Below are 225,985 nucleotides of genomic sequence, written 5' to 3'. Positions count from 1 at the left end.
GTGGCCATGACTAATTCTTCCCAGACAACTCCTGGACAACCACGGCAAGCACGCCCCTCGGATGACGCTGTTGCTGGCCTCGTTGACGCGATCACGAGACTCAACGCGGACGGTGACTTTCTGGCGCGCGCAATCACTGACTCCCTCCTCGCCGAGAGGCCTGTCTCTGATGAGTCACGGCTGTCGACCGAGGAAGTCGATTTCCTGATCAGATCTGGAAGCTTCACGGCGGAGAAGCTCCAAGAGACGTCCGCGCGCTTGGCGCGAGGCGAGCTGCAGTCGAATGTCGTGAGCACGCTTTTGTCGAGCCTGAACGACAGCTTGTCGGCGGACGATGTCGAGGGATTCCTGGAACTGAGCGCAACGGAGCTCGACGAACTCATCGCCGCCGGCGGGATTTACTCGGTTGAAGTTGCTGGCAGGCGACGATTCCCGTCGTGGCAGTTCAGCCTGTCGTCGCAGGGGAAGCTCCTCCCCCACCTCGCCGAAATCATCGGTCTGGTCAAAGACGATCACTGGATCTCTGTCTCGGGCATGATGCACACACCGCAAGCCAACATGGTGACTCGAGGAAGGCAGACACCGGTCGAGTGGTTCCGCAGCGGCGGTGGCATCGAGGCGATGAGACAGATCAAGGAAGGCCAGAAATGGCGGTGAGGAACACTACCCGGATCGGCTCTCGACACTCGGATGTGCGCGAGAAGACGCCTTCCGGATGAGGCTCGTAGCGCCGATCCATCGACGAGGTGTCCAGAGGTTGTCAAGACCCAATTTTTACTCCTTTCCTGCGTGAGAACGTTCGTTTCAGCAGTACCCGCGGCGAATGACCCACATATCTTGGTCTTCGTGATGATCAACAACTTGACGGAGCCCCCTGGCGACGGCTCACATCAGACACGCCTGAACACTCCTGGGCCGGCGCAGTTCTGTGCCTCCGTTGAAGCGACGGCGCCGTGCAACGAACAGTGAGCGCCTCCATGACCTTCGGCACGGAAGACGCGTTGGAGGACTTCCTCACGCAGCGGTGGAGTGCGGTCTGCACGTTTCTGGGGATCGATCTGCTACTGATCGGCCGACAGGTTCGCTTTGTGCCCGATCGCCAACTTGACCTGCTCGCTATTGATATCGCGGGACGGCTTTACATCATCGAACTGAAACTCGGCGAGACGCCGGATGGGACAGCCGCCCAGGTCCTCGAGTACCGCCAACGTATCAAGCGGCAGACGCTGCACGAGCTCATGAAGACCCTACGGCCGGGGACGCTTCGAGTTAACCTTGCAGCCGCGTTCGAGCAGCACTTCAACCGCGCACTCCCGCAGAGCATCGCGACTACCCCAGCCGTCGTCGTGATCGCACGTGCGATTACGCCACGGATCGCCAACAGCGTTCTGGAACTCTTGGATCTTGGATACCCGATATCCGTTTTCACTTACGCCGTTATTGATCGGACTCTGCAACTCAAGCAAATCGGGCGGGAGGGCTTGATACAACTAGGGCAATCGCGAAAGTGCGACCGCCGCGCGGTCAACACATCACCGGCCCAGACTCCGCACCGATCCGGCCTAGCGATCGAGTGGTTCTGGGCTATGCAGTCGCAACAGTTCCGCGCATCGATCGTGACGTTCCGAACGGTATGGGCGCTGTATGAGGAGTGGCACTATAAGCAAGTCTCTACGGGGGTGAACCTAACCCTCTGCAACCAAGGCGAACTCGGTTCCAAACTTAAGTCGATTGTGGAGAACAGCGGGGACTGGAAACACGTATACATCGCTTCAGGCGTTACACCCGACCCGTTCATGCCGACCGCTGAGATCCCCCCGTACGTACGCAAATATCACGCCAGACACACCACTGTGGCGTACCTGCGCACAACCGCCCCCGCCGATGGTCTGTCTTCGGCGAGACAAGGCGGTCGGATTTGGCGATTGCTCAGCCGCAACCGCTTCTACTCCGCTGTGATCGCGTTCGTTCGCCTCAAACAGATTGGAGACGCGTGATGTCATCGAGTGACGCCGAACACACTCCCATCACGCAGATCAGAGTAGGAGATACGGTGCGACTGACCGGAACTGCATGGGACGAAATCGATTCGATCTCACCCACAAAGTTCGACCGTGTGCCCCAGGTTGGCGAAGAGCACCGAATCGTCGGCGGATCAGTTCTGGGTCCGTTTTTCTTTTTAGCGGGCACCCCCTGGGCCATTAACGACACCTACACCGCCGTGGTGCTACGCGACAGTATGAACATCCACGACATTGTGCGTGAACTCAATGCGGCCCTGGGCCCGACGCTCGTGGCGGGAATCGCTGGATCCAAGGATCGCAAGCTGCCGAGCCGCTGGGCCAAAGCTGACGGACCCGAGCCACGCTCGGAAACCTCGAATCGGCTGACCTTTGCACACCAGAAGTGGCTGCTTCTGGCCACGGTCGAAGGCGACGACATCGCGCGGCAGTGGTTCATCGGCGGGAACCCGCGCCTACGGGAGGACACTCCGATCACGGCGATCCGAGAGGGGCGCTACGGCGAGGTCACCGACGCCGTCGAGTCCTTCATCGCCGGAACAGCCACCGCCTGACGCAGCGTTCCTGACCCCCGACACCTGGGACACCTGGCTCACTCCGGAGAAGCTCACCGGGCACCGGAAGCCGGAGATGTTGGCAATGCTCGATCACACCTCGAGCGATATCGCCTCGACGATCCGCGAGCATATCGTCGACCGGAAGGTCAGCAACAGCCGCACCGTCGATCCCACTGACCCGACTCTGCTGGAGCCGGTCGCCTGTGGACAGGGTGACAAGGGTGCCGGCTCTGGTGTGCTCGATCCGATCGATCGCGCTATCGACGGTGATGCGGCCGAGAGCCGCGGCGGTCAAAGTTTCTGCCCGCCTGAGGCTCACCTGCGCCGGCGGCGGTCCTTTCGGGACGTCGGGCGCACATGTCCTGCAGCGCCGGTATCGGCCGACTGTCGCGAGCTCGTCGATGCTGACATACGACGCCTGATGGTGGCTTCGATGAGTGCCATCGCCGGCGCCGACCAGCGTCAGACCGTCTTCGTAGGTTTCGAGAATCTCGACGCCGCCTGACTGCTCAATACGAGCATCGACTCGCAGTTGGTGCTGGGGATGGTCGGGCAGTCTTCCCTGTGCAGCACGCGGGGAGGCTGGTGTGATTCAGGATGAAGCGGACAGTCTCGGGCACGACGCCACCCTCTCGCAGAGATTCAGCCTCGCGCATCAAGCTGGGGCCCGGCGATAGAGTCGCACCATGCCGCTGCCGCCTGGACTCGACGTCATCGAAGACGCCCTCTCCGCCCTCACCGGTGAACGGTGGTCGATCGTGGACGCCACGAAGCACGTGCCTGCTCGGCCGGGTCTTTACGCCATCTACGGCGACGAGACGGCTTGGCGGAATCTCGGTCTGGAGCCTCGCACCGAGATGCCGCTCTACGTCGGCAAGGCCGAAGACAGCCTCGTCTCCCGAGAGCTTAACGAACACTTCGCCGCGGACCCGAGCATCGCACCGCGCACGGGCAGTTCGACCGTTCGCCGGTCGTTCGCCGGTCTCCTGCGCAATGTACTGGACTTGCGGGCGGTTCCGAGGAACCTCAGCCGGCCCGCCCATTTCCCGAACTATGCCCTTGCGGAAGGCGGCGACGCACGCCTGAACCGGTGGATGCATGAACGGCTGACGCTGGCCGTCTGGCCGGCCCCGGCCGCGCGCGACTGGTCGCTGGCGGATGTCGAGACTACGGTCATCCAACGCCTCATGCCGCCGATCAACATCTCGAAGAACCCTCGCAAGCTCGCCCGGCTGAGTCACGCCAGGGCGGCCATGGCAGCCGAAGCCTCGCAGTGGCGCGCGGAGACGGCGTCATGACGACACAGTGGATCTACGAACCTTCCTCCGATGGGTTGGCACGTTTCGTACTGGGCGTCGTCGGGACCAACCCGCTCGTCTGCTTCGGCATCAACCCCTCCACCGCCAAGCCCGGCGATCTTGATCCCACGGTGACGAGGGTGAAGAACTTCGCCGCTGCCCACGGTTACGACGGATGGACCATGCTCAACGTCTACCCGCAGATCTCGACTAAGCCCGCCGGAATGCACCGGCAGCATGACCCCAAGCTGAAGGCTGCGAACGAGCACCACATCGCGGCCGCAATTCAAGGCCGTCCAACGCTGCTCGCTGCGTGGGGCGAGAACATGACGCGGCGGCCGTACCTGTCGGGGCTACTCCGCGATATCTTGACCATCACCAACGCCTCGGGTGCCGAGTGGCTCTCTCTCGGCTCGCCCCTGAAGGACGGCCACCCGCCGCACCCCTCTCGGCTCGCGAACGCCACCCCCCTCGTTCCGTTCGACATGAACGCCTATCGCTGGGCGCGCACCCCGTGACGACCGCCCCGGTGGATCTCGAGATCACCGTCACCCCGCGCGAGACGCTCGTCTGGGCGCCGACCGTGCAGGCTGCTCTGGAGCTGCGCCGCTCTCTCGCCAATGACGTCTACCGCGTGCTCGATTCCGATCCTTTCGAGCTGATCGCTGCCGGGCTCATCCCTGAGGGCGCGCACCTCGAGTTCGATCCTGCGCGGATCTTCAATGTCACGACAGGCCCCAAGGCCAACGCCACGCTTCAGGCGCTTGTCGACTCTGGCCACACGCTCGTCTGGCACCGCTGGCAGACACCGCTCGCGCGGAAGGTGTGGGGGGTCAGCATCGCGATCCCACGCCGCGGCCGGTCGCGCGTCAGCGGTATCGAGCGAGCCACGCACTTCGGCACGACCGTACGCGGCAACGCAGGCCGTGGCCTGAAGATCTCCCGCGACACCTACGCGACCATCAACAAGCGTTCTTCGATGCCTCGCGGGTCCAGAGATGACAGCCCGGAGGCGTGGGACAGACAGAGTCGCTTCTTCGACGACGACGAGCACCGCATCCTCACCGACGAGTGGTGCGAAGCGCACCAGGCCGACGCGCTGGCGAACTTCGACATGAACATGGCCCATTTCACCTCGCTGGACCCGATCGAGTTCGAAGCCACTCTGCAGCTGGCGCTCGACGGCCACCCGGACATGCTCGAAGTGACGGATCTCACTCAGTGGGCTGGCGTGCCTGGGGTCTACATCATGGTCCTCGACGAGTACCGGCAGGTCTACGTCGGTGCGTCATCCGAGTCCGCGGGGATCGCCAAGCGCATCCGTCAGCACTGGACCAACCAGAAAGAGTTCGACCGACTCATCTTCGGCAGCGTGGAGACATCGATCCTGTCGATCGACAGCTTCCGCGCCCTGGACACCACGCGCATCTTCGCCATGAAGACCACGGATTACTTCGACGAGGAGATCTCTGTCCTCGCGCAGTTCCCGCCCAAGTTCGCGCTGAACCGCTTCATGGGCGGCAACGAAGCTGCACGGTTCGCCGGCTTGGTCGGCGTCGACGCCGTGATGCGCACGCGCGACCTCCCCAAGCCCGCCGAGGGTGTCGACGAAGACTCCGTCATCGCACGAAAGGAGAACACGTGACCGATCTCGACGACGCCACCCGTCGCGCCCGACTGCGTGATGTCCGCGCAGGGATGGAGGAGCTTCACGCGGCGGCACTCGCTGAACGCGACGGACGCGTCTTCACGACCAAGGAAACGCTCGACCAGATCGCAGGCGACCCCCCGAAGTGACGCTCTGCCGTGCGGCGGGGTCATAAGCCCCGGGGAATCACCACTGCTTATGACCCCCGACCAGACTTCCGCGGAATCACGCGGATTCTGTGCGCTCCCGTGCGCTCGATTGCTGGGGCACTTCGACAGAGACCCCCAGCAATCGAGCGGCTCTGAGCGGTCGGGCAGACCGGCCTGTGGAGGGAATATCGGTCGCTCGCCGGCGCCCTCATACTCTTGCCGGCATGACCTCGACCTCGATCGCTTCCCCGAATCCTGAACCACCTGCGGAGCGCGAGCGATGCCGAAAGTGCGACCGAGGGATGGACTGGATCCGCGTCCAGCCTGGATACCTCTGGCAGTGCTGGAACTGCGGTGATGTTCGCTTCCCAGTGCCCCCGCAGAGTGTCACAGAGGTCCCGTAGTGCCGCCCGGCCACTGCAACGTCCGACCCACCCGATAGCGTGGTGCGACCCGCCGATCACGGAGAGAGATCATGACAGACCCCCAGACCCGGATCATCGTGACTCCTTCACTGACTGAGCTGATCGAAGAGTTCGCTGCGGTGCTCGACGCGCCCGCTGGTCTCGGTGTCGCAGACACCGCCGCGAAGATCGCCGTCCTCGGGAACGTACGAGCTGCGTTCGTGAACCAGCGGCAGATCCCGATCCCGTCGGACACGTCAGCAGCACGCGGCGCGTTCATCGCGCTCCAGAAAGCTGCCGAGCGGATCGCGGTCCTCCAGCTCAAGATCGACGCCGACGTCGTGCCGAGCGACGACCACAGGATCGTCGTGGAGACCGACGATCAAGGCAACCTGAACCCGATGCGCCTCTTCGATGAGGACGACGACCTGACCTTCGGGCTCTACCCTTTCGCGTCTCTCGTGCCAGCCCTCACCGGTGTGATTGACGACGCCATGCTGCAGGTTCCGCAGAGCGACGCTGTCGCACTCGTCGAACTCGAGGAAGCAGTCTCCTGGGAGACGTGGATGGCCTCGTTCGCCCGCTGACTCCTCTCTGACTTCTCTTCCCCTTCCCCACACCCATCCCCGCAACAGGAGAACACATCGCATGGTGAAGCTCATGAACGTCAACCAGCTCGTCAAGATCGCCGCAGACGCTGGCATCAAGCTCGAGCCCGCGACCCCCGACACGGAGAACCTCTACGTGTACGCCGTCGACGAGGAGAACCCCGAGGACCAGCACACCGTCTACGTCGGGAAGAGCACGGATCGCAGCCGTAGCCTGACGGAGAGCAGGGTTCAGGCCAGGGCTTACATCGACACCATCGGTCTCGGCTTCTCCGCTCTCGTCGTGGAGAACAACGCCACGCGGCACTCGTTCCACTTCGACCCCTCGGCGTTCGATCCGACCGCGATCCTCGGGCAGATCGAGAGCCGCGAATGGGCTGGCCGTTCGATCGACGCACTGAAGCTGCGCCTCGACGCACACACCCCCGAGACGCCCGCCCTGTCGCGTGACGAGGTCGAAGCGTTACTCATCCGCGTGCACGTCAACACTGGCCGCCTCACCGGGAACTCTGAGTTCGCATCGCAGTGGGAAGCGAGCAACGACCGAATCCCGAACCTCGCCGCGGTCCTGGCTGTCGACATCGCCCGTCACAACGGCACGCTGCCGCTCGGCACTGAAGTCGCCGCCGGCCCCGACGTCGAAGCACACGACGACGCTGAGTAACTCACCCTCTACGCAGTAGCGGATCCACAAGAGCCGCCTGGAGCAACACGCACCAGGCGGCTCTTTCGCGCACCGGAGCACACGCGCCGGACGGCTTTTTGCTGCCGACCTTTCGCCTCAACCCCACAAACCTCAGAAAGCGGGCGGACCGCCGATCCGCGTAATTCCGGGGATCTCGCGCCTCCAACCTCACAAACCTCAGATCCGCCGGGGTGCCTCATCCCACACGACGATCACCCCGCACACGACCTCGAGGAGACACCGATGGTTCTCATCTACAGCACGACCCCACACGACACCGACGAGCTGGTTGCTCTACGCCAGACGATCAACGACAACGAACGCGCGTTCTCGGAGATCAGGACCATCTACAGCGACGACCAGCGGCGTCTCTCTGATGAGTACGACACCCTCATGGCCGCGCAGCGGCCCACCTACCCGACGCCGGAGCACCTGCAGGGTCTGGACATGGTCGCCGAGATGATGCGAGCCGGCACCGAGTACGGCGACCACCACGGTTCACCCAGGCAGGTCGATCGTGAAGCCGGACGGGCTCTCCCCCTCAGCGTCGATTTCTCATCGTTCGCCTGCAGGATCAACATCCGTGCCCTCGCCCCGTACCGTGCCCGCTCGTCGCAGCACGCATGGACCTTCACGGAAGACGACATCGAGACCTTCCGGGACGAGCTGAACAAGCGCTCCCTCGGCATCGCCTCCCACTGGCAGCACGAGGACGGTGTCGCCTTCCAGGTGTTCAACGCCCGCGTCTGAAGCGCGCTCTGAGGGCCAGCCGGAGCGGCCTATGGACCTGCAAGTCCCTCACGTCAGACGGTCTTGATGGCGCTGGAGCATCCCCGAGCCGCCGCAGGCAATCGACACTGACGATTCTCTGTTCGGCCCTTGTACTCAGGCTGGAGCAGCCGCGGGGAAGGTCCAACTGCCGTCGAGCACCTCGGGCCGAGGCCGGTAGAGCCGGACGGCGTAGTTCCACCCCTCGACGATGGGGATCGTGTTCGGCTCGTCGCCCGAGCCGAATCGCACGGTCACAGCCCCGTCGTCGTCTTTCACGGCTGTGACGCTGTTGACGGAGTTCACACCCTTGTCGTTCGGCTCGAAGTAGCCCTCGGCGTTGTAGACGGAGACGGACCAGAACGCATCGACCGGCACATTCCGGGCGGTGAAGGCGAAATCGGCGACCGGCAGCCCGGGGTCGACGTTGATGTAGAACGCTTCACTGCTCGGGAGCCCACCCCACCCCGCGGCGGTCCCGATCAGGTGCTTCACCGGGTCGACTTCTTCGCGGGACCCGAACGCTCCGGTGTAGTCGGTGATACCCCGCGCGAGTTCTAGAAGGGCGTCGCGGGTGAAGTCGAGTGACTTCTTGTCATACTCGGGGGCAGTGAACGTCGCCGTGGACGGCGTGGAAAGGATAAGGGAATCCTGGATCGCTGCCACAGCTGCGACGTCGGCGGGGTCGCCGGGGTCAACCAGGATACGAGCGGCGACGACAACCCACGGCGTGTCATACCTATCGAGCGTGAGTTCGTAGGTTCCGGGCTCGTGGAGCACGTCGTTGATGTAGTGATCCTGGTTGACGATCATCACCGAGAGGTATCGATTGCCGGCGTCGGGAATGCTCAGTGTTGCGCCCTGCGAGATGTCGACGACTGCCGTGCTGTACAAGGTGTCGCGGTTCATCCGGATCACGGTCTGCTCGTCGAGCGGCGCGGGTTCGCGCACGTGCCGCCATCGATTCGAGCCGCCTGCTGTGGCGGCGATCCCGGGGAGCATCCGATCCGTCTCGGCGCGCACGAAATTCTCGACATTGACCTTCACCGGCTCAGCTCCCATGTCGACAGCATGCCGCACTCTTCCGCCACCGTATAGGGCGGATCCAGATGACCGTCTTCCCTGGTTGCTCACCCCTGGTGTTTTCACGAAAGACCAATGGACACTGCGTGCCGAAAGCGGGTTCCGGACCCTCTTTACAGCAGCACCCAGGAACCGGGTGGCTTGGTCGCACCGCAAACGATCGTTTACCGACGCCATGGGCCGCCGTCCCATATGCTCTCGTCATGGGCGAAGCCGAAGCTGAGCTGCCACTGACCCGGCAACGGCGTGCGCTCCGCCGCTCGACGATCGCCTGGACCGTCCTCCTGGTGCTGCAAGCGTTCATGGCCGCGTACTACTGGATCTCGCTCGTCTTCGAGAGCAACGACTCGTACCGATGGGTGGGTGCGATCGGTTTCTCGGTCGCCGCTGCATGCGCCCTCGTCCTGGTTCTGACCACACGTCGCACTGCTCGCAGACTCGAGGGCCGTCAGAACGCCGTCCCCAATGCTGAGAATTGACGTGAGCCCCACACGGCGTCGTGACCCTCGCGCGCGTGTCGCCGGCACCGATAGTCTCCGTCCATGAGCGACGGCGATACTGAGAACACGTCCGTGACCAGTCGGCACCGCGTACTTCAGCGCAGGAAGTCGTGGGCGATCGCGCTGACGTCCGGGTTCTCGGGAGCTGCGGTGGTCTCGTTCGGCGTGCTGCTGATGCAGGGTGGTGAAGCGCGGGCGTATTCCACAGCAGCCTTCGTCATCGCGGCCGTCGCCTTCGCCGTCTTCCTGATCTCAGTACTTCGAGAGGTCCGCAATCTCGAGAAGAAGGGCGCGGACGAGAACTGACCACCACTGCGTCAGCACCGGATGCGGTGCCTCGGCATCAGTCCGCGGGAGTCTCCAGGACCTCCTCGGTGAGACTGATGCCACCTGTCGAGCTCGCCGAATGCATGAGCTGTTCGATCCACTTCGCATTCAACTGAGGAGCTTCTGGCTCGTCAAACGTGAATCGCAGCGGGATCGACGGGTGCAGCCAGATCGTCGAGCGGCCTTCCGGGTGACCCTCTGGGTGCTTCCACGACAGGGTGAAGCTCTCATTGCGCCGCAGCTTTGTAGCGATCACGACCTTGAGATGAGCGAGCGCTCGATCCTCGATGTGGATCTCGTTGCCGCCGCCGTATTGGATGTATCCCATGAATTGAACCCTATCCGGGAGAGCACGCAGCTCAACGGCTGAAGATCCGGCGGATATTCACGGTCACACGCAGGATCACGATTGATGGACGCATGTCAGAATTGGGTCAACCACGATGCGGACATCGTCAGCCGCGCCTCGTTCGGGGATCTCGTGGCAGAGCAGAAAGCACCTGATGGGCAAGTTCATCTACGAGAACGGCGTCAAGACGGAGATCGAAGACCGTGCACTGACGCACCTCCAGCTGGTCATCACCGCGAAGCTGCGCCGCGGCGAGCCGTTCCCGTTCACCTGGCGCGAAGACACCAGCGTCGGTGGTGGTCGAGTGACCGTGTGGGTGCACGGGGGCAGCTCCCTCGTGTTCAAGTACTTCGGCAGCCGCCAGCCTGCGATCAACCGCGAATGGGTCGACGCTCTCGCGTTCACGGCGAACTCGCCGAGCGGTCTCTACCTCGTTCCCGAACCGGCCGAGAACACGTCCACTGATCGCATAGCGGTTCCCGCGCAAGCCTGATCGTCCCTCAGAGGGCGCCACAGCGCCTGCCCCAGTCGGTCGATCGTTACAACTCGTCGTCGTCGGATGCAAGCCCCTACGCATGAGCCGCCGGGCTGGAGCTACCCTCGCGGGATGACCGAGACGCGAGTGGAGACGAAGACACAGGTCACGATCGACGGATGGTCGTTCCGTTTGCAACCGGAACACGATCTTGACGACCTCATGAGCCGTATAGAAGCTGCCGCCACCACCGGTCCGTCCTTCGTTCAACTGCAGGACGGCGAAAGCATGGTGAAGGTGCTGGTGAGCCCTCAGTCCAAGGTCCTCATCACCGTGTCACCGCGAGAAACGAACGGCACCGGAGACACTCCAGCGTTCGAGCCCACGCTCACCACGGACATGACCGACTGGGAGCTGTGATCGCCCTATCCCGTTGAACGGTACGAATCGGTCCCCTAGGTGAACCGGTCTCAGCTGCCGTCCGGATCGGAGGGCGGCGGGACCGGTCGTGACCGGGATCGTTTCGTCAGCCACACGGCCAGCCCCACACCAACGACCACCAGCACGGCCAAGACGACCCCGCCGATCAGCAGCAGGTCCGGGATAGACGGCAGCAGAGGATTCGGTTCCATGCGCCGATCATAGGAGCGCGACGACTCTTACGTCCCGGTCACTCAGTGAGGTAAGAGCAGCACGAGCGCGATGATCACCACTACCGCCGCGCACAGAGTGGCCCATCCCAGAATCACGCGGCGACGCGGCGGCTCCGCTGGATGGCGGGTCGGCTCGCCGAGACGAGCGCGAATGACGTCAGCTTTGCGCTCGAGCTCATTGGCCCGCTCCGCGAGCTCGCCATTCCCCACACTCACCATGCCGATCGTTGACGAGAGGAGCACAGCGTGCTCTTCCTCGAGCCGTAGCAGCTCGCCTCTCAGCTCGTCTTCGCTCTGAGCATCGCCATCACTGGGTGGCATCGGCACTCCCGTCGTCAGCGAGATTGAGACGTCGGTTCGGCCCTGAGCCCCGGTCGCGACCACCGCCCTTCCGCCTAACCTGTCCGACCTGAAACGTGAGCAGCGCTGCAGACCCGAAAACGAGCGCCCCAACGACAACCCATTGGAGTGGCGAGTAGGCGGTGCCGAGTTGGACTGTCCTCGTGAGCAGGCCGATCATGTACCCGAACAGGACGGCGCAGAATCCGAGCATGGCGCGATGGAACCGAAGGCTCCGCTGATCGATCGATCCCACCATGCATCGAGGGTACGACGAACAGTCACCTGCGCACCATGCGTGCGTCAGTGGGCGGCGCGGAACGCCGGAGGCAACGGCCTCACATGGCGACGTCGACGGGGCGCCGGTCACCTCGCGTATTCGGCGCGCTGATCACCAAGAACCGCGTCTCCACGGCGCCCGGATTCGAGAACCGGTGCGCTAGCCCGGCCGGGATCTCCACACCCTGTCTGGCACCGAGGTCAACAACGTCCTCGACGGTCTGCATCTGAGCCGTTCCCTCAAGCACATAGAAGAATTGCATCGCTGTGTCGTGCACGTGCCACTCTTCGCCGGCACCGGCCGGCACTCGCTCCTCGATCACCGACAACCCTGGGCTGTCGAGCAGCCGCCACCCATCCGAGACCTCGCCCCACACGTAGTGATCAGCGTTGGTGACATCGACAGGTTCGGGCACTCTTCGATCCTTCCAGACGAACCCCCGGCGCTAGGTGCAAACGCGCGCCCGGCCACATGGTCTACGAATTGCGCGCAGTCTGCGAGCGAAGAGACTGAAGCATGCAGACAACGAACACCCCGGCGCCAACGACGGCGACACCAAGCGTGATCACCATCACTGCCGCGTCGTTAGGCAGCATGGCGCACCCGACGGATGTGTCCTCGTAGGGACAGCTTCTCCAGGGCTGGAAGAAGAACAGCACGGCTGTCGCCGCCCCCACCAGCCCCGCTGAAGCGCCGATGACAGCCATCAACTTCGATCCGCGTTGAGTCATGGTCCCAACGTAGACATCAGACGAGGCAATCGGCTCGACCGTTTTGCGACCTCCCAGCTTCGACATCAAGTCCGCGTGTCGCCGACTGTGCCGCGCCAGCACTGGAAACGCGCTCTCATCTGCTCAGCCCGTTCTTACTTCCCTGTCTGGCCGTTTACCGACGATAAGACCACTTATCGCAACTATCCGGCGCAGCCGTTGCTTCCGCTCGTGATCGCGTCGCTCACTGTCCGTACAACGGGCAGGATCGTCCCCGCGTACACCGTCGTCCGTCGACGGGGTCCGCCCCGCCGCGCGATCGATTCGCCGGACTTGTCGTAATCGGCCGACGAGCGTTCCGCAGAGGGCGGCCAACAGACGGCACGATACCTGCCCCTCGGTGCCGACGGCATGAGCAGGGAGCAGATCTCTTGCTGGCGGACATGATGCTCCAGAGGACGTGCGCGCCATATGCGGGATCCTCGACACGACCACATGGTTTCAACCGGTATCCCGTGAAGGGCCTTCGTTTGCGGGGCGATCCGTTTGAGCCGTCCGGACGCGGCCTTGGTCATCGAAGCCGGCATAGAAGAAGTCGAAGCACCGCGACTCTGCCGCGCATCGGGCAGCCGGCTAGGCAAAGTCTTCGGCAGTGGCACCTTCATACCCGAAGAAAGCAAGGTATGCCGGGACCATCTCGAGTAGCATGTCCCGGCCCACCTGAACTGCGCAACCTCTGTCGCGCGCTGACATCAGGAATGGAGTGAGACCTGGTTTGTTGACCACGTCCGCAACGAAGGTAGAACTCTCAACGCCATGAAGCTCGAGAGGTAAGGGATCATTCGCACGCACACCGAGAGACGTGGCGTTGACGATGAGGTCGAAGCCGCGCGGGTCTCTCGAGCCTAGGCTGGTGTTCACGGCCGGATAGTGAGCTTCAAGACGACGAGACAGCGCCTCTGCCGATGCGCTACGGCGATTCACAAGGCTGAGTTCGTTGACCTGAGCCGCTGCCAAAGACGCAGCAATAGCGGAACCCACTCCTCCAGAACCAACGATCAGGACCCGCTTGCCGCCGGGGTCGAATCCTTTGCGCACAAGGGCGCGGACAAAGCCGGCACCGTCGAACTGGTCCGCGAGGAGAGAGCCATCTTCACGCTTGACGACGGCGTTCGTTGCGCCAGCTATCGCGGCCGCGGGGCTTACCTCGTCAACGAGCTCCATGGTCGTGACCTTGTGAGGCATGGTCACGAGTGCCCCGCGGAGGTTCGTCAAGGAAAAGAGGGACCGAAACAGCTCGGGATAGCCCTCAGCCCTAGCTGACATTGGAACGACCGCCGCGTCGAATCCGTTTCGGTCAAACCAGGGATTGCAGAGTGAGGACGAGGCGAAGGTGTCCGTAGGGTATCCAAGGTGCGCGATAAGCGTGGCCCTGCCACTGATCACGCGATTTGCTCATTTACGTGGACGAAGCTGGGGTGGGACACTAATTTCTTCTCTCGTGAGGGGTAGTCCATCGGCGGGGCAGGAAGGCCAGGGGATGCGTTCGACGGCTATGTCAGAGTGGGTAGGGAGTAGCCGCTAGACGAGCCGTTGCGGGGTCGTCTAGATACCGACTGCTGCTGCGATCACCTCCCAGGCACCACTAGCGGTCAGCCAGGCGCCGCCCGCTGCTGCAACTGTCAACATCACCCATCGCACGGTGCGCGCTGGAATGCGCCGCGCCGCGAGCGACCCCGAGAGGAGCCCGAAAACGCACCCTCCGATCGCCCACCACACGCTGGACAGATCGGCGTCGACGGGGCCGAGCAAAAGTAACGCGAAGAGGTTCAGGGGGAGGAAGAAGGCTTGCATCGTACCGCGGGTGACATCCGGTGGCCACTTCCTCTGCACAGCCAAAAGAGTCACCGGTGGTCCACTGACCGCGGCGACGATCGTGAACACTCCGCTGACGGCGCCGACCAGCACCACTCCCCCAGTGGTATCGATCACCTTCAATGGGCGGCCTCTGAACACAACCAGCGTAGCGATCAAGATCACGGCGCCGGCAGTGATCGTGAGTGCTGGGCCCCGAATGGCATCCACAGCGAAGACGGCGGGAACAATGAGGAGCGCGGCAGGCAGTAGCAGCAACAGAGCGTCTTTCCACCGGACATGGCGGAACGTGACCACCAAAAGGTACGCGTTCAACGCGAGAGAGAGAACCAGCACCGCGCGAACTCCGACGTCATGGCCAAGCATCAGTAGCAAGAACGGCGCGCAGACGAGTGCGAACCCGGTCCCAGTGATGATCTGTACTGTGGCCCCCACCGCCACCGTCAGAAGGACGCCGATACCTACCCAATCCATCAGGCGAGGAAGCGCAGTGATGGCAAAGTGTGCGCAGTTTCTTCTCTAGGGCGATACACAGAAGCGCAGTGGATTTGAGAGGTGTCGGGCCACGTCCGCGTCGTTTTGAACCTCATTGGAATGCCGTAGGCGAGCTGGCTGATTCGTCGGTCGCAGACAGCCGCACGTCGTCGTAGACTCCGGCAGCGACGTCAGCGAATTGCACAGGTTTGTGCAGCGCGGACGCGACATAGATCGACCGGATCACCGCCATCGCGTCGTATGCGTGCTGGATCGTGACTGCGGGTTGCGTGCCGGAGGTGATGGCGTTCACGACATCCATGTATTGAAGATGATGGCTCGTCGGGTCGAGGCTGTACTGGCCCGGCGGCGCCGGCGGAAGGTCGAAGCCGAGACGGTAGGTCTGTTCTCTGATGTCGACGAGCACGCTTTGGGCCGTGTTGCCCTCAGCTGAGGTGAGGCCCATCGGGCCGATGTCCATTCCGAACGATTGTGCGGCGTGGAAGTAGGTGAGCAGATCATCTTCGATGATCGCGGAGCCCAGTGATCCCATCAGATGGAGTCGCGTGGCAAGACCTGGGTATGCCGCGGTCGTCGCGTGCACAGAGGCAAGTGCTCCTGACTCGAATCGGATTGTCGCGACGACAGAATCCTCCACCTCGATTCTGCTGTGCGCCAGAAGAGCCATATGCCCCGAGACTTCTAGGGGGCGTCCGAGGAACGACAACAGGAGGTCGACGTTGTGCACGCCCTGGTTCATGAGAGCGCCGCCACCGTCGAGACCCCACGTCCCGCGCCAATCGGCGGAGTCGTAGTAGCTTTGCGTCCGCCACCAGGCTGTCGACGCAAAAGCCGTCGTCACGCGTCCAAACGCGTTTGACTTCAGCGCATCCGCGACGATCACCGACGCGGCGTCGAATCGATGCTGGCTGATAACGGTAGCGACAAGGCCCTCGCGGGCTGCTTCGGCGGCACGGTCAGCCATCACGCGAGCTCGCCCCAGATCCACGTCGAGAGGCTTCTCGAGAATGACATGTCGACGCGCATCGAGAGCCAGTGTCGCTTGAGACACGTGTAGTCCACTGGGCGTCGTGATCACGACAAGGCCGACCTCTGACAGAGTGAGGGCCTCATCCAGTGTGGCGAATTCACGAGGTCGGTGGAATCCTGCTGTGTCGAGTCGAGCGGCGACCCGAGCAGTGGCTTCTGCGGACGGATCCACTACCGCGACGACATCGAGATCGTCTATGCCAGATGCGATCGCCGCGTGCACAGTCCCCATTGCACCAGCTCCCACTAGTGCAACACCGATGGTTCCTTCGCTCAAGAGCGTCCTCCTCAATTCAGTTTCTGGTGGGGCAGTCGATGACGAAGCGATGCTCGCGGTCCGCATGAACGGCGGGTATAGCCGTGAGTGTGGCCGTTCTGAGACTGAGGGCGTCGATCATGTTGCTCTCGTGCGCCGCCAGGAGCTTGACGATCGTGGCGTCTGCGAACAGCCGGGGTAGTGGCTGGTCAATCGGCAGCTCCGCCATTGCGCGGTCAACGCGGGCAGCGGCAGCCGACCTCATACCCTTTGGAACTTCCGTGTGGAAATGCATTCACGGGGGTCACGAGGAAACCGAGGCCGGCGCCGTAGCCGTACCCGGATTCACCCCTTGACCCCGCCCGAGGTAAGTCCGGCAATGAACCAGCGTTGGAACGCCGCGAAGATGATGAGGACGGGGATGAATGCGACGAGCACGAAGGCGGAGAACAGGCCCCAGAAGTTGCCGAATCCGGTCTGGATGTAGCGGACGATGCCGTTCTGCACTGTCTTCATGTCTTCCGTCGTGGCGAGGACGGTTCCTACAAGGAAGTCGTTCCACACGAAGACGAAGATGAAGATGGCGATGGCGGCAATCCCGGGGCGAATGAGCGGGATCACGATTCGCCACAGGATCTGCATCCGAGAGCAGCCATCGATTGCAGCGGCCTCTTCGATCTCGACCGGGATGTTCTCGATGAAGTTGCGGAGGAACAGAATGGTCTGCCCGCAGATGATGGCCGTGTAGACCACGATCAGCATCGGATAGGTGTTGATCAGCGCGGTCTTCACGAACATCGAGTACAGGGCGATGAAGACGACAATGGCAGGGACCATCGAGAGGACCAGGATGCCGGTCATCAGGGTCTCCATGCGTCGACTGCGATACCGGGTCGCGACGTACGCGGCAGGGATGCAGATCGCCAGCGCCAGGATGATGGATCCTCCGGCGTAGATCAGCGAGTTCACGAAGAATCGGACGTTGGTCGTGGTGTAGATGCCGGCGAACGATTCCATGGTGAATGGATTGGGGATCCATTCGGGAGGGAAGGCGATGGTGTCGGCGGCGGGTTTGAGGGCCGTGGAGAGAATCCATGCCACCGGCGGCAGGACGATGGCAGCCGAGAGGAGGATGTAGACCCAGGTGGGCACAGCCCGGAACCAGTCGATGCGGCGCCGGCGGCGCCTCGGGGTTCCGCCTGTCACAATGCGTTCGGTTGCGGTGCTCACAATGCTTCCTTTCGACGGAATCGGATGGCGACCAGGGTGAGAACCGTGTTGACCGCGAACAGCAGGATCGCCGTTGCGGAGGCACCCGAGAGGTCGAAGTCGAGGAACGTCTGGTTGTAGACGCGCATGGATAGCGTTTCCGTGGCTCCGAGAGGCCCGCCACGAGTGGTGACGAGGATGATGGTCACCATCTGCACGTACAGCATGAGCAGAACCACGACGACGGAGACGATGGTGTTCCGCAGATAGGGCAGGGTGATGCTGACGAATCCCCGCCAGATCCCGCCGCCGTCCATCTTCAGGCTTTCGCGGAGCTCTTCCGGGATGGTCTGCAAAGCACCGAGGAACAGCAACATGGCCTGTGGATACGACCACCACGCGGTGATCAGCGTCACTGCGACCAGGGCGGCTGCCGGTGAGGAGAACACGTCGGTAGGGCCGAATCCGAGCGAGGTGGTGATGTAGGACGCGGGGCCGTAGTTGGGGTTCAGGAACCACAGCCAGATGGTTCCGGCGATCGCCTGGGACATCAGCCACGGCAGCAGGAACAGGCTGCGCACCGTTCGTTTGAACCGGTGCAGGTCATTCAGCACGATCGCTGAGATGAGGCCCGCGGGCAGAGCGACCACGAGGGCGCCGAGCGAGAAGGCGAGAGTGGTGCCGATCTGGGAGGGGAGATCCGGGTCGGAGAACAGTGCGACGAAGGAGTTCAGTCCCGAGAACTCACCGATCTGGTAGTACGTCGTCTCGTGCAGGGCGGTCCACGCGGTGTAGATGAGCGGGCCGATGAAGACGAACGTGAAGACGAGCACGACGGGGACCGTGTACAGCCATACTCGCCTGTCGATGCGGCCGGGCCGGCGCTTGGAGGGGGAATCCGTGCCGGTGGCGGCTTTGCGACTGCCGGAGGGAGCCCCGACGACGCCAGGAGAAAGAGTCATGATGTTCCGATCTCCGGGGAGCCTCTTCAGGCTCCCCGGATGTTTGTCGGGTTACTTGTTCGCGGCGTCCTGCGCAGTGGTGATGAACTCGCTGCCCGACAGCCCGTTCAGGTACAGCGCCTGGCCTGCCTGTGACAGCCCGGTCGCGAGACTGATCCAGTTGTCCTGGTAGACGTGCGGTTCGCTGTTGCTCTCGACGTACTTCGAGATGGCGTTGACCGTGTCGGCCTCAGGAGTCGCAAAGTACGGGTCGTCGTAGCTGGATGAGCGTGTGGGAACCTCACCGCCGCCCGCCAATCCCGCAGCGGCCTCAGCACCGGTCATGAACTCGATGAACTTCCAGGCGGCGTCAACCTTCTTGCTTCCGGCACCGATGCCCATGGTCCAGCCGAACGTCGCGCCGGTCTGGTCGCCGGTCGAGGCGGTCGGAAGCTCGCTCCATTTGATGTCGGGGTTGGTCGTGCCGTAGGTCACGATGCGCTCGGTACCGAGGACAGCCATGGCGACTGTCCCGTTCGAAAGCCCGTCGGTCACGGAGGAGTACGTGTCCGACACGACGCTGCTGCCGAGGGCGTTCGCGTCGCGGAGCTTGGCGAGGAAGTCGCCGAACTCGTTGGCCTTCTCTCCGGCGTAGTCGGCGTCGCCGTCGTCGTTCCAGATGTCCTGATCGACCTGACTCATGAAGCAGTCGAAGAACGTCGCGATGATGGCGGAGTTATCGGTGTCCGAGAAGCCGGTGCCGAAGCCGGTGTACCCGGCGGCTGCCGCCTTGGCGGCGACGTCGACGACCTCGTCGTAGGTGGTGGGCTGTGTGGCGCCGATCTCATCGAGGATCTTCTGGTTGTAGTAAAGCGCGCACGTGCGGTACTCGTACGGGACGGCGACCTGCTGGCCGTCGGGACCGGCGAGCGTGTCCGCAGGCCGCAGCCAGTCGTCCACCGCGAGGGCAGCTTCCGGCAACGGCGTGTAAGCGCCCGCGGCTGCCATCTGTGGCACCTGCGGCGTGAACATCTTGAACACGTCCGGGGCCTGTCCGGCTGCTGCTGACTGCGGAAGTCTGCTGATCATGTCGCCCAGGGCCACGACGGACAGGTCGATCTTGATGTCGGGATTGGCTTCTTCGAACGCAGCGATGTTGTCTCGCAATGCGTTCGCCCGCGGGTTGTCCTGACTTGGGTCCAGGAAGTCCCAGTACGTGAGGGTCACCGGGCCGCTGTCCCCGCCGCCATCGCCTCCGCCGCCAGAATCATCCGCCGGCGCACAGGCGGACAGCAGCAGACTCGCCGCCGCAACAGCTCCCAGAGCTATGCTCCACCGCTTCTTGATCATGTCGTTCTCTCCTTTGAGATGTGTTCGCCTCGTTCGGCTGCTGTGTGCCCGGGAAAGCGAGTGCCCGTGTCTGTGTGGATGAGGCCCGAGCGCGTGTCGGCGCTCGGGCCATTCTTGGTCAGGCCTTCGAACTGGGCCGGCCAGGGATGTGGCTGAGGATGGACTTGGAGAATCCTCCGTCGACGCAGATGTCCTGGCCGGTTACGTAGCCTGCGAGCGGACTGATCAGGAACTCGATCACGTTGGCGATGTCGATCGGCTGCCCGATTCGCGACAGCGGAATGATCGCTTCGCGACCCTTCTTGATCACGGGATCGCTGTAGAGATCGGTGTTCATCCCCGTCCGGGTCATCCCGGGCGACACCACGTTGACGCGAATTCCGTCAGGCGCCCATTCCAACGCGAGCGTCTGCGCGAGCAGAGTCAAGGCGGCCTTCGTGGGGCTGTACGCACCGGATCCGGCGTGAGGGGTCTGGCCCGACATCGAGGACGTGAACACCGCTGCACCTTCGCTGTCTCGCAGATGCGGGTAGCTGGCCTTGGCCAGAAGCCATGCTCCGCGAAGATTGACGGAGAACATGTGCTCCCAGTCCTCCAACGTCACGTCTTTCAGAGCTCCCGGCTTAGCGATGCCGGCATTTGCCACGAGCGCGTCCAGGCCCCCGAATTCGTCGACTGCGGCCTCGACCAACTTGGCCGGCACCTCCGGGTCGCCCAGGTCGCCGATCAGGGCGATGGCGGTGCCTCCGGCAGCGCGAACAGCTTCGACGACGTCCTCATGTTGCGAACCGGATGAGTGCCCGCACACCGCGATGAGGGCCTCTTCACCTCGAGCGAGGGCCGCTTCGGCGATCCTCACACTCGCGGCGGCGCCGATCCCGCTGCTTCCACCGCTGACCAGAGCTCTCATCGCACGACCTCCTCGGTACGGTTGTTCTCGACACTCCACCCTGCGGCGCCGAGGTCACGCAGCGCAGTGGCGAATTCCTCGAGGGTGTTCTCGTCGCGGATGACCTCGAGGACGACGTTGTCGACTCCCAGCGTCGCGTCGACAGCCGCACCCAGCGCCGACCAGTCGATCACGCCGGTGCCGATCGGGTCGTGGCCCCATGAGTCCGTGCCGGTGTCTGAGATGTGGATGAGGGGGATCAGCTCGCGGTACTCCAGCAGCGCCGCGACCGGGTCTTCGCCGATGTACGCGGCGTTGGCCACGTCGTACACGATCTTCAGCGAGTCGTCATTCACCGTGCGTACGACGTGAGCGAGAGCCTCGATGGTCGGGGTGAAGCAGTACGGGGTCTGCTCGAAGAGGAGTCGGGTCCCCGATTCCTTCGCCCGAGGGATCAGGGTGTCCAGACTCTCGTACAGCCACCCGTGCACCTGCTCGAGTGTCGGGGAGATCATGGGGCGTCGCGTGCCGGGAGAGATGATGATCTCCTCGACGTTCCACTCGGCCGCCAAGTCGATGACTGAGGTGATGTGCTCGATGCTCTTTCGGCGCATGCTCGCGGCGGGGCTGGCGAGGTTGAGGTCGTAGCCGCCGGCGTTGAGCGAGCGGACCCGAGCTCCGAACCCGTCGAGCTTCGCGCGAACATCCGATCGTTGTGCGCTCGGGATATCCTCGGGCCAGCAGTGCGGAGCGCTGACCGGGATCTCGAACACCGTGTACCCGTTGTCGACAAGCTCCCTGATCGCCTCGAGAGCCGACGCCTTCCAGAGATAGGAGAACGTGTTGATGATCATTCGGGTGTCCTTTCCGTCCTGTGAAGTGAAGTCATTGCTCAGTCGTCTCAGCTCGCACGGGCGCGTGCGTGTGCGCGGCGAGGCGAGTCTGCTTGCGTGATCGCCGGGTCGTCCACGACGACACCGATGCTGTCCGTCGCGGACACGGTGGCCTGCGGTGCGCGGCTTCCGGTCTCCGGGAGCGTGAAGTACACGATGAGGCACAGGCTGACGACGACGATCATGTAGATCGCGACCCCCATGGGATTCCCGGCACCGACGAACGCGGCCGCGATGAGCGGTGCGGTGCCGCCGAACACGGCGATCACAATCTGGTGGGCGAAGCCGATTCCGGAGACGCGGACGGCAGCGGGGAACAGTTCCGCCTGAATGGTCGGGTAGACGGACTGCCAGATGCCGAGGACGACCCAGCCGGAGGCGGCGACGAGCACATAGACGCCGAAGCCGGGTGTCTGCAGAAGCAACAGGAGGGGGAAGAAGAGGACGATCATCCCGATGGCACCGGCGATCGGGAAGATCTTGCGTCGGCCCAGGCGATCGGAGAGGTAGCCGCAGACGGGCACGACGATCACGAGCAGGGCGAGGCCGATGACGCTGCCCGCCAGTGTTGAGGACAGGTCGCGCCCCGATGTGAGGTTCGCGTAGGTCGGCAGGAAGGTCGCCCAGGTGTAGTAGGCCACCGCGGGAGCCGAGAGAGCCGCGGTCTGCAGGATGGCCTTCGGGTGGTTGCGGAGCAACTCCATGAGCTTCTTGGGCGCAGACTTCTGCTCGACGAGCGCGCTCGCCTCGAACTCCGGAGACTCGTCCGAGCGCGCCCGGAGGATAAGACCGACGACGCCGAGGAGGCCGCCGACGATGAAGGGAATTCTCCACCCCCACGACTCGAGGGCCGCCGGGGCGAAGGCGGAGGTCACGATGGCGGCAGCCCCGGTCGCGGTGAGCGTTGCCAGACCGCTGGCCATGTTGGTGAAGGAGCCGAACAGACCGCGACGATTGGCGGGTGCGTGTTCGACCATGAACGCGATGGCGCTCTGCCCCTCAGTGCCCGCGGAGATGCCCTGGAGGATTCGCGCTACGACGAACATGATCGGGGCCAGGTAACCGACGACGGCGAAGGGCGGCGTCAGCCCGATGATCAGGGCCCCCAGTGCCATCCCCGACACCGCGAGCGACAGGATGCGGCGTCGACCGTATTTGTCTGCGAGCGGGGAGAGGATGATGCCGCTGAGCGGGCGAACGATGAACCCGACGGCGTACGTCAGGAACGCGGCCATCAGCGAGGCGAACGGCGAGTCGGAGGGGAAGATCTGCGAAGAGAAGACGGCCGCGAGGAGGCCGTAGACGTACCAGTCGTACCACTCGACGAAGTGGCCGACGGTTCCAGCCAGAAGGTTGCGAGCGCGGCCGTTCCGGACGGGGGCATCGTTCGTTTCCACAACGGCTGCGCTGGCGGCGTGGGGGGAAGTTGTCATTCGGCTCCTCCTCGGAAGACGCGTCGGCGGCGAACCAGGAGCCGACGTTGGACACACTTGATAGAGGTTGATCGAGGTGCGATCAACCGGAATAGGACAAATCTCAGCAGTGAGCTGGGGCTACGCGGACAGTTCCTCGCTCGCGACGAGATATGCGTAACTCGGCCAGCTCTTGGCAACCTCTGCCGCCGCGTTGAGCAGCAGTGGGGAGAGCTCAGCCATTCGTGCACGCGTCATCCGAACAGACGGACCCGCGATGCTGATGGTGCCGGTCGCTTCCCTGCCCGGTCCGGCGCCATAGATCGGTGCCGCCACCGCGTTGATGCCCAGGTCCATCTCCTCGAATGTTGTGGCATATCCACGATGCCGAACTTCGTCGAGTTCGACGAGAAGTGCGGGCCGGTCCAACGGCGACCGAGAGGTGACGCTCAGCCGGTCCTCATGATCCAGGACAGTGTCGACGCGCTCCGATGAGAGCGTGGCCAGCCATGCCTTGCCGGACGCGGTTGCGTGAGGGACGACGTCCTGACCCATCACCGGGTCGAGGCGGAGCGACGAGTTCGACCCCTGAGCCTTCGCGATCCACTGCAGCGAGTCATTGGTCGCGACAGCCAGGCGGACGAGCTCTTCACTGTCAGCGGCAAGAGAGTCCAACGACCTCTGCGCCCACGTCCCCACACCGGAGGACGACAGCTGCCGCAGCCCCAGAGCACCGAGGCTGTGCGTCGCCACATAGCTCGAAGTGCGGGCATCCTGACTGACGTACCCCACGTTCGTCAGCGCGGCGAGAAGGCGGTGAGCGATGGCCTTGTTGATATCCAGCCGCTCGGCGATCTCGCTGACGCGTCGACCTTCGGGTCGCGACGCCAGGAGCTCGAGCGCATGCATCGCGTTGGCGACGTCTTCCGCTAGTGCCATGGTGTGATTCCTCATCATCGTGGGATCGGTAACAGCGTTTCAAGTAACGCCGTTACCGACTCTCGCACGAGGTGTCGTATCTGTCAAGCATGAGTCCGAAGCGGATCGACTATCCCGGGGACTCACCAGCGCGAGTCAGATCAGAGCGGCCACCCGCTCGAAGGCCGAGGCATCGTCGTTGGCGACGGTGACATGCTCACCGGTGGTCCAGCGGCATCGCAGAACGCCGAACGTCGCCCAGTAGTTGTCCCAGTCGGCGAGCTTGACTCGATCTCGTTCGCTGCCCCGTTCGATCAGTCTCTGCCGGACGATGTCAGGGGATGTTCGGACATGGATCACCTTGAGTCGGGCAGGTGGCCAGCTCGCTTCCTCGGTGGAACGTTGAAGGAAATCCGGGTCCTCGAGGTAGGCGACGAACGGTGCGTCGAGAACGACCGAGTGCCCCAGCTCGAGGTTGCGGCCGGCGGTGGCGAAGAGGGTCTCGTACTCGGCGGGCATGATCTTCTCGCGATACAGCCCGTTCGACTCTCGATCGGAGGGGTTCTGCCCCAACGCTTCGAGCGCAACCCTCACCAGCGGCCCGGCCAGCGTGTCTTTGTCGAGGTATGCCGCGCCCGTGAGCGAGCTGAGATGCCTTGACAACGTCGACTTGCCCGAGCCCGCCCCGCCCAGAGCGATGTAGGCGACGGGAACAGTCGCTTCTTTGGATGTCATCGCTTCGCTCGGGCGATCGCCGCCACGAAGCCCTCCGCAGCCTCGGTGACCTTGCCCATGTCACCGCCAGGGCGGCCAGCCTTCGTGATAGCGCTGCCTACCCCGACGGCGACGACACCGGCATCGAACCAGTCTCCGACGTTCGCGGTGGTGACGCCGCCCGCCGGGAGGATCGGGATGTGAGCGAGAGGTGCGAGTACGGATTTGGTGTACGGGATTCCGCCAGCTTCGGTAGGGAACAACTTGACGATGTCCGCGCCCGCCTCCGCGGTGTTGAGGATCTCTGTCGGTGTGTACGCGCCGCTGATCGTGGCGATCTGGTAGCGGTTGGCAACCCGGATCATCCCGGGATTGAGGTTGGGGCTGACCAGGAACTGGGCGCCGGCTTGGATGCTGGCCCAGGCGGCGTGTTCATCCAAAACTGTGCCTGCACCGAAAGTCACGTCTTGGCCGGCAAAGCGTTCGACCAGGCGCTGGATCACGGTCAGAGCGCCCGGAATCGAGAGCGTGATCTCGAGCGCGCGGATGCCGCCGGCGACGGCGGCGGCGGCGACCTCGTACGCCTCCTCAGCGGTGTCGAGGCGCACGATGAGTACGTTGCCGGAATCGCGGATGGTTTCTAGGACATCAAGTTTCTTGAACATGACATCGAGGATTACACCACTTTTACTCGTTTCGCGAGCCCGCGTTTTCGGCTCGTTGACAACAACCCGTCGCGTATGGGAGTCTTTCTGCGATCGATCTCAGCAATCGTTCTCATTTTGTTCAGGATCGCTTGCTGAGGCAGGGATGGAGGAATCAACGGTGATCAAAGGTCCTACCGCTGACCCCCGGCCGACAGCCGTGGTGCTGGGTGCCTCGCACTGGCACGCGCTGCTGTACCGCGACGGACTTGCTCGACGATTTCGGGTTACGACGGTACAAGATATCGATCTTGAGGTAGCCCGCCGACTGGCGGAACCACTTGGCGCATCGGTCGCTGCGAGCGTAGATCAGGCCTTGAACGGCGACGACATCGATGTGGTGTTCGTGTTCAGCCCGCATCACCAGATGCCCGCGATCGCCCAGCAACTCATCGATCGTCGGATCCCCTTCGTGATCGAAAAGCCCGCCGGGACGAACCTCGACGACCTCAGAAGGATCGAGAAGCAGGCGCGCCTCACCGGCGTCGCAGCGACTGTGCCATTGGTTCAGCGTGAGGCCCCCGTAGATACCTGGCTGAGCCGTGCCGGTGACATCGTCTACGAGCGGATGGCGTTCATCGCCGGGCCTGCCAGCCGATATCGGCGCAACGGCAATCCCTGGATGCTCGACCCTGCGCGTTCCGGCGGCGGAAGCCTGATGAATCTGGGCCCGCACTTCGTCGACATGGCGATCCGCCACATCGGGCATCCCTCCGACGTCGTCCGACGCCTGTCCACCGCGCTGCACGGTGAAGGCGTCGATGATCACGCGACGCTCATTCTGACGACGTCCACGGGTCGAGAGGCAATCGTGGAAGTCGGGTATGCCTTCCCCGATTCGCCGTTGAAACGGTACTGCAGCTTCTCTGCGAGCGGGTCCAACGGCTTCGCTTCCGTCGACTCAGACGGCAACGCATCCTTCACGAATCAGCAGGGCGTCACCGAGGGCTCGGTCCTCGAAGTGGACAGCGATCCGCTCTACGACGTGTTCGTCGACCGTGTCGCCGACACCCTCGAGAAGGGATTCGCGGGAATGCCGACGTTGGCGGAACTCGTGGAGACCATGGAAGTCATCTGGTCATCGGACGAGGGCGGGCGGTAGGACATGACCGACGTGAGCATCGACGACGTCGCCGAAGCGGCTGGAGTGCACCGTTCGACCGTGTCGCGAGCCTTCTCCCGACCGGATGCCGTCCGCACAGCGACGCGGGAGCATGTGCTGCGTGTCGCCGCTGAGCTGGGCTATTCGATGAATCCCCTCGCCCAAGCGCTCCGGCGCGGTTCGAGCAATCTCATCCCGCTGATCGTGCCGGACATCACCAACCCGTTCTACGCCGAGCTCGCACGGGCGACCACCGCCGCTGCGGAAGCGCGCGGCTTCCAGCTGATGCTCTGCATCACCGGCGGGGATACCGGTCAGACCGCCGGTTACTTGGCGTCGATGCGCTCCATGTACTCCCCGTTCGGCGTCGTCGCCCCATCCACCCGCGTCGACCTGGAGGCACTACGCGAGTACGCGTTCCAGAACAGAGTCGTCGTCATCGACCGTGTGAAAGACGACTCCGGTGTGCCCACCGTCACCGTCGACAGCACGCACGGCATAGACCTCGCCTTCGACCACCTCCTGGGTCTCGGCCACACGCACATCGCCTATGCGCCGGGGATCGTCGGCACCTACACGGCTCAAGACCGGTGGGACGCGTACCACCATGCTGCCGAACGCCACGGGGTTTCGCCTGTCGTTCTGGAGGCAGCGGCGGGCACGGAGCTCGCTCCGGGGATCGTCGACCACTGGCTGCGGGAGCCGGTGCGACCCACCGCGGTCATCGCATCGAATGACGCCATCGCGTTCGCCGTGATCTCGGAGCTCAGCAGCCGCGGATTCGCCGTGCCTGATGATCTGTCGGTGGTCGGGTTCGACGGCCTGGATCTGGGTGCCGATTTCAGCCCTCGATTGACCAGCGTCCGGCAGCCCATCACAGAGCTCGGCCGGATCGCCATCGAACTCGGCGAAGGTCTCATCGCGAACCGTCCTCCCGATCACGTCGTCCTCAGACCGACTCTTCTCGTACGCTCATCCACCCAGAAACTCCCCTGATGAACACAGACACCGCCCGTCTTCCCGGCCTGCAGTACGTCGACCACGTCGCGTTCACAGTTCGTGATCTCGATGACGCGACACGCCTTTTCACCGTCCTCCTCGGCGCCGAAGTGCTCTACGAGTCCACCCGCGGACCTGACGCTGCCGTCATGCCGGAGCACTTCGGCGTCCCCGAAGACGCGCATCTGAAGCTGCGCATGCTTCGACTGCCGCCGAACCTGAACATCGAACTCTTCCAGTGGTGGAGCGAGGATCGCTCGCCAGTGTTCCCGCGCGCCAGCGACGCCGGGGGTCACCACCTGTGCTTCGTGGTGGCTGACGTCGACGACGTCGTGGCCGCCATCTCAGACCTCGCCGGCATCGAGATCCTCGGCGCCCGCAAGGAGGTCGCCGGAGACAGTCCCGCGGTGGCAGGAAACCGGTGGGTGTACGCCCGCACCTCCTGGGGACTCATCCTCGAGTTCGTCGACCGATCACGGGTCGCCGACCCCCCGCACCTCGTCGGTCCGCGCGACTGGCACGCCCACTCCCCCTCAACCACCCCGGAGACTCCCTCATGAAAATCGCTGGACACACCCTCGGAACCCCCGACCACACGGTTCCCGAAGCGCTCAAGCTGTTCGCGCGGTCCGGGCTCGATGCGGCAGAGGTCATCTATCAGGATGACTACATCAGCGGTCTTCCCGTGGGCGATGCCACGGCTGCCGCGGAGGCGGCGCGCGTCGCCGATGGTGAAGGCATCTCCATCATCGGCCTCACTCCGTACACCACAGCGATCAATGCGACGGCTGAGCGCGACCGCGGGGCCGCGGTCGCGGAGTTGAAGTCCGCCATCGACATCGCTCATGCTGTCGGTGCGAACCGTATCCGCGTGTACTCCGGCGCCTGGCAGCCGGGTCAGGCGGACCACGCCGCCCATTGGGCGCAACTCGTCCGCTCCTTCGAGGAGTTGTCCGGCCCCGCGGCGGAAGCGGGTGTGGTGCTGTGCGCGGAGAACCACTTCGGCACGATGACGCAGACGGCGCGGGACACCGCCGCGCTCGTCCGCACGGTGAACTCACCGTCTGTCCGTGTGCTCTACGACCAGGCCAACCTGACGTTCACCCACGACGAGAACGTCGATGAGGCCTTCGCCGTCCAGGGCGACCTCATCGGTCACGTCCACGTCAAGGATCTGATCTTCAAAGACCCGAACGCTCCCTTCGTCGCTTCCGAGACGGCGCGCGTGCATGCGTCAGAACGTGCCGTCATCTCGCGCGTCGTCGGCGACGGCGCCCTCGACTGGTCACGCGCCCTCCGCCTCCTCCGCGACGTCGGGTACGACGATGTGCTTTCACTCGAGTACGAGTACCGGTGGCACCCTCAGGACCTCGACGACCCCGAGATCGGCTTCCGTCGCGGTGCGCAGTACCTGCGCAGGCTGCTGTCGGAACTCGAGCCGACCGGCACCGGCAAGACCTCGGAGGGTCGGTCGTGACCGCGCTGCGGGTCGGCGTGGTCGGCGCGGGCAATATCGCCAGTATCGCTCAGCTCCCCACGCTGGTGCAGCGCGAGGATGTCGAGCTCCGTGCCCTGGTGTCCCGGCGCGAGGATCCGAGTGCCGTGCAGCGGCGGTGGGGGTTTGCGAACGTCTACCGCACAGTCGACGCGATGATCGCTTCCGAAGACCTCGATGCGGTTTTCGTCCTCACGCCCCGGTCAGAGCATGTCGCGGGCGTCGAGAGCGCGCTCCGCGCGGGAATCGATGTGTTCTGTGAGAAGCCTCTCGCCACTTCCACCGCTGATTCCGTCCGTCTCGCCGAACTCGCGGACGCGCACGCCCGGATCCTGATGGTGGGGTTGAACCGCCGTTTCGCGCCCGCATACGTCGCAGCGCGGGAGGCGTTCGGCGCATCCGGGGCGTCGTTCTGCGTGGCGCAGAAGAACCGCGCTGGCACCGAATACCGGGCCACGTTCGAGAATGCGATCCACATGGTGGATCTGCTCCGTTGGTTCTGCGGCGGAGACGTCGTCGATGTCACCGCCGCGGCAGCCGGAACCAACCCATGGGAGGAAGACGGCACCGCGGCCCTCGTCCGATTCTCGACCGGGAACACCGGTGTACTCGTCGCCGCCAGAGCCGCTGGGGCGTGGGGAGAGAAGCTCGACGCGTACGGGCAGATGCGCTCGGCCGAGGTCATCGCCCCCGATTCCGTCGCCATCACCGTCGACGGCGTCCGGACCGTTCGGTCGATGAGCCCCGAAGCGTTCGGGTGGGCGACTGCGACCGAGACCTTCGGGTTCGCTGACGCTGTCCGGCACTTCCTCGATCGCGTGAAAGACCGGGAGCAGCCGCTGACGTCCGGCTGGGAAGCGGTCAAGACCCAGCAGCTGCTCGATCAGATCCTGGCCTCCGCCGGCCTGCCCACCGAAGAACAGGAGGGACGCACATGGTCCAGCAAAGCAGTGCAGTAGCATCCGAGAGCCAGCCCCAGATCGCCCTCCTCACGGGCTCGAGCGGAGGTATCGGCGCCTCGGTGGTGACTGCTCTCCAGGCACGCGGAGACGTGGTCATCGGGGCAGACCGCGCACCGCTCGACGGCCAGGACCTCGCCGCTTTCTACGAGCTCGATGTCACCGATGAGCGGCAGACCGCCGACGTGGTCCGCCAACTGGTCACGGAGCACGGCCGCATTGACGTTCTCGTCCATGCCGCAGGTGTACTCGGCGGCACCCCCGATCCCCTCGTCACAACGACCGAGGAGTTCGAGCGCGTCATGCGCATCAACGCCACCGGCACCTTCACGATCACGCGCGAGGTCGCCAACATCATGCGCGACAGCGGCACGAAGGGAACGATCCTGCTGCTGTCCTCGGTCGCCGCGAAAGAAGCGCGGGTCGACTACCTCCCGTACAACGCGAGCAAGATCGCCGTGCTGCACATCATGTGGTCGATGGCGAAGATCCTCGGGCCGAACGGCATATCGGTCAATGCCGTCAATCCGGGCCCCGTGAACACGCCACTCTGGGCGCAGCTCGCCGATCAATCCGGCTCCGCACAGGCAGCGCGTGCCGCTCGCGCAGCGCAGCTGCCGATGCAGCGTTTCGCCGAATCGGCCGAGATCGCCAACGCGATCGCTTTCCTCACGGACCCGACCAATCGCTACATCACCGGGGTGTCTCTCGATGTGGCCGGCGGCGCGCACCTCGGCATGGGGACATAGCGTACCGTGATCGCGCTCACGGACTTCGAGAATCGGCTACGAGTGCTGCGGTTCGACCGCAGCGCGCACCCTCTCGGTGCTCAGCGCTTCGCCGTAGCCGTGCGAGTAAAGCGGATCTTGCGTGTCGAATGGGACATCCTCGCTGGATGCCTCCACGGCCCGCATGGACCGGGGCAGGTCGAAGGGCAGCGTGCCGGTGAACGGCGTCCGTCCGAGCAAGGCGTTGAGGATCACAGCGTCGCTCGCTCCGTACTCACCGATCAAAGCCGCCGTGTGCGGTTCGAGGTCTGTTAAGACCGGGGGTCGTTCCAGATAGATGACGACGATGGTCGGGGCCCGCTGCGCGAGGGTCCGGACGTGATCGATGACGCTGTCGGGGTAGCTCAGCGACCCTGAGTGGAACCAGTTGCCGAGAGCGCCGTCCTCATCGGGCTCGTAGGGGGCGGTCAGCCGCACGATGTTGACGTCTGCCTCCTCGGAAGAGAGCACGCGTTCGACCGGGATGTCGATGCCGTCCCAGTCGATGTTCTCGGTGAACACCCGCGTGCCGCGCGCGAGCGGCAGCGTGTCGTTGTTCTTGAGGAGCGTGAGCGCTGCGGCCTGCGCGTTGTGACCGAGGGTGTGATTGCGCACGTCCGCCCCGACGATACGCGCTTCATCTGCGTCGACATACCTGTGCTCAAAGAGACCAAGCCGGAACTTCTCGAGCAGGATTCGCCTCACCGAAACGTTCACTCGATCCTCGGTCACCTGCCCCGTGGTCACGAGATCGACGACTCGCTCGGGGCAACTGTCACCTCCGAACTGGTCGACCCCTACCTCGAGGGCGATTCTGAGTCGCTCAGTGGGTGTGAGGTTCTCCAAGCCGTAGCCGTTCGGACCGAAGGTGATGTCCTCGACGGTCGAGGATTCCAGCAGGTACCAGTCGGTGCACACGATGCCGTTGAAGCCGAATCTCTCTCTCAGGAGACCCTTGATCACGGGCTCGTTGAAGGCGAAGCCGCGCTCTTGCCAGTCGGTCCCGACCGGCATCCCGTAGTAGGGCATGACCTGGGTGACGCCGGCGGCGAATGCCGCCTCGAACGGACGCAGGTGCAGTTCCTGCTGGTGGCCGGGGTAGACCTGCTCACGGTAGCGCTTGTCGTGCGCGTCCATGCCACGCAGCTGCGGTCCGCCGCCTGGGAAGTGTTTCACCATGGCGCTGACGCTTGTCGCGGTCAGCTCGGGCCCACCCCGGAGTCCTTCGATGAACGCAGCGACCAGGGCGGAAACGACTTCGGGGTCTTCGCCGAAGGTGCCGAAGCCGCGCGACCATCGGGGCTCGGAGAAGATGTCGGCCATCGGCCCTAGGTACACCCGCATGCCCATCGCGAGCATCTCTTGCCGGATGACGTCTGCATACTCGCGCACGAGCTCGACGTCGTCGATGGCGCCGAGTCCCGTGTGCTCGGGCCAGCGGGAGACGGCGTCGGCGGTCTTCCCTGTGAACGGGGAACTATGGAAGCCGTTCCGGGGATCCGTGGAGAAGCTGATCGGGATGCCGAGCCGCGTCTCTGCAGCGAGCTTCTGCAACCGGTTCAGCCACCGGGCGATCTCGGTGGCGTCGTCGCCATCCATCACATGGATGTGGGAGATGAGCTTGCCAGCGACTTTGTCTTCGGCGTCTGCGAGAGCCTGCGCCGTAGTGGTGATCCTGCCGGGGATGTTGATCGCGGGTTGGAACATCAGCCCGGCCTTCTCTTCGAGAGTCATTCGGCCGAGAAGGTCCTCGGTCCGCTCCTCGGGGGTCAGAGAACGGTTCAGGTAGGGGAACTGAAACATGTTTGCCTTTCGGGCGGTTGAGATGGACGCCGGCCGGTGAGATCAGCGCTGAGAGCGGATCGCGATAAGTGGGACCACCGCCGTCGCCATGAGTACTGCTCCTAAGATCACGAGCGCGACGTAGTTCGCCGATCCCCCGCCGAGGCTCAGGAGTGCCGGGGCGATAAACGGAACGACGGAGAACGGAAGGGTGAGGGCGATGTTGATCACGCCCAGATTTCGTGCGGCGGCGAGCTTGTCCCGCATCACGGCAATGCCGAATGCGATGTACGTGCCCATCATGATGCCGGCGGCGACCCCGGTGACCAGCGTCACGCCGACCAGGAACGGACCCGCCGCGGGTGCAACCGCGATAACGCTCATGCCCACGACACCAGCGATGACGGCCGCGATGATCAGCGGCTTACGCCGTCCGAGTCGATCGCCGATCCATCCTGCGATCGGGCCGATCACGAACGCGACGACACCGGGAATCACGTACGACAGGGTGATGGCGTCCGACAGCTCGGCTTCGGGCACCGCGATATGGTCTTGGAGGAGGTAAACGGTGTATGTGGCTACAACTCCAAAACCGCAGGACAGCAGAAACAGTGAGAGCAGCAGCCAGGAGAAGTCCGGCTCGCGGCGCGGGCTGACAAAGAAGGACCCGAGGAATTCTCGGGCGCCGAGCGGTGTCACCTCGGCGGTGGGTGTGTCGTCTTTGAAGATGGCGACGAGCGCTGCGGCGAATACGAGTGCGACGGCGACAGGAAGGCCGATCTGAGCAAGGATGCTGGTCGGGAACGCCTGAATGAAGAAGACGCCCAGCACGATGGACGCAGACGACGCCGCGCCCGACAACGAGCCGACTAGGCCTTGCTGTGACGTGGGTACACGGTCGGCGACAATCGCGAGGGTTGCAGCAATCGCGGCGTTCACGAAGGCCTGCATCAGGATCCACCCGAGCAGCAGCATTGGGAACGTGTCCGAGAAGCCGATCACCGCGGCGCCAATCGTCGTGCCGACCAGGCCGATCACGATCCACGGTCGGCGGCGACCGAACCGGCTCCGCGTCCGGTCGCTGAGACGTCCAAAGAACGGGTTGGCCAGCACCGCCGTGAGTGTGCCGACGCCCGCGGCGATCGAGTAGGTCGTCGTCTTCCCTTCGGGGTCGATCTCGGAAATCCGCAGTGCGAGGGTGACCGATGCGGGGAGGTTGATGGCCATCCAGATGCCGAACATTGCGAGCGCGTAGATAGCTATGAAGACTGGGCCCACACGCGCCGGGGACGTGGTGTCGGTCGTGGTCACGGATTCAGACATGAAAGGTTCCTCGTCGTTGAGACTGCGATTCCAGAACGTTACCGGTAACGTTTCCGGTGACGCTTCCGATACACTAAGCCACGACCGCTTTGCCCGTCAAGCGGTGCGAAGGAGCTAGACAATGACACAGAGAGTGACTCTCAAAGACGTGTCCAAAGCTGCCGGAGTCGGCATGGCCACGGTGTCGCGCGCACTCGCGGATCACCCTGATGTCAGCGTCGCCACTCGGGACCGTGTTCGAGCGATCGCGCAACAACTCGGATACCGCCCATCTGTCGCCGCTCGCGCCTTGCGCAACGGCGGCTTTCACGCGATCAGCGTGATCGTTCCGGACGACGGCTGGGGCTGGTGGGAACCGGTCGTGCATAGCGCCTTCCAGGCCGCATCCGCCATGGGCTACCAGACATTCGTACATCCCATCGCCGGAACTGAAGGCGGGATCGCTGCCGTTGTCGAAGGGCTGGAGAACATCCCTACCGAGGGGGTAATAGTGATCAGCGTCCGCGACCAGCAAGCCGTCCGCGATGCCTGTGACCGTATCGGCATCCCCGGCATCGCCATCGACGACTCCAGCGCGGAGCTGCGCTTCGCGACGGTATCCCCCACCAACCGCTTCGGCGCGGAAGAGGTCGTCGCACACCTCGTAGACCAGGGCAGTAAGCGCATCTGCTTTCTGCGGCCTAGAGCAGGTAAGCTCAATCCAGCCTGGGGTGAGGGGCTCTTCATCCGCGAACGTGAGCTGGGCTACCGTGATGCCCTGGCCGCCGCCGGAATCCCCATCGACGAAAGCCTCGTCGTAGAGATCGAGAACTCGCCGGAAAGAAAGCCGTTGTGCGACGAGCTCGACCAACTCCTGGGGGCCGGGATCGTGCCGGACGCCGTGTTCTGCGCGTTTGATGGACTTGCTGCTCCAGTGCTGAGAACTTTGGGCGCCCGTGGCTTCCGTGTACCTGCAGACATCGCGATCGCGGGCTTCGACGACGAGCGCGCCGCTGTTCTTCTCAACCCTCAGCTGACCACCTCTCGACAGCCGTACGACGAGATGGGTCGCGCAGCTGTCGAACTACTCCTCCAAGCCATCGCGGGAGGGCCCGTGCCGATCGCACGCCACGAGTTCCCCACGAAGCTTGTGGTCCGCCACTCGACGAGCTCCCCGTAGTTGACCACATTGAAGCGATCGCCAGCGCGACGCAAGATTGAGGACGCGTACTCCTGAGAGGAGGCGAGTCTCGTTGGCGACACCCGACACTCACCAAAACCTCACCCAGCCGTTCTGTCAGCGATCCCCGGAATGGGTGGTGGTTGGCGTCAGAATCGCGGTCTCTTACGTGTGCGCATCCCCTATCTGGGCGAACGCTAGAGAGAGCAAGTGTTGCGGAGTGCGGGTCTCAGAGGGTTCGGCCCAGGCGAAGAGTGCGACCTCGAAGCACGCGAGCGCCGATTGGATCAGCACCCGGGCACGTAGTGCGACATCTTCCCGAGGTTGGAGCCGTTCTTCGACAAGCGGAGTGAGAATAGTGGTCCACAGGAGATGCTTCTCGAGGTGACGCGCGCGAAGGGAATCCGTGCTGTCCATCACCCGCAGACGTCGCTTCCACGGCTCACCTCGGTCCCCGTCGAGTCCAATAACGCGCCGAAGGCGGCCGCAAGCGATTCCCACACCGTCTCGTCCAGCGGACGCGCGGCGAAAGCATCCGTGACCAACTCACCACCCACCCGGGTCTCGCCGATGACGCTGTCCTCCTTCGTGGGGAAGTAGCGGTGGAAGCTTCGAGCCGAGATTCCCACGTTCGCTGCAATCTCCTCGACGGTCACCGCGTCGAACCCCCGCTCCGCGAACAAGTCGATCCCTACCTGCGCGACGTGATCCCGCACAGCGTCACGGGCGACACCGCGAATGCCCGCGAAACTTGTTCTCCCATCCCACAAGTCTAGTGCGACCCTCGCGTCAGACACTGACACCCGCGTCGTATAGTGACTGTGTTGACTCTTTTGAGGGAAGCACATGCAGAAGCGCACGCTCGGCCAGCAGGGCCCCGTCACGTCCGCAATCGCTTATGGAGCGATGGGAACCGCTATGGGATACGGGCCTAGCGACGATGTACAGCCGATCGCCGCGGTCCGGCGCGCCCATGAGTTGGGGGGCACGCACTTCGACACTGCGGAGCTGTACGGGTGGGTGAAGGCGAGAGATTGCTAGGCACGGCGCTGGCCCCGATCCGTGAGGAGGTGACGATCGCGACGAAGTTTGGCTTCATACCCGCCTTCACACCCGACTCATCCGCAGATCACATCCGTGAGGTTGTCGACGCGAGCCTGAAGAATCTGGGTACCGACCACATCGATGTGCTGTACCCGCACGTAGCCGATCCGAACACGCCCATTGAGGATGTCATCGGGGTCATGAAAGACCTTGTCGAAGCAGGCAAAGTGTCCTACCTCGGCCTGTCGAACACTGATGCCGAGAACATCCGGCGCGCGCACCTCGTTCACCCGATCTCGGTCATGCAGAGCGAGTTCTCCCTGTTCTCCCGCGACTCCGAAGCACTCTTTCCCGTGCTCGAAGAGCTCGGCATCGGTCTCGTCGCATACTCACCTCTGGCGCGCGGATTCCTCAGCGGGGCGGTCGCGCCGCGCGACCACTACGCCGCCGACGACTTCCGCCAGAACGTCGGCTGGTGGGCGCCGGAGAACTTTGACGCGAATCTCCACGTCGTCGAGCAGCTCACCGAGCTCGCTGAAAGCAAGGGCACCGGACTCGCTGAGCTGGCTCTGGCCTGGGTCCTGGCCCAGAAGGACTACATCGTCCCCATTCCCGGTTCCCGTAATCGCGACCGTGTCGCTCAGAACATCGCCGCCGCCGACGTCACGCTGACCGCAGCCGACCTCGACACCATCCGGCAGATCATTCCCCGCGGCCCCACCGGTGACCGCGGAATGTTAACGGCGGGCTTGAGAGAAAGAGCCAGCATGAACGGACGCAAGCTCGGCAGATAGGGGCTCGTCTCTTCCGCCCTCGGCTATGGATCGATGGACACTGCACTCGGGGACGGCGCGGAGTATGATTCCGAGTCGATCGCCGCGATACGCCCCGCGCACGAGCACGGCATCACGCACTTCGATACCGCCGAGCTGTACGGCCGGGGCAAGGGTGAGACGCTGCTCGGCGCAGCGCTCGCCCTATCCGGGGTAACGTGACTATCGCCACGGAGTTCGGGTTCACACCGGACTTCACCCCAGATTCTCGGCTCCCCCACGTGCGACACAGCGTCGACGGAAGCCTGCGCCAGCTGGGCGTAGATTCCATCGACGTGCTGTATCAGCACATCCACGACCCTGCAGTCCCCATTGAGGGAGTCGTCGGGGTTATGAGGGGTTCATGGATGCGGGAAAGGTGCGCTTTCTCGGCCTTTCGAACACAATTCAGGAGAACGTGCGCAAGGCGCATGCTGTTCATCCGATCAGCGTCGTCCAGGCACCTTACTCACTCTTCGATCGCTCAGCTGAGACGTTCTTTCCTGTGCTTGAGAAACTCGAAGTGGGCCTCGTCGCATACCGTCCACTGGCGCGTGGCTTCCTCACGGGTGCAGTCAAGACTCTCGACGGGTATTCGGCCGGTGATTTCCGTCGCCGCAACCCGTGGTGGGCACCCGCGAACTTCGGCACGAATGTCGCAATCGCCGAAGAACTGAGCGAACTCGCGCAGAGCAAAGGGGCGACGCTCTCGCAGTTGTCGCTCGCGTGGTTGCTGGCACGCAAGCCCTTCATCGTGCCGATCCCGGGTTCTCGCAACGCTGATCGCGTCACTGAGATCACCATCGCAACCGATCTCCTGTTGACGCCCGAGGACCATATCGAGCAAATAATCCGGAACAGTGCTGCCATCTAATGCTGATACGTGGGCTGGAGAACGACTTCGTGAACGACCGTGGTCTGACTCCGCTTTTGTCCATCCCGTCTACGGATCCCCGAGTGGCATCTAGTGACGAGTAGGCCAACAGCACACGTGGTGATCGGGTGTCAGCGCCGCCGGCGATCCCGCTTCCGAATAGTACGTATGGTCTCAGTCTGCGAGCCGCCGGCTCGTCCGACAGCGGCCATCGGGTCGTTGCGGCCGGCGTGCGCCCGGACTTTGCCGACGACGGATGCGGCCACGACTACCGCGAGGAGCAGATAGATGCCGATCGCGATCGGCGTCGCCATGAGGACGCTCACGTCACCCCCGGAACTGAGCAGCGCATCGCGCGAGGACGTCTCCGCAAGTGGGCCGAGGACGATGCCGATCATGAGCGGCGCCAGCGGGATCCCGAAACGACGCATCGCGAATCCGAGGATTGCCAGACCGAGCAGTAGCCAGAGTTCGAATGTCGATGCGGACGTCGCGTACACGCCCATCGCGCAGAACACGGCGATACCTGCGTAGAGGTAGTGCTTCGGTATCTCGATGAGCTTTGCCCAGAGACCTGCGAGCGGGAGGTTCAGGAGCAGCAGGACGATCATGGCGATGAAGAAGCTTGCCAACAGCGCCCAGACCAGATCCGGAGCTCGATCGAACAGCAGTGGTCCTGGCTGGAGACCGTACTGCTTGAAGGCTGCCAACATGATGGCCGCCGTCGATGACACGGGCAGACCGAGGGCGAGGAGGGATGCCATCGCCGTCCCCGTGGTGGCGTTGCCTGCGGCTTCAGGGGCGGCTAGTCCGCGGATCGCTCCCGTGCCGAACATCGGCGACCTCCGTCGACTGTCGAGCCGTCGCTCCAAGCTGTATGCCATGAACGTTGGGACCTCCGATCCACCGACCGGGATCACTCCGAAGGGGAGCCCGATCACGGTGCCGCGAGCCCACGCGGGTGCTGCTTCGCGAAGATCCTCGCGAGAGAGACGCGGCCATCGTGTTGCTACACTGACGGCCCGCATTCCGGGCTCTTGGCGTGCTCGGGAGACCACCCGGAACACCTCTCCGAGAGCGAGGATCGCCACGGTCACCGTGATGAGCGAGATTCCGTCGAACAGCTCGGGGACCCCACCGGTGAAACGCTCCACCCCTGTGACGGAGTCGATGCCGATGAGCGAGATTCCCAGGCCGAGAGTGAGGCTCGCGAGGCCGGCTGCGACGGAATCCGCGACGACGGACGAGGTGGCAACGAAAGCAAACAGCGCGAGCGCGAGGTACTCCGCGGGCCCGAACATCGTTGACAGTTCCGCCAGAGCGGGGGCCAAGAACACCACGCAGAGCGACGAGACCATACCTCCGATGAACGCGCCGATGGCTGCGGTCGCGAGCGCCTGTGGCGCTCGGCCTGCCTTCGCCATGGCATGACCTTCGAAGGTCGAGGCGATGGCCGAGCCACTTCCCGGCGTGTTCATCAGGATGGCCATCGTCGAGTCGCCGAACAGCCCTCCGAAGTACACCCCGGCGAACATGATGAAGGCTCCGGTCGGGTCCAGCGCGAAGGTCATCGGCAGCAAGAGCGCTACCGCCATCGAGGAGCCGAGCCCCGGGAGCACACCGACGGCAGTTCCCAACAGGCACCCGACGAGCACCCACACCAGGTTCATCGGTTCCAGGGCGCCCGCGAACCCGCCGAGCAGATTGTTCAGGATGTCCATGTCAGAGCCTTCCGCCGAAGAGAGCGCCGGTTGGCAGGTTTACTGAGAGCACGCCGGCGAAGATCAGGTACAGCACGGACGAGAACACGAGCGCGACGCCCACATCGCGAAGGGGATGCTTTGAGTCGAGTGCCCGGGCCACCGCCCAGAACAATATGGCCGCCGCGACGATCCACCCGGCGGGCTGCAGCAGCAGGATGAACGCTGCAAACCCGCCGGTCGCCCAGGCGAGCCGCGGCCAATCGCTGAACCAGGACGTGCCGTGATCCGGGTTCTGTCGGACCTTTCCCTCGGTTTCGAGCGTGACTTCGGCGAGGGGCGGTTGCGGTGCACGCACGATGGACACTGCGAGAACGACTGCCAACGAGTAGAGTGCGACGATGACGATCGTGGGGAAGAATCGCGGCCCGGGAAGGTCGACATCGTCAGGTACCGGCATGGCTATCTGCCCGACGAGCAGATAGGTCGCGAAGGAGAACAGGATGAGCGGGAAGACGAGGCCCGCTCGACCGGCCCACCACCCCCCGAGGGGACGTGGCACGCTCACAGCCCCAGCTCCCGAAGCGTCGCCTCGGTCGCGGCCATGTCCTCTTCGATGAAGCGGTCGAACGCCGGCCCGGTGAGCCAGGCGTCCTCCCAGCGGTTGCGATCGAGCACTTCCTGCCATTCGGGTGTCTCACGCATCGTTTCGAGGAGCGCGAGCTGCTGCTGGAAGACCTCGTCGCTCACACCGGGAGCCGCCACTAGACCGCGCCAGTTCGCAACCTCCACGTCGTAGCCCGCGTCGCGGATGGTGGGGATGTCGATGCCTTCGAGTTTCTCCGAGCCACTCACGGCCAGGGCTCGCACCCGGCCTGCTTCGATCTGGTCTGACACGTCGTTGTATCCAGTGGCTACCGCATCGACCGTTCCGTTGAGCAGCGCCTGGATCGCCTCCCCGCCGCCGGATTTCGGAATGTATGTCAGATCGCCGGGCGCGATGCCCGCGGCCTGGGCAAGTTCCGCAATCAACAGATGATCGATCGTTCCCGCAGAACCGCCGGACCAGGGCATGTCGGCCGGATTCGAAGCCCATTCGGTGACGAGGTCCTCGAGAGTCTGATGCGGTGAGTCCGCAGGGACGATGATGACGTCGTAGTCTTCAGCGAGTCGCGCGAGGGGACGGACGTCGCTGAAGTCCACTGGTGAATCGTTGAGCGCGATGCCGCCGACCATTCCTGATCCGGTGACGAGAAGCGCATCGGAGCGACCGCCCATCGTGGAGAACGTGCTCAAGCCGATGGTGCCGGCCGCGCCGGGGATGTTCACAACCTGCACGTTGCCGACGAGACGCGTGGTTCGGAGAACCTGCTGTCCCTCGCGTGCGAACCCGTCCCAGCCTCCTCCGGCTCCGGCGGGGGCGATCAACGTGAGGTTGGCTGTGACATCTTCGGACGCCGATGAACGACTCACCGAGAGCGCGAGGGCTGAGACCGTGACGACTCCTGCGACGATGACACCGAGGACTCGCATCGGTGTGATGCGTCGGGGTGTTGTTAAGGAATGCATGAAACTCCGTTGTTTCGATGGGTGACAGTGTTCAGATCGTGATCGGCGGGCGTACGACGATGCCGTCCTCATCCGCCGTTAGTCGATCCCCCGGGCGGAAGCGAATGCCGCCGAATTCCAACTCGACGTCTCTTTCACCCTCCCCGTTTTTCTTCGACCGGCGGGGGTTGGTACCGAGTGCTTTGATGCCGATAGGGATCGATGCGAGGGCCGCACTGTCGCGCACGACACCGTTGATGACGATCCCGGCCCAGCCGTTCGTGGCTGCACGCTCGGCCATGTTGTCGCCGATCATCGCTCCGCGCAGCAGTCCGCCAGCATCGACGACGATGACTCGCCCATCCCCCGGCTCGGACAGTATCTCCTTCAGTACGAGGTTGTCCTCCGGGGATCGGAACGTCGCGATGAGACCGGCGAAGCGAGTGCGCCCTCCGAAGTCGCGGAACTGCAGGTCGCACGACTGCACGGCGTCCCCGAGATCATCGGCCAGATCGGTGGTGCGCGGAGGGGTCTTGGCGTCTGTCATGCGGTTGCCTCCATCAGTCGGTCGGTGGTCGAGTTCGATCGTTCGCGGATGGCCGCTCGCTCCAAAACGTAGGGCAGCACCCCGCCGGCTCGGAAGTAACGCTGTTCCAGGGACGTGTCGATGCGCACATCCACGGTGAAGTCGATCGCCGGGCCGCCAGTGGCCCGTGTTGCGCGGACAGCCAGCGTCCGAGGAACGCCCGGCCCGTCACCGACGCCATCGATGTCGAATGTCTCCGTCCCGTCCAGGCCGAGCCGCTCAGCGGACATCCCGTCCCGGAATTGCAGGGGAAGGACGCCCATCCCGACGAGATTCGAGCGGTGGATCCGTTCGAACGACTCCGCGATCACCGCTCGGATGCCGAGCAACCGCGACACTTTGGCGGCCCAGTCCCTGGAGGAGCCGGTGCCGTACTCGCGCCCGGCGAGCACGATGAGCGGTACCCCCGCGGCGCGGGCGTCGGCGGCAACTGCTGCGATCTCGCGTACCCGACCGTCGGGGGCGACGACGTCCCGTGTTCGTCCGCCGTTTCCCTCGGGAAGGAGACGGTTGGCGAGACGGGGGTTCGCGAACCCGCCAAGCTCCATCACCTCCCAGTTGCCACGACGTGCTGCATAGCTGCTGAGGTCCTCAGGAGCCACACCGCGATCGGCGAGTAGCCGAGCAGCAGGACTGTCGCGCGGGATACGCCCCGCCGGACAGATGTGGTCGGTCGTGACCGAATCCCCGAGGTACACGAGCGCGCGAGCGCCATCGATGGGCCCAGCTGGTGGCCGGTTGAGGTCCAGGAATGGGGGGCGACGGAGGTAGGTCGATTCGGGATCCCAGTCGAATCTGTGCCCGTCCGGTGCGTCGAGAGCCTGCCAGTTCCCGTCACCGTCGAAGATCGTCGCGTAGGCGGACTCGTACATGTCCGGGTCGATGGAACGGGAGACGAGTTCTTCGATCTCACGATCGGACGGCCAGAGTTCGGCCAGAGTGACTTCACGACCGTCGCGGTCGACTCCGACAGCGCCGTGCACGAGATCCACGTCCATCGAGCCGGCCAGCGCGTAAGCGACGACGAGGGGCGGCGACGCGAGAAAGTTCATGCCGACATCGTTGTTGATGCGGCCGTCGAAGTTCCTGTTGCCGGAGAGCACCGATGCGACCACGACCCCCTCCTCGTGAACGGCTGCCGCCGCCTGCGGGAGCAGGTCTCCCGAGTTACCGATGCACGTCATACAGCCGTATCCGACGAGACTGAAACCCAGCGCTTCGAGGTACGGAAGCAATCCAGCACGCTCGAGATAGTCGGTCACGACGCGGGATCCCGGCGCGAGACTGGTCTTCACCCAGGGTTTGGGAGTGAGACCGCGGGCGACAGCTGCACGAGCGAGCAGACCGGCCGCGACCATGACCGACGGGTTCGAAGTGTTCGTGCAGGACGTGATCGCTGCGATTGCGACGGCTCCGTCGGGAACCGCAGTCGACGTCGCCGGCGTGAGAGTCCGATGCGCATGTGACAGCGCCGCCACAGCCGCTGCAGGCACGTCGGTGAGATCGAGGCGGTCCTGCGGCCGGCGGGGACCGGCGATGCTGGGCGTGATGTCATCGAGATTGACGACGAGTTCACGGTCGTAGTCCGTCGCACGAGACGGGTCGTGCCAGAGCGCCTGGCGTCGCGCGTAGGTCTCGACTGTCGACACATGTGCAGGAGCACGTCCGGTGGTCAACAGGAAATCGAGCGTGACTTGGTCGATGGGGAACATCGCCGCTGTCGACCCGAACTCCGGACTCATGTTCGCGATCGTGCATCGGGTCGCGAGCGAGATCTCCGTCACACCGGCCCCGAAGAACTCCACGATGTTGCCGACGACTCCGAGCGCTCGAAGCCGTTGCGTGAGAGTGAGGACGAGGTCGGTCGCGGTGACCCCGGCACGAAGACGCCCGACTAGCTCGACGCCGACCACAGGCGGGATCAGCATGGTGACCGGTTCGCCGAGCATCGCAGCCTCTGCTTCGATGCCCCCGACCCCCCATGCCAGCACCGCGAGCCCGTTCACCATCGTGGTGTGCGAATCTGTGCCTGCGACCGTATCCGGGAACGCGAGACCGTCCCGGACGTCGATGACGGATGCCAAGTATTCCACGTTCACTTGGTGCATGATGCCTGCGCCCGGCGGCACGACCTGAAGACTCGAGAACGCCTGCTGACCCCACTTGATGAACCGATAGCGTTCCTCATTTCGTTCGTATTCGCGGCGCACGTTGAGAGCGGCAGCGTCGGGACGAGCGAAAAAGTCGGTGACGACGGAATGATCGACGGTCAGATGAGCCGGCACCGTGGTATCCAATGCCTCAGGCGCCAGGCCTCGAGTTGCGAACGCATCCCGCATGGCCGCGAGGTCGGTGAGCACCGGCACCCCATTGGTGTCGTGGAGGAAGACGCGCGAGGGGTGGAACGCGATGTCGTGTCGTCCAGCCTTCGAGAGGACCGCCTCGATGTCGGCCCGCGATACGACGTCGCCGTCCTCGTGCCGCAGAAGGTTCTCAAGGATGATTCGATGGGAGATCGGGAGCCGGTCGGTTTCCGGCAGGCTGTCGACCGGCCAGATGCCTAGGTCGCCGAGCGCCGTGTGCAACGTCTCGGGCGCAGACGTCGGTGATGTGAGCATGATTCTCCTCGATTTCTCCGAGGTTATAGCCTACAGCCTCGATCCTGCAAGACATGGCGTAGTCTGGACTGGTGCCGACTCAGGGTCCCGTTTTCGCGAGCAAGAGCGACTTCGCTTACGAAGAGGTCCGCAGCCGCATCCTCAGCGGGGCGATCAGCCCGGGTGCCATCATCGGACAGGCCAAGCTCGCCACCGAGATCGGGCTGAGCACCACCCCGCTTCGCGAAGCACTCAAGCGACTCGCCACTGAGGGACTCGTCACCCTCGACAACCACAGGGATGCCCGCGTCGTCGAACTCTCGAGCGACGAAGCACAGCACCTGTTCGAGGTGCGCGCCACGGTTGACCCGCTCGCATGCGCACTGGCGGCGGAACGGCGCACTGTGCACGATCTGACCCGGATCGACGCTGCCCTCAGAGACCTCGAACCACTCACCGGTGCTCCGACGACACAGGCACTGATCGCCCACCGCGCCTTCCATCGCGCCATCTACCTGTCAGCTGGCAACCCGCTGCTCGTCAACATCCTCGACAGCATCTGGGACAAAGGGGATCTGTACCGTCTGAGAGCGCTGCGCTCGCGGACCCCGTCCGCTGAGGACCGAGTCCGGGTACATGAGCAGCATCAGGCGCTGCGCGAGGCGATCTCCGAGGGGAACGTGAAGGCCGCCGAGTCGCTGTCTCGGGCACATGTCACTCACAGCCTCGGTCGACGCGCGATCGGGCTGCTCGACGAGCCCTCCGAGTGAGGAGCAGAGCTTCGCATCAATCGCCGCTCACCTGAGCCTTTAGACCAGGCGGTCCAGACCATAGCGGCGACATCGCCCGAGTTTGTTCGCGGGCTCAGCTCGCAAAGTGCTCCGCCGACATGGACTCGCCCCGGATGTGCCGGAGAATCGTGTGCTCCAGCTCCCCGAACTCGCTCGAGCGGATGGTCTCCGCGGTTCGTGGGCGCTTTAGGTCGATCGGTACCTCGGCGAGGATGCGCCCGGGCCGGTTGCTCATCACCAGAACACGGTCGGAGAGGAACACCGCCTCGGCGATGTCGTGGGTGATGAACAGCACGGAGAGCCTCGACTGCTCCCAGATCTTCACCAACAGCTCCTGCATCAGCTGGCGGGTGAGTGCATCCAACGCCCCAAACGGCTCGTCCATGAGCAGAATCGACGGCCCGTAAGAGAGCACGCGAGCGATGGCGACACGCTGACGCATTCCACCAGAGAGCTGATCCGGGTAGCTACCCGCGAAGTCGAGCAGACCGACCTCTCCGAGCATCTCCCGCGCGCGATCAGACCGCTCCCGCGCGTTCCTCATGCCCGTTTCCCTGAGCGCAAACTCTACGTTTTGCTGGGCGGTCAGCCACGGGAACAGCCCGTAATTCTGGAAGACCACTCCGCGATCGACCCCCGGGGCGGCGATAGGCACGCCATCGATCGTCGCCGAACCCTCGCTCAGCGGGCGGAGTCCACCGACAATCGAGAGCATCGTGCTCTTGCCGCACCCGGAGGTGCCAACCACCGAAACGAACTCGTGGTCGCCCACCTGGAGGTTCGCCCCCCTCAGAGCCCACATCGGCGTGCGGCTATCGCCAAAGTTCACTCCGGCGTCCTTCAATTCGATCACGGTGCGTGCCTCATTTCTTCAGATAGCCGAACAGAGTCCGCTTCGACAGGCGGAGGGCCTGATCGGTAGTGAGACCGAGGAGCCCGAGAACCAGGATGTAGCCGATGATCAGCGACGTGTCGAGGTACCGCTGGCCGAGGGTGATGCGATAGCCGAGCCCCGAGGTGGCCGCCACGAGCTCGCCGAGCACCAGCCAGCTCCAGCACCAGCCCAGTGCGAGCCGGAACGAGTCCCAGATCGAGGGCATGGCAGCCCGGAACACCACGCGCTGCAGGATGCGGTGCTCCGGCATGCCGAAGGTCCGTGAGCTTTCGACGTACTCACGGGGTACCCGCTGCACGTCGTCCATCACCATGAGGAGCAGGGCGAAGAAGGTACCGAGAAAGATCAGGACGAGTTTCTGCGCTTCGTCGACGCCGAACCACACCACGGTCAGAGGCGTGAACGCCACCACCGGCATGTACCGGATGAACTCGGTTAGCGGAACGAGGAGCGCCTCGAACAATCGGATCCGTCCCATGAGCAGCCCGAGCGGAACCGCCACGACAGCGGCCACCAAGAAGGCCGAAAGGATCCGGAGCACCGAGATCCCGATGTCGCTCCAGAGCTGACCGTTCCGCGCCTGCTCCAGCAAGCGCAGAACGACGTCGACCGGATTCGGGAGAAAAATCGGCTTCACCAGGCCGCTGGCCGTGACCGCGAACCAGACGACTCCCAGCACCACAAACGTTGCAATGGCGCAGACGAGATACGCCCGGCGAGTAATCGTTCCGTCGAGTCGGAACAGCGGCAGTCTCCGCCGTCTCGTGGTGGAAGTCATCAGCGCGGTCTCACTCGACGAAGTCGGTGCTCACGAAAGATCCGAAGTCAGGCACCGACTCGATCAGGCCTGCCTTCCGCATCGACTCCGCAATCGACGGGATCGTCTCGGTCACGAACTCCCCCGACAGGGCCTTCGCGCTGTCGGCCACGGTGTAGTAGCTGACGCCCTCGAACGCGCTGTCGAGATCGTCGGCCTGGGCGCCGAGCGCGTCAGCGATGATCTGCCGCCCCTCGTCGGGGTTGTCCGTCAAGAACTCCACCGCGTCGTTCCAGGCCGCGGTCATGCCAGAGACCGTCCCCGGGTTCGCGGCCGCATAGTCGGGGTCGACGACTAGACCGTCGCTGATGATGCCAGGAATCTCGTCGGCCGAGTAGACGACCGTCGCACCGCTGTCCTGGGCCAGAGCGGTGGAGATGTACGGCTCGTAGGTCACCGCAGCATTCACCTGACCCGCGATGAGCGCGGAACCGGCTTGGTCTGCGTGCAGTTCGACGTGGGCGATCTCGGCGGGATCGATGCCCGCGGCCTCGATCGCGGCGAGATAGAGCAGTTCGCTCGTCGTGCCGGTCTCGTAGGCCACGGTCTTGCCCACGAGGTCGTCGAGCGAGGTGATGCCAGGGCCACCGATCACGGCGTCCGCCGTGGTGCTGCGGTCTTCCATCATCACGAGTTCGAGGTCGACGCCCTGGGACAGCTGCTGCAACCAAGCATTTGTGGCTAGGTTGGCGCCGTCGACCTGACCGCTACTGATGGCGGCCAGTTCGGCCCCGTAGTCGTCGAAATTGGTGATCTCCACGTTGACGTCGTGGTCGTCGAAGTAGCCGTTCTTCTCTGCGATATACCACGGGCCGAAGCCCACCCAGGTCGAGGTGGCGAGGCGGAATGGTGTGGCGGCGGAACCCGTTTCCCCGGGCGAGGAGGTCGAGCACCCGGCGAGGGTGGCCGTCGACAGGCCGACGACGGCGAGCGCGGCGACGAGCCGGGCGGAGTGGTGAGTGAACATGTGCGTGGTGCCTTTCTCCGTGTCTCCAGCCCGCCATCGTGCCTCAAGGCGGACTGGGTGGTTTCAAGTGGAACTCCGTCGGCTGATGGTCAGACGCCGGTTCGCACGGACTCCTCCCGCTCGGCCGTCGACCGACGAAGGGGGCCTGCGGCTTTTACGCGCACCCGCACCGCGGGTGAGGTGAGGTACGCGAGTGGGATCTCCACGTGCTCGACGATCTCGACGTGCGCGGGGTCGGCGCCGGCTGCGACCGCGCGCTGGATGGCCTCGTCGTAGGAGGCCTGCAGCGAGTCGCGAAAATCGCTGCCCTGCGTGTGGATGCCGTCGCTGCGGCCGCTCACCCATGCGATGGCCGCGCCTACGGCGTTCGCCACGTCGCCGTTCTCGGGTCGCAAGACCATCGACACGCCGGCCAGACGGTCGGGTACCAGGTAGGCGCCACCACCGACCGCGACGAGTGGGAGAGTCGTGCGGCCCAAGGAGACCCGGTCGACCGCGTCGGCGAATAGCTCTCTGATCCGGTCGACGGCCGCGCGGAGGATTTCGCGGTGCTCGAGGCCCAAGGGGTGGGTGCCGATCTCGGCGAGGCCGGCCACGACTCCGGCGTCCGTAAGCGTCGGGGTGGTGCCGCCGAACGACAGCGCTTCGGACGATACCCGGTAGCCGACGGATCGCGGCCCAATCTCGGGTCGCTCCGCGGTGCCCGACACGATCGTGCCGCCACCGAGGGCGATGGCGAGGATGTCGGGCATGCGGAAATTGGTGCGGACCCCGCCGATCTCCACGGCCGCTGCCGACTCCCGGGGGAAGCCTCCGATGAGCACGCCGAGATCGCTTGAGGTGCCGCCGACGTCGACGACGATGGCATCGCTCTCGCCGCTCAGGTAGGCAGCACCGCGCAGCGAGTTCGCTGGCCCCGAACCGATGGTGAGGATGGGGAACTGCTCGGCGAACTCGACGGCCATTAGCGTTCCGTCGTTCTGGGCGAAGTACGTCTCAACATCAAGATCACCGGCGAGAAGCACGTCGTCGAGAGCCTTGATTACCTGACCGGCCACACCGAAGAGCGCGGCGTTCAGAATTGTCGCGCTCTCCCGCTCCACGATGCCGAGGCTGCTTATCTCGTGGCTCAGCGAGACCGGGAATCTGTCGCCGAGGATGTCACGGACGACCTCGGCGGCACGCACCTCATCTTTACCCGAGGCCGGGCTGAACACGGCGGTGATGGCGATCGCGTCGGCGTGGTCGCCCACCGAGCGGGCGAAGTCGGCGATGCCGTGCTCGTCGAGCGCAGAGATCCGCCGTCCGTCGATGTAGTGCCCTCCGCGAAGGATCGTCCAGTCGGCGCATACCGCCTCGCGCAGCTCCTCGGGCCACGACTCCATCGGCCGAAGAGACATCGTCGCGGGGGCTCCGAGTCGGATGACGCCCACCCGTCCGAGGGCTCGGCGCTCGAGGATGGCGTTGGTCGCGTGGGTGGTGCCGAGCATTACCCGGCCGATCCTGGCCGCATCGGCTCCCACCTGCTCGAGTACGGCAGTCAGCGCCGCCTGCATTCCGGCGGTGACGTCCTCGGATGTCGGCTGCTTCGTACGGGCGACGATCCGGTCGCTCTCGTCCATTACCACTGCGTCGGTGTTGGTGCCGCCGACGTCGATGCCGATGCGGAGGTCTCGGGTTTCAGGCACGGTGCAGCTCCTCGATCGGTACGTAGTCCAGGTCGTAGCCGAAGGCGCGCGGGCCGACCGTCTGCACGCCCCGCTCGGTGCGCCAGAGCGGATCGCTCGGCCAGGCGAGAGCGGTGACCCGCATGCCGTGCAGGAGCTCCTCGGTGGCTATGGCGACTCCGGTCTGACTGTCGATCACTGAGATGAGGTCGGGCACCGTCGCAAGCGCGCGCCCGCCCTCGCTCGCCATGAGGTTCTCGTTCTGGATGTCGATCCGTACGTTCCTGGCTTTGTCGTCGCCGGTTCCGCTGATGACGAAGCTGCCCCGCACGAACCCCCCGCCGGTGCGTCGTTCCAGCTCGGTGACCTTGCCGGAGATGAGGCGGAACGCGCCGAGTTCCTTGCGGATCGCCGCCACCGGGTCGGAGGAGGCGCGGGCGGCCCGTCCGAGCGCATGAGCCCGGGAGACCGATCCCGCCACGATCCGGCCGGCCATCTCCCCTGCCGTCATCGTGTAGTCGGACATCAGGGCTACACCGCCGCAAGCCACCGAGAAGGCCCTGGCCAGTGATTCCGACCAGGCCCCATCGATCGGGCGGAACGTCGCGACGTTTCCCTGGAAGTCGGCCATACAAAGCGGAGCGACCGGGGCGCCTGCCACGTAGAACGACACCATTTGCACCTCGGGAAAGGCCCTGCCCATGGCGTCGGCATCGAGCAACGGTAGACCGAGCCGGGCCGCCCACATCGCGGTGCCCACACCGTTGGAACCTCCGATCTCGGAGGCCATCACGGCCACCACCGTGCGCCCGAACTCTTTCTCCACGGCGCTCAGAACCGCGGCGGCTTCGCCGCCACTGTTCAGCATCTCGAACGACACGGTGGGAGCTCCGACGCTCGAGAGCGGCATCACGAGGCCGTCGGGTGGCAGGTCGTCCAGATGAACGACGGGAACGGGGCCGAACTCCCGGATGGCGTGGGCGACTTCGAGCCGCGCACCCCCGACCGAGCCGCCGCCGCCGGTGCCGAGCAGCGCGCATCCGAACGCGAAGTCATCAACGTCAGTTTCGGTGAGGGCTGAGATGCGGAGGGCCATAGACCTACGTTAGCCAGCGCATGAGACGCCCGACTGTGGTCCGGCCACGTTATTCGAGGGCTATTTTGTGTCGTGAGCCCTAAGTTTGGAACATGCCGACTGTTCGTGAACTGGTAGTAATGACCGAGAGCCACTCGGTGCGCCTGCTGGCGCCCACCGCGCCGATGAACCTCTCCGGGCAGGACGTGGAGCGGATCGTGATCTTGCAGAGCCTCGCCGCGCTGCAGACAGTGCCCCAGAACTCCGTCGTCGTGGTGCCGGAGGGGCTGTTCACCCGCCAGGACTCCTCCGGCCTCGACATGCTGCTGCGCCGGGTCTCGGAACGCGGCGTCCTCGCGGTGCTCATCCAGGGACTCGTGCAGGTGCAGCCCCGGCTGCAGAGGCTGACCGACCGCTTCCGGGTGGCCGTTCTCGGCTGCCCCGCCGAGGTCGACCTCGGCGATCTCGTGACCTCGATGAATTACAGCGTCTCCGGCGGCCCGGCCTCCACCCTCCTGCGCGTCTCCGTCGCCCTCGATCGCATCAGGGAGTGGACCGACGAAGGCGCCGGTGACGATTTCGGCAGACTCGTGACCGAGGTGAGCGCCATCCTGGGCGAGGAGGTCTCCTTCGACCGGGACGTCGCGCTCGGCTCCCCCGTGATCGTGAACGGCGTAGTCATGGGCCACATCGGCACCCGCAACGACTCGGTACCCACCGTCGAGGTGCAGCTCGTGCTGCCCGCGCTCTCGCATGCGATTGGATTCCGACTCGCACTGGCGAACCAGCAGGAGAAAGCGATGGAAGATGAGAGATCGCGCGCCCTCACCGCGCTAATCGTGGCCGACTCCGCATCCGTCGACCACTATGCCTCCGTGGCCCGTCGGCTGGGAGTCGACGTCGACGGCTTCCATGTGGCCCTCGTCGTGACCTCGGAGAGCGTCGACCCCGTGCTCCGCGACGCCGAGTACCGCCAGGTACAAACCGCACTCGCGCGGGCGACGGTCGAGCTCCCCGTCGAGCTCGCCCCCACACGGTTTGAAGCACGGTTCGGAGCGCTGATTTCGTCTCGATCGAATCACGGCCTGAGCTCGGTGGAAGCTCGGGCCGCGCTCCAGTCCGCCATCGGAGCCGCCAGATCAAGCGCACTGTTCTGGGGCATCGGCACGGAGCACGTCGGCCCCGCGGGCATCCGCACCTCGATGTACGAGGCCACGAGCGCCTCGAACAACGCGGCGGCCGAGCGCGTGACGCACCGGATCGTGCCGTTCGACGCCTCAGGCGTGCAGCGCCTGATCTCGGAGATGCGCGCCTCCGTGACCGCCGGACGGGTGGCCATCGAGATCCTCGAACCCTTGAAGGGTCTCGGCAATCGTGACACCTCGCTCGAGACGCTTAGCGCATGGCTCGACGAGCGCGGCTCCCTGAAGGCGGTCGCCGAACGACTGCACCTGCACCCGAACGCGGTGGCCTACCGCATGGCGAAGATTGCGCAGGCACTCGATCTCGACCTGGCCGACTCTGACAACCGCTTCGCGCTTCACCTGGCCTGCCGCATCCTGCTCGGCAGTTGAACCAGTGATCCAGATTGATCAGGCGATCGCGTGGGCCTCCCGACCCGATACGACGTCCCCACCCGTAAGCAGCGACCCGACCCTCTCACGTCTCCCCGACCGACGCCCGCACGTTCTGAACCGTCGGAACCTGTCCGCGCGTTCCCCGATGAGATGTTCGGCCTGCGGGTCGAGGACGCCGACGGGATGCTCCCGGTTCAGTAAAGGGCGTGGAATGCGACCTCGAGCACGTCGTGGACGTCGCGGGTCTCGTGTTCTTTCGCCCATGCGGCCAGCGCGACAGTGAACGTGCTGAGGCTCGACTGCACGAGCACGCGTGCCCGAAGGTCGGCGTCACCGCCGACGAACCGCCGGGCGACCAGCGGTATGAGAAGCTCCGCCCAGGCCAAGTGCTTCTGCACGTTGCGAGCGTCAAGCGAGGGGACGCTCGAGAGGAGACGGATCGCTACCTTGTCGCGCGCTGTCTGCGGGCGGCTCCGCAGCATTGCCGCGTAGGCCGCGTGCAGCGAAGCCATGACTGGCTCTTCCGCAGGACGATCGCGAAGAGCGTCACGGACGACGTCGCCGTACGCGGCGAGCTCGCCGACAACCATGTCCTCTTTCGCCGGGAAGTACCGGTGCACACTCCTCGCCGAGACGCCCGCTGCCGCTGCGACCTGCTCGACGGTCACGACGTCGAAGCCGTACTCGGCGAACAGGTCGATGGCGACCTCGGAGAGACGCCGTCTCACCATGTCGCGGGTCACGGCGCGGAGCCCGCCAGCTGAAGTGTTTTGATCATCCACGAGACCAGTCTATATCTGCCAGACTTGTCAGACTCTGACAAGTCTGGGGTATGGTGAGACCAGACGTACGAAAGGACCACATCATGGAGTACCGCCCCCTCGGTCGACAGGGACTGACCACGTCCGCCATCGGCTACGGCGCGATGGACACGGCGTTCGGAGACAGCGTTGAGTACGACGCCGCGTCGAGCGGCGCGATTCGCGCCGCTCACGCCGCCGGAGTCACCTTCTTCGACACAGCGGAACTCTATGGCTGGGGAAAGGGCGAACGGCTCCTTGGGCAGGTGCTCGCGCCGATCCGCGACGAGGTGACGATCGCCACAAAATTCGGCTTCACCCCGTCGTTCGGTTCAGATTCTCGGCCCGAGCACATCCGCGAGGTCGTCGAGCGTAGCCTGCGCACTCTTGGGGTTGATCACATCGACGTGCTTTACCAGCACATCGACGACCCGGCGGTCCCTGTCGAGGATGTCGTCGGGGTGATGAAGGAGTACGTCGACGCTGGCAAGGTCCGCTACCTCGGCCTGTCCAACACGACACCGGAGAAGGTGCGCAGAGCACACACTGTGCACCCGATCAGCGTCGTGCAGACGTCTTATTCGATCTTCGCCCGCGAATCAGAGGCCTACTTCCCCGTCCTCGAGGACCTTGGGATAGGTCTCGTCGCGTACCGCCCGCTCGCTCGGGGGTTCCTCACCGGCGCCGTGAAGCCCCTCGATCAGTACCCGTCCGCAGATTTCCGACACCGCAACCCGTGGTGGGCACCCGGGAACTACGAAGCAAACATCGCTCTCGCCGATCAGCTCAGCACGGTGGCCGACAGCAAGGGTGTCACCCTCGCGCAGCTGTCTCTGGCATGGCTGCTCGCCCGCAAGCCTTACATCGTCCCCATCCCCGGTTCCCGCGACGTCGGACGCGTCGCGCAAAACGCCGCAGCAGCGGAGCTCACCCTGACTGACGAAGATCTCGCGCTCATCGATCGCATAGCGGGCCACGGTGCCCACAGCTGACATCACGCCCGACTCGTCTCGGTCGTTCTTCCCAGGTCTTCACGACACACGCGAACCCACAACAACAGAAAGTCACTCCATGGAAACCCGCACACTCGGCCGCCAAGGCTTCACCACCTCCTCCATCGCCTACGGAGCGATGGGCACAGCGATGGGATACGGACCCAGCGACGACGTCGAATCGATCGCAGCCATTCGCCGCGCTCACGAGCTCGGCGTCACCCACTTCGATACCGCCGAACTGTACGGATGGGGCCAGGGCGAGAAGCTCCTCGGCACCGCGCTCGCCCCAATTCGCGACCAGGTCACGATCGCGACGAAGTTCGGATTCACGCCCAGCTTCACCCCCAACTCCTCCCCCGATCACATCCGCGCAGTGGTCGACGCGAGCCTGAAGAACCTGGGCACCGACCACATTGATGTGCTGTATCAGCACGTTGCCGACCCGGAGGTTCCCATCGAGGACGTCGTGGGTGTCATGAAAGAGTTCGTCGACGCCGGCAAGGTCTCCTATCTCGGCCTATCCAACACGGACGCCGAGAGCATCCGACGCGCGCACGCCGTGCACCCGATCTCTGTCATGCAGAGCGAGTTCTCACTGTTCTCGCGCGATTCCGAAGTCCTGTTCCCTGTCCTGGAAGAACTCGGCATTGGCCTGGTCGCGTACTCGCCCCTAGCACGCGGGTTCCTGACCGGCGCCGTCAAGCCCCGCGACGCTTACGCGGCGGACGACTTCAGGCGGAACGTCGGATGGTGGGCGCCCGAGAACTTCGACGCCAACCTCAGCATCGTCGCCCGACTCACCGAGCTCGCCGAACGCAAGGGCACCGGGCTTGCCGAGCTCGCCCTCGCGTGGATCCTCGCCCAAAAAAACTTCATCGTGCCCATCCCCGGCTCCCGCAACCCCTCACGGGTAGCTCAGAACCTGGCCGCGGCCGATGTGACGCTGACCAAGGCAGATCTCGACACCATCGCCGACATCATCCCACGCGGTGCCGTGGGCGACCGCGGCATGTAACAGCTCCCGCACGAGGGGGGCATGCCCGCCACGCTCCCCTCGTCTGCACCACTCAACGGTGCCAGTGCGGGAACAACAAACGCCCGGGCTCGGCAGAAAAGGGCTACTCCTTCTCAGAGTCCGGGCGACCGGGCGGGTCGGTTTCCGGTTGGTCCGATTCGGGTGAATCGGCTTCCGGTGTCGCGCATTGGCGGGCGAGGTACCGAGCGTGCTCGATCTCCAGGTACATCATGGAACCATCACTTTCTCTTCCCGGGCCCCTTCGATGAGGTACCGGAGTGAGGACCTCCTCTGAGCGTCGGCCCGGGGTCGCGACTGCGACGAACCCCCGGGCCAACGCTTAGAGGTCATGGCCGTGCGATGCCCTCGAAGGTCTTCAGGATCTCGATCGCATGGGTGGTGGGGTCGTAGGGCGGGTTACCGATGCCCATCGTGACGGGCTCCGTCGTCACCTTGTCCCACAGTTCGTCTGCCTTGCCTTCAGCGACCTTTAGGACGGCGTCACGGACGAAGGTGTCGCGGGTGATCTGTTCGTCGCTGGCACCGGGCTTGGTTTGCCCGACGATTCCGTACATCTCTGTGCCGTGCACGGCTGGTTCCCCGTTGACGGGGCCGACGCAGAGCAGGTGCGCGTTCCCGCCGGCGGCCGCGTGAGCGAGGGCCCCTCGTGCCTGGGGCAGGGTGAAGGAGAAGTTGGTGAGCAGAGCGCCGCGTACCTGGACGGGGGTTCGTCCGTCGACGTCGAACGCGGAGATGATCTGTCGGGCCCGGGTGAGGGTGATGCGGTTGCTGTGGGCGAACTGCTTCACGAGCGCGTCGATGCTGCCGGGGTCGTAATCTTCTGTGCGGTGCAGCACCCACCAGTCGTTCTCGGCAGTGGTGCTGCTGAAGAGGATGTCGATGTCCTTATGCTTCCCGGACTCGAGAACGCGCATAGGGTGGTCGGTCACCACACCGTTTGGCTGGTGGCGGTCGTCGACGACGGCGATGACGTCGTTGTCGACGCCGTGCTGAGCGCCGGGGTCCGTGGATTGGGTGTTACTCATGGCCTCGGCGAGCAGGTGCGCGTCGACGGTGAGGATCGCCTCGGGGTTGTCTTGGATACCGAGTGCGGTGAGGACTTCCAGGGCGCGTTCTTCGGCGCCCCACGCCGGGACCTGACGGGAGGGCATCCCGGAAAACGCGGCGATGTGCTGGTAGAGGCCGTCGGCAGACGGTGCGGCGAGCAGTTCGAGTGTGGAGAATGCGCCGGCGCTGTGGCCGGTGACCGTGACGTTGTGGGGGTCGCCGCCAAACCGGGCGATGTTCTCCCGGACCCACCGCAGCGCGGTGATGATGTCCTGCATGCCGAGGTTCGTGGCCTCGGCGAGCTTGCCGCCGTATTGCGAGAGTGAGAGTGCGCCGAACGCGCCGAGCCGGTAGTTGATCGACACCCCGACGGCACGCCCGGTCGAAGCGAGGCCCGAGGCGTTGGAGGTGGTTTGGGTGTTGGATCCGAGCATCCAGCCGCCGCCGAAGATGTAGACCACGACGGGGAGGGGTGCGTCGCCGGCGTTTACGGGTGCCCAGACGTTGAGGTTCAGGCAGTCTTCACTGAACCCGTTGTCGGCCTCCAGCCAGGAGGTGTCCCCTGCTTGAAGCGGGGCGGGGCCTTTTTGGTCGTAGGGGAGGTCCGGATTGAACGGCAGCAACTGCGGTTTGCGGAACCGTTCGGCGGTGGCAAACGGGATGCCCAGCCAGGAGCGGACCGTGTATTCGTTGGTGAGGGTGGTGCTGGTGTCGGTCATGAGAGAGTCCTTTCCGGGAGCTCAGTGGAGGGTTAGGGGCGTTCGATGCCGGCGAATAGCTCGAGCACGTCTTGCGCGTGGGTAGTCGGGTCATACGCCAGAGTGCCGATGCCAGTTGCGGTGGGCATGTCTGTCACCGGCGTCCACAACGCCTCGGCGTCTCCGCACGCGACAGCGAGCAGCGTGTCGCGGACGAAGGTGTCGCGGATGATCTGTCCTTCGCTGGCACCGGGGCGTTCTCCCCCGACGATCCCGTACAACTCGGTGCCGTGGACGGCGGGGGCGCCGTCTGCGGGGCCGATGACGAGCCGGCGTGTGGTGCCACCGGCGGCGGTATGGGCGAGGGCCGCCCGTGTGACAGGCAGGGTGAAGATGTAGTCGGTGAAGATGTCGGCGCGCACCTGCGCGGCGCTGCGATCGTCGACGGTGTAGGTGTCGACGATGCGCTGGGCCTGACTCCGAGGGATACGGGAGGTGAGGACGAGTTCGTCGACGATCCGATCGACACTGCCGGGGTCGAAACCGGGAATGTTGTTGATGACCCAGTAGTCGACTTCCTCGGTCGCGGAGCTGAGAAGGATGTCGATATCGCGGCGACGACCGGATTCGAGCGCAGAGAAGGGGTGTCCTACGAGCACGCCGCCAGGCTGGGTGTGGTCATCGACGATGCCCAGGGTGGTGTTGTCGACACTATTGCGGGCGCCAAGCTCCCTGGGTGTGACCTTCGCCAGGGTCGTGGCGAGCACCTCGCCGTCGACGTCGAGCAGACCTTCGGGGTTGTCTTGGAGGTCCAGCTCGGTGATCAGCCTGTGGGCGAGTTCTTCGGCCCACCATGCGGGGACGGTGCGGGAGGTGGGACCTGAGAAGGCGGCTACGTGGTGGTACAGGCCATCCGCGGCGGGTGCGGCGAGAAGCGCGATGGATGACATCGACCCGGCGCTGTGACCCGTTACGGTGACGTTGTCCGGGTCTCCCCCGAAACGCGCAATGTTCGCCTGTACCCACTCCAGCGCGGTGATGATGTCCTGCAAACCCAGGTTGGAGGCGTCCTCCAGGGCGCCGCCGTACTGCGACAGCGCCAGCCATCCGAACGGCCCGAGCCGGTAATTCAGCGACACCCCGATCGCGCGTCCCGTCGCGGCGAGCCCCGAGGCGTTCGAGGTCGTCTGTGTGTTCGATCCGAGTTCGAACCCGCCACCGAAGATGTACACGATCACCGGGAGCGGCCCGTCGCCGGCATCTTCGGGAGCCCACACGTTGAGGTTCAGGCAGTCCTCGCTAAACCCGTTGTCGGCCTCGAGCCAGGAGGTGTCCCCAGCTTGGAGTGGGGCGGGGCCTTTCTGGTCGTAGGGCAGGTCCGGGTTGAACGGCAGCAGCTGCGGTTTGCGGAATCGTTCGGCGGTCGCGTAGGGGATGCCTAGCCAGGAACGAACCGGGTGGGTTCGGGTGGTGTCAGCCATCGGATGAGTCCTTTCGATGAGACGTATCGCTGAGATTGGTGGCGGGGCCGCTGTCGTTCGTCATCTCCGAGCGGAGGTGCGCCCAGTGGCGGAGTCGTTCGGTGATGGTGCGCTCGTACCCGCCGGTTGTGGGTTCGTAGAAGGTCTCCCGGGGTAGGTCGTCGGGGAAGTAGTTCGCGCCGGAGAACCCGGTTTCCGTGTCGGGGTCGTACTGGTATCCCTTGCCGTAGCCGAGGTTCTTCATCAGCCGGGTGGGGGCGTTCAGGATGTGGGCGGGGGGCATGAGGGAGCCGGTGCGTTTCGCGGCGGCCCAGGCCTTGTTGAAGCTTCGGTATACGCCGATCGACTTCGGAGCGGTCGAGAGGTACAGCACGGCTTGGGCGATCGCGATCTCTCCCTCCGGAGATCCGAGCCGTTCGTAGACGTCCCATGCGGCGAGAGCTTGTTGCACCGCGTTCGGGTCGGCCAGGCCGATGTCTTCGTTAGCGAATCGCGTGATCCGGCGCGCGATGAACAGCGGGTCTTCTCCGCCGAGCAGCATCCGTGACAGCCAGTACAGGGCAGCGTCCGGGTCCGAGCCCCGCATGGCCTTGTGGAGCGCGGAGATCAGGTTGTAGTGCCCCTCCTGCGACTTGTCGTAGAGAGGTGCGCGCTTCTGCACGGCAGCAGCAAGAGCTGCCGTGTCGACCGGGCCAGGGAGGTTCTGGATTTGCTCGATCATGTTCAGCAGGTACCGGCCGTCGCCATCGGCCATCGCGATCAGCGACTGTCGTGCATCGGCGTCGAGCGGGAGCGGTGCGCCGGTGAGATCTTCTGCGCGACTGATGAGGGTGTCCAGTGCGGCGTCATCTAGGCGCTTCAGGACGAACACCTGCGTTCGGGACAGGAGTGCCCCGTTGAGCTCGAAGCTCGGGTTCTCCGTGGTCGCACCGACGAGGATGATGGTGCCGTCCTCGACGAAGGGCAGGAACGAATCCTGTTGCGCGCGGTTGAACCGGTGGATCTCATCCACGAACAACAACGTGCCCTGCCCGATCTCCCGGCGTTGCCTCGCCGCCTGGAACACCTTCCGAAGGTCGGCCACACCGGAGAAGGTCGCCGAGAGAGGCTCGAACGCGAGATCGGTCTGATCCGCGAGGAGGCGAGCGATGGTGGTCTTCCCGCATCCGGGTGGCCCCCACAGCACCATCGACACCAGCCGCTGCCCCGCCACCATCCGCCCGATCGGCGCGTCCGCTGCGAGCAGGTGATCCTGCCCGACCACCTCCTGCAGGGTTTGGGGCCGGAGCCGGTCCGCCAGCGGACGCGACTCGTCATCCACTTCAAACAGGGAGGGCGTGCCGGTCACGATGACTCCGGGTGATGCGCGTCCGCGAGCTCGTACGAGGTGTGGACGAGGTGGTCGATCAGCTTCGCCGTGATGCCCGGTCCCGGGCCGACGGAGATCCAATGTTTCTTGTCGAGGTAGTGCCCGACGGTGATCGACTCGTGGTCGCGGCGCAACGCGTCACCGTGGTGCGGGTCGGCTTTGATGGTGATGATCTGCAGGTTGGGGTTATCGTCGGTGACGATCAAGAACACTTTCTCGCCCGCTTTCCACACGTCCAGGTGTGGGGTGAACGGGTGCCCGTGAGACACACCAGGGAGAGACGCCGCGGTGTCACGGGCGATCTGCCGCAGCCGCTCCCCCGTCAGTGTCATTTGCTGCCCCGCCCGAACGTGGCGGGGTCCACTGGCCGCTTGGCGTGCGGAAGGTTCTCGACGACCCGGAGATACGACTCGGTCACCAGCTCCTCGACCAGCGACACGGGAAGGTGGCCCGAGGGGTGCAGCGTGATCCAGTGCTTCTTGTTCATGTGGTAGCCGGGGGTGATCTCCTCGTGCTCGTCCTGCAGCGCCATGCTCTCGTCCGGGTCCGCTTTCAGAATCACGATCGGCTCACCGGTGGCATCGGTCATCAGCATGAACACCTTGTCCACCACCTTGAACACCTCCCAGCCCGGGCCGAACGGGTGCTCCAGCTTCGCGCCGGGAAGTTCGTGCACTCGCGCCCGAGCGTGCTCTTGCAATTCGTGACCGATCATGCGAACTCCTCCATCGTGGGCTAGATTGGAATCAATACGTACCAGTGTACGCACTCGGTCTGACATTGGAGAAGTTGTGCGACGAGGAAAGCCGAACGACCCGGGTCGGCGGGCCCGCATCCTGCAGGCCACGCTCGAGGTGATCGCCGCGGATGGCGTGGCCGGAGCGTCGTACCGCGGTATCGCGACGCACGCCGGGGTGCCGCTGGGGTCGATGACGTACTACTTCCCCACCCTCGAAGGCCTCATCGTCGCCGCGTTCGACTCGACCCGTAGCCACCTCGGACCCCGCTACGACACGCCACTGCGCGACGCCCGAACACCGGAGGACATCGTTGCCGTACTCGTCGACGCGACCATCGGCGCGACGAGTCCCACACTCGACGACATCCGCCTGTATGCGGAGATTCGGCACTACGGCATCCGCCACCCTGACGTGGCGGCGGTCCTGCAAGCGGTCGAGGACGACGCCCTGGCGATGACCCACGGTCACGTATCTGACAGCACCGCGCTGACAATCAACGCACTCCTGTGGGGATGGTGGAGCCACCGCCTCGCCCACCCCGACACCCCCCTCGACGAGGCCATGGTTCGTCGGTCATTCGAAGCCCTGGTTGCCATCCCCGCCGCCGATCACCCCATTCACACGAAGGAGCAATCCGATGTCTGACACCATGCGCGCCATCCGCCTCACCGGCCCCGTCGAGATCGACGGCCTCACCGTCACCGACGTCCCCATCCCCGAGGTCCGCCCGGGCTGGGTGCGCATCCAGGTGAAGGCATTCGGGGTCAACGAGTCCGAAGTCACCAGCCGGCAGGGCGAATCCGACTCCGACTTCACCTTCCCCCGCATCCTCGGTATCGAAGCCGTTGGCATCGTGGATGCCGTCGGCGACGGCGTCGACCTCGCGCTGGGTCAGAAGGTCGCCACGATGATGGGGGGCTTGGGCCGCACGATCGATGGCAGCTACGCCGAATACACGCTCGTCGACGCCGCGAACGTCATCCCGTTCGACACCGACCTCGAATGGGACGTCATCGGCGGGCTCCCGGAGATGCTGCAAACCGCGCACGGCTCACTCACCACGGGGCTGAGTCTTCAGGCGGGGCAGAGCGTCCTCATCCACGGCGCAACCTCCACCGTCGGGCTCACTGCGGTCGCGATCGCACACCAGCTCGGCGCAACCGTTCTCGCCACCACCCGCAACCCGCGCCGGGCAGATCTGCTCACCGAGGTGGGCGCCGACCATGTCCTCGTCGACGACGACACCCTCGCCGACGCCATCCGCGCAATCGCCCCGGACGGGATCGACGCCGCGCTCGAGTTCGTCGGTGCAACCACCCTTCCCGCCGTGCTGTCAGTGATCCACCCTGGCGGTACGGTCTGCTTCGTCGGGGCGCTCAGCGGCAACTGGACCATCCCCGACTTCGACCCATTCACCATCCCCACCGGCGTCCGTCTCACCAGTTACGCAGGTGAAGCCACCGACCTCCCCGCCGCCGCCCTCGACACCTACCTGAAGGCGATTGAGGCCGGCACACTCCATACCGTCATCGCCGGAGTGCACGAGGGGCTCGAGAAGGTGTCCGACGCACACCGCAACCTCGAATCCCGACACCAGCCCGGCAAGTACGTCATCGTCATCCCTGCCTGACGGCGGCTTCGGCTCAATGTGTCCCCGACGGCCGGACCGATGAACGAGAACGACCACCCAACCCCAAGGAGGCGCGGCGCCCCACCACTACGCGCCGTGCCTCCACCGCACTATGAAAAGGAAGCAACGAGATGAAGATCCGCATCACCCTGCCGACCGGCCAAGCCATCGGTGCAATCGACGACACGCCCGCTGGCCACGAGCTCATCGACGCCTTGCCCATGACGCTCACCCTGGGAGATCTCTTCGACCGGGAGAAAATGGGACCGTCGCCTCAGGCCCTCAAAAACGTGACTGACACCCTCGATACCTACGCCGTCGGTCAGATCGCGTACTGGGCTCCGAGCCACGACATCGTCTTCTTTTATGCCGACACCGGAGACCTCTCCATCCCGGAACCGGGCATCGTGCACCTCGGAACGATCATCGAAGGACTCGAGCACATCGCCGCCTCCGGCGAAGGTTTCACGATGACCCTCGAGCAAGCGTGAACTGCTCCGCCCTCGACACCTACCTGAAGGCGATTGAGGCCGGCACACTCCATACCGTCATCGCCGGAGTGCACGAGGGGCTCGAGAAGGTGTCCGACGCACACCGCAACCTCGAATCCCGACACCAGCCCGGCAAGTACGTCGTCGTCATCCCCACTCGCTGAGCCGCCCCGCCCGCGTGACACAGCCCCTGCCACTACCTGCCAAGGAGCCCACTATGACTGCAGATCCAGCCCGCGACCACTCCGTTCCTGATGTGATCCGAGTTCGCGGCGCGCGGGTCAACAATCTGCAGAACATCGACGTCGACGTTCCACTGAACAAGCTGGTGTCGATCGCCGGGGTTTCCGGGTCAGGAAAGTCGTCCCTCGCACTCGGGGTGCTGTACGCGGAAGGGTCACGCCGCTACCTGGAGGCGCTGTCGACCTACACGCGCCGTCGTCTCACCCAATCTGCGCGGGCCGCGGTCGACAGCGTCGAGCACGTCCCCTCCGCTCTCGCGTTGCGGCAACGTCCCGCGGTCCCAGGCGTGCGGTCGACTTTTGGCACCTCGACAGAGCTGCTCAACAGCCTTCGGCTGATCTTCTCCCGCCTCGGGCACCACCAGTGCCCCAACGGGCACCGCCTCGACCCCACCATCGACGTCGCACTGGACCTGCCACTGACCTGCCCAGTCTGTGACGTCGTATTTCCACCTCCCAGCGCGGAATCATTTGCCTTCAACAGCGAAGGGGCCTGCCCGCGGTGCGAGGGCACCGGAATCGTCCGCGACGTCGACGACAGCACGCTCATTCCTGATGAGTCGCTCAGCATCGACGACGGCGCCGTCGCCCCCTGGGCGATGTTCGGACTTGCCGCGAACGCGAAAGTCGTCGCCGAGATGGGCGTCCGCACCGACATCCCCTTCCGTGACCTGACCCCGGTAGAACGTGAGATTGTGCTGGCCGGGCCGGAGGAGAAGCGCGTCATCCTCTACCCCTCCAAGAGCGGGAAGCTGTTCGAACTCAACGCCACCTACCGCAACGCCCACCAGTCTGTGGTCGAAGCACTCCGGAAAGCCGAAACCGAGAAGGGCCTGGGGCGGATCAAGGGGTTCCTCAGTGTGCAGACGTGCCCCGACTGCCACGGCACCCGCCTCAACGCCCTCGCTCGCTCCACTCTCGTCGACGGCATCACCCTCCCCGAAGCGACGTCGAAGACGCTCGTGGACGTCACTGAATGGGTGCAGACCCTGCCCGCGCAGATGCCAGAGAATATGACGGCGATGGCGGGCAGCATCGTGACCCAAATGGTCGAGACCGCGCAGATGCTCCTCGGTCTCGGGCTCGGATACCTCACGCTCGACCGGGCATCCTCGACGCTCTCCACCGGGGAACGGCAGCGCGTGCAGCTCTCCCGCGCCGTCCGCAACCGCACCACCGGAGTGCTCTACGTCCTCGACGAACCCTCCATCGGCCTGCACCCCTCCAACATCGACGGCCTCATCACCGTCATCCGCAACCTTCTGGACGACGGGAACTCGGTCGTGGTCGTCGACCACGACGCCCAGGTGCTCCGCGAAGCGGACTGGCTCGTCGAGATCGGCCCAGGCTCCGGCATGCACGGCGGCACCGTCATCGCCTCCAGCACCATCCCCGACCTCGCCGAGAACCCCCAATCGCACATCGCCCCCTACCTCGGCCCGAACGCCCCCGACCTGGTCCGTCCCCGCCTCAAGGCCGGGACCGTCTTCGACGAAGGGCGCCTCCACGTCTCCACCACCCCGCTCCACACGGTCCACGCCCTCGAAGTCGACATACCCAAAGGCCGGCTCACCGCCGTCACCGGCGTCTCGGGTTCGGGCAAGACCACCCTCGTCCTGGAAGCACTCGTCCCGGCCCTGCAGGCACACGCGAAGAACGAACCCCTCCCCGCGCACGTCATCAGCGTCGACCCCGGCGGCATCACCACCGTCGCCGTCGTCGATGCGGCGCCCATCGGCGTCAACGTTCGCTCCACCATCGCCACCTACAGCGGCGTCCTCGACGACCTCCGCCGCGCCTACGCCGCCACCCCGGACGCGAAAGCACGTGGACTTAAGGCCGGTGACTTCTCCTACAACACCGGATCGCTGCGGTGCCCGACCTGCGACGGTACCGGCCAAATCTCCCTCGACGTCCAGTTCCTCCCCGACGTCGACATCGTCTGCACCGCCTGCGACGGCACCCGATACAACCCGACCGCACACGACATCCGCCGCACTCCAAAACAGGGCTCCAGCGACACATTGAGCCTCCCCGAAGTCCTTCGCCTCACCGTCGAACAAGCACTACCCGTCGTCGCCGACCTCAAAAAGGCTCACTCCAGGCTGCAGGTCCTCTCCGACCTCGGCCTCGGCTACCTCACCCTCGGCGAAGGCACCCCTGCCCTCTCAGGTGGTGAAGCACAACGACTCAAGCTGTCCGCAGACATCGACCGCGACCAGCACAACACGCTGTTCGTCCTCGACGAACCCTCCATCGGACTCCACCCCACCGATATCCGAACTCTCCTCAGCGTTCTCCAACGCCTCATCAACAACGGCGCGACCGTCATCATCATCGAACACGACCTCGACATGATCCGAAACGCCGACCACATCATTGACCTCGGCCCCGGAGGCGGCACCGCAGGCGGACACATCGTCGCCACCGGCACACCCGACGACATCGCTAGATCCCCCGAAAGCCCCACCGGTCGATACCTGGCCTGACCCACCCGGCGGCCGATCGACTTGATTGTGTTGAGATCATGTCCAATGCGGTGCCGGTGCCGTGCCCCAGCTGGAACATCTTGGGCACTCACTTGCAGAGTGTGAAGCATCCGCTTCACCCTCGACCATCCATCCGATCACTTTTCCCTCGATGAATCCTGCGCACGCTTGCGTCACACTACTGAGATTGTGCGCCGTGCTCTGATGGGCGGTTTCGCGCTTCACGGTCTCCGGGCAAGCTGATCGCCCGTGTGACCTGAGAGCACCGCTACGACCTGCCAGCCTCCTTGCGGGTTTGAACGAGGGAGAGGAGCGACCTTCACCGAGAGGCGATGCTGGACTGCTTTGCCAATCGCAACCAGGTCTCCACGACGGTGTCGGGGTTGAGTGACATCGATTCGATGCCCTGGCCGACGAGCCATTCCGCGAGGTCGGGGTAGTCGCTCGGGCCTTGTCCGCAGATGCCGACGTACTTGCCCGCGCGGCGGCATGCTTCGATCGCCATCGACAGCATCTTCAGCACGGCTGGATTGCGTTCATCGAAGGTGGCCGCCACCAGGCCGGAGTCGCGGTCGAGCCCCAGGGTGAGCTGGGTCATGTCGTTGGATCCGATAGAGAAGCCGTCGAAGTACTCCAGGAAGTCATCGGCCAGAACGGCGTTGGACGGCAGTTCGCACATCATGATGATGCGAAGTCCCTTCTCGCCGCGGCGCAGCCCGTTCTCGGCGAGGAGGTCGATGACGCCGCGCGCCTCATCCACGGTGCGAACGAACGGCACCATGATCTCGATGTTCGTGAGTCCCATCTCGTCGCGCACGAACCGCAGCGCTTGGCACTCCATGTCGAAGCACTCGCGGAAGTCTGCCGAAATGTAGCGAGACGCTCCGCGATAGCCGATCATCGGATTCTCCTCGTGCGGCTCGTACAGCTCGCCGCCGATGAGGTTGGCGTACTCATTGGACTTGAAATCGCTGAGCCGCACGATCACCTTCTCGGGGGCGAAGGCAGCACCCAACATTGAGACGCCCTCGGCGACACGAGAGATGAAGTACTCCCGCGGCGATGGGTAGGCGGCGATCCGCTCGGCGATCTCGCTCTTGAGCATCGGTTCAAGGGTGTCGAAATCGAGAAGCGCTCGGGGATGGATGCCGATCTGGCGATTGATGACGAACTCGAGACGCGCAAGGCCCACACCTGTGTTCGGCAGCTTCGAGAAGGCGAATGCCTGATCGGGGGCTCCGACATTGAGCATGATCTTCGTCGGGCTCTCGGGCATCTCGTCGAGTCTGGTGATGACCTCATCGAAGGCGAGGAGTCCCTCGTAGATGAAGCCGCTGTCGCCCTCCGCGCATGACACGGTGACCTCTCTGCCGTCGGCAAGCGCGACCGTCGCGTCGCCCGTGCCGACGACGGCGGGGATCCCCAATTCACGGGCGATGATCGCAGCGTGGCACGTGCGGCCGCCACGGTTGGTGACGATCGCCGAAGCGAGCTTCATGATCGGTTCCCAGTCGGGGTCCGTCATGTCCGCCACCAGAACGTCACCGGGTGTGAACTGGTCCATCTGAGCGAGCGAGGTCAACACGCGCACGGGTCCGGCGCCGATCTTCTGCCCGATCGCCCGGCCGGTCGTGATCACGGTGCCGGGCTCCTCGAGGACGAAGCGGCGCGTGACGTTGCCGTCAGCACGCGAGACGACCGTCTCCGGTCGAGCCTGGAGGATGTAGAGCTTGCCGTCGATGCCGTCCCTGCCCCACTCGATATCCATCGGTCGGCCGTAGTGATCTTCGATGACGAGCGCCTGGCGCCCGAGCTCTTCGACCTCGGAATCCGTGATACTGAACTGTGCGCGATCGGAAAGCGATACATCGGTGAATACTGTGCTTCCACCCGTATGCGTTCCGTCCGCGTAGATCATCTTCAGGGCCTTCTCCCCTAAGGACCTCTTCAGGATCGCAGGACGTCCTGCGCGGAGCGCCGGCTTGTACGCGTAGAACTCATCGGGGTTCACCGCCCCCTGCACAACCGCCTCCCCGAGCCCGTAAGAACTGGTGATGAACACGGCGCGGTCGAATCCCGATTCGGTGTCGACCGTGAACAGCACGCCCGACGCTCCGACATCCGACCGCACCATCCGCTGGATCCCTACCGAAAGGGCGACATCGTGGTGGTCGAACCCGTGATGGACGCGGTACGCGATCGCGCGGTCGTTGTAGAGAGATGCGAAGACGCTCCGCACCGCAGCGAGGACGTTGTCTATTCCACGGATGTTGAGGAACGTCTCTTGCTGTCCGGCGAACGACGCGTCCGGCAGATCTTCTGCTGTCGCGCTCGACCTCACGGCCCACGACACGGTCTCTGGCTGTGGGTCCTTCTCGACGAGGGTTGCGTACGCGGCGCGGATGTCTGCTTCGAACGCAGCGGGCAACGGCTGCTCCTCGATCCAATCCCGAACGGCGGCCCCCACGCGCGCGAGCTCTGCCACGTCCGTCACGTCGAGGGCCTCGACCGCGTGCTTGAGGCGATCGTACAGACCGTCTGCGGCGAGAAACCCCCGGTAGGCGTCGGCCGTCGTCGCGAACCCGCCAGGGACGCTCACGCCCGCATCCGAGAGATTCGAGACCATCTCCCCGAGCGAAGCGTTCTTGCCACCCACTTGGGCGACATCGGCCATCCCGATCTCAGTAAACCAGAGGATGCTCGTCATTGTGACTCCTGTGTGGATCATGCGCCGGCGCGCGGGGTGGAGGTCGATCAGGCGCGCAGCCGCATGGACTGCATGATGACCGCGGACATCTCCTCGACGGATCTCGTCGAGGAGTTGAGGAATGGCATGTGATTGCGCCGGTAGAGGTCTTCGGCTCGACGCAGCTCGCGAGTGCACTGCGCAAGACTCGAGTAGTTGGAGTCCGGGCGTCGCTCGTGGCGCACTTGGCTGAGGCGAAGCGGCGTCGTGGTCAGACCGAAGCACTTGGTGGCGTGAGGCCGCACGATGCGCGGGAGGCCGTCCGAGGGAAAGTCATCGTCGGTCAGCGGATAGTTCGCGACGAGCAGTCCGTACTGCAGAGCGAGGTACATCGTCGTCGGCGTCTTGCCGCAGCGCGATGGCGCGATGATGATCACGTCCGCGATGTCTAGCGCGCGGGCACTCTGCCCGTCGTCGTGCTCGATGGCGTACTCAACCGCGCGCATCCGTGCGAAGTACCGTTCGATGTCGCCGACCCCGTGATACTGCCCCAACTGCTCTGATGCCGTGCTTCCGAGCGCGGCCTCCATCTCCCGCAGATGCCCTCTCAGAAGATCGATCACGACGGCGCCGGATGCCATGAGCTCGGCGAGGATCTCACCTGATTTCACCGTGGCGAACAGGATCGGGTCCGTCCCACGTTCGTTCGCCGCCTGGATATCTTCTACGACGTCGCGCACTCCGATCAGGGTGTCGACGAACGGGATCGTGTGACGCTCGAACGAGAAGCCGGGAAAGTTCGCCAGCAGCGCGCTGCCGAGCGTCTCCGCAGTGATGCCCGTGCTGTCGGAGACGAAGTACGCAGAACGAGGGCGACCCGGCTCGACCGATTCGATGTCAATAGCAATCCCCTCCCCGTTGGCCGGTGGAACGATCTTCTCCGCTGAATCCGGCATTCCCCTCGTCGATCAGGCGAAGGAAGTCGCGTATTTGCCCGTCGTGAAAGTGCCTCGATTCGGCACCTCGTTGCGCGCGAGTGACGGCGTCATGCATCGGCGAGGTACTCCAGCTGCGCCGCTGTGGATGCCTCGGCGGCGAAGCGGATGGCAGGATCGATCTGCGGGTAGACGATGTCGGTGACACGCGCGACGACCTCAGGCTCTACCGATGCGTCGACGTCGAGTTCGGCGAGCGCCTCTCGCACCTGAGCGAGCCGCATCCTGCGGTGGCCGAGGTATCGACCGGCGACCACGGCGAGGCTGGGAAGCGACGGTCCATGAGCTGGCAGAACGATCGTCGAGTCCGGGAGGCTTCGCAGTCGCTCCAATGATCTGATGTAATCGCGTAGCGCTCCGTCAGGTTGCGTCAGGACCGTGGTGCCGCTCCCGAGAATGGTGTCCCCCGTGAGGATCGAGCCGACGGGAGCATCCGCACCGGCTGCACCGTCCTCCGGCAAGTGGAAGCACAGGGAGTCGATGGTGTGACCGGGCGTCGCGAGGACCGCGATGCGCGTCTCGCCCGCACGGATCATCTCACCATCACGAAGCGGCTCTGCCCCTCGGCACAATGTCGCGTCGGCAGCTCGCACAGGAGCACCGGTGCGAGCGACCATGGCGTCGATCGACTCCGCATGATCGCTGTGGTGGTGGGTCAGGAGGATGAGTTCGACCGGGCCGAGTGCCTCGATCCGGTCGAGGTGCGCGGAGATCTCCGGGCCTGGGTCGACGATGACTGCCGAGGAACCCGGGGCGCGGACGACGTACGTGTTCGTACCGTCCAGCGTCATGGATCCGGGGTTGGGTGCCAGCACGCGCGTGGCGAGGCTAGACCACTGCTCAACGTCCATAGGTGTCACCGCCCGCTGACCTTCCCCGTGAGCGCGGCGATCGGCGTGAGCACAAGCGGTCGCGCGCCGATCCAGCCGGCGATGACGAGCACCATCGATCCGGTGAAGATCAGGAAGCCCGGCCAGTTGACAGCGTCGGTGCCGCCATACATATGGTTCAGGTTGCGTAGAACACCCGTGGCGAAGACCAAGGCCACGTGGATGATGATGAAAACGACGAAGTACACCATCACCGGGAAGTGCACGGCCCGCGCCCACTCGACCGGATAGGCCCTGCTCAGCTTGATCGCGTTCTTGGGCCACAACCCCGACATACGCACACCGGTCACCGCTGCGAGGGGCGCCGCGACGAACACCGTGAGGAAGTACATGATCTGCTGCAGACTGTTGTAGTTGACCCAGCCGTTCTCGGTCGGCCAGGCGAGCGATACGTACTGGAGCAGAGCGGACAGCGCGTTCGGAAAGACGTCCCAGCTGGTCGGCACGATGCGCATCCAGTGGTTCGTGGCGAACAGCAGCACCACGAACAGGATGCCGTTCACGAGCCACAGGATGTCGAGCGACTGGTGGAGCCACAAAGCAAGACTGATCTTGCCGTTCCCGTTCTTGGACCACTTCGGTGTCCAGTAGACCGGCGGGCGCTTCTCGGCGCGCACCTGCAGTCCGGTGCGGATGATCAGCACCATGAAGAACATGTTGAAGAAGTGCTGCCACTGCACCCAGGCGGGGAAACCGGGACTCGACGACTCGGGCAGGTGATACTCGCCCGGGTAGCGGGCGAGCCAGTCGCTCATGGCGTCGGTGCTCAGCACAGCACGAACGAGGAACACGCCAGCCAGAGCCACGATCAGGAGCGCAAGGGCGCCGATCAACGCGCTCAGTTTCCTGGTCCAGGGCGTCGCTCGGATCCGCTCGGCGAGGGGAACAGCCGGCGCGGGCTGGGCGAGAGCCGTTGGGTGCCACGACGCAGCGATGCCCGCCCATGCCGTGCGGGTGAAGGGGATCGGCGTCGAGACGTCGACGACGTATGCTTCGACGGGCACGACCGAGTCGGACTCCGGCCACCCGTCGCCCTCGACCGCGATCTCGTCGGCCGTGGGCGTCGCTGCTGCGGGGGCATCCGTGGCTGCGGTTCCGAGACTTTCGGTCACGGGGGCACGGGCGAAGTCCGCGGGGGGCCACGGCTCGCCGCCGGGCGTGCGAGGCAGGCCGCGCCGGACCCCTGTGCGGCTGCCTGCGCCGGTGCCGACAATCGCTGAAGCCGCGCCTTCGCGCTCTCCTGCGCTTTCCGCAGAGCCGTCGCTCACGTGTGCTTCGCCGGCAGAGGGCCAGGGGTCTCCACCCGGCCAGCGGGGAAGCCCGCGGCGAATTGTCGCTCCATACGTTGCCATGGTCGCCTAGGCCCTCTTCGCCTCGAGCGCCGCGATCAGCTGCGGCACGACAGCGAAGAGATCGCCCACAATGCCGTAGTCGGCGATGTCGAAGATCGGAGCGTCGGCGTCCTTGTTGATCGCGACGATGGTTTTCGCGGTCTGCATGCCGGCCTTGTGCTGGATGGCGCCCGAGATGCCGAGCGCGATGTAGAGCTGCGGCGACACCGAGACGCCGGTCTGCCCGACCTGAGAATTCTGCGGCACATAACCAGCGTCGACCGCGGCGCGCGACGCACCGACAGCGGCGCCAAGCGCGTCGGCGAGCTGCTCGACGAGCGCGAACTTTTCCTGTGACCCGAGACCGCGGCCGCCTGCGACGACTTTGTCCGCACCACGCAAATCCGGGCGGAGTACGGAGACAACGGCTTCCTCCACCTCGCCGAACGCGGCGGCCTTTCGAGCCGAGGCCACGACCTCGAGGGGTCGCACCGCCGGCGATGCGATGGCCTCGGCACGCTCATCGACAGCGCCCTGCCGCACCGTGATGATCGGCGCCCCGAAAGTCACCGCGCCGTCAACCTTGTAAGCACCGCCATAAACGGAGTGCTTGGCGACGATGCCCTGGCCATCCCTCACCACGCCCGTGGCGTCGACGAGAAGACCGGAACGAGACCTCGCGGCGTATCGTGCCGCAGCCTCGCGCCCTTCGATCGAGTGCGACACCAGGATCGCGTCGGGACCGACCTCGCCGACGGCCGCCGCGATCGCATCGACGCGATCACCCGAGGCGACCAGGACAGACTCGGCACCGAGAGCACCGGCATGACGCGCCACCTTCTCGTCGCCGATCACCAGCGCGACAGGCGTTCCCACCTGAGCGGCGGCACCGAGTAGCGCGGGGGCGGATGTTCCCAGCTCACCGGACGGAAGCGTGTCCAGCAGCACCAAGATCGAATCAGCGGGGTAGTCCATATCCACCATTCCTCAGACGAGCCGGTTCTGGATGAGGTGGTCGGCGAGCTTCTCGCCGGCGTCACCCTCATCGACGATCTTGATTCCAGCCGGCCTCGGGGGTTTCTCGCTGAGCCCGATGACGATCGACCGCGCAACGTCGGAGGAGAGCGCGTCGACTCCGAGATCAGCGAGCGTCAGTGTCTCGAACGGCTTCTTCCTCGCCGCCACGATGCCCTTGAAGTTCGGGAAGCGCGCGTCGGGAAGGGCTTCGGTGATCGAAATGAGCGCAGGCAGCTCGGCCGAGACCTTGACTGTGCCAGCATCCGTCGCTCGCACGCCCTCCACCGTGCGCTCGGCGATCTCGACCGAGGTCAAGTTCAGCGCGGCGGGAAGGTCCAGCAGTTCTGCGATCATCGCCCCCAGTACTCCGCCGGACCCGTCGGTGGATTGGTTGCCCGTGACAACGAGATCCGCGCCGATCCGCTTCACCGCTGCCGTGAGCACCTCGGCCGTCAGACCGAGATCGGCACCGAGGAGGTCTTCATCGACGACCTGCACCGCCGAGGCGGCCCCCATCGCAAGGCCCTTTCGCACGGTTGCGGCGGCGGACTCCGGCCCCATCGAGAGCACGACGACCTCGGTACCGGTGTGGGCATCGGCGTAGGACAATGCGACCTCGAGCGCACGTTCGTCGATCTCGTCGAGGACGGTCTCGGAGGCGGCACGATCTGCCAATCCGGTCTCGAGACTCAACTTTCGTTCGCCCCACGTATCCGGAACTGCTTTGACCAAGACCACGAACTTCATCAGGAGCTCCTCTTGTTCCATCTAACGCTGACGGCCATACGCCTAGTTTTCAGCGCCTCGAACCGAAGCCGCCTGTGCATGGGTGCGATCGCGCTCGATCTCCCCCACATTCGGGGCGACCGTGCGTCCGCGCCAGGCGGCGATCACAAAGAAGAGACCTCCGAACGCGAAGAGCATCGATACACCGATGGTGCTGAACGAGGGTGATGCGCTGACGAGCGCGAGCGCGATCAAGGGGCCGAAGCCCGCCCCAAGGGCGCCGCTGGATTCCTTGCCGACGCCGATCCCCGTGACACGAGTGTTGGTCGCGAATTGCCGTGCCATGAATGGGCTCGCTGCGACTGACAGCAAGGGGGCGATGAGGCCTGTTCCCAGGATCATCGCCAGCCAGATCCACACGGGTGTCTGAGAATTAAGCAGCCAGAAGAAGGGGACGGAGTACGCGATCACCAACACGCCGCCGGCTGCGAGGACCCATCGGACCGGTGCCGCGTCGCAAAGCCTCCCGACTACGGGTGTCCACAAGATCGCAACGGCGCTCGCGAGGGTGACTCCGAAGCTGCTCACGGCGCCCCCGATGTCCTGAAACTCCGTCAAGTAGGAGAGCGAGAAGGTCTTGTACAACGTCGCTACCAGGGAGTACCCAAGATAAGTGATGAAAACGATGACCAGACCTCTCCAGTCCGACCTGAAAAGATCGGCTAGCACGCGGTACCACGGACGACGAGTCTGCTCGGGCTTCATCTCCAGGAACTCGGGGCTCTCGGGAAGCTTGATGCGAATCACGTACCCGACGATCGCCAACACGAAGCTGAGGACGAACGGGATACGCCATCCCCATGAGTAGAAGAAGTCGTCTCCGATGAGTGCGAGACCAGCGACAACCAATGAAGCGGCGAAAACCCCGAGGTTGACGCCGAGCGTGGGGAGAGAGCCGAGTCTGCCCCGTCGCTTGGGGGCCGCAAACTCGTACGAAACTGCAATCGCTGAACTGAACTCCGCACCGGCGCCGATTCCCTGCACGATCCGCAACAGCACGAGCAAGATTGGAGCTGCCACACCGATCGTCGCGTAGGAAGGGATCAGCCCCATGAGCCCAGTTGAAACGCCCATCAGGATCAGGCTCCAGGAAAGGACGGTCTTCCTGCCGAACTTGTCCCCGATGATGCCGAACACCAATCCTGCGAGCGGACGTGCAAGGAACCCGACGCCGAATGTCGCCAGCGCCGCCATGGCGCTGGCGACGGAATCGTCAGACGGGAAGAACGTAGGACCGATGACTAGTGCAGCCATAGCGGCGTAAAGGAAGAAGTCAAAATACTCGAGGGCAGTGCCTACGACAATGGCAGCACCGACGCGTTTCTGAGAAACCGGGGGTGTGGGTTGTGAAACGTTCGCATCCATGTATTCGCCTTCCATCGTTGGTTGGGGCGGCGACCCTTCCATCGTTGGTTGGGTCAGCGAGAAATTGTTCCACTGAGCGGCACACCGTGCCGTTTGGGGACATTCCATAGTCGCTTCGTCCGGGGTTCCTGTCAAGCACGCAAGGTCGAGCCTTCGATCCCGACGGCGCACGGAATGAACACGCGAAGGGTAAACCGTGTTTACTCGGTAGTGTGATCAGCCACCGACGCCCCACCTCACCGACCGCGCTCATCGTTATTTTGTCGCTGTGCGGGATGGTGGTCTCGCTGCAGCAGACGCTGATCATTCCGCAATTGCCCGAGTTGCCGCGGATCCTGGACATCACCCCTGACGATGCGACCTGGCTGGTGACCGCGACGTTGCTGACGGCTGCAGTTGCGACGCCGATTGTGTCGCGGACGGCAGACATGTACGGAAAACGCCGCATGCTGGTGGTTTCGCTTGCCGTCTTGACCGCCGGGTCTTTGATCGCAGTCGTTGGTCAGACATTTCCGTTCCTGGTGGCGGGGCGGGCAATGCAGGGGTTCGCATCGGCGCTGATTCCGGTGGGGATCAGTATTCTGCGCGACGAGCTTCCGAAGGAGCGGGTCGGGCAGGCGATCGCGTTGATGAGTGGAACGCTAGGCATCGGTTCGGCGCTTGGGCTGCCGCTCTCGGGAGTCATCTCGCAGGCGTTCGGGTGGGAGGCGATCTTCTGGTTCTCGGCGACCGTGGGTGCTGCTCTGGCGGTGGCCGTGATGCTACGTGTTCCGGAGTCCCGAGTGCGAACCGCCGGCACATTCGATGTTCCGGGTGCGATCCTGCTCTCTGTCGCTCTTATCGCTCTCTTGCTCGGTATCTCGAAGGGCACTTCTTGGGGGTGGTTGAGTTCGGAGACCGTCAGCGCGTTTGTGATCGCAGTTGTCGCATTGGCGGCCTGGGTCCCATTGGAGTTGCGGGTGAATCAGCCGATGGTGGATCTGCGTACGTTGGCCATCCGGCCGGTGCTGTTGACAAACATCGCCACACTGTTCGTCGGCATTTCGATGTACGCGAACATGTTGGTCACGACCCAGATCCTCGAGGTCCCGGAGGCTACGGGCTACGGACTCGGGCTTCCGATTGCGCTGGCCGGGCTGACAATGGTGCCATCTGGTCTCACCATGCTCGCGATCTCGCCGGCAGCGGGAGTCATGCTCACTCGCTGGGGTGGAAAACCCACCCTGCTTCTCGGTGCGGCAGTGATGGCGCTGGCGTATCTGTACCGGGTTTTGGCGGGCGGCTCCGTGTGGGAGATTGTCGTAGGTGTCGTCGCGGTCAGTCTGGGTACAGCGCTGGCATTGGCAGCGTTGCCTGCTCTGGTGATGAACGCGGTGCCGATCACCGAGACAGCATCCGCGAACGGCGCCAACACGCTGGTGCGGTATGTCGGGACGTCGGTGTCCAGTGCGGTCATTGCCCTCATCATCGTGTCGCAATTCGTCACAGTTGACGGCGTGGACTATCCATCAGAGAGCGCGATCCAGACCGTATTCACCATGGCCGCAGTTGCCGCCGCGGTCGCGGTCGTTATCGTGCTGTTCATTCCGTCGATGCGACGGTCCTCGCTCTCCACTGCAGCATTGACGGCTCAAGAGCCTCTCGTTCTGCCTTCGACAAGCGGAGGAGCTGGGACGGAGCAAGTCGTCGGCGGCCGGGTGGTTCTCGGCACCACTGAAGGGATGCGCCGGAACGCGGTCGTGTCCATCGTGACGGTGGAGGGAAAGCCCATCGACTGGGCGCGCGCTGACAACGAGGGCCGATACAGGATCGCTCTGCCCGGCGCGGGCCGCTACGTGGCTATCGCGAACGCGCAAGGGTGGACACCCGCCTCGCGCGTGTTCGTTTTCGACGGTGGTTCTTCGATCGTGGATCTGCTGCTCACCGTTCCCCTCGCCATCGCGGGGGTCGTCACCACAGACATGGTCGGGCACGAAGGCGCCCTCGTTGTCCTCACCCGGTCCGGCGGTGAGTTCGTGGCCGCGACTGTCAGCGGGCCCGACGGCGGCTACAACTTCCCTCTTCCCCCGCAAGGTTCATACGTGGTCACTGCTGTGGACTTCGACGGCGACGGAGCGGTTTCACGCAAGTGCACCCTCGCAACCCAATCCGTCGAGCTCAACCTCGACCTGTATGCCGATCTCGACGCTGAAGGCGACGCATGAACGTCGACAGCCGTGCGGCGATCCGTCACGCTGCCGCGTCGCTCTTCGCGCAGCGCAACTACGGAGACACCACAATCCGCGACATTGCCGAACTCGCCGAGGTCTCCCCGGCATTGGTCATCAAACACTTCCGCAGCAAAGGAGAACTTTACCTCGAAGTAGGGCCGAATACCGAGCGCCTCGCCGATCTGGAACTCCCACGGGACGTGTTGGGTCACGCCTTCGTGAAACAGATCTTCGACCGCTACGACCGCGGCCTCACCGAACCATGGATCGACAACCTCGTGGCCATCCGCCAATCCCCCGTTCCTAAAATGACCCGTAGCGCGATACGGGACCGAGTAGTGAGCAGGGTCGCAGAACTTATCGGTGACACGACATCGGACAGCATCCATGCTCAAGCGGTGGCGGCCACCGTCATCGGCATCGCCCATGCCGTCCGAGAGCTCGGCCTCTTCGATAAGGAAGAGTCGGAGCGCGCCCGCGTCGTCCAGTACCTGTCACTCCTCATACAGAGGAGTATCGATGCGTGCCAAGCCCCTGCCTGACTGCCGGCTTATCACAGACCGAGGTCAAACGATCAGAAACAGCTACCAACCAGTCCCCGGCGCTCTCGAACGCCAAACTCAGGCTGTTCGGGCGGATGCCGGGCCGCTCATTGCACGCCGACGCGCGCGATTTAGACGGCGGCGGTCAACCGCGGGCGCATGGTCCGGTTGACGCCCGAGACGATCGCCTTGAGGGATGCGGTCGAGATGTCGCCGTCGATGCCGACGCCCCACAGCCGCTGGTCGCCGACCTGCAGCTCGACATAGGCCGCCGCCTGCGCGTCGCCACCGGCGCTGAGAGCGTGCTCCACATAGTCGTAGACCGTGATGTCGAAGCCCTGCGCCCGCAGCACCTCGACGAACGCCGCGACCGGGCCGTTGCCGGATCCGGCGACGGCGAGCTGCTGCTCGTCGTCGCGCAGCACAACGTCGAGCACGACCTCTCCCGACATGTCGCTGCGGGTCTGCGTGGCCAGGAGCTCGAACCGGCCCCACTTCGCCGCGACATCCGCAGCGGGCAGGTACTCGTCGTTGAAGATCGACCAGATTTGCTCGCTCGTGACCTCGCCGCCCTCGGCATCCGTCTTGGCCTGCACGACACCCGAGAACTCGATCTGCAGCTTGCGGGGCAGGTCGATCGCGTGATCGGACTTCAGCAAGTACGCGACGCCGCCCTTGCCGGACTGCGAGTTGACGCGGATGACCGCCTCATAGGAGCGGCCGAGGTCCTTCGGGTCGATCGGCAGGTACGGAACCGCCCACTCGATGTCGTCGACCGTGACGCCCTCGGCCTCGGCTCGGGCGGCCATCGCCTCGAAGCCCTTCTTGATCGCATCCTGATGCGATCCGCTGAACGCGGTGAAGACGAGGTCACCCGCCCACGGGCTGCGCTCGGGCACCGGCAGCTGGTTGCAGTACTCCACGGTGCGCTTGACCTGGTCGATGTCGCTGAAGTCGATCTGCGGGTCGATGCCCTGGGTGAACAGATTGATGCCCAGCGCCACGATGTCGACGTTTCCCGTGCGCTCGCCGTTGCCGAACAGGCATCCTTCGATACGGTCGGCGCCGGCCATGTAGCCGAGCTCAGCAGCCGCGATCGCGGTGCCGCGGTCGTTGTGCGGATGCAGCGACAGGATCACGTTCTCACGCTGCGCGAGGTGACGGCTCATCCACTCGATGGAGTCGGCGTAGACGTTCGGCGAGGCCATCTCGACGGTCGCCGGCAGGTTGATGATGACCTTGCGGTCAGGAGTCGGTTCGAAGACCTCGATCACCTGGTTGCAGATGTCGACCGCGAACTCCAGCTCGGTGCCCGTGTAGCTCTCCGGCGAGTACTCGTAGAAGACCTGGGTCTCGGGGATGGTCTTCTCGAACCTGCGGCACAGGCGCGCGCCTTCGAGCGCGATGTCGATGATGCCCTGCTTGTCGGTGCGGAAGACGACCTCACGTTGCAGCACGCTCGTAGCGTTGTAGAGGTGCACGATCGCCTGCTTCGCGCCGGCGATCGACTCATAGGTGCGCTCGATCAGGTGCTCACGCGCCTGCGTCAGAACCTGGATCGTGACATCGTCGGGGATCAGGTTCTCTTCGATGAGCTGACGGACGAAATCGAAGTCGGTCTGGCTCGCCGACGGGAAACCGACTTCGATCTCCTTGTAGCCCATGCTGACGAGTAGCTCGAACATGACGCGCTTGCGCTCAGGCGACATGGGATCGATGAGGGCCTGGTTGCCGTCACGGAGGTCGATCGCGCACCAGCGAGGAGCCTCGGTGATGCGGACATCGGGCCACGTGCGGTCCGGCAGGTGGACGTTGATCTGCTCGTGGAACGGCCGATACTTGTGGATCGGCATCGCTGAGGAGCGCTGAGTGTTCTGCATGATGGGCTTCTTCTCTTCGTCAGAATGTACGGGTCAACATCGAACGCCGCGACAAGGCAGACCCCTAAAGCGAGGACTCGTCGCGGCAGCTAAGAAGAAGCAGACCGAAGAGCACGAGGCGAGGTTACCACGTGGATCTGCGCTGGTCTGCTGTCCGTCCTTCGTTCTCTCCGAGCATGCACTTGACGATCGTCCGGAGAACTCTCGCGGGATCTGCGGTCGCCTTCCACAACTAGTCAGCACGCTCATTCCCAGCGACGGAAGAGTCCGGCGAGCGCCTGACCGCCGCCGATGCACATCGTGACGATCCCCCACTCGCCTCCTGTGCGGGTCAGGTGCTTTGCGACCCGCAGTGTCAGGATCGCGCCGGTCGCGCCAACCGGATGCCCGAGCGCGATCGCTCCGCCGTAGGGGTTCGTTCGCTCGGGGTCGAGTCCTGCATCGCGCGTTACGGCGACTGCCTGCGCGGCGAACGCCTCGTTGAGTTCGACGATATCGATATCCTGTGGCTGCAACCCTGTAGCGGCGAACAGCTTTTTCAATGCGACCGTTGGCGCGTAGCCCATCAGCTCCGGCTCCATCGCACCGGTCGCGACCGCCTCCAGGGTGACAAGTCCACTCAAACCTTCCGCGCGGACGACGGACTCTCGCGCGAGGATGAGGGCGGCGGCACCGTCGTTGATTCCGGACGAGTTCCCTGCCGTCACGGTTCCGCCAGCGACGAACGCAGGTCGGAGGCCCGCGAGGCTTTCGATGGTGGTGTCAGGCCGAGGATGCTGATCCACGGTCACGATCGTCGAATCGCCCCGCCGGGCGGGCACCTCAACCGGGACGATCTCCTCCTCGAACGCCGCGCGCGCGAGGGCCGTCGCCGCGCGTTGCTGTGACCGGGCGGCGAACTCGTCCTGCTCTTCTCGAGAAACGCCATACTTACGAGCGACGTTCTCGGCTGTCTCTCCCATGTGAATCCCGTGGAACGGGTCTGTGAGCATCATCACAGTGCCATCGATGAGGGAGCGGTCGCCGAGGCGGTAGCCGTCGCGAGCACCGAAGTCGTAGAACGGCATCCGCGACATCGACTCGTCTCCGCCCGCGAGAGCTAGGTCAGCAGCTCCCCAGCGGATCTGCATGGCCGCCGACCACACTGCCTGCAAGCCTGATCCACACAGCCTGTTCACTGTGTAGGCCGGCGTGCTCATCGGAAGGCCGGCGGCGAGCGCGACGCGACGCCCGTTGTGAGCGTCAGCACCGACTTGTCCGATACAGCCCATGACCACCTCATCGATTCGGGCCGGGTCGACGCCGGCCCGAACGAGTGCGGCGGCGGCCGCGGCCGCACCGAGTTCGTGAGCGGGTACGTCCTTGAATGTGCCGCCGAAACTGCCGATGGGGGTACGAGCGCCGTCGAGAACGACGATCTTCTCTGTAGACATTCTGGGTTCCTTTCGGGGTGGGACAGTCAGCGATCCAGGAAGTGTTGGATGAGCCTCTGAGCGTCGGGCGTGCGGACTGCCGCAGAGATCGTGCGGGCTTCGTCTTCGCCGTGCTCGCTGCGGGACCGCTCTGAGCCCGCTCGCAGCAGCCGACGCGCCTGCCCGAACGCGGGTGCGGGTCCAGATGCCAATGTTTCGGCTATTCGCTCGATATCGGCGGCGGCGTGCATGGCATCGGAGGCGAGCATCGACGCCAGCCCCCATTCCACGGCTTCCTCCGCCCGGATGACGCGACCGAGGAGGCTGATCTCCAATGCACGTCGGAGTCCGATCACGCGAGGAAGGAGGAAGGAGACCCCGCAGTCTGGCGTCAAACCGATCCCTGCGTAGGCGGTGGCGAATTTGGTGCCCCGCGCAGCGACGACGATATCGGCGGCGAGGACCAGGCCGAGACCGGCGCCCGCGACCGCTCCGTGCACGGCTGCGATGACCGGCTTCGGCATCTCTGCCAGAAGCCTTACGGCTTCCTCGAGTGTGGTCGCCAGCGCGAAGAGGTACTCGGATGGGTTATCCGCCGACTGGAAGGTCGACACGTCGCCGCCCCCACAGAATCGTGGTCCTGCGCCCGTCAGCACCACGACTCTGACGTCCGCTGACCCGCAAGCTGCGACCGCCTCGAGCAGTGCGTCCGCCATCGGTTGGTCGAACGCATTCGCGACCGCCGGACGGTTGAGTACGATCCGTGCGATGCCTTCCTCGACAGTCAACAGCACCGGGTTCTGGGCCGTGCTCACCGCAATCCCAGTCCCCTCGCGACGATGCTCCGCAACACTTCCTTCGTGCCTCCGCGGATCGTGCTGGAGGGCGAGTTGAGCATCACGTGTGCCAACGTTGCCTGGTAGGCGTTCGAGGCGTCCGAGTCCGGCTCCGTCTGCAAGGCCAACCGAAGGACTTCGGGGATCTCCTGTTCGAAGCACGTGCCCAGGTCCTTCACCAGAGCCGCATGCAGCGCCGGATCCTTGCCGTCGGCGATCATCGACGCCACCGACCTCGACATGCGTCGCAGCGTGACGAGGTGGGCCACAAGCCGTCCGAGGGCTCTCGTACCTTCTGCGGAGGGCTGCTGCTTCAGAATTCTGACGAACTCCTCCATCACACCGAGATGCGAAAGGAACCGCTCCGGTCCGCTGCGCTCGAACGCCAGCTCACTGGTGACCTGACTCCATCCGTCACCTTCCGTTCCGATGATCGCGTCATCGGGAAGGAAGACGTCTTGAAGGTGCACTTCGTTGAAGTGTCGCCCTCCGGCGATATCCGCGATCGGCCGGCACTCGATTCCCGGCGTGCTCATGTCAACCAGGAACTGGCTCAGACCTTCGCGCCGCGAGTCGCCGGCTGGAGAGGTACGGCACAAGAGGATCATGTAATGGCTGCGGTGCGCGTTCGTCGTCCAGATCTTCGTGCCGTTGACCGACCATCCGCCGTCGACTCGATCTGCGCGGGTCCGAACTGAAGCGAGGTCCGATCCGGAATCCGGCTCGGACATCCCGATGCAGAAGTATGCTTTGCCGGACGCGATACGGGGAAGAATCTCCTCTCGTTGGCGCTCGCTTCCATACCGCAGCAGCAAGAAGCCGCTCTGCCGGTCTGCCACCGAGTGGGCGGTGATCGGGGCGCGCGCGGCGAGCAACTCTTCGAGCACGACATAGCGCTCGACGAGCCCGTAGCCGCCACCGCCGTATTCACGGGGAAAACCCATGCCGATCCACCCGCGGTCGCCGAGCGCCTCGCTGAATTGCGTGTCGTACCCCCCGAAGGCGGTGGCTGCGTCTCGGTCGACGGGCCAATCGAATCCGTCGAGGAACTCTCGCACTTGCGCGCGTATCAGCTCACCTGCTTCAGACTGTCTGGGGCGCGGGAAGGTCAGAGCGCTCATTTCGACTCTCCTTTACTGAGGCCAGCATCCAGTGGCGCCACCGTGCGCCACAGGGTTGTATCAAGATCTTCGCCGAGGATCTCTCGTCCTAGTTCGTCCGCCCAGAAAGACTCGTTGCCGAACTCGTCGCGCCACGACCAGAGTCGTTTGGTGAACAAGCGCAGTTGGTGTTCTTCTGTGAAGCCGATCGCACCGAATACCTGATGAGCGATCGCGGATCCCGCCCCGGCTGCTTCCCCGGTTCGGATCTTCGCACTCAATGCGGCGATGCTGCGGAGAAGCGGCTCGCCCTCCCCAGCCAACCATGCGTCTATTGCCTCGCCAGCGCCCTCCGTCGCTGCCCGCGCGGCAGCGACCTGCGTTGCGAGAACGGAGACGTTCTGCTGCACGGCTTGGAACTTGCCGATCGGGCGGCCGAACTGGACGCGCATGTTCGCGTACTCCACAGACAACGACAGAGCGCGCTCAAGCGCCCCGGCCATCAGCGCACTGCGTGCGATCGCGGCGATCAGGAGCAGCGACTTCGATTCGAACGGCGCAGGCACGACCTGGGCGGGAACGACGTTCTCGAGTCGGATCTCGTCGCGCGGATCCCCCGCGATATTCAGCCCGGATGTCACTGAAACACCGGAATCCTGGCGGTCCACGACGACGAGCTGGGCCGTCGGGGTGTCGCTCACGAACACGATGTGCGTAGACGTACCGCCCCACGGAACACGAGTGAGCGTCCCGTCCACACGCCAGCTATCGCCTGAACGGCTCAGACGCACCGGTGCGGCCACCGAAGGGAATGCGATCGTGGGCTGATCCGTCTCCTCGGCGCCTGCCAGATCGATCAGCCAGTGGCCGATCATCGCCTCCGCTATCGGCACGGCAGCGGCGTTGCTGCCTGCGATCTGCAGGAAATCGCAGGCAACTGCCCAGTCCACACCGATGCCGCCGTTGTTCTCGGGCACCAACGCCCTGTCCATACCGACGCTTTGCAGAGATCCCCAGAGGTCAGACGGCTCGTCGGCGAAGACCTCCGCCACCGCTTGATGAAGCATCTCGCGCGTTTCGTCATCCATCTCTCGTTCCTTCCTTCTGTTCGCTGCGGGGTGCGCCGCCTCCGTGCGCACCGTTGATTGCACCACCGGGTCCGGGCGCGGGTTTCACATTGTCGGAGACTCGTTTCTCGGCCCGACAGTGGATCACGTGCCGAGCTCAGGCCCGGTGACGACCCGTGTCTTCGACCTATCGATCCATCGTGTGAAGACCTCGACAGGCTCTCGCGGTGTCTCGAGAGTGTTGACGACCATCTGCTGGTCTGCGTAGCCGATTGCCATGCCGCAGACCAGGGTCTCTTCGGACCCGGCGCCCAGAAACGGAAGAATGACTTTGCCGTAGTAGTTCCATGCCGCCTGCGGACACGTGTGCAATCCGTGGGCCCTCGCCAGAAGCATGATGTTCTGCATGAACATTCCGTAGTCGAGCAGCGCACCACGCCCCATGACGCGGTCGATCGTGAAGATCAGTCCTACAGGGGCATCGAAGAAGCGATAGTTGCGTTGTCTCTGCGCGTGCATCTTGTCTTTCTGGCCCCGTTCGATCCCGAGAAGGTCGTAGAGACTCCAGCCGTTCTGCCGCCGACGGTCAAGGTACGGCGACACCCACTCACTGGGATAGAAATCGGGATCATCACGATAGCGGGATGCAAGGTTCGGATCGATGCTGATGGCATCATCCGCTGCCAAGACCTCGGCGACCAGGTCATCGCGCGATTGACCCTGCAGAACGTACACCTGCCATGGTTGCGTGTTGGTCCCGGACGCAGCCCGGCTTGCGACCCGCAGAATGTCATCGATGACAGCGCGATCGACGGGACGGTCGGGGTCGAACGCCCGACACGCCAGTCGCGACTCGATAGCCGTCACGACGCTGTTGGGATCGGCGATCTGCGCTGCGACTCTGGACGGGGACACAGGGTAGTCCTCCAACTGGACGTGATGATCAGGGCCGGCGGCAAACCTCTCGGACAGCGGCTCTACCTGCCCTCGAACTGGGGAGAGCGCTTCTCTCGGAAGGCGGCCAGACCTTCAGCGCGGTCGAAGGAATAGCTGTGCGCCGCAGCAAGAGCCCGCTCATAGCGCAGACCGGTCGCCACAGGGTGGTCGAGCGAGTCGTTCACTGCCTGCTTCATGCGCGCGAGAACCAAGGGGCTCTTGGAAGCGATCGTCTCGGCGAGCCGTACAACAGACGCAGAGAGGTCGTCGTCTGCGACGACCTCGCTCACCAGACCCAAAGCAGACCACTCCCGCGCCGACAGCGTCGCGCCTGTGAGCATCAGATACTTGGCGTTGTTGACGCCGATCTTCCGCGGGAGCCGAACAGTGGCTCCCGCGCCGGGGAACATCGCGAAGTTCGAGTGCGAATCGCCCAAGACGGCCGACTCTGCCGCCACCACCATGTCGCAGGCGAGAACGAGCTCCAGGCCGCCCGCGACGGCGATACCGTTGACTGCGGCGATCACCGGCGTGCTGCTGGCCTCGATCAGGTTGGTGAGCTCACCGATCTTCTTGACAAATCTTGCGCCCTCTTCGGGACTGCGCTTCGCACTGTCCTTCAGGTCAGCGCCAGCACAGAATCCTCGGCCGCTGCCCGTGAGCACGATCGCGCGCACCTCTGGATCGTTGCTGCCCTCTTCAATCGCAGCAACGAGCGCATCCAGCATCGTCGCTGTCACGGCGTTCAGCGCGTTCGGTCGATTGAGAGTCAGCCACAGCACCTTTCCTCGTCGCTCCGCCAGGAGCTCACCCGTCGGGACATTCGTTTCCGTGGTCATTGCGGTCCTTCCTCCAAGATCGGACTGGTACTCGTCCGGTGAAGATGTTCGAAGCAGCTGGTCTCGCGCTGCCCGGGGGCGAAGTTCATCGCTGCAGAATGTGCACGACGCACACCGGTCCGATTCCGACCATGTGCGCCAGGCCGATCTTCGCGTCCGGCTGCTGTCTGTCTCCGGCCTCGCCGCGCAACTGCCTGGTGATTTCGGCGATCTGCCCCAGGCCTGTCGGGCCGAGGGGATGGCCCATCGAAAGGAGGCCACCCGAGGGGCTCACGGCATGTCGTCCGCCGATGTCGAAGGAACCCTTGGCGAGTTCGGCCGCGCCGTGCCCGGGAGGGCAGAGCCCCATTGCCTCCACGAACAACAACTCCTCGATCGCGAAAGCGTCGTGCACCTCGATGACGTCGAGATCGGACGGATCGCCGCCCCATTCTTCGTAGGCCGCGTGGGTCGCAGCCTGGGTCAACGCGACGTCAGCATTCGCGCCGTCGAATGCTCGATCGCTGAACGTCGATGACGCCGCGACACGGACCGACCGGCTCTGATCGGTTCGGTGGCGCTCCATCGCCTCCTCGGACATGACGATGACTGCCGCCGCCCCCTCGCCGATCGGGGTGATCTGCAGACTGTTGAGCGACCCGGCGACGTAAGGAGGGCGCACCACCTCTTCGAGCGTCCGCTCCTTCCTGCGTTGCGCATACGGGTTCCGAGCTCCGTTGTTGTGATTCTTGACGGCGACGAGACCGATCTGTTCTTTCGTGTACCCCGCCTCTGCCAGATAGCGCTCAGTCAGCAGTGCATAGCGCGCGAACGGGACATCCTGCACGGGGGAGATCGGCGCGATTCCCGTGTCCGGGGCAGCGATCCTACCTAGTGGCTTGTCGACGCCGATGGCGATGGCCACGTCGGCCAGCCCACTCGCCACTTCAGCCACGGCCTGTCGGAACGCCGTGGAGCCTGTGGCGGAGGCGTTCTCGACTTGAGACACTCGAAGTCCGGTCATCCCGAGGTACCGGAGCATGGGGACCCCGGCCGCCATCCCGAGCCGAGCAGTACCGACGAACGCTGCTTCGACCGTCGGCCAGCTGATGCCCGCATCCGTGAGCGCTTCTCTCACGGCACGCAAGCCCAGCTCGATGTACGACGTTTCGGTCGGGTACTGGTAGGGGTGAAGTCCGATGCCGACAACATGCACCGGACGCAGGTCAGTGATCAAGGCCATCAGTGTGCTCCTGCCGTGAAGACGAGATAGGAGTCGCGCGAGAGGTCGCCGCCCTGGCCGACGACCTCCGCACCGGGAAGCCACTCAACGGCATCGTCCAGGAACGCGTGAATCGTCGGGCCGTCATCCAAACTGATCTCACCCATCACGAAGGGAACCGGCCACTTGGCGTGTCTGTGGACTTCCGCGAAACTGCGCAGCACTCCGCGAGCGCTGAACATCGATTCACCGATCTCGTCGCCCGCCGCGCCGCACCGCTCGCAACCGAAGGTCTGACGCGGAACGCCCCTCTGACCGCACGTGAAACAGATCCATCCGATCAGCTGGAACCCGTCTTCGTATTCCATCCACTGAGCTCTCTTCTCCTGGATCAGCTCTTCACTCGAATTCACTTCGTGCCCTCACTCCGCACATCTGCTTCGTCGCTCAATGTCGTCAGCCCGACAACTGCGTCGGCCCTCTTGTTCCTCACACCCGGTCAACGCCAGGTGCATGCTCCGTCGGATCGTGCCGCTAGTCGGCACGCGGTTCCGCCGGGCGGTACCACAATGATCCACGCTCCTCACCGTCCTGTCAACAAGAGCTCGCAACCTTCCTGCACTCGGCAAGTACGCCAGGGGGGTTCTCCGGCGACGGGGCGCCACGATCGGCACCTCGCCGTCTCTCCCCACCCCCTACGGCATCTTCGGAGCCTCTGTCACCGGCTCGAACGGTACCTCGCTCAGCGCCTGTGCAATGCCGGGAACGTCCCACCGCCGGCCGTTCTCGAAGGAGTCGACGAGATGCCAGCCCTCGTACACTCCGATGAAGTCACCGACGACACGGAACATGTGGCCGTTCAGTCGGCAATCACTCGACGCAAGATACGCCACGAGGGGTGAGACATTCCCTGGGTGGTACGGATCGAAATCCGAGCGCGACTCCGCTTCGGCGAACCGTTCGACCAGCCCCGGTGTCGACTGGGTCGTCTGCGTCCGCGCGAACGGGGCGATGCCATTGACCCTCACGCCGATCCGCGACAGTTCCTTCGATGCAACTTGCGTCATGGCTGCAATCCCGGCTTTGGCAGCCGCATAGTTCGTCTGCCCGACACCCGGCTGCATTCCCGCCCCGGACGAGGTGTTGATGATGGCCCGATCTTCGTCTCGTCCCAGCTTCGACTGTTCGCGCCAGTACGCGGCAGCGAAGTGGCTCACCGCGAACGTCCCCTTGAGATTGACGTTGACGACCGAGTCGAACTCTTCCTCCGTCATGTTGACCAACATGCGGTCGCGCAGTATTCCCGCGTTGTTGACCACCACGTGAAGATCCCCGAACTCCTTCACGGCTGTCTCGGTCAACCGTTGCGCACCTGCCCAGTCGCTGACGCTGTCTGTGTTCTCGACTGCCTGCCCGCCGGACGATGTGATCTCGTCCACCACAACGGAGGCAAGACTCGAGCCAGAGCTCGACCTGCCGACGTCGTTCACCACGACAGAAGCACCCTGCGCGGCGAACAGCAGCGCGTGCTCGCGCCCGAGCCCCTGCCCCGCACCTGTGACGATCGCAACCCGACCTTCAAGAAAACCCATGGTTCATGCCCTCTCTCGCACTTCGCTGCACGATGCAGCTCTTGATGTCGAGGATCCACTCGACAGTTCGTTCTTCGAGATCCCCGCCGTCAGCTCCCACAGTCGGGATCACGACGGTGAGGATCGATCGTCAACGATGCGCGGTCGTCCCCGACTCTCGGAGGGCTTCGATCTCCAGCTCCGTGTAGCCGAGGTCCGCAAGAATCGTGTCGGTATCGGCGCCGAGTCGCGGGGCTGACGTATGCTCCGCCCCGTAAGGATGCGAAGTGATCGGGATACGGACGCTCTGATAGACCTGGCCGTCGAACTCCCCTTCCACGAAGCAAGCATTGCTCCGCGCTTCCTCGCTGCGCATTGCCTCGCGATGGCTCAGCACGGGGCCGGCCACGACACCTCTGGCCCGGAGCAGGGAAGTCCACTCATCCCTCGGACGTGTCTTGAAAGCACTCTGCAGTTCGGTCCTCAAGAGCCTCTGATTCTCCACTCTCGAGTCCAGGTCAGCGAAACGCGGGTCATCGACCAGATCCGGCCTCTCGATGACCTCGCACAACAGTCGCCACTGCTCGGGAAGGTACGCCGCTATCTGGATATACCCGCCGTCTGACCCCGCGAAGAGATCTGTGGGATACGCCAAGGTCCCTCCGGAGTTGCCGATCCTCGCCACGTCTCTGCCCGTGACGGAGGCTTCCACGAAGTAATGGCCCTGGAGGAAGGCGCTCACCTGGTAGAGCGACGTACTCAGGAACTGGGGCTCACCGGTCATGTCCCGCAGCCGCAGCGACGCCAGTATCCCTTGCGCGAGCGCCAGCCCCGCCGCGGCATCCACCATCTGAAAGCCGACCTTCATGGGAGAACCATCCGGATCACCTGTGACGGCCATGACCCCCGTCTCAGCCTGCACGACCGCGTCGACTCCCTTTCGGCTCGCGCCCACTTCCGCCGTTCCGAAGCCGGACAAGGACGCGTACACGAGGCGCGGTTGCACCTTGACGAGATCCTCGTACCCCAGGCCCAGTCGATCCATGACCCCTGGGCTGAAACCCTGAACGAAAATGTCACTTCGAGCGACCAGCTCGCGCACGATCTCCCGCGCTTGCGGGTGCTTGAGATCCATCGCCATCGACCGTTTGTTGCGGTTGTTGGCCAGGAAGAGCGACTTCACCGACGTGCCGAGCCGCCTGGACAGTTCGCCCTCGAGCTGCTCGATCTTGATGACTTCGGCCCCCATATCGCCGAGCAGCATCGTCGCCGACGGCCCCGCCATCAGTTGGGTCAGATCGACGACGGTCACCCCAGACAACGGTTTGACCGCGCTGGCGCCGTTCACCGCACTCTCACTTCTCATCCGGAAGCACGCCCGTGTAGGTGATCTGATCGGCAGGAACGTGTCGCCACGTATTCCCCTGCTCGATCTCCTCCAGGTAGTGCGCCGCGAGGCCGATCGTGCGAGGCGTGACGATCAGAACTCGCGCCACATCCGGCTTGAGTCCGAGATCGAGAAGGAGGGCAGCAGACGCACCATCGATATTTGCGCCGATCCTGCGCCCGAGCGCATCGGCCAGCTCGTCTTCGAGGTGGCCGAGCAATGCGGAGTGATGCGAGAAGACACCCTCCTTCTTGGCCAGCTCCAGGAGGATGGGAGTCCGGAAGTCAGGATCGTGTTGCGGGTGGCCGAACCCGTCAAGAGGCACGCGCCGCGCGCGGCTCTCGGCGACCAACTTCCGCGCCGCGTTCCGCAACGCCTCATCCGTGAGATCACCCTCGACGGCGATCCGTTCGACGATCTCACTGAGATTGCGAGCCAGCTCCTGACCTGCACCGCCCTGGATATCACCGAAGGTCAAAGCGCCCCCGGCGATGGCAGCCTGGATCGGGACACCATACGAGGCCAAAAGTCGGGCGACAGTACTCGACGGAGCAATACTGTGATCCATCACGGAGACGAGGAGCGCCTCAAGAACTCGCGCCTGCCCCTGTGTTGCGCGCTTGCCCGACAGGATCAGGTATGCCACCTCGGCAAAGGATGCGTTGCCGATGAGATCACTCATCCGCTCACCCCGGACGATCACATCGTGTGCCTCGATCTTCGAGATCGAGGTCTCCCACGAGTTCGTATCTCTAGCAGCCATTTTCACTCCTCATTGATTGTGTACAGAGGTCATCAGCGACCCTGCATGGCGCATATACCGACGTTGTCCAGCGATCGAGATATCCGACCCCTACCGGCGGCACGTACCACTCTGTGGCACGCCGTGCCGTTCATCGATACGCAAAATCTATGGCGTCGTCGGCTCGATGTCAAGCGCGACGGCTCGACAAGCTCCGCCTCCGACGACCACCTCGACACCGCACGGAACAGCGCTGTTCAGGGGGTCGATCGCGGCCCCACGTCGATCGATGCGCACGAAGCGACATCGATGCCACCGATCGTCCGGCGTTCTCAGCGGAGTCGCGCTGACTCGCGGATGCCGCGGTCAGGCGCCTCGCACCCTCAGATTCAGATGGAGCGAGGGCGCTGGACCATCAGCACACGCCCCCGGCCGGGTCTGTCCTCGCGCGCAGACTGCGGAGCGACGGTCAGCGGGCCTCTCCCAAGCCGTGCGCGATCGCGCGAGCAGCCTCGACCACCAGGTTCCCGTATTTCTCTTCCAGTTCAGTCGAGATCCGCTGGGCCGGCGTGGAGATGCCCACGCCTGCCACGCCCACTCCGGCCACGATGATGGGGGCCGCCACGGCGTGAACACCTTCTCGCCACTGCTGGTCATTCACCGCGTAACCGCGGTTCCGGGCTTGGTCGATGGCTGCGATCAATGCGCTTGTGTCAGTGATCGTGTGTGAGTTGTACGCAGTCAGTCCGCGAGAGAGGAGTTCTTCGATCTCGTCATCTGACCATGTCGATAGCAGGGCGCGGCCATTTGCGGAGGCTGGCAGAGGTATGAGCATGCCGACAGATATGTGGGCTCTCACTCCCTGCGGGCTTTCGAGGCGCTCGAGGACGAAGACCGAGTCCCCCCTCACCGCGGCGAGGTGGATGGTCTCTCTGGTCTCTTCCCAGAGGTGCTCCATCACCGGACGCGCAACCTCGCGAATATCGTGTCCGACGTGGTGCCTTTGCCCCACCTGGAACATTTTGGGTGTCAAGGTCCAACGAGTCGTCTGATCGCGCACCTCGACTGCCCAGCCACCCTCTTGCAGAGTTCGGAGCATTCGCTGCACGGACGATTTCGGGAGCTCCAGGTCCCGGGCCAACTCCGACACGCCCACGATCCCCGGCTCCGCGAGTCGCTCCAAGACCCGCATCGCCGTCAATACGCTTCGCACACCTGTGCCGCCGTCCATTTTCGATCCCTCTCACCCTGCGAAGAGCTGCACGCGCCGGCACCACTCTATCGACATCCTGCTCACCCCCTGCGGCTGAACCAGTACTGGATATGAGCAAGGACGACGTGCCTGGCAGCCGAGGTCGCAGTGTTTCGGAGACGGTTCGCCGGTCGACACGACTATTGGCGCCCGATCAGTTCGTAGACATCCGGACGGCGAGTGCGGTACACCCAGGCGAGCGCGAAGCCGCCGATGAAGACGAGAGCGAGGACGACCATGAGTGCGTCCGAGACCACAGCGGATCCGCCCGTAAGCTCATTGAAGTGCGTCACGGCCAAGAAGACGCCGATCGCCAGGACGATTCCTGAAATCGCCGGACTGACGACACGTGCCCAGAACGAGAACTCTCGCCGCCCGTAGCGGTGCAGATACACGCCGATGGCGATGTTCGTGATGAACATCACGACGATGAGTACAAGACTCGTCATGCCCAGCATCATCGCGTAGGACGCGGAGGGGTCTACGCCGATGATCACGAACACGATGTTCAGAGCGAACGCCGCGACGCTCGCCGTCATGGATGCGCGATGGGGCGATCCCTGGATCGGATGCACGCGGCTCAGCGCGCGCGGGAGGATCCGGTCTGCTCCGAGATTGAAGAGATAGCGCGAGACGATGTTGTGACCCGCCAGAATCACAGCGAACGTGCTTGTCAGCACCATGGCGGACGCGAAATCGACGAGCACCCGCCCGCCGAAGGCCAGGAATGTCGCGGTCATGCTCGCCGTCGGCTCGGCAGCGGCATCGTCCACGACCCGGTCCACGCCGGCAGCGTTGATGAAGGCCCAGGATGTGACTACGTAGAGCACGGTCGCGACGCCGACGACCATGAACGTGGCGACGGGGACCGTGCGCGAGGGATTCTTCACCTCGGAGCGGAACAGAGCGGTGATCTCGAAACCACCGAACATCCCCAGCGCGAACAACAACCCGATGGCCACCGATCCGCCCAACCAATTCGCCGGTAGGAGCGGCTCCACCGAGATGGCGCCCGCGGCTCCTCGCTGCGCGAAGACGGCGATGTTGTAGATGACGATCATCAGCAGTTCGAGCCCGAGGAAGATCGCCATGATCGTCGCGGATATCGAGAATTTCAGGTACCCGAGGACTGCGATGATCGCCCAGATGATCGCGCCCCACACGTACCAAGGCAGCTCGGGCAAACCCAATGTGCCGTGGAAGAACAGGTTCGCTGCGATCCCGCCGAAGGCGAAGGTGCCGGCGTATCCGCAGAAATACCCCACGAGAGTCACCAATCCCGCACCGAGCCCGATCCGCTTCCCTAAGCCTGCCGTGATGTACGCGTAGAACGCGCCTGGCTTGGGGAGAATCTTGGTCATGCGCGTGAACCCGACCGCGAAGAGGCCGATGGTGGCGCCCGCAACGAGAAACATCCCCGGAGCGCCGATCCCGTTCCCGAACCCCACGATGACGGGTATCGAGAAGAAGACGATGACAAGCGGCGCGTTCCAGGCCATCACACTGAAGAACAGATGGAGGACTCCGAGATTGCCCTCCAGATCTCGGGCTCTGAGCGAGGTTGTGGCTGGGGAGGGAGAGTTGCTCGGCGCGGACATGAGGGTCCTTCTCTTGAGACGTCTGGATTGCTCACCGACGACTCGGTCAATGAGCAGATGGACAGTGTCGCTCGTGCCGCCTGCGACGGATTAGCTGCGGATGCGGCCGAGCACCTCGGCAACGAACTCGTCTGTCGTCGCCTCCCCACCGAGGTCCCTGGTCGAGACACCATCGGCGAGCGTATTCTCAAAGGCGGACTGCAGCTGGGTCGCCGCCTCGGTCTCGCCGATGTGCTCGAGCATCATCGCCCCCGCCCAAAGCGCCCCGACGGGATTGGCCAGGTTGCGACCGACGATGTCGGGGGCTGTTCCGTGCACGGGCTCGAACATCGAGGGCTGGGAGCGATCCGGGTTCACATTCGCCGAGGGAGCGATGCCGATCGAGCCCGCCGTTGCGGCGACCAGATCCGACAGGATGTCTCCGAACAGATTCGACGCGACCACGACGTCCAGCGAATCGGGCGCGAGGACGGCACGAGCGGCAAGCGCGTCGATCAGGACACTCTCGAGACGCACCTCGGGGTATCCGGCGAGCACCTCAGCGACGACCTCATCCCAGAAGGGCATCGAGTGGATCAGGCCATTCGACTTCGTCGCGGATGTGACGAGGCCCCGACGACGACTTGCAAGGTCAGCTGCGTACTCGGCGACGCGGGAGACACCTCGACGAGTGAACAGGGCCTGCTGGAAGGCCATCTCGTGAGGGGTGCCCCTGTAGGCACGCCCCCCCACTTCGGAGTACTCGCCCTCAACGTTCTCGCGGACGACGACCATGTCGATATCAGTGTTCCTCGTGACACGAGGGGCGATACCCGGGAGAAGTCGCATAGGACGGATGTTGAGGTAGAGATCGAACGCGCGTCGGATGGGGATCAGCAGCCCCCAGAGTGTGACGTGATCGTCGATGTCAGGGTGCCCCACTGCTCCGAGGAAGATGCCGTCCCCCTCGGCGAGCTCCTCGAGACCACCCTGCGGCATCATCGTGCCGTCTCGGAGATATCGATCGGACCCCCAGTCGCGCTCTCGCCAGTCGATATGAAAGCCATGCGTCGCCGCGACCGCGTCGATGCAGGATGCGGCGGCCGGAGCGACCTCCTTGCCGATCCCGTCTCCGGGAATGAGGTCAATCGTATATTTCTTCATCGAATCAGCCTTCTGGTGCGTTGCGGTTCAGTGCAGAACGGTGGCAGTGGGAATGTGCGATGTCCCGGCGGTATGCGCCTCGTTCGCGCCGCGCAGGTAATCTGTGACGACTTCTGGCATCGGCCTCGAGCGGTCCGTCGACGGATCGACATTCACGTACACAGTGCGTATCGTCGCCACGGGCTTCTCATCGCGTGAGATCTCGAAGGACATCTCGAAGCTGCTCACCCCGACTCGAACACACTGGGTCTCAACGCGGAGCAGGTCATCGAGCTTGGCTGGCAAGCGATAGCGCACCGTGGTCTCGACGACGGAGGGATCGAACCCGCTGATACGGAGCGCGTCCAACGTGAGTCTTCCCGCCCTCAGAAACTCCGTGAGGGCGGCATCCGCGATTTCGAGGTACCTGCTGTTGAACACATACCCCTGGTTGTCGATCTCAGGGACGCGTACCCGGTGCGTATAGGAGGGCATCCGGATTCATCCGAGGCGCAGGCGAGAGTACACGTCAGGGCGCCGCAGCGCGAGGCCGGGCGCCTCGGGGTTCGCACGCGAAGCCGCCAACAGATCGAAGTCGAGGTCCGCGAAGATGACGGTCTCACTTCTGCGATCCCCCGAAATCTGAAGGAGCCCGTCGTTCAGGCCGAACGTGCGGTCGATGGGCGCGGCGACGAGCGCCTGCCCCACCGCGTGCATCGGCGCATCGGTCGGCAGCCCCGAGCTGCCCACGAGCGTGGAGAGGACCACGAACAGCTGATTCTCCATCGCGCGCGCACTGCATCCGGTGCGTACCCGGTATTCCCCCCGGGAATTCCAGGTGAGAGATGGGCACAGGATCAGCTCGGCACCTTGGTCGACAAGGTGACGAGAGAGCTCCGGGAACTGGATATCTGCGCAGATGAGCATGCCGGCGGTGCGTCCGCCGACCTGGACGAGCGAGACGGTGTCGCCGCCGCTCATCCCCAACTGATGCTCCTGAGGCGTGAGATGGATCTTGTCCTGAGTGAATACCGTTCCTGAGCGCGAGACGAGGTAAGCGGTGTTCTTGAGCCGTCCATCATCGTCGATTCGAAGCAGGCTACCGCCCGCGACATCGATCTGGTGTCGCTCCGCCATCTCCTGCAGGGCCGTCACGATGCGGCCGGTGAGAGCCGGCAGGGTCTTCCAGTAGTGCTCGGTCAACGACGCTGCGGTGACCTGCGGATCTCCGATCGTTCCGAGAAGTCCGGTGTCGGCCAACTCGGGGAAGAGAATAACTTCGGCCCCGCCGTCTGCCGCTCTCTCGACGAGTGAATCGAGATGCTCGAGAAGCTGCTCGACATCTCGCTCCGCGCGCAACTCAAGCTGAGTTGCAGCAACCCTCAAACTGGACATAACGATGCTCCTCCGCGCTCGTGCGTTGGCGCCCGAGCGCAGACATGGAGTCGCGCTCGGGGCTCATCTCGAACGTAGACCCCGGCGGGTGAGGGCCGATCTGGAAGAATCCCGAATCCGGGACTCGCGCGCCGTTCGCCGAACGAACCGGCTCAGAAGCGTCCGAGACTGGTGCGCGACAATGAGAGCGCATTGAGTAGTTCGGATCGTGCGCCGGTGATCAGGTCGGCCGTGAGCTGTCCGCAGATCGGTGCACTGAGCACGCCCCACGCATGACCGACATTGACGAACACGTTATCCGTCTTGTCCACGAGTGGAAGACCGTCCGGAGTGAGGCAGGATAGTCCTGCCCAGAGACCGGTAACGCCCAGCGTCCCGAATCTCTCGTACCGCTCTCCGGCGATATCCAGCATCACTCTCGATGCATCGAGAGTGATGTGCGGGTTCAACGAATTCAGCCCGTCGATACTGTGGCCGACATAGATCGAGCCTCCGCGGTTCTGCACCAGCGTGTCGTCGTAGCCGAGCAGCTTCCCCCCGCTCGTAGCCGCCTTCGTCGTGCTCGCCCAGGGCTCGAGCGCACCGGCGCTGAAGGTCCCCCGCAGACCGCGGAGGATCGGGCTGCTTTCTCCGGGAACCCGCTGGGTCATCACCTGACCGTATCTGAGCGTCTTCATCGGGAGCACGATGCCCTCGAGCTTCAGGTTCGTGGCCCACGCCCCGGTTGCCCAGACGACCCCGCCCGCGTCGATCCGACCGCGCAGCGTCTGGACACCCACAACCTGCTCTCCCGCCCTGGTGGTCGAGAGCACCGGGGTGTGCTCGAAGATCTGAATGCCTCGTCGCGTACAAGCGGCCGTCAGCGCCGTGACGAACTGGTGGCTGTCGATCTGGGAATCTTCTTCACAGAACGCCCCTGCCACCGCCGTGTCGGGCATGATCCGCGATGCGGCGTGAAGTTCCGCGCCCTCGAGGAGCGAGATCTCCAGCCCTGCCGAGGTGCGCTCGCTCGCGTACTGGCGCAGCCCCTCCGTTCCCTCGGAGTCCTCCGCGAACACAATGCCCCCGCGCTGCGTGAAGCCGAACACGTCGCCGAGCTCGTCTCGGTACTCGTGGTACTTCGCCACACCGGCCCTGGCCAGGTCCAGCTCGGGTCCCAGCCGTTTCGTCTGCACCCAAAGCGCACCCGGATTCCGGCTCGTGGCGCCGAACCCTGCGAAGCGCTGTTCGACCACCACCACCTCGAACCCTCTCTTCGAGAGTTCCCAGGCGGTGCAGAGTCCGACGATGCCGGCGCCAACGACGACGATGTCCGCTGTTGCGAGCGTCTCTTCGGACATATTCGACTCTCCTTCTCCTGGTTCCCCTCGGGCCCACTCCCCGATCACATGATGCCGCCTCGCATTTTCCGAAGCAACGTTGACGGATCAGTAAATTCTCTGAGAACGCGGTAACTTTTCCAAAGCTACGCTGAAATTTACCCAATTCCTGAAACTCGAGGTTGAGGAGGTTGCCCGCGATGACCGATTCCATTCCCCACTCGACCGTCGCCGACATGCTGGCGGCGCTCTCGGACGACTACGATCTTGCGCCGGTCGGATCTTGGAAGCGGGATCGGACGATCTCTCGCGTTGCGCTGATCCATGACATCGACCCCACGGCACCCGAGGCGGACACACTGCTCGTCGTGCCGAACCGCGACGTTGCATCCATGACTGCCATGGCAGCCGATTGGACTGCGCCGTTCCCGCTGCTGGTGCTCTCGGACGATCGTGAATCGCCTCGTCCTGATGACCTGTCGCCTGAGATTCCGGTGATTCTCGTTCGCGGCGGATTCTCGACGACGTCTTTCCTGACCGCGGTCTCTCGATGGCTCGATCCCAGTGAAGCCGCCACTGCACGCAAGCTTGCCAGCATCCAGGCGAAGTACAGCCTCTCACTGACGCATTCCGACCCGATGCAGGCATTGTTCCGACGAGTCAGTCGACAGCTGGGAGGTACGGTCGCCCTTGTCGACGCTGCGGGGAGGATACACTCCAGCTCCGGACCGCTGCCCATGTCCCAAGTGGGCCCCAGCCTGAGTGGCAATGCGGCCCCGACCGTGAGGATCAGAACGCCGCAGTGGAGCGGTGCGGCCATCCACATCAACATCGGTGGCTCCGGCGGTGGCCAAGGTGCCGGCTGGCTCATCGGGCTTGTGCCCGCGCCACAGCAGTTCGATGCGGGTCAGTTCGCCGCCCTGCAGCTCGCCGCTCCCCTGTTCGACACGATTCTGCTCTTGCGCAGCGCGACGCAGGAGCAGGAACGCGCCGCCAACTCGGCGCTCATCACAGAGGCGCTCGCCTTCCGCCCCACTCGACAGGATGCTGACATCCAGAGCAAGATGCTCAGCTCCGGGATCTCGTTCGAAGAGGATCTGCACGTTCTGGTCCTGCAGCCGAAGACCTCTCACGCGGCGAGCGCCCGGAGACAGGTGAAACACCTGGTCCCCGAACTCAAGGGAATTCTCGATTCCGCCGGCGTTCGCAACCTCGTCTCGGAGAGGGACCAGCATGTGGTGGTCCTGGCGCAGGCGCACCTCGGAGACCTCAAACGCATCATCATGGCCGCGGGTCAGCAGCTCGGACAACCCAGAGCAGGCGCCGGGCGGCGTGTGGACTCGGTCGCCGATATCGCCTCCTCGTATCAGGATGCGACGCTCGCCCTACGGATCGATGCGCTTTCGACGGCCCCGAGGTCGTTCGTGGCGGCGAAGAACTTCGATTTTGCTTTCCAGCTGTTCTCCGAGGTAGGTCTCGATCGCATGATCGAGTGGGCACAGCAGTTCTTCACGCCCCTGTGGGAACGTGAGCCGTTGCTCTCCGGCCTCCAGGCCTACTTCGCCTTCGATCAGAACATGAACGCCGCAGCCGCTGCGCTCGGCATCCACCACAACTCTCTCCGCTATCGAATCTCGAAAGCCGAGGAAGAGCTGAACCTGTCCCTGCGGTCACCTTCTTCGATTTCATCCGTGTTCCTCGCATTGACTGCTCTCGAGTTGGGCCACCAGCTTCGCCCCTTCGTCGCGCGGAGCCCGTTGCAGCACATCGCCACCGGCGAGACGCCGCCGGCCGTCGATGCCGAGGAACGTCCGAGGACGCTGGAGCCCTCGACCGGCGTGGTACTCGACGACAAGGGGTGACACGGAAGAGATCGAACCGAACTCCTCGTCGCGGACGGGAAATTCCGTTCAGACTACGCGGAGCTGTTCGGCCAAGGCTTTGCGGTTGATCTTCGATGTCGTGTCGTTCACCGGGAGCTCAGACATGAGGATGAACTCTTCGGGCACCTTATAGGCAGACAGATGCTCGGTGGTGAAGGCCTTGAGGCTGTCGAGAGACAGCGTGGAGACTCCGGTCACCGCCGCCACCACCCGTTGCCCGTAGATTTCGTCGGGCAGCCCCACGACAGCTGACTGCCGAACATCCGGGTGCTGGTTGATCACCGACTCGATCTCAGCCGGCGAAATGTTCGTCCCGCCCCGGATGATGACGTCGCTGAGCCGCCCGACCACGTACACGTACCCCTGCTCATCGACCCGAACCAGATCCTTCATTCGGTACCACCCGTCAGGAGTCATCACCTGCTCGGTGAGCTCCGGACGATCCCAGTACCCGAGCATCAGACCAGGTCCGCTGGCCAGCGCCTCGCCCACCTCGCCTGCGGGCACCTCGTTACCCTCGGGATCGACCACGCGAAGCAGCTGCCTCGGAACGACCCTCCCCGCCGAGCCCGGGATCGGCTCAGAGTCCACGTTGCTGTCATACGTGACCAGAGGGATGCACTCCGAGGCGCAGTATGCATCGAGGACCGCACTGCCCGTGATGCCCCGCCACTCCTCGAAGACGGCCTCGTTTCGGGGCTCACCGCCGGAGATCGTCAGGCGGAGGTGCGAGAACGCTTCCCGCACCTCGTCAGGCTCTGAATGACGCGTCAGCTTCGCATAGATCACCGTGACTCCGGCCATGAAGGTGATCCGGTGTCGACGGGCGAGCTCCACGAGCACATCAGGCCGCGCCCTGCGGGCCACGACCACTGTTCCGCCTCGGTACAGCACCGCCAGCGTGGTGCTGGCAAGACCGTAAAGCCACGCCATCGGCAGGCTGATCAACGCTCGGTCGTCCGACGACAGGTGCCAGACCTCGGCGTAGGTCTCCGCCGTATTGTCGACGGTGGCCGCCGACAACATGATCGCCTTGGGCTCGCTGGTGGTGCCCGAAGAGAAGCAGATCATCGACAGCGGCTCGCGCAGGCCCGCCGGATTCGGGCGCGCGCCCTCATTCACACTCTGCGGATGGAAGTCGCCCAGAGCGACGACGGGGGTGAGCGGAAGGCGGCGCGCAATCAATTCCTCGTGCGCTGGCCGCGAGACGACGACCAACGAAGGATCGCTGATCTGCAAAGCCCTGATGACGTCTTCGTCGCTCGATGAGGAGTACACGGTGACAAGGACTGCGCCGACCTTCCAGATCGCCAACACAGTCGCCACGTACAGAGCAGAGCTGTCAGCGACGACGGCGATCCGCGATCCTTCGGTCACTCCAGCACTGTGAAGACCGTCGGCGCGCTCCTCGGCGATCGTGACGAGCTCCTCGTAGCTCAGCGCGAGGTCGTCATCTACGAGCGCCACATGCTCGGGGTGCGCGCCAGCGACCTCTTTCACCCGGTCGAAGACATTGGGGGGTCGCGTCACGTCGGCCTCCCCCGGGGATCGTGATGTTCTCGTCATCGCCGTCGTCGCCTAACCTACGCGCTCGGCCAGACCGCGAATGATCTGATCAGCCTCGGCCGACATCCGGCGCACCACTTCTCCAGCGGGCAGCATCTCGTGCACCAGACCGAGCGTCTGTCCGACTGGCATCATCCCCTCCTGCAGGTCGCCGTCCTGGTACCCGGTCTCGACACGGGCCCCCGCGACGGCGTACTGCGCGGGGAAGCCTCGCTCGTCGCCGCCCTCACCCTCCCAACGCTGCGTCCATTCATTCGAGAACGCACGCATCCTCTTACCGCTGTACGAGAAGGTGATCGTGGTGTCCTGGAAGCGACCGTCGATGACGCGCTGTTTGAAAGCATCGTGCCCGTACGCCTCGGGAGTGGCGATGAACCGCGTGCCCACCCACGCCCCGCAGGCTCCGAGACCGAGCCCCGCGGCGAGTCCGCGTCCGTCGGCGATTCCGCCGGCCGCGATCACCGGGATATCGACCGCATCGACGATCGCGGGCACCAGCGTCATCGTCGTGACATAGCCCGTGTGCCCGCCCGCCTCAGTTCCCTGAGCGACGATGAAGTCCACGCCCGCCGCAGCGTACTCGCGCGCCTTTCCGACAGACCCTGCGAGCGCGATGGTCGCGATTCCGCGCTGTTTGCATTCCTTCATGAACCAGTCCGGTGCGGCGAATGTCAGGGTAACGGCCGCGGGGGCTGCGTCAAGTACGATCTCGACCTGATCCGCCACCGCGCCCTGGGTGAGGAGCGCCTCGACGCCCGCCATCTTCCCACGTTCTTCCTCGGAGAGATGCCCCCACAGCTCCCGTACAGGCGCCCACGCCGAGTCGTCCTCTGTGGTCAGCGAGTCTGGCAACAGGAGGTTGATGGCGTACGGCTTGTCGGTGAGAGCGTTGATCTTCTCGATCTCGGCGACCAGCGCCTCGGGCATGTAGCTGACGCCTCCGAGGCAGCCCATCCCTCCTGCGTTGCTGACAGCGGCGGTGAGCTCTGCTTGCGCGACGCGCGCCATGCCGGCTGAGAAAATGGGGTGCTCGATACCGAATCTTTCGGTGACTGCGGTCTTCACGGAATGTCCTTTCGTTGGGTGAGGGGGAGGGAGGAGATCATGCGATGTCCGCTATGGTCCATCCCAGGTCTCGTCGAGCAGCAGCGAGATCGCTCCTGATTCCGAGGCTGTCGTCGTAGTCGACGTCCTCGCGAGGCACGATGCGAATCGGCACGCGCGCTTGCAATTCTTCCGAGATGTGCGCGATCAACCCGGGCATCGTCGATAGCACGGCGAGACCCGTTCCTTCCTCCGGCGTGAATCCGAGCGCGTCAATGACGGCGGCTACTGCGCCGACATCATTGATGCAGAAATGTTCCTTGCCGGGAATCTCCACGAATGCCCTGTGCACAGCTTCGTACACCTCTGCGCGCTCGCCCCAGAGCCCCTCGGCTACGGCGATCGTGCGGATCTTCGCGGCGCGGGGATCGACGAAACGGAATGTCGGATGCCCGAAGCCGGGAATCCTCTTCCCTTCTCGGCGGATCTGATCGACCTTTAGGCGAGCAAAATCGGCGATGCCGAGTCCGGAAGCGAAGAATTCCGCGTGGGTGTCGCGGATGAATCGACCGGTGAACTCCGTCGCCAGCGTATTCTCGCCGACTGCGAGGCAAGCACTTGCGAGCCCGACGGCCATCGACGGGTTCGCCGACACGGCGTAGCGAGCGGCGACCGTACCCGGCTTCTCCAGCCCGTAGTCGAGGACCGCGTTCAGGATCGCGTCGAGCGCTCTGGCCTGACCAGGGGTGGGGAGAATGCCTCGAATCAGGAGAAACACGGATTCCGTGAATCCGGCCCCGCCGATGAGCTCGGTGAGTGAGAAGCCTCGGATGCCCACCCCCCCTTCGGACAGCACACTGACGTTGGTTTGCCAGTACTTCTCTGCTCCCATGACTACACCTCCGTGGCGGCGACGCCGTCGTGGCTGCCACCTGTGATCGCGCGAATCTCGGCCGGCATCTGCGCTCGGACCGTCTTCGACCATCTCAATGGTGCTGCGCGCGACGACCCGATGCGCTGGAACTTTCACGACAGATCGACACCGGCTTGAGGTTGTTCACAGTGCGTGCCGCAGTGAGGCTTCCGTAACTTGAGCATCCTAGGGATGCTTTTCGAAGACACACAAAGGAATGTGACATGACGTCAGTCGCTACGGCCAACCCGATGATCAGGTACTTCGACGACCTTGAGATCGGCACCAGCTGGAAGTCCGAGGGTCGAACCATCACGGAGTCCGACATCGTCACTTTCGCCACGTGGACCGGCGATATGCATCCTCTGCACACGAACGCCGAGTATGCCAAGCTCTCGCAGTTCGGCCAGCGCATCCTGCACGGGCCGGGAGCGCTCGCACTGGCCTTCGGGCTCGAGATGCGTCTGGGATGGAAGATGGGATCTGCGGTGGCCTTCCTGGGAATCAATCGCTGGAAGATGTCGGCGCCCATCTTCATCGGCGACACCGTCCATGTCCGCGAGGTGATCTCAGATCTGAGACCCTCCTCCTCGAACACCGATCGAGGGATCGCTCTCTCAGAGGTCGAGATCGTCAATCAGGACGGACACGTCTGTCAGCGCGGAGAGTGGGCCGTCATGCTCTTCAAGAACGCTGCAGTTGCGCTGGATTGAGCGGTAGACAACATGCCGATCCTCATGCCCGAAGGAAAAAGATTCGCCGTTGTCCTCAGCCCCGACTTCGACGCACAGAGCGTCTGGACGGGAACCTTCAGGTCGACGTCCCAAACCAATCTCTCGCGCGGGGAGTTCGGGGCGCTGGTCGGAGCACCACGGCTGCTCGAGACCTTCAAGAACGCCGGGATCACCACCACCTGGTGCGTCCCGACCCACACGATGCAGACCTTCCCGGATGCTGTGGCGGCGGTGGTGGAGGCCGGCCACGAGATCGCCGCGCACGGCGTCTATCACGAGTACGTTCCCAAGCTGGAGAAAGACGAGGAGCGGCGGCTCCTCGAGCTGCAGCTCGAGCTCCACTCCGCACTCATCGGCAGGACGCCGAGCGGCTACCGCTCCCCCGCTCTCGACATCACGATCAACACCATCTCGCTCCTGGAGGAGCTGGGGTTCCGGTGGGACTCGTCTCTAATGGGGCGTGACTTCGATCCATACCATCCGCGCATCGTCACCGAGCTGAATCGGGAGTCCGCGAACGTCTTCTCCGGGCCGTCGTCGATCGTCGAACTGCCGGTCTACTGGGCTCTCGACGATTTCCCGGAGCTCGAATCGTTCAACGGCAGTCCTCTCATGCAGAGCAACGATGCCGTGCTCGACCGCTGGATCAAGACGTTCACCTTCGGGCGCGAGCGTCACCCCGGTGGTGCGATGACGATCACTCTGCACCCCCAGACGATCGGGCGCGCTCACAATCTCCTGATGCTCGAGGCGTTCATTGAGCACGTGGCCGCGTATGACGACGTCTGGTTCCCGACCCTCACCGCGCTGGCGGATGCCTGGACGGCCGACTGATCCGCACGCTTCGCCGTCTAAAGGGGGCGCCGCCCGAGAAGATTCTCGAGCGGCGCCCCCTTTATCGTCTCGCGCGTTACCAGCGGATTACACCGTCGGGATTCGCGAGGGCCGGCCTGTCGAGCGCGAGCTCATCGATCGGAAGGCTCAAGGTCTCTTCCGAGATCAGCTCGGCGACCAGCTTGCCCGTGATGGGGCCTGCCAGGTTGCCGAAGACGTGCCCGGTGGCGATCACCAGCCCCGGCGCGGAATCCACCTCGTCGAGGATCGGCATCGCATCGGCAGTCGCCGGGATCAGGCCCGTCCATGCACGTTCGACCCCCAGGGACGCGTAGTTGGGGAAGGTCTGCAGAAGCGCGTCGATGGCCATCTTCAGTCCACTCAACGGCATCCTGTCATCCAGCTGGTCCGGATAGTCCATGGGGCAGCCGATGAACAGGTTCCCGTTCTCGGTCTTGGAGACGACTTCGAGGTGCTCGATTCCTTGGCTCGGGTCCTCATACGGCTCGGTGAAGTACTCATCCTTGTAGCTCGGGAGCTCTCGGTAGAAGGAGTACTGCTTGACGGCGAGAGGACCGTTCAGGATCTTGTCGAGGTGCTCCTCGACCTCTCCCAGCATGATTCCGCCGAGACGTTCGGTCTTGATCGGAACTTCGATCTCTTCTGCGCTGAGCATCGTGCTCCAAGCGCCTCCGCACCACACGACCCGGTCTGCGGGAATGTCTCCGTAAAGTGTGCGTACGCCCTTCACGACGCCTCCGGATCGCAGAAGACCGAGCGCCGGGTTGTTCTCCCGAATCCGCACACCCAGCCGGATGCACTCCTGAGCGAGCGCCCGCACGAACTTCGGGGTTCGGATCTGTCCATCCTCCGGTGAGAACGTGGCTCCGATGACGTTCGGCGGCAGTATCGGCGCCGCATCATGAGCCTGTTGAGCATCAAGCAGCTCCATCGCGACGCCCTGGCCCTGACGCATCTCGACGAACTCCTTGAAGACCTGTTTCTGATCGTCTGTGAAGAAGTAGGTCATCGCACCATTGGCGCGGTATTCGAAGCTGGGTCCGAGCAGGTCGGAGAAACCGTCATAGAGGGCCCGGCCCGCCCGCGAGAACTCGAGCTGGTAGCCGGCCGCCCGATTATGCATGTGGAGGAAACCCATGTTCCGGCCTGACGCACCGAACGCGATCTCGCGCGCTTCGACCACGACGACGCTATGCCCCTTGGATGCGAGGAAGTACGCGGTCGAGATACCCACGATCCCGCCGCCCACGACGACGACATCGGCCTTGTCCAGAATCATCTAGCGGCTCCGTTCATTCATGCTGGTCGCGCGTCGGTCCTTACCTTCGAGTATGAACCGCTGCCGACTCCCGCTCCATCGCAGACCTGCGTGGAGTCCTGCGTTCGGGATGCGGCGTGCGAACTAGACCTGACGCCTCCCCTTCCCCAAGTTTCGAGGACATCGGTGAAGCCCGCCTCGTAACTATTCATACGATCGCCATCACCGATATCAATTACCACGACGCCAGCGCGACGCGCATCGGCATACGCTGACGGCTATGACGAACAGGAATGCAGTTGTGACAGGGGCGGGCTCCGGTATCGGCCGAGGCATCGTCGAAGCCCTCCTCGCGGCGGACTACACCGTCTGGGCGACGGACCTCTCGGAGGAACGACTGCGTGAGACGGAGACCGATCTGCCCGATACCGCGCAGCTGCGGACGCAGGTCGTCGACGTCACCGACATCGCCGCGCTGGAGCGGCTCGCGGAGAACATCGTGGCCGAGGGCGGCAGTCTCGACGTCTGGGTGAACTCCGCGGGGATCTTCGACGGATACGCAGACGTCCTCGAGACGTCTCCGGAACTGTGGAGCAAGGTCCTCGCCATCAACCTCTCCGGCTCCTTCTACGGATCCCGCGTAGCGGCACAGCACATGACCGAGCAGAAGTCCGGCCGGATCATCACGGTCGGCTCCGTCGCGGGCCAGCGCGGTGCGGCAGACGGGATCTCCTACGCCGCATCCAAGGCCGGCATCGAAGGCATGACCAGACGGCTTGCCGTGGATGTCGGCCCGTCCGGCGTGACGGCGAATGTCGTCGCTCCGGGAGTGATCCGGACGAACCTGCGGGCCACCTCGGAAGAGATCCTGGGAGACCTCGTCTCCTCGCAGCAGCGCGGAATCGGCGTGTCCAGCCCCGAGCTGCTCGACTTCCTGATCCCCGCGAAGCGCTCCGGCCTGATCAGCGAAGTCGCCGCGGTCGTCGTCTTCCTCGCTTCCGAAGGAGCCGGGTACGTGAATGGACAGGTTCTCGCAGTCGACGGCGGATGGACCGCAACGTGACCTTCTCCCGCTAGAGCACAGGAGGTGAGGCCCGGATCTTTCGATCCGGGCCTCATCTCTGCGTTCGCTGTGGCTGATCAGCTGCCCGCAACGGTGGTGGCAAGAGCCTCGACAGCCCCGGCGTCATCGACCGTCCCCAAGATCTCACCCGACGCGGAGGCCACGATCACGGGGCGACCCGTCTCGGTGAGTTTCCGCATGACCAGATCCAGGAGGGTGTCGCCCTGAACTGTCGCGCTCGAGAGCTCGAGCGATCCGACGCTGCGCTCCGAGTTCTCGGGCGCAAGGAGGTCGAGCACGGTCACGACGAACGGCGCACGGGCGTCGGGACGCACGATGGCTGCAGCCGCACCCTGTTGCGCCAACGCCGAAAGCGCTGCGCCGCCGGAGAGGTCCGCCGAGATCTCAGGCATCCTGCGGGCGATGGTCTCAGCGCGAACGACCTTCGCTCGGGGAGCTTCGACGGCGAAACGTCGGACATAGTCATCCGCGGGCTTCAGGACGATCTCCTCCGGGGTGCCCACCTGCACGAGAACTCCGTCGCGCATGATGGCAATGCGATCTCCCACCTTCAGCGCCTCTGAGAGGTCGTGGGTGATGAACACAGAAGTCTGGCTGCCGGCTCGCGCGAGACGCATGAGTTCGTCCTGCAGGTCGGTGCGGATCAGGGGATCGAGTGCGCTGAACGGCTCGTCCAGGAGGAGGAGGCGCGGGTTCTGCACAAGCGCCCTGGCCAAACCCACGCGCTGGCGCATGCCACCGCTCAGCTCACTGGGGTACTTATTCTCGGCACCTGCGAGCCCCACGAGTTGAACCATCTGGTCGGCCCGCTCCTCGCGCTCACGGCGAGGAACGCCGGCCACCTCAAGACCGTAGGCGACGTTCTGAAGGACACGACGGTGAGGGAGAAGGCCGAAGTGCTGGAACACCATCGCCCAGTCCTCGCGACGTTGCTGGGAGAGATCCTTCCGCGAAAGACCGATCACATCCCGACCATCGATCTCCACCTGTCCCGCCGTGGGTTCGATCAGTCGCGAGATGCATCGGATCAGGGTGGACTTCCCGCTCCCCGACAACCCCATCACCACGAACGTCTCGCAGGGTTGGACCTCGAAGGACACGCCGCGGACCGCGGTCATGTGGTCCGGCACGTTCTCCGCGCCTGCCTGGTATTGCTCCAGCGCACGTGCGGGATGCGGTCCGTAGATCTTCCACAGGTCACGGACCTTGATGGTCGACCCCGGGACCGAGGGATCAGCGCCAGGAAGACGGATCTGTTCCGTCGGGATGCGGATGCGGCCGGTGAGCGGGAACCGAATTTGCTGCGACATTGTTCTTCCTCACTCCTACTTGCTGGGCGAATGCTGGGCTGACGCGGCGACTTTCGCAGCGCCGTTGAAGAGACGGTCGAGAACGACGCCGAGCAGGAACATCGCAAGGCCCGCCTCCATGCCGAGGCCGAGAAGCGCCCGGTTCACCGCTGTCAAGATGTTCGCCCCGAGACCCGGGGCTCCGATCATGGCGCTCACGACGGCCATGGCCAAGGCGAGCAGCAATGCTTGATTCAGACCGACCATGATGGTCTGGATCCCCATCGGGATCCGAACCTGACGAAGGATCTGCCCGGGGGTGGCGCCCGAGATCTGGGCCGCCTCGACGACCTCGCTGTCCACTTCGCGCAATCCTGCGTTCGTGAAGCGGATCATCGGCGGCACCGCCGCGATGAACGTGGCGAGCACCGCGGCGACTTCTCCGACTCCCAGCAGCATGACGGCCGGAATGACCAGCAGGTAGATCGGGAGGGTCTGCATGACGTCGAGGATCGGACGCAGAATCGCGGCTGCTCTGTCGTTGAGCGCCATGAGCACGCCGAGGGGGAATCCGACGAGGATCACCAGCGCCAGCGATACGGTAATGACCGACATCGTGAGCGCCGCGGAGTCCCACATGCCCAGGCAACCGATCAGGAAGACGCCCAGTCCGAGAACGAGGCCCTGCAGTCGCCCGACCGTGAGCACTCCCAGGATCGCCGTGATCGCGACGACCAGGATCCAGGGCGTTACGGCGAAGATGCTCCCGAGCAGATTGAGGCCGTACACCTGCACCACGCCGCTCGCGCCCTCGAGGAACGGCCCCCACACCGTCGTGATCCAGATCACCACTTGTTCGACCGGTTGGCGGAGGCGGATGACGGTTCCCCAGGGCGGTTCTGAGAAGTACTGCCACGGACCGCGGAACACCTGCGATGCGACAACCACGAGAAGGAAGATGGCCAGATAGATCTGAGCGCGTCCATATGGCGGAGCGAAGAATCGCAGTATCCGCTGCACGATGCCCGGGTCATCAGCAGTGGCTCGCGCAACGATCTTCGCGGGGCGTGCCGACGTCGCCCTGTCGACGATGATGGCGAACAGTACGAGCGCGATTCCCGCCTGGAGCGCGTCCCCGAGAGCGAGCCTGTTCAATCCGCTCCAGATCGGTGCGCCGAGCCCCGATGCGCCGACGAGGGCCGCCATGGTGGCCATGCTGATCCCGTACATGATCATCTGATTGCTGCCGGCTCGGATGCTCGGTGCGGCCATAGGCAGCTTGACGTCGAAGAGCATCCTGCGCCGCCCCGTTCCGAGCGAGATGGCCGACTCGACGGTATCCGGCGATACGTTCCTCAGCCCGACGCTCGTCATTCTCGCGAGCGGCGGCATCGCCCAGATGACCGTGACGACGAGAGCAGCCGCATTGCCGGTGCCGAAGAGGAAGACGACCGGGACCAGGTAGGCGAAGGCCGGGAAGGCCTGCATGGCATCCAGGACCACGCGCACCACCGCATTGCTGCGCGGACCGATAGACCCGACGAGCCCGACCGCAATTCCGAGGATGAACGCCACCGCCACCGCCACCGCCATGAACGCGATGGTCTGCATGGTGTAGTCCCAGAGCCCGGCGAGCACGACCCAGGCGAAGAGGACCCCAGCGAGGCAGGCCAGCCGAATGCCTCGGAAGTACGCGAGGCCCAGAACGATCGCAGCGCTGAGAATGACGGGCGAGATCGAGCTGAGGACGCTCAGGAGCGTTTCGAACATCTCCTGAAGGAAGTCGGCAAGGGGCTCATAGGCCCAGGGGGCTCCCTCTGCGAAGCTCGAGAATGCCTCCTCGAAGACCTGGCCGAACGGGATTCTGAACTGCACCGGAAACTCTTTGGGCCCCCACACCGTCAGGCCGACGGCGAGGAGTGCCAGCGCAGCTACGAGTGCGTACGTGAGGGAGCGGGTTTTGGTGTCGATGTGGTTCGCCAAGATGGCTTCCTCTCAAGGTCGGACATTCGAGCGAGCCGTGACTGCGCCGCTGAGGGAGAGAGCGTGAGGGGCGGACGAGGCCCGATCGTCACGTCCGCCCCGTTGCTTCACAGATGGAGATCTCGAATGCCCGTCACAGCCACCCGGTCCAGACCTCGCGGTTGTCCTCCATCCACGCTTGAGCGGCTTCCTTGGGGGTGAGACCGTCATCGATGACCAGCAACTGCATCTCCTGGAGCTGCTCGTTGTTGAGGTCGTAGTTCTGGAGAATCCCCCAGGCCGTGGGGTGGTCCTTCTCGACGATGGAAGACGCCACCTGGTAGATGGTGGTCTCCGGCCACTGGCACGCGTAAGTTTCACCCCAGCATTCCTCTGAATATTCAGGGAACTCGACGCGCGTCAGATCGTACTTCTGCGTGAGATAGTTCGGCCGCCACATGAGTCCCAACCAGGGCTTTCCCTGTTCGTAGGCACTGGTCAAAGAGGCGTAGAGCGCGGCCTCCGACCCGGCGAACACCATCTCGTAGTCGAGATCGAGGTTCTCGATGCGTTGCGGATCGCCGTATGCGAATGCCCAGGACTCCGCGCCGGACATGTACTGGCCCTTCTCGCCGGTCTTCGCTGTCGCGAAGACGCCGGTGCACTCATTGAGCGCTTCCCAATCGGGGAGTTGCGGGCACGCGGCCTCGATACCGCGCTCCTCGTCACCTTCGATGACGTAGGTGGGGACATACCACCCCTCTTCGCCGACGTAGTCCGTCGTCCCGATCTCTACGGCCGTGCCTTCTTCCTCGACGTATTTGTTCCAGAGATCCGGCGTCTGCCATCTCCAGAAGACCATCGAGACGATGGGCTCGCCCTTCGACATGGCGGCCATCGTCTCGGTGATGGCGCTCTGGAGGACCTCCGCGTCACCTCCCAGCTCATTGATGACCTCGGTCATCAGATTCGCCTGAATATCCTGCTCGAGATCACCCAGTGTCGCGAACTGAATAGTGCCCTCGGATTCGAGGGCGGCGGCGGTGTCTGCGTCCACCGCATCGGTGGCCGGCCCCTTTGCCTCCTGCGGAGTGCAACCAGCCAGAATGCTGGTTGCGATGAGTCCGGTCGCGAACGTTGCAAGCCATTTCGTGGTGGTCTTCGATCCTGTAGCCATTTCTTCTCCTACGATCGGTTCATCACTGATTCGGGTGTGCTGCCACTGCGCAGCGCGGCGGTTGCAGCTGAGATTTCGGGAGATACAGCTGCGCGAGCCTTGTCTGAACCGTAAAGAGCGTCACACTTGGCAACCATTGGTAATACTCCAGCGGAGAAAATGGGGTTGGTGAATCCCACAACGGTCGGCGCACCTCGCCCTGAGGCATAGTCGAATCAGCGGCGGGCGCTTGCGCGCCCGCCAGCTCTCACGCGACGACGACGGGACCTGCGACGGATGCGATATCGGCACCTCACCCACTTCGGAGTATTGGAAGCGGAATCCGACGGGAAGTCGCTGTCCACGCGCGCATGGAGCAAGGACCCCGACCCGCGCCGGATCATCGACAACGTCGCGACCAGCCAGCATCATCCGACCCGCGTGCTGCGGCCTGCGGTGCGTCAAGGCTGGCTGCAACGCGGCCCGGGCGGCACCGGTCGCGGGGACGAGCCTTTCGTCGAGGTGAGCTGGGACGAAGCCCTCGCTCTGGTAGCCGGCGAATTGAATCGCGTGTACTCCGATATCGGATCCTCCGCCGTCTACGGAGGATCGTACGGGTGGTCGAGCGCTGGGCGCTTCCACCACGGTCAAAGCCAAGTACACAGGTTCCTGAACTGTCTGGGCGGGTACGTCTCGGCGGTCGGCGACTACAGCTACGGCACGTCCGGCGCGATCCTTCCGCACGTCATCGGAACGTCCCCCGCCGACGTCATGATGAGCGGGACGACGTGGGAGGTCATCGCGGAGCACACGGAGCTCTTCATCTCGTTCGGAGGCTTGTCGGAGAAGAATTCCGCAGTGGGCCCCGGTGGGATCGGGCGCCATACGACGCGAAAGGGAATCGTCGACGCTCGTGCACGCGGCTGCCACTTCGTCGACATCACTCCGATCCGCGATGATGCGTTCAACGAGGCATCAAGTGAATGGATCGCTCCCCGACCGGGCTCCGACACCGCCCTGATGCTCGCCCTCGCCTATGTTCTCGATGCCGAGAACGCCGTCGACCTCGAGTTCATCCACCGATACACGGTCGGCTATGAGCGATTTCTCCCATACCTGCGCGGCAGCGTGGACGGCATTGCGAAGAGTCCCGAGTGGGCCGAGGGGCTCACCGGCATCGATGCTGCAACTATCCTCGGACTCGCCAGACGGATGGCGAGGAGCCGTACCATGATCAACCTCTCCTGGTCGATGCAACGTCAGGACCACGGCGAGCAGCCGATCTGGATGGGGGTCACGCTCGCGGCGATGCTCGGCCAGATCGGCCTCCCCGGAGGCGGCTTCCAGCACGGCTATGGCTCATCAGCGGATGTGGGACTCGCTCGACGCGTGTCGAGTCCTCCGTCGTTCCCGCAGGGGCGGAACCCGGAGCCGCGATACATCCCCGTCGCCAGGATCTCCGACATGCTGCTCGAGCCGGGCACGACCATTCCGTTCAACGGCCGCGAGGTCACATTCCCCGACATCGATCTCATCTACTGGGTCGGCGGGAACCCCTTCCATCATCACCAGGACCTGGCGAAGTTCCGTCGCGCGTTCCAGAAACCCTCGACGGTGATCGTCCATGAGACGCATTGGACGAGCACAGCCAGGCACGCGGACATCGTTCTGCCGGCCACCATGTCGATCGAGCGCGACGATTACGGAGCAGGGAGGAACGATCCGCAGTTCTTTCCGATGCCGGCACTGACGGTTCCTGCCGGGCAGGCGAAGGACGACTACGCGATCTTCGCCGAGCTCGAGATGCGACTCGACATGCGGACGCCCTTCTCCGAGGGGAGAACCTCGCAGGAATGGCTGAGCCACCTCTACGAGGAATGGCAGCAGCGCCTCTCGTCCCGCGGTGTGCAACTGCCGGAGTTCGATGCTTTCTGGGCGAGTGAACACATCGACATCCCGCTGATCGACGAACGACAGGTTCTTCTCTCGGCGTTCAGGGACGACCCCGTCGCCCACCCGTTGCGAACGCCCTCCGGCCTGATCGAGATCTTCTCTGAGACCGTGGACTCCTTCGGCTACGACGACTGCCCAGGCCACCCTGTGTGGCTCGAGCCGCGGGAGTGGCTCGGCACTGCCGACGCGGTACATCCCCTCCATCTGATCTCGAACCAGCCGAAGACGAGGCTCCACAGTCAACTGGATGTCGGCAGCACGAGCCAATCGAGCAAGATCCATGGCCGAGAGCCCGTTCGAATGAATCCATCGGATGCGCGGCAGCGTGGACTTCAGGACGGCGACGTGGTCCGGCTCTTCAATGCCCGAGGCTCCTGCCTCGCCGGCCTGAAGGTCTCCGACGCTCTGCGCGAGGGCATCGTCCAGTTGTCTACAGGTGCCTGGTACGACCCCGATCCCGCCGACCCATCGTTCTGCCGGCACGGGAATCCGAACGTTCTGAGTGCCGACCTCCCCGCATCACGACTCTCTCAGGGGACCACCGCTCAGCACGCCCTGATCGAGGTGGAGAAATGGAGCGCGCCCGTCCCCGAGCTCACCGTCGACAAGGCGCCGAGGTTCGTCGCCGACGGGCGCGCATCCGGAGATCTCAGCCCTTGAGCGCCCCTTCGGCGAGCCGATCCGGGACCGCGACGATCTTGCCGATGTGCGATCGGGTGAGCATGCTCTCCTGAGCGGCACGGAGTTGGGACAGTGGATAGACGGACTCCACCAACGGCTTGATCTCTCCGGATTCGATCAGGCCGATCAGCCGTATGAAGGTCTCCGCGCTCGGGTTCGTGATCCCGTGCATCTCCAGGTCTTTGTAAACCAGCTCACGCAGGTCGATTCGGCTGATCGGTCCACCGATCGCACCAGCAGAGGCGTACCGTCCACCGCGCCGAAGCATGAGCAGCAGGCTCTCGAACATGCTTCCCCCCACCACGTCGATGACGACGTCCGCGCCTCGCATCCCGACGAGGTCTGCGACCACAGCGACGAGATCATACGCCTGTCGATCCACGAAGCCGTCGATTCCCAGAGCACGCAGTCGTGATTCCTTCGGCGCGCTCGCGATGGCGATCACGCGCGCTCCTCGCGCACGCGCCAGCTGGATCGTCGCCGTGCCGACGCCGCCAGCGGCGCCCGTCACGACAACCGTCTCGCCGGCATCCAGCTGGGTGCGCGCGAGCATCTCCTCGGCCGTGTCGTACGAGCAGGGGAACGTCGCGAGCTCGATGTCGCTCAGGTTGCTGCGCACCGCGTGAGCATTCTCCGAGGGGACCGACACGTACTCGGCGAAGCCACCATCCCGGTCACCACCGAGGTACTCGGTGATCTGCGCCCGACGCGGCAGGCTCGCGTCGCGAACGGAGGGATCGACGAGCACTCGGGTCCCGATCCGTGCGGACGAGACCCCCTCGCCGACGGCGACGATCTGGCCTGCGACCGACGCTCCCTGGATCCGGGGGAACGACATGGCTGTGCTGTTCCATGTCGCGCCCGCGTCGTCTTTCCTGCCCGACCGTCCCAGCTCTTCGGAGACCGACTCCTCGACCACCCGGTCATACCACCCGGTTCGTGTGTTGATCTCGGTGTTGTTGAGCGCGCACGCTCGAACTTCGACCAGCACCTCACCGACGGACGCGCTCGGTGTGGCAACGTCAGTTCGGTACACCAGACGGTCAAGCCCTCCGTGACCGGTCAGCTGGACTGCGGACATCGCAGAGGGTACGTGCGAATACGTGGTCATTGTATCTCTCCGTCGTTCGATGGGGCTTAGACCGAGGGCTTGACCATCACGTGCTTCAGCTGCGAGTACTCGTCCAGCCCGTGCAACGAGAGCTCGCGGCCGTAACCGGACTCGCCGTAACCCCCGAAGGGCATCTCGGACACGTTCGGGGTGTGCTGGTTGACCCAGACGGTGCCGAAGTGCAGCTCGCGACTGAACCGCAGCGTTCGAGCGAGATTCGTGGTCCACACGCTTGCGGAGAGTCCGAAGTTCACGTCATTCGCGAGTTGCAGCATCTCGTCGTCGCTGCCGGCGGACTGAATCGTCACGACGGGTCCGAAGACCTCGCTCTGGATGATCTCGTCACTCTGGGCGGCGTCGGTGATCACGGTCGGCTCGATGAACCAGCCGGCCCGATCGGCGCGCTTCCCTCCCAGCTTGACCGTATTGCCCGCCGCGCGGGCGCGCTCGATGAACCCGAGCACGGATACCATCTGCTTCTCGGAGATCACCGGTCCCAGCGTCGTGGCCGAGTCTGCAGGATCCCCGAGCACCAGCTTGCTGACTTCCTCGGAGTAGGCCTCCACGAACTCCTCGTAGACGGCTTCTTCGACGATGATCCGACAGGCGGCGGTGCAGTCCTGACCAGCGCCCGAATAGCCGCCCATCACGAGATCCCGCGCCGTCTCACGGATCGGGCTGTCCGCGAAGACCAGGACGGGCGCCTTCCCTCCGAGTTCGAGTCCGACCTTCTTCACCGTCTTGGCTGCGACCGAGGCCACGAACTTTCCGGTCGAGGTCGCCCCGGTGAAGGCGATCTTTCGAATGCCGGGGTGCTCGGCCATCGCGGTCCCCGCGGCTCCGCTCCCGAGGATCAGGTTGACGACGCCCTCGGGAAGGAAGCGGTTTGCGATCTCGACCAGCTTGATCGTGCTCAACGGCGTGACGGTAGCAGGCTTGAGCAGGAGGGTGTTTCCCGCGGCGAGCGCCGGCGCGATCTTCCAGGCCCCCATCAGGAGTGGATAGTTCCACGGGGTGATCAGTCCGACGACTCCGAGCGGCTCACGGCGAACCCAGGAGGTGCTCTCTCCGTCGTACTCATCTACTCCCGGCACCGTGGAGATCCGAGCCGCCCCCGCGAAGAACCGGAGGACATCGACGACCGTCGGCACGACGAAGTCACGCACATCGGCGATGGGAAGCCCGACGTTGAGGCTCTCGATCGCTGCGAACTCCTCGGTCTCGCGCTCCACGGCATCGGCGATCTTCAGCAGCACGGCAGCGCGCTCGGCGGGGGTGGTGTGTCCCCACGACGCGAAGGCGACCGTGGCGCGAGCGACCGCAGCGTCCACCTCATCGGCTCCGGCGACCGGGAACCGTGCGATGATCTCTCCGGATGCGGGGTTGACCACTTCGGAAGCGGTCTGGTCTTCCTCGACGCCGGAATAGGGCTCCGTAAAGGTGAGCAGGGTCTCGATGGTCTGGGTCATCACAATCTCCTCGTCGTGTACGAATCCGGTCGCACTGGAGTGGACCGTGCCTCGTCGGGTCATCCGCTCGCAGCGGGTGATGCCGCTCCGACATCGACCTTCTTCATTGTCCACAGATGTCGACGACGCCGGCGTTGGAGAAATTCCGAACCCCGCGAAGAATATGAGATGCGACACGACGACCTCTGACCATCGGACCATCACTCACGACGAATCGCCCTATTCGTAAAGATCCCAAGACCACTCGAGGCCCGGGACGAGCAGTGTGAGTGCAGATCTCCGATTCTCGAGCGTCGTGCCGCAGCTACGCCACCCCGAGGACGGACGAGAGGAGAAGGCAATGAAGGTGGATACCTACGACTACATCATCGTTGGAGGAGGGTCCGCCGGCTGTGTGCTCGCCAACCGGCTCAGTGAGGACCCAGCCAACAAGGTCCTCGTCCTCGAAGCAGGGCACAGGTACTCCTGGTTCGATGTGCCGATCAGAGTACCCGCGGCGTTCCTGTTCCTCATGGGCCACCCTCTGTACGACTGGCGCACGAAATCGGAGCCTGAGCCTGGACTCCACGGCCGTCGCATCGACCACTATCACGGCAAGGTCATGGGTGGAAGCAGCTCGATCAACGGGATGTTCTACCAGCGCGCCAACCCTCTCGTCTACGACCGGTGGGCAAGCGAGACCGGCGCCACGGAATGGGACTATGCGCACGTGCTCCCCTATTTCAAGCGGATCGAGGCCTTCCACGGGTCTGACCCGAGCGGCTCATACCGCGGGAGAACGGGGCCGATCCCCGTGCACCAGCATCACCATGACGGGAAGCGCAACCCGCTCTTCGATGCGCTCTTCGACGCCGCTCGGCAGTCCGGCTACGAAGTCGTCGACAATGTGAACGGGTACAGACAGGAGGGATTCGCCTCGTTCGACTCGAACATCGAGGACGGCGAGCGCCACAATGCCGCCCGATCCTACTTCGCCCCGGTGAAGCACCGAAAGAATCTGACGGTGATCAGCGGCGCTCAGGTCACGCGCATCGTCTTCGAGAACCAGCGCGCGGTCGGCGTGGAGTTCGTCCGACGGGGCCGATCCCGTGCGCGACAGATCGTCCGCGGCGCGGAGACCATCCTCAGTGGCGGTGCGTACAACTCCCCTCAACTGCTCCAGCTCTCGGGAGTGGGCCGGGCGGCGGACCTGCAGCGACTCGGAATCGACGTCGTCGCCGATCTTCCCGGCGTCGGCGAGAATCTCCAGGATCACCTGGAGGCGTTCATCATGTTCGACTGCAAGCGTCCGGTCTCGAACCAGAGCGTGGTCAAGAAGTGGACGTACCCGCTGACGGGCCTGCGCTGGTTGTTCGGGAAGAAGGGGCCCGCCGCGTCCAACCACTTCGAGGGCGGCGGATTCGTGCGTTCCTTCGACGACGCCCCTATCCCGAACCTGATGCTCACGATGCTCACGCTCGGCGTGCGCAACGACGGAACACCGGCTCCGACGCCGCACGCTTACCAGATCAATCTCGGCCCGCAGCAGCCTGAGTCCAAAGGTCGCATTACCCTGCGCAGCGCCGACCCACTCGAACAACCGGTCGCGGAGTTCAACTATCTGAGCACTGAGCGAGACCGTCGCGAGTGGATCGACGGTGTGCGCGTGACGCGAGAGCTCATGAACCAACCGGCCTTCGCATCGTTCAACGGCGGCGAACTGTCGCCGGGTCCCGGGGTCGAGACGGACGAAGAGATCCTGGACTGGGTGGCACAGGACGCAGAGACCACCTACCACCCGTGTGGAACCTGCAAAATGGGCTCCGACGAGCTGTCGGTCGTCGATCCCCGCACGTTCCGCGTGCACGGCGTCGAGGGTCTGCGTGTGGTGGATGCCTCGGTGATCCCCTCCATTCCGAACGCCAATCTCTACGCTCCGGTCATGATGATCGCGGAGAAAGCGGCGGACAGCATTCTCGGCCGAACCCCGCCGGCACCCGAGCACATCGACTTCTACCGCCACGTCGAAGCCGGCTCTCGCTGAGTTCGGCGAGACCTTCACCGACAGCCCTCACGCCGAAACAGCACTCTGGAGCATCATGAATCGCAAGAACATCAACGCATCACCGCCGCGGGAGTCGCAGCTCTACTCCGATGCGGTCACCGCCAACGGGGTCGTCTACACCACGGGGCAGATGCCAGTGGACGATGAGTGGAATCTCTTGTCCGACGACTTCGAGGTCCAGGCCCGATTCGTCTTCGAGCGGCTACGGCGCGTGCTGGATGCCGCCGGTTCGTCGCCTGGTCACATCCTGCGGCTAACCATCTTCCTGACGGACATCGACGACGTCGCGTCGCTGTCCGACCTGCGCCGCGAGTTCCTCGGGGACAATCGACCCGCCAGCGTGATCGTGCAGGTTCCCCGGTTCGGGACGCCAGGGATGCGCATCGAGGCGGAAGCGGTGGCGCTAGTCCGGTAGCGGATTCCGCGCGCGGACTGGACCCGGCTACGAGAGCGGCCGCCGAGTACTTCGGCGGCCGCTCTCACGTGTGCTCGTCCCGGCAAGCTTCGCTGCTCGGGACGAGCCGGGGGTCAAGATTCGGGAACAACGGGCAACGTGATGAAGGATGCGCGATCAACGTCGTGGAATAGCGTCTGACGCGCCGACACGAAGTCTCCGCCGTCCTGATTGCCGGTGTTCAGATTGCGGTCCCAGCGTGGGAAGCAGCTGTTGGCGATCTGGACTCTGATCCTATGCCCGGCGAGAAACACGTTGCTCGTCGACCACAGATCGATCTCGATCTTCTGGACCTCATCCGCGCCACGCTCGACGCGCAGGATACCGTCCGTCAGATTCAGCGATCGCCCGTGGTTGTCCACATCGCACAGACGCGCGATCCAGTCGGTCGACGGGGCCGAGCTCTGCACGTGCAACGTCACCCGGATGGGCCCGGTGACCTCGAGATCCTGTTCGAGCACGTCCGAGGTGAAGACGAGCACGTCGGGTCGCGCCTCGACCGTCGCCTGATCCTGAGGCCCCCGTCCGGGTCCGACCCCGATCGGCCCCCCGCGAGTGGGCACCGGATCAGCCGGGTCGTAGATCACCGTGCTCGCGGCATCCTCGACGAACGGTGCCGATGTGCTCAGCGTGCCGTCCGCTTGCAGGTTCCAGCGCTCGGCTCGGGCGCGCGCGAGCGGCCAGGCCTCCTCGTCGCGCCACACATTGCGTCCCATCACGAAGATTCTGACCGGCGAGCCCTGCTCCGGTGCCTCGTCGGAGGTGAGGTGACGATGAAGGAATGCCAACACCTCGTCACTCCAGCTCCCGTGCGGGTGGACGCCCGCGTCTCGCGAAGACATGATGCCGAAGTCCTGCACTCCGATCCGGCTTCCGAAATCCACGTGCGTCCACGGTCCGATGATCAGACGGGACTCGCGTCCGTGTTCGCGCATCGCCACGAAGGCGTCGATGGTTCCTTGCACGCAGCTGTCGTACCAGCCGCCCGTGTTGAGGCTCGGAACCTGCACACGGGAATGACGCCCGGCGATGCGCATGTGCTGTGTCGCCTCGATGTCAGTGGCAGATCGGGGGTCGACGAACATCGGCGCGCGGTGTCGCCGAAGCACCGGCAGATCCGCGGCGGGCAGCGGCCAGAAGCCGTGCTCCTCGATCGAGTCGAGATCGTCGATCAGCGCCCGCATGCGAGAGGAAAGCTCGCCCTCAGCCAACCCTTGACGACTCAACCAGTCGAATCCGGCGGACAACGACCAGGACGCGATCACGGTGATCTGAGTCGCACCGCCACGCGCAACGAGGGCCTCGCGCGGCTCGGACCACGTCATCAGCGGTGTGATCGCCTTCAATGCCGGGGGCTGCTCGATCGCGGCCCGCCACTGCGTATGACCGCAATAGCTTCCGCCCAACATGCCCACGCTCCCGGTAGAACGCGGCAGGCCGGCAGCCCAGGTGATGGTATCCGCACCATCGAGACTCTCGTGCTGCAGCGGCGCCCAGTCGCCCTCGGAGGCGTATCGGCCGCGGACGTCTTGGATCACCATGATGAATCCCCTGCGGGCGACCTCCGTGGGCGAGAAGCCATTCCAGAGATTGTCTGCAGCGCCGCTCTTGTTGTAGGGGGTGCGCACCACCAGAGTCGGCCACGGACCTCCCGAAGCGGGGCTGTAGACGTCTGCCCGGAGAATGACTCCATCGCGCATCGGCACAGGCACATCGAAGTCCACGATGACTGACGCCGACGCCTCCGCGGGGCGATCGGCCACGATCTTGGCATCGGCATGCGTGCTCATCGCTCGACCACCTGGTCACGAAAGATCCAGCGGAGCGTCTGGGGAAGCACGGCACCGGCATGCGCGAGCGTGTGCCCCCCGGTGCCGAACACGTACATCGAGTCGTACATGCGATATTTCAGAGCGGCATCAAGGTCCTGGTTGGCGATCGGGATGTTGCCGAAGATGATGTCGACGTCGCGGCTGCCTGATTGATGCCAGACACGGATGGGCTTGCGTGGCGTCTGACGGACCATGCCGGGCAGGTTGTTCGCGCCGAGGATGCTGATGAAGCTCCCGCAATGCGAGATCACGTTCCCGAACTGGTCAGGTCGATGGAACGCGGCGGTGAAGGCGCCGGCACCACCGGAGCTGAACCCGCAGATCACACGCCCCTTCGGATCGGAGGTGAGTGCGACCTTGCTGCGCACGACCGGCAGTAGCTCCTCGACCAGGTAGCGGGCGAAGCTGTCGTTCACCGTGTCGTACTCCACACCTCGGTTCGTGTTTCCCCCGTAGATCGGGTACCCGGGCCCCGTCTCTCCGGGGTTGTGGAACAGACCCACGGTCATTGGGATCTCTCCGCTGTGGACCAGGTTGTCTAAGACGGTAGTGGCGCGGACCTTCTCGGCCACGTAGTCGAGTCCGTCGAGGAAGACCACCAGGTTGACCGAATCTGCTTCCTCAGCGCCGTGCGGCAGGTAGAGGTAGACGCTGCTGGTGACCCCCGGATACACGGTGTGGCTTGTCCACCGGACATGGAAGTACTTACCTGCCGGGACGCCGTCGCGAGGAAGGGACTCCGACGTCAGGTGGTACTCCGACCCTGTGTCGTTCTCCGACAACTCGTACATGGCAAGGTCTTCGCGAGGCGTGGTATTCGCCAGATCTTCGTCGTTGGTGATCATTCCCCAGTGATCGAGTTCGACCAACTCGAGCTCGACCGTGTCTTTTGTCGCATCTGTCATGGCGCGGCGCTCTTCCCTCTCGTCTTTGTCTGGATAGCTGTTAGACCGTCCGTGCAGCGGGTCCGTCTCCGCCGCTCGGGGAGGTCTCGCTGTCCGGTGGTCCGTCGAGCGAACTCACGACTGCGAGCGCGAGTGCCCTGTCACGGGTATCGATCGCAGCCGCCAGTTCGCGGAGTCGACCGATGAAAGGACCGGACGACAGGCCAGCGCACCTCGCTGCCCGTGCTTCCTGCACACGGGTCAGCACCGAGGCAGGCGTCATGGACTGCGAAGTACGAGGAGCGAGTTCGAGGATGCTCGCTCGCAGCTCGATCAGACTGCCGACGTCGTCGACGCCGTCAGCACGAATTGACAATTCTCGTGTGAGGACAGTCGCCTGCGGTACCGGTTGCGCCAGCGCCTCGGTCACCGCTTGACGCTCCATGGCACGAAGAACTTCGTCAGCAACCGTCATGCGGTCTGCCCTCGTGTCGGTGATCAGGCGGTTCGCGGCCCTGCGGGTGACGCGACGATCCCGTTGCAGCTCGGCATCGGCACTCAGAGATGCCGAGATGAGGCGACGGGTGTAGGGCTGAGTGGGTTGCTCCGTCACGGCACCGGCTTCTCCGTCCTCGATGAGACGACCGTGTTCCAGGACGGCGATACGCGTACTCATATGCCGCACGACCGACAGGTCGTGTGTGATGAACAGGTACGCCACTCCACGCTCTCGCTGCAGCTCCAGCAGCAGATTGAGAATCTGGGCCTGGACGGAGAGATCCAGCGCAGACACCGATTCATCGCACACCACGAGCCTCGGTTCCGGAAGCAGTGCGCGTGCGATCGAGATTCGCTGTCTCTGCCCCCCGGAGAACTGCGCGGGGAACTTCGTCATCGCAGACTCATCGAGCCCGACGCGCTCCAGCATCGCGATGATGCGCGCGCGCTGCTCGGCGCGCGGCATCCTCGGCAGATTGGTGAGCGTCTCGCCGACGCTCTGCTCGATCGTTCTGTGCGGGTTGAACGAGGTGTAGGGATCCTGGAAGACCGCTTGGATCTGTGTGCTGAGAGCGCGACGCTCCGAGCGTGAGGCTCCGCTGATATCGCGACCGTCGAAGGCGATGGTTCCTTTTTCTGCCTTCACGAGTCCGAGAACGCAGTTTCCGAGAGTCGACTTCCCCGAACCGGACTCACCGACCAGGCCGAGTGTCTCACCTTCCTTCAGGGTGACGCTGACGTCATCAAGCGCGACCTTGTCTTTTCGTCGTCCCCTCCCCTTGTACAGGACCGACAGATCGCGGACTTCCAGCAAGGAACTCATACCGTCACCAATCCGTCGACATGCGAGCGGATGCACCGTGCACGGGCACCGTCATCGAGCACCACAAGCGGTATGGGCTCGGTACGACACGCATCAACGGCGAGGTCGCACCGACTCGCGAATCGGCACCCCTCAGGCCAAGACCCCGGCGGCGGCACGCTGCCCGGGATGACCGGGAGCAACTCGCGGGGAGCGACTCCGACGGATGACGACCGAAGCAGAGCACGGGTGTACGGGTGCGCAGGTCGGGAGATGATCGAGTGCACGTCCGCACTTTCCATGATCTGCCCGGCGTACATCACAAGAGCTCGATCGCAGGCCTCCGCCACGACACCCCAGTCGTGAGTCACCAGGATGAGCGCCATCCCGGTCTGTTCCCGCAGGTCTCGGAGCAGATCCAGGATCTCACCCTGCACAGACACGTCGAGCGCCGTGGTCGGCTCGTCTGCGATCAAGAGCTCCGGTTCGCCGGCGAGTGCTCGCGCGATCGCAATGCGCTGCGCCATGCCTCCTGAGAGCTCATGCGGATACTTCTTGGCCACGGTCTCCGGATCGGGAAGGCGGACCTGAGCCATGAGATCGAGGACGACCCGTCGCGCCGCCCGCTTGCTGACACGACGGTGCAGCCGAACTGCCTCCTCCAGCTGATGCCCGACCGTGAACGCGGGATCAAGACTCGAGATCGGCTCCTGGGAGATGAATGCGATGCCGCTCCCTCGATAGGCGTTCATCTGTCGCTCCGTCAAGGTGCTCAGTTCCACACCTTTGAACGACACCGAGGCGCACTCCACATATCCCCCCATCGGAAGAACCCGGAGTACGCCCGAGATGGTCATCGACTTGCCGCATCCGGACTCACCGACGATGGCGACAGCCTCGCCGGCGCCGACTTCGAAGCTCACCGCCTCGACGATCGTCACGCTCTCCTCACCGCGCGGCAGGCTGACCGTCATGTTATCCACGCGCAGGACCGCGTTTTGGACGACCGGTGCGTCACTGGCGGGCATCGATACGACAATCCTGGAAACTCGAGCAGCGAGAGCTCGCCAGCTGAATGCCTTGGTCGAGCCACTGGACCTTCCCATATAGGCATCGCGGATACCGTTGCCCAGCAGCGTCAGACTCAAGGTGACGACGGTGATGATCCCGCCCGTCGGAAAGAGCATCCACGCGTCGATCGGCATCGCCTGCTGGGCATCCGTCACGAGGTTCCCCCAACTCGGAGTCGGCGGCGCCACCCCGAGCCCGAGGTAGCCGATCCCCGCTTCGACGAGACACGCGACCGCGGCCACAATGCTGATCTGCGTCAGCGCCGGCCCTGTCACGCCCGACAGGACGTGGCGGCGCATGATCTGAGGGCTCGTCAGCCCCGCCACCCGGGCACCGGCGACATACAGCTCCTCACGGACCGCGATGGTCGCCGAATAGACGACTCTCGCAAGCGTGGGCGACATGATCACACCGAGTGTGATCATCGCCGCGGTCTCGTTGTTCCCGTAGATGCCGAGGATCACCAGCAGCATCACCAGTCCTGGCACTGCGAGAAGGAGATCGCACAGTCGCATGGCCACGGACTCCACCCAGCCACCGAGCGTTCCGGCGGCGATTCCGAGAGGAAGCCCGATCACTGTGCACACCGCCACTGCCTGAACGATTCCGAGCAGCGTCACCTGCCCGCCGTAGAGGATCCTGGACAGGATGTCACGGCCGAGCTGGTCGGTGCCGAGAAGATGGGCGGCAGACGGCCCACCGAGGGTGTTCTGCAGATCCTGTTCCAACGGGCCGTAGGGAGCGACCCACGGCGCAAGTACGCAAGCGGCCACGACAAGCAACAGGGCCGCAGCACAGACGACGACTATCGGCTCGCGGACGAGCCGATAAAGGAATCCCGCGCTACGCACCGCTGCCCGCCGAGACACATCCCGCGCAGCCGGTCCATCTACGAGTGCAGTCATCGGGCCCTCACTTTCGCATTCAGGTATCCAGTGGCGATATCGGTCACAAGGAAGACGACGACGACCATCGCCGTGTAGAAGACTGCCAATCCCTGAATCACCGGGAGATCATGTTGGGTGGTTGCGCTCACCATCAGCGTGCCGAGGCCGGGCATACCGAATATCTGCTCCATCAGAATGGTTCCGCCGAGCAGGCTGACGAAGACCAGGCTGACCATCGTCAGCACTGGCCCCGCTGCGTTCTTGCCGACGTGTTTGAAAACGATCCGCTTCCACGGGTACCCGTTCGACCGGAGGCTTCGGACGTAGTCGCTGCGCATCGCTGACATCATCTCCGCTCTTGTCACGACCACGACCAGGGCCGTCTCTCCGACGCCGAGAACAAGCACCGGGAGGATCAGAGATTGAAGCCAGCCTGACGGAGAATCGGCGAACGGAACGTATCCGGAGACGGGAACCCACGCCAGAGTCACACCGAACAGGAGCACCGCGATCAGGGCGAGCCAGAAGCTGGGGAGGCCTCGTCCCAGGATGGCGAGCACCTCGGCCAGCCGCCCTCCGACTCCCCCACGAATCGCCGCGACCGCTCCGAAGGTCACGCCGAGCACGATGACCAACAGCAGCGCGCCGACGGAGAGCGAGAGCGTGACCGGAATTCGAGAGGAGATCGTCGCTGACACCGGGAGTCCCGAGATCACGGATGTGCCGAGATCACCGGTGACCGCACTGCGAAGCCAATCCGCGTACTGCACGAGGACCGGCCGATCGGCGCCGAGCTTCTCGTTGAGCTCAGCGATCGACTCGGGAGAAGCTGTCGGACCGAGAATCGCCTGTCCGACGCTGCCACCGGCGAGAGAGCTCAACACGAACACGACGAGCGAGATCACTCCCATCAGTGGAACGGCCATAATCAATCGCCGTACGACGACCCCTAGCATGAGCTCTCCTTCACAATCGCTTCACCTGCGCCTACCGACGTCAGCGCGGTCGATCGTCGCTTCCTCGACCCCGCGTCGGGGCCGAGGAAGCGAGCGGATCAGTTCTTCGGAGCCCAGTCCGATACCGAGAAGTTGCCCGCAGGCTCAGGCTTGCCGAGTTCGATCCCCTTGGAGAAGACGAACTTGGGAAGCGTCACGATCGGCACGTACCAGACCTTTGAGGTGATCACTTCGTTGAACTCCGTCGCATTTGATTCGAAGTCCGCCTCCGAAGAGCCCACCAAGGCGTCGTACGCCTTGTCGATGTCCGGGTCGGTGGAGCCGAAGGGGTTCCAGACGGCCGAGAAGGGCAGTTTGTAGAGACGATACGCGTCGTTCGGCAGCGCTCCGTACAGCCCGTAGGACACTGCGCCGGCGGAGTAGTTCTTGGCGGCGAAGTCGGTGAAGAACGAGGTGTTCGGCAGCGACTTCAGCTCGACATCGATCCCGATCTTGCCCAGCTGATCGGCTGCGGCGTTCACGGCGACGGTGGCACTCGGGTCATCGCTGTTGACCTCGATGGTCAACGGGAATCCGTCGGCATAGCCGGCCTCAGCCAGCAGCTTTTTCGCCTCGTCTACGTCGTAGGTGTACTTCGACGGCAGATCGGCGTCATAGCCCGTGTACCCCTCGACGGTGAACTGATCTTGTGCGACGACGTCAGGGCCGACTGCTGCAGCGATGGACTCCCGATCGAGCGCCAGCGCAATCGCCCGCCGAACTCGCACGTCACCGATCGGCTCCGTGACCTCGCCCGACCTGTCCCACAACATGATCGTCACCGCGGTCGACCGCGACTGGGTCACGTCGAACCCCTTTGCCCGCGCCTGCTCGGCCAACTGCGCTCCACCGGTCATGTTCACCTGCACCTGGCCTGAGGCCAGCGCGTTCAGCGCGGTGTTCTGATCCGCGATGACGCGCAGCACGACCTTGTCCCACTTCTGGCGAGACGTGTCGTAATACTCCGGGTTCGGCGTGTACGTGTAGTGATCGCCAGGCTCGCTCTGCGTCGGGTCGTAGACGTACGGTCCTGCCCCGAACGTGGCCGTCTTCAGCTTCTCCGGGTCTGCAAGCCCCGCAGCACTAATGATCATGCCGTTGTTGCACTCGCCACTGTCGGACAGGATCGACTCGATCCCGATGAACGGCTCGGCATAACTGATCTCCACCGAGTCGTCACCGACGGCCTTGATCGTCCAGGGCTTGATGTAGCCGTCGTTCAGCCCGGGCACCGACTTGTAGTAGTTCAATGTGTCGAGGACGGACTGGCGGGTCACATCGGTGCCGTCCGCGAACTTGATGTCGTCTCGGATCTTCATCGTGAAGACCGTGTTGCCGTTCGAATACTCCCAGGACTCGGCGATGCCCGGTTCATACCCTCCATCCTTCGTGACGCGGATGAGCGGTTCGTACGCCAGTTGGAACGTCGGGTACCCCGTGCACTCGAGATTGAGCTCGAAGCTTGTGGGGGAATCGCCGGGGATCGCGATCGAAAGCGTGTCCGAGGGTGCCGACGCCGAAGTGCCTCCGCCACAGGCGGCGAGGCCTACGATGCCCAATGCCGCGGCGAGGGCACCTGCCGCGATCCTCGTTGCGCCGCGCGACTTCCACACGGTCCGACCTTGCTTGAATTTGTTCATGCACCTGATCCTTGCGTCTTCAGTCGCTACGCATCGTCGCGCCCGACCTTGTGTGGTCCGACCTCGATTGAGAGTCATCTTTCTCGGCACAAGTTCACCGTGAGGGTTCGACCCCGGCGTTGGTGCGACAGGATCATCGCTAGCCGTTCGTCAGTACCGATGAGCCTTCGCACAGCGCGTGCGCGCCGTTGAATGCTCAGAGCACTGGTCGACATGGGTCTTGTCGTAAGAATCACCCGAGGTGCGTGCGTTCACGCTTGGAATTTCTCCGAACAACACCCGCGGCGGTCGTCGGCGTCACGATTCGTGCAGATGATCGGACCGTTGGTTCAGCCTCAGGCCTTGACTGATCGGAAAGATGCGCCGGCAGTGCGGCGGTGTGTCAGAGTCGACTCGACTGGAATGACGCCAAGCCCAGGAGTCCGGTTTTGGAATTGTTCTCGCTCGTGAAAGCCGGGAACAGACGAGAATCTCAGGTGAAGGAACTTGCTCGATCAACCAAGGATTGCTCACCCGCATCGGAGCGTTGGAACAACCCGTCCACGTCCCCGGAGGCGCTGTGTCGATTCGTGATTGTGAGTCGGAGTGACCTTTTTGGCTGAGCCGACCGGGGGAGCGAAGCTCGTACCGGCGCTGACATACGCCGCCCTCTCCACCGCGGTCGTGAGCTCCCTGGGAATGCTACTGGTGCCGTCCGTCTCCCTCGAGATGAACGTGACGATCGGTACGGCGCAGTGGATGCTCACAATCAACCTGCTGGTTGGCGCAATAGCAACCCCCATCATGGGTCGCTTCGGCGACGGCCCCGGCAAACGCAGACTGCTCTTGTGGGCGCTTTCAATAATCCTGGCGGGGTCCGTTCTCGCCGCGCTCGCGCCGACGTTCGAGTTGTTCCTGGTCGGACGCGCGCTTCAGGGCTTGACCTACGGAATCGTTCCGATCGCGATATCGCTTGCGCGTCGCTACGTTGCCCCCGCCAGGGCACAGATCGCGATCTCCGGTCTCTCCGTATCCGTAGCCACCGGCTTAGGGATCGGTTACCCCTTGACCGGAGTCATCGCAGGATTCTTGAACTTCCGCTTCGCCTTCTGGTTCGCCGCGCTTTTCGTCGTCACGGCGATCATCGTCGTCGTGTTGATCGTGCCGGCAGGGCCCGATCACGATGTACCGAGACTGCCGTTTGACTACCGCGGCGCCGGTCTACTCGGCCTCGGCCTCGGCACTCTGCTTCTGGCAGTGAGCGAGGGACCGAACTGGAGTTGGAGCTCTCCGTGGACCATCGGCGCGTTTGCGCTCGCAGCTGCCTTGCTCGTCGCGTGGGTCTACTCGGGGCTACGGACCCGGCACCCCCTGATCAATCTCAGGGCCCTCCGGCGTGGTGACGTTCTGCTTGCCAACCTCACGGCGGTGGGGCTGGGCGCGACGCTCTACCTGGGCCTGTCCATCTCCAGCCTCGTCGCGCAGGCGCCTGATTCGACGTCGTATGGCATCGGACTGCCCGTCTTCTGGGCCGGGTTCGTCATGCTTCCGCTGTCCGTGGGCAGCTTCAGCGCGAACCGTTTGGTCCGCCGGTTCACGCACCGCGTCAGCCTCGAGGCGCTGCTTCCCATCGGGGCCGGGTTGATGACGTCCGCAGGAATACTTCTCTGGCTCGCCCACACGGAGTTCTGGGCGATTCTGACGGGGATGCTGGTATTCGGACTGGGGATGGGCTCCAGCTACGCAGCCATGCCCGTTCTGATCGCCCGCAGCGTGGCCGCGGACGAGCTGGGGAGTTCGGTGAGCTTCAACCAGGTCTTGCGCACGGTGGGAAGCTCGATCGGCACGGCGGTTTCGGGTGCCGTTCTCGCCGCTCATATGACGTCCGATCTTTACCCGTCAGACGCGGGCATCAGCATGACGTTCGCCATCGCAGCAGTGTTGTGCGGAACACTTTTCACGAGCCTGCTCATCCGCGCGGCGATCGTCCGTCACGGTCGCTCAAACGGGCGTTGAAATCTGATCAGGAGACGAAGGTCTCAGTCACTTCGATTCAATCCAACCGGCGGCCATCGCAGATATATCTCCCAGCGCGTCACGAATCGCTGCGGAATCCATGCCAGCGCGGCCCGCTACTAGGCCGGCGACGAAGGCACCCAGAGGTGCAGCCGGTCGCATGACTCCGCTCGCGACGTCCCGCGCGAGATCGAGCACCGCGGCCACCGGCACATCCGTCTCGGTAAGACCAAAGCGCGCACGAAGCGCTTCGGCCCAGATGTCGAGGGCTTCTGGTGGGAGAGTGCGGGAAGGTTCATTCACAACGGTCACTCCTTTGTCGAACTGCTCGCCGACATCGGGCAATGTTTTTGGCGCGCTTCGTAGAGATACTCCCACGTATCGACATCTCTCATGAGATCGTCAGAGGCAGCGACCGGTCTGATGCGCAGCGATGCAGCGAGAGCCCGCGCGGGCAGGTTTCGGGCTCGATCCGGAAGGCTCATCGCGGCTTCCCGCAGGGCAGCAGTGCGATAGGCGGCGATGAGCCATTGCCGACGCCCTGACCTGCCGGAGAGACACAGCATGTCGTATTCGGCAGCATCGGACACGTTCGCCACGAGTAGCCGGACGGCCACATCGACGCGCGGCAGATCGCAAGCGAGTAGCAACGTCCACTCAGGGACGTCGTCGACCGACCAAGATCCGAGCGCCGTGACGACCGCCGACGCCGGACCGCCGTAGGGCGGATCTTCTCTCACCCAGGTGACAGGCAACGATTCGTCGAGCGGAGACGAGACCACCGTTATCGGGTCAGCGCCAGCCTCGTCGACTGCGTCGACGGCGCGGGCCAGGAGCGAGCGGCCGCCGACGCTGAAGAGTGGTTTGACCGCTCCACCCATGCGGCTTCCGCGGCCGCCAGCGAGCAGGATAGCGCCGAGTCCTCCCGGAATCGCGGAGATCATGACGTCAGCAGAATACGGACGAGGTGGCCGTCCTCGACCTCGCAGACGTCTTCGGGGACGACAGCATATCCGCCTGAACTCGCCAGGGCGCCTATGCCGTGGGAACCAGCCGACCCCGACGGAGAAGCCTTCCAGCCTGAGGGATCAGATCGGTCGATCGAAACCGGGACATACTGTCGCATTCCCGCAGGGGAGCGCCACCCACGGGTCACCGGCAGCAGAAGGCTCGGTCGGTGCTCCGCCACGCGACCCTGCATCTGCAGCAGCGCCGGGCGCACGAAGACCTCGAAGGACACAGCCGCACTCACCGGATTGCCCGGCAACCCGAACAGCAGAACTCCATCGGAAGTGCGTCCGAAGCCCTGGGGCTTGCCCGGCCGCAGAGCGATCCTGGAGAAGTTCATTCTTCCGGCCAATGCCTGCTTCACCACTTCAAAAGCGCCGGCACTTACTCCGCCGGAGAAGAGGACGATATCCGCACGGTCCGGCGATGACGCCGTCGTGACGTCCGAGAGCACGGCGAGAAGTCGATCGCCCTCGTCCGGGACGGTCGTGAGGCAGACGACCCTGCATCCTTCCTCGACAGCGAGCGACGCGAGCATCCGACCGTTCGATTCCGGGATGCGACCTCGTCCTAGCGCCTCCCCCGGTTCGACGAGTTCGCTGCCCGTCGATATCACGGCGACTCGCACAACGCGAGATACGTGGACGTCACCGATCCCCGAAGCGGCGATCGCGGCCTGGTGCAACGGCCTGAGAGTAGTGCCGCTGGCGACGATCTCGTCGCCAGCCGCAATATCCTCACCCACGCGGCGCACGTTCGCGCCCGAAGCGCGCGGAGACCGGGTGATCATGGCCCTCATCAAAGACCCTTCGAGCCCATCGACGGTGTGCTCGAAAGGCACGACGGTATCAGCCTCAGAAGGCATCGGTGCCCCCGTCATGATTCGGACGGCCGTACCGGGCGGAAGAGGAGGATCGTCGCTTGCGCCGGCCGCAAGGTCTGCGCAAACTCTCAATGCGGCGGGACGATCCTCAGATGCTTCACTGACCTCCGCGAAACGTACTGCGAATCCATCCATTGCCGAGTTCTCGAAAGCCGGGATGGGAGCGGCGGCGCGCAGGGCCTCGCGCAGGATGCGACCATGCGCGGACTCGAGAGCCACCTTCTCAATGGCAACGGGCAGAGCCGAACGGAGCACAACGGCGAGGTGGTCCTCGACCGACACTAAATGCTCCATCTCCTCCACCGCTTCCACACGCGATCCAGCCTTCAGCAGGGGCAGGAGTGAATGCAACCCGGCCTTCACCTGACCATTCGCCACGATCCACGACGAACTAGAGCATCGTGCAGCAATATGCATCCAAAACTCCCGTACTACGTGACCAAGAAAGGCCGCTGGCCGATGCACGAGACGAGAAGGCTGGCACACCTGGCTAGGACCTCCGCCTCGACCAGCATGGGGGCCCGACCTGCCAAGGTAGTCAGCAGTCTAGAATCACAGACTATCCGCCGGCATTGGAATCGGTCTTGCTCTAGGGTTGCAGGTTCGAGGTTTCTACGACCGTCACCGCCGTTCAGCCCGACTCCTTCGCCGTTCGGACCTGCAAGGAACTGTGTACGACAGCGCAGCCTCTCCTCACCGCGTCCAGCGATCAACGCGTCACACCTGGCGTATGCACTCCGCAGCGTGTTACCGCTGAGTTACCGCAGCAGATAGATGGTGAAAGACGAAGGCCCCGCATCCCAGTGTTTCCAGAGGATTCGGGGCCTTCGTGGTGGCGGTGACGGTGGGATTTGAACCCATTGTGGGTGCTGCTACTCCGCCGCTCTCTACTTGTTGCCATCGATGCCGTGCGTCCGGTTGGAGTCGCGTCATGCCACAGGCTATCTCTGCCGCGCCTTGGCCGTTCGCCAGCCATGAGACCAACTCAACGCAACTATCAAGCGCATGAAAACGGAACACTGGTTGGCGGGCACGGGCATCCGCGGTCACGCCGTGGCTAAGTGGCGTCGACGCTCGCCAGATCTAACCGTGCCTAGCCACCGGGCATCGATGGTCTCCTCCACGCGATCTAGTCTGAAGTCGCTATCAAGAACGCGCCGATTCCTCCTGCGACTCGGAAGAGGTGCGCCGATGGAAGCCCCGCGTCTCGATAACCTGGGGCGACCGTTGGATGTCGCCCCGTCAACGGGTGCTCCGACCAGCATGAGGAACCGATGAAGCTCTCCCGGATCAAGATCTCAGGGCACGCTGTGCTCGCCGACCTGGACGTTCCCGTACGGGAGCACCTTGTAGTCGTTGGAGGAAACGATGTCGGGAAGACGTCGATCCTCCGGCTCCTCCACCAGCTGCTGGGAGCATCAACGCAGCAGCTGTACCAGTCCTTTCGCCCCGAGCATGTTCGCGAGGGCTCGGACATGCTTGTCGTGGAGACACGGCTCGAGGACTTCACCGATGACGAAGCGGGCCAGTTCCCGTTCCAGATGTCCATTCGCGAAGGGGAACCCGACTATCTGCTGCTCCGACTTGAGGTGTCGAGAGTGGAGGGGGACGCCGAGAGCGTTCTGATCGATCGCTACTTCCCGGATTCGGGGAACCGGAGACAGCCGACGCGGGACCAGCTCGCGGCGATCGGTTGGCAGTACCTTCCGGCCGATCGAAGCAACTCGGCGGACTACATGGAGGGCAAGCGGAGCGCGTTCCGGATGATGCTCGACTCCGTCGATATCGGTGAAGACAGGGATGTTCTTGAAGTCCTTCTCGAGTCCTTCAACGAGAAACTCGCCGACAACTCCGCTCTCCAGTCGTTGCGCGAGGAGATCGCTGGACATCTCTCCCGCGCGGTCCCACGTTCGTTCGACGCCGATGGGCTGACGATCCGCACTTCGGCCGACCCGCAGACCAGTCCCCTCGATGGCGCCACGCTATATCTGCGGGACGGCGACCGATTCAAGGCGCTCGGAGACCAGAGCGATGGTATGAGGCAGCTCATGGCGCTGACCTTCTTCGACCTCGCGCAGTCTGCCGCGAATATCGTGGCGGTCGATGAACCGGAGATCCACCTGCACGCGGCGAGTCAGCGAACTGTCGCTGCTCTATTCGCCGCGTCTCCGAAGCAGCGCATCGTCGTCACGCACTCCCCCTACGTTGTCCAGCGATTTGAGCCGAAGCACGTGCTCGTGGTCAACCCTGACCGGGAGGCGAAGCAGATTCCGGAGGCGAACTTCAACGCCGTCGAAAAGGAGCGGATCCACTGGTGGTCGCCACAGCTCCTCGAGGGGTTGACCGCCCGGAGGCTTCTCTTCGTCGAGGGCGCGGCGGACCGCGTAGTCGTCGAGGCCGTCGCGGCCAACGCCGGCGTGAGCCTAGATCGAGCCGGGGTATCCGTGTTCTCTCTCGACGGCGCGGACAAGTTCAAGAAGGTCCTCGAAATCGTCGGGAAGAAGGGCTTCGATCTCGCGCTAAGCGGCCTGTGCGACGAGGACCGCGAGCACGCCTGGTCGGGTGCCCTCGGGATCAAGCCCAAGCATCTGAGCGCGAACGGGTTCTTCGTGGCCAGATCGGACCTCGAACACGAGTACGTGCCGCTCCTCGGTGCGCGAACGGTCGCGGATGAACTCATCGCCAACGGGATCGCCCGGGAGCAGGGGTTGCTCAACGCGAGCGGCGCGTCCTCGCTCGACGACCTGACCGATGGAGACGTCGCGGACTTCATCACCAATCAGGACAGCCGGAAGGTTCCGGCGGCGCGTGTACTCGCCCCACTGCTCACAGCGAAGATGATCGCGGCCTCTGAAGCGCTCGGCGCCCTGGTCGAACACCTCGAGGCGATGGTGGACTGATGGCGAACACGCCGATCGGCGCACAGCGGCAGGCCGTCGACAGCACGGCAGATCGATTGCTCGTTGTCGCACCGCCCGGGTGCGGGAAGACGGAGCTCCTCGCCATGCGCGCCGAGCGCATGATCCGAGACGGCACCGTGCGACCTGGCCGACGGCTTCTCGCGATCACCTTCACGAACCGCGCCCGGGATAACCTCCGCGAGCGACTCCGCCAGCAGCTCGGCGAAGCGCGGATGCGAACCAGTGTATCGACCATGAACTTCCACGAGTTCGCGGCCCGCGTCGTCGAGGCGCACGCACCCGTGATCGGACTCGAGCGGGGATACAGCGGGCCGAATCCCGCCTGGCTCCGCCGAGCGCTCGCGGCTAGGAAGCTGGGACGCACCCGCGAACGAGAAGTGAGGGACCTCCTCCAGGCAGCGAAGCGCGGACCGCTGACCGACAACGAGGTGCTCGCGCATCTGGCCCATGATCCCGATGCCTTGGACATCGAGCAGTCCCGCCGCGAGGAGAACTACGTCGACTACGGGGACCTCATGCGGTACGCGCAGCTCATCCTGCGCAATGACCGCGTCGCAGCGCTGTTCCAGGCCCACTTCGACGCGCTCCTGGTCGATGAGTTTCAGGATCTGTCTCTCCAGCAATACGAACTCACGCAGCGCATCTCACGACGCAACGCTACCTACGTCGGAGATCCGTTCCAGGGGATCTACGGCTGGGCGGGCGCGGCACCCGAACAGATCCAGGCCGACCTCGAGTCGAGCTGCGAGGTGTTGCAGCTCACCAGTTCGTTCCGCTCCGCCCCCGCCGTGCTCAAAGTCGTCAACAGCGTTTCAGCCGACCTCGGTGCGCCCGCGCTCGAAGCGGCGCGGCCAAAAAGCTGGGGCAAGTCAGGCGGGCACGCATACGCAGCGGGCTACCCGAACGACGCCACCGAAGCGGACGGCATCGTCGAGCTGACTGACTATCTGGCTGAGAGGTATCCCGAGGACCGTATCGGCGTCATCTGTCGTGCGGAGTACCGTCGAGGCGCGCTCGAACGCGCCTATGACCGCGCGGCGCATCAACCTCAGTTCTGGGACATCGCACTAGACACCCCGAGGGTCGCGCGGCTACTAAAGCTCCATGCTCGGCACATCGCCCCGGACGTGTCGTTCACAGATCAGGTGAACGAACTTCAGGAGCGCGCGTGCTCCGCGATTCCTCCGACCGACATCGAGACGCTGCGAGAGGTCCACGAAGCCTGCGAGCAGCTGCGCGAGTACGCGAGCGCCGACACCTCTGTCCCAGCGCTGGTGAGCCGTATCCGAGACCACCAAGTCGTCTCCGCGATCACCTCCGGCGTGCACGTGCTGAACGCGCACGTCGGCAAGGGCCAGCAGTTCGACTGGGTTGTCGTCATGGGTCTCGAGAACGGGCACGTCCCAAGCGTCTACTCTAAGACCCCCGAGGCAATCCTCGAGGACGAACGCATCCTGCTCGTTATGGTCTCAAGAGCCCGCAAGGGCCTCTTCCTCACCCACGCCAGTTCGAACACGAACCAGTACGGCCGCGTCTTTCAAAACGAGCCGTCGCAATGGTGGGACCAGATGGCGAACGCCACCAAGCCGCTGACCCCTGCGATCGCGAAGCTGATGAAGACGACCGCAGGCGTTTGATGCATCCGCCCGATCTGCGCCTCCGGTCCGCCCGATCGATGCCCAGCCGCGATCCCAACTCGGAGCCTCACTGTCAGCGAGCAACGCCGTTCGCTGAGGAGGTTCTTCAATGCAGAGATTGCGGGACGACGAATCCCGTGCAGGGCAGAATGCACTCTCGGCAGCGCCCCTCACCGGCTTCGATCCGCCGGTACAACTCCGACTCCGCGGGCACAGTGATTGGCATCTCGACGACTCGCGCCCGAGGATCTCTTGGCCGGGCGACCATCGCAATCGCAAGGGCTTGGATTGAGGCAGCAATCTGGTGGGCAACGACCAGGGCGGTCTCACCGTGTTGGTGCTCACAATCCGGCTCGAGGCACGCAGAACAACCAGCGTCAGATCGCTCGACGACGACCTCGTACTCCTCGTCAGGGATATGAACGCAGGAATCGAACCTCCGCTGGCACACCGAGCACACCCACTCGGTGACGAGTTCCGGCGACAGACCCCATCTCTGATGCGCGACCCTCACAGGACAATCGCTACTAACGCCACCATCCGTCATCCGGAGCGTGCAGCCTAGAAAGCCGAACCTCAGCACGGCGGCCTGGTGTACGAGCGTATGCGCCGCGTCGCAGAGTTCGGTGTCCTCGAGAAAGTTCAGCGCATCCATCGAGTTCTGCACGGCCGCCTCGATTGGCTCCCGAAGATCTGTCTCGACAATGGCAGAGAACTGTGCGCGCAACTCGTCCCACCGCAGACAGACGGCATCCATGTGCACCACGTCCTGGGATTCGTCGCCGGTGAGGCGCGCGATCGGGATCTCCTGCGTACCAAGTATCTCAACGACCGCGCCTATCGCGGCCTCCGCCGCCGAAAGGAATATCTTCCCGTTCTCCCGAAGGTAGACCTCTCTGGCTGGCCCGCTCTCAGGTGGAGCCCACCCACTAGTCATCAGACGTACGCGGTGCGTCATGACCCTGAGTCAACTCCCTCACTGCCGCGACGACGCTGTCGGCGTCGCCTTTGATCCTGACCCCCCGAGCCTCCGTGGTGGGCGTGTTGAGGTAGTCGATCCTGAGGTCCACACTCGCCTTCTTCGCGCTCTCCTCGGTATAGCCTCGGCGCATAGCAGCCAGCTCGATGAGCGCGTGGATTCCCTGGATCATCGAAGGCACGAGGTTGACGACAGCAATGTACAGGCCGATGACGTCGAGCTGGGCGGAGAAGTGTTCAACGAATTGGCGCTCGTCTTCGGTCAGGGCATATTCCACAGGCAGGCCGGCCGCTAGCGTTCGTTTCGCAAGCAGCGCGTCAGACCCCATGTAGGCGGGGCGCCCGTCCATCCCGCTTGCCGAAGGCATCAGATAGACCACACCCACAGCAGGATTCTTCACCGTCACCCTCAGGTCAGGATCACGGACTTCCACGCTCGATTCGCTCGCCATAACTCTGAATCTAGTCCAGCATGCGCCAACGCTGCCTTCCGAGGGGCCCATCATCCGATCCTCACAGCGAGACCGCAAGTCTCGGGAGGCCTAACTACTCGTTGTGGTGAGATGGCGTGGATCGACCTAGCGGCTCCGCTCTGTGCCGGGGATGAGAAAGTGCTCCCGAACTGACTCTGCGAGCTCATCAACGGCGACGACGAGGCTATTTTCGACGGCGAAGCCGTTGAGAGGATCACCACCGTTCTGGAGAACCTCGCTAGCACACTCCCATACCGTCTCCGCTGCCTGGCGAACGCCGAGAGGGGCGACGAGCCTCAGCATGTTGCATTCTCTCACGAGGGCGTTGAAGGTGTCCGTCAGCTCGGCAACAACCACAATCTGTTCCGAGGGAGGCATTGGCGATTCGTCATGCTGCATCTCGTCGACTGCAACTATGGCCATCGTGTCCGCCATGGCGCGGAAGTCAACTGCGGCTGTCCTAAGCTGTCGCGAAAGAGCGATCACTGCCGACACATGCTCCCGTAGATCCTGGTCCCAGCGCTGACTTATCTGTAGTTCGACGCGTCGCTTTTCCTGGATGCTGCTGAACATGAACGCCAAGACTGCACCCAGCACGAGGAAGGAGCCGGCGATAACCGGCACCCCCCACCATGGAGCTCCGTCACCTCCACCCACGACTTCAATCAAAAACGGAGTGGGAGTGGGAGTGGGATTGGGAGGCATCTGTTCACCCCTTCGGAAAGGTACCTGAGGGGCATCGGGCGCATTGCCGCGATCCTGATCTCGATCTGACTAGACCCGGCCAACGACCAGTTCTGGAACACCCTGATCGTATCGGAGACTTCCAGAGGTGGCGTTCGGCCGCCCCCATCGAATAAATTGACCCGTCCAAATCCTTGCGAACTCTTGGCATGTCATAAGCGCAAGGGCATGAGCGCTCGCCATGCGGCAACCAACATCGGCTTCAGGTACGCCGGAGACCGTTGTCCGGTGTCTCCTAGCAACAGGCATTGAGCACGGCCAAGTCGAACTCGACCCCGCGGGCGCCGTTGCCGCTGCGCCGCTGCTCGGCTTCCTGACCCTCGTTGAGCCCGCTGTCTATTCCCCCACGATACGAAGCACTGGTCGTTGATCCGCGACGCCGAGGAGGCCGCGCACCTGCGCCGGCGGTAGCCGGAGCGCTTCCGCGATCGCGGGCACGGTAACTCCGTGTTCGGCGGCGAGCTCCGCTGCGCGCTCCAGAAGAGTCGGGACCTCTCCGGCGTAGGAACTTGTGGGGTCTGCTGCGAGATCGTTCGTAGCTGCGAGTCGTTGGAAGGCGCGCCGCGCGGAGGAGTCCGTTACCCGCCTCAGCTCGGTCATCCTCCGGATGAGCGAGTGCGGAGATACTCCCCAGGTTCTTCCGATGCGATCAAGCGTCGCGAGGTCCAACCGTTGGGGTAGTACAGCCTCCATGGCTTTGGCGGGCGTGAGGAACTCTGCAGCGAATTCGTCTGCCTCACGCTCGATCGCTGCGCTCTGTTCCGGAGACTCTGCATGCAGCAACAAGTGTCCGATCTCGTGGGCGATCGAGAATCGGTGCCTGAAGACGTTCGCGCTTCGGCGCGGGGTCGTGATCACGATCGGCCGCTCTACGATCCGAACCGAGAAGGCGTCGACCGACTCCACCTCGCTGAGGGGACGTGTCGCGACAACAATCCCGCGCGATTCAGCGGTCGCCACCAAGTGTTTGACCGGGCCTTCTTGAATGCCCCAATGGGCTCGAAGTGCCGCCGCCGCCGCCGCAGGTGAGGTCCCCGGCACCACTGCGGGGAGGTCGACTTCGGGAAGTTTGATGTACCGCTCGAGAGCGAACGTCAACTCCCAGATCAATGTCGCAATCGAAAGAGCTTTCTGGCGATCGCTGACACGTGCCGAGCGCAGGCTTCGGAAGTGAGCGTTGACCGAATCGATGCGAGCGAGTGGTCGCCCGACACTGAAGAACCCTGGGCGCACGTCGAGTGTGCGGGCTAGTCGCTCCACCACTTCGGATCGTGGTGCGTTCACGCCCGCTTCGTACTGCCCGACCGCGGCTGCCGAGACGTCGACCGCAGTGGCGAGTTCTGACTTGCTCATTCCGACTCGAACACGAGCCTGCGTCAGCCGGGCAGGTTCGAATTGGCCGTGCGACCCCCGGGGCGGCGGAAGTTCGAAGAGGGCTGGTGGGACGTCATTCATCGGCGGGGCGATCCTCGCTCTGCAGTGCGAGAGAAGGTGCAACAGGGCTGCCACTGTCGAACGACTCCACCTCAGTGGCTGCTCCGACATCGACGAGCTCCGGCCGCCACAGGACTTCCCCACCCTGAAGACGGACTGCGCCGGTGGCAGAGTCGTACTCCGCGACGGCCCACTCGATCGAGGACAGCTGACGAGGCGTGGAGTGCACCATCACCAAGACAACGGGCATCACGGCACCGGCGGCCTTGACCATGCTCTCGAACTCAGCCTCTTCGGTGTCGTCTCGAGCGGTTTCGCCGCCGTCGAGGAAGCTGTCACCGAAGATCTCAAGCGGCGGGTGCGCGAAGAAGCCGTTCCGCCGGGTCTTGCTCGATGCGAAGCCGTCGATAGCATTCGCGCGTGAGGGGACGCGCCACACGACGAGAAGGCATCGGTTCACGATCGGAAGACGCCAGCCTGCAGGCTCCAACCGGTGGCTCTTGTAGCCGCGGTCCTTGAAGGCGTCGGTCGTCTCGTCGTAGAGATCTCGCCACTGGCTCGCGAAACCCAGCAGGTGGCGCGAGCCGGAGGCCTCGTGCGCTTCAACAGACCGGTCGTGCCGGGCGCGTACGACCTCCACCACGAGATCGCGCGCGGCGTCTGTGTGGTCACCGAGTGCTTCTCTTACGGAACTGGGGGTCATCTGGACTCCTTCACTGAGCTGCTAGACCACATCCCGGCGGTCAAGCTTTAGTATGACACACGAAACGCGCGCCAAAGCTTCAGTGCAGCTTCGGCGTGTTGCGCGCTACACCTCGCCGCGGAGAGAACGACGATGAGGACGTACCCTCGGATTCTCACGACGCTCCTGCCGGCTTTTCACGCTCGAGCATCTACGGCGAGACCTTGCGCGGCGTCCCCGTTGACCGTTCGCCCGGCAGTCGCGACGACTAAGACCCCCACGTGCATCACGGCGAACTCTTACCTGGGAGTCTGGTGTCTCCGAACACGACCCGGAACAGAGATGGGCGTTGTCGCTACTCGTTCAGAATTCCGATTCGTACGTCGAGCGCTCAACTGCGCTTGGAAACGCCCGCCTTTGACGCAGGACTAGCGCGTCTCTCGATGTCGCCGTGCAGAGCGGTCAGGATCGAGCCCGCTCGCTCATGCCAGGCAGGTGGGCCAACATTCTGGGGCGACTGCCACCGGCAACCGGGACCTTCGCGCGCCTGGCAATCACAGCTCCTCGGATAGAAACACCTCAGGAAACGACGCTCGGTGGAAGCAGGTCACCGGCTCTGAAGACCTTCACGGCGCCAGCAGGCAACCGAGCTACGAGGACCGTCATCAGCCCCTCCGCATAGGAGCGCGTGAGGTTGGTCGCTACAAAGATGTCCGTCTCGTCCACCCTGACAACCCGCGGATGTGTCGATCCTGGAAGGCTACCGGCATCCAGCGCTATCGCATTCTCGATACAGACCTGAGTCGGCCCAACTTCCTCGGCCACGATGCGGGTAAGTTCTCGCACCGCTCGGGCGGCAGTAATGGGCCGCGTCGGTTCGCCGCCCTCTGTTTGGAGGACGTAGATGGCGAACTTCCCATTCACTCTTCGAAGCCGAAGCTCGAGCAGTTGTCGCCTCGCTTCATCACGTGTAGCTTCCACGTACTTTCGAGCGAATAGCGCAAGAAGCACGTCATCCAGGCGTCGTGTTCCCGACACTGCACCTGGATAGTCCATCAATGCAGCAACTTCGTCGCGGTCTACCTGGTCCAGAACGGTGTGAAGCCCCGACACGGTTCGGATCCCAAGAGCGTGCAGATGCGCACGCAGCTCGTCTTGACTCTCGAGGCTGCCGACCTCAGCCTCCGGGTAGAGCGAGTCAATCACTCCTGCCAAAGTACTCGACGTTAGCGGCTGACCATCGTCCGCTGACTGCGAAGCAGACTCGATTTCTTCCTCACCAGTCTCAGATTCCTCGCCCTCGAGAGCAGTCGGAACCAGGAACTCATCGATCTCGTTGAACACCTGGTCTAGGTAACGACGCAGACCACCTGCTTCGATGAACCACTGGTCAACCCGTCCTTGGTCATCCTTCTTCAAGTTGCGGTATGCCGCGGACTTGTAGCGCACATCGTGCTCGTACTCGGCCCAGGCATGCCCAGCAACTGTTCGAATCTGTACCTCTAGTCCCGGCCGGTGACGGAAGTACGTCGCAAGATCAGGGTACCTGGCGCCAAGATGACCCGCGTCGACCGACGTCACGATGATGTGGTCGCTGTCGTAACCGTTGTGCTTTTTCTCGCCTGGATTCTGATGATCTCTGGTGCCCAGCCGAGTCTGTAGAAGCCCGAGAAAGTCCATCCTCGCTCGGGTCGTGTAGACGATAACTCGGGCCGCGACGCAGTCATCAATCTGCGAGCGCGGGTGGCTGTACTTGTCCGTCCCGTCGCTCTCAGTTCGCCCGCACTTTTCAATGTACGAGGTGAGCGATTTGGCTCGCGTTTCAATCGTATAGACCGGTATTAGCGCTTCGGTTGACATCTCGTAGAGGTAGTCGCGCATTTGATCCGCCGCGCGCGCCAGAGAGTCTTGTTCGTTGGCGAACTCCCACACGTGACGCGGAATCGTCTCAGTTTGCAAGCTGCGATGTCCGCCCATCTCACTCGAAGCCGGATCCATTCCTGTCATCTAGGCATTTTCTCACACATGGTGGACCGACCGTCGTGTTCGCGTCAGTTCGAAAGCCCGTGCTAGTCCCCATCCTCGTTGACGCACATGGTTCGGGGGCGACTCTTCAGTCAGCATCTCCGCCAAACTCGACTAGAAGAACTCGATCATGATGGCCCCTCAGACGACACCGCCGCGCGCTCGAAGGCTGGCGAACTCCGCATCGATGTCTGGACGAGCGAAGTGTCCCGGGCCAGAAACGTGCGCCGAAGGACCGTCGATTGTCTCGGAGCTATGCACGACCGTGGCCCAAGGACTCGCGACGTCCGGCTGCGTACACGACTTCGACGCAGCAGCGCCAAATCGGGGCAGCTAGGTTCAGCGTTGATCGACTGGGCAACGCGTGCTCAATCTCTGGCTATCCTTTACTGCACATGCTGCTTGTCCAGCAGTGTTCAACGATCCGCTTCGCCATCCTGCCTCCACGACCACCGTCGCGTCGCTCACCGCAGCGATGAGTCTGTTGCGCGACAGGAACCGCCACTTCGTCGGCGCAGTGCCGCACGGGACCTCGCTCACCACGGCGCCGGTCTCGACGATTCGGCGAAGAAGCTGCTGATGGCCCTGAGGGTACGCTCGGTCGACCCCACCGGCGAGGAACGCGACCGTCTTTCCGCCGACTACGAGTGCGGCACGGTGGCCTGCGCCGTCGATGCCGTACGCTCCCCCGGACACCACGACCGCGCCACCTGCGGCCAGCTCGCCGGCGAAGTCACCCGCGAGCATCTCGCCGTATGCGCTCGCGGCGCGGGCTCCGACGATCGCGACTCTGGGGGCCGCGCTCAGCAGCCGCGGGTCACCGCGCACCCAGAGAACGGCCGGCGCATGCACCCCGAGGTCGTCGAGAGAAGTCGGCCAGTGAGCATCACCCGGAATCAGAAGTCGGGCTCCGACGTCCCTGGCGCCGCGCAGCGCATCGACCACGCTCCGCGCGTCGGCTCGGGTCTTCCACCGCGCCCGCCCGTCGGCGAGTGCCCGGCTGCTGACTTCTGGGCCCGCCGCGTTCCCGGCGCCCAATGCGAGCCGGAGCGCGTCCGAAGCACCGAGCTCTTCGATGAGCGCCCCGGCCACACCATCGCCCGGCTCGGTGAGGACCGACCAAGACACCCGGGCGAGCGCCTCCACCGCATCTCCGGAGGGCCTGAGCTGTTCGAGCGACTCTCGGACGCCGGCGTCACCTGTGAGTGACTCGATCATGATGCGTACCCCCTCTTGAGAAACAGCGCCTGGCCCACTTCGTCGCGTCCCGGCCTGTCGAGTCCAGCGAGATCGGCCATCGTCCACGCCAGCCGCAGCACCCTGTCGTAGCCGCGCAATGTGAGCGTCCCCCGCTCGAGAGCCCGGTCCAGCGGCGCCCGTGCATCAGCTGGGATGCGCAGATCGAGCTGTCTCAGCCGAGCGCCGGGCACTTCGCTGTTTCGAAGCCATGGGGTTCCCCGCCATCGCGCACCGGCTCGCTCTCGCGCCTCGATGACCAGCGCACGAGCGATCTCGCTCGTCATTCCGGTGCGGTCCCCGATCATCGCCTGCGAGGCGGAAACCCGAGAGACGTGCAGCTCGACATCTATGCGGTCTCGCAGCGGACCCGAGAGTCTCGTCGAGTATCTCCGGATCGCCAACGACGGGCACACACACTCCGCGCCACGAACCCCGTAGTTGCCGCACGGACAGGGATTGAGTGCCACGATGAGCTGGAACCTCGCTGGAAACAGAGCCGTGATCCCCGCTCGACTCACTTCGATCACACCCGACTCGAGCGGTTGTCGCATCGCGTCGAGCGCCACTCTCGAGAACTCCGCCGCTTCGTCGAGGAAGAGCACACCCCTGTGCGCCCGAGAGATCGCCCCGGGGCGCACAGACCTCGTTCCACCTCCGACGAGCGCCGCGACCGATGCACTGTGATGCGGCGACTCCAGCGGCGGCATCACGTCGAGAGCCTGCACCGAATCGCCCGTGAGCGAGCGGATCGACGCCACCTCGAGCGCTTCGTCTTCGGTGAGACTCGGAAGGATGCCAGGCAGCCTTCGTGCGAGCATGGTCTTCCCTGCCCCCGGCGGGCCGCTGAGCATCATGTGGTGTCCTCCCGCCGCGGCGACGATCAACGCACGCACGGCGTTCTCCTGCCCCACGACGTCGGCGAGGTCCAACTCTTCAGGACGCTCGCGCGCAACCGCTGCGGCCGCGACCGGATCCGCCTCGAGCACGTCGACCTCTGCACCATGCCACACCGCCACCTGCGAGAGGCTCGCCGCAGGGCGCACCTCGATTCCCGGCACGAGCCTCGCCTCGGCCTCGTTGCCCCAGGGGACGATCACGGTGTCGAAACCCGCGCGTGCAGCAGCGAACACCGACGGCAGCACTCCGGGAACGGGCCGGAGCCGACCATCGAGCCCGAGCTCACCGAGATGCACCACGCGGGCGATGGACCGGCTCGACAGCGCTCCCCCGGCTGCCAGCGCAGCGACGGCGATGCTGAGGTCGAAGCCCGCTCCCTGCTTGGGGAGGCTCGCGGGCGAGAGGTTCACCGTCAGTCGACGACGCGGAAGATCGAGCGCGGTGTTCTTGCACGCGTTGTGGACCCGCTGAACAGCTTCGCCGAGTGATTTGTCGGGCAGCCCGATGATCTTGAAATCGGGCGTCTGATTCGAGATGTCCGCTTCGACTTCGACCATGTGTCCATCGACCCCGGTGAGCGCGACCGCCCAGGTGCGAGCCGTCTTCACGACACGTCCACGAGGTGTTCGAGGGTGCTGTGCGCGGGGTCAGCGCCGATGATCCCGATCGCCTCGATCCGGATCATGAGGCCGCCGGCCTGGTCGGGATGATCGGCGGCCCACGCATGGGCCAGTTGCCACAACCGGCGGACCTTGCGGGCGTCCACCGCTTCGAACGGGTGCCCGTGAGCGATGGTGCGTCTTGTCTTGACCTCTACGACTGCCAGATGGCGGCCGCGACAGGCGACGATGTCGATCTCGCCCTGCGCACATCGCCAGTTGCGGTCGAGCACCTCATATCCGATACCCGTCAGGTATCGAACCGCCTGCTCTTCACCGTGTCTACCGAGCTCGTCTTTCGCTGCCATGGTGACAGCCTGTCGAGCGCCCGCGCCGATCAGCGCTCCGAATGAGCCGCAGCCCCAGTCCCTCGGCACAGCCCGTCAGAAACCTGAGCCGTGCAGAAGAGGTCACTCCCCGTCGAGCGACAGCTCTTGCGGCAGTTCGAACTCGCGGCGCTGCAGCTCTTCGACGTTGACGTCTTTGAACGTCAGCACCCGCACGGCCTTCACGAAGCGGTCGGCACGGTAGATGTCCCACACCCAGACGTCACTCATCGAGATCTCGAAGTAGAAGTCGTGCTCGGTATCACGGCGTACGACATTCACCTCATTGGCGAGGTAGAACCGCCGTTCGGTCTCGACCACATACTGGAACTGTGCGACGACGTCGCGATACTCGCGGAACAGCGCGAGCTCGAGCTCGCGGTCGTAGTCGTCGAAGGCTTCCTCATCCATGATCCCTCCATCCTAGAGTCGGCGACACTGCGATGCCGCACGCAGGCTCAGAACAGAGTCGGGACATCTGCGATGGCCCAGGATGATCGGTGATGCGGGGAGAGCCCGAGGCTCCTGATCGCATCACGATGCTCGAGGCTCGCATATCCCTTGTTCCTGTCCCACTGATACGCGGGGTGGCTCTCGTGGAGCTCGGCCATGTAGGTGTCTCTCGCCACCTTCGCGATCACCGATGCCGCTGAGACCGACGCGCAGTCACGGTCTCCTTTGACCACGGGCCGCACGCGCAGCGGAACCGGATGCACAGGCGAGACGTAGTCGTGATTGCCGTCGAGCAGCACCAGCGCTCCGTCGAGCACCACTCCCGAATCGACCACGCTCTGCACGGCGCGCGATGCCGCGAGCCCGAGCGCCCGCATGATGCCCACCGAGTCGACCTCGGCCGCACTCGCCCAGCCGACTCCCGATGCCTGCACCCATGCCGCGGCCCTCGCAGCGACGTCAGGTCGACGCCTCTCGGTGACGAGCTTCGAATCCCGGAGTCCTTCGGGCACGCGACGGCGCGCACCGGCCGCATCCATCACGGCAGCTCCGACCGCCACCGGCCCGGCAAGCGCGCCTCGTCCGACCTCGTCGAGGGAGATGATGAGATCGCACTCACTCAGCAGCCTGCGCTCGAGAGTGAGCTTCGGAGCGACGACGCTCATTCCGGATCCGGGACGCCGTTGAAGCTGTCGTGGTGGCCGTCGATCGTGCCCATACGGTCGAAGGGCCATGTCGTGAAGAACGCCTTGCCGACGACGTTCTCGATCGGAACGAATCCGCCGCTGGGAAGATCCTGATGCGCCCGCGAGTCCCGCGAACGATCCCGGTTGTCTCCGAGCAGCCAGAGGGACCCCTCCGGCACGACCACGTCGAAGGGTTCGTTGGACGCAGCGGTGTCGCCGTCCGGGAGATTCAGGTAGCCGAGCTCGTCGATGGGCGCGCCGTTGACCGTGATCTGCCCGAGGGCGTTGCAGCAGACGACGTGGTCGCCCGGCAATCCGATCACCCGTTTGACGAGGTGATCCTGAGAGTCCGTGGCGGAGATCCCGATGACGTTGAGCATCCAGTCGAACGCTTCGATGAGCGGAGGCTGAGCCGGAGTCTGCGGCTGACCGTCGAGCCACCCGCCGGGATCCTTGAAGACGACGACATCGCCGCGTTCGTAGTCGTTCCACCGGGGTGTCAACTCATCGACGAGGATGCGATCTTTCACCATCAGGGTGCGTTCCATCGAGGCCGACGGAATGTAGAAGGAGCGGACGACGAAAGTCTTCACGACGAAGGAGACGAGCGCCGCGATGACGACGATCACGAGGACGTCTCGCAGGAAGACGAGGAACCCGCGACGCCGCTTCGTCGGTGGAGTGGACGCGGCGGCGGAGTCAGTCGTCATGAGGGTTCCTTCACAGTCTCGCACCGCACGGAGACGGCATCATCAAGGGTCGCACACCCCGGGGATAACACAGCACCCCGGGACATCGTGTCCCGGGGTGCTGTGGAGAACCTGCGCGTCAGTTGTCGCGCTTCTCCTTGATCTTCGCCTTCTTGCCCCGCAGCTGGCGGAGGTAGTAGAGCTTCGCGCGACGCACGTCACCGCGGGTGACGACCTCGATGTGGTCGATCACCGGGGAGTGCACCGGGAACGTACGCTCGACGCCCACCTGGAAGCTGATCTTGCGAACGGTGAAGGTCTCGCGCACGCCATCGCCCTGGCGGCCGATGACGACTCCCTTGAAGACCTGGATACGCGAGCGGGTGCCCTCGGTGATGTTCACGTGCACGTTGACCGTGTCACCGGGGTTGAAGACGGGAACGTCTGAACGCAGCGATGCTGCGTCGACGGCGTCGAGGATCTGCATGATCGTCTCTCTCTGCACTCGCCTCAGGTCGGTTGCATGATGTAAGTAGGAACAAGAAGAGGTGTGCTGAACGGAGCCGAAGCGTCCGTGGGCTCCCCTGAGGCAGAACCGGTCACGGCACAAACATTCATTCTGCCATGGATGCCGCACACGGCCAAAACGCCGTGCGCCGCGTCCTCAGTCCCTTGTGTCCTTCTCGCGGACCACGATGACTTCGTGTGCGCGAGTCTCTGGCACCGACTCATCGACACCCGGCACGGATGACCACGCGATGGTCTCGCGGATCCGTGCTCCGCTCCCCTTCGCCTCGTTCCACAGCTGCCAGAGCTGCAGCCAGAACAGGCCGATGCCGACCACCACCGCTGCCGCGAGGAGCCAGCCGAAGGCGCCGTCGATGAAGCACCCGACCGCGATGGTCAGCCCATGCCAGATCGTGAACCCGCCGACATCCCACCAGGAGACCGCCCGCTCGACGCGCACCGACGGACGCGATCGGGTCAGGAGCGTGAGGAGCAGCTGGCCGACGAAGACCGAGGGCACCGCGATGAACAGCACCCACAGGATCGCCCATCCGCCCTGGAAGACGCCCCACCCCACGAGCAGCCACAGCGGCAGCAGGAACGCGGCCGGAATCAGCCACCGGAAGAACGCCTGACGCAACCACATGCCTCAAATCGTACGACGCGGGGCTCGACATCGTCACGGTGTTCGCTGTGAGCGCGCGGTCTCTGCGCGGACGCCCGCGTCCGGGAGATCGGGGAGAATGGAGTGGACGAGAGGACACCCGATGATCGAACTGCGCACCCCTGCCGAGATCGACGAGATGCGCGCCGCCGGTCGCTTCGTGGCTGAGACCCTGGCAACCCTGCGCGACGAGACGAAGGTCGGCACGAATCTGCTGTCGATCGACCGTCGAGCGCACGACATGATCCGCAAGGCCGGAGCGGAGTCGTGCTACATCGACTACCACCCGTCCTTCGGTGCCAGCCCGTTCGGCAAGGTGATCTGCACGTCGATCAACGACGCGGTGCTCCATGGGCTCCCTCATGACTACACGCTTCGCGACGGTGACTTGGTGTCGCTGGACTTCGCGGTGTCCGTGGACGGCTGGGTGGCGGACTCGGCCCTCTCGTTCGTCGTGGGCACCCCGCGAGAGGAAGACCTGCGCATCATCGACACGACGGAGCGCGCGCTCGATGCGGCGATCGGCGCAGCGGTCGTCGGCAACCGTATCGGCGACATCTCGGCGGCCATCGCGGCGGTGTCGCACGGCGGGGGGTACTCGATCAACACCGACTTCGGCGGACACGGCGTGGGGCGCATCATGCACGGCGACCCGCACGTTCCCAACGACGGCCGGGCCGGGCGCGGATTCCCGCTGCGCGAGGGCCTGGTGTTCGCTCTCGAACCGTGGCTGCTCGAGACGACGGACGAGCTCGTCACCGACCCCGACGGCTGGACCCTTCGGAGCGTCGACGGATCCCGGGGCGCCCATTCGGAGCACACCGTCGCAGTGACGGCGGATGGCCCCATCATCCTCACCGACAGGTCGTTCCTCGGCGTCCGCTGACTCCCGCCGCTCCGCTCGTGGTCCTCACGCGCGGCGGTAGACGAACACATCCGTGACGATGGGCAGGTCGTACTCGTCGTTGTCGCGTGTCTCGGGATCTGAATCCAGCACCGCTTCGATGGCGGCGAACATCTCCGCGCGCGCCGCCTCATCGGCGACGAGGAAGGTGCTCACGGTAGACCAGCGACCGAGGTACGCGTCGCGTCGAATCCGCTCCGTCGAGTGGATCTGCTCGTGGCGCACGAAGTCGAAGCCGGGAAGCTCGTGTGTCGCGGTGCTCGTGGTGACGTCTGCATCCCCCACCGCGGGGTGCGCGATCCGGTGTGCCGCGCGATCCCACGCGCACGTCGGATCGAAACGGTTCCAGATGAGTCCGAGGGTTCCACCAGGTGTGAGCACTCGCGCGATCTCCGCACACGCAGCCTCCTCGTCGAACCAGTGGAAGGCCTGCGCGACCGTCACGACATCAGCGACCTCGGACTCCATCGGTATCCGCTCGGCGCTGCCGAGATACGCCTCGACCCCTGGCAGCTTCGAGCGCAGGATCTCGAGCATCGGCTCCGACGGCTCGACTGCGACGACACGCTCCGCTCGTCCCCCGAGCAGTTCTGTGAACTTCCCGGTGCCTGCACCCAGATCGAGCGCCGTGCGCACGCGGTGAGGCATCACCACGTCGGCTGCAGCAGGAGGGAAGCCTGGACGGTAGCGGTCATAGTCTGCACCGGTGAGGGTGAACGATTTCGCCAGCACGTCGTCGACCATGCCGCGACGCTATCAGGCGCCCGCGATCTCACCCGTCCTGCGACAGTGCGACTGTGCCATCCTGAGTGCATGATTCCGGGGGATCGCCACGTGCCAGAGCATCTGTTCCTGGCTCGGCACGGGCAGACCCGATGGAATCTCGAGCATCGGCTGCAGGGGCAGCTCGACTCGCCCCTGACCGAGGACGGCATCCGACAGGCGCAGAGCGTTGCGGAGCGGGTCGCCGATCGCGGCATCACGACCGTGTGCTTCAGCCCGCTGGGCCGCGCACGACACACGGCAGCGATCATCGCTGATCGTATCGGCGCAGACCTCATCGAAGTGCCGGAGCTCGCCGACCTCGACCACGGCGAGATGGCCGGCCTGACCTGGGACGAGATCGATCAGCGATTCCCCAGGGCGCGCGAAGACCGCGCGGCGAACCGATACGGCTGGGCGTTTCCCGGGGGCGAGAGCTATGCCCAGGCGAGAGGACGCGCGCGCCGGGCGCTGTCATCCTGCGGATGGGCTTCGAGGGGCGTTCCTCTGCTCGTCAGTCACGAGATGCTCGGCCGGCTGCTGCGAGCACACCTCCGAGGCTTGGACGCGCATTCCGCGTTGTCGCTGAGGCACCCGCAGGACGTGGTGTTCGAGATCGACCGCGGAACCGAGCGGATGCTCTAGTTCTCGTCGTCCGGCAGCAGATCCGGCCGACGGCGACGCGTCCGCTCGATCTGCTGATCGCGACGCCAGGAGGCGATCACGGCGTGGTTGCCGCTCAACAGCACCTCGGGTACGGCCCGGTCCCGCCACACCGAGGGCTTCGTGTAAGACGGGTACTCCAGGAGTCCGTCTTCGTGCGATTCCTCGACGAGGCTCTCCGGGTTGCCCACGACACCGGGGATCAGACGTCCGATCGCCTCGATCATCGCCATGGTCGCGACTTCTCCTCCGTTGAGGACGTAGTCGCCGAGACTGACGAGTCGCACCTCGCCGAGCGACGCCGCATACTCGAACACCCGCTCGTCGATGCCCTCGTACCGGCCGCATCCGAAGATGAGGTGATCGCGGGTGCTGAGGTCACGAGCCGTGGCCTGGGTGAAGACCTCACCCGCGGGAGAGGGGAAGATGATGGTCGGCCGACGGCCCTCATCGGAAGGAGCCGACGACGCCAGCTCATCGAGCGCGAGCCCCCAGGGCTCCGGCTTCATGACCATCCCCGCTCCACCCCCGTACGGGGTGTCGTCCACGGTGCGGTGACGGTCGGAGGTCCAGTCCCGAAGGTCCCGGACGCGCAGGTCGAGGATGCCGGCGCTCTGCGCCTTCCCGAGCAGGGAGAGCGTCAGGCCGTCGAAGTACGACGGGAAGATGGAGAGGACGTCGATGCGCACGGGCAGACCGTACCCGTGGTCACTCGGTGGCGTCGGAGTCCGAGGACTCCCCCGCCTCCGTCGCCTCGGAAGCATCGGGAAGCTCTTCGAAGAGTCCAGCGGGCGGCGTCACGATGACGCGTCCTGCTCTCACGTCGACCGTCGGAACGATCGCCTCGACGAAAGGCACCATGATGTCCTGGTCGCCTGACCTGACGATGAGCAGGTCCTGCGCCGGGAAGTGCTCGACCCGAGCGACTCTGCCCACCACGACACCATCACGGACGACATCGAGCCCAGTGAGCTGGTGGTCGAACCACGCGTTGTCCTCGACCTCGTCGTTGTCCTGATCGATCCAGAGGATCGCTCGGACGAGGGTCTCTGCACCCTCACGATCGTCGACGTCCTTGAAGAACACGACGGGGTTGCCGTTCATCACCCGGTACTCGCGAACGACGACCGTCTTGCCGTGCCACGGAGATGCTTCAGGCACCTGCAACGTGAACTCGGCCCCGGGAGTGAAACGACGCTCGGGATTGTCGGTGTAGAGCTCCAGCTTCAGAGCGCCCTTGAGACCGTGGGCCTTGACGAGGCGCCCGACCCGCAGCTGATTCTTGCCCTGGTTGCGGTCTGTCGACACCACGTCAGTCATCCGCGACATCGACACGCACACGACGCCCGTCTGCAAGAGCGGAGATGAGCGTGCGCAGTGCTTTCGCGGTGCGGCCGCCGCGCCCGATCACGCGTCCACGGTCGTCGGGGTGCACGCGCACCTCGAGGAGATCGCCTCTCGGCGAGGTGGAAGCGTTGATGCGGACATCCTCGGGGTGATCGACGATCCCCTTGACGATGTGTTCGAGCGCGGCGGCGAGCACGACGAATTACTCGGCGTCGGCGGCGGGAGCCTCGGCGGCCTCCGCGTCGGCCTTGGCCGGAGCCTCGGCCTTCTTCTCGACCTTGGGCTTCACGACGGACTTCTTGGACGCGTCGATCTCGAACGGAACCTTGGGCTCCTTGACCTTGAGGGTGGACTTCGCGTCCTTGTCGCCCTTGAACTTGCCCCAGTCGCCCGTGATCTTGAGCAGCGCTGCGACCTGCTCGGTCGGCTGAGCACCGACGGACAGCCAGTACTGCGCACGGTCGGAGTCGATCTCGATGAACGAGGGCTCCTCGGTGGGGTGGTACTTGCCGATCTCCTCGATCACGCGACCATCGCGCTTGGTCTTCGAGTCGGCGACGACGATGCGGTAGTACGGCGCACGGATCTTGCCCAGGCGCTTGAGACGAATCTTGACAGCCACGATTCTCCTGAATTGTGTGGAAGGTAACGAACCGATCGCCTGGAGAGTGGGGTGCACACCCGGCGGAAGCTCAAATAGGGAGGACGAGTGCTGGATAGAGGGTCGAGCACGTCGTCCGACCTTCTATTCTGCCAGATCCGCGGCCAAGGAGCGAAACGGGACGACACGGCGGTTGCCGTGTCGTCTGCACCGCATGTCAGACTGTGCTCGTGAAGCTCGATTTCGCGTCATCGGCCCGGTCCACAGTAGGCCTCGAATGGGAGATCATGCTCGCCGACCCGGTGAGCGGTGATCTCGTCGGCCGCGCCCCTGAGCTGCTGTCGGCACTCGAGCACGAGAGCGCCGACGAACGCCATACGGTGACGGGTGAGCTGCTCACCAACACCATCGAGGTCACCAGCGGCGTCGGCGATTCAGTGGCGCACGCCGTCGACGACATCGCCAACGCGATCTCTGCCGTGCGCTCGGCCACGGATCCCGCCGGCATCGAACTGCTCTCCGCAGGCAGCCACCCGTTCGCACAGTGGTACCAGCAGGAAGTGACCGACAAGACCCGCTACCACACCTTGATCGAGCGGACCCAATGGTGGGGCCGCAACATGATGATCTGGGGGATCCACGTCCACATCGGCGTCGAGGATCAGCGCAAGGTCGTCCCCATCATCAACGCCCTCGCGGCATACCTCCCGCATCTGCAGGCGCTTGCCGCGTCGAGTCCGTTCTGGGCCGGTGAGCGCACGGGGTACGCGTCCAACCGCGCCCTGGTCTTCCAGCAGCTGCCCACGGCCGGACTCCCCTGGCCACTCGACGACTGGTCCGACTATGAGGCCTATCTCGACGACATGGTGCGCACCGGTGTGATGGCCGATGCGACCGAGGTGCGCTGGGATATCCGCCCCGCTCCGCGGTGGGGGACGATCGAGGTGCGGGCCTGCGACGGCCTCTCGACCCTGCCGGAGCTGGCAGCGGTGGCCGCCCTCGTCCAGGTCCTGGTGGAGCATCTCTCCCGGCAGCTCGACGAGGGTCGCACTCTCGCACAGATGCCGGCCTGGTACCACCGAGAGAACAAATGGCGCGCGGCACGCTACGGCCTCGACGCCAGGGTGATCGTGGATTCGGCGGGCACCCAGCGGCCGGTGCGGGAGCATCTGTCCGAGGTCCTCGACGAGCTCGCGCCGGTCGCTGTCGAACTCGGCTGCGGGCGAGAGTTCGGCAGCATCGAGACGATACTCACGAACGGCGCGAGCTACGAGCGGCAGTTGACGATCGCGAACGCGACGGGCGGCGACCTCGGTGCGGTCGTGCAGCACCTGATCCGGGAGTTCCGTTCCGGCCCCGAATCGTCGACCGACGAGCCGTAGAGGTCAGTCCTCCACGAGTCGGCGCGCGAGCCCCTCGTCGAGGACCACATCCGTGATGAGCTCGGCGGCGATCGCTGCGCGGAGGCTCGCGAGCTTCGGAACTCCCGAGACCACGCACACGCGCCTGGGCACCCTTCGCAGTCTGTCGAGGCCCGGACCGGTGGCGCGGGCGTTCACACGGATGTCCCTCCACGAGCCGTCTGCGCGGAAGAAGACCGTCGCCACGTCGCCGATCGCATGGTCTTCGCGGAGGCTCCGGTAGTCGTCGCGTCCGAGATACCCTCCGACGTACACACGGCTGGGCACCTCCGCGGCGGGAGAGCCGAGACTGAACACGGCGATGTCCATCTTCGACTGCAGATCGAGCACTCTCCGGGTGCTGCGCTCGCGCCACATCGCCTCGCGCGTCGACGGATCGTCGAAGAACGCCGGCACGGGGAACTGCTGCACTTGCGCGCCGAACGCGCTGCCGAAGCGCTGCAGGATGTCGCTCGAGTACTCGACGCCGCTCGTCTGCGTGTTGCCCGCGCCGTTCAACTGCACGAATGTCGTGTTGTGCGTCTCCTTCTGCGTGAGACCGCGGCTCACAGCGCTGATCGTCGATCCCCACGCGACGCCCACGATCATGTTGGAGTCGACGAACTGCGAGAGCAGCCGCCCCGCTGTCAGGGCCACACGCTCGAGCCGCTCCACCTCGCTGACGATCTCGGGGATGGGTACGACGTGCGCGACGAGGCGGTATCTGTCTCTGATGCGCTGCTCGAGCATCCCCAATCGCTCCAGAGGAGAGTTGATCCGGATGTCGACGAGCCCGCTTTCGCGAGCGAAGCTGAGCAGACGGGACACGGATGATCGCGAGGTCTTCAGCTCCTGCGCGATCACCTCCATCGTCTTGTCCTGCATGTAGTAGAGCTGCGCTGCGGTGAGCGCGGCGATCAGCTTGGAGTCGCGGGATCCCGCGTCAGGCTGGGTCATGAGGGCCTCCTCGCCTCGATCTTTGCACATATGTGCAGCGGGCTTGCGCGCGCTGGCCACATGGGTCGAAGCTGGGGGCACGCACAGAGAAGGGTCGAAGATGATCGAGTCGACACACTCATCACCGGAACGCGCCGAAGTCCGCGCGGTCCGTGAGTCCGGACGCACGAGCGTCCTTGTCATCGGAGCCGGGATCAACGGGATCTCGACGTTCCGAGACCTCGCACTTCAGGGCGTCGACGTCCTGCTGGTCGAACGAGGAGACTTCGCTTCCGGAGCCTCCGCGGCATCGAGCCATATGATCCACGGCGGCATCCGCTACCTCGAGAACGGCGAGTTCCGACTCGTCCGTGAATCCGTCGAGGAGCGAAACGGCCTGCTCAAGATCGCGCCGCACTATGTGAAGCCGCTCGAGACCACGATCCCGATCTACTCGACCTTCTCGGGCATCCTGTCCGCCCCCTTGCGCTTCCTCACGCACAAGAGCGGCAAGCCCCAGGAGCGGGGAGCGTTCCTCATCAAGGTCGGGCTCACGATCTACGACACGTTCTCGCGCGATGGGGGCATGGTCCCTCGTCACCGCTTCCTCGGTCGCAAGCGCTCGCTCGCCGAACTCCCCTCGCTTGACCCGAACATCAAGTACACGGCCACCTACTATGACGCCTCCATGCACGATCCCGAGCGTCTGGCGCTCGATGTGCTGCAGGACGGGCGCGCGGCTCATCCGGGCGCCGTCGCTCTGAACTACGTCGAGGCGATCGCCCGCGACGGCAAGAAGATCGTCCTCCGCGATCGTGAGAGCGGGACGGAGTTCTCGGTCGCCGCAGATGTCGTCGTGAACGCATCAGGGCCGTGGACAGACCTCACCAACGACGCGCTCGGCAACGACACGCGCTTCATGGGCGGGACCAAGGGGTCTCACATCGTTCTGGATCACCCCGAGCTTCTCGAGGCGACGCGCGGCCGCGAGATCTTCTTCGAGCACTCTGACGGCCGCATCGTGCTGATCTACCCCCTCAAGGGGCGCGTGCTCGTCGGGACGACGGACATCGACGCGGATCCGCGCGAGGCAGCCGTGTGCACGGAGGAGGAGATCGACTACTTCTTCGACCTGATCCACCACGTGTTCCCGACGATCGACGTGACGCGCGAGCAGATCGTCTTCAACTTCTCCGGCATCCGCCCGCTTCCTCGCCACGAAGACACGGCCCCTGGATTCGTGTCCCGCGACTACCGCATCGAGGTCGACGACAAGGGCGCGGCTCCTCTGGTGAGCCTCGTCGGCGGAAAGTGGACGACGTTCCGCGCGCTCGGCGAGTCGCTGTCCGACGTGGTGCTCGATCTGATCGGCCGCACTCGCACGGTGTCGACCGCCGGCCGGGCCATCGGCGGAGGCCGCGACTTCCCGCGCACCGAGAAGGCTCGTCGAATCTGGATCCAGGAGAACCTCCCGGGTGCCGGCGACCGTGCCGAGCGCCTTCTCGCCCGCTACGGAACACGTGCGGCTCAGGTCTGGGAGTTCATCGAGCAGGGTGATGACGCTCCCCTCGCCGGCGATGACCTCTCCACCCGGGAACTCGCCTGGATGGTGGAGAACGAGATGGTCGCGCGTCTGCAGGATGTCGTCATGCGACGCACCAGCATCGCATTCACCGGTCACGCCGACGCGGATGTGCTCGAAGAGCTTGCCGCAGCCCTGGCTCCTCTGCTCCACTGGGATCGTGCACGCCAGGATGCAGAGCTCGACCAGACGCGCACGATGCTCAACGAACGACATGGACTCCAGATCTCGTCCCGCGCACGCGGCTGACGAGATATCCGAACGCCGCCCTCCACGCGGCGTAACTCCCAACAAGTGCCAGAGCTATGGGGCTCTGGCACTCAAGAAAGGTCAATGAAGACATGACTGAAGTGAATCTCGGTCTCTACTTCCTCTCGGAGTTCGTCGGCACCGCAATGCTGATCCTCCTCGGATGTGGTGTCGTCGCCAACGTCGCTCTTGCCAAGAACAAGGGCTTCGGCGGCGGCTTCCTGATGGTCAACTGGGGATGGGGTCTCGCGGTCTTCGTGGGTGTCCTCGTCTCGGCGTACTCCGGCGCGATCCTCAACCCGGCGGTCGGCATCGGCCTTCTCGTCGCCGGCAAGATCGACTTCTCGCAGTTCGCGGTGGCGACCGGCGCCGAGCTGCTCGGTGCGATCGTCGGTGCGATCCTCACCTGGCTGGCTTACAAGCAGCACTTCGACGAGGAGCCCGACCCCGCCAACAAGCTCGGCGTCTTCTCGACCGGCCCGGCGATCCGCTCCTACGGCTGGAACCTCGTCACAGAGGTCATCGGCACCTTCGTCCTGGTGTTCGCGATCTTCGCATTCGCTGACTACGGCGACATCGAGATCGGCGTCCCCGGAGGCCTCGGACCGCTCAGCGCCCTGCCCGTCGCGCTCGTCGTGGTCGCTATCGGTGCATCGCTCGGTGGACCCACCGGCTACGCGATCAACCCTGCTCGCGACCTCGGACCCCGTATCGCCCACGCCATCCTGCCTATCAAGGGCAAGGGATCGAGCGACTGGTCGTACTCGTGGGTCCCGGTGGTCGGTCCGCTGCTCGGTGGTGTCCTCGCCGCCGTCGCAGCGCCCGTTCTGCTCAACCTCGCCTGAACCCGAACCTGACTTCAAAGGAGAACACAATGGCCGACTACATCATCGCCATCGATCAGGGCACCACCTCCAGCCGCGCGATCATCTTCGACAAGAAGGGCAGCATCGTCGCGACCGGACAGAAGGAGCACGAGCAGATCCTCCCCAAGGCCGGCTGGGTCGAGCACGACCCTGCGGAGATCTGGCGCAACGTGCAGGAGGTCATCGGCCTCGCGCTGAGCCGCGGCGACCTGACACGTCACGACATCGCCGCCGTGGGAATCACCAACCAGCGTGAGACCGCAGTGGTCTGGGACAAGACGACCGGAAAGGCCGTCTACAACGCGATCGTCTGGCAGGACACCCGCACGCAGGAGATCGTCGACCGCCTGGCGGCTGACGGCGGCGTCGAGCGGTTCAAGCCCGTCGTGGGACTCCCCCTCGCCACCTACTTCTCGGGCACCAAGATCGCCTGGATCCTCGAGAACGTCGAGGGCGCGCGGGAGAAGGCCGAGGCGGGCGACCTCGTCTTCGGCACGACCGACAGCTGGGTGCTGTGGAACCTCACGGGCGGCGTCGACGGCGGTGTGCACGTCACCGATGTCACCAACGCCTCACGCACGATGTTCATGGATCTCGAGACGCTCGAGTGGCGCGACGACATCCTCGAGGCGTTCGGAGTGCCGCGCTCGATGATGCCGGAGATCCGCTCCTCCTCCGAGGTGTACGGCGCCGCCGAGGACTCGTCTCTGCTCCGGGAGACGCCGATCGCCGGCATCCTGGGTGACCAGCAGGCCGCGACGTTCGGTCAGGCCGCGTTCAACCAGGGCGAGAGCAAGAACACCTACGGCACCGGATGCTTCCTCATCTTCAACACGGGCGAGGAGATCGTCCACTCGAAGAACGGGCTGCTCACCACCGTCGGCTACAAGCTCGGGGACGGACCGACCCACTACGCGCTCGAGGGCTCGATCGCTGTCACCGGATCGCTGATCCAGTGGCTCCGCGACCAGCTCGGAATCATCAGCTCCGCTCCCGAGGTCGAAGAACTCGCGAAGCAGGTAGACGACAACGGTGGCGTATACATCGTCCCCGCGTTCTCCGGCCTGTTCGCGCCCTACTGGCGTTCGGACGCCCGCGGTGCGATCGTCGGCCTCACCCGCTACGCGAACAAGAACCACATCGCTCGCGCAGCGCTCGAGGCCGTCGCATTCCAGACCCGCGACGTTCTCGACGCGGTCAACGCGGATGCCGGCGTCGACCTCACCGAACTCAAGGTCGATGGGGGCATGGTCGCGAACGATGCGCTCATGCAGTTCCAGGCCGATGTGCTCGGTGTGCCCGTCGTGCGCCCGGTCGTCGCGGAGACCACCGCGCTGGGTGCCGCGTACGCCGCCGGTCTGGCCGTCGGCTTCTGGAACGGTCTCGACGACCTCTCCGCCAACTGGCAGGAGGATCGTCGTTGGGAACCGTCGATGGAGGACGGCGAGCGTGACCGCCAGCTGCGCCTGTGGCGCAAGGCCGTCACCAAGTCGATGGACTGGGTCGACGAGGACGTGATCTGACCTCAGGACTCTGAGGAGGCGGGCCCGGAGGATTCCTCCGGGCCCGCTTCGTCTTCGTCGCGAGGCGTCGGCCCGATGACCCGGAGGAACGCGGTGGCGACCGCTCTCGGCGACCGTGCGTCCCAGGCGACGTACTCGACGCGCACCGGTCCTCCGACGATCTCCACGGCGACCGCATGGGGCGCAGCCGCGGCGGCGACGCCCGGCGCCAACAGCGTGATCGCGAGCCCAGCCGACACGAGTCCGAGAATCAACTCTGCCGAATCCGCTTCGAACGACACATCGCGAAGCACACCGGCGACACCGAAGGCGGCATCACTCTGCGCGCGCCCTGACGTGCCCGCGGGGAAGTCCGCGAACACCTCTTCGGCAAGGTCTTCCAACGCGAGGTGTTCGCGCCGTGCGAGTCGGTGGGTCGACGGCACGACGGCCACCAGGCGCTCGCGGGCGAGCTCTCGCCAGGCGACGCCGCTGGGGCGGACGTCCTCGTGCAGGCCCAGCATCGCGACATCGAGCTCTCCTCGGCGCACCGCGGCTGCCAAGGTATCGCTGTTGCCCATGCTGAGCTGCACCCGCGCCTCCGGGTGCTCCGCTCTGAACCGCGAGATCGCGTCAGGCACGGAGACCGCGGTGACCGTCGGGATCACACCGAGACGAAGCGTGCCGACAACCCGACCCGCGGCAGCCGCTGCGGCCTCACGCGCCTGGTCCGCTGCAGCCAGCGCGGCCCTCGCATGAACGAGGAACGCTTCCCCCGCCTCCGTCGTCCTGACGCTGCGACTCGAACGCACGAACAGGCGCTGGCCGAGTTCACGCTCCAGCGCCGCGATCTGGTGACTGAGGGCCGACTGCGTCACGAAACAGTGCTCGGCCGCGCGCGTGAAACTCGACGAGGACGCGACCTCGACGACGTACTTGAGCTGTTGCAGATCCACGTATCCATGATCCTCATTCATGGATCCTGTGACAAGCATGCGTTGGACTCATGTGTCGATCGGGATCAGGCTGAGAGACATGAACCGGCTGACTCTGCTGCTCCTCACGTCCCTGGCCCCCATCTCCTGGGGCACGACCTACCTCGTGACGACCGAGATGCTGCCCGCCGGTCATCCGCTGCTGGCAGGTCTCCTCCGATCGCTCCCCGCGGGTCTCGTGGCTCTCGGTCTGGGCCGCGCGCTGCCGCCTCGAGGCTGGTGGCTGAAGTCGCTGGCTCTCGGCATCCTCAACATCGGAGCGTTCTTCCCGCTGCTGTTCCTGGCCGCAGAGCGTCTGCCCGGCGGCGTCGCAGCAGCAGTCGCCGGCGTGCAGCCGCTGATCATCCTCTGTCTGGGGGCGCTCGTGCTCCGCGACAAGATCCGCCCGCTGACGGCAGCCGCCGCCGCAGTCGGTGCCGGCGGTGTCGCTCTCGTGGTGCTGGGCCCGGCCGCGGAGCTCGACCCCGTCGGCATCATCGCAGCGGTCGGCGGCGTCACCGCTACGGCTCTCGGGATGATCCTCACCAAGCGCTGGGGGCGCCCCGCCGGTGTCGGGCCGGTCGCGTATGCGGGCTGGCAGCTGACGGCGGGCGGGTTGTTCCTGCTGCCATTGACACTCGTCTTCGAGGGGTTCCCTCCCTCCATCGACGGCGGCGCGATACTCGGCTACCTCTGGCTCGGCGCGGTCGGCGGTCTCATCGCGTACACGCTCTGGTTCCGCGGCATCCAGGAGCTGCCCGTCATCGCCCCCGGCCTGCTCGCCCTGCTCTCCCCCGTCGTCGCGACGACACTGGGAACGCTGCTCGCCGGCGAGACGTTCACCCCGGTCCAGGCGCTCGGACTCTCCCTCGTTCTGAGCGCGCTCGTCACCGGGCAGCTTGCTGCGCTGCGGAAGCCTCGCAGAGAGGTCGCTCCATCGACGCAGGGGCCGCTCGCGGCGGCACGCCGATGAGTCCGGTCAGCTCTTGCCGAACAGCTTCTGGATCTCGGCGAGGTCGGCTTCACTCGGCGCCTTGGTGCCGCCGAGACCGAAACCGGAGCCGGTCGGGGCGGCCGCGGAGGTGATTCCCGCGTTCTCGGCTGCGCGCTTGGCGGGGTTGCCCGAGCGGGAACCGCCCGAGGACTTGCCCTTCTTACCGCGCTTCGACGACGCACCAGGCTTGCCCATTCCGGGCATGGAACCCATTCCCGGGATGTTCGGAGTGCCGCCGCGTGCGACGGTCTTCATCATCTTGGCGGCCTGATCGAAGCGCTGGACGAGCTGGTTGACGTCCGTGACGGTCATTCCCGAACCACGCGCGATGCGCAGGCGGCGCGAACCGTTGAGCACCTTCGGGTTGCGTCGTTCGCCCGGCGTCATGGACCGGATGATCGCCTCGGTGCGATCGATCTCGCGCTCGTCGAAGTCCTCGAGCTGCTGCTTCATCTGCCCCATGCCGGGGAGCATCCCCAGCATCTTCTTCATCGAGCCCATCTTCTTCATCTGCTGAAGCTGGTCGAGGAAGTCTTCGAGGGTGAACTGCTCGGTCGCAAGCTTCTCGGCCATCTTGACGGCCTCTTCCTCATCGAAGGCCTGCTGGGCCTGCTCGATGAGGGTGAGGATGTCGCCGAGGTCGAGGATGCGACTGGCCATGCGATCGGGGTGGAACGGCTCGAGGTCTTCGAGTCGCTCGCCGGTGGACGCGAAGATGATGGGGCGGCCGGTGACGGAGGCGACGGAGAGCGCCGCACCACCGCGGGCGTCACCGTCGAGCTTCGTCAGGACGACACCGGTGAAGTCGACGCCCTCTTGGAAGGCCTTCGCCGTGTTGACGGCGTCCTGGCCGATCATGGCGTCGATGACGAACAGGACCTCATCCGGGTCCGTCGCCTTGCGGATGTCGGATGCCTGCTTCATCAGGTCGGCGTCGACGCCGAGGCGACCGGCCGTGTCGATGATGACCACGTCGTGCTGGTGGCGGCGCGCGTGCTCCACACCGTCGCGCGACACCTTGACGGGGTCACCGACTCCGTTGCCCGGCTCGGGCGCGTAGACGGTCGCGCCGGCCTGCTGCGCGACGACCTGGAGCTGGTTCACCGCATTCGGACGCTGCAGGTCGGCCGCGACGAGAAGGGGCGTGTGCCCCTCGCTCTCGAGCTGCTTAGCGAGCTTGCCGGCGAAGGTGGTCTTGCCCGAGCCCTGGAGGCCGGCGAGCATGATGACGGTCGGCGCGGTCTTGGCGAACTGCAGACGACGCTGCTCACCGCCGAGGATCTGCACCAGCTCCTCGTTGACGATCTGCACGACCTGCTGCGCAGGGTTCAGCGCCTTGCTGACCTCATCGCCCAGGGCGCGCTCGCGCACCTTCGCGGTGAACTCCTTGACGACCGCCAGTGCGACGTCGGCGTCGAGCAGCGCGCGACGGATCTCGCGCACAGTGCCGTCGACGTCGGCCGCGGTGAGCTTTCCCTTCGTGCGAAGGTTGCGGAAGGTCTCGGTGAGCCGATCGGAGAGCGTGCCAAAGGTAGCCATGGTGACACCGAGTTTACGCGAATCCGGCACCGTTCTCCGCGTTCGGAGCCGCGCCGACCGCGAGCTCGGCCCGGAGCAGTTCTCTCGCGCGCGCGTAACGGCCGCGCACGGTCGACGAAGGGATGCCGAGAAGCTCCGCCGCATGCACGAGAGACAGTCGATCCCAGTGCACGAGCCGCACGATCTCCGCAAGGTCGGGATCGAGCCGTGCGATCGCGTCACGCACCTCCAGCCCCTCGTCAGCGGCAGGTGAGCTGTGATGCTCCTGCCGCTGCAGCCGAAGCCGATCCGCGAGCGCCCACCGTCTCCGCTGCCCCCTGTCGTGGTTGGCGAGCGTGCCTCGTGCGATGCCGAAGACCCACATCCGCGCGCGTTCCGGTTCATCGGGAAGATCGGGTGACCGACGCCAGGCGATCACCATGGTCTCCCCGAGGAGGTCCGCGGCGTCGTCGGGTCCCACCCGACGCGAGAGGTAGGCGAGCAGGTCGGTCGCGCTCTCCTCCAGCACCCGGGTCAGGGCTGCGTCGCGGCTCATTCCCCGTCCCCCCAGTCCTCGCCGTCGCAGTGCACCTGACTGTGCGATTCGGTGCCCCCGAGCGCCTCGCTGGCGAAGCCGTTCGCAGCGAGCTCCGCGTGCACCAGCTCGTCGACGGCCTGTGTGTGCGCCGTCCAGGCATCGAGATCGGCTTGCCGAGGGTCGGGATCGACCGCAGGGTCGCCGGCACGACTCTCCTCCAGCTCGTGGAGGATCCCCGGAACGAGAGGCGCGGCGGCCGCTTCGACATCCGTGCTCGCGAACCAGTCGTCGACGATGCGATTGACCTCGTCGTTCGTGAACATGTCGTGCGTGTCGAGCGCGCTGAATCGCAGTTCGCACTGTCTCCAGGTCGGCGAGGTGTAGCTGTAGGTCCGATCCGCATCCTCGAGGCCCGGGCTCCAGAGCCAATCCGATGACGCCGCGGCCACACCGGCGCCGCCGACGAGGAAGAGCGCCAGCGCCGCGGTCAGCACGGCTCTCCGACGTCCGCGACGAGGGGGCTGCGTCTCCTCGCGCGCTGCGAGGATCATGGCCCGGATGTCTCCGGGTTCCGGTCTCGCCGTCGCCGGTGCGGAACAGTCGAGCATCTCGTCGAGCGGGTCGGTGGCCATCATGTCTCCTCGGTCGGGAAAAGGGTCTCTCATTCCTGACCTGTCCGGCTCGCGCGGTTTCGTCCGCGGGGAGATCAGGTTTCCGTGCCGCCCCACGGCAATCGGCCGATCGCCCGCACAGCGTCGGCGAATCGGTCCCCCACCGAACCTCGTCCCGCACCGCTCTCCGCCCACGCTCGCACGGCGGCGACCACGGCGGCGGCCCAGGTGGCCGCGGCGATGTCCGCGGTGAGAGCGGTGACCCCCGAACGGCGAGCGAGATCGGCCAGCGCCGCTGCGAGGCGAGCCTGGCGAAGCGCGGCATCCTGCTCGAGTTCGTCGTCGAGCCCCATGGCCGACGAGTTCGTCATCGCGAGAGCCAGGCTGTCAGGTGCGAAGTCCTCGACGAGATCCGAGAGAATGCGCCGCACATGCGTGCCGTCGCGGTCTTCGGGCACGACGACCAGGTCGTCGACCGCACGGCCGATGCGGTCGTCGAGGCCGGACCAGAGCACATCGCTCTTCGAGGAGAAGTAGTTGAAGAAGCTCGACCGGCTCACTCCGGCGCGCTGGGTGATGTCGGCGACAGAGGTGGCGTCGTAGCCCCGCTCGAGGAAGAGCTCGCAGGCGGCCTCAGCGAGGGTCTCGCGCGAAGAGGCCTTCGGGCGCCCTGCTCGGCTCGTGCTGCTCATGCAGACACGCTACCGCGCGTCGCTCCTGCGCGCCGCGACCGTCACGGAGGAGTATTCTTAGACGCAATCCATCAATTGATCGAGAGGGACGCCCATGCTCGACATCCTCACCCCCGGACTCGCTCCGAGCTTCGTCCCCTACCCCGCCGGGTGGGACCTGCAACGCAGCATCCACGCCGACGTCGTCGACGGCACTCGCCCGGACACGCTCATCCTTCTCGAGCACGAGGCGGTGTACACCGCCGGCAAGCGGACCGAGCCGCAGGAACGCCCGACGGACGGCACACCGGTGATCGACGTCGACCGCGGCGGCAAGATCACCTGGCACGGACCAGGGCAGCTGGTGGGCTACCCGATCGTCCGGCTGCCCGAGCCGATGGACGTCGTCGCGCACGTGCGTCGCCTCGAGCGCATCCTGATCGACGTGCTCCAGCCACTCGGCGTCGACGGATACCAGGTCGAGGGGCGCAGCGGGGTGTGGGTTCGCCGCCCCCTGTCGGAGGACAAGGTCGCGGCGATCGGGGTGCGCGTGCAGCAGGGAGTGACGATGCACGGCTTCGCGATCAACTGCGACAACAGCCTCGCAGGGTTCAGGGGCATCATCCCGTGCGGGATCACCGACGCCGGTGTCACCACCGTGAGCGAGGTCGTCGGAGCGGACGTCTCCCCCGCCGACATCGTCGACTCGGTGTCCGCCGCTTTCCTCGCCGAATACTCGACAGCCGCACACGCAGGAGCTCACGCATGACCGCCGCACCAGAGGGACGCAAGCTCCTCCGCCTCGAGATCCGCAACGCCGAGACTCCCATCGAACGCAAACCGGAGTGGATCAAGACGAAGGCGAAGATGGGGCCCGAGTACACGGCGCTCCACTCGCTCGTCAAGAGCGAAGACCTTCACACCGTCTGCCAGGAGGCCGGCTGCCCCAACATCTTCGAGTGCTGGGAAGACCGGGAGGCGACCTTCCTCATCGGCGGATCGCAGTGCACCCGACGGTGCGACTTCTGCCAGATCGACACGGGCAAGCCCGATGCCTATGACACCGACGAGCCACGCCGTGTCGCCGAGAGCGTCGTGCGGATGAACCTCCGCTATGCGACGGTCACCAGCGTCGCACGAGACGATCTGCCCGACACCGGAGCCTGGCTCAACGCCGAGACGGTGCGGAAGATCCACGAGCTCAACCCGAACACCGGCGTCGAGCTGCTCGCCAACGAGCACAACGCCGACCCTGCCTTCCTCGGGCAGATCTTCGACGCCCGTCCCGAGGTCTTCGCGCACAACGTCGAGACCGTGCCGCGGATCTTCAAGCGCATCCGCCCGGCGTTCCGGTACGAGCGTTCGCTCGATGTGATCACCCAGGCGCGGGACGCAGGCCTCATCACCAAGTCCAACCTGATTCTGGGCATGGGCGAGGAACCCGAAGAGGTCGTCCAGGCGCTGAACGACCTGCACGACGCCGGCTGCGACATCATCACCATCACGCAGTATCTGCGCCCCTCTCCTCGCCACCTGCCCGTGGCCCGGTGGGTCAAGCCTGCGGAGTTCGTCGAGTTCAAGGAGGAGGCGGAGCGGATCGGCTTCCTCGGCGTGCTCGCCGGGCCCCTCGTGCGCTCGTCGTACCGCGCCGGCCGGCTGTGGGCGCAGTCGATGGTCTCGAAGGGGCGCGAGATCCCACCGCACCTGGCGCACATCGCCGAGAGCGCGGATCTCGGCTTCGCTCAGGCGGTCTGAGCGATACCGAGGCGGTGAGCGTCAGTCGGCGCTCATCACCGACTGCACGCTGCCGTCGGAACCCAGGTTCACCAGCAGGACGTCGTCGGTGGTGGTCGCGTCGAGCGCGTACTCCAGCACCGCGAACGGCTCCGACCCGCCGTGTTCGTCGGCGAGGATCGTCATGCTCATGAGTCGCAGCGAACGGATGATGTCGACGGCGGCGTCACCGCTGACGTCGACCAGCACCTCTTCGAGTTCGTCTCCGTAGGCCTCCTGCTGCTGCAGGATGTACTCGGTGACCTCGCTGGTGCGGTCATCGACCTCCGCGAGCATGCCCCGCCGGGACACATCGTCGACGTTCTCGATCCCCGCGATGAGCGAAGCGGCGATGTCGAGCGCGTCGGCAGAGACATCGTCCTGGTCAGGAGCGGTGAGATCGACGGTGACGCTCTGGTCACCGAGCTCCACCGTCTCAGACCAGAAGATCGAGCCGTCGGGCCCTGAGGACAGGAGTCCGAAGTAGTCGTGTTCGATCGCCATAACGCTATGAAACCAGCCTCGTGCTCGCGGCGGTAGTCCCGTAATCAGCCGACGAGCGACTTGACGAAGACATGGGGGGTGAAACCGGTCAGATCATCGATGCCCTCGCCCTGGCCGAGGAGCTTGACGGGGATGCCGGTGCGCTCCTGCACGGCGAGGACGAAGCCGCCCTTCGCCGAGCCGTCGAGCTTGGTCAGGACGAGTCCGGTGACACCTGCATGCTCGAGGAACGCCTCGGCCTGCATCACACCGTTCTGACCCGTGGTGGCGTCGAGGACGAGCAGGACCTCGCTGATGGGAGCCTGCTTCTCGATCACCCTGCGGATCTTCGAGAGCTCGTCCATGAGCCCTCCCTTGGTGTGCAGTCGGCCGGCCGTGTCGATGATCGCGATCTCGATGCCCTCGCGCTGGGCGAACTCGATGGTCTGGTAGGCCACGGATGCCGGATCCTGACCCTCTTGCTGGGGGCGGACGATCGCCGCTCCGCCGCGCTGTGCCCAGGTGGCCAGCTGATCGACGGCGGCCGCACGGAACGTATCGGCTGCTCCGACGACCACGCTGCGCTGGAACCCGCGAAGGAACTTGGTGAACTTGCCGATCGTGGTGGTCTTCCCGACGCCGTTGACGCCGACGACCAGCACGACCGCCGGCCGCTCGGTGAGCTTCAGGGTCGTGTCGAACTTCGCGAAGTGCTCCTCGAGCGTCTCGCGGAGCATCCGCTGGAGATCCTGCGGATCGGTCGTGCGGTAGCGCTCGACCTTCTCACGCAGCTCTTCGACGACCCGCTCGCTGATGTCGGGGCCGAAGTCGGCAGTGAGGAGGGCCGTCTCGAGGTCCTCCCATGTCGTCTCGTCGATAGTGGGCTTGACGAACATCCCGCGCAGCGCACGAGTGAGGGACCACGACTTCTCCGCCATGACTCCAGCCTACGGGTAGCGCTGTCAGCCGGCCGCCGCGCGGTCGCCCACGCGCTGTCCGACGACCGCCGACACCCCGTCCTGACGCATCGACACCCCGTAGAGCGCATCTGCGATCTCCATCGTGCGCTTCTGATGGGTGATGACGAGCAGCTGCGAGCTCTCGCGAAGCTGCTCGAACACGGTGAGCAGGCGGCCGAGGTTGGCGTCGTCGAGCGCCGCCTCGACCTCGTCGAGGATGTAGAACGGGCTCGGGCGGGCTTTGAAGATCGCGACCAGCAGAGCGACTGCCGCGAGGGAACGTTCACCGCCCGAGAGCAGTGACAGCCTCTCGATCTTCTTTCCGACCGGCCGTACCGAGACCTCGATGCCGGTCGTGAGCATGTTCTCGGGATCCGTGAGCGAGATGCTTCCGGTTCCGCCGGGGAACAGCAGAGGGAAGACCTCCCCGAACGCGATCCTCGTGTCTTCGAACGCGCTCGCGAAGATCGTCTGCATGCGCTCATCGAGGTCCGCGATGATCGTGCGCAGGTCCTGTCGCGTCTGCGTCAGGTCGGCGAGCTGCTCGGTGAGGAACGCGTGGCGCTGCTCGAGCGCCGCGAACTCCTCGAGCGCGAGCGGGTTGACCCGTCCGAGCTGAGCGAGCTTGCGTTCGGCCTCGGCGAGCCGGCGCTGCTGGATCCGCCGATCGAACGGGATCGCCGTGTCGTCGAGCAGGTCGTCCTCAGCCTCGTCGGCTCTCGGATCACGGGGAACGAGCTGATCAGGTCCATATTCCGCTACGAGAATATCTTCGTCGAGCGCGAGCTCCGATGCCACGCGCTCGAGCAGACTGTTGAGGTGCAGCTTCTTCTCGTGGATCTGCAGTTCGAGGCCGTGCACGCTCTCGGTGAGCCCGGCGAGCCGCTCGCGCAAGGAGGTCTCCTGCGCTCGAAGAGCAGTGAGCTCCTGGTTCTGCGCCGATCGCGCGGCCTCGGCCTCGGCCAATGCGACGCGCGCTTCGGTGACCGACCGATCGATCGAGTCCAGGATGCGGGGCAGCTCCTGAGCCACTCCGGATGCCGCTTCGCGCTGTGCGCGTCGGATGACCGCCCGGCGCGCAGCCTCGGCTGCGGCGTCCCGCTCCTGCTCGCGTTGCCGTTCGAGTCCGGCGACGCGAGCCTGGGCAGCACGAACACGCTCACGAAGCGTCTCGATCTCCAGACGCGCTCGGACCTCACCTTCGCGCGCCGTCTCGAGCGCCTCGAGCAGACCGTCACGCGCCGAGGCGTCCAGCACCGGCCGGGGGGCGGCGATGGCCGCATCCAACTCGGCCTTCGCCGCGTCGGCCTTCGCCTCAGCATCCTGCACCGCGCTCTGTGCCTGCGCGAGTCCTGATTCGAGCCGCTCGCACTCGGCGACAGCCGACTCGTGGGTGACCGTGACGCGGTTCACCTGTTCCGCGTGGGTCGCCAGCGCGGCGTCGTGCTCGCGCAGCGCCCGGAGCGCGTCCTTCGCCTGGCGACGTGATGTCTCCACGGCCTCGTTCGCGTCGACGCGAGCCTCGCGCAGTGAATCGACGATGACCTGCACCTCTGCCAGGCGCTCGTTCGCCGCGTCCCGTTCGGCGGCGAGCTCGAGACGGGAGCGTTCGCCGCCGGATCCTGTGCGCAGCGTCTGCGCGGTGACGACATCGCCCGCTGTCGTGACGATCGTCGTGGTCGTATCGCCCGCGACGTCGAGCGCGAGTCGTGCATTGCGCGCCGCGTTCAGGCTCGCGGCGATGACGACGTGCGACAGGATTCCGAGGACCCCGTCCGGAGCCGCGACCGTATCGATCGCGGGCGTCACGCCCTCGAGAGCGGGCAGCTCGATCGACGGACGCGCAGCATCGGCGACGACGAAATCCACCACTCCCCTGCGCTGGTCGGACGCGTCCTGTGCCAGCTCGAAGGCGTCGGAGGCCCTCTCGACGAGGACACCCTCGGCCAGCGAACCCAGCACGGCTGCGATCGCGGCCTCGAACCCGTTCCTGACCTGCACCGAGTCACCCACGAGGCCACGAACACCCGTGGCTCCCGCCTTCACGATCTCGGCAGCGCCTCCTGAGATCGCGAGCGCGCTTCCGAGTGCCGCAGCCTTGGCCGTGAGAGCGTCGACCTCGCGCTCGGCCGCGTGCAGGCGCTCGCGGAGCGTCTCTCGCTCGGCCTCGGCCGCCGTCGCGGCACGCTGCGCGCTCTCATATGCGGCGGAGTGCTCTGCCGCCGTGCCCTCCGGCGCCTCCGCGTCGTCGATCGCCTCGAGGGCTTCGGCGGCGTCTCGGCGACGCGCGTTCGCCGCCTCGAGCGCGTTCTCCTGGCGCAGGACCGCACCGCGCACCGCAGCGAGGGCCGACGCGGCCGCATCCGCCGTGCCTCGCAACGAGCTGAGCCGCATGTCGTACTCCGACACGAGCGCGCTCTGCTCGGCGATGTCCACGTCGAGAGTGTCGAGCTCCGCCCGCGCATTCACCACCTCGCGGCTCGCCACGCTCGCCGCGTCCTGAGCATCGCCGAGGCCGGCGGAGATCTCGGTGATCTCCGCCTTCCCCTCGTCGATCGTGGCCTGCGTGACAGTGATGGCCGTCACGGCAGCATCGTCTTCTTCCGAGCCGAGGAGGGCGAGTCGCTGATTGGCGAGGGTGTACAGCCCGCGCATCCGCTCCTGCACCTGCTCGAGACCGAAGGTCACGCCTCTCGCCTGATCGACCGCCGCCGAGTTCTGATCCTGCTCGAGGCGCGCGATGCTCGCGCGCACCGCCTCTGCCTGATCCGACAGCACGAGCCGTTCGGTATGCCGCTCATGCTCGGTGCGCGTGTGATCGGCCAGCGCCGTGCGCAGCGCCACCACGTCATCCGCGAAGATCCGAGCCTTGGCATCACGCACGACCGCGGCGATCGTCTGCGCCTCGCGCGCGATCTCCGCCTGCCTGCCCAGGGGCTTCAGCTGGCGCCGGATCTCGCCGGCGAGATCGCTGAGACGCGTCAGGTTGGTCTCCATCGCGTCGAGCTTGCGAAGGGTCTTCTCCTTGCGACGCCGATGCTTGAGGATGCCCGCCGCTTCCTCGATGAAGCCGCGCCGGTCCTCCGGAGACGCCTGGAGCACCGTGTCCAGGCGCCCCTGCCCCACGATGACGTGCATCTCGCGTCCGAGACCGGAATCGCTGAGCAGTTCCTGGAGATCGAGCAGACGGCAGTTCTCGCCGTTGATGGCGTACTCGCTGGCGCCGTTGCGGAACAGCGTGCGGCTGATGGTGACCTCGGCGAACTCGATCGGCAGGGCGCCGTCGCTGTTGTCGATCGTGAGCTGCACCTCGGCCCGACCGAGCGGCCCTCTCGTGGACGTGCCGGCGAAGATGACGTCCTCCATCTTGCCGCCGCGCAGAGTCTTCGCTCCCTGCTCACCCATCACCCAGGCGAGGGCATCGACGACGTTCGACTTGCCCGATCCGTTGGGACCCACGATGCAGGTGACGCCCGGTTCGAACACGAAACTGGTCGGCTGCGCGAAGGACTTGAACCCCTTGAGGGTCAGGCTCTTCAGATGCATGCGGCTACCGCGCTCTCCGGGTGATTCACGCCCATACGCTACCGGAATGACGGCTCAGAACCGGCATCCCGCGCGGGAGCGGAGCGAACGGGAATCGGCCGCGACACGCCGGGCCACGCCGGGGATGCTTGACGGACACGCCCGGGTTTCGCTACGGTAACCTCCGGATCGCCACACGAAAAGGAGGTTACCGATGATCACTCAGCTCAACGCTCAGGCCACTGGCCTCGCCGCGCCATTCGCGCCGCGCCTTGCGCACTCGGTAACCACCGGCGTCCGTCTCGGCGCTCTCTCGTAGAACCGCAGCCCGAGAACTCTGCCCCCACTCACCCACCGGTCTCCGATCGGTGACGGGGCTTCTCGTTCGCGTGTCTCCGCGCCCTACCCTCTGATCCTTCTCGGATCACGGATCACCGCCGACCCCGGCGATCGCCTTCCGGCGCGCTGGGCTCTCGACTCTCGCCGCGCTCCGCCGGCCGTCCTCTCGGCGCGCCGCGACAGCGCTCTCCTCACCGAACACCACCACCCATCTCGAAGGAATCACCGTGAACACCACGCTGTATCGCAGCATCCCCCACCCTCCGGATATCGAGGACCAGCAGGTCCTTCACATCCCCGCACCTGATGAGCTGCGGCGCCTGGCGCTGGCAGATCGTCTCTCGCTCAGGATCGGCCTCTGGCTGCTCCAGCGGGCTCAGCGCCCTCGCCCGACGCACCGCGTCACCGCCCTCGAGGCGGACGCGCTGCATCTCGATCGGCCGAGCCGCAGCGAGGGCGAGACATATGCCCTGCTCACCTACGACCTGCAGCGTCAGCTGCGCTGACCTGGAGATCACCATGAGCATTCCGCTCACCGCAAATGCGTCGCTGCATCCGCTCGTGCTGCCTGCACGGGCGGATGCGGCCGACGCCGTCGAGTTCCGCGAGCTCGCCCGTGTGCGCAACGCCGTCTACCGCGAGCTCACCGGCCGCACCGAACAGGACCTCACGCCGGAGGCGCTGCTCCCGATCCTGCGCTCCCGCAAGGAGCGCACGACCGCGGTGTGGACGGTGCGCGTCGAAGGAGAGATGGTCGGACGCACGGTCATCGACATCCCGCACGAAGAAGGCTCGCGTGTGGCCATCGCCTCGATCGAGCTCCACCCTCGGGTCTGGGGTCGGGGAATCGGAACAGCGATCCTCCCGCACGTCGAAGCCTTCGCCCGGCTGCACGACCGCACGGTCATCCAGAACTGGACGGAACAACCGGCGAGCGAGGGTCCGAGACTCCAGCCCCGGACCGGCTTCGGCAGCGTTCCCGACGATCATGTCGCGCGATTCCTCGTCCGCCATGGGTTCAGCCTCGAGCAGGTCTACCGGGTGAGTCGACTCAAGATCGATCCCGAGACGGTTCGCCACGCCGAGCAGCTGCGCGACCAGGCACGCGCGTCGTCTCAGGACTATCGCGTGATCAGGTGGATGCTGCCGACGCCCCCCGAGCACGTCGAGGGCTACGCGTGGCTCAAATCGCGCATGTCGACCGATGCGCCGTCTGCCGATCTCGAGGCGGACGAGGAGGTCTGGGATGCACAACGCCTGATCGAGTCCGAGAAACGCGTGGCGGAGATGGGGCAGATCATCCAGGTCACCGTCGCCCAGCACGTCGGGACCGGCGAGCTGAGTGCGTTCACCGAGCTCCGCATCGGACCCGATCTCGGCGCGACCACCCATCAGCACGACACTCTGGTGCTCAAAGAGCATCGCGGCCACCGATTGGGACAGCTCGTGAAGTGCGACGCTCTCCTGTCGTGGACGGGCCTCGCGCCCGAATCCCGCGACGTGATCACGTACAACGCCGAGGAGAACCGGCCCATGCTCTCCATCAATGAGGCGATGGGGTTCACCGCCATCGCCTATGAAGGAGCCTGGAAGAAGGAACTGTCATGACGACCACCACACTGACCATCGAGCCGCTCATCGTCCCTGTCGCGCTGGACGCCCCCGACGGCTCGGACTTCCGTGCCTACGGTCAGCTCAACCGGCAGATCTGCGATGAGATGGTGGGTCTGCCCGACATCGCACCCGACGCCGCCCAGTTGCTCGCGTCGTGGCAGGACTCCACCGACACCCTGCAGACCGGATTCGTGGCCAGGAACGGCGACGAGATCGTGGGGATGATCACGATCGCATATGCCCAGGAGGCGGATGCGAAGGCGGCGGAGGCGGACCTCCTCGTGCCCGAGAAGCACTGGGGAATCGGCGTCGAGGATGCCCTCCTGACGCTCGCCGAGTCGGAGGCTCGTGCCCATGGTCGGTCTCTGGTGCAGATCTGGACGCTGCACCGACCGATCGAGTCCGAGCGGATGATCTCGCCGAGGACGGGGTGGGGTCGCATCCCGGCGATCCCGCTGTCGGACGCCTTGGAGGCCCGCGGATACGATTTCGAGCAGGTCGAGCGCAACAGCGAGCTCGATCTGCGTTCGGACCCCGCTCCGCTTCAGGTTGCTCTGAGATCTGCACAGGAGGCCGCGGGCGACGACTATCGAGTGCTCCAGTGGATGGCTCCGACACCGCCGGAGTTCCGCGACGGCTATGCGGCGATCCTCGCTCGCCTGTCGACCGACGCCCCGAGCGGCGAGATGGACTTCGTCGCTGAGGAGTGGGACGCGGAGCGTGTCGTCCGCCGAGAGCGACGGCTCACCGGAGCCGGTCAGGCACTGTCGATCGTCGCGGTGCAGCACGTGCCGAGCGGGGACATCGTGGCATACAACGAGCTGCTCGTCGGAGCGGACCGCTCAGGGATCACCCACCAGCTGGGCACGCTGGTGTCTCGCGAGCACCGCGGGCACCGGCTGGGCACCGTCGTCAAGTGCGCGAACCTCCTGCACTGGCGAGAGCTCATGCCGTTCTCCCCCGCAGTCTCCACGTTCAACGCCGAGGAGAACCGCCCGATGCTGAGCATCAACGAGTCGATCGGGTTCGTGCCGGTCTCTTACGCCGGGGCGTGGCAGAAGCGGATCTGAACGAGATCATCCGATCGGTGTACGCGGACGCGAGCGGATCATCCGCCCGGCCGACGCAGCGCCCCTGGCCGAATCGCGAGGCTGGAGGCATGAACGACTCCGTCCTCGACGCACGCTCCCTGACCAAGTCCTACGGCACCACCCGCGCACTCGCCGGGGTGGATCTCACGATCCACCGCGGCGAGTCGGTGGCGATCATGGGCGCCTCCGGATCGGGCAAGACCACTCTCCTCCATGTGCTCGCCGGTATCGTCACGCCGGACTCCGGCACCGTGACCTTCCAGCCCTCGACCGGGGAGCCTGTGCAGGTCGCGGGGCTCGGGGAAGGTGCTCGCTCCCGGCTGCGCAGGGAGCGTTTCGGGTTCGTCTTCCAGCAGGGACTCCTCATCCCTGAGCTCACCGCCGTCGAGAACGTGGCGCTCGCATCGATGATCAACGGCGTGAAGAGAGCGGATGCCACGGCCCACGCGGCGTCCTGGCTCGCCGCGCTGGGGCTCGCCGGGATGGAGGACCGCCGCATCGGCGAGCTCTCGGGCGGGCAGGCGCAGCGCGTCGCCATCGCACGGGCCCAGGCCACCGGCGCGGATCTCGTCTTCGCCGACGAGCCGACCGGAGCGCTCGACTCGCACACCTCGCAGGACGTGATGAACGCACTGCTCTGGTCGACGACCGGGCAGGGGCGGACGCTCCTCGTCGTCACCCACGACGCCGACGTCGCCGCTCGATGCTCGCGAGTCGTGGCGGTTCGCGACGGACAGATCGTCTCGTCGGCGGTGACGGCATGAACGCCCGCGTCCTGACCCTCCTTCTCCGACCCGCGAAGGGTGAGAACGCCGTCCTGGCGCTTCCTGTGGTCGCGTTCGGAGTCGTCACGGCTCTGGTGCTGACAGTCGTGGGCGGAGCACAGTCGTTCTGGACGTGGACCGACGACTACGCTCCGGTCTACCAGGCACTGGCAGCGATCGCGCTCGTCCTTCTCGTCGTACCGCTGACGAATCTCGGAGGGGCGGCTGCTCGCCTCTCGGCCCGCCGTCGCGACGAGCGACTCTCGACACTGCGACTTCTGGGCGTGACTCCGATGGGTGTCAGCGTGGCCACCGTGATCGAATCCGTGCTCGTGGCGGCCTCAGGTGCCGTCGCCGGAGTGGTCGTCCATCTCGCGACCGCTCCCCTGGTCGGGCTCATCCCGTTCCGTGGAACTGCTCTCGGCACCGACGCCGTGATGCTGTCTCCCCTCAGCATCCTGGCGGTCGTGGGCGGGGTCCTTCTCGTGGCGGCCGGCAGCGCCGTGCTCGGTCTCCGACGCGTGATCGTCTCCCCGCTCGGGGTGCGCATGCGGACGACGGTCTCCACCGTGCACTGGTTCCGGGCGATCATCGGCGTCTCGGTGCTCGCTCTGGTCTTCGTCCTCGTCAAGGTCTTCCCGTCCGTCGCGGGGCTCGCAGTGACGATCATCGTTCTCGCAGCGCTGTTCGCGGTGGCGCTCGCCGTGCTCAACGTGATCGGGCCGTGGGTACTCAAGGTCAGCGCATCACGTCAGCTCCGCCGGGCCGAGCGAGCCGACCGGCTGCTCGCCGCCCGTCTGGTGCTGGACTCGCCCAAGGCCGCATGGCGTCAGGTGAGCGGGATCGCGATGGCGAGCTTCATGGCCGTCTTCGCCGGGACCGGCGTCGCACTGATGAACGTGATGAACAGCGGAGAGGCGACGGATGCCGATGCAGCACTCGCCGTGGACATGCGCACCGGTCTCGTCATCACGCTGGTCGCCTCCTTCGTGATGGTCGCAGCGTCCGTGGGGGTGAATCAGGCCTCTTCCGTGCTCGATCAGCGTGATCTGCACCGAAGCCTCCACCACCTCGGGATGCCCCTCGACACCGTCGACAGCGCACGTCGCCGCGCGATCATGTCACCGCTGCTCGTCACCGCGATCGGATCGGCGACCTGCGCGGCCGTGCTCGTGTTCCCCCTGCTCGGGATCGCCCTGATCACCGCTCCCGAGTCGCTGCTGACGATCGGCATCGTGCTCGCGGTGGGAATCGGCATCGTGTGGGCGAGTACGCGGGCGACCCGGCCTCTGCTCGCCCGGTCGTTCGAGACGGCATGAGCCTCAGCGTCGGCGCTGGCAGCGCGGGCAGAAGTGACTCGACCGGTTCATGAAAGCCTGTCGGCGGATCAGCGTGCCGCACCGGGGGCATGGCTGACCGCCTCGACCGTAGGCGTTGAGGGAGTGCGCGAAGTAGCCGGCCTGGCCGTTCACGTTGACGTACTGGGAATCGAAGCTCGTGCCTCCCTCGGCCAGCGCCTTCGCGAGCACCACGCGGATCTCAGCGAGGAGCCGACCGATCGCGGGTGTCGACAGCGCGCTCGCGAGAGTCTCGGGGTGGATGCGCGCCGCCCAGAGCGCCTCGTCGGCGTAGATGTTGCCCACCCCGCTGATCACCTGCTGATCGAGCAGCACGCGCTTGACCGCGCTGCCCCGCTTTCGGAGCGTGCGCACCAGGATGCCGTCGTCGAAGAGAGGGTCGAGGGGATCGCGTGCGATGTGCACGACCTGGGTGGGGATCATCGTCGGACCGTCCGGCACGAGGCTGTCGACCGCCAGCGACCCGAAGGTCCTCTGATCGGCGAACACGATGGCGAGCTCTCCGTGCTGCGGGTGCTCGATGCCGATGCGAATGCGCTCGTGGCGTTCCGCTTCGGCATCCGGTGCGCGGAGCAGCATCTGCCCGCTCATCCCGAGGTGCGCGATCAAAGCGGAACCCTCCGCGTCGAGCGGAAGCCAGAGGAACTTGCCCCGACGCTCGGCGGCGGTGAACACGCGCCCTTCCAGGCGCGACACGAAGTCCGATGCCCCCGCGGCATGACGTGTCAGGGCGCGCTCATCGAACACGCTCACCCCCGTGATGACCGAACCGACCGCGGCAGGAGCGAGACCGGCTCGCACCACCTCGACCTCGGGGAGCTCAGGCACGCTCGTTGAGGAAGCGCCACGCACTGAGCGCGGCCGCCATCTCTGCAGTCTTCTTACTGCTGCCCTTGCCGGTCATCGCCACATCGCCGACGCTCACGGTCGCCAGGAAGCGACGATCGTGATCGGGACCACTCGCCTCCACCGAATACTGCGGTGGGGTGGCACCGACCCGCGCCGCCAGCTCCTGAAGACTGGTCTTCGGATCCATGGCGGCGCCATAGCGCTCGGGGTCGGCGAGGAGCGGCGCGGTCAGACGGAGCACGAGCTCAGTGGCCGCCTCAGGACCCGCCGACAGGTAGGTCGCACCGATGACGGCTTCCATCGTGTCGGCGAGGATCGAATCCTTGTCGCGTCCGCCCGTCTGCTCCTCGCCTCGACCGAGCCGCAGGTGGCTGCCCAGATCGATGCCTCTCGCCACCTCTGCGAGAGCGACCGTCGAGACGACACTGGCGCGCCGCTTGGCGAGTTCGCCCTCATCGAGCCCTGGATGGGTCGTGAAGAGCATCACGGTGACGGCTTGGCCGAGGATGGAGTCGCCGAGGAACTCGAGACGTTCGTTGTGAGGGATGCCACCATGCTCATACGCATATGAGCGATGGGTGAGCGCCAACTCCAGAAGCTCCGCGTCTATATCGACGCGGAGCTTCTCTGGGAGTGGTCTCGTCCCCCCAGGGACCTCAGTCACGGAAGTGAAGTCGCGACTCAGACGTCGGCGACCTTGCGGCCCTTGTACTCGAGGAACAGCTCGGTGCCCTGCGAGTCGGTGACGACCTTCGCCTGGTGGGGGCGGCTGTAGACGGTCTTGCCGTTCTCGACGGTCTTGACGAGAGCGATGGGCGCCGCCTTCCACTGCGCACGGCGCGAGCGGGTGTTCGAACGGGATACCTTGCGCTTCGGGGGGTTACCAGCCATGACTAGCTCTCTTCTTTCTCGGCGGCACGAGATTCTTCCGTGCCGTCTTGGTCTGTGATGTTCTGGAGCACGCTCCACCGAGGATCGATGGGAGCCGCCTGCTCCTTGTCGGTGCTCGCTGTCAGCCTCTCGCCCGTCTCCGGGTCGAGCCCGGGGCAATCCGGCTGACACACCGGCTGAAATGGAAGCGCCAATACGGCCGCATCCCTGACTAGAGTTTCAAGATCCACGTGGTCGTCTTGAACCTCGAAGTCAGTTTCTTCCTCACCAGGATACGCGAAAAGCTCCTGGAACTCGACTTCGACGGGCCGAACGATGTCGATGAGGCAGCGACCGCACACGCCGGAGTACTCCGCGTCGACGATTCCCGACACCAGAATGCCCTCATGGACCGACTCGAGACGGACATCCAGGTCGAGCTCGGAGCCTGTCTCGTAGGACACGATCCCCTCGCCCCAGGCATCCTTCAGGGTCACGGAGAACTCGTGTTCGCGCATCTCTCCCGGCTTGCGGACGATGTCGCGGACGGGGAGGACGAAAGGACCACTCATTCGGGAACGCACCCAGCAATGGTACCGGCTACATGCGGTGGGAGGCTGGCTTCGGGCTGAGCGCGGCGCTCAGGAGCGCGACGTCAGATGCCGCGAGACCCGGTGTCGAGGAATGCCGCGACCGCAGGAGGGACGAAAGGCGACACATCGCCCCCGAGCCCCGCCACCTGTCGCACGAGGGAGCTGGACACGAGAGCGTGCGCCGGGTCGGGCAGCAGGAAGACCGTCTCGATGTCTGCGAGGTGCCTGTTGACGATCGCCATCGGCGATTCATAGGCGACGTCGATCTGGGAGCGGATCCCCTTGACCAGCACGCCGGCACCTACATCGCGCGCGTAGTCGACCAGGAGGCCCATGCTCCACGATCCGACGATCACGTTGCCGTCCATGCCCTCATCGGCGATGGACTGCTCGATGAGCGACAGCCGCGCCGCGATGGGCAGCATCGCCTCCTTGCCGGGGTTGTGCACGACGAGCACATGCAGCTCGTCGTACAGCTTGGCGGCCCGACGGATGACGTCGAGGTGGCCCAGGGTCGGCGGGTCGAAGGAACCCGGGACGACGGCGATCCGGCTGCTCATGCCACCAGCCTAGGGCACGCCGTGCTCGGGTCAGTTCTTCGCCAGGGCCGCGCGATCGTCGTCGCTCACTCGTCGCTCGATGGCGGATCTGAGCCCCGGGTTCGCGTCGAGACCGGGGTCGGCTGCGAGGATCACCTCGGCGAGCTCGCGAGCTCTGACGATCAGACCGGAGTCCTTGACCACGCGCAGCAGCTTCAACGACGACCGCACGCCCGCCTGTGCTGCGCCGAGCACGTCTCCTTCACCGCGCAGCTCGAGATCGACCTCGGCGAGGGCGAAACCGTCGAGGGTCGCTGCGACCGCGTCGACTCGCTCGCGCGCCACCGAGCCGGCTTCCGCCTCCGTCACGAGCAGACACAGCCCCGGAACGCCGCCTCGACCCACCCGGCCTCTCAGCTGATGCAGCTGGGAGACGCCGAAGCGATCGGCATCGAGGACGATCATGGTCGAGGCGTTGGGCACGTCGACCCCGACCTCGATGACGGTCGTGGCCAGAAGCAGGTCGATCTCGCCCCGCGCGAAGGCCTGCATCACCGCATCCTTCTCGTCGGACGGCATGCGTCCGTGGAGAACCGCTCGGCGCAGACCGCCGAGCTTCGGGTGCGTCGCCAGCGCCTCGTCGAGCTGCACCACTCCCCAGCGTGGACCGGATGCGCCCTCGGGTTGCAGGAGCGCGGGCTCACCCGCCTCGGCCGTCTTCTTGGTGGTGTCGATCGCGGCGCACACTGCGAAGACCTGGCGCCCCTGGGCGATCTCCTCGGCGGCGCGCTCCCAGACGCGATTGAACCACCCGGGATGCTCGGCGAGTGGGGCGACGAACGACTCGATTCCCGCCCGTCCCTTCGGCATCGTGCGGATCACCGAGGTGTCGAGATCTCCGAAGACCGTCATGGCCACGGTGCGAGGGATGGGCGTGGCGGTGAGGACGAGGGCGTGCGGGCTGGAGCCCTTGGCGCGGAGAGCCTCGCGCTGTTCGACGCCGAACCGGTGCTGCTCGTCGACCACGACGAGCCCGAGATCTGCGAAGGTCGTCTTCTCGCCGAGCAGTGCGTGGGTGCCGACGACGATCAGGGCCTGCCCGGAGGCGACGCGCAGGGCGGCCTTGCGCCGCGCCGCAGCCGGCATCTGCCCGGTCAGGAGTGTGGGCATCACGAGCGGAGCCAGCTCCGGCCCGAGCATCTTCGATATCGACCGCAGGTGCTGGCCCGCCAGGACCTCGGTCGGCGCGATCAGCGCGGCTTGGCCGCCGGACTCGGCGACCTGGAGCATCGCACGCAGGGCGACGAGCGTCTTGCCCGAGCCGACCTCTCCCTGCACGAGGCGGTTCATCGGCCACGAGCCGACGAGATCCTTCGCGACCTGCTCGCCGACGGTCTGCTGATCGGGCGTGAGATCGTAGGGCAACGAGGCGTCGAACCGCTCGAGCAGACCTCCGGGCTTCGCCGCACGTGCCGTGGCCGAGAGCGATCGCACCGCGTCGCGCTGCTGCAGGAGTGCGGTCTGCAGCGTGAGCGCCTCATGCATCCGCAACGTGCGGACTGCAGGATCGATGTCGTTGCGGGTCTTCGGTCGATGGATCTGCTCGAGCGCCTCTCTCGCGGTCAGCAGCTCCTCCCGCTGACGGACATCCGCCGACAGAGGCTCGGGCACGTCACCGAGGCCGTCGAGCACGCGAGTGATGAATTTCGCGATCTGCCAGGTCTGCAGCGTCGACGTCGCGGGATAGATGGGGATCAGCACGGCTGCGCGGGCGTCCGCTCGCCGCCTGGCCGCATCCTCGTCGTCGAAGAGCTCGTACTCAGGGTGCGCGAACTGCGTCATCCCGTTGAACTCGCCGACCTTGCCCGAGAAGACGCCTCGCCGACCGACCGCGAGATCCTCGGAGCGCCACTTGGCAGCCCCGAGATTCTTCGCGAAGAACGTCAGGGACATCTTGCCGATGCCGTCGCCGATCACGACGTCGACCATCGCGCCCCGTCGATTGCGCATCGCCCTGGCACTCGACGACAGCACCTCGGCGACGATCGTCACGGTCTCACCGAGCGGAAGCTCACGGATGGGGGTGAGCTCGCCGGGGTCGGCATAACGCCGGGGATAGTGCGACACGAGATCGCCGACCGTCTTCATGCCGAACGCCCGATCGAGAGACTTCGCCGGCGTGGAGCCCAGCGCCTCCTCGAGCGACGAATCCAGCGTGAGCGACATGATCCGAGTCTAGGAGGCCGCACGGACACGACGTGCGCCCCGGCTGTCGTATCGTGAACGGGTGACGAGGATCATCGCCGGAAAGGCACGCGGCGCGCGGCTCGACGTTCCCCACGCGGGGACGCGACCCACCAGCGACCGCGTACGGGAGTCGCTCTTCGGAGCGCTGGAATCGGCCGACGCGATCGCCGGAGCCCGAGTGCTGGATCTCTACGCCGGATCGGGTGCACTGGGATTGGAGACGCTCAGCCGCGGCGCGGCAAGCGCCGACCTCGTCGAGCACGGCAGAGAGGCTGCGGCCGTCGTGCGTCGCAACGTCGCCACCGTCGCGAAGGCCGGCGCGAACGGCGCGAAGGTGCACCAGAGCACGGTCCGGTCGTTCCTGCTGCGAGCCTCCGGTCCGTACGACCTCGTCTTCTCGGACCCGCCCTACGACCTCGAGGACGACGCGATGACCGCGGATCTCATCGCGCTCGCACCGTGTCTCGCCCCTGACGCCCTCGTAATCATCGAGCGTGCGCGCCGCTCCACGCCTCCTGATCTGCAGGCCGCCGGCCTGGAGCTGATCCGTGAGAAGGCATACGGCGACACCGCTCTCTGGTGGGCCGAGCCGGCTCTCGCCTCAGAGACGCCTCAGCCCGAGGCCGAATCCCAGTCGCGATAGGGGTCCCAGCCGCTCACGTCTGCGGGTGCGTCGTCGACCAGCAGATCGTGCTCGCCCTGCGGGGCCACAGTCCCGATGACGCGGAACCCCGACGGCAGCGTCCCCGGGGGGAAGGTGGCGAGCAGCGCATGATCCTCGCCACCGGCGAGGGCACGCTGCGGAGAGTCTCCGAGCGTCGCGCTGTCGAGCGCGATCGTGACGGCCGAGGCCGCCGCCATCCGTCGCGCATCGAGGGCGAGACCATCCGAGATGTCCATCATCGCGGTCGCTCCGGCTGTGGCGGCGAAGGGTCCGAGGCCGATCGGGGGCGAGGGACGGAGCTGGGCGGCCAGCGCCGCGCTCTCACCCCGTCCGAGCGCGGATGGATCGACGGCGACCGGTGTGTCACCATCACGGAACCTGCCGAAGAGGACGGAGAGTCCGTGGGCGGCGTGTCCGAGCTCTCCGGCCACCGCGACCACATCACCGACCCGCGCACCCGATCGCGTCACCGGCGCCCGGCCCTCGAGATCGCCGAGAGCGGTGACGGCCACGGTGAGGACATCCGAGACGGTGAGATCGCCACCGACCACGGCGCAGCCCGGCGCCAGGGCCGCGCACGCCTCACGGAATCCGTCGGCGAGGCGTTCGACGAAAGAGAGCCTCAGATCGCGCGGAACAGCCAGCGCGACGAGCAGCGCGGTCGGGCGCGCACCCATGGCGGCCACGTCGGCGAGGTTGACTGCGGCAGCCTTCCACCCGAGGTCATAGCCCGACGACCACGCGAGTCGGAAGTCAGGACCGTGCACGAGGGTGTCCGTCGTGGCGACCACGGACCCAGACGGAGCCGCGATCACCGCCGCATCGTCGCCGGGTCCGATGATCGTATGACTGGCCCGCGCAGTCCTCGCCAGGATGGCCCGCAGGATCTCCCCCTCCGAAAGGTCGCCGAGGGGCGGATCATCGTCGCGAGGTCGGGAGGGCATGCAGTCAAAGGTAGCCTGGATGCATGCCCCGCTCTCGTCGTCTCGCCGTCATCGCGGGGTCGCTGGTCCTCGTCGCAGCGCTCTCCGGATGCTCGACCACGATCCATCTGGAGCCGGCCGACGATGCGAACAATCCGGCGTGCGCGGAGGTCTCCGTGCTGCTTCCGGATGCCGTCGGCGATCTGGACCGCGTCTGGACCGATGCCCAGGCCACCGGCGCCTGGGGCGACCCGACGGTCGTGTTGCGCTGCGGCGTCGAACCGCCGGCACCGTCGACCGAAGTCTGCACCACGATCGGCAGCGTCGACTGGCTCGTGCTCGACCAGGAGGAAGAACGACAGCGTCTGGTGACCTACGGTCGTGACCCAGCCGTCGAGGTGATCATCCGCCGGGGCGAGGAGATCGACTTCCGCACGGTGGTCGAGAGTCTCTCGACGAGCATCCAGTCCGGCCTCGAACCGGCGACGGCTCGGTGCACAGACCGGGTGCCCACCGAGGAATCCCCTGACGCGGGATCGGCCGAAGGCTGAGCGGACGCCGCCCGATCAGCGGCGCAGGCCCGCTTCGATCAGCTCTGAGATCAGGTCGCCGTAGCTGAGTCCGGATGCCACCCAGCACTTGGGGAACATCGAGATCGGCGTGAATCCGGGCATCGTGTTGAGCTCATTGACGACGAGCTCTCCCTCGGCGGTGAGGAACATGTCGACACGGGCGAGGCCACGGCCGTCGACAGCCTCGAACGCTCGGATGGCGGCGTCCTGGATGGCCGCGATCTCGGAATCCTCGAGCTGCGCGGGGCACACCACGTCGACGCCGTCGCCACCGAGGTACTTGCCTTCGAAGTCGTAGAACCCGCGGGACGTCAGCACGATCTCGCCGGGCAGCGATGCGCGTACGCCGTCGGCGCTCTCGAGAACCGCGACCTCGATCTCGCGACCGACCACTCCGCTCTCGATGAGGACCTTGTCGTCCTCCGCGAAGGCGATGGCCAGCGCGGCGTCGAGCTCGTCGGGCCTTTCGACCTTCGAGACGCCCACGCTGGAACCCGCGCGCGCCGGCTTGACGAACAGCGGCATCCCGAGATCGACGGCGGAGGCGCGAACCGACGCGGCATCCCGCTCCCACTCCCGCGAGCGGACCGTGATCCCCGGTGCCACCGAGAGGCCCGCCGCGCGCAGCGCGATCTTCATGAAGTGCTTGTCCATGCAGAGCGCAGAATCGAGCACTCCACCACCGGCGTAAGGCACTTCGAGAGTGTCGAAGTAGCCCTGGATCGTCCCGTCCTCGCCGTGAGTGCCGTGCAGGATCGGGAGCACGATGTCGATCTCGCCGAAACCCTCGACAGTCCCGTCCTGACGCACGACACGGAGCGTCCGGTCGCCGCCGGGCTCGGGCCACAGCACCCTGGTGCCGTTGTCGGCGACCTCGGGCAGATGTGCCGCATCCAGCGGGAACTTCGACGGATCGTCGTCCTCGAGGACGAAGGCTCCCTCGCGAGTGATTCCGACCGGGATCACCGCGTAGCGGTCGCGGTCAATCGCGCCCAGGACTCCGCCCGCCGTTGCGGAACTGATCGAATGCTCGCTGGAGCGCCCTCCGAAGAGCACCACCACCGTCTGCTTGTCCATGGTTGGTCCTCTCACCCTGCGGGGTGTCGTCGTCCGTCGTCAGGTGGGGTGCGATGTCACGCGGGTTCATCTTGCCGTCGAGCACCATCTTCACCTGCTCGACGATGGGCATGTGCACTTCGGACTCGCGGGCGAGCTGCAGCACCGGCGCGACGGACGCGAGGCCCTCGGCTGTCTGCTGCATCTGCTTGACGACGTCCTGGAAGCTGTATCCCTGGCCGAGCAGGCGCCCGGCCGTGTTGTTGCGGCTCAGTGGAGACTGGCACGTCGCGATGAGGTCTCCCAGTCCCGCGAGCCCTTGGAGAGTTTCGGGGTGGGCGCCGTTCGCTACCGCGAAGTCGGTCATCTCGACGAGTCCGCGGGTGATGATCGACGCCTTCGTGTTCTCGCCGTATCCGACGCCGTCGACGATGCCGATCGCCACCGCGATGAGGTTCTTCAGCACTCCCCCGAACTCCGTGCCGATCACGTCGGTGTTCACGAACGTCCGGAAGTACGAGTTGCGCGCGGCGCGCGCGACCTCTTCGGCCGTCTCCTGACTGCGTGAGGAGATCACGGCAGCCGTCGGCTGCTCACGGGCGATCTCGAGCGCGAGGTTCGGCCCCGAGGCGACAGCGATGCGATCGGGATCGCACCGCAGCTCCTGCTCGATGACCTGACTCATCCGCAGCCCTGAGGTGCGTTCGACGCCCTTCATGAGGCTGACGATCTTCGCGTCGTTGTCGGACAGGAGCGGTCGCAGCGCCTTGAGGTTCTCGCGCAGCGACTGGCTCGGCACCGAGAGGTAGACCTGGTCGACATCACGCAATGCGATCGCCAGCTCATGCGTCGCGGCCATCGTGCGCGGCAGGTTGATGCCGGGCAGGTAGCGCGAGTTGCGCTTGGCCTCGTCGATCTCGTGCGCGAGTTCGGCTCGGCGGGCCCACATCGTGACCTGCGCACCGCCGTCCGCGAGGATCTTCCCGAATGTGGTGCCCCAGCTGCCTGCACCGATCACGGCGACTCTGGGGCCCGCGGGCGTGCTGCGCTTAGGAGTCAAGGCGACCCGTCTCCTTCTGTCCGTGCGAGGCGGGGTTCCAGCGCACGGCCGGCGCCTTCTCACCGCGCAGCTCTTCGAGCAACGCGGTGATCGCGTTCATCAGCCGGTCGGTGGCCTCGTTCAGCGCCGCAGACTCGCCCGCGCGACCGCGCAGGTCGGACACGTCGACCGGGTCGCCGATGATGACGTCCACGCGCTTGCGCGGCGGCCACAGGCTCAGACCCTTCTGGTAACGACCCATGATGTGCTGGGTGCCCCACTGGGCCATCGGGATCAGCGGGATGCCGTCGGTCAGTGCCAGCCGCACAGCGCCCGACTTGCCGCGCATCGGCCACATGTCGGGGTCGCGCGTCAGAGTGCCCTCGGGGTACACGATCACTCCGCGTCCGTGTTCCACCAGCTCGGCCGACTGCTTCAGCGTCTGCTTCGCGGCGGATGCCGACGACGAACGAGCCACCGGGATCATTCCGGTGCGGCGCAGAATCCATCCGAGCACAGGGACCTTGAACAGGCTCTCCTTCGCCATGAATCGGGGCGCGCGTCCGATCCGCCACACCGCGAGTGCCACGATGAGCGGATCGAACTCCGAGTAGTGGTTGGGAGCCAGCACATAGGCACCCTCACGAGGAAGCTTCTCGGCACCGGTGATGCGGATCTTCGCGAGCAGCGAGATCAACGGCACGGCGATCGCCGCGAGCGGCCAGAACACGCTGGGCCGCGTCGTCTCGCGCGATCGGGAACCCATCGGGCTCACCGGATGACGTCGAAGTCGGCGCCCACGGCATCGAGCTTGGCGAGGAACTTCTCGTAGCCACGGCTGAGGATGTCGACTCCCGACACCTTCGACTCGCCTTCGGCCGTCAGCGCCGCGATCACGTGGCTGTACCCGCCGCGCAGGTCGGGCACGACGATGTCTGCGGCGTGCAGCGGAGTCGGCCCGGTGATGACGGCCGCCTGCTCGAGGTCACGACGCGGCACGCGCCGCGGCCCGTCCTGCAGCCCGCGCGGGTGCACGACGATGTCGGCGCCCATCTTGACGAGTGCATCGGTGAAGCCGAGACGGTTCTCGTAGACCGTCTCGTGCACGACCGAGCGGCCGTTCGCCTGCGTCAGCGCCACGACGAGCGGCTGCTGCCAGTCGGTCATGAAGCCGGGGTGCACGTCGGTCTCGACGACGACGGGCTTGAGCTCGCCTTCGCGGCGGAAGAGGATGCCGTCCTCCTGGATGTCGAACCAGCCGCCCGCCTTGCGGAAGATGTTGAGGAAGGTGAGCATCTCCTGCTGCTTGGCTCCGCCGACGAAGATCTCGCCGTCGGTGGCCAGCGCCGCGGATGCCCACGAGGCCGCCTCGTTGCGGTCGAAGATCGACCGGTGGTCGTAGCCGCGCAGCGTCTCGACGCCCTCGATGAGGATGACGCGGTTCGGCTCGTAGGAGATGATCGCTCCCATCTTCTGCAGCACGGCGATCAGATCCATGATCTCGGGCTCGATGGCGGCGTTGCGCAGCTCGGTCGTCCCCTCGGCCCTGACCGCAGTCAGCAGCACCTGCTCGGTGGCACCCACGCTCGGGTACGGCAGGTGGATGTTGGCGCCGTGCAGGCGGGCTCCGCCGGTGGAGAGACGGATGCCGCTCGGCAGCTTCTCGACGATGGCGCCGAACTTGCGCAGTGCGTCGAGGTGGAAGTCGATCGGCCGGTCGCCGATGCGGCATCCGCCGAGGTCCGGGATGAATGCCTGACCGAGACGGTGCAGGAGCGGTCCGCAGAACAGGATCGGGATGCGGGAGGCACCGGCGTGGGCGTCGATCTCCTCGAAGTGGGCCGACTCGACATCGCTCGGGTCGAAGACGAGTGCACCCGGCTCATCGCCGTCGGACACCCGGACACCGTGCACCTCGAGCAGCGAGCGCACCACCGCGACATCGCTGATGGCCGGGACGTCGCGCAGCACGCTGACGGTCTCACCGAGCAGCGAGGCGACCATCGCCTTGGTCGCGAGGTTCTTCGCTCCCTTGACGTCGACGCGGCCGCGCAGCGGGCGGCCCCCACGAATGGCGAGGACGTCACCGGTGAGTGGGGGGACTCCGTCCGGAAGAGCGTCGCGCACAGGTGTCGTCATTCGGAGCCTCACTTCATTCAACGGAAATCGGGGCGGGGTCGCCCTCGGCTCCCCCGCCCCGCCGTTCACTGAACGGGAAGGGTTCGGGGCCGCCACGACTCGCGACGGGCCTCGAACTGCGCGATCTTGTCTTCGTTGCGCAGCGTGAGCCCGATGTCATCGAGCCCTTCAAGGAGCCGCCATCTAGTGTAATCGTCGATCCCGAGGTCAGCCTGGATCTCACCGATCGACGCGACCCGCGCCTCGATGTCCACCGTGATGGAAGCCCCGGGATTCCGGTCGATCTCGGCCCAGATCCGCTCGAGATCCTCTTCCGAGATGGTCGCCGCGACGAGCCCCTGCTTGCCTGAGTTGCCCCGGAAGATGTCGGCGAAGCGCGGGCTCAGGACGACCGCGAACCCGAAGTCGCGCAGTGCCCAGACGGCGTGCTCTCGGCTCGATCCGGTGCCGAAGTCCGGTCCGGCGACGAGCACCGACGCCCCCTGGAAGGCGGGCTGGTTGAGCACGAACTCGGGGTCCTGGCGCCAGCCGTGGAACAGCGCGTCCTCGAAGCCGGTCTTGGTGACCCGCTTGAGGAAGACGGCGGGGATGATCTGGTCGGTGTCGACGTTCGAGCGCTTCAGCGGAGCGGCGATACCGGTGTGGGTGACGAACTTCTCCATGGTCAGACCTCCGCCATCTCGTTCAGGTCGCTGGGACTCGACAGCGTGCCGCGGATCGCGGTCGCCGCGGCGACCAGCGGCGACACCAGGTGTGTGCGACCACCCTTGCCCTGCCGGCCCTCGAAGTTGCGATTCGACGTCGACGCACAGCGCTCGCCCGGAGCGAGCTGATCGGGGTTCATGCCGAGGCACATCGAGCAGCCGGCGAACCGCCATTCGGCTCCGAAGTCCTTGATGATCTTGTCGAGGCCTTCCGCCTCGGCCTCAAGCCGGACGCGGGCCGAACCCGGTACGACCATGACACGCACGCCGTCGGCCTTCTTCTTGCCTTCGATGATCGACGCGAACGCACGGAGGTCCTCGATGCGGCTGTTCGTGCACGAGCCCATGAAGACCGCATCGACCGGCACCTCCTTGAGCGGCGTACCAGGGGTCAGATCCATGTAGTCGAGGGCGCGCTCTGCGGCGGCGCGCTCGTTGGCGTCGGCGATCTGAGCCGGGTCGGGAACCGACGCCGACAGCGAGCTGCCCTGACCGGGGTTGGTTCCCCATGTCACGAAGGGCTCGAGATCGTCGGCGTCGATGAAGACCTCGGCATCGAAAGTCGCACCCTCGTCGGTCGGCAGGGTGCGCCAGTAGGCGACGGCGTCGTCCCAGTCTTGGCCCTGGGGAGCGTGCGGACGCCCCTTCAGGTACTCGAACGTCGTCTCGTCGGGGGCGACCATGCCCGCACGGGCACCGGCCTCGATCGACATGTTGCAGATGGTCATCCGGCCCTCCATGGACAGCGCGCGGATCGCGCTGCCGCGGAACTCCAGGACATAGCCCTGGCCGCCACCGGTCGTGATCTTCGCGATCACGGCGAGGATGATGTCCTTCGCGGTGACTCCGGGGCGCAGAGTGCCCTCGACGGTGATGGCCATCGTCTTGAAGGGCTTGAGCGGAAGCGTCTGGGTCGCCATCACGTGCTCGACCTCGCTGGTGCCGATGCCGAAGGCCATGGCGCCGAAGGCCCCGTGAGTCGAGGTGTGCGAGTCTCCGCAGACCACGGTGATCCCCGGCATGGTGAGCCCGAGCTGCGGGCCGACGACGTGCACGATGCCCTGTTCGGCGTCGCCCAGAGAGTGCAGACGGACGCCGAACTCGGCGGCGTTGCGGCGCAGCGTCTCGATCTGAGTGCGGCTCGTGAGGTCGGCGATGGGCTTGTCGATGTCCCACGTGGGCGTGTTGTGGTCTTCGGTGGCGATCGTCAGGTCGAGGCGACGCAGCGGACGGCCCTCCGATCGCAGTCCGTCGAACGCCTGAGGGCTCGTGACCTCGTGCACCAGGTGCAGATCGATGTAGATGAGGTCGGGCTCGCCGTTCTCGCCCTTGACGACGAGGTGGTCGTCCCAGACCTTCTCAGCGAGGGTCCTCGGACGTGCGGGAGCAGTGTCTGCTGCGGGGATGTTCATTGCGTCTCTCCTGAAGCTGGCGGTTCGGCCCACGATGGACTCCGCGACGAGGAGGGGCTCAGAACGAGGTCTCGTCGCGGCCGCTAAGAAGGAGCACGATCCGCATGACGTCAGATTACCACCGCTTCAGCGACCGGAGTCGCCGCGTGACACGCTACTGTCACCCGCACATTCGAGAGGCTTCCGCATGACCGACGACACGACCGGCTTCGCCACCAGAGCGGTCCACGCCGCCCGGAATCAGGGCGCCGCGTCGTCGAGGGCGACGCCGATCTATCTGACTGCGGGCTTCGAGTTCGATGACTTCGATCACGCCGCAGACCACTTCGGCACCGGCGCCGGCTTCGGCTACACCCGCACGGGCAACCCGACGGTGAGCGCCGTCGAGCGACAGCTCGCAGCCCTCGAATCCGCCGCGGACGCGGTGCTCGTCGCGAGCGGACAGGCCGCGGTCGTCACCGCTTTGCTGACCGTGGCCGGAGCCGGAGACCACATCGTGGCATCGACGCACATCTACGAGGGCACCCGAGGGCTCCTGCTCGACAACCTCGCACGGCTCGGCATCGAGACGACGTTCATCGACGAGATCGCCGACCCTGCTGCGTGGCAGGCAGCGATCCGCCCGACCACGCGCGCGCTGTTCGCGGAGTCGATCGCGAACGCCCGGAACGACATCCTCGACATCGCCGCTGTGAGCGCGGTCGCGGATGAGTTCGCCATCCCGCTCATCGTCGACAACACGCTCGCGACGCCCTTCCTGCTGCGTCCGATCGAGCATGGTGCCGCCATGGTCGTGCACTCCGCATCGAAGTTCCTCGCGGGTCACGGGTCCGTGCTCGGCGGTGTGATCCTCGATGACGGTCGTTTCGACGCGGATAAGGCCGGTCACAACGCACCGCACCTGGTGCTCCCCGGCCGCGGGGGCTTCCCGAGCGTCTTCGCCCGCCACGGCGGCAACGCTCGGATCGCCTACGCCCGCGAGTCGGTGGCTCCCCGCTTCGGCGCCTCGCCGTCTCCTCTCAACGCGTTCCTGATCGGACAGGGCGCCGAGACCCTCGGCCTCCGGGTCGAGCGCCAGTCCCGGAACGCGCTCGAGGTGGCCCGTTGGCTGGCCGCTCAGGATGCGGTCGAGAGCGTCGATCACGTGGGCCTCGAGACTCACCCCGACCATGCTCTCGCGCAGCGGTATCTCCACGGCGGGTACGGCTCGATCTTCACGTTCACCCTCCGCGGAGGGCTCGACGCCGCACGCGACTTCGTCGAGAGCGTGGAAGTCTTCACGCACATGACCCACATCGGCGACGTGCGCTCGCTGGTGCTGCACCCCGCGACCACCAGCCACTCGCACAGGACACCCGAAGAGCGCGACATCCTCGGTGTGCAGCCGGGAACCCTTCGACTGTCGGTCGGCATAGAAGACGTCTCCGATCTGATCGCCGACCTCGCTCGGGTGCTCGAGCCGGCGCGAGAGGCCGTCGCATGACCAGGCCCCAGCACTTCGGCTGGTTCCTCGCCCGCGGTTTCGGTCCGCAGGGGTGGGGATACCCGTCTCTGGACTGGGACTACGACTGGACGCGTCCCGAGATCTATCAGGAGGCGGCCCGGACGCTCGAGCAGGCAGGCTTCGACCTCGTGATCATCGAGGACGCGCCGTCTCTCGGCTCGCCGGACACGATCGACCTCCGCGTCCGCCATGCCTTCGGCGGGCCCAAGCACGACCCGCTGCTCCTCGCTCCCTACCTGTTCCAGGCGACACGGCACCTCGGAGTCGTGCCCACCGTCAATCCCGCGGCGTACCTTCCCTATACGGCGGCGCGGCAGTTCTCCACCCTTCAGCATCTCAGCGGTCACCGTCTCGGACTCAACGTGGTGACCGACACCGGCAGCGCACGTCACTTCTCCGCCGCGGCGCAGCTCGGACACGATGCCGCCTACGACCGGGCCGAGGAATGGCTCTCAGGCATCCGCTCGCTCTGGCGCAGCTGGGGCGACGGAGCGCTGGTCAGCGACCGCGAGACGGATGTCTTCGCGGACGGATCGAAGCTGAGCACCGTCCGGCATCGCGGAGAGCACTACGCGTTCGACGGCCCTCTGAACGCCGTGCCGTTCACCGACGGCGAGCCGGCGATCGTCTCCCCCGGCGGGTCGGGTCGCGGCCTCGGATTCGCCGGCGCCAACTCCGATGTCCAACTCGCCCTCGCTCCGCTGGACGAAGCATCCGTGCGCGCCTACCGCGCGAAGATCCACGACGCGGCGATCGCCGCCGGGCGCTCAGCCGACGACATCAAGATCCTGTTCGCGATCCAGCCCGTGATCACGGCATCCGCCGAAGAGGCCGACCGGATCGTCGCTGCGTCCGCGCACCCCGATGATGCGGCTCTCGTGCAGATCGCGCGCAAGCAGTCGAGCGATCTCGAGACCGACCTCACCGCACTCGACCTCGAGCGGCCGCTCGATGTGTCGATCTTCGGGGAGCACGTCTCGCGCGGAAGCATCCAGCGTCTGATCGGCGACCGTGGCGAGGATGCTCCGCTGCGCGCCCACCTCACCGCCCTCGCCCGCGCCGGCCGCATCGCCGACCGTTCGGGCTTCGTCGGGACGGCAGACGAGTTCGCCGATCTGATCGAGGAACTCGGAGAGTGGGGCAACGACGGCGTGCTGCTGTGGGGCGACTTCCACCCCGTCACGCTGCACCGCACACTCGACGAGCTCGTGCCGGTGCTGCGTCGCCGTGGGATCCTCCGCCGCGACCACGTCGATGGCGGCCTGCAGGCCAACCTCCGCGCGTTCTGACAGGAAGGGCGGGGACGGGCCCTACCAGCCCATGGAACCCGGCACGCCCTTGAAGGGCCCGACGACCGACGACGTGACCCAGCCGCCGTAGAATCCTCCCGGCTGCGGAACGACGACCTCGTCGCCGACTGTGCACGCGTCCACCGGCCCCGCATACACGGCCACCCGGTCGCGCAGCACCTCGAAACCGGGCGAAGGATGCGGGTAGTTCCATGCCGCGCCCGCGGCCGTCAGGCCGCCGCCACGCACATCGAGATAGCGCGCGGCGCCCTTGAACTCGCAGAACGATGAACCCGGGGCATCCGAGAGCGCGCCCTCGATGAAGTCGGTGATCGGCAGATAGTACACAGGAGGGTGACTCGTCTCGAGCACCCGCACGGCATCTCGCGTATCGGCGACCAGAACGCCGCCGAGGCGGATGGTGACGCGCTCGGGCACCGGCTCGACCCTCGGTGGCCGCGGATAGTCCCATACGGATTCCTGACCGGGCGAGGGGACGATCGGCTGAGGTCTGCGCATCTGTTCACTGTACGTCGCGCGGTGTTGACTGGGGTCATGGCTCAACTACCGATGTTCCCGCTCGGCTCGGTGCTGTTTCCCTACACCCCGCTTCCGCTTCGCGTCTTCGAGCCGAGGTACCTCACGATGATCGGACACCTGCTCGACGACGACGACCCGCAGTTCGGCGTCGTGCTCATCGAGCGCGGTCACGAGGTCGGCGGCGGCGATCGACGCAGCAGGGTCGGCACGATGGCCCGGCTGGTGAGCGTCGCGGCGGACGCCCAGGTGCTGCACACCCTCGCGGTCGGCACGGCCCGCTTCACCGTCGATCAGTGGCTCGACGACGCGCCCTTTCCTCGCGCCGAGGTCACGCAGCTGCCTGAACTGACGTGGCACGACGCGCTGACCCCTCTGCGGACCGAAGCAGAGGCGATCGTGCGGAGAGTCCTCGCACGCGTGGACTCGCCGTGGGATGCCGACACCGAACTGTCAGACGATCCGCTCGCCGCAGCCTGGCAGCTCGCCGCGATCGCACCGCTGGGCGAGTACGACCAGTTCGCCCTGCTGCAGTCCAACTCGCTCGGCGCCCTGCTGGGCCAGGTCATCGATCTCACCCTCGAAGCGGAGCTCCTCTGGTCAGCCGAGTGAGCGGGCTGCGCTCACTCGACGATCGCTGCCTTCTTCGCCGCCGACTTCTCGCGCGACGACGCGATGAGGCTGGCGACCGTCGCGACGGTCATCGAGACGACGATGACGCCCAGCGACACCATGTTGTCGATGTCTGGCACCCATTCGACGTGCTCGCCGCCGTTGATGAAGGGCAGCTCGTTCTCATGCAGCGCGTGCAGGATGAGCTTGATGCCGATGAAACCGAGGATCACGGCGATGCCGTAATGCAGGTAGCGCAGGCGATCGAGCAGATCGCCGAGCAGGAAGTAGAGCTGACGCAGGCCCATGAGCGCGAAGATGTTCGCGGCGAAGACGAGGAACCCGTTGGTGGTGATCTCGAAGATCGCGGGAATCGAGTCGATCGCGAAGATCAGGTCGGTGACACCGATCGTGATGAACACGATGACCATCGGCGTCCACATGCGCTTGCCGTCGACCGTGGTGCGGAGCTTGGAGCCGTCGTAGGTCTCGCTGATGTCGATCCGGCGCCGGAGCAGGCGCACGATGAAGTTCTCCTTCTTCACGTCGTCTTCGTGCTCGCCCTCGGGCATCGCCTGCTTGATCGCGGTGTAGATGAGGAACGCGCCGAAGACGTAGAAGATCGGCGAGAAGTGCTCGACGACCGCCACTCCCACGAGGATGAACGCCCCACGCAGGACGAGCGCGATGATGATGCCGACCATCAGCACCTGCTGCTGCAGGCGTCGCGGGACGGCGAACTGCGCCATGATCAGCACGAAGACGAAGAGGTTGTCGATGGACAGGCTGTATTCGAGCGCCCAGCCGGTGATGAAGTCGCCCGCGTTGCGCCAACCGGCCACGTTGCCGAGGAGCACAGCGAAGAGAAGCGCGAGGGCGACGTAGAACACGACCCACAGGGTCGACTCCTTCGTCGAGGGGATATGGGGGCGAAGGCGGATCAGAAGCAGGTCGCCGATCAGGATGATCGAGAGGACGATCATCGAGGTGATCTCGAACCAGACGGGGATTTCCAAGGGCGTACAGCCTTTCGGGAGGGTAGGAAGAACGCCGAAAGTCTCTCCCACGCACAGAGTGCGTCGCACGACCGGAGCAGCGATGTCGGTGCTCGTGATGACGGTGGATGCGCTTGCGGGATACTCCCTCTCGCGTCACCAATGGTAGCGGAGCGGAAAGGCCGTGGTGGCATGGTCGACGTGACCTCGAACTCGCATCCGGACACCGCCGCGAACGTCCTCCCTCGGCGTCCTCCGGCAGCGGACACTCGCGAAGGTGCGCGCGCAGCCCGCACACTGATCTGAGACGATGGGGCATCTTCCGACACCTCCCAGGTGAGAGACACAAAACGGAATCGGGATGCCAGTGCAGACGAGTGATCAGAAATGGGCGGCACAGGCCGCGGCAGGTGACGAGAGCGCCTTCCGCGAGCTGTACCGCTCGTATGTCCGCCCGGTCTACTGGATCGCGCATGGCATGCTCGGCTCCCCCGCCGATGCCGAGGATGTGACCCAGGAGACCTTCGTCACGGCTTGGCGCAAGCTTCCGGGGTTCGAGCTTCAGGGAGAATCGATCCTCCCGTGGCTCGCGACGATCTGCCGCTTCCAGGCCGCGAATCGCCTTCGTCAGCGCAGGCGCGACCAGGCCCACACAACGGAAGCGGTGGACGAGACCCTGCCTTCGACGATCAGCGTCGAGGAGCAGGTGATCACCGCAGACCTCGCGGAGCGGATCGCCGCCGAGGTCGGCACGCTGAGCGACCTCGACCGCGCGATCTTCCGACTCTGCGCCGCCGAAGGCTATGCCTACCAGGCCGCGGCCGAGGAGCTCGGCGTGAGCCATGCCATCGTCCGGAACCGTCTCTCACGAGTCCGCACCCGACTTCGCGGTGCCGTGAAGGAAGCGAGCGACGCATGAACGACAAGACCAGCACCGAGCGACTGCCCGAGCTCACCGATGCCGCAGTGGCGCGCATCGAGACAGCCGTGTTCGACGACATCGCCGCCGAGCGGCCACGACAGACGCCAGCCGCAGCAGGGGCTCGACACCGCCGGCGTCGGTGGATGACCGGTGCCGGGATCGCGGCGGCGTTCGTCGTCGGCGTCCTCGTCACTCCTCCGATCCTCACTGCGGTGGGCGGGTCGGCGACGAGTTCGGCCGAGGGCGGAGACATGGTCGTCACGGAGGAGTCACGCTCCGGCTCCGCCGACCAGGGCGCACCTGGGGCCGCGACGGACTCGGCCGAGTCTGCACCGGCGGTCGGAGATGTCGCAGTCACTGATCGCGAGATCATCGCGACCGCCAACGCGACGGTGGAGGTGAAGGACATCGCGGACGCCGCCGACACGATCGGCGCACTGGCCGAGTCGCGCGGCGGGTATGTCGAGAGCACTGAGATCGGCAAGAGCGTCGCCGTCGACGGCACTTCGGAGCCGACGCCTTCCGACCCCGGGTACGGCTGGATCAGCATCCGCGTACCCTCCGCCGACCTCGCCGCCGTCATGGATGAGCTCGCCACCTCGGGCGAAGTGCTCTCCTCATCGATCTCGAAGCAGGATGTCACCTCGACGGCGATCGATCTGCGTGCGCGCGTGGATGCCACCAGGGCATCGGTGCAGCGGCTCACCGAGCTGATGTCGCAGACCGGCACGGTCGCTGAGCTCATCGAGGCAGAGGTCGCGCTCACAGATCGCCAGGGGCAGCTCGAGTCGTACGAGCAGCAGCTCGCATCGCTCGAGGACCAGGTCGCAATGTCGAGTCTCACTGTTCAGCTGACCCGCACGACGCCGCCGACGACCGCCGACCCGGCCGGGTTCTCGGACGGGCTCCTCGCCGGCTGGAACGGCCTCGTCGTCTCAGTGAACGCGCTGGTGATCGCCGTCGGATTCATCCTGCCGTGGATCGCTGTGGCCGGAGTGGTGGTGCTGGTGATCTGGCTCATCCGGCGGGCACGGCGCACTCGTATGGCAGCCGGCGAGCCGCCTGCCGAGAGCTGACTCGCATCTGCGAAAGGCCCGCCGCTCTCTGAGAGAGGCGGGCCTCATCCTTGTCTTTCCGGGGTATACAAGAAGTCTTGTAACAACTCGGAACCGGTTCTACGGTTACGTCCATGGAAGACATCTCGGTGATCACAGCGGTGCACCATCCGCTGCGCCGCCGCATCTACGACTATCTGCTTCTCTACGGCACCTCGCAGGTCACCACGCTCGCGCGCTCGCTCGGGAGCCAGGTCGGGAGCATCAGCCACCACCTGAGGATGCTCGAACGAGCCGGGCTCGTCGAACGCGACCAAGACCCCTCCGGCGACCGTCGCACCAGCTGGTGGAAGCTTGCTCGACGTGGGCTCACCTGGTCGGCGGAGGACTTCGCCGACTCCCCCGCCGACGCTCTGCTCGCACGGGAGGCGCAGCGCCAGGGCATCCGGATGCAGATCGAGCGTCTTCAGCGGTGGCAGCGCCGCCATGATGACCCTGCCTATGCCGCGTACGACGCCTCGAACACCGAGACGACCGCCTGGGCTTCTCCGGACGAACTCCGTGATCTGAGTGCGCGCCTTCTGCGCACGATGGAGGAATGGCGGGCGTCCGTCGACCTCGAGGACGGACAGGAGCGCACGCCGATCTTCTTCTTCGCCCACGCGTTCCCGACGACGCCATGAGCACCGCGGTCGAACCCGTGCAGTTGTCGGAGCCACCGACGTTCAGACGAGACCGTCGTGCGCACGCGTGGATCGCCGTCAAGGCGCTCTCGGATGCCGGGGATGCCCTCTGGACCATCGCCCTCGCCTGGACGGCCGTGCAGACTGCCTCTCCCGCTGTCGCCGGGCTCATCGTCGCGGCAGGGACGATCCCTCGGGCGATCGTGCTCCTCTTCGGCGGTGTGATCGCCGACCGCTCCGATGCGCGGCGGGTGATGATGCTGTTCAACGTGCTGCGTGTCGGCGTGCTCGTGGTCGTGGCCCTCTGGGTCCTCGCGACCCCACCGACGGTGAGCGTCCTGCTGTTCGCGGCGATCACCTTCGGAATCTGCGATGCGTTCTATGAGCCGTCTGCAGGAACCGTCGCCCGCCAGCTCGTGCGCCCGGGGGATCTCCCCTCCTATGGTGCGCTGGCCCAGACAGCGTCGCACCTCGGAACCATGGCGGGCGCGGCGACCGGCGGCGTGCTCGTCGCGTACGCGGGACTGGTGGGCAGCGCGGCGGTCAACGCCCTCACGTTCAGCCTCGTCGTCGCCTTCATCGCGATCTGGCTCCGGCCGCGGTTCCTTCTCGCCCGCGCGGCGAGGGAGTCCGTGCTGCACGGCATCGCCCGTGGATTCGCCCACCTCGGCACTCACCCGACCACCCGCACCCTCGTCCTCGCGCTCTCAGGCCTCAACCTCGCGGTCGGACCGGCGGTCGGGATCGGGCTCGCCCTGCGCGCGCACGACGAGGGATGGGGCGCTCAGGCGCTGGGGCTGTTCGAGGCGCTGCTCGGACTCGGCGCGGCACTCGGTGCCGTCTCGGTCGTCAAATGGCGACCGCGAAGAGAGGCACTCGCCGGCTTCTGGGCGCTCGTCGTCCAGGGCGTCGGGATCATCGCACTCGGCTGGGGTCCGGCGTGGACGGTCGCGACCGCGGCCTTCGTCATCGGCGCAACCGCGGGCTACGCCTCGGTCCTCCTGAGCGCCACCTTCTCTGCCACGGTCGACACCGCCTACCTCGGCCGGATGGGCTCGATCACCCGTCTCGGTGACGACTGTCTCATGCCCGTCGCCATGGCGGGGTTCGGTCTGCTCGCCTCGATCACGGCAGTCTGGGTGCCGTTCGCTCTCTTCGGCGGCACGATGATCGCACTCATGGTTCTGCCGCTGAGCAACCGCACGTTCCGGCAGCTCGCCCTCGTGCCGAAGACCTGACTCCCGCTGACCTCCGTGAGGGGTGCGATGCGCCCGCACATACGACGAAAGCCCTCGGAGAACCGAGGGCTTTCGCTTGTTGTGACCCCAGCGGGATTCGAACCCGCGTTACCGCCGTGAGAGGGCAGCGTACTAGGCCGCTATACGATGGGGCCGTCTGGCGGAACGTTTCCGTGCCGCGACAACTCAACAAGTATGCCATGACGATTCTCGCGCCGCCAAATCGAGCCGAGCCCTCGTCGATTCCCGGGCGTGGCGCGCTGGATCGGCGGTTTGCCAGAGACGCCGTGAAGGAGTTGACTCACCTCATGCGCATCACGAAATTCGAACATGCCGCTCTTCGCATTCAGCAGGGCGATGACACCCTCCTCATCGACCCGGGTTCGTTCACCGCTCCCCTGAACGACCTCTCGGGTCTCGTCGCCGTCGTGATCACCCACGAGCACCCCGACCACTGGACGCCCGAGCACCTGGATCGGATCCTCCGCGCCGCCCCCGGCACTCCGATCTACGCCCCTGCCGGCGTCGCACGTGCGGCCGAGGGCTATGACATCTCGGAGGTCGCTCCGGGCGACACCGTGGAGGTGGGAGCGTTCACGCTCCGTTTCTTCGGCGGCACGCACGAGGTGATCCACTCCTCACTCCCCACTGTCGAGAATGTGGGCGTGCTGGTCAATGAGGTCTTCTACTACCCCGGCGACTCCTACGCGGTTCCGGAGGGTGTCGAGGTCGGCACGCTCGCCGCTCCACTCGGAGCGCCGTGGCTGAAGATCGGCGAGGCGATGGACTACGTTCTCGCCGTGCGCCCGCGTCGGACGTTCGGCACTCACGACATGACCCTGTCGGTCGCAGGCAAGACGATGCACCGGCAGCGGCTGCAGTGGGCGACCGAGCAGGGTGGCGGAGAGTTCTCGGTCCTCGAGCCGGGCGACTCGCTCGACATCTGACCGTGGCGGACTCCCCCTCCGCCGAATACTCGCTCGATGAGAGCGGCGTACGAGACCTTCTCCGGCGGACGAGCCCTGATCTCGCCGGTCTGCCGCTGAGGCTGTTCGCCGACGGCTGGGACAACTCGATGTGGAGGCTCGGGTCGGAGCTCCTCGTGCGACTGCCTCGTCGCGACCTCGCCGTGCCGCTCATCGCGAACGAGCAGCGTGCGCTCCCCGCGATCGGACCGGCGCTGGCGGCCATCGGCATCCGCACCCCGGTGCCGCTGATCTCCGGCGAACCGAGCGAGCTGTTTCCGCGGCCCTGGTCGGTCGTCCCCTGGATCTCCGGAACGACGGCGCTCGCCTCCTCCCGATCGGACAACGCGGCGTGGGCACCACGACTCGCCGATGCCCTGAGGGCGCTGCACGCCCCCGGCCCTGCGGATGCTCCGCGCAACCCGGTGCGCGGACGCACCCTGGCCACTCGAGACGACGCGATGCGACCGCGGCTCGACGCGTTCAGGCACCGCACGGCGCTGCGTGACGCCTGGGTCGCAGGTCTCGCCGCACCGGTCGGCGCAGAGCAGGTCTGGATCCACGGCGATCTCCACCCGGGCAACATGCTGGTGGAGGATGGCACGCTCGCTGCGCTCATCGACTTCGGCGACGTCACGGTCGGCGACCCCGCCTACGATCTCGCCTCGTCGTGGATGCTCTTCGACGCCTCAGGTCGCGAGGCGTTCCGCAGAGCGACCGGATCTCGGTATGACGATGCCACCTGGGTCCGCGCGCGAGGGTGGGCGGCGTACATCGCCCTGATTCTCGTGACCCAGAGCGACGATCGACCCGAGTACTTCGCGGTGGGGGCGAGCACCGCCGACGCGCTCGACGCCGACTACAACAACTAGCTTCGACCCTGGCTGAGACCGCGGTCGGTGATCGATCAATCTTGGACAACGTCCCGGAACGCTGGCATCTGGAGTAGGTGGTCGCGCGTAAGTCCGTACCGCTCGTCGGGTGCGATCAGCAAATGTGGAACGTCAGCCCAGCGTTGTGCAATGCGGTCACCAAGGGCACCGCCAGGGTGGATGTCGTCCGCGAAGATGAACGACTGCGGGTCGGACTCTGGCGCAGCCTCGAGGATCGGGAGCTTCCAATCGTCCGGCAGTTCGTCCCGATGACGTATCTCTGGTGGAGGCTGGCGGGGCCGCCCCCTCTGCTTGGGGTGCTTGAGAAACGGCCAGGGAGGTCCCGTTCAGGTGGTCGTCGCGAGCATGCGCAGGATGCGCACGAGTCCGGCCTCGGCATCCGCGGTGTATCGGAAGCCGTCCGGCGTCTCGACGATCGAGCCGTTCTCGACCGACTGATCCCACCAGTCGGCGACGAAGTCGCGCGCCCACCCGCCTGTCGTGAAGCCGAAGCGATCCGCGACAAAAGAGACCGGGAGCATCAGGCGATAGCACGGCACGGAGTAGTCCACGGCATCCGGATACCCGTCGATGAACTCGTCGCGCGACCGAGCGATCGTCAGCGTCGAGTGCAAGAGGAACATCGCCGCGTACATCAGGTGGGAGTTCGCGTCGGCGTGAAGAGAGAAGAATCCCTTGTCCGCCACGATCCGGCGACCGACCTCGCGTACGGCGGCGCCCGCATCTGGGAGGGTCTCGGCGATGGCGTCGATGCCGCGCAGCACGATCGGCGAGAAGGATCCCTCGTTCACGATCGCGAGATACTCGGCCCGCTCCTCCTCCGGATCGGGCTGGAACTCCTCCTCGGACACGAGACCGCGGATGAAGGTCGCGAAGTCCTTCGCGACAGAGGACACCCGGTATTCGTCCTCCTGGTCGACGACGACCACCGCGGGTTCACCACGCGGACCGCACTCCCGGTAGTCGAGGGCGAACTCGGAGTGGCCGGCCGTTGGCGTGTCGGCGAAGTAGACCCCGATGGCGGGGTACTCCCACTCTTGTTCCATGAACCTCGATCCCGTAGAGCCGAGGAGCGAGTAGTGCGATGTTCGACCGATCGCGTACAGCCCGGTGACGGCGACGTGGTCCTCCGCCCAGACGTGCACGCCGGTAGTCGGGAAGCAGCTGCGGTCCAGCGTGCCGCCGTTGCGGACCGTGCGGCAGAGCTCGATGTATGCCGCGGGGAGGCGGTAGCCGAGCTCCGCCTCGACTTCGGCGATCAGCTCGTCAGACGGTGCCGCCTCGGTATAGCTCTCGAACCCGTAAGCGTGGTCATCGAACAGCCCCGCCAGGTCGTCATCGCTGAAGATGCGATCCATCTCTCCCCCCTCGCTCACGCAGTGTCCTGTCTCACAGGCTAAGCGCTCAACGCGGCCGCAAGAAGATGAACCATCCGGTCCGGGGCGGTCCTGTATCAGAGTGACCGACTGGTCCCAGATCAGGTGGACAATCTCACGCGACGCCCTGCCATCGCGTGATCCGTCGCGAAGAACAGTTTCAGCACTCCCGGCGCATGAACGCGGAGATGCCGCTGATCGGCGAGCTCACGCGCAGATGCCCGGCCCGACCCATGGTGATCACGCAGCCGCGCGCGCGTCGTTCAACACTCCAGCGTTGCACGCACAGGGCACCGGCTCGTGCCGATCAGCAATGAGCGCGCAGTACCCGTCTTCCCGAATGAGATCGTCACCGCCGTCGAAGCCGCAGCGATTCTCTACACCTACTACCTCACGGAAGCGGTCTCGCAGCCGTATATGCTTCGCGAGCTGGATCTGTCACAGGAACTCTCGGAGAAGAGTTGAGAGTCGCGGTCCTCAGGTGAAAGTAGCCGAGGTAGCCGCAGCGCTCCAGGACGAAGTAGAGCTAGCCCTGCGCAGCCCGAACGCGCAGCGCTCGGGCCAGGTGATCACGCTGCTCGATGACGATCCGGCGCAGCGCGGCGGGCGCCGAGCTGTTGCCGGCAAGCCACGCATCCACGAGATCGAGCGTCGGCGAGGCGGGGAACAGCCCCACGACCAGGCGCTGAGCCAGCTCGATGCTCCGCGTGCCCCACGCGTCGCCGATCCTCTCGAAGTACTCGGCTTCGAAACCCGCGATGAGATCACGGCGTCCACCTGCGCGGAAGCCTGCGATCTCGGCATCGAGATGGTCGTTGCTCAGCGAGCCGTCGTTCCACGCCGCGTCCCACGCTGCAGCCCGCACCGCGGAATCAGGTTGCGACGCGAGTGCCCTGCGAGCGGCCGTCCGACCGCTTCCGGTGTCGTCGGACTCGAGCTGGGCTGCGACGTCATCGGTCCCCGCGTGCCCTGTCGTGACGAGAGCCGTGAGCAGCTGCCACCGCAGATCAGGGTCGATGGTGAGACCCGCCGGGACATCACCGTGCAGGAGCGCGCGGACCTCGGCGGCGTGCACGTCGTCGAACGCCGACGCCGCCGCGAGGGCCCGCGCCCACGAGAGCTGGGCATCGCTTCCGGCATCCGATGCCTGCAGCGCAGCCCACGCGGTCTCCACCCAGGCCCGCTGCTCGCCCTGTCGCTCGCCGTCGCTCGCGTAGTGCCGGATCGCGAAGAGGGCATTCGAGAGAATGCCGACGAGAAGACCGATGTTCGACTCGTGCGGGGCATGTGCGCGCACGATCGAGGTGTATCGCGCCACTGTCAGCTCGCCGTCGCGCGTGGCGTTCCACAGCGACGACCACACGACGGCCCTCGCGAGGGGATCGTCGATGGAGGACAGTGATTCCTGCACCGTCGTCAATGATGCCTCGTCGAGCCGCACCTTGGCGTAGGTGAGGTCGTCGTCGTTGAGAAGCACGAGATCGGCGGAGGGGACCTCGATGGGCGTCCGCTCGTCGTGGATGTCCAGGGCGAGCTGGTCGCGACGCACCACGCGCCCGTCGATGCGGCGATAGAGCCCGACGCGCAGGCGATGCGGCCGAGGATCGCTCTGCACGAGCGTGGCGCTGCCGTCGGCCTCTCGCTCGAGCCGCAGCGTGGACACCCCTGTCGTCTGCAGCCATGCCTGCGACCACTCGGTCATGTCGCGCCCGGAGACCGCGCTCAGCTGCACGAGGAAGTCGTCGAGAGTCGTGTTGCCGAACGCGTTGGCCGCGAAGTATCTCCGGGCCCCCTCGAAGAACGCCTCATCGCCGACGAAGGCCACGAGCTGCTTCAGCACCGCGGCGCCCTTGGCATAGGTGATGCCGTCGAAGTTGAGCTTCGCGGCCTCGAGGTCGGTGATGTCGGCGACGATCGGGTGGGTGGTCGGCAGCTGGTCCTGCTGGTACGCCCATGCCTTGCGGTTGGCGGCGAACTTGACCCACGCGTCATAGAAGCGCGTCGCCACCGCTGATGCGTGCGAGCCCATGTAGTCCGCGAAGGACTCCTTGAGCCACAGGTCGTCCCACCACTTCATGGTCACGAGGTCGCCGAACCACATATGCGCCATCTCGTGCAGGATCGTGTTCGCGCGTGCGGCACGCTGCGCGTCGGTGGCCGCACCCCGCGAGAGATACGACTCGGTGAAAGTCACGAGTCCCGGGTTCTCCATCGCACCGAGGTTGTACTCGGGAACGAAGATCTGGTCGTACTTGCCCCAGGGATAGGGGTAGGCGAAGGCATCCGTGAAGAAGTCCAGACCCTGGCTCGTGATCTCGAGGATCTCCTCGGACTCCAGATACTGCGCGAGCGACTGCCGCGCGAACACACCGAGTGCGACGCGCTGATCATCGCGCGCCCACTCGCCGTCGACCCGGGCATACGGCCCGGCCGCGACCGAGGTGATGTAGCTCGAGATCGGGAGCGTCGGGGCGAACTCGACACGCTGCACCCCGACTCCGGCGTCGACCGTCGCCGCGACCTGGTTCGAGAGCACCTCCCAGCCCGCAGGAGCATCGATCACGAAGGTGTACGGCGCCTTGATGTCCGGCTGCTCGAAACACGCCATCACCCGCCGCGAGTCGGCCGGTTCGTATTGCGTGTAGAGGTAGGTGCGATCGTCGACGGGGTCGTGGAACCGGTGCAGCCCCTCGCCGGATCGGCTGTAGCTTCCGACCGCCTCGACACGCACAACGTTCGTGTCGGCGAGGTCGTGCAGCTCGATGCGCGCACCGTCGTAGATCACGTCGCGCTCGACGCCGTTCACGACGACTCGTTCGACGCTCTCCCCGATGAAGTCCAACCAGGTCGAGTGCGCCGTCGTGGTGAACTCCAGCGTGGTGGTCGTGGAGAACCCGCTGCGCGCCCGCTCGGGTGCACCCGTGAGGTCGAGCTCGACGCGGATGCTGCGCACGGAGACGGCGGCGGATCGCGCCGCGGTCTCCTCTCGCGAGAGGTTGGCTGTGTCCATGCCTCCATCCTTCCATCTGGCGTGCTCAGAGGCGGACCCCTTGCGTTGCATCACGCAACAGAACGGCGTAGAGTTGCATTATGCAACAACAGGAGGACTCCGGCGGACGTCGCGGCGACAGCGCCGACGTGCTTCGTTCCCTTGTCGCCATCACGCGTCGAGGTCTCATCGACGCACGCGCGGAAGAACCGAGGCTGTCGATCACCGATCAGTCCATCGTCATGGCGATCGCCGACGAGCCGGGGATCCGTTCGACGGACATCGCACGCATGTTCCGCCTCAACCGATCGACCGTGTCGCGTCAGCTCTCGACGCTCGTCTCTCTCGGCCTCGTGCAGGAGACGCCGTCGGTCTCCGGGCGCGGCCGTCCGCTCGAGCTGACCGCCGAGGGCGAAGAAGCCTTCCGCAACACGCTGCGATCGCTGCAGGGCGTGATCGACGTGCATCTCGCTCAGTGGACGGATGCCGAGGTGCATCGCTTCGCGCACGACCTCCGGCGTTTCGACAGAGGCCACGAACCCGCTTGACCACGGCCCACAAGGCCATCAGAGGAAGAAGAGAAAATGAAGAACATCACTGTTCTCGGCACTGGCGTGCTCGGATCGCAGATCGCGTTCCAGACCGCCTTCCACGGTTTCGACGTCGTCGCCTACGACATCGATCAGCCTGCGCTCGACCGCGCGGCCGAGCGGTTCGAGGGTCTCGCCGAGCGTTACGTCGCCGACGGTGTCGAGAACGCCGCAGACGGCGCCGCCCAGGCGGCGATCGGCCGCATCCGGCTCACGTCCGACCTTGCGGAAGCCGCAACCTCTGCCGACCTCATCATCGAGGCCGTGCCGGAGAACCTCGAGCTCAAGCAGGGCATCTACGGGACTCTCGCCGACGCCGCGCCGGCGACGACCATCTTCGCGACGAACTCGTCGACTCTGCTCCCCAGCGCGCTCGCGGAGTCCACGGGGCGCCCCGACCGTTTCCTCGCCCTGCACTTCGCGAACGAGATCTGGTCGCACAACACCGCGGAGGTCATGGGCACACCGGCCACCGACCCGGCGGTCTACGACGCCGTGGTGGAATTCGCCACCCGGATCGGCATGGTCCCGATCCAGATCAAGAAGGAGAAGGCCGGATACCTGCTGAACTCGCTGCTCGTGCCCTTCCTCCAGGCCGGAGCCGAGCTGCTCGTCGACGGGATCGCCGAGCCCGAGGCGATCGATGCGACGTGGCGGATCGGCACGGGCTCCCCGGCCGGCCCGTTCGAGATCTACGACATCGTCGGACTGACCACGGCATACAACATCTCCCGCATGGGAGGCGAGAAGCAGCAGCGCTTCGCCGAACTGCTCAAGGAGCAGTACATCGACAAGGGCAAGCTGGGCGTGGCCACGGGAGAGGGCTTCTACACCTACCCGCGAGAGAGCTGAATCCCCTCAGCGCCCGAGGAGCTTGCGGATCGCCGTCTCGGGCGACACCGTGAGATCGAGAGTGCGACCGCGCGCGTAGAGCCGGAACACGCGCGGATCGATGTAGCTCCCCCTGGCCACCGCGAGGGTGTTGCCGAGCGCTGACGCCGTCGCCTGCACGGCGAGGCGCTCGGCACGCCGCCGCTCGTTCTTCGTCTCGAGTCGGCCGATCCGCGCGAGGGCGTCAGCTGCGAGGATCGTGCCGTGCAGCGTGCGGAAGTCCTTCGCAGTGAACGACGCCCCGGCCACCTGCCGGAGATAGTCATTGACCTCGGTCGACGTGAGTCGCACGCGGCGGCGACCCTTGCGGTACGCGAGCAGCGGGGCCCGCGGCGAGCCGACGGCGAACTCCGACAGCGCCTCGGCGAGGGCGGCGTCGGAGATCTCGATCGCGGCGAGCTGCTTGCTCTTCGCGGGGAAGCTCAGGGACACGTCGCTGCCGTCGATGCGTACGTCCCGTCGCCGGAGGGTGCTCAGCCCCCGACTGCCGTGCTTCACGAGGTAGCGCTCGGAGCCGATGCGCAGCGCGGCGTCATCGAGGAGCCGGAAGGAGACCGCGAGTGCTCGCTCTCGTGTCAGACCCGGCTCGCCTATGGCGCGCGTGACCTTGGCCCTGGCCGCAGGCAGCGCCGCAGCGAGCTTGAGCGCCCGCGCGAACTTGCGCTGATCCCTCCCCGTGCGCCAGAGCGGGTGGTAGAGGTACTGACGTCGTCCCGCATCGTCGGTGCCGACCGCCTGGATATGAGCGAGCGGATCGGCGGCGATCCACACGTCCTTCCATGCCGGGGGTATCGCGAGGTCGCGGATGCGCTCCCTGTCGGCCTCGACGACGGGGGTGTTGCCCGCGTCGACGTATCGGAACCCGGACCCGGATCGCACCCGGCGGATTCCTGGTGTCTCGCCCGGAACGACTCTCGTGAGCGCCATTCTCGTCCTCTCGGTCATGCCTCGTCGGGCATCGGGTGTTTCCCGCTCACGATGGCCGACGAAGAGCGAGGCGTGAAGGGCATGGCGCGACGCACGGGCGACCTGCTAGGCGACGCCGGCTCCTTCAGGCGGTGCCGGGAGGGTGCGGCCTCTGCCCAGGGACCCGATTGTCGGGGCACACCGAGGTCTGCCATCCTCTTCACTATGGCCATGTCTTTCGAGGAATTCCGCACATCCCTGACCAGTGCAGATCTGCGGGCCGGCCTGGGGGTGCAGCTCACCGACCTCGAAGCGCAGCAGGTCGCCGATGATCCGGCCTCCGCTCAGAGCTGGTACGCGTACTGGCTCTCGACCCAGCCGACGACTCCCCCGCCACCAACGGGCCCCGCGTTCGATGCACCGCCGCCCGCCTACGACGCACCCCCACCCGCATTCGATGCGCCGGCGCCCGCCTACGACGCGCCGCCGCCCGCCTACACCGCGGCTCCCGGCTACCCCGCGCAGGGCGACGTCTCCGTCGGTTCTCCCGCCTATCCTGGATACGCGCCCGTTCCCGGCGGCCGACCCGGCAAGAAGAAGAGGGTCGGACTGTGGGTGACTCTGTCGATCCTCGGCGCCCTGCTGGTGATCGCCGCCATCGTCGTGATCTTCGCCTTCGCCACAGCACGCCATTGGACCAAGACCGATGTTCCTGAGCAGCCCGAGACCTTCCGCAGCGAGGAGTACGAGACCGGTCGCGTCGACGTCACGATGGACGACGTCAACCCGTGCTCGGTGAACCAGGATTGGACCGACTGCACGAACCTGATGGTCGCGACCTATACGGCCGCCTGCGTCGACGTCGAGCTCACCGAGACCGCGGCCCTTCTGTGCACCGAGTACAGCTCCGCGATAGACGAGATGAAGGCGCAGGACGGCGAGGGCTATTACGTCGCGACGCTCGGCAGCTACGGGAGCCTGCATCAGACGCCTGAGATCGACACCCGCCAGGTCTCGAACGACGACTACGAGCCCGCCGTCACCCACGAGGTGGTGTGCTACCTCGGATTCATCGGAGAGTGCGAGTGAGACACTGGACCGGAAACGACAAAACCCCCGCCTGAGCGGGGGTTTTTGTCTTGCTGGGGTACCTGGACTCGAACCAAGAACAACGGAACCAGAAACCGCCGTGTTGCCAATTACACCATACCCCAAGGGCGAAACCGGAGTCTCGCACCGAGAGTCAAGCTTACCCGAGCCGTGGCCCTAATGCCAAAACGCCTCGGTCCGTCCGGGCGCGTCGCCCGACGATCGCTGCGGGTGCGTGACCTCGGCAGCGGGCAGGAGCTCATCGAAGCGATGCTCCCCCGCCCGCCTGCCTCGTCAGTTCGCGAGGAACGCCGACAGCGACCGGAGGCGCCGCAGTGACTCGTCCTTGCCCAGGAGCTCCATGGACTCGAACAGCGGCGGCGAGATCCGACGACCGGTGATCGCGACGCGCGGAGGGCCGTAGGCGATGCGGGGCTTGAGCTCGAGCTTCTCGACGAGCGCCTCCGCGAGAGCCTCCTGGATCTTCTCTGGAGTGAACTCGGTCACCGGCTCGAGGGCGACGGCGCAGGCGTCGAGGACCTCGGCGGCGTTCGCGGGCAGCCCCTTGAGCGCGTCGGCATCATACGAGACGTCGTCGGTGAACAGGAACCCCACCATGCCGGGCACATCGCCGAGCAACTGCACGCGCTCCTGCACGAGCGGTGCGACGCGGAAGGCGAGCACGAGCTGCTCGTGCGTCGGCTCATCGAAGAGGCCGGCGGCAGCGAGGTACGGGATCGTCCTCTCGGCGAAGTCCTTCTCGTCGAGCTTGCGGATGTGGTCGCCGTTGATCGACTCGGCCTTCTTCTGGTCGAAGCGTGCCGGGTTCGGATTCACGTCGACGATGTCGAACGCCTCGGTGAACTCCTCGAGCGAGAACACGTCGCGGTCGTGACCGATCGACCAGCCGAGGAGCGCGAGGTAGTTCAGCAGTCCCTCGTGGATGAAACCGCGATCCCGATGCAGGAACAGATCGGCCTGCGGGTCGCGCTTGGAGAGCTTCTTGTTGCCGGTCTCGCCGAGCACCAGAGGCATGTGGGCGAAGCGGGGCACGAAGGTGGTGACCTCCGCATCGATGAGCGCCGCGTAGAGCGCCAGCTGGCGAGCCGTCGAGGGCATCAGGTCTTCGCCGCGCAGGACGTGCGTGATGCCCATCAGCGCGTCGTCGACCGGGTTCACGAAGGTGTACAGCGGGATGCCGTTCGGACGCACCACCACGAAGTCCGGGAAGGATCCTGCGGGGAATGTCACCTCGCCCCGGATCAGGTCGACGTAGGTGAGGTCCTCGTCCGGCACGCGCAGGCGGAGGGCGGGCTGACGCCCTTCGGCCCGGAAGGCGTCCTTCTGCTCCGCCGTGAGGTCGCGGTCATGGTTGTCGTACCCGAGCTGCTTCGCTCGTCCGGCGGCCTCGTTGCGAGCGTCGATCTCCTCCGCGGTCGAGAAGCTCTCATACAGAGCGCCGGATGCGAGGAGCTTGTCGATCACGCCGCGGTAGATGTCGTGGCGCTCGGACTGACGGTAGGGAGCGTGGGGTCCACCGACCTCGACACCCTCATCCCAGTCGATCTTCAGCCAGGTCAGAGCGTCGACCAGCTGCCGGAAGCTCTCCTCGCTGTCTCGGGCGGCGTCGGTGTCCTCGATGCGGAACACCATCTTGCCGCCGTTGTGGCGGGCGTACGCCCAGTTGAACAGGGCCGTGCGGACCATGCCGACGTGCGGCAGTCCGGTCGGAGAGGGGCAGAAGCGGACGCGGACGTCGGCGCCACTGGCGGTCGTGGTGAGGGGGTGCGGGGTAGCCATATCCCCTCGATTCTAGTTGCCGGGCGGCGTCTCGACCTCCCCGATCCGCCCACGATCGGGGCCGGCGAGAGGGGTCACCGTGGGTAACAGTCACTCACCGTGGGTAACAACCGGCATGCGACCTCGTCGCGCTCCTATCGTTGCCGCATCGACCAATCGGAAGGGTGACGACGTGACAATCACGGATGCAGTGACGACAGGCCTCGGCGATCGCTGGCTGAGCGCACCGAGACCTCAGACCAGCCGCGAATGGATCGAGCGCGCCGAAGAGGTTGCCGACATCCTCGCGGTGGATGCCGTCGAGAGGGACCGCGCGAACGCGACGCCTCGTGCAGAGGTGCAGCTGCTCAAGGACTCGGGTCTGGTCACTCTGCTCGGCCCGCGCGCCCATGGCGGCGCGGGCGAGAGCTGGGAGACCGCGTACCGGGTGATCAGAGCGGTGGCCTGCGGCGACGGCTCGATCGGGCAGGTCCTCGGGTACCACTACCTCTGGGCATGGGCGGCGCGCCTCGTCGGAACCGACGAGCAGATCGCCGCGATCGAGGAGCTGTACACCGCGAACGACTACGTCTTCGGCGGCGCGGTGAACCCGCGCGACTCCGATCTGGTGATCCGCGAAGACGGCGACGACCTCGTGTTCTCCGGCCGGAAGTCCTTCTCCACCGGTGGTCGGATCTCGGACCTGACGGTCCTCGAAGGCGTCCTCGAAGGCACCGAGACGCACATCTTCGCGATCGTGCCCACGGCGCAGGAGGGAATCGTCTTCGGGAACGACTGGGACAACCTGGGCCAGCGGCTCACCGAATCAGGGTCCGTCGAGATCCGCGACGTGCGCGTCCCCTGGGCAGCGGCAGCCGGTTTCGTCGACCGGGTTTTCCAGCCTCTGACCTACAACACGCTGAACGTGCCGACCATCCAGCTCGTGTTCGCGAACTTCTACCTCGGCATCGCACAGGGTGCACTCGAGACGGCATCCGCTTACACCCGATCGACCACTCGAGCCTGGCCGTACGGCGGCGACGACAAGCAGCACGCGACGGACGAGTGGTACCTGCTCGAGGGTTACGGCGAACTGGCCTCGAAGCTGTGGGCGGATGAGGCACTGGTGGATGCCGTGGGCTCCGAGATCAGCGCGGTGCTGCATGCTCCCCGAGAAGACCTCACTGCACGCCGACGCGGCGAGATCGCCGTGCGCATCGCAGCGGGGAAGCTGCGCATCGTCGACGACGGCCTGGAGGTCACCACGAAGATCTACGAGCTCACCGGTGCCAGAGCGTCGGCCAACTCTGTCGGCCTCGACATCTTCTGGCGCAACCTGCGCACGCACAGTCTGCACGACCCGATCGCGTACAAGAAGCGGGAGGTCGGCGACTACGTGCTGCGCAACGAGGTGCCTGAGCCGACCTGGTACACCTGATCGCCGCGATGCAGGTGGTCCTCGGTGCCGCGCCGACACAGGCGGTCGCGGCACCGAGCGACCGCGGGGCACTCCGGCCGCGGGCGGCCTCAGCCGCGCGACGCCACGGCAACCGCGGCAGAATGCACCAGCGGCAGGCGGCCGGCGATCGATCGATCGGCGCACACCGACTCGAAGGCAGCACGGAACGAGCGCCGACCGGTGTCGTCGAGGGCTCGGTAGAACTGGCCCGCTCCCCCGACGCCTCCTTCGGCTGACACCCACAGCGCAGTCGCATCCGCCGACCACGTCCAGGTGATCTCCGACACCCGCGGGCGCATCCAGCCCGCATCGTCGAGCATCCTCGCGAAGCCGTCGACGGTCCGCTCGAAGTCCTTCTCCGGCGGAAGCCGCTCGCCCTCGGTCGGGACGAGCGCCGCGCGCTCGCACACCTCTCGCCAGAGCCAGGTCGGCGAGTTCGTCCAGATCGTGGCCGCCACGCGGCCTGCAGAGACGCGGAGAAGCTCTCCGGCCGATGCGCGGGGGTCGGCGACGTGGTTCAACACGAAGTTCGCCACGACCGCATCGAACTCCGCGTCCTCGAACGGCAGCGACGGCAGCGCTCCGTCGCGCACCCGCATCGCCGGGTGCTGCCGCAGCGCGACCTCCCGCATCGTCGGCTCGGGCTCGCACCCTGTCGCATCCCACCCGGCATCCGTGAACGCGGCCGTGAGGAGACCGGTTCCGGAACCGACATCGAGCAGCGAGCGACCCGCAGGGTCTCCGAGCCGCCCGAGCAGAGTCCCCGCCGTGCCGACGCACAGCGAGGCATAGGAATCGGCGTATGCCCGCCCCGTGCCCGCCCAGTCCTTCATCGCCTCGGACGCCCGAGAGGAGAGAGCGCGACGATGGCGACGACGATGACAGACGCGGCGATGCCCAGTCCGGCATAGTCGAAGTTCGAGAGCACCACGCCCGCGAGCACCGCGCCGGCAGCTGCCGAGAGGCTCATGAGCGAGTCGCTGCGACCCTGCCTGCGTGTGCGGATCTCGGGGGCGCTCGACTCGGTCAGCAGCGCGGCCCCCGCGACGGTCGCCGCGCTCCATCCGAGCCCCAACAGGATCAGAGCCACGATCACGCCCCACTCCCGATCATTCGCGAACACGGCGAACGCCAGGGCCGCCCCGAGGAGCACCTGCCCCAGCAGGACCACACGCAGCCGCCCCCACCGGTCGGCGAGGATGCCGAAGAGCGGCGACAGCGCATACATGCCGCCGACGTGCAGGGCGATCGTGATGCCGACGAGAGCCGAGACATCGGCCGGTGTGGGCGCCATTCCGTGCGCGCCGTGCGCCATGTGCGCGAGATGCACAGGAGTCATCGCCATGACGGACGCCATCACGACGTGCGAACCGGCGACTGCGAACATCGCGTAGCGAGCAACCACCGGCCTGTCGGCGAACGCCTTGCCTGTAGCCCCCGCAGCAGCGGCTGACGCGAGCCTCTGCGCGGCCAGAAGAGGATCTGGCCGCAGCGCCACGAGATACAGGATGAGAGCCGCGCATTGAGCGACGAACGAGAAGACGTAGGAACCGGTCTGAGGCGGCATGCCGATCGCGGCGCCCACGATCTCACCCGGTCCGAGCAGCAGAGGGCCCGCGACCCCGCCGATGGTGGTCGCCCACACGACGATCGAGAGGTCCCGCCCTCGGTGCTGCGGCGCGGCGAGGTCGGTGGCGGCGAATCGCGACTGCAGATTGCCCGCGTTCCCGGCGCCGATCATGAGGATGCCGACCAGCAGCAGCGGGAACACCCGCAGCGACGCCGCGAGGATCACGACGGCGATCCCCACGAGCGCGAACAGATTGCCGAGCGTCAGTGCACGGCGACGCCCCACCCTGGCGGCGAGGCGAGCGAGAGGGATCGCGCACACTGCGGCGCCCAGCGTGACCGATGCGGTCGCGAGTCCCGACAAGGCGTCGCTGCCGGAGATGTCGGCGGCGAGCAGCGCGCCGAGCGACACGGTCGCCCCGAACGCGATGCCGCCGAGCACCTGGCCAGACGAGAGAACCAGCACGGTTCTCCGCTGGACCGCTGCCTGCTGAGCCGCCGTCAGGGCGACCACGGTCATGATGGGCGCACGGCGTCGCGCACGGTGTTGCGCAGAATACCCAGACCGGTGATCTCGACCTCGACGGTGTCGCCGGCGACGAACTCCCCCACACCAGCCGGCGTGCCGGTCAGGATGACGTCACCCGGCAGCAGGGTGAAGGCCTCGGATGCATGCTCGATGATCGCCTCGACGGAGTGGATCATGTCGGTCAGAGGCGCCTTCTGACGGACCTCGCCGTTGACCCGGGTCTCGATCGTCGCCACCGACGGATCGAACTCCGTGCTGATGGTCGGACCGAGAGGGCAGAACGTGTCGAAGCCCTTGGCCCGAGCCCACTGGCCGTCCTTGCGCTGAAGGTCGCGCGCCGTGACATCGTTGGCGATCGTGTAGCCGAGCACGTGGTCGAGGGCATCCGCCGCCTTCACGTTCTTCGCGACCCGTCCGATCACGACGGCCAGCTCGCCCTCGTATTCGGTCTGCTCTGAGATCGACGGGCGCACGATCGCGTCGCCCGGGCCGATGACGGCGGTGTTGGGCTTGAGGAACAGCAGCGGCTCCTCGGGGGCGACTCCCCCCATCTCAGCGGCGTGGTCGTGGTAGTTCTTGCCGACGCACACGATCTTGGATCGAGGGATGACCGGCGCCAGGATCACCGCGTCCGCGATCGGGACTCGGTCTCCGGTGGGTTCGTACCCGGCGAAGAGCGGATCGCCCGCGAGGACGACCAGGTCGGTGTCGTCGACGATCCCGAAGAGGATGGCGTCGTCATGGCTGAATCGGGCGATCTTCATGCCACCAGCCTATCCAGAGCGCCGGACGACGAGACCCCGCTGCACAGGTCGCGCAGCGGGGTCTCGGGGAGTTCCTGCGAAGATCAGGCGTCGAGGCGCAGGAGCCAGCCGTGCTTGTCTTCGCGGCGGCCGTACTGGATGTCGGTGAGTTCTTCGCGGAGCGACAGCGCGAGTTCGCCGAGCGGCTGCGGCTCATCGAAGCCTTCGCCGACGAGTGCGCCGATCGGCGTCACGACTGCGGCCGTGCCGCAGGCGAACACCTCGACGATGTCGCCGGAAGCCACGCCCTCGCGCCACTCGTCGATCGAGATCGGCCGCTTCTCGACCGTGTAGCCGCGATCCTCGGCGAGCTGGAGCAGCGAGTCGCGCGTGATCCCCTCGAGGATGCTGTCGGACTCGGGCGTGACGACGCGGCCGTCCTTGAACACGAACACGACGTTCATCCCGCCGAGCTCCTCGACGTTGCGCTGCTCATCGAGGAACACGACCTGGTCGCATCCCTTCGACGAGGCCTCGCTCTGTGCGAGCAGGCTCGACGCGTAGTTGCCGCCCGTCTTGGCCTTGCCCGTGCCCCCCTTGCCGGCGCGTGCGTAGTCCTCGGAGAGCCAGATGCGCACGGGCTTCACGCCGCCGCTGAAATATGCGCCGGCCGGGCTTGCGATCACGTAGTAGGCGACCTTCTGCGCGGCTCGGACACCGAGGAACGCCTCTTTGGCGAACATGAACGGGCGCAGGTAGAGGCTCTGGTCGGCGCCGGACGGCACCCACCGCCCGTCGACCGCGATGATCTCGCGAAGCGACTGGATGAAGTACTCGGTGGGCAGCTCCGGCAGCGCGAGGCGACGGGCGCTGGCCTGGAGTCGTGCGGCGTTGCGGTCAGGGCGGAAGGTGTGGATCGACCCGTCTGCGTGACGGTAGGCCTTGATGCCCTCGAAGATCTCCTGCGCATAGTGCAGCACGGAGGCGGCGGGGTCGAGCGGGATCGGTCCGTACGGCTGCACGCGCGGGCGGTGCCATCCGCCCTTCGCCGACCAGCAGATGTCGACCATGTGATCGGTGAAGACCACGCCGAAGCCGGGGTTCTCATGAACCTCGGCGACACGGCCGGCCGTCGCGGCGGCCAGGTTCTTGGTCACAGCGAACTCCAGTGGAGCCACGGTGGTCTCGGCATCGATGGTCGTCATCTCGTCATCCATTCCTCGTGTGGCGCGCATCCTCGCGCCCGTCTCAGCCTACGCCTGTCGTTCAGAGCAGAGCAGTGATCGCGGAGCCGATCTCCGCCGTGCTGCGCGCCCCCGTGCGGGACGCGATGTCGGACTCCACGGCGGCACTCACGCGAGCGGCCTCCGCGCCGAGCCCGAGGTGGTCGAGCAGCAGCGCCACCGAGAGGATCGCCGCCGTGGGGTCGGCCTTCTGCTGGCCGGCGATGTCGGGGGCGGATCCGTGGACCGGCTCGAACATCGACGGGAACGCGCCATCGGGGTTGATGTTGCCCGAGGCGGCCAGTCCGATGCCTCCGGTGACCGCGCCGGCGAGGTCGGTGAGGATGTCGCCGAACAGGTTGTCGGTGACGATCACGTCGAAGCGCGCGGGGTCGGTCACGAGGAAGATCGTCGCTGCGTCGACGTGCAGGTAGTCGACCGTCACCTGGGGATGCTCCGCAGCGACCTCGTTCACGACACGCTGCCAGATGGCACCGGCGTGCACGAGCACGTTGGTCTTGTGAACGAGTGTGACCTTCTTGCCGCGCCGCTCGGCGAGGTCGAAGGCGTACCTCACGACGCGCTCGACGCCGAACGCCGTGTTCACCGAGGTCTCGTTGGCGACCTCCTGAGGGGTGCCCTTGCGGATCGCGCCCCCGTTGCCGACGTACGGACCCTCGGTGCCCTCACGCACGACGACGAAGTCGATGGCGCCCGGATTCGCGAGCGGTCCCGGAGCACCCGCGAACAGCTTCGACGGGCGCAGGTTCACGTAGTGGTCGAGCGTGAAACGCAGCTTCAGGAGCAGCCCGCGCTCGATGTTCGCATCCTTGAGCCGGGGGTCGCCCGGCGTGCCGCCGACGGCACCCAGCAGGATCGCGTCGTGAGCCGCGATCGCCTGCAGGTCGTCGTCCGTCAGCGTGTCGCCGGTCTCGAGGAAACGAGCGGCGCCGAGCGAGAAGCGGGTCTTGCCGAACGTCACTCCGCTGGAGGCGGTGACCGCATCAAGGACCTTCTCCGCCTCGGCGACGACCTCTGGGCCGATTCCGTCACCGGGGATGACGGCCAGCTTCACGACACGCGACATGACACTCCTTGCATCGGGATGAACCGGCCAGCGCTCGGGCGGATGCCGAGCGGGCCGGTTCTCCCAGCGTACTGGTCAGTGCGCGGGGGCCTTGCGCAGTGTGACGGCCGCGATCACTCCGGCGAGAACGACCAGCCCTGCGCCGATCAGCGAGGTGACCATGACGCCCGAGCCGAATGCCGCGGATGCCGCGTCCCACAGCGCGTCTCCGAGCTGCTCGGGAAGCTCCTGCGCGGCGGTGTAGGCGCCCGCGAGGGTCTCGGTCGCCGCATGCGCGGCCTCGGCAGGGATGCCCTCCGGGACCACGAGCGCGCCCCGATAGAACGCGGTGATGAGGCCACCGAGCACTGCCGTGCCGAGCACCGCACCGAGTTCGTACGCCGTCTCGGACACTGCGCTCGCGGCTCCGGCCTTCTCAGCCGGCGCGCTCGAGAGGATGAGCTCGTTCGAGATCGTCTCGGCACCGCCGATGCCGATCCCGAGCACCACGAACGCGATGACGAGGGGCGCGATGCCGTGATCGGACGTCGTGAACGCCACGAGCAGATAGCCGGCGACCGAGAAGACGAGTCCCACCGGCACCAGGATGTGGGGTGGCACCCTGCGGGAGATCGGCACCACGGAGAGTCCGGCCACGATCATCGCGAGCATGCCGGGCACGAGTGCCGCGCCCGCCATCATCGGCGAGAGGCCGAGCACGAGCTGCAGGTGCTGCGAGACGAAGTAGAGGAACCCCACGAGCGCGACCACGCTGAGGAGGTTGACCAGGATCGCCCCCGAGAACGAGCCCCGGCGGAAGAGGCCCATGTCGAGCATGGGCACTTCAGCGGTGAGCTGGCGACGCACGAAGAGATAGCCCATGGCGACGCCGAGCAGCGCCCAGGCTCCGGCGGTGAGACTCGGCCCGTCGACGGCGAGCGACTTGATCGCATAGACGACGGGGATCATCGCGGCCATCGAGAGCACGATGCTGACGATGTCGATGCGTCCCGGATTCGGATCGCGACTCTCGGGCACGAGCAGCGGCGCCGCGATCAGCAGCGGGATGAGCACGGGGACGGCGATCAGGAACACCGAGCCCCAGTCGAAGTGCTCGAGCAGGAACCCGCCCACGATCGGACCGAGCGCCGAACCTGCGGAGAAGGCCGACGCCCACACCGCGATCGCGAGGCGACGCTGATCGCGGTTCTGGAAGATCGAACGCAGGAGCGACAGCGTCGACGGCATGAGCATCGCGCCGAACAAGCCGAGCAGCGCGCGTGCGGCGATCAGCAGACCGGCGGTCGGGGCGAAGGCGGCGAGAGCCGACACGGCCGCGAAGCCGGACGCGCCGATCAGCAGCATCCGGCGACGTCCGAAGCGGTCGCCGAGGGTTCCCATGGTCACCAGGAGTCCCGCGAGCACGAGCGGGTACACGTCGATGATCCACAGCTGCTCCGCCCCGGTGGGCGCGAGCGCGATGGATATCTCGGGGAGCGCGAAGCTCAGCACCGTGTTGTCCACCGACACCAGGAGCACCGGCAGCATGAGGACGACGAGCGCCGCCCAGCCACGGGCTCCGACGCGGGGAGCATCCGTCTCTGTCGTCGGGATCGACGCAGTACGGGTCATGGAACACCTCTCAGGATCACGACGGCATCGTAACTAAACCGTCCAGCTGGTATAGTAACAGAATCGTCATCTGTCGGCGTTACGGTGATGAGAGACGAACAGAGGAACCCCGATGCCCCGACCTCCCCTGGCCCGCGAGCGCGTGCTCGACGCGTTCGAGTCGATCGTCATCAATGACGGCGAGCGAGCGGCGACGCTCGACGCGACGGCGAAAGCCGCCGGCGTCTCGAAGGGCGGGCTGCTCTACCATTTCGGTTCGAAAGAGGACCTGGCTGCGGGACTCCTCGATCGTCTCGACGCACTCACCACGGCAGACCTCGAGCGCATGGCCGCGGCAGACGAGGGCCCGGTGGCGTACTACGTGCGCACGTCCGTCATGGAGGACGACGCCTTGGATCGCGCGCTCATCGCCGCATCGCGTCTGGCACAGGGCGGCTCTCTGCCGGCGGGCGAGGCGCTGCGCACAGTGCGGCGCCGCTGGGAGGACATGATCCGTCCGCACGTGCGCGATCGGGCGAGCCTCAACCTCGTGATGCTGCTCAGCGACGGGCTCTACTTCAACAACTCACTCGACGTGAACGGCGAAGAGCACCTCGTCCCCCATCGCGCCGAGCTCGACGATCTGATCGCCCTCGTGCTCCGCACGACGGCTCCCTGAGACGCGCGAGAGACAGAGCGGGAGGGACGGCCGCTCGGCCGCCCCTCCCGCTCTCTTCGTGCGTCTGGATCAGATGTCGGTGATCTCGATCTGACGGAACAGGTCGGCGTCGATCTCGGTGCGCAGGTCCTCGAGCAGGTCGTCGGACACCGGCGAGTCCAGCGTCAGCACGCTGAGCGCCTGGTCACCGGCGCCGAGCCGCGAGATCTGCATGCCGGCGATGTTGATGCCTGCCTCGCCGAACTTCTGGCCGTAGACCGCGACGATGCCGGGGCGGTCGGTGTAGAGCATCACGACGTGGTGCTTCTCGATCGGCAGCTCGAGCGCGTGGTCGTTGATGGCGACCAGCTTCTCTGCCTGCTTCGGACCGGTGAGGGTGCCCGACACCGAGAGCTGCGAGCCGTCGGAGAGAGCGCCGCTCAGAGTGATGACATTGCGGTACTCGTCGCTCACGTCGTCCTTGAGAAGGCGAACCGCGATGCCCCGCTGGTCGGCGAGCAGCGGCGCGTTGACGTACGAGACCGTCTCGCTGACGATGTTCGTGAAGACGCCCTTGAGCGCCGCGAGCTTCAGCACGCTGACGTCGTAGTCGTTCAGCTCGCCGTGGACCTCGACGTCGAGGCTCGTGAGAGGCGACGTCGCGAGGGCGGCGAAGATCTGACCGAGCTTTTCGACGAGCGAGATTCCGGGGCGCACGTAGGGGTCGATGACTCCCCCGGCGACGTTGACCGCGTCGGGGACGAGGTCGCCGCCGAGCGCGAGGCGCACGGAGCGCGCGACCGAGACACCGGCCTTCTCCTGCGCCTCCTCGGTGCTGGCACCGAGGTGCGGGGTCACGACGACGTTGGGGAGGTCGAGCAGCGGACGAGCGGTTCCGCCCTCGGCGGGCGGCTCGGAGGTGAAGACGTCGAGTCCTGCACCGGCGATCTCGCCGGCGACGAGCGCGGCGTGAAGCGCTTCCTCATCGATGAGGCCACCGCGGGCGACGTTCACGACGAAGGCGGTCGGCTTCATGGCCTTGAACTGCTCGGCGCCGATCATGCCGGTCGTCTCGGGCGTCTTGGGCATGTGGATCGTGAGGAAGTCGGCCTCGGCGACGAGCTCGTCGAGCGAGAGGAGCTGCACACCGAGCTGCTGCGCACGAGCCGAGGTGACGTAGGGATCGTACGCGACGACGCGCATGTCGAACGCGGCGAGGCGGGCGGCGACGAGAGCGCCGATGCGACCGAGGCCGACGATGCCGACGGTCTTCTCGAAGAGTTCCGCGCCCGTGAACGAGCTGCGCTTCCACTGGCCGGCGGCGAGGGAGGCATGGGCCGCGGGGATGCGACGGGCGAGGCTGAGGATGTGTCCGACCGTGAGCTCGGCGGCCGAGATGATGTTCGACGTCGGAGCGTTGACGACCATGACGCCGGCCGCGGTGGCCGCCTTGATGTCGACGTTGTCGAGTCCGACGCCCGCGCGGGCGACGACCTTCAGCTTCGGCGCGTGCGTCAGCGCCTCTTCGTCGATGTGCGTCGCCGAGCGGATCAGCACCGCATCGGCCTCTGCGAGCGAGGCGAAGAGCGCCTCGCGGTCAGTGCCGTCGACGTTGCGGACGTCGAAGTCGGGGCCGAGGGCCTCGATCGTGGCGGGAGAGAGAACTTCGGCGATGAGCACGACGGGCTTCGGCACAGGGATCCTTCGGGGCAGCGCGACAGGGGGCCGATGCGCCGCACACCATGGGGGCGCGATCACCTCAACTGTACCCGAGCGCTCCTGCTGCTCCGTGCCGTGTGACGCCGTGGATCAGACCACGGCCGTCACGAGATCCGACATGTTGAGGATGCTGTATCCGATCAGGCTCAACCAGAACACCGCCACGATGCCGAGGCCGGCCAGCAGCACCAGCGCGAGCTCGCCGGCGCGACGGCGTCGTCCGATCGCATACGCGAAGACGAACACGATGGCGGGGAAGACGACGCCGAAGAGCAGCGTCACCCATCCGATCCCCGTGAGGCCGTTCTGCGCCATCGAGATCACATGCGCGACGGCATTCCAGATGGCGTAGGCGTAGAAGAGACCTGCGAGGCCGAGAACGACCGCGCTCAGCCACCGAGGAGAACCTGAGGCTGCGGGAGAAGCCGACTGCGTCCCGGTCATGATCCGATCACCCCCACCGTCACGAAGGGCCATGGCACGAGAAGAACCACTCCGAGCAGGAGCAGCCCGATGCGGATCCAGGCCGCCTTGGCCCGGGTGAGCACCCACACCGCGAGGAACCACAGAGCGGGTGCCGCCACCGCGAGCACGAACCACGGCACGTACATGGCATCGGCCACGATCAGATTGGCGAGCGGCTTGAGCCGAAGGCCGCCGACGACCCAGCCGATGCTGTACAGCAGATAGACGCCGCCGACGATCCCGAGTGTCAGGAGCATCGCCGTGCTCAGATGCGCCGGTTCCTGCTCATCGGGCATCGTGACCGTGCCGTCGGCATCGACGTGCCCGACGGCCTCGCTGCCCCGGCCGACGGCGTTCCACCCGTCCGGCAGGGCTGCGTCGTCGGAGGCGTCGCCATGAGGCACGGACGCCTCTCTGTCAGAGCCCTTCGGTGCGGGCGTCTTCGGCGCGACGCCGTCGTCACCGTCCCAGGTCAGGGCGTCGTCGGAATCGTAAGTCATGTCCTCAGCGTAGGACACGTCGTCCACTATGCTCGGGGGCATCTGGGCCACCGGGGCCCTTTCCGGAAGGAAGATCGTGGCCGAGCAGAACAAGAGCGCCGACCAGAGCCCCTCTGGCGGTTCCGTCGACGAACCCGCGGCCGGGTGGAAGCCGACGGCCGCAGCCAAGTCCAAGGCCACCATGTTCCGCTGGATCGCCGCCGTGCTGTGGGCGCTCGCGATCATCGGCGAGGGCGTCTCGATCTTCTGGCTCCTGCGCCAGCGCGAGTACGTCGGCGAGGACGGAGCGCTCGTCCGCGATCCGGACACCGGCCTGCTCGAAGACCGCGGCGTCACCGTGGTGTTCCCGCAGTGGGCGTTCGTCACCCTCCTCGTGCTGCTCGTGGTGATCGCAGCCCTTGCCATCACCGGTTCGATCCTGTGGAAGAAGGCGAACCGTCTCGATCCCGCCCGCAGGTCCGAGACTGTGCGCTTCTTCGTGCAGAACCAGCTCGGCGCGATCATCGCGATCGTCGCGTTCCTGCCCCTGGTGATCCTCATCTTCCTCAACAAGGACATGAGCAAGGGCCAGAAGACCACCGCCGGGATCGTCGGAGTGGTCCTCGCTCTGCTCGCCACGGTGATCGGAGTGGACTTCAACCCGCCCTCCGTCGAGAAGTACACCGCCGACCAGTCGGCCGTGATCCAGCTCCTCGGCAAGGACGAGGTCGTGTGGGTCGACGGCGGCGCGGTCTACCACGTCTGCGAAGACGTGTCGGACATCCAGACGGGCAGCGAGAAGCGCATCGGCACCACGGCAGAAGCCGTGGAGGCAGGCAAATCCCGCCTCACGCTGAAGTTCGCGTCCGAGCTTCGCGCCTGCGGGCTCGCCGTGCCGCTCAACGCGGACGACATCGAGGCGGCACTGCGTGAGATCCAGGGCGGCCAGGTCGATACCGTGCTGCCCGCACCGGTGTGGGCGAACGGTGACGACGCTCCCGCTGTGGTGGAGGATGCTCCCGCCGCGGAGTGATCTCCCTCGGCACGAACGAAGGGCCCGGTGCGGATCGCACCGGGCCCTTCGTTCATACGTCAGATCAGCGTCAGCGCGCAGCGCTGCCGTCGACGTAGTCCTCGTCCTGCTGCTTCCATGCGAAGAGCGAGCGCAGCTCCTTGCCGGTGGCCTCGATGGGGTGCGTCTCCTCCTTGGCCCGCAGCGCGAGGAACTCCTCGCCGCCGTTGTCCTGGTCGTCGATGAAGCGCTTCGCGAACGCACCGCTCTGGATGTCGGCGAGGATCGCCTTCATCGACTCCTTGACCTCGGGGGTCACGACGCGGGGGCCCGACACGTAGTCGCCGTACTCGGCGGTGTCGGAGACCGACCAGCGCTGCTTCGCGATGCCGCCCTCCCACATCAGGTCGACGATGAGCTTCAGCTCGTGCAGCACCTCGAAATAGGCGATCTGCGGCTGGTAGCCAGCCTCGGTGAGCGTCTCGAAGCCGGCCTGGACGAGGTGGCTGACGCCACCGCACAGAACGGCCTGCTCACCGAACAGGTCGGTCTCGGTCTCCTCGGTGAAGGTCGTCTTGATGACGCCGGCGCGGGTGCCGCCGATGGCCTTGGCGTACGACAGCGCGGTCGCCCAGGCGTTGCCCGACGCGTCGCGTTCGACGGCGATGATGTCGGGGATGCCGCGACCGGCGACGAACTCGCGACGCACGGTGTGGCCCGGTGCCTTGGGTGCGACGAGGATGACGTCGACGCCCTCGGGAGCGTCGATGTAGCCGAAGCGGATGTTGAAGCCGTGCGCGAAGGCGAGCGTCTTGCCCTCGGTGAGGTTCGGGGCGATCGACTCGCTGTAGATCGTGCGCTGGTGCTGGTCCGGCGCCAGGATCATGATGAGGTCGGCCCACTGAGTCGCCTCAGCGACGGTCTTGACCGCGAATCCGGCTTCCTCCGCCTTCGGCGCCGACTTCGAGCCCTCCTTGAGCGCGATCGCGACCTCGACACCGGAGTCGCGAAGGTTCTGCGCGTGCGCGTGACCCTGCGAGCCGTAGCCGACGATGGCGACCTTCTTGCCCTGGATGATCGACAGATCGGCGTCTGCGTCGTAGAAGATCTCGGTGCTCACTGGTTTTCTCCTTGATTGGTGTTCGTGTACGTGTATGAAATCTGGTCAGCCGCGCAGGACGCGCTCGGTGATGCTCTTGCCGCCGCGGCCGATGGCGAGGAGACCCGACTGCGCGATCTCCTTGATGCCGAACGGCTCGAGAGCGCGGAGCATGGCGTCGACCTTGCCCCGATCACCGGTGACCTCGATCACCAGCGCGTCGGACGCATAGTCCACGACCGAGGCGCGGAACAGGTTGGCGACCTCGATGACGTTCGACCGGTTCGCGTTGTCGGTGCGGACCTTGACGAGCATGTGCTCGCGCTGCACCGAGGTCGGGAAGTCGAGCTCCACGATCTTGATGACGTTGATCAGCTTGTTGAGCTGCTTGGTCACCTGTTCGAGAGGCAGGTCCTCGAGGTCGACGACGACGGTGATGCGCGAGATGCCCGGCACCTCGGTCACGCCCACCGCGAGCGAGTCGATGTTGAAACCGCGACGCGCGAACAGACCTGCGACGCGGGTCAGCAGACCGGGGGTGTTCTCCACAAGGAGGCTCAGCACGTGAGTCGACATGGTCAGTCCTCCTCGTCGAATGCGGGCGCGTGCTCGCGGGCGTACTGGACGTAGCTGTTGCTCACGCCCTGGGGAACCATCGGCCACACCATGGAGTCGGCGCTGACGACGAAGTCGATGACGACGGGGCGGTCGTTGGTCTCGAGAGCGAGCTTGATCGCCGCGTCCACCTCCTCCTCCTTCTCGACGCGGATCGCGAGGCAGCCGTAGGCCTCGGCGAGCTTCACGAAGTCAGGGATGCGCACAGTGCCGTGACCGGTGTTCAGGTCGGTGTTCGAGTGGCGGCCGTCGTAGAAGAGCGTCTGCCACTGGCGGACCATGCCCAGCGACGAGTTGTTGATGATCGCGACCTTGATCGGGATGTTGTTGATCGTGCAGGTCGCGAGCTCCTGATTGGTCATCTGGAAGCATCCGTCGCCGTCGATCGCCCACACCACGCGGTCGGGCTCGGCGACCTTGGCGCCCATGGCAGCGGGGACGGAGTAGCCCATCGTGCCCGCTCCCCCGGAGTTCAGCCAGGCGTTGGGTCGCTCGTACTTGATGAACTGCGCAGCCCACATCTGGTGCTGTCCGACTCCGGCGGCGTAGATGCCCTCCGGGCCGGTCAGCTCACCGATCCGCTGGATCACGTACTGCGGCGCGAGGAGCCCGTCGGTCGTCGGCGCGTATCCGAGGGGGAACTCGGTACGCAGGCCGTCGAGGTACGACCACCACTCCTCCGTGTCGGGAGTCGTCGTGTTGACGGCCGAGCGGAACGCGGATTCGAGGTCGACCAGCACGTCGCGGACGTCCCCGACGATCGGCACATCGGCCGTGCGGATCTTCGAGATCTCCGCCGGGTCGATGTCGACGTGCACGACCTTGGCGTTCGGCGCGAAGAGCGCAGCCTTGCCGGTCACACGGTCGTCGAACCTCGCGCCGAGCGACACGATCAGGTCGGCCTCCTGCAGCGCAAGCACCGCAGGGACGGTGCCGTGCATGCCCGGCATGCCCAGGTGCTGCTGGTGCGAGTCGGGGAACGCGCCGCGAGCCATGAGCGTCGTCACGACCGGTGCGTTCGTCGTCTCGGCCAGGGCGAGCAGCTCGGCCGACGCACGACCACGGATCACACCGCCACCGACGTAGAGCACCGGCTTCTTGGCCTCGGCCAGAAGGGCGGCTGCCGCATGGATCTGCTTGCCATGGGCCTTCGTCACGGGGCGGTACCCCGGCAGATCGTACTTGGGCGGCCAGACGAACGGCGCCATGGCCTGCTGTGCATCCTTGGTGATGTCGACGAGCACCGGACCGGGGCGGCCTGTTGATGCGATCTCGTACGCCGCCGCGATGGCGCCGGGGATCTCGGATGCGTCCTTCACGAGGAACGAGTGCTTCGTCACCGGCATCGTGATTCCCACGATGTCGGCCTCCTGGAACGCGTCGGTGCCCATGAGCGTCGAGAACACCTGGCCGGTGATCGCGAGCAGCGGCACCGAGTCCATGTAGGCGTCAGCGATCGCGGTCACGAGGTTGGTCGCACCGGGGCCAGAGGTCGCGATGCAGACACCGACCTTGCCCGACGACGATGCGTAGCCCTCGGCGGCGTGGCCCGCTCCCTGCTCGTGCCGCACCAGGATGTGCCGAAGGTCGGCCGCATCCATGAGCGGGTCGTAGACGGGGAGGATCGCGCCGCCGGGGAGGCCGAAGACATCCCTGACGCCGAGGAGCTCGAGCGTGCGGACGACAGCCTCTGCTCCGGAGATCTCCGGTGCGGCGGATTTGGGTGCGGGCGGCCTCGGCACAGCCGAGACGGTGTCAGCAGTCATGACACTCCTTCTGATGGTCTGTAGGCGACGTCGGAGGCTGGATGCCGGATTCGACGCGGATCAGCCGGTCGTCGCGCCCTCGGCGGCTGACCGCACGAGACGCGAGTACTTGGCAAGAACGCCACGGGTATAGCGCGGGGGTAGCGGCTCCCAGCCAGAGCGGCGGGAGGCGAGCTCCGCCTCGTCGACGAGTAGGTCGAGAGAGCGAGCTGCGATATCGACCCGTATCAGATCACCATCGCGCACGAAGGCGATGGGACCTGCGTCCACCGCTTCGGGTGCTATGTGGCCGATGCACAGGCCGGTTGTGCCGCCTGAGAATCGTCCGTCAGTCAAGAGTAGTACATCTTTTCCGAGCCCCGCGCCCTTGATAGCCGCGGTGATGGCCAGCATCTCGCGCATACCGGGTCCGCCCTTCGGACCCTCGTAGCGGATCACGATGACGGTGCCCGCCTCGATCTCGCCGTTGGCCACGGCGTCCATGGCCGCAC

Annotated in this window: 216 protein-coding genes, 2 tRNA genes and 4 pseudogenes (1 of these 222 only partly in view); 80 read left to right on the top strand and 142 right to left on the bottom strand. The window is 65.4% G+C overall.

All coding sequences use genetic code 11. From position 1 onward, the window contains the following. The first annotated feature begins 6 nt into the window (after nt 1–6). The 11 genes from MRBLMI13_RS03525 to MRBLMI13_RS03475 all read left to right on the top strand — a co-directional run bounded on the left by MRBLMI13_RS03525 (nt 7) and on the right by MRBLMI13_RS03475 (nt 8,120). Entirely contained in the window at nt 7–657 is a 651-nt protein-coding gene (locus tag MRBLMI13_RS03525) for a hypothetical protein (protein ID WP_367820378.1), read from the top strand. A gap of 320 nt (nt 658–977) precedes the next feature. After that, nucleotides 978–1,997 (top strand): hypothetical protein, encoded by a 1,020-nt coding sequence (locus MRBLMI13_RS03520; RefSeq protein ID WP_367820380.1) that lies wholly within the window; start codon nt 978–980, stop codon nt 1,995–1,997. 56 nt (nt 1,998–2,053) lie between these two features. Beyond that, on the top strand, nt 2,054–2,575 hold the full coding sequence (locus MRBLMI13_RS03515; protein WP_367820382.1) for a hypothetical protein: 522 nt from the start codon (nt 2,054–2,056) through the stop codon (nt 2,573–2,575). A gap of 85 nt (nt 2,576–2,660) precedes the next feature. Then, a complete protein-coding gene (locus MRBLMI13_RS03510) occupies nt 2,661–3,083 on the top strand; it encodes a hypothetical protein (protein WP_367820383.1) in 423 nt (140 codons plus the stop codon). Nucleotides 3,084–3,264: 181 nt separating this feature from the next. Continuing rightward, nucleotides 3,265–3,876: a GIY-YIG nuclease family protein gene (locus MRBLMI13_RS03505; RefSeq protein WP_367820385.1), complete on the top strand. Its 612-nt coding sequence runs from the start codon at nt 3,265–3,267 to the stop codon at nt 3,874–3,876. After that, complete coding sequence (locus tag MRBLMI13_RS03500; protein ID WP_367820387.1) at nt 3,873–4,394, top strand: DUF1643 domain-containing protein; 522 nt, start codon at nt 3,873–3,875, stop codon at nt 4,392–4,394. The genes MRBLMI13_RS03505 and MRBLMI13_RS03500 overlap by 4 nt, the downstream gene beginning before the upstream one ends. After that, nucleotides 4,391–5,521: a hypothetical protein gene (locus tag MRBLMI13_RS03495; RefSeq protein ID WP_367820389.1), complete on the top strand. Its 1,131-nt coding sequence runs from the start codon at nt 4,391–4,393 to the stop codon at nt 5,519–5,521. The genes MRBLMI13_RS03500 and MRBLMI13_RS03495 overlap by 4 nt, the downstream gene beginning before the upstream one ends. Next, nucleotides 5,518–5,673 carry a hypothetical protein gene (locus MRBLMI13_RS03490; RefSeq protein WP_367820391.1) on the top strand — a complete coding sequence of 52 codons (156 nt, stop codon included), beginning with the start codon at nt 5,518–5,520 and terminating at the stop codon, nt 5,671–5,673. The genes MRBLMI13_RS03495 and MRBLMI13_RS03490 overlap by 4 nt, the downstream gene beginning before the upstream one ends. Before the next feature lie 475 nt (nt 5,674–6,148). Further along, nucleotides 6,149–6,664, top strand: a complete 516-nt coding sequence (locus MRBLMI13_RS03485) for a hypothetical protein (RefSeq protein WP_367820393.1) — start codon at nt 6,149–6,151, stop codon at nt 6,662–6,664. A 61-nt stretch (nt 6,665–6,725) separates the two neighbouring features. Beyond that, the gene (locus tag MRBLMI13_RS03480; protein ID WP_367820395.1) at nt 6,726–7,349 is read left to right on the top strand and encodes a hypothetical protein; all 624 of its coding nucleotides are present in this window, start codon (nt 6,726–6,728) and stop codon (nt 7,347–7,349) included. A gap of 264 nt (nt 7,350–7,613) precedes the next feature. After that, a complete protein-coding gene (locus MRBLMI13_RS03475; protein WP_367820397.1) occupies nt 7,614–8,120 on the top strand; it encodes a hypothetical protein in 507 nt (168 codons plus the stop codon). Nucleotides 8,121–8,255: 135 nt separating this feature from the next. Here MRBLMI13_RS03475 and MRBLMI13_RS03470 read toward each other — a convergent pair whose 3' ends face one another. Beyond that, complete coding sequence (locus MRBLMI13_RS03470; protein ID WP_367820399.1) at nt 8,256–9,200, bottom strand: DUF1254 domain-containing protein; 945 nt, start codon at nt 9,198–9,200, stop codon at nt 8,256–8,258. A gap of 224 nt (nt 9,201–9,424) precedes the next feature. Here MRBLMI13_RS03470 and MRBLMI13_RS03465 point away from each other — a divergent pair, with 224 nt between their 5' ends. Both MRBLMI13_RS03465 and MRBLMI13_RS03460 read left to right on the top strand, forming a co-directional pair. Beyond that, nucleotides 9,425–9,700, top strand: a complete 276-nt coding sequence (locus MRBLMI13_RS03465; protein ID WP_367820401.1) for a hypothetical protein — start codon at nt 9,425–9,427, stop codon at nt 9,698–9,700. Nucleotides 9,701–9,763: 63 nt separating this feature from the next. Continuing rightward, nucleotides 9,764–10,027, top strand: a complete 264-nt coding sequence (locus MRBLMI13_RS03460) for a hypothetical protein (protein ID WP_367820403.1) — start codon at nt 9,764–9,766, stop codon at nt 10,025–10,027. A 37-nt stretch (nt 10,028–10,064) separates the two neighbouring features. Here the strand turns inward: MRBLMI13_RS03460 and MRBLMI13_RS03455 are convergent, their stop codons facing one another. Beyond that, on the bottom strand, nt 10,065–10,376 hold the full coding sequence (locus MRBLMI13_RS03455; RefSeq protein WP_367820405.1) for a hypothetical protein: 312 nt from the start codon (nt 10,374–10,376) through the stop codon (nt 10,065–10,067). A 175-nt stretch (nt 10,377–10,551) separates the two neighbouring features. On the opposite strand from MRBLMI13_RS03455, the gene MRBLMI13_RS03450 reads away from it, so the two are divergent. Further along, nucleotides 10,552–10,890 (top strand): hypothetical protein, encoded by a 339-nt coding sequence (locus MRBLMI13_RS03450; protein ID WP_056279420.1) that lies wholly within the window; start codon nt 10,552–10,554, stop codon nt 10,888–10,890. A 114-nt stretch (nt 10,891–11,004) separates the two neighbouring features. Then, entirely contained in the window at nt 11,005–11,292 is a 288-nt protein-coding gene (locus tag MRBLMI13_RS03445) for a hypothetical protein (RefSeq protein WP_367820407.1), read from the top strand. 50 nt (nt 11,293–11,342) lie between these two features. Here the strand turns inward: MRBLMI13_RS03445 and MRBLMI13_RS03440 are convergent, their stop codons facing one another. The 16 genes and pseudogenes from MRBLMI13_RS03440 to MRBLMI13_RS03365 form a co-directional block, all read right to left on the bottom strand. Continuing rightward, nucleotides 11,343–11,504 (bottom strand): hypothetical protein, encoded by a 162-nt coding sequence (locus MRBLMI13_RS03440; protein ID WP_367820409.1) that lies wholly within the window; start codon nt 11,502–11,504, stop codon nt 11,343–11,345. 42 nt (nt 11,505–11,546) lie between these two features. Beyond that, on the bottom strand, nt 11,547–11,846 hold the full coding sequence (locus MRBLMI13_RS03435) for a hypothetical protein (RefSeq protein WP_367820412.1): 300 nt from the start codon (nt 11,844–11,846) through the stop codon (nt 11,547–11,549). 356 nt (nt 11,847–12,202) lie between these two features. After that, nucleotides 12,203–12,559, bottom strand: a complete 357-nt coding sequence (locus tag MRBLMI13_RS03430) for a cupin domain-containing protein (RefSeq protein ID WP_367820413.1) — start codon at nt 12,557–12,559, stop codon at nt 12,203–12,205. Nucleotides 12,560–12,620: 61 nt separating this feature from the next. Beyond that, on the bottom strand, nt 12,621–12,875 hold the full coding sequence (locus MRBLMI13_RS03425) for a hypothetical protein (protein ID WP_367820415.1): 255 nt from the start codon (nt 12,873–12,875) through the stop codon (nt 12,621–12,623). A 612-nt stretch (nt 12,876–13,487) separates the two neighbouring features. Next, nucleotides 13,488–14,300, bottom strand: coding sequence for a shikimate dehydrogenase family protein (locus MRBLMI13_RS03420; protein ID WP_367820417.1), 813 nt, complete (start codon nt 14,298–14,300; stop codon nt 13,488–13,490). Nucleotides 14,301–14,459: 159 nt separating this feature from the next. Then, nucleotides 14,460–15,203 carry a TSUP family transporter gene (locus MRBLMI13_RS03415; RefSeq protein ID WP_367820419.1) on the bottom strand — a complete coding sequence of 248 codons (744 nt, stop codon included), beginning with the start codon at nt 15,201–15,203 and terminating at the stop codon, nt 14,460–14,462. Nucleotides 15,204–15,315: 112 nt separating this feature from the next. Next, entirely contained in the window at nt 15,316–16,530 is a 1,215-nt protein-coding gene (locus MRBLMI13_RS03410) for a Gfo/Idh/MocA family protein (protein WP_367820421.1), read from the bottom strand. A gap of 414 nt (nt 16,531–16,944) precedes the next feature. Then, a pseudogene (locus tag MRBLMI13_RS18405) lies at nt 16,945–17,370 on the bottom strand (carbohydrate ABC transporter permease); the annotation flags it as partial. Nucleotides 17,371–17,735: 365 nt separating this feature from the next. Further along, on the bottom strand, nt 17,736–18,680 hold the full coding sequence (locus MRBLMI13_RS03400) for a carbohydrate ABC transporter permease (RefSeq protein ID WP_367820425.1): 945 nt from the start codon (nt 18,678–18,680) through the stop codon (nt 17,736–17,738). A 51-nt stretch (nt 18,681–18,731) separates the two neighbouring features. After that, nucleotides 18,732–20,009 (bottom strand): ABC transporter substrate-binding protein, encoded by a 1,278-nt coding sequence (locus MRBLMI13_RS03395; RefSeq protein WP_367820427.1) that lies wholly within the window; start codon nt 20,007–20,009, stop codon nt 18,732–18,734. A gap of 118 nt (nt 20,010–20,127) precedes the next feature. Further along, a complete protein-coding gene (locus MRBLMI13_RS03390) occupies nt 20,128–20,919 on the bottom strand; it encodes an SDR family NAD(P)-dependent oxidoreductase (protein WP_367820429.1) in 792 nt (263 codons plus the stop codon). Beyond that, a complete protein-coding gene (locus tag MRBLMI13_RS03385) occupies nt 20,916–21,752 on the bottom strand; it encodes a sugar phosphate isomerase/epimerase family protein (RefSeq protein WP_367820430.1) in 837 nt (278 codons plus the stop codon). The genes MRBLMI13_RS03390 and MRBLMI13_RS03385 overlap by 4 nt, the downstream gene beginning before the upstream one ends. A 47-nt stretch (nt 21,753–21,799) precedes the next feature. After that, nucleotides 21,800–23,224 carry an MFS transporter gene (locus MRBLMI13_RS03380; RefSeq protein WP_367820432.1) on the bottom strand — a complete coding sequence of 475 codons (1,425 nt, stop codon included), beginning with the start codon at nt 23,222–23,224 and terminating at the stop codon, nt 21,800–21,802. A gap of 120 nt (nt 23,225–23,344) precedes the next feature. After that, the gene (locus MRBLMI13_RS03375) at nt 23,345–24,142 is read right to left on the bottom strand and encodes an IclR family transcriptional regulator (RefSeq protein WP_367820434.1); all 798 of its coding nucleotides are present in this window, start codon (nt 24,140–24,142) and stop codon (nt 23,345–23,347) included. A gap of 135 nt (nt 24,143–24,277) precedes the next feature. Next, nucleotides 24,278–24,856, bottom strand: coding sequence for an AAA family ATPase (locus MRBLMI13_RS03370; RefSeq protein WP_367820436.1), 579 nt, complete (start codon nt 24,854–24,856; stop codon nt 24,278–24,280). Continuing rightward, nucleotides 24,853–25,500, bottom strand: a complete 648-nt coding sequence (locus MRBLMI13_RS03365) for a bifunctional 4-hydroxy-2-oxoglutarate aldolase/2-dehydro-3-deoxy-phosphogluconate aldolase (protein ID WP_367820438.1) — start codon at nt 25,498–25,500, stop codon at nt 24,853–24,855. The genes MRBLMI13_RS03370 and MRBLMI13_RS03365 overlap by 4 nt, the downstream gene beginning before the upstream one ends. A gap of 202 nt (nt 25,501–25,702) precedes the next feature. Here MRBLMI13_RS03365 and MRBLMI13_RS03360 point away from each other — a divergent pair, with 202 nt between their 5' ends. Genes MRBLMI13_RS03360 through MRBLMI13_RS03335 form a run of 6 tightly spaced genes read left to right on the top strand, consistent with a single transcriptional unit; the run spans nt 25,703 to nt 30,843 of the window. Beyond that, entirely contained in the window at nt 25,703–26,641 is a 939-nt protein-coding gene (locus tag MRBLMI13_RS03360) for a Gfo/Idh/MocA family protein (protein WP_367820440.1), read from the top strand. Nucleotides 26,642–26,644: 3 nt separating this feature from the next. After that, the gene (locus MRBLMI13_RS03355; protein WP_367820442.1) at nt 26,645–27,637 is read left to right on the top strand and encodes a LacI family DNA-binding transcriptional regulator; all 993 of its coding nucleotides are present in this window, start codon (nt 26,645–26,647) and stop codon (nt 27,635–27,637) included. Further along, nucleotides 27,637–28,200: a VOC family protein gene (locus MRBLMI13_RS03350; RefSeq protein ID WP_367820444.1), complete on the top strand. Its 564-nt coding sequence runs from the start codon at nt 27,637–27,639 to the stop codon at nt 28,198–28,200. The genes MRBLMI13_RS03355 and MRBLMI13_RS03350 overlap by 1 nt, the downstream gene beginning before the upstream one ends. Next, nucleotides 28,197–29,117: a sugar phosphate isomerase/epimerase family protein gene (locus tag MRBLMI13_RS03345; protein ID WP_367820446.1), complete on the top strand. Its 921-nt coding sequence runs from the start codon at nt 28,197–28,199 to the stop codon at nt 29,115–29,117. Before MRBLMI13_RS03350 ends, MRBLMI13_RS03345 begins: the two co-directional genes overlap by 4 nt. After that, nucleotides 29,114–30,094, top strand: coding sequence for a Gfo/Idh/MocA family protein (locus MRBLMI13_RS03340; RefSeq protein ID WP_367820448.1), 981 nt, complete (start codon nt 29,114–29,116; stop codon nt 30,092–30,094). Before MRBLMI13_RS03345 ends, MRBLMI13_RS03340 begins: the two co-directional genes overlap by 4 nt. Next, nucleotides 30,070–30,843, top strand: coding sequence for an SDR family NAD(P)-dependent oxidoreductase (locus MRBLMI13_RS03335; protein WP_367820450.1), 774 nt, complete (start codon nt 30,070–30,072; stop codon nt 30,841–30,843). Before MRBLMI13_RS03340 ends, MRBLMI13_RS03335 begins: the two co-directional genes overlap by 25 nt. Nucleotides 30,844–30,879: 36 nt before the next feature. Here MRBLMI13_RS03335 and MRBLMI13_RS03330 read toward each other — a convergent pair whose 3' ends face one another. Next, complete coding sequence (locus MRBLMI13_RS03330) at nt 30,880–32,664, bottom strand: glycoside hydrolase family 3 protein (RefSeq protein ID WP_367820452.1); 1,785 nt, start codon at nt 32,662–32,664, stop codon at nt 30,880–30,882. A 42-nt stretch (nt 32,665–32,706) separates the two neighbouring features. Continuing rightward, complete coding sequence (locus MRBLMI13_RS03325; RefSeq protein WP_367820454.1) at nt 32,707–33,966, bottom strand: MFS transporter; 1,260 nt, start codon at nt 33,964–33,966, stop codon at nt 32,707–32,709. A gap of 121 nt (nt 33,967–34,087) precedes the next feature. Between MRBLMI13_RS03325 and MRBLMI13_RS03320 the strand changes: the two genes are divergently transcribed. After that, nucleotides 34,088–35,125 (top strand): LacI family DNA-binding transcriptional regulator, encoded by a 1,038-nt coding sequence (locus MRBLMI13_RS03320; RefSeq protein ID WP_367820456.1) that lies wholly within the window; start codon nt 34,088–34,090, stop codon nt 35,123–35,125. Nucleotides 35,126–35,541: 416 nt separating this feature from the next. On the opposite strand, the gene MRBLMI13_RS03310 is transcribed toward MRBLMI13_RS03320, so the two are convergent. Further along, complete coding sequence (locus MRBLMI13_RS03310; protein ID WP_367824953.1) at nt 35,542–35,928, bottom strand: TetR family transcriptional regulator; 387 nt, start codon at nt 35,926–35,928, stop codon at nt 35,542–35,544. A 43-nt stretch (nt 35,929–35,971) separates the two neighbouring features. Here MRBLMI13_RS03310 and MRBLMI13_RS03305 point away from each other — a divergent pair. From MRBLMI13_RS03305 to MRBLMI13_RS03290, 4 genes and pseudogenes are all read left to right on the top strand, one after another. Then, a pseudogene (locus MRBLMI13_RS03305) lies at nt 35,972–36,963 on the top strand (aldo/keto reductase). A 30-nt stretch (nt 36,964–36,993) separates the two neighbouring features. Continuing rightward, nucleotides 36,994–37,164, top strand: a pseudogene (locus tag MRBLMI13_RS03300) (aldo/keto reductase); the annotation flags it as partial. After that, nucleotides 37,161–37,277 (top strand): annotated as a pseudogene (locus MRBLMI13_RS03295) (hypothetical protein); the annotation flags it as partial. The pseudogenes MRBLMI13_RS03300 and MRBLMI13_RS03295, both read left to right, overlap by 4 nt. Nucleotides 37,278–37,345: 68 nt before the next feature. Further along, a complete protein-coding gene (locus MRBLMI13_RS03290; protein ID WP_367820462.1) occupies nt 37,346–37,855 on the top strand; it encodes an aldo/keto reductase in 510 nt (169 codons plus the stop codon). A gap of 131 nt (nt 37,856–37,986) precedes the next feature. Here MRBLMI13_RS03290 and MRBLMI13_RS03285 read toward each other — a convergent pair whose 3' ends face one another. The 5 genes from MRBLMI13_RS03285 to acnA form a co-directional block, all read right to left on the bottom strand. Further along, entirely contained in the window at nt 37,987–39,576 is a 1,590-nt protein-coding gene (locus MRBLMI13_RS03285; RefSeq protein WP_367820464.1) for a tripartite tricarboxylate transporter permease, read from the bottom strand. Between the two features lies 1 nt (nt 39,577). Beyond that, nucleotides 39,578–40,117 carry a tripartite tricarboxylate transporter TctB family protein gene (locus tag MRBLMI13_RS03280; RefSeq protein ID WP_367820466.1) on the bottom strand — a complete coding sequence of 180 codons (540 nt, stop codon included), beginning with the start codon at nt 40,115–40,117 and terminating at the stop codon, nt 39,578–39,580. A 2-nt stretch (nt 40,118–40,119) separates the two neighbouring features. Continuing rightward, nucleotides 40,120–41,088: a Bug family tripartite tricarboxylate transporter substrate binding protein gene (locus tag MRBLMI13_RS03275; protein ID WP_367824951.1), complete on the bottom strand. Its 969-nt coding sequence runs from the start codon at nt 41,086–41,088 to the stop codon at nt 40,120–40,122. 67 nt (nt 41,089–41,155) lie between these two features. Continuing rightward, nucleotides 41,156–41,650: a ribonuclease E activity regulator RraA gene (gene rraA / locus MRBLMI13_RS03270; RefSeq protein WP_367820470.1), complete on the bottom strand. Its 495-nt coding sequence runs from the start codon at nt 41,648–41,650 to the stop codon at nt 41,156–41,158. Then, entirely contained in the window at nt 41,647–44,307 is a 2,661-nt protein-coding gene (gene acnA / locus MRBLMI13_RS03265; protein WP_367820472.1) for an aconitate hydratase AcnA, read from the bottom strand. The genes rraA and acnA overlap by 4 nt, the downstream gene beginning before the upstream one ends. 71 nt (nt 44,308–44,378) lie before the next feature. Here acnA and MRBLMI13_RS03260 point away from each other — a divergent pair, with 71 nt between their 5' ends. Further along, complete coding sequence (locus MRBLMI13_RS03260; RefSeq protein WP_367820474.1) at nt 44,379–45,056, top strand: GntR family transcriptional regulator; 678 nt, start codon at nt 44,379–44,381, stop codon at nt 45,054–45,056. 94 nt (nt 45,057–45,150) lie between these two features. Here the strand turns inward: MRBLMI13_RS03260 and MRBLMI13_RS03255 are convergent, their stop codons facing one another. The 5 genes from MRBLMI13_RS03255 to MRBLMI13_RS03235 all read right to left on the bottom strand — a co-directional run bounded on the left by MRBLMI13_RS03255 (nt 45,151) and on the right by MRBLMI13_RS03235 (nt 50,519). Then, the gene (locus tag MRBLMI13_RS03255; RefSeq protein ID WP_367820476.1) at nt 45,151–45,930 is read right to left on the bottom strand and encodes an ABC transporter ATP-binding protein; all 780 of its coding nucleotides are present in this window, start codon (nt 45,928–45,930) and stop codon (nt 45,151–45,153) included. Nucleotides 45,931–45,940: 10 nt separating this feature from the next. After that, on the bottom strand, nt 45,941–46,750 hold the full coding sequence (locus MRBLMI13_RS03250) for an ABC transporter permease (protein ID WP_367820478.1): 810 nt from the start codon (nt 46,748–46,750) through the stop codon (nt 45,941–45,943). A gap of 10 nt (nt 46,751–46,760) precedes the next feature. Continuing rightward, nucleotides 46,761–47,756 (bottom strand): ABC transporter substrate-binding protein, encoded by a 996-nt coding sequence (locus tag MRBLMI13_RS03245; protein ID WP_367820480.1) that lies wholly within the window; start codon nt 47,754–47,756, stop codon nt 46,761–46,763. An 89-nt stretch (nt 47,757–47,845) separates the two neighbouring features. Then, entirely contained in the window at nt 47,846–49,444 is a 1,599-nt protein-coding gene (locus tag MRBLMI13_RS03240; protein ID WP_367820482.1) for a hydantoinase/oxoprolinase N-terminal domain-containing protein, read from the bottom strand. Continuing rightward, the gene (locus MRBLMI13_RS03235; protein ID WP_367820484.1) at nt 49,437–50,519 is read right to left on the bottom strand and encodes a DUF917 domain-containing protein; all 1,083 of its coding nucleotides are present in this window, start codon (nt 50,517–50,519) and stop codon (nt 49,437–49,439) included. Before MRBLMI13_RS03235 ends, MRBLMI13_RS03240 begins: the two co-directional genes overlap by 8 nt. A 92-nt stretch (nt 50,520–50,611) precedes the next feature. On the opposite strand from MRBLMI13_RS03235, the gene MRBLMI13_RS03230 reads away from it, so the two are divergent. Continuing rightward, nucleotides 50,612–52,072: a PucR family transcriptional regulator gene (locus tag MRBLMI13_RS03230; protein ID WP_367820486.1), complete on the top strand. Its 1,461-nt coding sequence runs from the start codon at nt 50,612–50,614 to the stop codon at nt 52,070–52,072. A 197-nt stretch (nt 52,073–52,269) separates the two neighbouring features. Here the strand turns inward: MRBLMI13_RS03230 and MRBLMI13_RS03225 are convergent, their stop codons facing one another. Continuing rightward, a complete protein-coding gene (locus tag MRBLMI13_RS03225) occupies nt 52,270–52,857 on the bottom strand; it encodes a TetR family transcriptional regulator (RefSeq protein ID WP_367820488.1) in 588 nt (195 codons plus the stop codon). An 83-nt stretch (nt 52,858–52,940) separates the two neighbouring features. On the opposite strand from MRBLMI13_RS03225, the gene MRBLMI13_RS03220 reads away from it, so the two are divergent. Further along, entirely contained in the window at nt 52,941–53,867 is a 927-nt protein-coding gene (locus MRBLMI13_RS03220; protein ID WP_367820490.1) for an aldo/keto reductase, read from the top strand. Nucleotides 53,868–53,946: 79 nt separating this feature from the next. Continuing rightward, complete coding sequence (locus tag MRBLMI13_RS03215; protein WP_367820492.1) at nt 53,947–54,885, top strand: aldo/keto reductase; 939 nt, start codon at nt 53,947–53,949, stop codon at nt 54,883–54,885. 347 nt (nt 54,886–55,232) lie between these two features. Here the strand turns inward: MRBLMI13_RS03215 and MRBLMI13_RS03210 are convergent, their stop codons facing one another. The 5 genes from MRBLMI13_RS03210 to MRBLMI13_RS03190 are packed head-to-tail and all read right to left on the bottom strand — an operon-like array spanning nt 55,233 to nt 60,216. Next, nucleotides 55,233–56,672, bottom strand: a complete 1,440-nt coding sequence (locus MRBLMI13_RS03210; protein ID WP_367820494.1) for a carboxylesterase family protein — start codon at nt 56,670–56,672, stop codon at nt 55,233–55,235. 32 nt (nt 56,673–56,704) lie between these two features. Next, the gene (locus tag MRBLMI13_RS03205) at nt 56,705–58,132 is read right to left on the bottom strand and encodes a carboxylesterase family protein (protein WP_367820496.1); all 1,428 of its coding nucleotides are present in this window, start codon (nt 58,130–58,132) and stop codon (nt 56,705–56,707) included. Further along, nucleotides 58,125–59,480 carry a replication-associated recombination protein A gene (locus MRBLMI13_RS03200; RefSeq protein ID WP_367820498.1) on the bottom strand — a complete coding sequence of 452 codons (1,356 nt, stop codon included), beginning with the start codon at nt 59,478–59,480 and terminating at the stop codon, nt 58,125–58,127. Before MRBLMI13_RS03200 ends, MRBLMI13_RS03205 begins: the two co-directional genes overlap by 8 nt. Continuing rightward, nucleotides 59,477–59,833 carry an MmcQ/YjbR family DNA-binding protein gene (locus tag MRBLMI13_RS03195; protein WP_367820500.1) on the bottom strand — a complete coding sequence of 119 codons (357 nt, stop codon included), beginning with the start codon at nt 59,831–59,833 and terminating at the stop codon, nt 59,477–59,479. Before MRBLMI13_RS03195 ends, MRBLMI13_RS03200 begins: the two co-directional genes overlap by 4 nt. Then, nucleotides 59,830–60,216, bottom strand: coding sequence for an MmcQ/YjbR family DNA-binding protein (locus tag MRBLMI13_RS03190; protein WP_367820502.1), 387 nt, complete (start codon nt 60,214–60,216; stop codon nt 59,830–59,832). Before MRBLMI13_RS03190 ends, MRBLMI13_RS03195 begins: the two co-directional genes overlap by 4 nt. A 76-nt stretch (nt 60,217–60,292) precedes the next feature. Between MRBLMI13_RS03190 and MRBLMI13_RS03185 the strand changes: the two genes are divergently transcribed. The 5 genes from MRBLMI13_RS03185 to MRBLMI13_RS03165 all read left to right on the top strand — a co-directional run bounded on the left by MRBLMI13_RS03185 (nt 60,293) and on the right by MRBLMI13_RS03165 (nt 65,093). Continuing rightward, the gene (locus MRBLMI13_RS03185; protein WP_367820504.1) at nt 60,293–60,886 is read left to right on the top strand and encodes a TetR/AcrR family transcriptional regulator; all 594 of its coding nucleotides are present in this window, start codon (nt 60,293–60,295) and stop codon (nt 60,884–60,886) included. Continuing rightward, complete coding sequence (locus MRBLMI13_RS03180; RefSeq protein WP_367820506.1) at nt 60,879–61,871, top strand: zinc-binding dehydrogenase; 993 nt, start codon at nt 60,879–60,881, stop codon at nt 61,869–61,871. Before MRBLMI13_RS03185 ends, MRBLMI13_RS03180 begins: the two co-directional genes overlap by 8 nt. Nucleotides 61,872–62,002: 131 nt before the next feature. Then, nucleotides 62,003–62,362: a cyclophilin-like fold protein gene (locus MRBLMI13_RS03175; protein WP_367820508.1), complete on the top strand. Its 360-nt coding sequence runs from the start codon at nt 62,003–62,005 to the stop codon at nt 62,360–62,362. Further along, nucleotides 62,359–62,526, top strand: coding sequence for a zinc-binding dehydrogenase (locus MRBLMI13_RS03170; RefSeq protein WP_367820510.1), 168 nt, complete (start codon nt 62,359–62,361; stop codon nt 62,524–62,526). The genes MRBLMI13_RS03175 and MRBLMI13_RS03170 overlap by 4 nt, the downstream gene beginning before the upstream one ends. A 53-nt stretch (nt 62,527–62,579) precedes the next feature. After that, on the top strand, nt 62,580–65,093 hold the full coding sequence (locus MRBLMI13_RS03165; protein ID WP_367820512.1) for an excinuclease ABC subunit UvrA: 2,514 nt from the start codon (nt 62,580–62,582) through the stop codon (nt 65,091–65,093). A gap of 319 nt (nt 65,094–65,412) precedes the next feature. Here MRBLMI13_RS03165 and ppsA read toward each other — a convergent pair whose 3' ends face one another. From ppsA to MRBLMI13_RS03130, 7 genes are all read right to left on the bottom strand, one after another. After that, nucleotides 65,413–67,800, bottom strand: a complete 2,388-nt coding sequence (gene ppsA, locus MRBLMI13_RS03160; protein WP_367820513.1) for a phosphoenolpyruvate synthase — start codon at nt 67,798–67,800, stop codon at nt 65,413–65,415. Nucleotides 67,801–67,847: 47 nt separating this feature from the next. Next, complete coding sequence (locus MRBLMI13_RS03155) at nt 67,848–68,735, bottom strand: pyruvate, water dikinase regulatory protein (RefSeq protein ID WP_367820515.1); 888 nt, start codon at nt 68,733–68,735, stop codon at nt 67,848–67,850. Between the two features lie 89 nt (nt 68,736–68,824). After that, nucleotides 68,825–69,625, bottom strand: coding sequence for an MBL fold metallo-hydrolase (locus tag MRBLMI13_RS03150; RefSeq protein WP_367820517.1), 801 nt, complete (start codon nt 69,623–69,625; stop codon nt 68,825–68,827). 5 nt (nt 69,626–69,630) lie between these two features. Next, nucleotides 69,631–70,776: a cytochrome b/b6 domain-containing protein gene (locus tag MRBLMI13_RS03145; RefSeq protein WP_367820519.1), complete on the bottom strand. Its 1,146-nt coding sequence runs from the start codon at nt 70,774–70,776 to the stop codon at nt 69,631–69,633. A gap of 246 nt (nt 70,777–71,022) precedes the next feature. Continuing rightward, a complete protein-coding gene (locus tag MRBLMI13_RS03140; RefSeq protein ID WP_367820521.1) occupies nt 71,023–71,970 on the bottom strand; it encodes an electron transfer flavoprotein subunit alpha/FixB family protein in 948 nt (315 codons plus the stop codon). A 12-nt stretch (nt 71,971–71,982) separates the two neighbouring features. Beyond that, nucleotides 71,983–72,759, bottom strand: a complete 777-nt coding sequence (locus MRBLMI13_RS03135) for an electron transfer flavoprotein subunit beta/FixA family protein (RefSeq protein ID WP_367820523.1) — start codon at nt 72,757–72,759, stop codon at nt 71,983–71,985. A gap of 42 nt (nt 72,760–72,801) precedes the next feature. Beyond that, complete coding sequence (locus tag MRBLMI13_RS03130; RefSeq protein ID WP_367820525.1) at nt 72,802–74,163, bottom strand: MFS transporter; 1,362 nt, start codon at nt 74,161–74,163, stop codon at nt 72,802–72,804. 212 nt (nt 74,164–74,375) lie between these two features. On the opposite strand from MRBLMI13_RS03130, the gene MRBLMI13_RS03125 reads away from it, so the two are divergent. Together MRBLMI13_RS03125 and MRBLMI13_RS03120 are read left to right on the top strand one after the other, a co-directional pair. Further along, nucleotides 74,376–76,367, top strand: coding sequence for an MFS transporter (locus MRBLMI13_RS03125; RefSeq protein WP_367820527.1), 1,992 nt, complete (start codon nt 74,376–74,378; stop codon nt 76,365–76,367). Then, on the top strand, nt 76,364–76,915 hold the full coding sequence (locus tag MRBLMI13_RS03120) for a TetR/AcrR family transcriptional regulator (protein WP_367820529.1): 552 nt from the start codon (nt 76,364–76,366) through the stop codon (nt 76,913–76,915). The genes MRBLMI13_RS03125 and MRBLMI13_RS03120 overlap by 4 nt, the downstream gene beginning before the upstream one ends. Before the next feature lie 131 nt (nt 76,916–77,046). On the opposite strand, the gene leuA is transcribed toward MRBLMI13_RS03120, so the two are convergent. The 18 genes from leuA to MRBLMI13_RS03030 form a co-directional block, all read right to left on the bottom strand. Then, entirely contained in the window at nt 77,047–78,795 is a 1,749-nt protein-coding gene (gene leuA, locus MRBLMI13_RS03115) for a 2-isopropylmalate synthase (RefSeq protein ID WP_367820531.1), read from the bottom strand. Nucleotides 78,796–79,040: 245 nt separating this feature from the next. After that, a complete protein-coding gene (locus MRBLMI13_RS03110) occupies nt 79,041–80,228 on the bottom strand; it encodes a thiolase family protein (protein ID WP_367820533.1) in 1,188 nt (395 codons plus the stop codon). 26 nt (nt 80,229–80,254) lie between these two features. Continuing rightward, nucleotides 80,255–81,022 (bottom strand): enoyl-CoA hydratase/isomerase family protein, encoded by a 768-nt coding sequence (locus MRBLMI13_RS03105; protein ID WP_367820535.1) that lies wholly within the window; start codon nt 81,020–81,022, stop codon nt 80,255–80,257. Further along, on the bottom strand, nt 81,019–82,164 hold the full coding sequence (locus MRBLMI13_RS03100) for an acyl-CoA dehydrogenase family protein (protein ID WP_367820537.1): 1,146 nt from the start codon (nt 82,162–82,164) through the stop codon (nt 81,019–81,021). The genes MRBLMI13_RS03105 and MRBLMI13_RS03100 overlap by 4 nt, the downstream gene beginning before the upstream one ends. Next, nucleotides 82,161–83,231: an acyl-CoA dehydrogenase family protein gene (locus MRBLMI13_RS03095; RefSeq protein ID WP_367820539.1), complete on the bottom strand. Its 1,071-nt coding sequence runs from the start codon at nt 83,229–83,231 to the stop codon at nt 82,161–82,163. Before MRBLMI13_RS03095 ends, MRBLMI13_RS03100 begins: the two co-directional genes overlap by 4 nt. 123 nt (nt 83,232–83,354) lie before the next feature. Beyond that, the gene (locus MRBLMI13_RS03090) at nt 83,355–84,077 is read right to left on the bottom strand and encodes a nitroreductase (RefSeq protein WP_367820541.1); all 723 of its coding nucleotides are present in this window, start codon (nt 84,075–84,077) and stop codon (nt 83,355–83,357) included. 110 nt (nt 84,078–84,187) lie between these two features. Further along, nucleotides 84,188–84,985: an enoyl-CoA hydratase/isomerase family protein gene (locus MRBLMI13_RS03085; RefSeq protein ID WP_367820543.1), complete on the bottom strand. Its 798-nt coding sequence runs from the start codon at nt 84,983–84,985 to the stop codon at nt 84,188–84,190. 85 nt (nt 84,986–85,070) lie between these two features. Continuing rightward, nucleotides 85,071–86,207, bottom strand: coding sequence for a thiolase family protein (locus MRBLMI13_RS03080; RefSeq protein WP_367820545.1), 1,137 nt, complete (start codon nt 86,205–86,207; stop codon nt 85,071–85,073). Further along, on the bottom strand, nt 86,207–86,554 hold the full coding sequence (locus MRBLMI13_RS03075; protein WP_367820547.1) for a hypothetical protein: 348 nt from the start codon (nt 86,552–86,554) through the stop codon (nt 86,207–86,209). Before MRBLMI13_RS03075 ends, MRBLMI13_RS03080 begins: the two co-directional genes overlap by 1 nt. Before the next feature lie 327 nt (nt 86,555–86,881). After that, nucleotides 86,882–87,778, bottom strand: coding sequence for an SDR family oxidoreductase (locus MRBLMI13_RS03070; RefSeq protein WP_367820549.1), 897 nt, complete (start codon nt 87,776–87,778; stop codon nt 86,882–86,884). Nucleotides 87,779–87,908: 130 nt separating this feature from the next. Continuing rightward, nucleotides 87,909–89,105 carry a CaiB/BaiF CoA transferase family protein gene (locus MRBLMI13_RS03065; RefSeq protein ID WP_367820551.1) on the bottom strand — a complete coding sequence of 399 codons (1,197 nt, stop codon included), beginning with the start codon at nt 89,103–89,105 and terminating at the stop codon, nt 87,909–87,911. 7 nt (nt 89,106–89,112) lie between these two features. After that, a complete protein-coding gene (locus MRBLMI13_RS03060; protein WP_367820553.1) occupies nt 89,113–89,907 on the bottom strand; it encodes a citrate/2-methylcitrate synthase in 795 nt (264 codons plus the stop codon). Nucleotides 89,908–90,355: 448 nt separating this feature from the next. Then, nucleotides 90,356–91,117, bottom strand: a complete 762-nt coding sequence (locus tag MRBLMI13_RS03055; RefSeq protein WP_367820555.1) for an IclR family transcriptional regulator — start codon at nt 91,115–91,117, stop codon at nt 90,356–90,358. A gap of 161 nt (nt 91,118–91,278) precedes the next feature. Then, nucleotides 91,279–92,637: an APC family permease gene (locus MRBLMI13_RS03050; protein ID WP_367824948.1), complete on the bottom strand. Its 1,359-nt coding sequence runs from the start codon at nt 92,635–92,637 to the stop codon at nt 91,279–91,281. Between the two features lie 189 nt (nt 92,638–92,826). Next, nucleotides 92,827–93,879: a tartrate dehydrogenase gene (locus MRBLMI13_RS03045; RefSeq protein WP_367820559.1), complete on the bottom strand. Its 1,053-nt coding sequence runs from the start codon at nt 93,877–93,879 to the stop codon at nt 92,827–92,829. Nucleotides 93,880–93,906: 27 nt separating this feature from the next. Next, nucleotides 93,907–94,353, bottom strand: a complete 447-nt coding sequence (locus MRBLMI13_RS03040) for an acyl-CoA thioesterase (protein WP_367820561.1) — start codon at nt 94,351–94,353, stop codon at nt 93,907–93,909. A gap of 6 nt (nt 94,354–94,359) precedes the next feature. Further along, the gene (locus MRBLMI13_RS03035; RefSeq protein WP_367820563.1) at nt 94,360–95,253 is read right to left on the bottom strand and encodes a nitrilase-related carbon-nitrogen hydrolase; all 894 of its coding nucleotides are present in this window, start codon (nt 95,251–95,253) and stop codon (nt 94,360–94,362) included. Between the two features lie 152 nt (nt 95,254–95,405). Continuing rightward, nucleotides 95,406–96,593 (bottom strand): NAD(P)/FAD-dependent oxidoreductase, encoded by a 1,188-nt coding sequence (locus MRBLMI13_RS03030; RefSeq protein WP_367820565.1) that lies wholly within the window; start codon nt 96,591–96,593, stop codon nt 95,406–95,408. 179 nt (nt 96,594–96,772) lie between these two features. On the opposite strand from MRBLMI13_RS03030, the gene MRBLMI13_RS03025 reads away from it, so the two are divergent. Next, nucleotides 96,773–98,434 (top strand): PucR family transcriptional regulator, encoded by a 1,662-nt coding sequence (locus MRBLMI13_RS03025; protein ID WP_367820567.1) that lies wholly within the window; start codon nt 96,773–96,775, stop codon nt 98,432–98,434. Nucleotides 98,435–98,482: 48 nt separating this feature from the next. Here MRBLMI13_RS03025 and MRBLMI13_RS03020 read toward each other — a convergent pair whose 3' ends face one another. Continuing rightward, complete coding sequence (locus MRBLMI13_RS03020; RefSeq protein WP_367821339.1) at nt 98,483–99,922, bottom strand: class I adenylate-forming enzyme family protein; 1,440 nt, start codon at nt 99,920–99,922, stop codon at nt 98,483–98,485. On the opposite strand from MRBLMI13_RS03020, the gene MRBLMI13_RS03015 reads away from it, so the two are divergent. Beyond that, a complete protein-coding gene (locus MRBLMI13_RS03015) occupies nt 99,842–100,009 on the top strand; it encodes a hypothetical protein (RefSeq protein WP_367821357.1) in 168 nt (55 codons plus the stop codon). The two genes, MRBLMI13_RS03020 and MRBLMI13_RS03015, sit on opposite strands and share 81 nt — an antisense overlap. A 24-nt stretch (nt 100,010–100,033) precedes the next feature. On the opposite strand, the gene MRBLMI13_RS03010 is transcribed toward MRBLMI13_RS03015, so the two are convergent. Continuing rightward, a complete protein-coding gene (locus MRBLMI13_RS03010; protein ID WP_367820569.1) occupies nt 100,034–101,086 on the bottom strand; it encodes an NAD(P)H-dependent flavin oxidoreductase in 1,053 nt (350 codons plus the stop codon). 37 nt (nt 101,087–101,123) lie between these two features. After that, on the bottom strand, nt 101,124–101,957 hold the full coding sequence (locus tag MRBLMI13_RS03005) for a citryl-CoA lyase (protein WP_367820571.1): 834 nt from the start codon (nt 101,955–101,957) through the stop codon (nt 101,124–101,126). Nucleotides 101,958–102,202: 245 nt separating this feature from the next. On the opposite strand from MRBLMI13_RS03005, the gene MRBLMI13_RS03000 reads away from it, so the two are divergent. After that, a complete protein-coding gene (locus tag MRBLMI13_RS03000) occupies nt 102,203–102,691 on the top strand; it encodes a MaoC/PaaZ C-terminal domain-containing protein (protein ID WP_367820573.1) in 489 nt (162 codons plus the stop codon). A 12-nt stretch (nt 102,692–102,703) separates the two neighbouring features. Beyond that, nucleotides 102,704–103,546 (top strand): polysaccharide deacetylase family protein, encoded by an 843-nt coding sequence (locus MRBLMI13_RS02995; protein WP_367820575.1) that lies wholly within the window; start codon nt 102,704–102,706, stop codon nt 103,544–103,546. 76 nt (nt 103,547–103,622) lie between these two features. Here the strand turns inward: MRBLMI13_RS02995 and MRBLMI13_RS02990 are convergent, their stop codons facing one another. Further along, a complete protein-coding gene (locus tag MRBLMI13_RS02990; RefSeq protein ID WP_367820577.1) occupies nt 103,623–104,846 on the bottom strand; it encodes an NAD(P)/FAD-dependent oxidoreductase in 1,224 nt (407 codons plus the stop codon). A gap of 259 nt (nt 104,847–105,105) precedes the next feature. On the opposite strand from MRBLMI13_RS02990, the gene MRBLMI13_RS02985 reads away from it, so the two are divergent. Further along, on the top strand, nt 105,106–105,888 hold the full coding sequence (locus MRBLMI13_RS02985; RefSeq protein WP_367820579.1) for an SDR family NAD(P)-dependent oxidoreductase: 783 nt from the start codon (nt 105,106–105,108) through the stop codon (nt 105,886–105,888). 77 nt (nt 105,889–105,965) lie between these two features. Here MRBLMI13_RS02985 and MRBLMI13_RS02980 read toward each other — a convergent pair whose 3' ends face one another. From MRBLMI13_RS02980 to MRBLMI13_RS02970, 3 genes are all read right to left on the bottom strand, one after another. Further along, nucleotides 105,966–107,219: a quaternary amine ABC transporter ATP-binding protein gene (locus MRBLMI13_RS02980; RefSeq protein ID WP_367820581.1), complete on the bottom strand. Its 1,254-nt coding sequence runs from the start codon at nt 107,217–107,219 to the stop codon at nt 105,966–105,968. A gap of 15 nt (nt 107,220–107,234) precedes the next feature. Next, on the bottom strand, nt 107,235–109,181 hold the full coding sequence (locus MRBLMI13_RS02975) for an ABC transporter permease (protein WP_367820583.1): 1,947 nt from the start codon (nt 109,179–109,181) through the stop codon (nt 107,235–107,237). A 133-nt stretch (nt 109,182–109,314) separates the two neighbouring features. Then, the gene (locus MRBLMI13_RS02970; protein ID WP_367820585.1) at nt 109,315–110,337 is read right to left on the bottom strand and encodes a glycine betaine ABC transporter substrate-binding protein; all 1,023 of its coding nucleotides are present in this window, start codon (nt 110,335–110,337) and stop codon (nt 109,315–109,317) included. 276 nt (nt 110,338–110,613) lie between these two features. Here MRBLMI13_RS02970 and MRBLMI13_RS02965 point away from each other — a divergent pair, with 276 nt between their 5' ends. Beyond that, nucleotides 110,614–112,929 (top strand): molybdopterin-dependent oxidoreductase, encoded by a 2,316-nt coding sequence (locus MRBLMI13_RS02965; protein ID WP_367820587.1) that lies wholly within the window; start codon nt 110,614–110,616, stop codon nt 112,927–112,929. Here MRBLMI13_RS02965 and MRBLMI13_RS02960 read toward each other — a convergent pair. Both MRBLMI13_RS02960 and MRBLMI13_RS02955 read right to left on the bottom strand, forming a co-directional pair. Next, on the bottom strand, nt 112,919–114,031 hold the full coding sequence (locus MRBLMI13_RS02960; protein WP_367820589.1) for an alcohol dehydrogenase family protein: 1,113 nt from the start codon (nt 114,029–114,031) through the stop codon (nt 112,919–112,921). The genes MRBLMI13_RS02965 and MRBLMI13_RS02960 overlap by 11 nt on opposite strands. A 56-nt stretch (nt 114,032–114,087) precedes the next feature. Continuing rightward, a complete protein-coding gene (locus tag MRBLMI13_RS02955) occupies nt 114,088–115,530 on the bottom strand; it encodes an aldehyde dehydrogenase family protein (protein ID WP_367820591.1) in 1,443 nt (480 codons plus the stop codon). A 340-nt stretch (nt 115,531–115,870) separates the two neighbouring features. Between MRBLMI13_RS02955 and MRBLMI13_RS02950 the strand changes: the two genes are divergently transcribed. Both MRBLMI13_RS02950 and MRBLMI13_RS02945 read left to right on the top strand, forming a co-directional pair. Beyond that, nucleotides 115,871–117,553: a choline dehydrogenase gene (locus tag MRBLMI13_RS02950; protein WP_367820593.1), complete on the top strand. Its 1,683-nt coding sequence runs from the start codon at nt 115,871–115,873 to the stop codon at nt 117,551–117,553. 55 nt (nt 117,554–117,608) lie between these two features. Further along, a complete protein-coding gene (locus MRBLMI13_RS02945; protein WP_367820595.1) occupies nt 117,609–117,989 on the top strand; it encodes a RidA family protein in 381 nt (126 codons plus the stop codon). Nucleotides 117,990–118,102: 113 nt separating this feature from the next. Here MRBLMI13_RS02945 and MRBLMI13_RS02940 read toward each other — a convergent pair whose 3' ends face one another. The 6 genes from MRBLMI13_RS02940 to MRBLMI13_RS02915 form a co-directional block, all read right to left on the bottom strand. Beyond that, nucleotides 118,103–119,818, bottom strand: coding sequence for a CocE/NonD family hydrolase (locus MRBLMI13_RS02940; protein WP_367820597.1), 1,716 nt, complete (start codon nt 119,816–119,818; stop codon nt 118,103–118,105). After that, nucleotides 119,815–120,765 (bottom strand): alpha/beta hydrolase, encoded by a 951-nt coding sequence (locus MRBLMI13_RS02935; protein WP_367820599.1) that lies wholly within the window; start codon nt 120,763–120,765, stop codon nt 119,815–119,817. Before MRBLMI13_RS02935 ends, MRBLMI13_RS02940 begins: the two co-directional genes overlap by 4 nt. A gap of 40 nt (nt 120,766–120,805) precedes the next feature. Further along, entirely contained in the window at nt 120,806–122,065 is a 1,260-nt protein-coding gene (locus tag MRBLMI13_RS02930) for an ATP-binding cassette domain-containing protein (protein WP_367820600.1), read from the bottom strand. Continuing rightward, nucleotides 122,062–124,020, bottom strand: coding sequence for a dipeptide/oligopeptide/nickel ABC transporter permease/ATP-binding protein (locus MRBLMI13_RS02925; RefSeq protein WP_367820602.1), 1,959 nt, complete (start codon nt 124,018–124,020; stop codon nt 122,062–122,064). The genes MRBLMI13_RS02930 and MRBLMI13_RS02925 overlap by 4 nt, the downstream gene beginning before the upstream one ends. Beyond that, on the bottom strand, nt 124,017–124,958 hold the full coding sequence (locus tag MRBLMI13_RS02920) for an ABC transporter permease (RefSeq protein ID WP_367820604.1): 942 nt from the start codon (nt 124,956–124,958) through the stop codon (nt 124,017–124,019). The genes MRBLMI13_RS02925 and MRBLMI13_RS02920 overlap by 4 nt, the downstream gene beginning before the upstream one ends. Nucleotides 124,959–125,056: 98 nt before the next feature. Beyond that, nucleotides 125,057–126,637, bottom strand: a complete 1,581-nt coding sequence (locus tag MRBLMI13_RS02915) for an ABC transporter substrate-binding protein (RefSeq protein ID WP_367820606.1) — start codon at nt 126,635–126,637, stop codon at nt 125,057–125,059. A 585-nt stretch (nt 126,638–127,222) separates the two neighbouring features. Here MRBLMI13_RS02915 and MRBLMI13_RS02910 point away from each other — a divergent pair. Then, nucleotides 127,223–128,632, top strand: coding sequence for an MFS transporter (locus MRBLMI13_RS02910; protein ID WP_367824945.1), 1,410 nt, complete (start codon nt 127,223–127,225; stop codon nt 128,630–128,632). A gap of 27 nt (nt 128,633–128,659) precedes the next feature. Here MRBLMI13_RS02910 and MRBLMI13_RS02905 read toward each other — a convergent pair whose 3' ends face one another. The 3 genes from MRBLMI13_RS02905 to glp are packed head-to-tail and all read right to left on the bottom strand — an operon-like array spanning nt 128,660 to nt 130,940. After that, nucleotides 128,660–128,935 carry a DUF6457 domain-containing protein gene (locus MRBLMI13_RS02905; RefSeq protein WP_367820610.1) on the bottom strand — a complete coding sequence of 92 codons (276 nt, stop codon included), beginning with the start codon at nt 128,933–128,935 and terminating at the stop codon, nt 128,660–128,662. 5 nt (nt 128,936–128,940) lie between these two features. Then, nucleotides 128,941–129,576 carry a molybdenum cofactor guanylyltransferase gene (gene mobA / locus MRBLMI13_RS02900; RefSeq protein ID WP_367820612.1) on the bottom strand — a complete coding sequence of 212 codons (636 nt, stop codon included), beginning with the start codon at nt 129,574–129,576 and terminating at the stop codon, nt 128,941–128,943. Then, complete coding sequence (gene glp / locus MRBLMI13_RS02895) at nt 129,573–130,940, bottom strand: gephyrin-like molybdotransferase Glp (RefSeq protein WP_367820614.1); 1,368 nt, start codon at nt 130,938–130,940, stop codon at nt 129,573–129,575. Before glp ends, mobA begins: the two co-directional genes overlap by 4 nt. Nucleotides 130,941–131,797: 857 nt before the next feature. On the opposite strand from glp, the gene MRBLMI13_RS02890 reads away from it, so the two are divergent. Both MRBLMI13_RS02890 and MRBLMI13_RS02885 read left to right on the top strand, forming a co-directional pair. Then, on the top strand, nt 131,798–133,423 hold the full coding sequence (locus MRBLMI13_RS02890; RefSeq protein ID WP_367820616.1) for an ATP-dependent nuclease: 1,626 nt from the start codon (nt 131,798–131,800) through the stop codon (nt 133,421–133,423). Further along, nucleotides 133,423–135,081, top strand: coding sequence for a UvrD-helicase domain-containing protein (locus MRBLMI13_RS02885; RefSeq protein WP_367820618.1), 1,659 nt, complete (start codon nt 133,423–133,425; stop codon nt 135,079–135,081). Before MRBLMI13_RS02890 ends, MRBLMI13_RS02885 begins: the two co-directional genes overlap by 1 nt. A 106-nt stretch (nt 135,082–135,187) precedes the next feature. Here MRBLMI13_RS02885 and MRBLMI13_RS02880 read toward each other — a convergent pair whose 3' ends face one another. The 14 genes from MRBLMI13_RS02880 to MRBLMI13_RS02815 all read right to left on the bottom strand — a co-directional run bounded on the left by MRBLMI13_RS02880 (nt 135,188) and on the right by MRBLMI13_RS02815 (nt 147,519). After that, nucleotides 135,188–136,039 (bottom strand): hypothetical protein, encoded by an 852-nt coding sequence (locus tag MRBLMI13_RS02880; RefSeq protein WP_367820620.1) that lies wholly within the window; start codon nt 136,037–136,039, stop codon nt 135,188–135,190. Continuing rightward, on the bottom strand, nt 136,011–136,511 hold the full coding sequence (locus tag MRBLMI13_RS02875) for a hypothetical protein (protein WP_367820622.1): 501 nt from the start codon (nt 136,509–136,511) through the stop codon (nt 136,011–136,013). Before MRBLMI13_RS02875 ends, MRBLMI13_RS02880 begins: the two co-directional genes overlap by 29 nt. Nucleotides 136,512–136,637: 126 nt before the next feature. Further along, nucleotides 136,638–137,156 (bottom strand): hypothetical protein, encoded by a 519-nt coding sequence (locus tag MRBLMI13_RS02870; protein WP_367820624.1) that lies wholly within the window; start codon nt 137,154–137,156, stop codon nt 136,638–136,640. A 456-nt stretch (nt 137,157–137,612) separates the two neighbouring features. Continuing rightward, the gene (locus MRBLMI13_RS02865; RefSeq protein ID WP_367824943.1) at nt 137,613–138,731 is read right to left on the bottom strand and encodes a helix-turn-helix domain-containing protein; all 1,119 of its coding nucleotides are present in this window, start codon (nt 138,729–138,731) and stop codon (nt 137,613–137,615) included. Next, nucleotides 138,724–139,413, bottom strand: coding sequence for a hypothetical protein (locus MRBLMI13_RS02860; RefSeq protein WP_367820628.1), 690 nt, complete (start codon nt 139,411–139,413; stop codon nt 138,724–138,726). Before MRBLMI13_RS02860 ends, MRBLMI13_RS02865 begins: the two co-directional genes overlap by 8 nt. A 558-nt stretch (nt 139,414–139,971) precedes the next feature. Next, entirely contained in the window at nt 139,972–141,273 is a 1,302-nt protein-coding gene (locus tag MRBLMI13_RS02855) for a hypothetical protein (protein WP_367820630.1), read from the bottom strand. 483 nt (nt 141,274–141,756) lie between these two features. Then, the gene (locus MRBLMI13_RS02850) at nt 141,757–142,635 is read right to left on the bottom strand and encodes a DNA-processing protein DprA (protein WP_367820632.1); all 879 of its coding nucleotides are present in this window, start codon (nt 142,633–142,635) and stop codon (nt 141,757–141,759) included. Continuing rightward, the gene (locus MRBLMI13_RS02845) at nt 142,632–144,161 is read right to left on the bottom strand and encodes a YifB family Mg chelatase-like AAA ATPase (protein WP_367820634.1); all 1,530 of its coding nucleotides are present in this window, start codon (nt 144,159–144,161) and stop codon (nt 142,632–142,634) included. Before MRBLMI13_RS02845 ends, MRBLMI13_RS02850 begins: the two co-directional genes overlap by 4 nt. Further along, nucleotides 144,158–144,520, bottom strand: a complete 363-nt coding sequence (locus MRBLMI13_RS02840) for a YraN family protein (protein ID WP_042541662.1) — start codon at nt 144,518–144,520, stop codon at nt 144,158–144,160. Before MRBLMI13_RS02840 ends, MRBLMI13_RS02845 begins: the two co-directional genes overlap by 4 nt. 102 nt (nt 144,521–144,622) lie before the next feature. Next, nucleotides 144,623–144,949, bottom strand: coding sequence for a DUF2469 family protein (locus MRBLMI13_RS02835; protein WP_042541663.1), 327 nt, complete (start codon nt 144,947–144,949; stop codon nt 144,623–144,625). A 47-nt stretch (nt 144,950–144,996) separates the two neighbouring features. After that, nucleotides 144,997–145,656 (bottom strand): ribonuclease HII, encoded by a 660-nt coding sequence (locus tag MRBLMI13_RS02830; RefSeq protein WP_309688190.1) that lies wholly within the window; start codon nt 145,654–145,656, stop codon nt 144,997–144,999. Beyond that, a complete protein-coding gene (lepB, locus tag MRBLMI13_RS02825) occupies nt 145,653–146,387 on the bottom strand; it encodes a signal peptidase I (RefSeq protein ID WP_042541665.1) in 735 nt (244 codons plus the stop codon). Before lepB ends, MRBLMI13_RS02830 begins: the two co-directional genes overlap by 4 nt. 118 nt (nt 146,388–146,505) lie before the next feature. Continuing rightward, entirely contained in the window at nt 146,506–146,853 is a 348-nt protein-coding gene (rplS, locus tag MRBLMI13_RS02820; protein ID WP_042542128.1) for a 50S ribosomal protein L19, read from the bottom strand. Nucleotides 146,854–147,030: 177 nt separating this feature from the next. After that, nucleotides 147,031–147,519, bottom strand: coding sequence for an MFS transporter permease (locus MRBLMI13_RS02815; protein ID WP_367820638.1), 489 nt, complete (start codon nt 147,517–147,519; stop codon nt 147,031–147,033). 121 nt (nt 147,520–147,640) lie between these two features. On the opposite strand from MRBLMI13_RS02815, the gene map reads away from it, so the two are divergent. Beyond that, entirely contained in the window at nt 147,641–148,423 is a 783-nt protein-coding gene (gene map / locus MRBLMI13_RS02810) for a type I methionyl aminopeptidase (RefSeq protein ID WP_367820640.1), read from the top strand. Nucleotides 148,424–148,447: 24 nt separating this feature from the next. Here map and MRBLMI13_RS02805 read toward each other — a convergent pair whose 3' ends face one another. Further along, nucleotides 148,448–149,185 (bottom strand): class I SAM-dependent methyltransferase, encoded by a 738-nt coding sequence (locus tag MRBLMI13_RS02805; RefSeq protein ID WP_367820642.1) that lies wholly within the window; start codon nt 149,183–149,185, stop codon nt 148,448–148,450. Between the two features lie 90 nt (nt 149,186–149,275). On the opposite strand from MRBLMI13_RS02805, the gene MRBLMI13_RS02800 reads away from it, so the two are divergent. Continuing rightward, on the top strand, nt 149,276–149,848 hold the full coding sequence (locus MRBLMI13_RS02800; protein WP_367820644.1) for a histidine phosphatase family protein: 573 nt from the start codon (nt 149,276–149,278) through the stop codon (nt 149,846–149,848). Here MRBLMI13_RS02800 and trmD read toward each other — a convergent pair. From trmD to rpsP, 4 genes are read right to left on the bottom strand one after another with little or no spacing between them, the layout of a single operon-like run. Continuing rightward, a complete protein-coding gene (gene trmD, locus MRBLMI13_RS02795) occupies nt 149,845–150,555 on the bottom strand; it encodes a tRNA (guanosine(37)-N1)-methyltransferase TrmD (protein ID WP_309688180.1) in 711 nt (236 codons plus the stop codon). The genes MRBLMI13_RS02800 and trmD overlap by 4 nt on opposite strands. Before the next feature lie 19 nt (nt 150,556–150,574). Continuing rightward, nucleotides 150,575–151,186 carry a ribosome maturation factor RimM gene (gene rimM, locus MRBLMI13_RS02790; protein ID WP_042541670.1) on the bottom strand — a complete coding sequence of 204 codons (612 nt, stop codon included), beginning with the start codon at nt 151,184–151,186 and terminating at the stop codon, nt 150,575–150,577. Next, entirely contained in the window at nt 151,179–151,409 is a 231-nt protein-coding gene (locus tag MRBLMI13_RS02785; RefSeq protein WP_042541671.1) for an RNA-binding protein, read from the bottom strand. Before MRBLMI13_RS02785 ends, rimM begins: the two co-directional genes overlap by 8 nt. A 6-nt stretch (nt 151,410–151,415) precedes the next feature. Continuing rightward, complete coding sequence (gene rpsP, locus MRBLMI13_RS02780) at nt 151,416–151,835, bottom strand: 30S ribosomal protein S16 (protein WP_042541672.1); 420 nt, start codon at nt 151,833–151,835, stop codon at nt 151,416–151,418. 209 nt (nt 151,836–152,044) lie between these two features. Here rpsP and MRBLMI13_RS02775 point away from each other — a divergent pair, with 209 nt between their 5' ends. After that, a complete protein-coding gene (locus tag MRBLMI13_RS02775) occupies nt 152,045–153,196 on the top strand; it encodes a glutamate--cysteine ligase (RefSeq protein ID WP_367820647.1) in 1,152 nt (383 codons plus the stop codon). A gap of 3 nt (nt 153,197–153,199) precedes the next feature. On the opposite strand, the gene MRBLMI13_RS02770 is transcribed toward MRBLMI13_RS02775, so the two are convergent. Then, nucleotides 153,200–154,171 (bottom strand): sugar-binding transcriptional regulator, encoded by a 972-nt coding sequence (locus tag MRBLMI13_RS02770; RefSeq protein ID WP_042541673.1) that lies wholly within the window; start codon nt 154,169–154,171, stop codon nt 153,200–153,202. Between the two features lie 100 nt (nt 154,172–154,271). On the opposite strand from MRBLMI13_RS02770, the gene MRBLMI13_RS02765 reads away from it, so the two are divergent. From MRBLMI13_RS02765 to glpK, 3 genes are all read left to right on the top strand, one after another. Beyond that, a complete protein-coding gene (locus MRBLMI13_RS02765) occupies nt 154,272–155,981 on the top strand; it encodes a glycerol-3-phosphate dehydrogenase/oxidase (protein ID WP_042541674.1) in 1,710 nt (569 codons plus the stop codon). A 92-nt stretch (nt 155,982–156,073) separates the two neighbouring features. After that, nucleotides 156,074–156,826 (top strand): MIP/aquaporin family protein, encoded by a 753-nt coding sequence (locus MRBLMI13_RS02760; protein WP_042541675.1) that lies wholly within the window; start codon nt 156,074–156,076, stop codon nt 156,824–156,826. Nucleotides 156,827–156,855: 29 nt separating this feature from the next. Further along, nucleotides 156,856–158,370, top strand: a complete 1,515-nt coding sequence (gene glpK / locus MRBLMI13_RS02755) for a glycerol kinase GlpK (RefSeq protein WP_042541676.1) — start codon at nt 156,856–156,858, stop codon at nt 158,368–158,370. A 2-nt stretch (nt 158,371–158,372) separates the two neighbouring features. Here glpK and MRBLMI13_RS02750 read toward each other — a convergent pair whose 3' ends face one another. After that, nucleotides 158,373–159,305 carry a LysR family transcriptional regulator gene (locus MRBLMI13_RS02750; protein WP_367820650.1) on the bottom strand — a complete coding sequence of 311 codons (933 nt, stop codon included), beginning with the start codon at nt 159,303–159,305 and terminating at the stop codon, nt 158,373–158,375. A 79-nt stretch (nt 159,306–159,384) separates the two neighbouring features. On the opposite strand from MRBLMI13_RS02750, the gene MRBLMI13_RS02745 reads away from it, so the two are divergent. After that, entirely contained in the window at nt 159,385–160,296 is a 912-nt protein-coding gene (locus tag MRBLMI13_RS02745; protein WP_367820652.1) for an EamA family transporter, read from the top strand. Nucleotides 160,297–160,302: 6 nt separating this feature from the next. On the opposite strand, the gene ffh is transcribed toward MRBLMI13_RS02745, so the two are convergent. The 4 genes from ffh to MRBLMI13_RS02725 all read right to left on the bottom strand — a co-directional run bounded on the left by ffh (nt 160,303) and on the right by MRBLMI13_RS02725 (nt 163,676). Then, nucleotides 160,303–161,856: a signal recognition particle protein gene (ffh, locus tag MRBLMI13_RS02740; protein WP_042541678.1), complete on the bottom strand. Its 1,554-nt coding sequence runs from the start codon at nt 161,854–161,856 to the stop codon at nt 160,303–160,305. 13 nt (nt 161,857–161,869) lie between these two features. Continuing rightward, nucleotides 161,870–162,391 carry an RNA polymerase sigma factor gene (locus tag MRBLMI13_RS02735; protein ID WP_367820654.1) on the bottom strand — a complete coding sequence of 174 codons (522 nt, stop codon included), beginning with the start codon at nt 162,389–162,391 and terminating at the stop codon, nt 161,870–161,872. Next, complete coding sequence (locus MRBLMI13_RS02730) at nt 162,388–163,008, bottom strand: hypothetical protein (RefSeq protein ID WP_367820656.1); 621 nt, start codon at nt 163,006–163,008, stop codon at nt 162,388–162,390. Before MRBLMI13_RS02730 ends, MRBLMI13_RS02735 begins: the two co-directional genes overlap by 4 nt. A 71-nt stretch (nt 163,009–163,079) precedes the next feature. After that, a complete protein-coding gene (locus MRBLMI13_RS02725) occupies nt 163,080–163,676 on the bottom strand; it encodes a TetR/AcrR family transcriptional regulator (RefSeq protein ID WP_367820658.1) in 597 nt (198 codons plus the stop codon). Between the two features lie 94 nt (nt 163,677–163,770). Between MRBLMI13_RS02725 and lipB the strand changes: the two genes are divergently transcribed. Further along, nucleotides 163,771–164,424 carry a lipoyl(octanoyl) transferase LipB gene (gene lipB / locus MRBLMI13_RS02720; protein ID WP_042541682.1) on the top strand — a complete coding sequence of 218 codons (654 nt, stop codon included), beginning with the start codon at nt 163,771–163,773 and terminating at the stop codon, nt 164,422–164,424. Beyond that, the gene (gene lipA / locus MRBLMI13_RS02715; protein ID WP_042541683.1) at nt 164,421–165,410 is read left to right on the top strand and encodes a lipoyl synthase; all 990 of its coding nucleotides are present in this window, start codon (nt 164,421–164,423) and stop codon (nt 165,408–165,410) included. The genes lipB and lipA overlap by 4 nt, the downstream gene beginning before the upstream one ends. A 21-nt stretch (nt 165,411–165,431) precedes the next feature. Here the strand turns inward: lipA and MRBLMI13_RS02710 are convergent, their stop codons facing one another. The 3 genes from MRBLMI13_RS02710 to smc are packed head-to-tail and all read right to left on the bottom strand — an operon-like array spanning nt 165,432 to nt 170,416. Further along, nucleotides 165,432–165,932 carry a DUF2004 domain-containing protein gene (locus MRBLMI13_RS02710; protein ID WP_042541684.1) on the bottom strand — a complete coding sequence of 167 codons (501 nt, stop codon included), beginning with the start codon at nt 165,930–165,932 and terminating at the stop codon, nt 165,432–165,434. 44 nt (nt 165,933–165,976) lie between these two features. After that, nucleotides 165,977–166,849: a signal recognition particle-docking protein FtsY gene (gene ftsY, locus MRBLMI13_RS02705; protein ID WP_042541685.1), complete on the bottom strand. Its 873-nt coding sequence runs from the start codon at nt 166,847–166,849 to the stop codon at nt 165,977–165,979. Nucleotides 166,850–166,873: 24 nt separating this feature from the next. Further along, the gene (gene smc, locus MRBLMI13_RS02700; RefSeq protein ID WP_367820662.1) at nt 166,874–170,416 is read right to left on the bottom strand and encodes a chromosome segregation protein SMC; all 3,543 of its coding nucleotides are present in this window, start codon (nt 170,414–170,416) and stop codon (nt 166,874–166,876) included. Between the two features lie 545 nt (nt 170,417–170,961). On the opposite strand from smc, the gene MRBLMI13_RS02695 reads away from it, so the two are divergent. The 5 genes from MRBLMI13_RS02695 to MRBLMI13_RS02675 all read left to right on the top strand — a co-directional run bounded on the left by MRBLMI13_RS02695 (nt 170,962) and on the right by MRBLMI13_RS02675 (nt 175,522). After that, the gene (locus MRBLMI13_RS02695) at nt 170,962–171,240 is read left to right on the top strand and encodes a hypothetical protein (RefSeq protein WP_367820664.1); all 279 of its coding nucleotides are present in this window, start codon (nt 170,962–170,964) and stop codon (nt 171,238–171,240) included. A 13-nt stretch (nt 171,241–171,253) separates the two neighbouring features. Beyond that, on the top strand, nt 171,254–172,342 hold the full coding sequence (locus MRBLMI13_RS02690; protein ID WP_367820666.1) for a GNAT family N-acetyltransferase: 1,089 nt from the start codon (nt 171,254–171,256) through the stop codon (nt 172,340–172,342). Further along, nucleotides 172,339–173,418, top strand: a complete 1,080-nt coding sequence (locus tag MRBLMI13_RS02685) for a GNAT family N-acetyltransferase (RefSeq protein WP_367820668.1) — start codon at nt 172,339–172,341, stop codon at nt 173,416–173,418. The genes MRBLMI13_RS02690 and MRBLMI13_RS02685 overlap by 4 nt, the downstream gene beginning before the upstream one ends. Nucleotides 173,419–173,507: 89 nt before the next feature. Beyond that, a complete protein-coding gene (locus MRBLMI13_RS02680) occupies nt 173,508–174,203 on the top strand; it encodes an ABC transporter ATP-binding protein (protein ID WP_056376684.1) in 696 nt (231 codons plus the stop codon). Continuing rightward, on the top strand, nt 174,200–175,522 hold the full coding sequence (locus tag MRBLMI13_RS02675; protein WP_367820670.1) for a permease: 1,323 nt from the start codon (nt 174,200–174,202) through the stop codon (nt 175,520–175,522). The genes MRBLMI13_RS02680 and MRBLMI13_RS02675 overlap by 4 nt, the downstream gene beginning before the upstream one ends. A 3-nt stretch (nt 175,523–175,525) precedes the next feature. Here the strand turns inward: MRBLMI13_RS02675 and mutM are convergent, their stop codons facing one another. From mutM to MRBLMI13_RS02645, 6 genes are all read right to left on the bottom strand, one after another. Further along, the gene (gene mutM / locus MRBLMI13_RS02670; RefSeq protein ID WP_042541692.1) at nt 175,526–176,389 is read right to left on the bottom strand and encodes a bifunctional DNA-formamidopyrimidine glycosylase/DNA-(apurinic or apyrimidinic site) lyase; all 864 of its coding nucleotides are present in this window, start codon (nt 176,387–176,389) and stop codon (nt 175,526–175,528) included. Then, nucleotides 176,382–177,074: a ribonuclease III gene (gene rnc / locus MRBLMI13_RS02665; RefSeq protein WP_042541693.1), complete on the bottom strand. Its 693-nt coding sequence runs from the start codon at nt 177,072–177,074 to the stop codon at nt 176,382–176,384. The genes mutM and rnc overlap by 8 nt, the downstream gene beginning before the upstream one ends. A gap of 17 nt (nt 177,075–177,091) precedes the next feature. Beyond that, nucleotides 177,092–177,301: a 50S ribosomal protein L32 gene (gene rpmF / locus MRBLMI13_RS02660; RefSeq protein ID WP_042541694.1), complete on the bottom strand. Its 210-nt coding sequence runs from the start codon at nt 177,299–177,301 to the stop codon at nt 177,092–177,094. 2 nt (nt 177,302–177,303) lie between these two features. Continuing rightward, entirely contained in the window at nt 177,304–177,852 is a 549-nt protein-coding gene (locus tag MRBLMI13_RS02655) for a YceD family protein (protein ID WP_367821341.1), read from the bottom strand. Between the two features lie 83 nt (nt 177,853–177,935). After that, on the bottom strand, nt 177,936–178,433 hold the full coding sequence (gene coaD, locus MRBLMI13_RS02650; RefSeq protein WP_042541696.1) for a pantetheine-phosphate adenylyltransferase: 498 nt from the start codon (nt 178,431–178,433) through the stop codon (nt 177,936–177,938). 30 nt (nt 178,434–178,463) lie between these two features. Continuing rightward, on the bottom strand, nt 178,464–180,638 hold the full coding sequence (locus MRBLMI13_RS02645; RefSeq protein ID WP_194286026.1) for an ATP-dependent DNA helicase RecG: 2,175 nt from the start codon (nt 180,636–180,638) through the stop codon (nt 178,464–178,466). Nucleotides 180,639–180,699: 61 nt separating this feature from the next. On the opposite strand from MRBLMI13_RS02645, the gene rsmD reads away from it, so the two are divergent. After that, nucleotides 180,700–181,302, top strand: a complete 603-nt coding sequence (gene rsmD / locus MRBLMI13_RS02640; protein WP_367820674.1) for a 16S rRNA (guanine(966)-N(2))-methyltransferase RsmD — start codon at nt 180,700–180,702, stop codon at nt 181,300–181,302. On the opposite strand, the gene thiL is transcribed toward rsmD, so the two are convergent. Beyond that, nucleotides 181,272–182,267: a thiamine-phosphate kinase gene (gene thiL / locus MRBLMI13_RS02635; RefSeq protein WP_367820676.1), complete on the bottom strand. Its 996-nt coding sequence runs from the start codon at nt 182,265–182,267 to the stop codon at nt 181,272–181,274. The two genes, rsmD and thiL, sit on opposite strands and share 31 nt — an antisense overlap. A gap of 23 nt (nt 182,268–182,290) precedes the next feature. Here thiL and MRBLMI13_RS02630 point away from each other — a divergent pair, with 23 nt between their 5' ends. Then, nucleotides 182,291–182,797 (top strand): DUF3515 family protein, encoded by a 507-nt coding sequence (locus MRBLMI13_RS02630; protein ID WP_056376677.1) that lies wholly within the window; start codon nt 182,291–182,293, stop codon nt 182,795–182,797. Between the two features lie 15 nt (nt 182,798–182,812). On the opposite strand, the gene MRBLMI13_RS02625 is transcribed toward MRBLMI13_RS02630, so the two are convergent. The 6 genes from MRBLMI13_RS02625 to leuC form a co-directional block, all read right to left on the bottom strand. Beyond that, on the bottom strand, nt 182,813–183,895 hold the full coding sequence (locus MRBLMI13_RS02625) for a D-alanine--D-alanine ligase family protein (RefSeq protein ID WP_056376676.1): 1,083 nt from the start codon (nt 183,893–183,895) through the stop codon (nt 182,813–182,815). Further along, nucleotides 183,801–184,934, bottom strand: coding sequence for an NAD(P)H-dependent glycerol-3-phosphate dehydrogenase (locus MRBLMI13_RS02620; RefSeq protein ID WP_056376675.1), 1,134 nt, complete (start codon nt 184,932–184,934; stop codon nt 183,801–183,803). Before MRBLMI13_RS02620 ends, MRBLMI13_RS02625 begins: the two co-directional genes overlap by 95 nt. Further along, nucleotides 184,924–185,679, bottom strand: coding sequence for a lysophospholipid acyltransferase family protein (locus MRBLMI13_RS02615; protein WP_367820679.1), 756 nt, complete (start codon nt 185,677–185,679; stop codon nt 184,924–184,926). Before MRBLMI13_RS02615 ends, MRBLMI13_RS02620 begins: the two co-directional genes overlap by 11 nt. A gap of 5 nt (nt 185,680–185,684) precedes the next feature. Next, a complete protein-coding gene (gene murA / locus MRBLMI13_RS02610) occupies nt 185,685–187,052 on the bottom strand; it encodes a UDP-N-acetylglucosamine 1-carboxyvinyltransferase (RefSeq protein WP_367820681.1) in 1,368 nt (455 codons plus the stop codon). 65 nt (nt 187,053–187,117) lie between these two features. Further along, the gene (gene leuD / locus MRBLMI13_RS02605; RefSeq protein ID WP_042541705.1) at nt 187,118–187,714 is read right to left on the bottom strand and encodes a 3-isopropylmalate dehydratase small subunit; all 597 of its coding nucleotides are present in this window, start codon (nt 187,712–187,714) and stop codon (nt 187,118–187,120) included. A 2-nt stretch (nt 187,715–187,716) separates the two neighbouring features. Beyond that, nucleotides 187,717–189,168, bottom strand: a complete 1,452-nt coding sequence (gene leuC / locus MRBLMI13_RS02600) for a 3-isopropylmalate dehydratase large subunit (RefSeq protein ID WP_367820683.1) — start codon at nt 189,166–189,168, stop codon at nt 187,717–187,719. A 187-nt stretch (nt 189,169–189,355) separates the two neighbouring features. Between leuC and MRBLMI13_RS02595 the strand changes: the two genes are divergently transcribed. Both MRBLMI13_RS02595 and MRBLMI13_RS02590 read left to right on the top strand, forming a co-directional pair. Next, the gene (locus MRBLMI13_RS02595; RefSeq protein ID WP_042541707.1) at nt 189,356–190,651 is read left to right on the top strand and encodes an O-acetylhomoserine aminocarboxypropyltransferase/cysteine synthase family protein; all 1,296 of its coding nucleotides are present in this window, start codon (nt 189,356–189,358) and stop codon (nt 190,649–190,651) included. Next, nucleotides 190,648–191,961, top strand: coding sequence for an LLM class flavin-dependent oxidoreductase (locus MRBLMI13_RS02590; protein WP_367820685.1), 1,314 nt, complete (start codon nt 190,648–190,650; stop codon nt 191,959–191,961). Before MRBLMI13_RS02595 ends, MRBLMI13_RS02590 begins: the two co-directional genes overlap by 4 nt. A 21-nt stretch (nt 191,962–191,982) precedes the next feature. Here the strand turns inward: MRBLMI13_RS02590 and MRBLMI13_RS02585 are convergent, their stop codons facing one another. Continuing rightward, entirely contained in the window at nt 191,983–192,480 is a 498-nt protein-coding gene (locus MRBLMI13_RS02585; RefSeq protein ID WP_367820687.1) for a DUF427 domain-containing protein, read from the bottom strand. A 36-nt stretch (nt 192,481–192,516) separates the two neighbouring features. Between MRBLMI13_RS02585 and MRBLMI13_RS02580 the strand changes: the two genes are divergently transcribed. Then, nucleotides 192,517–193,110: an LON peptidase substrate-binding domain-containing protein gene (locus tag MRBLMI13_RS02580; protein WP_042541710.1), complete on the top strand. Its 594-nt coding sequence runs from the start codon at nt 192,517–192,519 to the stop codon at nt 193,108–193,110. A gap of 11 nt (nt 193,111–193,121) precedes the next feature. Here MRBLMI13_RS02580 and MRBLMI13_RS02575 read toward each other — a convergent pair whose 3' ends face one another. Beyond that, nucleotides 193,122–194,126 carry a TerC/Alx family metal homeostasis membrane protein gene (locus MRBLMI13_RS02575; RefSeq protein ID WP_042541711.1) on the bottom strand — a complete coding sequence of 335 codons (1,005 nt, stop codon included), beginning with the start codon at nt 194,124–194,126 and terminating at the stop codon, nt 193,122–193,124. A 340-nt stretch (nt 194,127–194,466) separates the two neighbouring features. Here MRBLMI13_RS02575 and MRBLMI13_RS02570 point away from each other — a divergent pair, with 340 nt between their 5' ends. The 4 genes from MRBLMI13_RS02570 (at nt 194,467) to MRBLMI13_RS02555 (ending at nt 198,003) form a co-directional block, all read left to right on the top strand. Continuing rightward, nucleotides 194,467–195,024 carry an RNA polymerase sigma factor gene (locus MRBLMI13_RS02570; protein ID WP_042541712.1) on the top strand — a complete coding sequence of 186 codons (558 nt, stop codon included), beginning with the start codon at nt 194,467–194,469 and terminating at the stop codon, nt 195,022–195,024. Continuing rightward, complete coding sequence (locus MRBLMI13_RS02565; RefSeq protein WP_367820690.1) at nt 195,021–196,103, top strand: DUF4349 domain-containing protein; 1,083 nt, start codon at nt 195,021–195,023, stop codon at nt 196,101–196,103. The genes MRBLMI13_RS02570 and MRBLMI13_RS02565 overlap by 4 nt, the downstream gene beginning before the upstream one ends. A 113-nt stretch (nt 196,104–196,216) precedes the next feature. After that, entirely contained in the window at nt 196,217–196,765 is a 549-nt protein-coding gene (locus tag MRBLMI13_RS02560; RefSeq protein ID WP_367820692.1) for an ArsR/SmtB family transcription factor, read from the top strand. After that, complete coding sequence (locus MRBLMI13_RS02555; RefSeq protein ID WP_367820694.1) at nt 196,762–198,003, top strand: MFS transporter; 1,242 nt, start codon at nt 196,762–196,764, stop codon at nt 198,001–198,003. Before MRBLMI13_RS02560 ends, MRBLMI13_RS02555 begins: the two co-directional genes overlap by 4 nt. Before the next feature lie 82 nt (nt 198,004–198,085). On the opposite strand, the gene MRBLMI13_RS02550 is transcribed toward MRBLMI13_RS02555, so the two are convergent. After that, nucleotides 198,086–198,158, bottom strand: a tRNA-Glu gene (locus tag MRBLMI13_RS02550). A 153-nt stretch (nt 198,159–198,311) separates the two neighbouring features. On the opposite strand from MRBLMI13_RS02550, the gene MRBLMI13_RS02545 reads away from it, so the two are divergent. Together MRBLMI13_RS02545 and MRBLMI13_RS02540 are read left to right on the top strand one after the other, a co-directional pair. Next, entirely contained in the window at nt 198,312–198,950 is a 639-nt protein-coding gene (locus tag MRBLMI13_RS02545) for an MBL fold metallo-hydrolase (protein ID WP_367820696.1), read from the top strand. A 2-nt stretch (nt 198,951–198,952) separates the two neighbouring features. Then, nucleotides 198,953–199,840 (top strand): aminoglycoside phosphotransferase family protein, encoded by an 888-nt coding sequence (locus MRBLMI13_RS02540; RefSeq protein ID WP_367820697.1) that lies wholly within the window; start codon nt 198,953–198,955, stop codon nt 199,838–199,840. A gap of 347 nt (nt 199,841–200,187) precedes the next feature. On the opposite strand, the gene MRBLMI13_RS02535 is transcribed toward MRBLMI13_RS02540, so the two are convergent. Then, complete coding sequence (locus tag MRBLMI13_RS02535) at nt 200,188–201,219, bottom strand: SMI1/KNR4 family protein (protein WP_367820698.1); 1,032 nt, start codon at nt 201,217–201,219, stop codon at nt 200,188–200,190. A gap of 318 nt (nt 201,220–201,537) precedes the next feature. Here MRBLMI13_RS02535 and MRBLMI13_RS02530 point away from each other — a divergent pair, with 318 nt between their 5' ends. Then, nucleotides 201,538–201,702: a hypothetical protein gene (locus MRBLMI13_RS02530; RefSeq protein WP_367820700.1), complete on the top strand. Its 165-nt coding sequence runs from the start codon at nt 201,538–201,540 to the stop codon at nt 201,700–201,702. A gap of 61 nt (nt 201,703–201,763) precedes the next feature. Here the strand turns inward: MRBLMI13_RS02530 and pepN are convergent, their stop codons facing one another. Next, nucleotides 201,764–204,247 carry an aminopeptidase N gene (gene pepN, locus MRBLMI13_RS02525; RefSeq protein WP_367820702.1) on the bottom strand — a complete coding sequence of 828 codons (2,484 nt, stop codon included), beginning with the start codon at nt 204,245–204,247 and terminating at the stop codon, nt 201,764–201,766. An 80-nt stretch (nt 204,248–204,327) separates the two neighbouring features. Here pepN and MRBLMI13_RS02520 point away from each other — a divergent pair, with 80 nt between their 5' ends. Then, complete coding sequence (locus MRBLMI13_RS02520; protein WP_079112713.1) at nt 204,328–204,774, top strand: MarR family winged helix-turn-helix transcriptional regulator; 447 nt, start codon at nt 204,328–204,330, stop codon at nt 204,772–204,774. Nucleotides 204,775–204,810: 36 nt separating this feature from the next. Then, a complete protein-coding gene (locus MRBLMI13_RS02515; protein WP_367820704.1) occupies nt 204,811–205,668 on the top strand; it encodes a 3-hydroxyacyl-CoA dehydrogenase in 858 nt (285 codons plus the stop codon). Nucleotides 205,669–205,674: 6 nt separating this feature from the next. Here the strand turns inward: MRBLMI13_RS02515 and MRBLMI13_RS02510 are convergent, their stop codons facing one another. Next, complete coding sequence (locus MRBLMI13_RS02510) at nt 205,675–206,634, bottom strand: DNA topoisomerase IB (RefSeq protein ID WP_042541726.1); 960 nt, start codon at nt 206,632–206,634, stop codon at nt 205,675–205,677. A gap of 210 nt (nt 206,635–206,844) precedes the next feature. Between MRBLMI13_RS02510 and MRBLMI13_RS02505 the strand changes: the two genes are divergently transcribed. Further along, nucleotides 206,845–207,702 carry a hypothetical protein gene (locus MRBLMI13_RS02505; RefSeq protein WP_367820706.1) on the top strand — a complete coding sequence of 286 codons (858 nt, stop codon included), beginning with the start codon at nt 206,845–206,847 and terminating at the stop codon, nt 207,700–207,702. A gap of 53 nt (nt 207,703–207,755) precedes the next feature. Here MRBLMI13_RS02505 and MRBLMI13_RS02500 read toward each other — a convergent pair. Both MRBLMI13_RS02500 and gltX read right to left on the bottom strand, forming a co-directional pair. Next, nucleotides 207,756–207,827: transfer RNA gene (locus tag MRBLMI13_RS02500), tRNA-Gln, on the bottom strand. Nucleotides 207,828–207,996: 169 nt separating this feature from the next. Then, nucleotides 207,997–209,502: a glutamate--tRNA ligase gene (gltX, locus tag MRBLMI13_RS02495; protein WP_367820708.1), complete on the bottom strand. Its 1,506-nt coding sequence runs from the start codon at nt 209,500–209,502 to the stop codon at nt 207,997–207,999. A gap of 172 nt (nt 209,503–209,674) precedes the next feature. On the opposite strand from gltX, the gene MRBLMI13_RS02490 reads away from it, so the two are divergent. Continuing rightward, the gene (locus tag MRBLMI13_RS02490; RefSeq protein ID WP_367820710.1) at nt 209,675–210,919 is read left to right on the top strand and encodes an acyl-CoA dehydrogenase family protein; all 1,245 of its coding nucleotides are present in this window, start codon (nt 209,675–209,677) and stop codon (nt 210,917–210,919) included. Between the two features lie 89 nt (nt 210,920–211,008). Here MRBLMI13_RS02490 and MRBLMI13_RS02485 read toward each other — a convergent pair whose 3' ends face one another. The 6 genes from MRBLMI13_RS02485 to MRBLMI13_RS02460 all read right to left on the bottom strand — a co-directional run bounded on the left by MRBLMI13_RS02485 (nt 211,009) and on the right by MRBLMI13_RS02460 (nt 217,702). After that, nucleotides 211,009–211,773 carry a class I SAM-dependent methyltransferase gene (locus MRBLMI13_RS02485; protein WP_367820712.1) on the bottom strand — a complete coding sequence of 255 codons (765 nt, stop codon included), beginning with the start codon at nt 211,771–211,773 and terminating at the stop codon, nt 211,009–211,011. Then, on the bottom strand, nt 211,770–213,029 hold the full coding sequence (locus MRBLMI13_RS02480; protein ID WP_367820714.1) for an MFS transporter: 1,260 nt from the start codon (nt 213,027–213,029) through the stop codon (nt 211,770–211,772). Before MRBLMI13_RS02480 ends, MRBLMI13_RS02485 begins: the two co-directional genes overlap by 4 nt. After that, nucleotides 213,026–213,802 (bottom strand): fumarylacetoacetate hydrolase family protein, encoded by a 777-nt coding sequence (locus MRBLMI13_RS02475; protein WP_309688055.1) that lies wholly within the window; start codon nt 213,800–213,802, stop codon nt 213,026–213,028. The genes MRBLMI13_RS02480 and MRBLMI13_RS02475 overlap by 4 nt, the downstream gene beginning before the upstream one ends. 83 nt (nt 213,803–213,885) lie before the next feature. After that, on the bottom strand, nt 213,886–214,986 hold the full coding sequence (locus tag MRBLMI13_RS02470) for a branched-chain amino acid aminotransferase (RefSeq protein ID WP_042542135.1): 1,101 nt from the start codon (nt 214,984–214,986) through the stop codon (nt 213,886–213,888). Nucleotides 214,987–215,047: 61 nt separating this feature from the next. Further along, nucleotides 215,048–216,091, bottom strand: coding sequence for a 3-isopropylmalate dehydrogenase (locus MRBLMI13_RS02465; protein WP_367820717.1), 1,044 nt, complete (start codon nt 216,089–216,091; stop codon nt 215,048–215,050). Nucleotides 216,092–216,166: 75 nt separating this feature from the next. Further along, a complete protein-coding gene (locus MRBLMI13_RS02460; RefSeq protein WP_367820719.1) occupies nt 216,167–217,702 on the bottom strand; it encodes an MFS transporter in 1,536 nt (511 codons plus the stop codon). 112 nt (nt 217,703–217,814) lie between these two features. Here MRBLMI13_RS02460 and MRBLMI13_RS02455 point away from each other — a divergent pair, with 112 nt between their 5' ends. Beyond that, entirely contained in the window at nt 217,815–218,360 is a 546-nt protein-coding gene (locus tag MRBLMI13_RS02455; RefSeq protein WP_309688042.1) for a TetR/AcrR family transcriptional regulator, read from the top strand. A gap of 69 nt (nt 218,361–218,429) precedes the next feature. On the opposite strand, the gene serA is transcribed toward MRBLMI13_RS02455, so the two are convergent. The 3 genes from serA to MRBLMI13_RS02440 all read right to left on the bottom strand — a co-directional run bounded on the left by serA (nt 218,430) and on the right by MRBLMI13_RS02440 (nt 221,023). Continuing rightward, complete coding sequence (gene serA / locus MRBLMI13_RS02450; protein ID WP_367820721.1) at nt 218,430–220,034, bottom strand: phosphoglycerate dehydrogenase; 1,605 nt, start codon at nt 220,032–220,034, stop codon at nt 218,430–218,432. Between the two features lie 114 nt (nt 220,035–220,148). Next, the gene (locus MRBLMI13_RS02445; RefSeq protein ID WP_042541735.1) at nt 220,149–220,502 is read right to left on the bottom strand and encodes a hypothetical protein; all 354 of its coding nucleotides are present in this window, start codon (nt 220,500–220,502) and stop codon (nt 220,149–220,151) included. Next, the gene (locus MRBLMI13_RS02440) at nt 220,499–221,023 is read right to left on the bottom strand and encodes a hypothetical protein (RefSeq protein ID WP_367820723.1); all 525 of its coding nucleotides are present in this window, start codon (nt 221,021–221,023) and stop codon (nt 220,499–220,501) included. The genes MRBLMI13_RS02445 and MRBLMI13_RS02440 overlap by 4 nt, the downstream gene beginning before the upstream one ends. A gap of 76 nt (nt 221,024–221,099) precedes the next feature. Between MRBLMI13_RS02440 and MRBLMI13_RS02435 the strand changes: the two genes are divergently transcribed. Next, nucleotides 221,100–222,035, top strand: coding sequence for a hypothetical protein (locus tag MRBLMI13_RS02435; RefSeq protein WP_367820725.1), 936 nt, complete (start codon nt 221,100–221,102; stop codon nt 222,033–222,035). A 70-nt stretch (nt 222,036–222,105) separates the two neighbouring features. On the opposite strand, the gene ilvC is transcribed toward MRBLMI13_RS02435, so the two are convergent. The 4 genes in view from ilvC to ilvD are tightly spaced (at most 60 nt apart) and all read right to left on the bottom strand, a layout consistent with a single transcriptional unit that may run on beyond the window. Further along, the gene (ilvC, locus tag MRBLMI13_RS02430; RefSeq protein ID WP_042541742.1) at nt 222,106–223,134 is read right to left on the bottom strand and encodes a ketol-acid reductoisomerase; all 1,029 of its coding nucleotides are present in this window, start codon (nt 223,132–223,134) and stop codon (nt 222,106–222,108) included. 45 nt (nt 223,135–223,179) lie between these two features. Next, on the bottom strand, nt 223,180–223,689 hold the full coding sequence (gene ilvN / locus MRBLMI13_RS02425; RefSeq protein ID WP_042541743.1) for an acetolactate synthase small subunit: 510 nt from the start codon (nt 223,687–223,689) through the stop codon (nt 223,180–223,182). Nucleotides 223,690–223,691: 2 nt separating this feature from the next. After that, nucleotides 223,692–225,494 (bottom strand): acetolactate synthase large subunit, encoded by a 1,803-nt coding sequence (locus tag MRBLMI13_RS02420; RefSeq protein WP_042541744.1) that lies wholly within the window; start codon nt 225,492–225,494, stop codon nt 223,692–223,694. Between the two features lie 60 nt (nt 225,495–225,554). Beyond that, nucleotides 225,555–225,985, bottom strand: partial view of a dihydroxy-acid dehydratase gene (gene ilvD / locus MRBLMI13_RS02415; RefSeq protein ID WP_042541745.1) — the 3' end only. The gene runs 1,288 nt beyond the window's last position; only the last 431 of its 1,719 coding nucleotides appear in the window; the start codon falls outside the window, past its right edge; it ends in the stop codon at nt 225,555–225,557.

Origin of the sequence: Microbacterium sp. LMI13-1-1.1, from assembly GCF_040815625.1 — a bacterium.
Classification (GTDB): domain Bacteria; phylum Actinomycetota; class Actinomycetes; order Actinomycetales; family Microbacteriaceae; genus Microbacterium; species Microbacterium forte.
The sequence above is the reverse complement of the archived record's forward strand: the minus strand, read 5'-3'. Positions and strand labels throughout refer to the sequence as shown.

Bases quoted from the DNA above. Each gene is read 5' to 3' on its own strand.
- MRBLMI13_RS03525 (WP_367820378.1), top strand. From the start codon at position 7: ATGACTAATTCTTCCCAGACAACTCCTGGACAACCACGGCAAGCACGC.
- MRBLMI13_RS03520 (WP_367820380.1), top strand. From the start codon at position 978: ATGACCTTCGGCACGGAAGACGCGTTGGAGGACTTCCTCACGCAGCGG.
- MRBLMI13_RS03510 (WP_367820383.1), top strand. From the start codon at position 2,661: ATGCTCGATCACACCTCGAGCGATATCGCCTCGACGATCCGCGAGCAT.
- MRBLMI13_RS03505 (WP_367820385.1), top strand. From the start codon at position 3,265: ATGCCGCTGCCGCCTGGACTCGACGTCATCGAAGACGCCCTCTCCGCC.
- MRBLMI13_RS03500 (WP_367820387.1), top strand. From the start codon at position 3,873: ATGACGACACAGTGGATCTACGAACCTTCCTCCGATGGGTTGGCACGT.
- MRBLMI13_RS03485 (WP_367820393.1), top strand. From the start codon at position 6,149: ATGACAGACCCCCAGACCCGGATCATCGTGACTCCTTCACTGACTGAG.
- MRBLMI13_RS03480 (WP_367820395.1), top strand. From the start codon at position 6,726: ATGGTGAAGCTCATGAACGTCAACCAGCTCGTCAAGATCGCCGCAGAC.
- MRBLMI13_RS03475 (WP_367820397.1), top strand. From the start codon at position 7,614: ATGGTTCTCATCTACAGCACGACCCCACACGACACCGACGAGCTGGTT.
- MRBLMI13_RS03470 (WP_367820399.1), bottom strand. From the start codon at position 9,200: ATGGGAGCTGAGCCGGTGAAGGTCAATGTCGAGAATTTCGTGCGCGCC.
- MRBLMI13_RS03465 (WP_367820401.1), top strand. From the start codon at position 9,425: ATGGGCGAAGCCGAAGCTGAGCTGCCACTGACCCGGCAACGGCGTGCG.
- MRBLMI13_RS03460 (WP_367820403.1), top strand. From the start codon at position 9,764: ATGAGCGACGGCGATACTGAGAACACGTCCGTGACCAGTCGGCACCGC.
- MRBLMI13_RS03455 (WP_367820405.1), bottom strand. From the start codon at position 10,376: ATGGGATACATCCAATACGGCGGCGGCAACGAGATCCACATCGAGGAT.
- MRBLMI13_RS03450 (WP_056279420.1), top strand. From the start codon at position 10,552: ATGGGCAAGTTCATCTACGAGAACGGCGTCAAGACGGAGATCGAAGAC.
- MRBLMI13_RS03445 (WP_367820407.1), top strand. From the start codon at position 11,005: ATGACCGAGACGCGAGTGGAGACGAAGACACAGGTCACGATCGACGGA.
- MRBLMI13_RS03440 (WP_367820409.1), bottom strand. From the start codon at position 11,504: ATGGAACCGAATCCTCTGCTGCCGTCTATCCCGGACCTGCTGCTGATC.
- MRBLMI13_RS03435 (WP_367820412.1), bottom strand. From the start codon at position 11,846: ATGCCACCCAGTGATGGCGATGCTCAGAGCGAAGACGAGCTGAGAGGC.
- MRBLMI13_RS03425 (WP_367820415.1), bottom strand. From the start codon at position 12,875: ATGACTCAACGCGGATCGAAGTTGATGGCTGTCATCGGCGCTTCAGCG.
- MRBLMI13_RS03415 (WP_367820419.1), bottom strand. From the start codon at position 15,203: ATGGATTGGGTAGGTATCGGCGTCCTTCTGACGGTGGCGGTGGGGGCC.
- MRBLMI13_RS03400 (WP_367820425.1), bottom strand. From the start codon at position 18,680: ATGACTCTTTCTCCTGGCGTCGTCGGGGCTCCCTCCGGCAGTCGCAAA.
- MRBLMI13_RS03395 (WP_367820427.1), bottom strand. From the start codon at position 20,009: ATGATCAAGAAGCGGTGGAGCATAGCTCTGGGAGCTGTTGCGGCGGCG.
- MRBLMI13_RS03390 (WP_367820429.1), bottom strand. From the start codon at position 20,919: ATGAGAGCTCTGGTCAGCGGTGGAAGCAGCGGGATCGGCGCCGCCGCG.
- MRBLMI13_RS03385 (WP_367820430.1), bottom strand. From the start codon at position 21,752: ATGATCATCAACACGTTCTCCTATCTCTGGAAGGCGTCGGCTCTCGAG.
- MRBLMI13_RS03380 (WP_367820432.1), bottom strand. From the start codon at position 23,224: ATGACAACTTCCCCCCACGCCGCCAGCGCAGCCGTTGTGGAAACGAAC.
- MRBLMI13_RS03375 (WP_367820434.1), bottom strand. From the start codon at position 24,142: ATGGCACTAGCGGAAGACGTCGCCAACGCGATGCATGCGCTCGAGCTC.
- MRBLMI13_RS03370 (WP_367820436.1), bottom strand. From the start codon at position 24,856: ATGACATCCAAAGAAGCGACTGTTCCCGTCGCCTACATCGCTCTGGGC.
- MRBLMI13_RS03365 (WP_367820438.1), bottom strand. From the start codon at position 25,500: ATGTTCAAGAAACTTGATGTCCTAGAAACCATCCGCGATTCCGGCAAC.
- MRBLMI13_RS03355 (WP_367820442.1), top strand. From the start codon at position 26,645: ATGACCGACGTGAGCATCGACGACGTCGCCGAAGCGGCTGGAGTGCAC.
- MRBLMI13_RS03350 (WP_367820444.1), top strand. From the start codon at position 27,637: ATGAACACAGACACCGCCCGTCTTCCCGGCCTGCAGTACGTCGACCAC.
- MRBLMI13_RS03345 (WP_367820446.1), top strand. From the start codon at position 28,197: ATGAAAATCGCTGGACACACCCTCGGAACCCCCGACCACACGGTTCCC.
- MRBLMI13_RS03335 (WP_367820450.1), top strand. From the start codon at position 30,070: ATGGTCCAGCAAAGCAGTGCAGTAGCATCCGAGAGCCAGCCCCAGATC.
- MRBLMI13_RS03330 (WP_367820452.1), bottom strand. From the start codon at position 32,664: ATGTTTCAGTTCCCCTACCTGAACCGTTCTCTGACCCCCGAGGAGCGG.
- MRBLMI13_RS03325 (WP_367820454.1), bottom strand. From the start codon at position 33,966: ATGTCTGAATCCGTGACCACGACCGACACCACGTCCCCGGCGCGTGTG.
- MRBLMI13_RS03320 (WP_367820456.1), top strand. From the start codon at position 34,088: ATGACACAGAGAGTGACTCTCAAAGACGTGTCCAAAGCTGCCGGAGTC.
- MRBLMI13_RS03290 (WP_367820462.1), top strand. From the start codon at position 37,346: ATGGATGCGGGAAAGGTGCGCTTTCTCGGCCTTTCGAACACAATTCAG.
- MRBLMI13_RS03285 (WP_367820464.1), bottom strand. From the start codon at position 39,576: ATGGACATCCTGAACAATCTGCTCGGCGGGTTCGCGGGCGCCCTGGAA.
- MRBLMI13_RS03275 (WP_367824951.1), bottom strand. From the start codon at position 41,088: ATGCGAGTCCTCGGTGTCATCGTCGCAGGAGTCGTCACGGTCTCAGCC.
- rraA (WP_367820470.1), bottom strand. From the start codon at position 41,650: ATGACAGACGCCAAGACCCCTCCGCGCACCACCGATCTGGCCGATGAT.
- acnA (WP_367820472.1), bottom strand. From the start codon at position 44,307: ATGCTCACATCACCGACGTCTGCGCCCGAGACGTTGCACACGGCGCTC.
- MRBLMI13_RS03250 (WP_367820478.1), bottom strand. From the start codon at position 46,750: ATGACTTCCACCACGAGACGGCGGAGACTGCCGCTGTTCCGACTCGAC.
- MRBLMI13_RS03245 (WP_367820480.1), bottom strand. From the start codon at position 47,756: ATGTTCACTCACCACTCCGCCCGGCTCGTCGCCGCGCTCGCCGTCGTC.
- MRBLMI13_RS03235 (WP_367820484.1), bottom strand. From the start codon at position 50,519: ATGGCCCTCCGCATCTCAGCCCTCACCGAAACTGACGTTGATGACTTC.
- MRBLMI13_RS03230 (WP_367820486.1), top strand. From the start codon at position 50,612: ATGCCGACTGTTCGTGAACTGGTAGTAATGACCGAGAGCCACTCGGTG.
- MRBLMI13_RS03220 (WP_367820490.1), top strand. From the start codon at position 52,941: ATGGAGTACCGCCCCCTCGGTCGACAGGGACTGACCACGTCCGCCATC.
- MRBLMI13_RS03215 (WP_367820492.1), top strand. From the start codon at position 53,947: ATGGAAACCCGCACACTCGGCCGCCAAGGCTTCACCACCTCCTCCATC.
- MRBLMI13_RS03210 (WP_367820494.1), bottom strand. From the start codon at position 56,672: ATGACCGACACCAGCACCACCCTCACCAACGAATACACGGTCCGCTCC.
- MRBLMI13_RS03205 (WP_367820496.1), bottom strand. From the start codon at position 58,132: ATGGCTGACACCACCCGAACCCACCCGGTTCGTTCCTGGCTAGGCATC.
- MRBLMI13_RS03195 (WP_367820500.1), bottom strand. From the start codon at position 59,833: ATGACACTGACGGGGGAGCGGCTGCGGCAGATCGCCCGTGACACCGCG.
- MRBLMI13_RS03190 (WP_367820502.1), bottom strand. From the start codon at position 60,216: ATGATCGGTCACGAATTGCAAGAGCACGCTCGGGCGCGAGTGCACGAA.
- MRBLMI13_RS03180 (WP_367820506.1), top strand. From the start codon at position 60,879: ATGTCTGACACCATGCGCGCCATCCGCCTCACCGGCCCCGTCGAGATC.
- MRBLMI13_RS03175 (WP_367820508.1), top strand. From the start codon at position 62,003: ATGAAGATCCGCATCACCCTGCCGACCGGCCAAGCCATCGGTGCAATC.
- MRBLMI13_RS03165 (WP_367820512.1), top strand. From the start codon at position 62,580: ATGACTGCAGATCCAGCCCGCGACCACTCCGTTCCTGATGTGATCCGA.
- ppsA (WP_367820513.1), bottom strand. From the start codon at position 67,800: ATGACGAGCATCCTCTGGTTTACTGAGATCGGGATGGCCGATGTCGCC.
- MRBLMI13_RS03155 (WP_367820515.1), bottom strand. From the start codon at position 68,735: ATGCCGGATTCAGCGGAGAAGATCGTTCCACCGGCCAACGGGGAGGGG.
- MRBLMI13_RS03150 (WP_367820517.1), bottom strand. From the start codon at position 69,625: ATGGACGTTGAGCAGTGGTCTAGCCTCGCCACGCGCGTGCTGGCACCC.
- MRBLMI13_RS03140 (WP_367820521.1), bottom strand. From the start codon at position 71,970: ATGGACTACCCCGCTGATTCGATCTTGGTGCTGCTGGACACGCTTCCG.
- MRBLMI13_RS03135 (WP_367820523.1), bottom strand. From the start codon at position 72,759: ATGAAGTTCGTGGTCTTGGTCAAAGCAGTTCCGGATACGTGGGGCGAA.
- MRBLMI13_RS03130 (WP_367820525.1), bottom strand. From the start codon at position 74,163: ATGGATGCGAACGTTTCACAACCCACACCCCCGGTTTCTCAGAAACGC.
- MRBLMI13_RS03120 (WP_367820529.1), top strand. From the start codon at position 76,364: ATGAACGTCGACAGCCGTGCGGCGATCCGTCACGCTGCCGCGTCGCTC.
- leuA (WP_367820531.1), bottom strand. From the start codon at position 78,795: ATGCAGAACACTCAGCGCTCCTCAGCGATGCCGATCCACAAGTATCGG.
- MRBLMI13_RS03110 (WP_367820533.1), bottom strand. From the start codon at position 80,228: ATGTCTACAGAGAAGATCGTCGTTCTCGACGGCGCTCGTACCCCCATC.
- MRBLMI13_RS03100 (WP_367820537.1), bottom strand. From the start codon at position 82,164: ATGAGCGCTCTGACCTTCCCGCGCCCCAGACAGTCTGAAGCAGGTGAG.
- MRBLMI13_RS03095 (WP_367820539.1), bottom strand. From the start codon at position 83,231: ATGGATGACGAAACGCGCGAGATGCTTCATCAAGCGGTGGCGGAGGTC.
- MRBLMI13_RS03085 (WP_367820543.1), bottom strand. From the start codon at position 84,985: ATGACCACGGAAACGAATGTCCCGACGGGTGAGCTCCTGGCGGAGCGA.
- MRBLMI13_RS03080 (WP_367820545.1), bottom strand. From the start codon at position 86,207: ATGGCCTTGATCACTGACCTGCGTCCGGTGCATGTTGTCGGCATCGGA.
- MRBLMI13_RS03075 (WP_367820547.1), bottom strand. From the start codon at position 86,554: ATGGAATACGAAGACGGGTTCCAGCTGATCGGATGGATCTGTTTCACG.
- MRBLMI13_RS03070 (WP_367820549.1), bottom strand. From the start codon at position 87,778: ATGGGTTTTCTTGAAGGTCGGGTTGCGATCGTCACAGGTGCGGGGCAG.
- MRBLMI13_RS03060 (WP_367820553.1), bottom strand. From the start codon at position 89,907: ATGGCTGCTAGAGATACGAACTCGTGGGAGACCTCGATCTCGAAGATC.
- MRBLMI13_RS03055 (WP_367820555.1), bottom strand. From the start codon at position 91,117: ATGGACGGCGGCACAGGTGTGCGAAGCGTATTGACGGCGATGCGGGTC.
- MRBLMI13_RS03050 (WP_367824948.1), bottom strand. From the start codon at position 92,637: ATGGCCTGGAACGCGCCGCTTGTCATCGTCTTCTTCTCGATACCCGTC.
- MRBLMI13_RS03045 (WP_367820559.1), bottom strand. From the start codon at position 93,879: ATGAAGAAATATACGATTGACCTCATTCCCGGAGACGGGATCGGCAAG.
- MRBLMI13_RS03040 (WP_367820561.1), bottom strand. From the start codon at position 94,353: ATGCCCTCCTATACGCACCGGGTACGCGTCCCTGAGATCGACAACCAG.
- MRBLMI13_RS03035 (WP_367820563.1), bottom strand. From the start codon at position 95,253: ATGTCCAGTTTGAGGGTTGCTGCAACTCAGCTTGAGTTGCGCGCGGAG.
- MRBLMI13_RS03030 (WP_367820565.1), bottom strand. From the start codon at position 96,593: ATGTCCGAAGAGACGCTCGCAACAGCGGACATCGTCGTCGTTGGCGCC.
- MRBLMI13_RS03025 (WP_367820567.1), top strand. From the start codon at position 96,773: ATGACCGATTCCATTCCCCACTCGACCGTCGCCGACATGCTGGCGGCG.
- MRBLMI13_RS03005 (WP_367820571.1), bottom strand. From the start codon at position 101,957: ATGGGAGCAGAGAAGTACTGGCAAACCAACGTCAGTGTGCTGTCCGAA.
- MRBLMI13_RS03000 (WP_367820573.1), top strand. From the start codon at position 102,203: ATGACGTCAGTCGCTACGGCCAACCCGATGATCAGGTACTTCGACGAC.
- MRBLMI13_RS02995 (WP_367820575.1), top strand. From the start codon at position 102,704: ATGCCGATCCTCATGCCCGAAGGAAAAAGATTCGCCGTTGTCCTCAGC.
- MRBLMI13_RS02990 (WP_367820577.1), bottom strand. From the start codon at position 104,846: ATGATTCTGGACAAGGCCGATGTCGTCGTCGTGGGCGGCGGGATCGTG.
- MRBLMI13_RS02985 (WP_367820579.1), top strand. From the start codon at position 105,106: ATGACGAACAGGAATGCAGTTGTGACAGGGGCGGGCTCCGGTATCGGC.
- MRBLMI13_RS02980 (WP_367820581.1), bottom strand. From the start codon at position 107,219: ATGTCGCAGCAAATTCGGTTCCCGCTCACCGGCCGCATCCGCATCCCG.
- MRBLMI13_RS02970 (WP_367820585.1), bottom strand. From the start codon at position 110,337: ATGGCTACAGGATCGAAGACCACCACGAAATGGCTTGCAACGTTCGCG.
- MRBLMI13_RS02965 (WP_367820587.1), top strand. From the start codon at position 110,614: ATGCGATATCGGCACCTCACCCACTTCGGAGTATTGGAAGCGGAATCC.
- MRBLMI13_RS02960 (WP_367820589.1), bottom strand. From the start codon at position 114,031: ATGTCCGCAGTCCAGCTGACCGGTCACGGAGGGCTTGACCGTCTGGTG.
- MRBLMI13_RS02955 (WP_367820591.1), bottom strand. From the start codon at position 115,530: ATGACCCAGACCATCGAGACCCTGCTCACCTTTACGGAGCCCTATTCC.
- MRBLMI13_RS02950 (WP_367820593.1), top strand. From the start codon at position 115,871: ATGAAGGTGGATACCTACGACTACATCATCGTTGGAGGAGGGTCCGCC.
- MRBLMI13_RS02945 (WP_367820595.1), top strand. From the start codon at position 117,609: ATGAATCGCAAGAACATCAACGCATCACCGCCGCGGGAGTCGCAGCTC.
- MRBLMI13_RS02940 (WP_367820597.1), bottom strand. From the start codon at position 119,818: ATGAGCACGCATGCCGATGCCAAGATCGTGGCCGATCGCCCCGCGGAG.
- MRBLMI13_RS02935 (WP_367820599.1), bottom strand. From the start codon at position 120,765: ATGACAGATGCGACAAAAGACACGGTCGAGCTCGAGTTGGTCGAACTC.
- MRBLMI13_RS02930 (WP_367820600.1), bottom strand. From the start codon at position 122,065: ATGAGTTCCTTGCTGGAAGTCCGCGATCTGTCGGTCCTGTACAAGGGG.
- MRBLMI13_RS02925 (WP_367820602.1), bottom strand. From the start codon at position 124,020: ATGACTGCACTCGTAGATGGACCGGCTGCGCGGGATGTGTCTCGGCGG.
- MRBLMI13_RS02920 (WP_367820604.1), bottom strand. From the start codon at position 124,958: ATGCTAGGGGTCGTCGTACGGCGATTGATTATGGCCGTTCCACTGATG.
- MRBLMI13_RS02915 (WP_367820606.1), bottom strand. From the start codon at position 126,637: ATGAACAAATTCAAGCAAGGTCGGACCGTGTGGAAGTCGCGCGGCGCA.
- mobA (WP_367820612.1), bottom strand. From the start codon at position 129,576: ATGATCTCCGCGATTCCGGGAGGACTCGGCGCTATCCTGCTCGCTGGC.
- glp (WP_367820614.1), bottom strand. From the start codon at position 130,940: ATGCATATTGCTGCACGATGCTCTAGTTCGTCGTGGATCGTGGCGAAT.
- MRBLMI13_RS02890 (WP_367820616.1), top strand. From the start codon at position 131,798: ATGAAGCTCTCCCGGATCAAGATCTCAGGGCACGCTGTGCTCGCCGAC.
- MRBLMI13_RS02885 (WP_367820618.1), top strand. From the start codon at position 133,423: ATGGCGAACACGCCGATCGGCGCACAGCGGCAGGCCGTCGACAGCACG.
- MRBLMI13_RS02880 (WP_367820620.1), bottom strand. From the start codon at position 136,039: ATGACGCACCGCGTACGTCTGATGACTAGTGGGTGGGCTCCACCTGAG.
- MRBLMI13_RS02875 (WP_367820622.1), bottom strand. From the start codon at position 136,511: ATGGCGAGCGAATCGAGCGTGGAAGTCCGTGATCCTGACCTGAGGGTG.
- MRBLMI13_RS02865 (WP_367824943.1), bottom strand. From the start codon at position 138,731: ATGAATGACGTCCCACCAGCCCTCTTCGAACTTCCGCCGCCCCGGGGG.
- MRBLMI13_RS02860 (WP_367820628.1), bottom strand. From the start codon at position 139,413: ATGACCCCCAGTTCCGTAAGAGAAGCACTCGGTGACCACACAGACGCC.
- MRBLMI13_RS02855 (WP_367820630.1), bottom strand. From the start codon at position 141,273: ATGCGCGACTACCTCTACGAGATGTCAACCGAAGCGCTAATACCGGTC.
- MRBLMI13_RS02850 (WP_367820632.1), bottom strand. From the start codon at position 142,635: ATGATCGAGTCACTCACAGGTGACGCCGGCGTCCGAGAGTCGCTCGAA.
- MRBLMI13_RS02840 (WP_042541662.1), bottom strand. From the start codon at position 144,520: ATGGCAGCGAAAGACGAGCTCGGTAGACACGGTGAAGAGCAGGCGGTT.
- MRBLMI13_RS02835 (WP_042541663.1), bottom strand. From the start codon at position 144,949: ATGGATGAGGAAGCCTTCGACGACTACGACCGCGAGCTCGAGCTCGCG.
- MRBLMI13_RS02830 (WP_309688190.1), bottom strand. From the start codon at position 145,656: ATGAGCGTCGTCGCTCCGAAGCTCACTCTCGAGCGCAGGCTGCTGAGT.
- lepB (WP_042541665.1), bottom strand. From the start codon at position 146,387: ATGACGACTGACTCCGCCGCCGCGTCCACTCCACCGACGAAGCGGCGT.
- rplS (WP_042542128.1), bottom strand. From the start codon at position 146,853: ATGCAGATCCTCGACGCCGTCGACGCAGCATCGCTGCGTTCAGACGTT.
- MRBLMI13_RS02815 (WP_367820638.1), bottom strand. From the start codon at position 147,519: ATGTGGTTGCGTCAGGCGTTCTTCCGGTGGCTGATTCCGGCCGCGTTC.
- map (WP_367820640.1), top strand. From the start codon at position 147,641: ATGATCGAACTGCGCACCCCTGCCGAGATCGACGAGATGCGCGCCGCC.
- MRBLMI13_RS02805 (WP_367820642.1), bottom strand. From the start codon at position 149,185: ATGGTCGACGACGTGCTGGCGAAATCGTTCACCCTCACCGGTGCAGAC.
- rimM (WP_042541670.1), bottom strand. From the start codon at position 151,186: ATGACTGACGTGGTGTCGACAGACCGCAACCAGGGCAAGAATCAGCTG.
- MRBLMI13_RS02770 (WP_042541673.1), bottom strand. From the start codon at position 154,171: ATGACCCAGCCTGACGCGGGATCCCGCGACTCCAAGCTGATCGCCGCG.
- MRBLMI13_RS02765 (WP_042541674.1), top strand. From the start codon at position 154,272: ATGATCGAGTCGACACACTCATCACCGGAACGCGCCGAAGTCCGCGCG.
- MRBLMI13_RS02760 (WP_042541675.1), top strand. From the start codon at position 156,074: ATGACTGAAGTGAATCTCGGTCTCTACTTCCTCTCGGAGTTCGTCGGC.
- glpK (WP_042541676.1), top strand. From the start codon at position 156,856: ATGGCCGACTACATCATCGCCATCGATCAGGGCACCACCTCCAGCCGC.
- MRBLMI13_RS02745 (WP_367820652.1), top strand. From the start codon at position 159,385: ATGAACCGGCTGACTCTGCTGCTCCTCACGTCCCTGGCCCCCATCTCC.
- ffh (WP_042541678.1), bottom strand. From the start codon at position 161,856: ATGGCTACCTTTGGCACGCTCTCCGATCGGCTCACCGAGACCTTCCGC.
- MRBLMI13_RS02735 (WP_367820654.1), bottom strand. From the start codon at position 162,391: ATGAGCCGCGACGCAGCCCTGACCCGGGTGCTGGAGGAGAGCGCGACC.
- MRBLMI13_RS02730 (WP_367820656.1), bottom strand. From the start codon at position 163,008: ATGATGGCCACCGACCCGCTCGACGAGATGCTCGACTGTTCCGCACCG.
- MRBLMI13_RS02725 (WP_367820658.1), bottom strand. From the start codon at position 163,676: ATGAGCAGCACGAGCCGAGCAGGGCGCCCGAAGGCCTCTTCGCGCGAG.
- lipB (WP_042541682.1), top strand. From the start codon at position 163,771: ATGCTCGACATCCTCACCCCCGGACTCGCTCCGAGCTTCGTCCCCTAC.
- lipA (WP_042541683.1), top strand. From the start codon at position 164,421: ATGACCGCCGCACCAGAGGGACGCAAGCTCCTCCGCCTCGAGATCCGC.
- MRBLMI13_RS02710 (WP_042541684.1), bottom strand. From the start codon at position 165,932: ATGGCGATCGAACACGACTACTTCGGACTCCTGTCCTCAGGGCCCGAC.
- ftsY (WP_042541685.1), bottom strand. From the start codon at position 166,849: ATGGCGGAGAAGTCGTGGTCCCTCACTCGTGCGCTGCGCGGGATGTTC.
- smc (WP_367820662.1), bottom strand. From the start codon at position 170,416: ATGCATCTGAAGAGCCTGACCCTCAAGGGGTTCAAGTCCTTCGCGCAG.
- MRBLMI13_RS02690 (WP_367820666.1), top strand. From the start codon at position 171,254: ATGAGCATTCCGCTCACCGCAAATGCGTCGCTGCATCCGCTCGTGCTG.
- MRBLMI13_RS02685 (WP_367820668.1), top strand. From the start codon at position 172,339: ATGACGACCACCACACTGACCATCGAGCCGCTCATCGTCCCTGTCGCG.
- MRBLMI13_RS02680 (WP_056376684.1), top strand. From the start codon at position 173,508: ATGAACGACTCCGTCCTCGACGCACGCTCCCTGACCAAGTCCTACGGC.
- MRBLMI13_RS02675 (WP_367820670.1), top strand. From the start codon at position 174,200: ATGAACGCCCGCGTCCTGACCCTCCTTCTCCGACCCGCGAAGGGTGAG.
- rpmF (WP_042541694.1), bottom strand. From the start codon at position 177,301: ATGGCTGGTAACCCCCCGAAGCGCAAGGTATCCCGTTCGAACACCCGC.
- MRBLMI13_RS02655 (WP_367821341.1), bottom strand. From the start codon at position 177,852: ATGAGTGGTCCTTTCGTCCTCCCCGTCCGCGACATCGTCCGCAAGCCG.
- coaD (WP_042541696.1), bottom strand. From the start codon at position 178,433: ATGAGCAGCCGGATCGCCGTCGTCCCGGGTTCCTTCGACCCGCCGACC.
- MRBLMI13_RS02645 (WP_194286026.1), bottom strand. From the start codon at position 180,638: ATGTCGCTCACGCTGGATTCGTCGCTCGAGGAGGCGCTGGGCTCCACG.
- thiL (WP_367820676.1), bottom strand. From the start codon at position 182,267: ATGCCCTCCCGACCTCGCGACGATGATCCGCCCCTCGGCGACCTTTCG.
- MRBLMI13_RS02630 (WP_056376677.1), top strand. From the start codon at position 182,291: ATGCCCCGCTCTCGTCGTCTCGCCGTCATCGCGGGGTCGCTGGTCCTC.
- MRBLMI13_RS02625 (WP_056376676.1), bottom strand. From the start codon at position 183,895: ATGGACAAGCAGACGGTGGTGGTGCTCTTCGGAGGGCGCTCCAGCGAG.
- MRBLMI13_RS02615 (WP_367820679.1), bottom strand. From the start codon at position 185,679: ATGGGTTCCCGATCGCGCGAGACGACGCGGCCCAGCGTGTTCTGGCCG.
- murA (WP_367820681.1), bottom strand. From the start codon at position 187,052: ATGACGACACCTGTGCGCGACGCTCTTCCGGACGGAGTCCCCCCACTC.
- leuD (WP_042541705.1), bottom strand. From the start codon at position 187,714: ATGGAGAAGTTCGTCACCCACACCGGTATCGCCGCTCCGCTGAAGCGC.
- leuC (WP_367820683.1), bottom strand. From the start codon at position 189,168: ATGAACATCCCCGCAGCAGACACTGCTCCCGCACGTCCGAGGACCCTC.
- MRBLMI13_RS02595 (WP_042541707.1), top strand. From the start codon at position 189,356: ATGACCGACGACACGACCGGCTTCGCCACCAGAGCGGTCCACGCCGCC.
- MRBLMI13_RS02590 (WP_367820685.1), top strand. From the start codon at position 190,648: ATGACCAGGCCCCAGCACTTCGGCTGGTTCCTCGCCCGCGGTTTCGGT.
- MRBLMI13_RS02585 (WP_367820687.1), bottom strand. From the start codon at position 192,480: ATGCGCAGACCTCAGCCGATCGTCCCCTCGCCCGGTCAGGAATCCGTA.
- MRBLMI13_RS02580 (WP_042541710.1), top strand. From the start codon at position 192,517: ATGGCTCAACTACCGATGTTCCCGCTCGGCTCGGTGCTGTTTCCCTAC.
- MRBLMI13_RS02570 (WP_042541712.1), top strand. From the start codon at position 194,467: ATGCCAGTGCAGACGAGTGATCAGAAATGGGCGGCACAGGCCGCGGCA.
- MRBLMI13_RS02565 (WP_367820690.1), top strand. From the start codon at position 195,021: ATGAACGACAAGACCAGCACCGAGCGACTGCCCGAGCTCACCGATGCC.
- MRBLMI13_RS02560 (WP_367820692.1), top strand. From the start codon at position 196,217: ATGGAAGACATCTCGGTGATCACAGCGGTGCACCATCCGCTGCGCCGC.
- MRBLMI13_RS02555 (WP_367820694.1), top strand. From the start codon at position 196,762: ATGAGCACCGCGGTCGAACCCGTGCAGTTGTCGGAGCCACCGACGTTC.
- MRBLMI13_RS02545 (WP_367820696.1), top strand. From the start codon at position 198,312: ATGCGCATCACGAAATTCGAACATGCCGCTCTTCGCATTCAGCAGGGC.
- MRBLMI13_RS02535 (WP_367820698.1), bottom strand. From the start codon at position 201,219: ATGGATCGCATCTTCAGCGATGACGACCTGGCGGGGCTGTTCGATGAC.
- pepN (WP_367820702.1), bottom strand. From the start codon at position 204,247: ATGGACACAGCCAACCTCTCGCGAGAGGAGACCGCGGCGCGATCCGCC.
- MRBLMI13_RS02520 (WP_079112713.1), top strand. From the start codon at position 204,328: ATGCAACAACAGGAGGACTCCGGCGGACGTCGCGGCGACAGCGCCGAC.
- MRBLMI13_RS02515 (WP_367820704.1), top strand. From the start codon at position 204,811: ATGAAGAACATCACTGTTCTCGGCACTGGCGTGCTCGGATCGCAGATC.
- MRBLMI13_RS02510 (WP_042541726.1), bottom strand. From the start codon at position 206,634: ATGGCGCTCACGAGAGTCGTTCCGGGCGAGACACCAGGAATCCGCCGG.
- MRBLMI13_RS02505 (WP_367820706.1), top strand. From the start codon at position 206,845: ATGTCTTTCGAGGAATTCCGCACATCCCTGACCAGTGCAGATCTGCGG.
- gltX (WP_367820708.1), bottom strand. From the start codon at position 209,502: ATGGCTACCCCGCACCCCCTCACCACGACCGCCAGTGGCGCCGACGTC.
- MRBLMI13_RS02485 (WP_367820712.1), bottom strand. From the start codon at position 211,773: ATGAAGGACTGGGCGGGCACGGGGCGGGCATACGCCGATTCCTATGCC.
- MRBLMI13_RS02480 (WP_367820714.1), bottom strand. From the start codon at position 213,029: ATGACCGTGGTCGCCCTGACGGCGGCTCAGCAGGCAGCGGTCCAGCGG.
- MRBLMI13_RS02475 (WP_309688055.1), bottom strand. From the start codon at position 213,802: ATGAAGATCGCCCGATTCAGCCATGACGACGCCATCCTCTTCGGGATC.
- MRBLMI13_RS02470 (WP_042542135.1), bottom strand. From the start codon at position 214,986: ATGACGACCATCGATGCCGAGACCACCGTGGCTCCACTGGAGTTCGCT.
- MRBLMI13_RS02465 (WP_367820717.1), bottom strand. From the start codon at position 216,091: ATGTCGCGTGTCGTGAAGCTGGCCGTCATCCCCGGTGACGGAATCGGC.
- MRBLMI13_RS02460 (WP_367820719.1), bottom strand. From the start codon at position 217,702: ATGACCCGTACTGCGTCGATCCCGACGACAGAGACGGATGCTCCCCGC.
- MRBLMI13_RS02455 (WP_309688042.1), top strand. From the start codon at position 217,815: ATGCCCCGACCTCCCCTGGCCCGCGAGCGCGTGCTCGACGCGTTCGAG.
- MRBLMI13_RS02445 (WP_042541735.1), bottom strand. From the start codon at position 220,502: ATGACCGGGACGCAGTCGGCTTCTCCCGCAGCCTCAGGTTCTCCTCGG.
- MRBLMI13_RS02440 (WP_367820723.1), bottom strand. From the start codon at position 221,023: ATGACTTACGATTCCGACGACGCCCTGACCTGGGACGGTGACGACGGC.
- ilvN (WP_042541743.1), bottom strand. From the start codon at position 223,689: ATGTCGACTCACGTGCTGAGCCTCCTTGTGGAGAACACCCCCGGTCTG.
- MRBLMI13_RS02420 (WP_042541744.1), bottom strand. From the start codon at position 225,494: ATGACTGCTGACACCGTCTCGGCTGTGCCGAGGCCGCCCGCACCCAAA.